Source organism: Agarivorans sp. QJM3NY_29, assembly GCF_050870835.2.
Taxonomy (GTDB): Bacteria; Pseudomonadota; Gammaproteobacteria; order Enterobacterales; family Celerinatantimonadaceae; genus Agarivorans.
In genome coordinates, this window is sequence record NZ_CP194036.2 from 1,335,687 (window position 1) to 1,566,372 (window position 230,686).

Below are 230,686 nucleotides of genomic sequence, written 5' to 3' on the forward strand. Positions count from 1 at the left end.
AGCAAGGCTATATTTTGTTTCGCTTTAGGGGCTGTTGGTCTTTGGTTGTCGTGTTTGTTGCTATTGTGACTATTTGTCGCTCATTTCGGTGAAGTGATGCTGTGAAATGTAGCAATTTTGATGAGTCATCTGGGTACGGGACATCAATGAGCTATATAAGCGCTGCCTGCGTAAATGGATTTTTTAAGGAGTTTTCAAGGAATGGAATCATTAGTTGAAGCGCATCAAACTCGGCTGATGTCGGTAATGCCTCAAGTAAAACAATATGAAGCAAAGCTGGATGCGTTAAACACTTGGTGGGATAAAATCACATTAGTGGGCAAAATAAATAGTTACAACCTTGCCGCCACGATTTTAGATGATATGCAAAATACCAAGGAAAAGTTTGGAGAATTGCATGGCAAGTTAATTGACAATTTACTTTTGGAGCATCTACAAAAGCTGGTTGTAGATAATACTTCCAAGTCACAGGTTGCCATCGACATTTTAATTCGTAATCTGTTTGAACGCACTGCCGATGTTGGCTTTTTGGCGACAGACCAAGATATTCGAATTTTTCTTGAACAGCGTGAAAAGACTCAAAGTCATCAGGCTTTTATGCAGCAGCGCTTGCAAGAATATGTCGAAAAATACTCTGTATATGATGAGATTATCCTACTGGATACCAATGGCCTGGTATGCGCGCATTTAGATCCCGCTAATCCAATTACGCATTGTCACGATCCTTTGATAGCGGCGACCTTAGGTAGTGATGACGATTATCTCGAAACATTTGGTTATAGTGACTTACAACCCAAGCGACGCCAATCATTAATTTATTCGTGTAAGATTACGCGAACTAATGATCCTCATTCCGAGCTATTGGGGGTGTTGTGTTTATGCTTTCGTTTTGATGATGAGGTCGATGGTATTGTTGGTGGTTTATTGGCTGACAGCGATAGTGAAATACAGCTAGTGGATAAGGAAGGTTGTGTGATCGCGAGCAGTGATCCTCAGTTCGTCGCTGTTGGTAGTTCATTTCAGTACCAAAATCGGCCACGTATGCTTCATTATCAGGGGAAACACTATCTTGTTAATTCGACTCAGACTCACGGTTATCAGGGGTTCTTTGGTTTGGGGTGGTGGGCTCAGGTGCTCACACCGATTGAGCAAGCCTTTAAAATAGAGCGTGAGGCCGACATCGAACTGGACAATCAAGACGTGATTAATTCAACTCGCTTGTTTTCTCGTGTACTAAAGGAAATTTATACAGCTTCCAATGATGTGAACGAAGATCTCAGTCTGGTCGTTCTCAATGGAAAAATAACAGCAGCACGCCAGAATGCGGTTGAGTTTGTACCAGTATTGGAAGAGATTAAACAAATCGGCGAGAATACGGCGAGTATCTTTTCTGCATCTATCCGCAATCTTCAAGCTACGGTTATGTCATCAAAAATGAACGATCTTCAGTTTATGGCGACATTGGCGGTCGATATTATGGACCGTAACTTATACGAACGAGCAAATGATTGCCGTTGGTGGGCGCTGACTTCAGATTTTCGGCGGATCTTAGCGAAACCAGTCATCAGTGATGAAGATCTGACTTATATGGAGCAAGTTTTAAGTTATATTAATGAGCTCTACACGGTCTACACTAATCTTTATTTATTTGATAAAAATCAGATTATTATCGCGGTTTCTAATCCTCAGCAACGACATTTTATTGGCCAGTCAGTGAGCGACCAAAGTGGGGCGAAGCAAGCCTTATCGCTACAAAACTCTCAGCAATATAGTGTCTCTCCTTTTATGGCAAGCGATTTGTATGCGCAGCAATATACCTATATTTATAATGCTGCGGTGAGTCGTTTGGATGCGGATTGGGAAGTGATAGGAGGGATTGGTATCGTATTTGATAGCCAACCCCAATTTGAAGCGATGTTAAACGATGCGCTACCTAAAAATGAAGTGGGTAGCGTGAGTGTGGGAAGTTTTGCTTTGTTTGTTGAGCGTCATAGTAAAATGATCATCTCTGCAAGCGCTCAAGCTCCGCAACGGCAAGGGGAGTATCTGGCATTGGATGACGGCTTGTTTGAACTGATTCCGGGAGGTAAGCATGCAACAATCATCGATTATATGGCAAAGCCCTACATTGTTGGGATGGCCGCTTCAAAAGGCTACCGAGAGTATAAAACGACCGAAGATTATCAAAATGATGTATTGAGTTTTATCTTTGTTCCGCTGTAGTGTTTTAAGGTATCGAAACAGAGTTAAGCAGTGAGTTTCGATGAAACCCACTTGGTAAGTTATGCGCTTTTTCGAGCCACGATGCTATAGACCAGCGGCGATTCGTAATGCTCGTGTTCATAATAAAATTGACCGGGTTCGCGCTCTACCAGATCTTCGAAGCAGTTATAGGGGCTGTAGTCATATTCTTTCAATTGTTCAATGATTAAGCCGGCTTTGATTAAGGCATTCAAAACATCGGAGATTGGGTGACCCCAAGTTAGCATGGGGCTGACTTCACCATCGTCATTCTCGGTATAGCTGCCTTCTTCATCAAGATCCGCTTGTTCGCGGTGAAAATATCCATAGCCACTGATCAGGTCATGCACTGGATGAAACTCTGCCAGACACAGCTTGCCACCCGTTTTTAAACTTGCTGCAACCACCTGTGCCCACCGCTCAATATCGGGTAGCCAGCACAGCGCGCCATAAGAGACAAATACCCAGTCATGAATAGGACGGGTCACTTCGCCGTAATGGTAAACATCATCACAGATAAATTCGACCGTTTGCTGAGTTTGCTCGGCAAGCGCTTTCGCCTGTTGAATGGCTTCGCTCGATAAGTCCACCGCGGTGACTTCGGCACCTAAACGCGCCCAGGATAGGCTATCTAAACCAAAATGGCACTGCAGATGTAATAGTTTTTTGGCGCTGACGTCACCGATTAAATCACGTTCAATTGATTTTAGTGAGCTGTTTCCGGCTAAGAAACCAGCCACATCATAAAACTCGGAATCAACATGTAAAGCGGTACGTTTATCCCAAGCGGCTTTATTTAAGGCTAAGTAATCCATGATTATTCGTTCAATAGAAATCGTGTTGCCTAGTTTACGTGAGTTTGTACTGAAATAAATCAAGATTATGTCAGGGCCGATTTGTATTCTGGTGGTAAAAATAGCCATTTACTGTGATATGAAGATATTGCTAACATGTTCACCGAGGCTTGCTCTAAGCCGCCAGCTCGCGGAAAGGTGTGAATCACCAAGGGATTGACAAGGTCGCCACCAATAGTCGTGGCCAACAATCAGTTTATTTACCTTCTTTTCTGGTTGCGAGTACAGAACAATAGAGAATGGTGAATTTATGTCCAGTCGAAATGCATTTGTATTAAATTTAAGTTACCTCAAAGCTCAAGCCAAACGCCGTCTGAAGCTAATCAAATCGGGCAATGCCGAGCAATATCAGATTTTTCGCCGTTATCATCCGCAAGCTCATCACCTAGAAGGTATTAAATTAGCTGATATTCAGTTGGTGATTGCGCGTGAGCTTGGCCTTGCTTCCTGGGCGGCCTTGAAAGTACATATCGAGCAGCAAAACCAGCACCTTCAAGCCATAAGCTCTGACGCCGCCCCTCTGGATGCTGAGCTAAATACCCTGCATATTCGCTGCGGCCATGATTTACAGCACTTATTACCAAGGGCTGGATTTAAAGGGGACTTTTTGGCCTGGATAGACCCTTATTGCCTTGGGCCGTTAAGTCTTGATGAAGCAACCCTATTAAGAGTAAGGGCCGAATTTGTGGTTCAACATTACCTATCGGAACTGAAGCCGCAGGACGCCGATATTGATGCCGTGATCGCTGGTGAACGAGCCAAGCGTGCACAACTTAATGATCCACAATACCAGCAAATTGTGCTGTGGCTGGAGCATGATAATTACGACCAGTTGATGATGATTTATCTGTTAGCCATTATGACTCCAGCTTTATTGAGTAAAACCAAGATCATCGAAGTGAACCAGTTTCCCGGAACCAGCCGTTATGTGGGTTTAGGACAACTCCCAGCGCAAGCCTTAAGGAGCGTTTGGCAAAGTCGCCAAAGCGCGACCACAAAGATGCAGGGGTGGGCCAGCAGGGTTTGGCATGCCTTGTGTCAAGATAATCCTGAGGCCATTGTGGCGATTCTCAACAGCGATATCGATCATTCTTTTAAGCAAATCAAGCCTGTATTAATGCGTTACTTGCAAGAGCTACCGCATACGACAAATGGTCTTTCACTTACCCAGCGTATAGCGCTGCAATTGTTAGCGGAAGCGGGGGAACAAGGGCTAATTTTTCGCGACTTGTTTCACGCCTACCAGCAACGAGAGTCTTTGCCCTTTTTAGGTGACCTCATGTTCTGGGCGCTGATTAAACCCTTAAGCCAAGGGGAAGCCCCTTTAATTGATATTCATCGGCTTGCTGGGGAAGCATTTAGTTCGGCGAGCTTAACGATAAACACCGAAGGCTTCAGTTGCCTGCAAGCTCGAACAAAGTGGCTGGGCGCGGATTATCAGCTTGGCGGGATGAACATTTCATCGCAAAGCGCTTGGCAATGGGATCACCAACATTTAGCTAGTTTGAATTATCGCCATTGGCATCAAGATTTGCTTGGATCGGTAGAATGATTAAACCGGCTTGCTATGTTAAGACGCTAACATTTGTAGCGTATTAAGCTGAAACTACATAAGGTTCTGTCCGAGGAGCAACGCTTGGTCGGGTCCCGCTTTTGCTGGTGGTTGCGGTGTCACCAGCAAAAAATCGATGAGGGAGGCGGTTTACTCTGCGATTGTAGAGTGGTTTGTGCTTGCTCATCATATTAATTTTTTAAGAATTTTTTCAGCTCATTGATTCTCATGGGTTTGGCGAATAACCATCCTTGACCAATTGCATCTGGTACTCGGTCATAGATATAGGCCAATTGTTGTTCGGTTTCGATACCCTCAAAAACCACCTGTACTTGTAGATGATCTAACATACTAAAGATCCCTTCCATGGAAATACTGTTAACGGTTTCGGTATGGATGGCCTGAGTGAAAATTTTGTCGACCTTTAGTTCGGTGGGCTCTAACGTCGATAGCCAAGAAAGGTTTGATAAGCCAGTACCAAAATCATCAATTGAGACGAGATAGCCTTGTTGTTTGAGTTCTTTAGAAAAACGCGACATTTTGTCATTGTTATTGGTGGTGGTTTCGGTAATTTCTAAGACAATTTGTTTGCGTTGGAAATTATATTTTGCGGTTTGATGGTTGAGAAAGGTAATAAAGGAATCGTTGCTGAGTAATTCTGCGGAAACATTAAGGCTTACGGTTAATGAAGGGAACTTTTCTAAAGTAGTGCTCATTTCTCGAAATACATAGCTAACCATTTTCTTGGTTAAGGTCTCGATGAGTCCAGAACTTTCGGCTACTCGGATAAATACTTCCGGTGATACCATGCCTAATTTGGGGTCATTCCAGCGGGCTAAGGATTCTACGCCAATCACGGTTTTGGTTTCTAAGTCTATCTGTGGTTGATAGACCGGATAAATATGATCCCTGCAGATCTGTTTTTTGAGTCGACGCACAAAGGCGCGAGGCCCAACCCGAAAAGATTCGATCATGATGGCGACGGAAATACTCAGCAGAATAATGATTGCAGAAATAATTAAAAACTGGCCGATGGGAAATTTGTATAAACCGAGCCGCATATCTACTGATGTTACACAGAGATTGTACAGTTGGTTACAATGGGTATAAGTAATAAAATGACCAGGCAAAGGTAACCAATCTACCCATGAGTTTTTATGGGTAATGGTTGGCTCGATGGTTCGTGGTAATAGCTCACCGTAATAACTATAAATATATCGCTGTTCTGCTTCGGCATAAATAACCCCCCCCATTCCACGTATGTTGAAGTAGCCTTGCCTGGTTAATATTAAAAAAGGCGTGGAAATAAACGCCACTGTACTGTTTAAGCCAATGATGGGTTGGTCTTCTTGGGTTCTAAATAAGTCGGTTTGAGAATTCCAGTAATGCGTCCCATCGGCAGTGATGGCATCCGCTAAAGACAGATCATAAGGGTGGGAAAGAATACCTTGTTGTGCGGTGCAGATTATTTTACCTTGCTTGATCCTGCCTAAATCGCCAATGAAGAAGTAGGTCTGTTTAATTTCATTTAACTGGCTTAGGTCTGGTTCGCTACATGGCTTGCCCAAAGGCGTTTGAGCGAGGTTTAAGCCAGTTTGCAGATGAAAAGCGACTTGTTCTGCACGAGTGAAATTGATGAAGCTATAAGAGCGAAGCGTGTCTAAGCTAATTGACATGATAATGGCATGGATGATTAGACTGAGGATGAATACAATCAAGCTTGTAAGTAACACAATATTGATTGTCGAAGGTTTGGTTAATCCATATTGTGAGTGAGATGCACTAAATAAAATCGGGTTCAACATTCTTGCTGCCTAATGGTCGTATGCGCTTGGTGCAAATCAAAAGCGCTTGCTTTGTTTATGAATCTGCCCCGATATGTTTGGGATTGTTAAAACTTAGCACGAGATCTTCGTATAGAGTAAATAAATGTCATAATGATGACCACCATTGAAATGACAATTGAAGTGAGAAACTTGCTAATGTATGTAAACAGAGTGTTATCCACATCATCTAAATAAATTCCCATTCCGATAACCCACTTCCATTCGGGGATTTCAGTGACACCATTAATTTTCCATGTTCTGGTATTGTTTGAGGGTTTGATATTTGTTTCAACCACATAAAGAATATCTTCATGGACTAAGTTTTCCATGTGTCGCACATAAGATTTTTGAATTTGGCCAATCACTCGCTCTCTGATATGGACTCTGGCGATGGCATTGTTATCATTGGCCCATAAATAAGAGGCTCCATATCGCATTCCTGAAAGAAACTTTATAATTTTTTGGTCGGTTTCAGCTTTGCTAAGTAGCCCTTGATGATACTGCTCTATGTAAATGGCAGATTGTTGCCGTGCAATATTCAGCAGCAATTCAATTTCTTGTTTTTTGGCTTCAATCAGACTTTCTTTGAAAGTGTAAAAGCCGGTAACACCAACTGAGATAAAGCCTAGTAACATTACGGTCATTAAAATTGCAAATGCTTTAATGTCTTTCATTCAGTGACTCTTTCTTGATTATTATTAAATAAAGATAGTTAATAATATGTAGTTGTGCAGATACTTTAGTCCTATTTTTACCGTGAAATTAATACGTTAAATGTCATTATTGACTATAGCTACGGTGCTCTTAAGAGGCGAAGATTTACAATTTAATCGCCAAGTTGATTGGGACTAGTTTGAGGCAACTTTAAGCTGATCACGCAGGTCAGCACTAGCATCGCCAAGGAAATCCATAAACAGGCAGAAAGCCCCGCGAGCTGATACACCGCACCCGATAACAGCGTCCCCAGCAGACGCCCCATGGCATTGGCCATGTAATAGAAGCCCACATCCATCGACACCCCATCCTCGCTGGCGTAACTGACGACCAAGAATGAATGCAAGGATGAGTTTACTGCAAACACCGCACCAAATAAGATGAGTCCGATAACGATGCTAAGTTGTGGCTGCCAAGCTAGTTGCAGTAGAGAAGCCAGCAGCGCGGTCACGATACAGAGTAAAGCGACCCAGGTGACTGCGGCTGCGCGCCCCGGCATGTTGCCGTCGCTATTACCGATGAGACGTGGCGCCAAGCCTTGAACCAGCCCGTAAGCGATCACCCAACTTGCCATAAAACTGCCAATTTCCAGTTGCGACCAGCCTAAATTCGCGCCCAAAAATACTGGCAGCGCGACTACAAACCACACGTCGCGAGCAGCAAACAAAAATAGTCGGGCTGCCGCCAGCGTATTAATTTGCGGGCTTTTGGAAAACAGCTGGGAAAACTTTGCCTTATGTTTCGCTTTACCTAAATCTTTGGCTAATAGTCTGCTACTTAGTGAGAGCACGAGTAACAACACCGCAGCCATTGCCAACATCGAATATTGAAATCCAATCCAGTGAAGCAGCGCGCCGCCGAGGAAAAATCCAAAGCCTTTTAAGGCGTTTTTAGAACCCGTCAGGATGGCGACCCATTTAAATAAACGCTGTTGTTGTTGGCTTTTCACCAGCGTTTTGATGCTGCTTTTGGCGCTCATTTTATTTAAATCTTTAGCAATGCCCGAGAGCGCTTGAGCCGCCATGACCAGTGGCACCGATAAATACTGGTTTGGTAAGGCAAGCGCCAGTAAGGCGATCACTTGCAAGCCAAGGCCAATATTCATGGTGTTATTGAGGCCAATACGCGCACCTAACCAGCCGCCAACGAGGTTAGTGACTACCCCGAAAAACTCATAAAACAAAAACAGCATGGCAATTGCAATGGCCGAATAACCAAGCTGATGAAAGTACAACACTACCAACATGCGTAGCGCACCGTCGGTGATGGTGAAATTCCAGTAGTTAAAGGTTACTAACAGATACTGTTTAAGGGCCTGCGGCAGCGGGTTGCTCATTGGTCGGCTAAGCCCACTTTACGAATGAGTTCGCTGGTGCGGGTGGCATAACCCATTTCGTTGTCGTACCAGGCATAAACTTTAAGCATTCGTTTACCAATCATCATGGTTGAGGGGGCATCAATAATGCTGGAGCGTTGGTCGCCTTTATAGTCGATGGAGACCAGTGGTTTTTCTTCATAGCCCAAAATGCCTTTCAGCTCGCCTTCGCTGGCCTGCTTAAATAACTGGTTTACTTCAGCAGCCGTACTATCACGCTCAAGGGTAAAGACCATGTCAGTCAACGAGGCATTGGCCAGGGGAACTCGCACCGCATGTCCATTGAGCTTGCCTTCCAGCTCCGGGAAAATTTCACAAATCGCTTTGGCGCTGCCAGTGGTGGTGGGGATTAACGACATACCGCAGGCGCGAGCACGACGAAGATCTTTGTGCGGGGCGTCTAAAATGGTTTGGGTATTGGTTAAATCGTGGATGGTGGTCATGCAGCCCGACTCGATGCCAATATGCTGCTGAATCACTTGGATCACCGGTGCTAAACAGTTGGTGGTACAGGAGGCCGCGGTAACAATTTGGTGTTGAGCCGGATCGAAGATGGCGTCGTTCACCCCCATCACAATATTGGCGATGCCCGCGGCTTTGACAGGTGCCGACACCACCACGCGCTTCACGCCCTGGGCTAAATACGGCGTCAGTAAATCTTTCGCCCGATGCACGCCTGTAGCATCTAGCACCACATCGCAGCCTGACCAATCAACCAGCTCAAGCGCCTCTTGCTGAAAACAAGGGATGGTATGGCCCTCAATGACGATGCCCTGCGCATTATGACGAACAGAATTTGACCAACGTCCTTGCACTGAATCAAATTCGAGCAGGTGGGCTAAGGTTTCGGCATTGCCGGCCACATCGTTGATACAGACAAACTCTAACTCTGGCCAGTGGTAAGCGGCGCGCAGCGCAAGGCGGCCGATACGCCCAAAGCCATTAATTCCTACTCGTATGGTCATGCTGATTTCCTTTGTCTAATTAGCTGATTTGGCGAATTGTTGAATGTATTCCAGCTGAGCGGGCACACTGAAGGCATTTGGCCGAACCGCCCTAATTTTAGCGATGCTGTCCTCTAATTCAAAACCTAGCGCCAACATGATCCGCGCGGCGACTAAACCAGTGCGGCCGCTACCGCCCTTGCAATGCAGCGACAAATTCATGCCATTATTGATCAGCTGGAGGAAGCGGGGGAGCACGCTTTGAAAGTGCTCTTCCCAAGCTTGGTCGGGGACGGTGTCATCTTCGATGGGCAGGTGAAACCATTGCATGTCGTAGGTGACCGCGTGTTTTGGTAAATCACTGACTTGCATATCGGCGAGCTCTTGTTTGGTCATCATCGTTAGTAGTGCTGGGCTGTTTTTGTAACAAAGCTGCTGCAGCGAAGTTGACAGGTCGACGCCTTGGGTGCCGGGACAGGGAGTGAGTAGCAATTGCGCGTGGTCGCTCAGGTCGACGGCATAAATAGGATGTGAAGACATAACTTACCTTATTGTGGATTGACTAATAATGGATGACTCATGGGCTTTGTCGTTTGCTTGATTTCGGCTGGCGCTTCGAGTTGCAAGGCTCTGAGCCGAAACAAGGGCAGATTAATGTAACTAGGGTTGGCGAGCCGGGTGGTGGCCAGCGTTTGTGTGACCCAGGCAGGCAAGCAGGGATGAAGATGATAAAAAATTTGTTGACCCTGGCGGGTGGTCGCCACCAGTTGGCAGTCGCGCAGCAGTGCCAGATGCCGCGAAACCTTCGGTTGACTCTCTGCCAAGGCGTGGCTTAACTGGTTCACACTGAGGCATTGTTCATCTTCAATCAGCATCAGTATTTGGAGTCGGGTATTGTCGCTCAACTGCTTAAAAACATCGATGGGGCTCAGTTGCAGTTGCTCACTGATGGGTTGGTTAAAGCGAACAAACTCTGAAATTAACTGTTCCAGTTGAGTAAATACCTCGGCAAATTTGTCCATTCCGGCACTGGCGGCAGGATCGGCTAAATTCCAATGCATCATGGCTTTGCTGCTTGGCAAGTTAACACATTGTTGTTTTGCGCTATCACACAGGGTAATAATGAAATCAAACTGGGTTTCGGCTTGGCTATCACGGGCTTGTGTTGCTAAGCGTTGACTAAGCAATTGGTCGATGGTTTTACTGTATAACTTGCTGGCCGATAAGTTCTGCTGTTTAAGTAGTTGTATGCTTCGCGGGTCGACCCCCTTGGGCTGGGTACCGGCGCTAAAGGCAATAAAATGCTCAGCGTAACGCTGGTTGACCAGCGCTTCGGCGAGTTGCGAACGAGCCGCATTGGCGGTACACAAAAATAACAGACTTAACATCAGTGTCACAATACATATGAATAAACGCATATACGATAAATCATATGTTTCTACTGTGCAAGTGAAAGCGCTGAAGATTTTTCAGTGTGTGTAGGTTTTGCTTACAGTGTAATTATTTACAATCGAGAGTAATCGTTTAAAAAATGAGCTTGCAAACCTATCATGCTTATTGTGGTATCTGGTGATACCTAAACGAGCGATTTGATGGTTTTTACCTTGATGTCTCTCAAAATATTCCAGCTACATCCTTAACTGGTTTATGCCCGGTTCTGTGTTAGCAACGGGGTAAAAGCTTTCGCTTAAGGCGACGTTATTAAGCTTCAACGAGCAAAGCTTAGCGAAGCAAAAAGAAAGCTCGCCCTGCATCTTCTTAACCCCTGCGTTGCTCATTCTCAAGGGCGTTGAAGTAAACACTACGCTCAAACAGACTTCAACTTTACTCCCTTGTTCATTTGCGCGACTCGGTGAAGATGATGGGATTTAAAAGCGTAATCTTGGCTATCGAGAGTATGAAAGGTTTTTGTTTTTAGAATGGGTGTCTAGTTTATTAGTTTATTTCGCCATAAATGGGAAAGGCACTGTAGATACCTCGTATTACATAAGCTCAATGTCACCGAATCACAAATTGTTAGGCCACTATATTCGTCAGCATTGGCGAATTGAAAACAGCCAGCATTACGTATTAGATGTTGTTTTTAAAGAGGATAACTCTCGCATTACTTTAGACGGAGCGGTGGAAAACATAGCTCTATTTAGACGTTTTGTGATGAACATGCTCAAACAATGCGATTGTGGAGCGCCAAGTCACAAAGTGAAGTTGAAGAAAGCGGGATGGAGCGACGATTATCGGGCACGAGTCTTCTTTGGGTTATAAATCCATCAAAGTATGCTCCCGCCCTGAGGTAAGTGTCGCGAAAAGGTGTTATTGTTGGTTTTGTTTTTAAAATGGGTGTCTTGTTTATTCACTCGATAAACGCGAGATATGATGGGCTCATATGTCGACCTTTACACTGTGATTATACAGTTTAGTGGGTTCCCATCTTTCTGCAAATGCATGACCATCTTTCACGCATGGTCAATATGGCGATTGACTGGTATGCTGTTGATAAAATTGAATGTTAAAGGCTATGTGAGTTTCTGTGGTGCGTGATAGGTGGTAACTTCGCATGCGTGAAAGATGGAAATTTGCATATTAATATGCTGTTATATTTTTAAAAGGAGTTTCGGTGAAAAAATCTATTATATTAAGCGTACTATTAACAAGTGTCGTTGCATGTACAACATCTCAGAGTGGAAAATCATTTAATACGCATACAGCAGATTTCAGCAAAGCATCAGATGATGAATTATGTATCGTATATGGTTACAGGCTTAATCGGTCAGGAGAGGCAAAATCTGAGCTTATTAAGCGTAAAGTCTTTACAAATACTGAATGGAATAAAATCTCAAAGCATCAAGTTTCTGATGGAATGTCTGAGTGTGCAGTTAAGGCTGCTTATGCGATCAGTTATAAAAAGGTGCTGAACACTAACTTTAATAATGGCGATAAAGGTAAAAGTTTTATTTATAGCTGCACTGGAAATAATGTACCACATTGCCCATATACAAAAATCGATATGATTAACGGTAAAGTAACTTCAATCTCGAGTGTGCAAAAAATATAACAAATAAGAATAGGTGTCGCGTAGCCGCCACCTTATTCGGGTGTTGAACAAGCCCGATGCTCCCTTCTATAGTAAATAACGGTATTGATGTTGGCGGGGCCAAGGCCTTGTTACTTTTTACAAGGCGAGTTTGGCTAAGACTGGGTGAATGGCGTTAAGCCTTTACCTGTCATACATGATGCTAAGCTGTTATTTTTTGTATGTATTCATCCTCATGTTAAGCCCTGCCATTCTCCTTATCCTGTTCGCCTTTCGGCTAGCTCGTTCGACTCACGCCTGTGCAGTGCATGGGGTGCTGGCAGCAAGGGCATGGCCGGGTCGCGCTGTGGTTGTCGGTTTGGAGCGCGGCGAGGTTCACGCGTTGCGGCACTCGCAGGAGTAACTGAATGCGCCGCAATATGTGTTTGGCGTTGCCCCGTAAAAAACCATAATCTCTCACCCGCTGTAATCCCTTGGGCAATACATGCGCCAAGATAAGCCTTAAGAACCTTAAGGTAGGTAAGGTGCGGATTTTGGTGGTGTGGCTTTGGCTATCTAGATACCTAAAACTCACTTGGTCGTTATTGGTACTGATGATGTCGTTATCGGATAAGATCCCGCGATACAAGTAGCGAGATAAGTACTGTAGCGCGGGCAGCCCAAAACCTACGTTGCGACAATCGACCACCCATTTGGTGGGGATATGCGGGGGCAACTTGATGTTTGGGTGTTGATTGAGCGCATCTAGCATTCTCCCTCGCCATACCTTGGCCAGCGCAAAGGCGTTAAACAAGTACTTCTTGTTGCAGTGATGCCACTGCTGCTTCGCACGGTGATAGCGCCCACCGGCCACCAATACATGTAAGTGGGGATGCAGGTTACGCTGGCGGCTATGGGTATGCAGTACGGCGGTAAACCCTAATTCCCCCTGGTTCTGGCGTTTGGCAAAGTCCTTTAACAGGCTTGATACCACCTTGAACATGATTTGGTATAAGGCTTTAGGCTGCACGCGGGCTAAAGCCCTTAGCTCATGAGGCAGGGTGAAGGTCACCATAAAGTAAGTCGTGGGTAGCAGCTTGTGTTGTTGGCGAGTTAACCAGCCAGTGGTGCAATGGTGTTGGCACTGCGGGCAATGCCTATGGCCGCAAGACAGCGTCAATTGGTCTTGATGCGGGCAATGTTCACACTGCCAAAGGCTGTGACCTTGTTGCTCAGTTTTACAACGCAGCATGGCATACATTGCCCGTTTAGCATCCGCCCTTAAAAGCGGTGCAAGCTCGGCCTCATGTTGGTGAAGTAAATCAATAAAGGTGCTCATGGTTACGGCCACATGAGTGTGAGAGAGTCAGTGAGTTTATTCACTGCCTTTACGGCATCTAATTGCTTCACTTGGGTCAACTGGGTATAACGTGCAGTGGTATTTAAACTGGCGTGTCCCAGCAAGTGTTGCAAGGAGCGTAAATCCAAGCCTTGTTCAAGCAGATGGGTGGCATAACAATGGCGCAGCGAATGCGGGCTAATAGGTTTATGAATACCGCAATCGCGCAATACCCGCTTCAAGGCTTTTTGTACGCCGCCTTTATCCATAGGCACATCCACCTGTTTACCTTGGCGTGGAAACAGCAGACGAGCATGGCGATGGCTTTGCCAATGGTGACGTAAAACCTGAAGGGTGCGACGCGGCATGGGCACGAAGCGGTCTTTGCCGCCTTTAGCATCCCGCACATGGATTTGCATGGCCTGACTATCAATATCATGAATACTTAAGTGTAAGCCCTCGCTCAATCGCAGCCCCATGGAATACAACACCAAGAAGAAGACTTGATAGCGCGGTTGCGACGTCATGCTTATCACTAAGCCGACTTGCGCAGGGCTTAAGATATCGGGTAAGCGCTTCACTTGAGGAGGCTTCACAATGTTTAGCCACTGCCATTGTTTCTCGAGGGTGTAGCGATAAAAAAATTGCAAGCCATTGCGGTCTAGCTTCACGGTGCTCCAAGAATGGCTGCGAATCAGTTGAGCAAAATAGGCCTTTAAATCAGCGGTGCTTAAGGTATCGGGGGAGCGGTCAAAGTGGGCAGAAATCCGACGTACCGCACGCGAGTACGCATCAATGGTGGCTGGTCGTTTCCCTTGTAAGGTTAAATTGGTAAGGTGTTGTTTATATAAAACATGATAACGATGTTGTTGGGTAGGGTTCATGCTGCATACTCCGGTTCATCACGACCGATTGGCCGTGTCACATTGAGTATGAGATATCAGGTGCTATGCACTCTGCCGCAGAGCGGCTTCGTTCAACAAGCTAATCAACTGGACGCATTACGGTTGTCATCGTTTTTTCAAAAGAAAAACATGGCAAAAACAAAACCAACCTACACGCCAGTTATTAGGGCGTTATAACTAAAGGAAGTTTATGAGTCTGCTGGAAGATTCGTGGGAACAAAGAGAAGAAAAAGTATACCCAGAATTATTTGGCAGCACGGGTGAAGGTATTTACCCGTTAGATGCCTCTTTATTCAAAAATCAATTTGGTATCGACAGCATTGACCCGAGATGGTTACATTTTGGTGTTTTCAAATGTGCCCCGGCGAGTGACAGAAAAACTTGGGTTTATGTTACTTCTGGCATGTCTAATACATGGGAGTCAGATGACCCGCAAGAATATTCAGGTTTCGGTACTGAGTTTATCCTTGAAACAGATGAGGAAAGTGATTGGGCCATAAATGCGTTACGTAGTTTAGTAGCTTTCAATATTCTTGTGTCGGTTGGTCATTATGGAGATAAACCCCTAGTTGACTATGGCGACCGCATTCCAATGAAAATTGAGCCGAATATTTCAAGCTTAATGGTTGTAAAGCCAAATCAATTTCCCGAATCATTCGACTTAATATCTGGAAAAGTTGACATACTACAAATTACAGGTATTACTGCTCAAGAATTAGATTATGCAAAAAAGAATAGCTCAGAGGAATTAGCAAATAAGCTATTTGAATCTCAGGGTTCGTTCACTTTAAAACCTAATAGGTTAGGTGTAATTTAGTTATAATCGGGTAGCCGGAGGTATCTAGCCTCCAGCCCCCACAACACCCTGCATGCGGCTCCGCACAGGGCGTTTCACTTAGAATGGTGAAGCCAATCCATCCATCTCGAAGCGCAAATAGACCTTGGGATACTAAATAAGCATTCGATAATGCTTGTTGGATCCCCGGTGTTTTCGAGCTTCTCCATGGGCCTTTACTGGTTATACCACAGGCTACCGCGGCTTGAACATGTACTCCTCTACGCATCAGATTTCTTACTTTGGTTCTCGGTTTTCGCCACTGTCGCCAGTAGGCCATTCGCACTCTGTGCCTTATCCAGTGATCTAGATCGACACACAGTTGATAGCAATTCGCGATCCCAAAGTAGTTTATCCATCCTCGCAAGTATTGGCTTACTTTAAATAGCTGATAACCCATCGCTACGCCCCAGTTACGGTTTGTTAGACGCCTAATTTGTTGTTTAAAACGGTGTAGCGTTTTGGTATGAATTTGCAGCCGTCCCGCTTTAAAGGTAAACCCTAAGAACTTACTCTTCGCCGTTTTAACCACCTGACTTTTGGCTGTATTAACCACAAGTTTTAAGCGCCGTTGCAAGAAGCTACTAATGCTCGTTAGCACCCGTTCACCCGCACGCTGACTTCTCAGCAAAATGGTAAAATCATCGGCGTAACGAGCAAACTTATGCCCTCGCTTGGTAATCCTATGGTTATAGACGTAATGATCCCCTGTTGAAAGTGTCGACCTCCTGCGTTTATCGTGGGTTGACCAGTACAGTCAAACTAGAGCCACACTGTTAGATGCAAGTCATAACAGAACAGGAGATCGACATGTCTAAATCTAGAAAAATTATATAGACACCCATGATTGTCGTGAAATATTCGCCACGCTTCTACGCTTAAGTAAAGTCTTAGGCTAATCTCCCCCGAAAACTAACAGCAGTCAATCGTAGAATGTTCTCGTAACATAAACGCAGTGAAATTCTGCATGAAAAAATCAAAATTTAGTGACAGCCAGATTCTGGCCATTCTCAAGCAAGCGGAGGTAGGAACACCAGTTCCTGAACTTTGCCGTGAGCACGGTATGAGTTGCGCGAGGCTCTATAAATGGCGTTCAAAGTACGGTGGAATGGATGCATCGCTCATGGCCCCATGAAAGAGCTGGAAGATGAAAACCGTCATTTTAAAAATAGGTATGCGGAAGAACGTCTTAAAGCAGAAGTCGTTCAGCAAGCGATGGCAAAAAAGTGGTGAAGCCGAGTGAGCGGCGTATGCTCGCTCAGCCATCGGTGGCGCATCCCCTGAGATTATCGCTTCGTTGTGACAAGCCCAGCGGTGAGTTGTTAAACATGCCAGATTATCCCGGTAAACCCTCCAGACCAACATGTGTACGCCAATACATGGCTCAGATGGATAAAAAACTAATTTTTGGACAGTAAAACAACGCTTGGCCTGGCATATTGGCTTTAAGGCTTCAGCATTGTGGCTTTGCTGGTAATATTAGCCAGCAGCTAACTTAAGAGACTTCAACATGGCAAAAAAGTATTACGTGGTATGGCAGGGTCGGGAAACTGGCATTTTTAGCGATTGGGCGACTTGTAAAAAGCAAATCGATAAGTTTGCCGGGGCACGTTATAAGTCGTTTGCTAGTCTGGCCGAGGCCGAGGCAGCCTTTGGTGGTCGCGCCAGCTCTGCTATCAAAGCCGCGGGCGCAGGGCCTGCGGCTAAGCGATATAGCGCTCAAACGGTAAAAACCTATACTGCGGCTGAAATTGATAAACTCGCCGCAGAGGTGAAGATTTTTACCGATGGTGGCTGTGAGCCGAATCCGGGGAAAGCGGGTTCTGGTTTAGCGCTCTATCGAGATAAACAGCTTGCCGAGTTATGGTATGGCTTATATAACCCGATGGGAACTAATAATACCGCAGAGCTGAATGCCTTCAATCAGGCCTTGATTATGGCGGCTCAAGAAGTCGCTTTGGGGCAGCGAGTGGCAATCTTTTGCGATTCCAAATACGCCATCCAATGTGTGACGCAATGGGCGGTAGCTTGGCAGAAAAAAGGCTGGAAGAAGGCCGGAGGGGAAATTAAAAATCTCGCGCTGATCCAGGAGATGTTTGAGCGCTATCAGACACTAAAAGATAAAATTCAGGTGTTACATGTGAATGGTCACGTTGGAGTTGAAGGCAACGAGTTGGCTGACCGCATGTCGATCCATGCCATTGCCGAAAAGCAGACAGGCTTTAAAGCTTATCCTCAAGCCCTGAATATTCAGGCTATCCTGGCGCTGCGCGCAGGCTAAGTTGGTGAAGCCGGAGCTTGTTCGGCTAGTGCACCGTAAATTGTGCTCTAGCCGGACGTTTGCCGATTCAGTATTTTAAGACTCTCAGCTTATAAAGCTTTTTAGTCGTGGGATCCGCGACAATATAACAAAATCTAATAGTAAGATGCTTAGTAAACACAGTCCTGCCATTGGAAACATCAACGATACGGCGAACATCACTAGCGCCGCGCTTTTCCAAAGTGGCATGTTGGTGGGTAAGGGAGGCGCAGCGAGTTTTAATACCCCTTTAGGGCGGCGTAGCCACCACATCACCACACCCGAAATCGCAATCAAAATAAATGCTGCGCAGAGAAGCGTATCGATCAGGACATTTAACCAGCCCATCTCTCCTTGATGCAGAGCAATGCCTACAGCCATTAATTTAGCCATTAGGCTGTAATCAGACCATGCCGCTTCGGCTAATAATTGTCCCGAATATTGATCTAGGTGTGCAGTTCTGTCTTGAGTGGCATCACTTATATCACCGCTCATGGTGTTGGCTGAGACGGTATATACTGCGGTAGCTGAGTTGGGTAAGTTGATCCTAAACCGAGTGAACCCATGTTGTTGGGCAAAGTTGACGATGCTATTGAGATTGGTGTGCTGTTTGGCTGGTTGGCCAGTATCGTCTGAGCTAGGTAGTCGCGTTTGTTCAAGATTCCAAGGAACCTCTTTGGTTTGGCTATGATTCATACTGGCGTGGTTGAGTGTTGAAAGTGGCACCGCATCCCATTTTTGTGCGGGGAAGCTATTCCATGCTTGCACGTATTTAGCCCCCCATATACCGGTCCATGAGAGTCCTGAGATTAAGAATAATAATAAAAATACTGAGGTTACTAAGCCTACGTTAGCGTGTAAATCACGCCACATTATTCTTGTACTGTTGTTGAATCTAATTTTGAACAATCCTGACTTACTGATTTTATCGCGTGGCCACCATAGGTAAATTCCGGTAATCAATAGCACGATGCTAAGGCTGGCGGCCATTTCTATCAGTCGATCTCCAATATCGCCGAGCAATAAGCTGCCGTGAATGCTATTGGCTAAGTTATACCAGCTTTGGTCTCGATTGATCTGCCCGAGAACTTTACCAGTATAGGGATCTACGGTTATGAATAAGGATTCTCCTGCTGCCTTGACAGCAAACCGACTAGCTTGAGTGGCGCTCGCTGGCGTGATGTATTGTTGTATTGTGGCTTGTGGGTAGCTTGCTTGAACTGCTGCAAGCTGTGCGGCCGGGGATACGGTCGTGGGGTATGGTTTTACCTGAATAATATCTGCAAACTGGGCTTGCTCGATGGCGTCGTCGTAGAGCATGACTAAGCCAGTAATCGATAGCATCAGTAGGAAGGGAACCACAAATAGTCCCGCATAAAAGTGCCAACGCCAGGCAATCATATAGTAGCGTTTGGTCTTGGTTGCTGTTTGTTTTTCGGTGTTCGTCCGTTCTGTAGAGGTGCTGCGCAACATTTCATTCATCCTTTATGTTTTAGGCACAAGCATAAGCCCCCGTAGTGATACCTAAGTCGCGCGACTCCGGTATGGCTAAGGGGTATGGCTTCATATTAAATAATGATCAGGCGTTACTAAATGCTGGTGGAGAGCGCGGTGTTTGGATGAGGTAACGATGGAAGCGAACCATAAAAATATAGTTATCATCGTTAGACATTATGAACAGTCGTTGAAAAACTGATGTTGCTAAAAGGACGTTGTGAAATGGAAAATAATGACAGAATAAGCACTGCTTTGAATGAACAGTATCTGCGGGTTGTTCGCTTCCTTCATCAATTTGTACCCATTTAAAACCGCTGAGGGTGCAAACCGACAGCCAAACACCAGCTGCGCGACTATGTGCATTGATGGCAGGCATTAATGAAAGCAGCAACCAGCAAAATAGCCATGCTGAAATCATTAGGTGTTTAAAAAATGTTCTGTTTATGTTAATTCTTCCATGAGTTGTGTCGCACTCTATGTGGTAAATATAGAGCTTTGAATTTACTTTTTAACCGAAGGGGTGATTCTATTTAACATTTGAAAGCTTGCAAGTAATTATTATCATTTGATAGGGTGAGTGCTGGAGGTGATTGAGTCATGAGTCTTTGGATTTGATTTTAATTTTACAAAAGTAAAAAGATCCGATAGTGAATCTGATGAAACTGATTATGGTTTTCGCGCTTTGAGTCACCCAAGCTTGGGATGTTTTGCACCAATTTAGTGCGTGGCTTTTGATGTTTGACTGCAAACGGGATTTTTGAAACAGACTGAGAGCGAAGTATAGTGCAGGGTTGGTTTATTCCTAGAGCCAGTAAAGCAGTCTTAAGGGTGTCTTGTAGCAGTTGGATAAAGTGTGAGCTAAAGGCCAAACCAAAATGCGAGGATGATTGTGGAAGGTGATCATGAGCCACAAGTGTGCCGAAGAAGGATTTCTTTGGAGTTTGCCCCACTTTTCGACACCCATCTTATTGTAATGAGATAGTTTTCTTCTCAAAGGGAAATCAATGTTCGAAGATAGAATGCTTCCAGCAGTTCTCTTATTTGGTTGAGATGGTCGCTATACCCTCGCTCTATCATGACGATGAACAAAGCTTTATTGAGATGCTTAACAGCGCGTTTAAAGATTATTTGATGGTAAAAGTGAAACATTGAGCAACGGATCGAGGATTTATTTACAGAGTTATTAACTGCGAAATAAATTATATTGGCGTGTTTTGTGCTTGCTAAGTGACCTCTTTCAGGTTAATTATAAAATATTGGGTAAACGGATAGTATGGGATCGGGTTTGAGCGGTCGAAAGATAGTCAACATTAATTCTGCGACGCAGGTGACTAAGCAGCGGGTGTTAAATCCGCTGCATTACTTTCCGCATTTTCAACCGATAGTTTTTCTTCCTACGGGGCAAATTGCCGGTTATGAAGCCTTGGCTCGTACTCAAAATAAACTGGGAGAGGTGTTAAGCGCCGGAGGAATATTTTCTAATCAGGAATATACCTTGAACAATCGTCGTCAGGTGGATCGCAATGTGCGTAGACAGGCGTTAGAGCATTTTGCTCAGTCATCACAACAAGGCTTCATTACGCTTAATATTGTGCCTGATTGGGTCGATATGTTGAGCAAAAATATCTGCACTCCCACGATTTCTATGATCGATGAGCTGAATATTGATCCCTCAAAAGTTGTCATTGAAATCACTGAAGCTAGCGGTAATATCGATAATCTACAACGAGTTGTCAAAGATTACCATCGTGCAGGTTTAAGGGTGGCGATTGATGATTTTGGGGTAGGAGCCTCGCAAGTTGATCGAATTATCGCGCTTGAACCCGACATTATTAAATTGGATATGCGTTTGTTTAAGGACGCAGCTAAAGGCGGCTTGCCTGCGGATGTGGTGTTATCTATTTCTGAGTTGGTGCAGCGTGCAGGGTGTGAGTTAATCTGTGAAGGTGTGGAATCAGAGCAAGAGTTTCATTTTGGAGTGGAGTGTGGGGCGCGTTACATGCAAGGGTGGCTATTTTTCAAGGCCAGTGATGATTTTTTATCCGCTCAATTGAGTCATGCCAAGGTTCAGCAATTATTAGCCAGTTATCTGCAGCGTAAAAGTCTACGGACTCAGCAGACAGTGAAGCATAATGTGAATGTTAAATCACAGGTTTTGGCGTTAAAACATCATCTGCAAAATGTGCAATCGATACCTCGAATGAGTCAACAACTCGCTGAAGTGGGGATCCTCCGTTATTTTCTATGTAAGGTGGATGGCACGCAAGTCTCTCCGAATTACGATGTGACTGAACAGGACATCGTTGAAGATGATCGACTGGTTGGTGCAAATTGGAGCTTTCGTCCTTATTTCCATGCCTTAGTGGCTTTAGATTCGATTAAACCTCAGCAACTGATTTTATCTAAGATTTACCGCGATTCCAGCAGCCAAGAAATGTGTAAAACTTTTAGTACATATTTAGCGAAAGACTTGATATTGCTGGTCGATTGTAAGGTGCAAGATGATACTTTGTTTGTAGAGTAATCACCGCCTGTCGGAATTTTTATTTGTAAGGTAAAGTGCTTATTAAATGACCATTGACCCCAAAAGGTCAATGGTCTCTATTGTTAACGTAGCATGTCACTGGAAACAACGATTACACCATCTGCAGAAACGGTAAATCGACGATGGTCTTCAGTTTTGTCATAGCCGATGATTGTGTTATCGGGAATGATGCAGTCTTCGGTAATTATCGCGCGTCTTATCTTACAGTTCTTACCAATACTTGATCCGTTTAAAGCGATCACTTGGTCAAGTTCAGTATGTTCTTCCACTCTCACATCCAATGACAATAACGAACGGTGAACTTTGGCTCCCGATACGATTACCCCAGCAGAAAGTAATGAATCGGTTGCATAACCGCGACGTTGGGCTTCGTTAAAAATAAATTTGGCTCCGGGCCGTTGTTTTTGATCGGTAATGATGGGCCACTCTCGATCATAAAGGTCTAGCTCTGGATCTGGGGCGACTAAGTCCATATTTGCAGCAAAGTACTCATCGATATCTCCCACATCTCGCCAATAAGCGATGCGTCCTGGATGACCTTTTGCGGCAAAAATATAACCATATACTTTCCGGTCTTTTAGGATATTTGGGATCACATTGTGGCCAAAGTCATGTGAGTAACCGGGTTTTATTAGTCCTTCACGTAGCTCATGATCCAGTACATCCATATTAAATATATAGAGCCCCATTGAAACTAAGGCTTGTTCTGGATTACCTGGGTCAGACTTAGGATTTTCGGGCTTTTCTTCAAAATCAACGATTCGCCCCTCTTCATCCAAGCCCATGACGCCGAAAGAAGAGGCCTGAGAAATTGGTTTACGAATGCAAGCGACAGTAACATCGGCATCATTCTCTGCATGAAAGTTTATCATTCGAGAATAATCCATCTTGTAAATATGGTCGCCGCCGAGGATTAGCACTCGGTCGTAACGCTCATGATCAATAATATCTAGGTTTTGATACACGGCATCGGCAGTTCCTCGATACCAGTTTTCTCCAGTGCGCTGTTGTGCGGGAATAATTGACACTCGCTCATTGAGTGCCGGGTTTTGAATTTGCCAGCCCGATTGCAGGTGCATAATCAGGTCGTGGGCCATGTATTGGGTTAATACACCGATATTACGCACGCCAGAGTTTATACAATTCGATAGCGTGAAATCGATAATTCGATATTTTCCTCCGAATGATACCGCTGGTTTTGCGACTCTACTGGTTAATTGCTTTAGCCGAGTGCCTTTGCCTCCAGCCAAGACAAGGGCAACTGTACGCCTGACGAGGCGGTTACTGGAAGTATGAGAATAACGGTTTTCAGACATCTCCAATGTTTCCTTACAACGAGATTAGATAGCCCATGATAACCTTTTCAAAGTAAATGTAACGTCTATACATGACACATTTATTTATTTTGAGGTTTATATTAAATAAAAATAACAGCTTGTTCTGATAAAAAGTCTTTACTAGCGATTATTCTCTTTTTTATATCAGAATTTTAGTGTCTTTTCTATCATTAAGTGGTTTTGTTTTATCGTTTTTAGAATGGGTTATTAAACATTTTGTTATTTGTAATACTAAATTATATATATTAATTATTTGATTGGTAATCTCTTTCTCCAAATTCAAACAGTCATTCAATTTTTATTTGAAAAGTTGAGGCTGTTGGTTTTTTAATTTCTTTAATCCGTGGTTAAATTGATTTCTAAGCTGTTCGTTGTGAAATCCAAGTAAACGAGGTGAAATGGGTAATATATCGTGAAAGCTTACTTCTGGGAGTTGTTGACCTGCGGGCATTCGGGTTTGGTTAAGGTAGGCAAAGATACGTTTATCAATGATGATCACGTCCACTTGGCCGCGGTAGAGGCGTTCTAGTTGAGCATGTTGATTAGCCACTTCGGTGTACAGTTCACTTCTGCTAATCGCTTTAGTGTAGTCTTCGCCAAGAGAGTTTATCGCATTCTTAAAAGCCATCACTTTATACTGGCTGAGTTGAGCCACATGGTTTAGCGGCAATGCCCTCGCTTTAAGGGTGATAGCTGTATTTAGGTAAAATATTACGGGTTCAGAAAGGTAAAAATTTCTACTGGTAGTAGGGGCATTAACGATGGCATCGACCATAAGTTTTTCCATCAATCGTTCAGCTCGTAAATTTGAAGTAAAAACCACTTGTTTTACTTGATGCCCTGCAATTAGGAAAGCTTGCCTAATGATATCTAGTTGTATACCCGACTGAGGTTGTTCAATGATATAAGGCGGGATCGATCTGCTCATCGCAAGTGATATTTGTTTCGCCTGTACGAGGTGATTACCGAAAACATAGATGCATAGCACTGTAAAAATCGTGTTGAGTTGCAGTTGGAATGTTTTCATAAGGCTACGAATGATTAGCTTTAAACTTGAGTATGGTGGACAGCGCTCCATTTTTAAAGAAATCTCTAAGACCAGTGGCTCTTTTGGGGGCTACTTAGCATGGCGAGTACCATGAGCAAACGGCTTAGTCAGTAAGCGTTATTTTGAAAGATTGAATACGCTTAGGCCTGTAATGGAATTTGGGTTTAGCGTATGTGTTCAAGCTATTGTTGCAGTACCACCGCTGATTCTTGCTTTTTGGTGGAGAGCAGCTGCTTCCAGTGTATCACCCTTAAGGGGAGCTCTGGTGATGGCTGTGTATCGCCGATTAGATGAAGTAAATCGGTCATCGTTATGACAGATTTTCCTCGAATAAATACCCCCCGAACCAAGATACTGGCATACAAGGTATCTTGACCAATGAAACGATGTTCAAAGTACCAATATTTTTCATCCCAACCGAGTAATTTACTATGCAACTCTAGTTTGCTGAGTGGTTTAATGGGTCTGATATAAGTGATCGACTGAGCATTCACTACGCCTAACCAACGTTGTTTAAGACTCGCGGCAGCCAATCCTGTTTTTAGCATCATGTCGATCCGCCCTAAGTCTCCGAAGGCGAGATAGCGGGAGTTGGTTAGGTGCATATTGGCATCACAGTCAAAGGGTAGCGCCCGTAGGGAGATAACAAAGTCTTCGCTGACTGACGCTGCTGATTTTGAGCTGAACCAGTGACGAAATAGCAGACTGAATAAACGAAAATATAAATTCATAGTAAATCTCACACTCAAACTGTTTACATCTGTTTAACATATCTGGTCGGATGAGTAAAGCGAAGGGCGTATGCGCTGGTGATTGGTGTGATTAGAATGAGTGCAGTGTAGATGTGATTTTGTTGAAAGTTTAGGGCACTTGAACTTAAATAGTGAGTGCTGTAAGCATCTGGTTTTATCCGATATATTTCACGCATTATACTTGACAGTTAGTGCTTAAGTTACAAGCCGAAAGACTCGCTACATTCATCCAAAGCAAGGTATTAAGAAGATGCCGTTTATGCTGAGCCGGTCATCAGACCGTTTGAACTTGAGTCTGCAATTGCAGCAGGGCTTGATGTACAGAGCTGAAGGCTATTTTATGAAAGGGAAGTGCTGCAATAGGATGCCACTGCCAAGTTGCGACATCATCTAAGGCTTTTAGATTGGGCTGCTGATTCAGCTTACAGCTGAAAAAACTGTCGCAAGTATGATAAAGCACCTGTTTATAATGGTAACGATTGGCGAAAGATCCAAAATATTGTAGCGATTGTAGTTCTACCGATAGTTGTAATTCTTCATATAATTCGCGTTGTAAACCTTGCTCTAAACTTTCCCCATATTCAACGAAGCCGCCTGGTAGATCCCAATCGCCTTTTTGCGGTTTAACCGCTCTGGAAACCAGCAGTACTTGTTGTTGGTAGAGTAATATAGCCCCCGCGGTTGAGGCCATATTGTGAAAATATACAAATTGGCAGCTGTTGCAAGACCACTGTTTAACATCGATTTGCTGTAGCTTCGCTTGACCACATTGAGGGCAGTATTGGGGAATAAATCGATTCACATTTTATCGCTATTTAACGGTTTATGGATGAATGGTAACGATATATACAGGGTTTGCAAAGGAGATTGGGGTAGTCGCTAGTAGTAAATAGCAAGTAACTAGTTAAACATAGCGCACTCAGCGTTTATTTGCCGTTTATACGCTTGATTGTAATGGTTTGCTGTTTTAAGTCCATTGATTATCTTGAAGTTTTACCTCGCAAACAAAATTGGCTCTAAATCATTTTATGCGTCTTGGGTCTGACATATACTGCCTCAGTTTATTTCTATTTCCTTCAATGCTCTTGTTTACAAGGACCAATAATGAAACCCCAGTTGAAACCAAATTGCCCCAATTTTTCTTCAGGCCCTTGTGCCAAAAGGCCTGGCTATCAATTAGCTGAGTTGAATATTGAGACACTTGGACGCTCCCATCGAAGTAAAATAGGCAAAGCGACTCTTTCCCAAGCAATTGAACTCACTCAACAGTTACTGTTGTTACCCGAAGGATATCGGGTGGGGATTGTTCCAGGGTCTGATACGGGCGCCATGGAGATGGCTATGTGGTCTTTGCTAGGCCCCAGAGCGGTGGATATTTTCAGTTGGGAGTCATTTGGTAAAGGTTGGTTTACCGATGTGATTAAGCAACTTAAGTTAGAGCAGGTCCAGCATTACAGCTGTGATTACGGTTTGCTACCAGATCTACATCAAGCAAACTCGGAACATGATTGTATTTTCACTTGGAACGGCACCACTTCTGGTGTCGCTGTACCGAATGGAGATTGGATTGATAGTCAACGCGAAGGGCTCACCATTTGTGATGCTACTTCGGCGGTATTTGCGATGCCCCTCCCTTGGGAAAAACTAGATGTGGTTACATTTAGTTGGCAAAAAGTACTCGGTGGAGAAGGGGCTCATGGGGTGATTATTCTTAGTCCACGGGCTGTTGAACGTTTAGAAAGTTATCAACCTAGCTGGCCTATGCCCAAAATTTTTCGTTTAACTCAAGGAGGAAAACTCATTGAAGGTATCTTCAAAGGCGAAACGATTAACACGCCGTCGATGTTATGTGTGGCAGACTATGTCGATGCACTCCAGTGGGTTGAATCGATGGGCGGAGTTGCCGAAAGTATTAATAAATCGCAGCAAAACCTCCAAGTCTTAAAGCAATTTGTCGCTGAAAATGATTGGATCCATTTTCTCGCTCAACAAGAGAACACACTCTCTAATACCAGTGTCTGTTTGACTCTCGATGCTAGCCCTGACCAAGTAAAAGAGATCATGAGTTTGCTTGAGCAAGAGCAGGTTGCTTTCGATATCGGAGCCTATAGAGACGCTCCTGCGGGACTGCGTATTTGGTGTGGCGCCACTGTAGAACAACAAGATTTGCAAGCGTTGATGCCATGGTTAAAGTGGGCTTATGCTCAGGTGTGCCTTTAAGTTTTAAGGAAACTATTTAGTTATTCTTTCGTGCTGCAGTTTGTCACGGAAACATCATTTAGGTTGTTTAGGGAGAAACTGTATGCCGAGTATTCGTACTATCAATCATATTCATCCGCAAGGGCTGGCTTGTTTTTCAAGTGACTATCAAGTCGCAGCAGAGTTAGCGACAGCGGATGCCATTATGTTACGCAGCGCCAATTTGCATGACTTTGATATTCCCAAAGCGGTCAAAGCTATCGCACGTTGTGGTGCCGGCGTGAATAACATTCCGATTGAACGTTGTACCAAGCAAGGGGTTGTTGTATTTAATACACCAGGGGCTAATGCCAATGCGGTTAAAGAATTAGTATTAGGCGGGATGTTAATCAGTGCTCGTAACGTGGTCTCTGGTTGGCAGTTTATTGACTCTTTATTACCCACCATGGATGCGAAGGCGCTTGCGCTGAGTGTCGAGCAAGAAAAGAAGCGTTTTGTGGGCTCTGAATTAGCAGGGAAAACTTTAGGCGTCATCGGGCTCGGAGCGATTGGTGCGGCCGTTGCTCACGCCGCTTTAGCTTTGGGGATGAAAGTGGTGGGTTTTGATCCCGCCTTAAGTATTCAAGCAGCATGGCGCCTATCTTCAGAGATTGAATGTGCCGAAGAACTGAAGCAGTTATTAAATGCTAGTGATTATGTCACCCTTCATGTGCCTGCCAATCAACATACGCAAGGCCTGATTAATGGAGATAATACCGGTGAATTCAAACGAGGTGCCATATTACTTAATTTTGCTCGTGGTAGCATCGTTGAGGAAGATGCACTCTTAACGGCCTTGGACCAGCAGCACTTATCTCTGTATGTAACTGATTTTCCCAGTGTGAATTTAATGAAGCACTCCAAAATTTTAATGCTGCCACATTTGGGCGCGAGCACTCAAGAGGCGGAACAAAATTGTGCGGTTATGGCGGCTCGTCAACTCATCGACTTTTTGGAGAATGGCAATATTCACAACTCGGTGAATTTTCCCAGTATTAAATTAAGTCGCAGTGAAGGCTACCGAATTGCTTTTGCCAATGACAACGTGCCCAAAATATTAAGCCAGGTATTAGCGTTATTATCGGATATGAATATTAATGTGGTCGATATGCTGAATAAAAGCCGTAACGATATCGCTTATACGCTGATGGATATTGATATTCCTGCAACTCAGCAGATGTTAGATGCGATCGCGGCTATCGATCACGTATTTCATGTGAACGCTATTGGCGAGCATGCCTAAGGCTTGTTTTGTTGTTTTCTGATTTCCCGGTTTTGTAACTTAGATAGTTTGAAGCTGGGAAAGCGAAGCTCAAAGTGGAGCGCTAATACACGAAGTAAGAACGCAGCGCTGCTTGATAACAAAATATTATGGACTTCGTTGACGCCTAATAGGCCTAATAGTACATAGCTGGTACTGCCAAGTAGACAAACAGTTACGTAGATTTCTGGTTCAAAAATCACGAGTTTTGTCTGTAACATTAAGTCGCGAATCGCTGAGCCAAGCGTAGAGCTAATCACCCCCATGAGTATGGCGACCAGAGGCGTAGCTTCATAACTCAGTGCTTTGCTGGTGCCGAGTACCGCAAACAAGGCGATACCCGCAGCATCTAGCCACAATAAAAACCGGTCAATTCTAATCACCCAATGGGCGAAGAAATAAGTCATGACCGATGCGGTTATACATACGCTTAGATAACTAGGATCAGCAATCCAAAATATTTTTTCGGTTTGTAGTAAGAGATCGCGAATCGTTCCACCGCCAATGCCCGTGACGATACCCACAAAAACAAAGGCAAGTATATCCAATTCGCGTTTGGCGGCCGCTAAAGCGCCAGTTAAGGCAAACACAAACACTGCGATTAAGCCGAATTGATATAAGGCTGAATTAAAATCTAAGATCATGATTCACAAATACAATAAAAGAAAGTGTAACGATTATAGTTGCTGATGAACTTTAGCGGCAGTTAGAATTTTGTGAATATTTTGGCTGTTGATTAAGGTTTATTTCGATGAAGCTGGATTTGCTGAAAAATTCTAATTTATAGCATCATGAGCGGATATGGAATGAATGAAGCAATAGTGCAAACTTGAAGGTTTACTGAAGTGAAGGTATGTCGGCTTTTATTTTTGGCTAGGAAGTCGGATCGTTATTAAATTTGTTCACTCGGCACTCTTCGCATCGAGGTTCAACTCTTGTTATCTCAACTCATCATGGTTCATGAAACAGAGTTGCCTACAATTTATTTTGACTGCTAATGTTTTTACTGGATTAAATCAGTCCCATGACCGCAGCCTTAACCGTTGCCGCAGTTTTGTTGACGACTTCGAGTTTACGCATTGCTTGGCTTATATGAAAATTCACGGTGCGAGCAGTGATGCTTAAAATCGTTGCAATTTCTTCTGATGTCTTGCCATCTGCTGTCCACTTCAGCATTTCTAGTTCTCGCTGACTAAGTACCGGGATCTGAAGCTTTTCGGCAGTGATTCTAGCGGATAAACCGTGATGGGTAACCTGAGTTAACCAGAGCAGTTGGTAGCGATAGCGAACTAACTCTGCGGGTGATAGCATTTCTGTTGATCTTGCCAGTGTTAACATTCCGACTGTGCCGTTGGCTTGTCTTGATGATTGAGCCCAGCCATATTCTAAACCTACGGCTCGAGCGTCTTCCATTAAATCTGGTGTTTGAGCAAATAACTGGTCACTCCAAACGATAGGGAGTTGCGAGGTCATGCCGTGATGTACTGTGGGATCAATCTCCAGATAGTTATTTTCTTTATAGGTTTGCTGCCATATTGTCGGGTAATTATTGAGCATTTCGGTGCGAGGCGCCGATAATGGATAGGGGATCCGTAGACCATAGGCGCAAAAATCAAAGCCTAATGCGTTGGTGATTTTTGATAGTTCAGCAAAAAAATCGCTACTTGAGCCTTGCAGCTCTAGTAAACAGAATTGTTCTTCTAACCAAGCTTCCATGAATCCTTTATCTTCCTGTAACTATGCAAATATGACGCATAAATATAAACCTGTTTAAAATTGAGTATAGCGCAACTGTTAATGTTGACAATTGAAGCGAAATTTTGCGCGTGTTTTTATGAGCTAAGCTTCATATAACTAAAAATAAATAATGAAAATACGGGAAAGTAGACAAATTGTTGTCAAAGCTATTGATTATTTAGTCACGCCTTGCCCTGATGGTTTAGTTCGTTTGACTGTAGAGCAGCTATCAGCATTGACATTTGAGCATATAATATCGGGTTTAGATAGTGTTAGCGCGGTAGATTTTGAAAGTGAACGAGCCTCATTTTCGGGGTACACCGAATGGTTATTTGAAAATAGGTGCGCGATCACCCTCGGTTGGGATTGGCATTGGTTATGGCGTGACGGCCAAATGACGTGTTGTGTGAAAGCCTTACCGCGAAGTAATATTCAGTTATTAGAACAAGGGCTTGATGTGAGCCCTCGTCGAAATGATGAGCTATTGATAACCGTAATCAATCTTTTACCATGGCAAAAGATTACCGCGGAGGCGATCAGTAAGCGTTACCGTGAGTCTCCAATGAAGTTGCGTTAGTTAATATCGATGTAACAGGCAAATAGAGCGTAACCGTTGAGAATTTTTGGAGGGCCGGCTCGGTGATGACGAAATCCAGCATGACGGAGCATCCGTTCGATGCCTAAAGGTGACACTGAAATAAGCCGTTTGGCACCATGCTGTTTGGCACACTCGATGGCTGCTGTGAGTAAGCCGAGTGCTTGACTAGACATCAGTTGAGTTGGCGCTTCGTTATCATTGTCAAAATCTACAGCGGCAAAGCGAGATAGTTCCCAAATGTCATCTTGTTTTGGACAAGGCAGGCCATTGAGTAGTTCGGGAAAGACTTCTTCTAATAAGTAAGGTTGAGTTGTCGGAAGCAGGCGTGCGCAGCCACTGATGTTATTTTTCTCATTTTTAGCGATAACATAGACAGTATCGTCGCGGTCAAATTGGTCTTGCTCGATGCCTTTTGGGGTATTCAGTTCCCAGCCAAGCATTTCAACGAAGACTTGATGCCGATAATGATTTAAGTGATTCATGGTGGTTGCTGGTAATTGTTCGGCAAGGCCGTTAACGTAGTTCATGAGCATCTCCTTATGATGATGCTATGAGTACAATTCAGCTTGTTGATAATTTAAACTGTCAAATATGACAGCTAGCTAATTTGTCAAGGATCAGCTATGCTGTTGTTTTTGTTAGTTTTATCAGTAAGGGGTTTGTTTTTTTTAGCTAGATATGAAGTTTGTAAACTTGTATATGTTTCAGTAACCTAGAAATCGTCCCTCTTAGCTTCATCTTGCCAGCGTCGGTATTCGGCGACTAAAATATTGGGGAACTGGCGGTAATCGGGGTAGGGACAGAGTAAAATATTCGCGGCGATAAATTGTAATTTTTTATGACTTATAACATCTTTGGGCTGCACGATATGGTCAAATCGTTGCCAATTGTTTTTACCTGCAATGATGTGTTGTTTTGCTTTGCTGACTATTTTGTCGCCAAAGTTGATTTGTTGCTCTGCCAGTAAGCCCTGTTGTAGGTATTCCCTCCAGTTATCATCTGGTGCTGTTAGCTTGGCATAGATCGTTAATATTTTTCGCCAATTGTTATTGTTGTTGAGCAGTAGTTGCTGAGTCAATATAGCGGAATCAAGTTGCTCAAAATTTTCCGGTAAGTTTGGCAAACTGCTGTGCAGATATAAAACCGTATGGGCTTGTTCGCAGCCGATAAAAAGCTTGTTTTTCGCCGCTAGTTTTGGCATTTCCTCTCCCCCTGTGATTCCTCTTGTTGCTTATTGCTTGTCATATAATTGCCATTTTTCTGTTGCTTGTTTGTCATGTTTGGCTTCTAGCCTAGCGACGAATACAGGGAGAGAATCATGATTTCTGCGCAACAAGTACTCAATCAACATTTTCCTAGCTTAGTTCAGCACCCGCGTCGCCATCGCTTAGCGAAGTGGTTCTTTTCAAAAATACTGTTTGAAGATGAATTTCAAGCGTTTGCCGATAAACATCCCCATTTAAAGGGAGTTGCATTTATTGAGCAAGTGTTTACTGAATTAAATATAAGTTACCGAGTTAACCAGAATGAGCATGAGCGGATCCCTAGTGAAGGTCGGATCATCATTATTGCCAATCATCCTATTGGTTCCATCGATGGTTTGGCGCTATTACATCTGGTAAGCCAAGTGCGCCATGATGTTAAAATTGTGGCTAACGAAATTCTTTCTGCGATTGAGCCTTTGGCTGATTTGTTGTTACCCGTAGATAATATGCGAGGCAATAGCCAACGTAAGCAATTAAATGCGATTAGAACATTACTCGATGATGAAGGCGCTGTGATCATTTTTCCTGCGGGGGAAGTATCGCGACTCAAGGGCATTAAGGTGCTCGATGGTAAGTGGACTAAAGGTTTTGTGAGTATTGCGAAGAAAACCAATACACCTTTGCTCCCCATCTGTGTAAAAGCTAAAAATAGCTGGTTGTTCTATATTAGCTCCTTAATCTATCGTCCCTTGTCGACGCTGTTATTGGTGAAAGAGCTTTTTTTCCATCGAAATAAGGTTTTTTCGATGGTGGTTGGTGAGCAGATCCCAGTTAAAAGTTTTGGTTTGAGTGGGTTAGAGCGTTCGACTCAGGCTCAGTTATTAAAAAAGCACCTCTATCGAATTGGCAATAATAAAAAAGGTCTATTTCAAACAGAAGCAGCAATAGCCCACCCTGAACAACGCCTTCCTCTCAAACAAGCGATTAAGCAACTCGAAAAAATCGGAGAGACTCCCGATGGAAAGGGGATTTATATTTGTTATGGGAATACACAACCAGTGATTTTGTCGGAGTTAGGTCGTTTACGTGAATTGGCTTTCAGGGCTGTGGGTGAGGGAACGGGACGGCGTAACGATACCGACAAATATGATGCCCACTATATGCACTTGATCCTCTGGGATACCGAAGAGTTAGAAATTGCCGGTGCTTATCGTTTTGCCGATAGTCAACGTCAAATAAAGCAACTGGGGGTAGAGGCTCTGTATAGCCATTCACTCTTTGAATATGATCTTAACAGCTGTGGTTTTCTTGAATCAGGTATAGAGCTTGGGCGAAGCTTTGTTCAGCCTAAGTACTGGGGAAAGCGAAGTTTAGATTACTTATGGTTAGGGATTGGTGCGTTCTTGGCCCGTCATCCACAGTATCGTTATTTGTTTGGCCCGGTCAGCATAAGTGCGGCCATGCCGGAAGCGGGTCGAGACTTACTCATTTATTTCTACCAAACTTATTTTCCGGCAACACAGGTATTTGCCCGTTCGCGTCAGCCTTACCAGCGGGCGAAACAGATCAAGAATAATATTCATATTTCGTTTTCTGGCGAGGATTATAAGGCCGACTTTGCCCAGTTAAAAAGTGCGCTTGCCAGTATGGGAACCGCTGTACCCACTCTGTTTAAGCAATATACGGAATTATGTCATCGAGGCGGTGTACAATTTATCGACTTTAATGTTGACCCTGATTTTAACCAATGTATTGATGGTTTGGTCTTGGTTGATTTAACCCAGCTAAAAGATAAGAAGCGCGCCCGTTATATCGAGAGTCACCTTATGGTTGAAGCGGCTGTTTAAACAACTGTGTTCGATTTATTCTGAGGGCTTTATTCAGCTTGTAGTTGGTGTCCATATCAAGCTATTCGAAGCGCAATAGGTCTTTACTTCTTTGGGTTATATTTAAGAAGTAAAGACTATTGAGTTTATCTTACTCCGCGGTGATATCGCTTTGTTGCATGACTCTTGCTAAGCGGATGACTGCTTGCTCTAACTGCGGAGCGTCGAGGGCAGTATAGTTCAAGCGGATTGCTTGGTCGTGAATTTCGCTATTGGCTGGCCAAAACTCATCACCCGGAACCACCGCGACTTTTTCTTTTAGAGCTGCGGCGGCTACCTGATGGGCTTGGTGTCGTTTTAGGTGGCACCAGACAAACATTCCGCCTTCAGGTATCGTAAATTCAACATAGTCACTGAGATGCGTGTTGAGGGCGTTTACCAGCGCGTCTCTTCGGCTGCGATAATGCTGGGTTAATTGTTCCAGATGTTGCTTAAAATCAGGGTGGCAAATGGTCGATAACAACATTTTTTGCATTGGTAGCGCAGAGTGTAAATCACTGGCTTGTTTTACTTTCTTCAGTGGCGCGAGCAATTCTTTGGAGGTCATTACATAACCTACCCGCATACTTGGGGTGGCGATTTTAGAAAATGAGCCTAGGTAAAAAGCATCCCCATCACAGAGCTCGGTGACGGTCGGTAAGCTTGCTCCTTCAAAACGTAACTCTCGGTATGGGGCGTCTTCAATAAAGGCAACCTTGTACTTGGCTAGCAGTTCGGCCACTGCTTGGCGCTTGGCCAGGCTCCAGCAGCAGCTGCTTGGGTTTTGAAAATCGGGAACGGCATAGAATAACTTGATTTTCTGGCTTGCTAATAGCTGTTCCAGCTCTGCCAAGTTGGGGCCATCTGATTCACTCTTTACCGTTAGCGTTTGTGCTTCGGCAAGGTCGAATATTTGTAATGCGCCTAAATAACTGGGCGCTTCGCAAAGGACTTGGTCGCCAGGGTTTAAGTAACAGCGCGCAATTAAGTCCAGAGCCTGTTGTGAACCGCTGGTGACCATTACGTCATCGGCCAGCGCGACATGTTCAAGTAACCAATTGCGTAGTTCGCTTAGTCCTTCGGTGGCACCGTATTGATAAATGCTTGGTTGTTCGGCAAGCTCGGCGGCTGCTTGCGCCAAGATAGCTTGCGGAAAACGGCTGGCGTCTGGCAAACCGCCAGCCAGCGAAAGCATACCAGGTTGCTGGATTACTTTTAGGATATTACGGATGTAAGACTCTTTGGTCTGCTTTACCCGATTGCTTTGTTCTATCATGAGCTGCTCTATTATGGTTGTTAGGTTGCGTTTACAGGGGCACATCATTACAGATCTCAGCCCAATAAGGCATTAGTATTTATGTGCAAACTCTTGTCCATTTGTGCTATTTTTGGATAAATGTGTTGAGCGAATACTTTTAGGAAGTGCTATGTCATTGAATACCGATGTAAATAGACAAAGCCGGATCAATGACGTGCTTTATTATATTCATCAAACCATTGCCGAGCCGCTGAATGCCAAAGCCTTAGCTGCTATCGCCGCTTATTCGCCGTTTCATTTTCATCGTTGTTTTAAACAACTTACCGGGGAAAGTGTGAACGATTATATTCGGCGTACGCGTTTAGAGCGTTGTGCCAACTTACTGATTTTTTCACCTCATTTGACGGTGCAAGATGCAGCTCTAAGTTGCGGTTTTCAATCTCCAGCCTCTTTTTCTCAGGCTTTTAAGAAACATTTTGGGCAATCTCCTCGGCAATGGCGCGAAGGAGGCTACAGTGTTTATAGTCAAGCAAACTATCAGCAAAGTTGGAGTGAAGAATTACAGCAACGGATGCGACAGGCACAAACGCTTAGTTTACCAGTGGTAAGTGTTCGGCGTTTAGAGGCGCAAACTGTGGCTTATGTGCGCCATCAAGGCTACGATCGCAGCATTCGCCAAGCCTACGAAAAGCTTCAGGTTTGGGCCGATAGTCAGAAGATTGATTGGAGTCAGGACAAGCTTTTGGGCTTATACCATTCTAATCCCGATATCGTGCCTGCCCCCTTATGCCACTATGTTGCTTGTCTTGCTGTGGACACTCCGTTTATTCGCCGTGGCCCTGTAAGTTGTTTAACGATTCCTGGCGGCATGCATGCAACTATGGAAGTGGCTGGACAATATGGAGAGTTACTGCCAATGCTGCATCAGTTTTATATGCAATGGTTACCGAATAGCGGTTATCGTATGGGTAATATTCCGGCCTTTGTACGTTATAAACAATGTCAGTTTATTGATCCTGAAGAACGCTTTGAGTTACAGCTTTGTGTGCCTATCACCCTCTAAATGAGCAATATGATTGAGCCGATGTTAGCGTTTGGTTGGATCTTTGTGTGATCTCTTCGCCTCGTTTTTGCTGTCATTAATTTGTCATAATTCCTTCATAATATCGCCACTTAATTTGGAGCCTAATAGCTGCCAATAACATGAACATCGGTCGACGATTTGTGATTGTTTTGGATGGCTTAGTCGTGCTTGCTGACGGCGTTCATTATCAGCATTGCTTAGAGGGTTTCGCCAAACGTTTTGCTGCTTTGTTGCTCGTTACTTGTTGAACACCGCTGACCTGCACAGAGCTCAAGAAACCTTAAAATTGAGCGAAAGTTAAATTCGAAAGGTTAATGACCCCTCGAATGCCAGAGCGGCTTTAGCGCTTCGTTAGTTGTATTAGGAGTTTTTATGCGAGTTTCAAAGTTTTCAAGCTTATCTGCTTTTTCCTTACTGGCAGTGAGCTCGATACTGATTGTTGCCCTCTATTTTTCTTTAGCGAAGTTGAATGTATCAAACCAACAGTTGCAGCACTATCAGTCGCTCAAGTCACAATTTAATCAGCACTTAGTGGCAAAGGTGAATCGCTATTTAAGCACTGGTAATGCCATCGAATTGAGTGATGCAGAGAGTTTACTAGAAGATTTAGTGGCTCGTACTGAAGGGTTGAAACTTAGTCATTTATCTCAGCAGTTGAATGAACTGCTTGAGTCTTTGCATACTCGCTACTTGGCTCTGGGTAAATTAAGCGGCAATGAGCAGGGTTTATTGATTAATGCTGAGCGAGAGATGCGAGGCTGGGCCGATAGTTTTATTGATTACGGTTTAGCGGCAAAATATGACGATTCAGCCAAGGCCTATATCACTGGTGGCAGTGAATTGCTGAATATGGTGGCGTCTTTGTCGATGCAGCGCAATCGCTACTTCGCGAGTGCTTCGGCTCAAAGTAAGCAGGCTTACGATGATGCGCTTCAACAGCTCGGACAACAATTTGAATTAGTCAATAAACTACCTTTACTGGGCGTGATGAGTGAGGTTGAAGTGGATGAGTTTTCGCTCGGAGATCCTGATGAGGCAGTCGATTTAGTCAAAGAGATAAAGGCTGAACTTAACAGCCTAATTCAACGTTATCCGAAAGAGCTCAACTCTTCTGCTGAGCTAATTCAGCAGCGAAACATCATGCGTGAGGCACTGCTTGCTGATATAAACCAGTTGACTCAACAGATTGACCAAGCTGAGCTGCAAGTGCTCGAACAGCGAGATGCGGTGATGCAGCGAGTGGCAGCGACTCTTTATAGTGTGGCGGGCTTGATTTTATTGATTGCGGTAGTGATGCAATGGGTTATGAAGCGCACGGTGCTAACACCTTTGCGCGAGTTACGAAATGGCTTTGCTATGTTGGTACAAAATGGCCTGATCGAACGCTTAAGAGTGAGACGTGATAACACTGAAATAGGTGAAATCGCGACTTTCTTTAACCAGTTGCTGGCCAAACAAGAGCAGTTAGAGAAACTTAAAAATCAACAGTTGTCGGTGGTTTCCAATTCACTTGACGCTGTTTCTGAACAGGTGCGCCAAGTCTATTTAACTTCTGAGCAAACTGATCATCAGGTCTCTGAGTCGCAACTGTTGATGGTGCAACTAGGGAAATTGACCGAGCAGTTAAATCAAATTTCCAGTGATGTGGAGCATAATGCAAACGCGACCGAACATGCGATGAATGAATCCCAGCAAGATGTGGCTCAAGTTATTGATGCCAATCAGCGAACCAGTACTGCGGTTGTTCAGGGTCGCGCTTCTTTAGCCAGTTTGGTGGGAGCGGTCAGTGATGTAAGTGCCATTTTGGATGTGATCCGCAATATTGCAGACCAAACTAACTTGTTGGCTCTAAACGCGGCAATCGAAGCGGCGCGGGCCGGAGAGCACGGCCGTGGTTTCTCGGTTGTGGCCGAAGAGGTGAGAAGTTTATCGATGCGGACCCAAACGTCGCTGGAAGAAATCACCGCCATTTTACAGCATCTTAAGCGCTCGTCATCTGAGCTAGAGGTGAATATTGGCGGGATTGAACAGGCCAGTGAACATCAACAACAAATATCCTCTAAGTTGATGGAAACTACTTATCAAGTAAGGGAGCAGGCACAAACTTCGGTAAAAGTGGCGCATCAAGCAGGCCAATTCATTCGTGAGCAGAGTCAACACATGGGAAGTTTCAGCAGTAAAATGAACACTGTGAAAGCTCAAGTGGAATCGGCCTATCAGCTCGCTACCAAAATTGAATCGGATGTTAGTTTGCAGGTTTTAACCATTGTGAACACTCTTAAACCCGCTTAGCGAAGCCTTTGTATTAAAGTGAGGGCATTAGTTAGAATTCGTTTTTAGCATGTTATACTGACATCTTGGCTCAGCAGGAGTCGGTTGAACGTAACAAGAGAGTGAGCATGTTGGAAATTGGACGCCTTAATCAATTAGCCGTGATTGAAATGGCTGACTTAGGTGCCTACCTAGATGGTGGCGAGTTTGGCGATGTATTATTACCATCCAAAGAAGTGCAGCCCGAGCTGGCGCTTGGAGATAGCTTATCGGTATTTGTTTATCGTGATAGTGAGCGTAACCTCATCGCCACTTTACAGCATCCGCAGGTGCAAGTGGGCCAGTGCGCTAACTTGCGAGTGAAAGATATTAATGATGTCGGTATTTTTCTCGATTGGGGTCTAGATAAAGATCTGTTCTTGCCTTTTGCAGAGCAGCAGCAACCGATGGAAGTCGACCGTCATTATGTGGTCTATGTTTACCTCGATAATGAACAACGTATTGCTGCGAGCAATAAATTAGATCGTTATATTGATAAGTCAGACCATCACTACAAAGATGGTGATAAAGTGGATTTGTTAGTCGCTGGGCGTACGGAGTTAGGCTACAAAGTGGTGGTTAACCATCAGCATTGGGGCGTATTGTATTATGACCAAGTGTTTAAGCGGATCCGTGCTGGCTATGCCTGCCGTGGTTATATTCAAAAAGTACGTGATGACCGAAAACTCGACTTGAGCTTAGAGCCCATCGGTATTCAAAAAGCGATTGATATTGGCGATACTATTTTAGCTAAGTTAAGAGAAGAACAGGGCTATTTGGCGCTCAGCGATAAAAGTTCACCACAAGCGATTTCAGCCATTTTTGGGGTGAGTAAAGGTACCTTCAAAAAAGCCATTGGCCGTTTATATAAAGACGGTTTAATTACCATTAGCAAAACCGGCATCGTGTTAAATAAAGACGACTAAACTCAAGAGTAAATGGGTTGAGGCCAGCTTAGGTTTTCGACTACAACAAGGTTTTCTCTCTGATGCTCATTATCCTATGAGCATCCACTCAATTCTTCGGTATTTGAGCTTAAGTATTATCAGATTGAATTTGCATATTTGTTAATAGCTCCTCCCGATGTTCGTTCATCCAGAGTGCCAGTAAATCGAGGGTCGGTTTTAAGGTTTTACCCAGCTCGGTAATTTGATATTCGACACGAGGTGGCATTTCTGGATATACATGCCTTGATACGATCCCTAAAACTTCAAATGCTCTGAGTTGTTTGGTCAGCTCTTTCTGAGTAATCGTACCGATCGCTCTTTGTAAAGCCCCGAAGCGAATCACGTCATCGGTGATGATTAATCGGTATAGAATTGGGATGGCCCATTTTCCGGACACGATATTGACAAAATCTACCATGGGGCAGCGTGAGTTTTTTTGAAGTTTTTGGTCTCTCATATTAATTATCTCTTTGGTATCCATTTGGTACCTACTATCTAAATGATACAAGTCGGATAATAATATGTGCCTCCCCCTTAGGCAACTTGTGAAGGTAAAGCTCATGACAAAACGACTCCATAATAAATATGCACTCATTACTGGTGGTACTGCCGGGATTGGTTTAGAAACGGCCAAACAGTTTCAGCTGGAAGGTGCCACTATCGCAGTGACTGGTCGCAATGAAACAGGTTTAGTTGATGCTCAAGCGCTGTTGGGAAATCAGGCCTTAGTTCTAAAAAGTGATGCTTGTAATGTTGAGCAGCAAGCAGAATTAGCACAGCGTTTAATGGATGAATTTCCCAAGCTGGATATTGTCTATATCAATGCTGGCGATGTGACCCATAAGCCCCTGGAAGACTGGGATGAAACTAGTTTTGATCAAGTGATGAATACGAACTTAAAAGGCCCATTTTTTCTGATTCAATCTCTGTTACCACTATTATCCGACTCTGCATCAATTATTCTCTGTGGTAGTGTTTCCGCTCAAATAGGTTTAGCGCAAAGCAGTGTTTACGCAGCCAGCAAAGCGGGGCTGATCTCTTTGGCGAGAACCTTATCCGGCGAACTCAAAGATCGAGGGATCCGAGTCAATAGTATTAGCCCTGGTCCAACGCAAACGGATGCTTTTAATAAATTTGGCTTGTCGAAAGAAAAACGCGAGGCTCTGATTGAAGAGGTAAAAGCATTGGTCCCCTTAAAAAGAATGGGCTCACCGTGGGAATTAGCACAAGCTGCAGTATTTATGGCCTCGGATGAGTCAGCTTATATGCTCGGATCTGAATTGTTGATCGACGGAGGCGTCGGCAATTTATAAGCAGATTTTCGCTTATCGAGGCTTGATAAGTTTATCACGATTTATTTGGCTCAAAGTGTCAACGAGGGTTGGTTGGTACTTTGATGGTTTGCTTTAGAAGCCAACAAAGAGCGGCGCCTGAAACCTTCACTGAGGTTTGAATATTATGGTGACTGGTGATTTTAACAGGGGCTATATTGGCAGGCGATATGCCTGTGCGCCCCATACATAGTTCAGGTATAAATATGCGCGGCATACATTAGACATAGAATTTTCGTAGTTGATGCTTATTCTGTTTTTAAATCAATTGGATACTCCTGTCGATCGTAAATAGCCCATAGATTTTTTAAGACTTGGCTTATCGATTTAGCTTGCTTTGAACCATGCTTATCCGGTTCTCGACAGTGGAAAATTCTGTTGTTAGGATGGCTGTCTGATTACTTTTGTTGATTTGTAAAGAGAGAAACTAATATGAGTTTGAAAGGCAGTTGTCTATGCGGTGGGATCCGCTACGAGATTAATGGAGAACTAAATCCAGCCATGTTTTGTCACTGTAGTAAATGTCGAAAGTCTAATGGTTCTGCCTTCGCATTAAATGCTCCGGTTAAGTCGCTTGATTTTAATTTGCTGGCAGGAGAGCACCTTTTACGGAGCTATGCTTCGTCAGACGATGCGAAGCGTTTTTTCTGTGACACTTGTGGTTCGCCAATATATAGTCAGCGTATGTCTATACCGGAAATTTTGCGGCTTCGAGTGGGTACTTTGGATGATGACATCGCTGTCGAAAAGGCGAGTCATATTTTTGTGGCCAGTAAAGCCTCATGGGATGATATTCACGATGACTTACCTCAATTTGCAGAGCGTCCTGAATAAAGTATCTATCAATTGTGGGCTCGATGACGTTTTTTCATGTGGCTTTGCTTCTATTTTTAGCGGCGCATACAGAAGCTTCGTGTTTATCAACTTGGCGTTAGTATATGCTGCAAATTAGACCTAATTGTGAGTGCTGTGATAAAGATTTAGCGCCAGATTCTACAGAGGCAATGATTTGCACATACGAATGCACTTTCTGTGTCGCATGTGTAAGTGAGATATTAGAAAATGTATGTCCAAATTGTGGTGGTGGCTTTGTCTCTCGTCCTATTCGCCCTAAAATGGCGAGGCGCACTGGCGTAAGTATTGGCCACCAGCCTGCTTCAGTTGAAAGAGTGCATAGCAAATATAGTATCGAAGAACTGAAACAATTTTCGGCAAGCGCTAAACATCTAAAACCGGAAGATCGATGATGTATCAATTTACATCATGATTATAGGTTTGCATTGCTTTATCGCGGGGTGCAGTTATTCGCGTTATATGACTCATAGCGGCTTTGGTGACGGGTTATTCTGAGCTGAATCGCCATATAAGCCGTTAATTTTCTGGGGGATGACTATTTGCCTGTGAGTCATCTCATGCCCACCATACTTGAGCTTTTAGCCTTTAAACTTTGGTTCAAGCAAGCCTGTCACTGCTAAGTTTATCGCAAATATGCTACCAGACAATGGATATTGAGCCTTCTCTGCTGGATCATCTGTATCAGCGCTGGTAATAAATAAGGTATTTAGCGAATCACCACCAAACGCCACCATCGTTGGCTTTTTGGCTGGCACAGTAATCGTTGCAACTATTTTTCCCGCTGGACTGATACGTACAATTCGACCTCCATCGTAAAGCGCGCTCCAGTAATAACCTTCGCTATCAACGGCTGCGCCATCGGGACGTCCAAAACCATAAGGAAAGCGGATAAATTCACGTTGCTTACTCACTGTCCCTGTATCGACATTATAATCACAGGCAAATACCACATGACGTGGCGTGTCCGAGTAATAAAGGGTTTTACCATCGGGACTAAATGCTAGGCCGTTCGAGGTCCAATTTTCCCCTACGATCTGACGCACTGAATGATCGATGTCTAGCGCATAGAAATGGCCACTATAGGCATCTTTGTTTGGATTCAACGTACCAGCAATAAAACGCCCAGCAGGATCACAGCGGCCATCATTAAAGCGTTGTTGTGGTTTGTCTTGCTCCGGATCGACAATGGGCGTGATACCACCTTGCAAAGAATCGATGGTGACCAAGCCTGATCTTAGGCCAGCAACAAAGCCGCCTTTCTCCCGAATAGCGAAACAAGCAATTTCTTCATCTAATTGCAAAAAATCATCTTGTCCTGTTTTGGGATCAAATGCGTGTAATCGGCCTGCTTCAATATCAACCCAATATAGAAGCTGGCGCTCTGGATCCCAGCGTGGGCATTCTGCCAGTTGAGCACAATTGGTCAGCAGCGTGACGACTTCACTCATGATTTGACTGCCGAAATGAATTCATAAAAATTTCCTAGGTGTTAGATACCAATCTAACTCATTGTCTGTTGATTGTTGCGGGCCTAAATCACCGCTAACTGCATGATGTATCAGTCATTAGAGCCATGAGTTACTGCTCTTCATGGCTGGTTATCGACAGATTTATGCTGGGTAATCAGTTGCTTATATAATGAATCTGATTGGTATTCGCAGATGGGAATATGCCCATAGGCGCTGCTCTTTGGTGTCTCGTCGTTAGACTCAATAGTTTGTATCTCAACGTTTGTAGGTTCTCCTATTAGACCTTTTTACGATCTGAGCGATAAGCCAAAATGACCAGATTGGTTGTGCCTGCTCCTTAGCTTATGGGATAAGCATAAAACAGAGCTACATTCAGCGCTTGGAATGGAGCAAAGGGAGTCATGAGTTAGAATGGTCATAGCGTTCAGTCAGAAAGTCAATGAAGGCTTTAAGTTGATTCGGAATATATTTTGATTGCGGATACTGCGCAACAACATTTCCTTGGTAATCTCCTTTGATATGCCATTCGGGTAATACTTGAATAAGTTGCCCAGAGTCGAGGTATTTAGATACGGTAAAGTCTGGGAAAATCGAAATCCCCAAACCTTGCAATACAGCTTCTCTTCTTATTTCACTATGATTAACCGCCAGAGGTCCCTTTATTTTAATGGTATGTTTTTTATTGTGATGACTTAATGTCCATGAATTATCAGCAGCCGTTTCGCCATAACCGATGCATTGATGCTCCATGAGATCATTTGGATGAGTTGGTAAGCCATGTTGTTGGATATAATTGAGATTAGCGCAAGCAATACGTTTCACTCGGCCCATTTTTTTTGCAATTAAACCTTCAACAGGATTATCGGTAATATGAATCACGAGATCCACTTCTCCTCCAATTGGGTCAATATAATGATCAGCGATTTTCCATTTTAACGAGACATTGGGATAGGCTCGAATAAAAGCTAAAACTATTGGCATCAGAACTTGACGAGCTAAAGCTTTCGGCGCGGCAACCGTCAGGTCTCCTGACACTGTATTTTGATTGACTTGCGCAGCATCGACGGCTTGTTTAGCAAATTTAAGCATATCAAGACAAAGTTGAAATACATCTTCACCAATACTCGTTAGACGTAAGCTTCGAGTGGTTCTTTCAATCAGTTTTTGTTCCAGCATCTTTTCAAGTTTACTGATTGAACGGCTAACAGACGAGGGCATCACGCCTAGTTTGACTGCCGCTTTAGAAAAGCTCCCTTGTTCAATCACTGTCACAAAGGTGACCATTTCGGGCATCAAATTCATGATTCTATTTGTGTCCACAGTGCAATTATCCTTTGCGTATCAGCTATATTGTTCCGTTTAAGTTACTCATTGATACTGTTGGTGTCAAACGACTTACCGTTAATCTGAATTTAAGGAGCGACTATGAATGACAGCATACAACTCGAAGTAAAAGTGACTAAAAAGAATCACCGGAAACTTTATGTTCCCGTCTTAGAAATTGCGCTTCTGTCGGTCGCTATTTTTTGGGGAACCAGTTATGGCTTAACGAAGCAGGCGCTCATTTATAGCTCAGTGATGGTGTTTATTATGCTCCGTTTTTCGGTTGCTTTTTTATCGTTGTTGCCGATGGCACTTCGAGATATCTACATGGGGCGTAGTAAAGATTGGAAAGTTGCTTTTCCAACGGGATCTATTTTGGCTGCAATTTTCTTTTTTGAAGTGACAGGAGTATTTCAAACCTCTGCGAGTAAAGCTGCATTTTTGATCAGTTTGTCGGTCATATTTACTTCGTTTGTTGAAGTCTTCATTAACAAAAACGCTATCAGCAGGGGCATGTTTTTTCTTGCGGTCTCAAGCGTTGTCGGGGTTTTCTTGTTAACCGATTCTAGTGGCTTGGAATTAACATTAAATCGAGGTGACTATTTTATTTTATCGGCGGCATTACTTCGAGCGATGATGGTGACAACGACTAAGCGAATCACTCAAGATAAGGTCATTACCAACGTAACGCTTACCTGCATTCAATCTTTAGTTGTCGCGGCCAGTGCTGGTGGTGTTATTTTATATAATTCGGGTTTGAATATGACATTTCCAACGAATGTCGAATTTTGGTTGATCATGGGATATTTGGTTGTGTGCTGTACCTTGTTTGCTTTTTTTGTGCAAAATCATGCGGTGAGAAAGTTATCCCCGACCAAGGTTTCACTATTAATGGGCAGTGAACCGATGTTTGGTGCTATTTTTGCGGTGATTTGGCTAAATGAATCCTTATCCGCGTTACAAGTTTTAGGCGGCTGCATTATTTTTGCGAGTGTGATGGTCGCTTCAATTCCTAAAAAAATTGAGCCAAATTGAGTCATAGAGAAAGTACGGACTCAATTATAAAATGGTGTCTAGATTCACTTGACCACTTTCACGGTCCCCGATATTTAGGTGGTATAAAGAGCACCGACTGGGGCTTTAAGTCCATCAATCTAATTGGTATTTGCGGGTCATTCCAGTTGATGTTGATTGGACTTCACTAAATCGCTTAAGAAGTCTGCCATGGCTCTGATCCTTGGCGAATGGCAGAGATCGGCTTGGATCACCAAATAAATAGCTTGATCTATGGCGACATCTGTATCGATACGTACTAAACCTTGTTTGACCGCAAGAAGGTTAGGTAGCACCGCAAACCCAAGACCGGAGCAACAAGCTGAGAGCTGTGAAGCGACAGAGCTTGTGGTTAGTATTGGCTCACAACCTTTGAGTATTTGTTGCACCCATTGCGCTGCAGGTAGGTGACTTTGTGAGTCATTCCAGCTAATGAATGCATCGTTTTCGTTTACGGAATGGCTTGGCGTTAATTGCTGCTGTTCTAGAAATCCGAGGCTGGCGTATAGCCCGTAACCGAGTTGGCCGATGCGTTTAAAACTAACGTGACCGCTGCTTGGCCTTACCATTCGTAATGCAAGATCGGCATCGTTGCGGTGTAGGTTACTGGTATGGATCCCGGTGAGGATTTCTAATTTGAGTTGTGGGTATTGTTGATAAAACGCAGGCAACGCAGGCAGGATCAAATGGCTCGCTAAATTCTCCGCAGTGGCGAGGCGAATTTTACCCGATAAGCTTTGATTACATTCTGCATCCGAGATAAATGCTTGGCTTGCTGCCTCCATTTGTTCTGCTTTATTTAATAGCGCCTTTCCTTCTTCGCTGAGCAGGTAACCAGTTTGTTGGCGTATAAATAGAGGAAGCCCCAGAGCCTTCTCCAACCTTTCTATTCGTCGGGACAAGGTGGCGATACCGATGCCCATGGTTTGCGCTGACGCTGTCAAAGTGCCATTTCTGGCGAGCGCCAGAAAGCAGCGTGCATCATCCCAAACCAGTTGTGTAACGATGCTTTTTTCAATTTTGGAAGATTGATTGCTAGTTTTGTCTAAATATTTCATTTTTGGAATATGACATGATGTTTGCTTTGGATCAATAAGCTGAGAAATGAATATGAAACAAAGACAACTAGGGCAATCCTTGATGGTGTCATCTATGGGCTTAGGGTGTATGGGCATGAGTGAGTTTTATGGCCCTAAGAATGACGAGCAGTCGATGAAGGTATTAGCCCGCGCGGTAGAGCTTGGTGTCAATTTTTTTGACAGTGCAGATATGTATGGTTCTCATCATAATGAACAGCTGCTTGGTCGTTTTCTTGCGCAAAGTTCTGCCGATATAAAAATTGCCACTAAGTTTGGCATTGTGCGTGAACCCGGAGAATATGCTCGTCGTATTAATAATCATCCAAGTTATGCACGACAAGCATGCGAAGCATCATTACGTCGCTTAGGTGTCGAGCAAATTGATTTGTATTATGTGCATCGAATTGATGTTGAGCAACCCATTGAAGAAACCATGGCGGGTTTAGTTGACTTGGTGAAAGCTGGTAAAATTGCTCATATCGGTTTGTGCGAAGTAAATGCCAGTACCTTGCGAAGAGCGCATGCAGTGTATCCAATTACAGCGGTGCAAACCGAGTATTCTTTGTGGTCAAGGGAGGTTGAACAGCAAGTCTTACCAACTTGCCGAGAATTAGGCATTGGCTTTGTGCCTTATTCACCGCTGGGGCGTGGATTTCTCTCGGGTTTGTTTCGGCAACACCAAGCTTTTGAGCAAGGCGACTTTCGGGCTATATTGCCACGCTTTTCCGCGCAGGCGATGGCCGAGAATCAACCCATTGCGTCTCTTATCGCACATATGGCGCAGCAAAAACAATGCAGCCCAGCGCAACTTTGTTTGGCTTGGCTATTGTCTAAGGGAGAAGACATTGTGCCGATTCCTGGAACGCGTCGCTTGTCCTTTTTAGAAGAGAATTGCGCGAGTCACGATATCGTTTTATCCGCGCAAGAACAAAGCGCCTTAGAGCAGCAGATTGAAAAGATGCCTTTGTCAGGCGATCGTTATCCGCCTGAGGGGATGGTGGGTTTGAATGCCTAAATGTCAGCCCATTGACTGCTCTCTGATGTGTCTTTTCGCATTTATTCGGTGATTCACTTCAATGGGGCCCCTAGTAAAGCGACAGATGTCGGACTTAGTGGCTTTGCCGCTTTATGCTTCAATACCCCTAATCATAATGATTGCCTATGGCGTATGCTGTTGATAGTATTTCCATTGTTGAAGATGGAGATTTTTGAGATGGAATTGAAGCAATTAAATCATGGACAACGAACTCGCTTGGCCTTTATTGATTTTAGTTTGGAATACTTTGGAGAAGTGAGTCGTAGCGATCTGATTAGTCGATTTCAGACTGGATTAGCGGCAGCGACTCGTGATTTAGCCGCCTATAAACAGCTCGCACCGACAAATGCGGTGCTGGATCATAAAGCCCGTCGTTACCTGCGTAGAAACCAATTTGAACCGCTGTTTTCGCATAATCCAGAAGCGATATTAACGGGGTTGTCGCAGGGATTTGGCGATGGTTTATCTTTTCCTTTAGAACCAAGCGATAGCTGCTTTGATGCAGTTCGTCTGGTTCATCCTAAAGCAGAATTTATTGCTGCCATCATGCGCGCTATTCATCATCGAGTGGCATTAAGTTGTGCTTATGTTTCGGTTTCTTCTGGAGAGACTCGCCGCGAAATTGTGCCACATAGCTTAGTGAATAACGGTCATCGTTGGCATGTTCGCGCCTTTGATCGGCAGAGCCAGAGTTTTAGAGATTTTGTTTGTACTCGTTTTACTCAGCTTGCCTTACTCGATGCTTCAATATCCACCGTGGAAGGTCGACAATATGATAAGCAATGGAATCAAATGCTTGAGTTAAATTTGGTGTCGCATCCCCGTATTAAAAACTCATTAGCGATTGAGCTTGATTATGCGATGCAGGATGGTTGTTTAAGCTTAGTTGTGCGTGCTGCATTGGCTGGATATCTATTAAGACAATGGAATGTTGATTGCTCGGCTGAGCATGTTTTGAGTGGTGCTGAATATCAATTAGCTTTGCAGGACAGCTCGGTATTAGCAGGCGTGTCGGGTTTGGCGATTGCGCCAGGCTGGCAGGGCGATTTTAGTTGATGAGCGCTATGTTATTTAACAAAGGATGGGTAGTTGAAGATGCGTCAAACTTTACGCGATAAAATTATTGCGGTATGTGAGCAAAAGATCCAGCAGAAGGGCGAGAGTGTTGGTTTGTCTTTTTACGCATTTTTTGCCAATAGAAATGATGACCCAGAATTACTGATGGAAGCTGCAAGCTGGTGGATCCTCGAACATAAACTCGATCATTTTGAGAAGGCGTTCAAGATTAGAGCATTGGTAGAGCAGGGTAAATAACTGAGTTAATGGGTGATGTTCACGCCGGACTGAATCGGCGTGATAGTTCAAGCTATACTAGTTTGCGTAGCAGCTGTCCCAGTCTCCGTAGTTTGCATCACCCGCTAAAATATCTAGTTCAACGGGACCGGCAAGTTGGGTAATCACTTCGGTGGCGGTGGTTAATACTTCTTCGAGCGGAGTTTGTTCAGTCAAAAAGGTGATTGCCACATGATATTGTTGATTAAAGTAGGCAATAAATAACTCCCAAGTTTGCTGCTGTTGGACTTGCACTAGCGCTGCTTCAATTTCGTCAAATTTTTCAATATCAGTGACGAAACGAATTTCGGCACAGGTTTGAGCAAAAGGGCCAATCGCCATCTTTTTAAGGTGGCGTAGTTTGTGATGATTTCTAATTTCTGGTTTAGCTAATTCGGGAACGGCAATAATAGTCATTGACTTACCTATATCTGATAAATGTGGCGTGATTTCGCCAGGAAAATGTATGTCGCTACTGCGATTGGCCGCGAGCTTAGTCTAGCTTTGGAAGCGGTGCAAGTGAAAGCTTGGTGCTCTGTTGTAATCATTGAGCGGAATCCGCTTATGAATCGCTGTACCGTTATCCTTACAGTTGTTTAAATTTCATTCACCAGCTTGGTTATTAATTGAGCTACTATACAGTGGTTAGCAGTATTTAAGCCAGTTTTAGGGGCTTGAATAAGTTTGAGCCAACGCTGCTAGTTCCGAGTCACTACGTGTCATACATGGATGAAGGCAGGAGTTGTCTCTTGGTTATCAGTCCTCTAGTGCCGCTGTATTGTACTCAATGTGTTTTACTTCTAATGTTTTTTAACTTTTGAACTAATACTCACGTTCTCGCGTGTGACTGACCTAAGGCCTGTGGCCTTAGGTTTTTTTTGTATTTTTATCGGTTATTTATCAAACTGTTTAATCAGTACCGAGGTATCGCTACGTGAGTAACCGCGCTGTTGCAGTTTCGCATACTCCGCATCAACTTGTTTAGCAAGGGGTAAATCAATTCCTAGATTTTCAGCTTCATCGAAACAAATGGCTAAGTCTTTGCGCATCCAATCGATCGCGAAACCAAAATCAAACTTGTCGTCAGCCATACTGTTTGCCCGATTTGCTAACTGCCAACTGCCGGCGGCACCGTGCTGAAGAACATTGACCACCGTATTGATGTCCAAGTCGGCCGCTTTTGCTAATTGTAGTGCTTCCGATAGGCCTTGCAAGACCCCAGCAATACACAGCTGATTGACCATTTTACAGCGTTGCCCATAGCCTGCACCTCCGACAAGATTAACCGCTTTGGCGTAGCTGTTAAGTACCGCTTGTACTTTATCTAAGGCGGCTTGTTCTCCGCCTACCATCACAGTTAAGGCACCGTTGATTGCTCCGGCCTCACCACCAGACACTGGGGCGTCTAAAAATTGCAGTTGCCGCTGTTGGGCTTGGGCGTAGAGTTCTCTCGCTAGGCCTGCCGAGGCGGTGGTATGGTCAACTAAGATGCTATTGGCCTTCGCTTTGGCGAAAATGCCATTTTCGCCGCAATAAACTTGTCTCACGTCTTCATCGTTACCAACACAAGTGAGTATAATATCGGCTTGAGCTGCGGCATCCCCCGGTGTGGCAGCTTGAGTCCCCTGATACTCACTCAACCAAGCCTTCGCCTTGGCGTCGCTGCGGTTATAAATGACCACCTTAAATCCTTGTTTACTTAAGTGGCCTGCCATGGGGTAACCCATTGTGCCTAAACCGATAAATGCAACGCTGCTGGTTTGAGATGTATCCATTGGTAATCTCCCTCTGTGGTTAGATGGCTTAAGATTTGTTGCAATGATAGTTGCATTGAACTAGTTCAATTTCAAATGATGAGCATGTTTTCATCTTATTATTTGAAAATTGACTTATTTAGCTGAGTCAATCATGAGACCTCCAATGACTGTGAAACAGAATTTTGTTAGGAAGGATAGTATTTCATCGCAGAGAGCCTTACGTGATTGAGGATGAACTGCGTGGGTTGCGTATGTGCTCAGCATTTTTTACAAGCTTGAGCGGTGATGAATAACGCCGACAGATTTAGAAGTTCGGCTATTTAATCATTTATAATTGAAGGGGCTGGCTACGATTATAGAGCGTTTGGATCAATATCCGCTCTATTTTGTAAGAGTAAGATGTAGTGAAGGTGGTTTTTGTTTCGTTCTTCAAATGGTATTGGAGATATCAACATCATGAAAAAAAGAGCAGTGACCCAACTTTTTTTAATGGTGTGTTGCTTTTTGGCGGAGCCTATAGAGGCATATGCTGAAGATAGTTCAATTAAACTGTCGGCCTGTGGCCATCATGATTATCCGCCTTGGAACTGGAGCAGTGGCTCGGAAATTAAAGGCGCGTGCGCAGAAGTCACTAAAACTTTATTTGCAAATCTTGGGGTGGATGTTGATTTGACCTATGTGGGTCCATGGAAGCGTTGCCAAAGTTATATTGAAACGGGGCGGGTTGATATCAATATTTGCTCGTTTATTAATGAAACCAGAAAAAGCTATTCAACATTTATTGCCACCCCAATGGGCTTTAATGAGCAAGCTGTATTTGTGAACAAAAGTGCCCAATTAACCTTCCAAACTTGGCAAGATTTAGCTGGTAAGAAAGCGGGGATGGTACTTGGTGTGAGTATTGGGCAGCGTTTTGATCGATATCTAAAAAACAATACCAATATTGAGCGAGTGACAACTTATCGGCAGAATTTTCACAAATTGTTTCATCAGCGGGTTGATTTTATTCCGGTCGGGCGGTTTTCTGGTTTAGCGATGTTGCAAGCCTTTGGGATTAAGGATGACATCGTTGACTTACCCACTTCCATCCTCACTGGCAATTTGTATATCTCTATGTCTAAAAAGTCCCCCTATTTGTACCTATTGCCTGAAATTGAAAAACAGATGCAAAGCGATGACTATCCGGTATGGGTCAAATCGTTGCTGATTAAGTACGCGGGAGTATATGCAAAAGAGGCTCAGCTGAAACCGATAGAGTGAGGTTTAGCATTTTTGTCATGGTTTACCTTAAATCCAATGTAATTAATAAGGACGTCTGATGGCTTACTTTGAGCAGAAGCACAGTTGTTCGGTTGAATTGAGCACTTCATTTTTCTTTGTTGTTATTGCTTGTTGAATTGCCGGGATGATTGTTGTTGTGGGCAAAGTTGTTATAGTTGCGGCTATTCCAATAACGCCTATCAAGATGAAACGATGCAGCATTTATTAATTGGCTTTAATCCTCAGGCTCGACCGCTTTACTTAGAAATTGCGCGATGTATTGAGAACGCCATTCTTAAGAAACAGCTTACCTTTCAGGACAAATTACCAGCTCATCGTCAGTTAGCTGCTTACATTGGGAGTAGCGCGGTCACCGTTCGTCAAGCTTATCAAGCATTGGAAGCCAAAGGCTTGCTGAGCGCGGGGGTGGGCAGGGGCACTTTCGTAATATTTAACGGTAATATGAGTGATGGTATCAAAGGGCGCACCGATGGAGAGGTGAATCTGTCCTTGGTTGCCCCTTTAGTTAGTCCTTTGCTCGGGCCATTGCAACGACATCTAAAGCAATTTAGTGATGCAGATCTGGAACGTTATTGCGGTTATGAAGATGGTGCAGGTAATCCGCAACATCTCGCCACTTTTAGTCAATGGTTGCAGCGCCAAGGTGTTGTTTGTGAGTCTGAGCAAGTGATCCCTTGTCATGGTGCCCAGCATGGTTTGCTGCTTGCGATTCTTGCTTGTACTCAGGTGGGGGATCGGGTGGCGGTTGAGTCTCTCTGTTATCCGGGGATCTTAGCGGTATTGCGCCAAACTGGTCGTGTACCTGTGGCAGTGTCACTAGATGAACAGGGGCTTTGCCCACAATCTTTACGTGAACAGCATTCTCAGCAATCGATTCGAGCCTTAGTATTGGTTGCATCTTGTCAAAACCCCACGGGTAGTGTGATGCCGAATAATCGCCGTGAGGCGCTTGCCGAGTTAGTGAAAGAGTTTGACATACAAGTAATCGATGACGATATCTATGGTTTTCTCAGCGAGGATGAAATCAAACCATTTTATTCATTTGCACCGAGTCAAACTATTTACTTGAGTAGCTTATCGAAAAGTGTTTCGCCTAGCTTGCGATTGGGCCTATTGGTTGTGCCTAAAGCTCAGCGAGACGATTATATTCATTTGTTGCGAACAACCCTATGGCTCCCTTCTCCAATATTACAAGAATTGGCCTGTCGAATGATTCGCAGTGGTGACGTCGATCGAATTAGTCAGTGGCAAAAGCAGCAGGCAGGGCAGCGTCAGCAATTGGCGAAACAGATCTTTGCGCAATTTGATTTTGTTGATCAGCAATTGCCAAAGCATCATGCATTCCATATTTGGTTATTACTGCCTCAAGGTTGGAGCAGCCAAGTGTTTACCGAGTTGATGGCTAAACAGCATATTCGAGTGAGCGCCGACTATCACTTTGCGGTGGTCACTAATCAGCAGCCAGCGGTGCGAATTAGTCTCATGGGGTGTCGCAGTATGACACAACTAAAGCAGTCCTTGCTGCAAATTCGCGACTGTTTACTACGCCGCTGTTAGCGTTGATTGAGCGCTCGCGAGATACATTTTTTAAGTAAACCTTGGGTAAAGTCTGCGTTTCACTAAACTGCGTTAGCCGATGATCGACATTGACGTAGATGGCAACATTTCAGATGTATTTTATTGTTTTAGTCAGTGACTCACGGCTGTAAGAATAATCGCCCGAATTCAATCAATCCTAGGCGCTTAGGGCAAATTTAAATGCTGTTAGCTGCTTGAATTAAGCTCAGTTTATCGCCAGAGATTTGCGTGCTTTGCATCGCCAAAGATAGAAAAATATTGTCGACTTGTAACAATATTTTACTGAGTCATTCAAATTAAAAAGCAATCCACAACTTGTTTACAGTGAGCTAGTTACAATGTTTTTTGTAGATGAATTACCTTGTTTGCAAGGAAAAATCAATAACAGGAAATGATCATCAGGCCTAGCCTGATCTTGCTCAAATGACGATTGATTTATTTTTGAGAAGATGAGGGGGCGTTGATGAGGTGTAATCAGCTACCGATGTTTGTGGTCGCCTTCGAGGCTATCAAGACGGCAATCATCTTAAATGCTGCGTTTCATTAATCAATCGCTTATAGACTCGCTTACAAGCAGCAAAAATTTGAGTTTATAGGCACCAATCTATTTATCGGTGAATATATGCAAATTTCGACAGTATTAACTCGGTCTATCCAGTATTTATGCCTGAGCCTCATTGGTTTCGCATTTACAACAAACTCATCCATGGCATCTGATTTAATGAATAAAAATGAACCGCATACATCCGCAATTGTATTAGCCGCTTTTGGTACCACATATGATTCTGCCGTCGAATCGCTGTTGGCGATTAAACGAAGCGTCGAAAAAGCCTACCCGAATACACCGGTACGTTACGCTTTTACCTCGAATATAATTCGCAAAAAATGGCATAAAAGACAAAGTGATCAGCAATATCAGCAAGACCACCCAGAAATTCCCGCGTCTTTTTATCAAGTGAAAAATGTATTGGGAACATTGGCCGATTTACAGAATGAAGGCTACAACCAGATTGTTGTGCAAACCACTTTATTGTCTCATGGCGAAGAGTTTATCGACTTAAAAGCTTATGTGGATGCACTCAACTCTATTGAAACCATCAAGCCGGAATGGAAGCCCTTTAAGCAGATCGCCTTGGGTCGCCCCTTAATGGGAACTTGGGGGAAACAGTACTCTTATTCTGAGGATATAGAAAAATTGGCGACATCTTTAGTCGACGATGTTGAGCAAGCGAAAGCTCAGCACAGCGCCTTAGTTTATATGGGACACGGTAATGATCATCTCTCGACCGGTTTGTATTACGAGTTAGAAGAGCAGTTAAATCAGCTTTATCCTGACCTACAGATCTATGTTGGTTTGGTTGAAGGCCATCCTAATTTTGCTGCCTTATTGCAAAAGCTAAAAAATGACCGGATCCAAACCGTCATGATTAAACCACTGATGGTGGTTGCGGGTGACCATGCAAATAATGATATGGCTGGCGATGAAGATGATTCTTGGAAAGTAATGCTGAGCCAAAATGGGATTGCGGTTACTCCTATCCTCGAAGGTCTAGGCAGCAACGACAAGATCCAACAACTGTATTTGCAACACCTTCGCGATGCGGCAAAAGACGGCAACATTACTTTGAAATAATCAGTTAACGGAGCTGGGCGAAAAACTCGCTAAGTTCCGTATGTTCTCTTCATTAGGTAGACCATTCATTTGCACAAAGCGCTGAACCAAAGCTCAAAGGTCATTATTGAAGCAAGGCAATTAAGCCGTTGTTTTGATCGCACTATAGCTGTCGACAAGGTTGATTTTTCTCTGAACCGGGGGGAGATTTGTGCCTTCCTTGGTCCCAATGGCGCGGGTAAAACCACCATTATAAAAATGTTAACTGGGCTACTTGAGGCAAGTTCTGGGGAAATTTTATATGAAGGTGAACATTTCCATCCTCGCCGTTTAAATTTGAAGAAGTTGATCGGAGTGGTTCCGCAACACAATAACTTGGACCGAGAATTGAGCCTGGTCCAGAATCTGCGGGTGCATGGTATGTTATACCATTTACGAGGTAAGGCGCTGGAGCAGCAAATTGAGCAAAGTTTGCAATTTACTGATTTGTACGAGCATCGAAATAAACCTGCAGAAAAACTCTCTGGTGGTATGAAACGCAAGTTGGTGATCGCTCGCGCCTTAATGCATCAGCCAAAGATCTTATTTTTAGATGAGCCAACGGTGGGACTCGACCCACATAGTCGCCGGCAAATGTGGCAATTTCTGAGTCGGATTAACCAGCAGCAACAGTGCACCATATTTTTAACCACTCACTACATTGAAGAAGCCGAGCGTTTGGCGCAGCGGGTGATTTTTATTGAGCAAGGCAAACTGATCGCCGAGGGCACGCCCGAACAATTAAAAACCAAGGTTGGTCAGTTTGTACTCGACATTCAAGGTGAAAACTTAGAGCAAGAGTTTTTTGAACAGCGCCAAGATGCACTGAGTCGTTTGGCGAATATTACCGATGCACCAGTCAGCATTCGAGAAACCACGCTCGAAGATGTGTTTCTAACGCTCACCGGCAAGAGGCTAATCAAACATGCTTGATGGGATTTATGGCATTTACTATCGAGAGTGCACCATTTTACGTAAAAAATTAGTGCGTACGGTGTTGGCCGGAGCGGTTCCTCCTTTTTTATATTTGATGGCCTTTGGCTTTGGGGTTGGTAAAGAAACTCAGGTGGGGGGAATCGATTATCTCACCTTCTTATTGCCTGGTTTGCTGGCTATGTCGAGTATGAATCAAAGCTACAATATTGCCTCAGAAATTAATATTAGCCGTTTCTACTTAAAGATTTTCGAAGAGTTTTTGTTGGCACCCAATCAGCGTTGGCAAATTGTTGCGGGTGAAGTGTTATACGGTATGACCAAAGGCTTGATCCCTGTGGTGATTATTGCTGTTTATAGTGTGTTATGTGGCGTAAAACTGCACTTTTCAATACTGTTTTTTGCCTCATTAGTCTTGCACTTAGCGGCGTTTTCCTTGATTGGTTTTATTGTGGCATTAAAGATGAAAAATCATCGTGACCAAGCCACCATGAACGCCTTTATTATTACTCCCATGATGTTTCTCTCGGGGACTTTTTTCCCGGTTGATCAAATGCCAAGCATTATTCAGGTGGTGGCGGCATTTTCACCGCTGACATACAGCGCTGAGCTGCTCCGTTCGGCTTTGCTAAATCAAGGGACTTTTAGTTTTCAGTCTCTTGGGATTTTGTTGCTGCTTAATTCATTATTGCTGTGGATTGCTCACTACATTGTTCAGCGAGTTGAAACATGAAGCCGCTGTTGGTCAGCTTATTTATCGTTTCGGCGTTGCTCTCCACCATGGTCGGCCCGCACTGGATTAATCCTTTGGCGATGACCAGTGTTGAGCAAAGTATTCTGCTGGAGTTACGCTTTCCGCGGGTATTATTTGCAGCTGTCATCGGTGCCATGTTGGGCCTTAGTGGCAGTATCTACCAACTGACCTTAAAGAACCCGCTGGCCGATAGCTTTACCACGGGGGCGGCTTCATCGTCGGCGCTTGGTGCTGTACTGGCGATAGCGATCGGCGTACCGGTGTACTTGGTCTCGGTATTTGCCTTTGTCACTGGGCTTAGTGGTTTAATCTTGGTCTATCGGATGTCTTTAACTCAGGGGCGGATCAATCCTATCACCATGATTTTAGCTGGCGTGGTGATGAATATTGTGGCATCGGCCATGATTAGTTTCTCGAAATACTATTTTGAAGACTCTTTGAACTCAATTGTGTACTGGTTAATGGGCGGCATATTTCTAGTCAGTTGGGACAAGCTCGCGTTGTGCGCCCTGATCTTGACTGGCGTTTACTTCTATTTGCAGCGACAAGCCTTAAAACTCAACATCTTAGCTTTGGATGAACAATCGGCACAAAGCTTGGGGCTAAACGTGCACCGCTTACGCTCGGTCGCTTTTGTGTTATCAACTATTTTGGTGTCAGTGGCGGTGAGCTTTTCTGGCATTATCGGTTTTGTTGGGCTGATTGTTCCGCATGTTGCACGTAGCTTGTTTGGCAGTGACATGAAACTGAATATTTTTTATTCCAGCCTGTTGGGTAGTTTTTTGTTAATGCTATCGGACACCCTTTCCCGGGTGATTATCCCTGGTGGTGCAGAGCTGCCTGTGGGGATTATCACGGCCATTTTAGGTGGCCTATTTTTCTTTTACTTGTTACGTACTCGCAGAGGGCGCTTCTGGAATGGCTAAAATTAGCATTAATGCGCTCTGTTATCAGCGTGGTGACTTCCAACTTGAGCTGGATTCTCTCACCATTTCCGAGGGTGAGAAAGTGGCCTTAATGGGGGAGAACGGTTGTGGTAAAAGTACCCTGATCAATCTGCTAACTGGTCTGATTGAACCGCCGCCAAATAGTGTATTTTATGATGGGTTTGATCTTCGAGATACGCCCCATTTAGCACGGGCTAAACAGTTTGCCTTGCTGTCGCAGTTTTCTGATATTTCTTTTCCGTTTAGTGTCTTTGAGGTGGTGCAGCTGGGCCGATTTGCCTGCTCCAACGGCCAGTCTTTTTCGCAGCAAGACAGAGACAAAACCCAAGCGCTGCTGTCGCTATTGGATATTCAACGCTATCAAAGTAAAAGTTATACCGAGCTGTCTGGTGGCGAGCAGCGTCGGGTGATGTTGGCTCGGGTGCTTAATCAAGATGCACCAATTGTCTATTTGGATGAACCCAACGCCAGCCTAGATATTCGCCATACCTTGCAGATCTTTGAGCATCTATATAGTTTGCCGCAAACTATCATTAGTTCGGTTCACGATATCAACTTAGCGCATCGTTATTTCGATCGTTTTCTTTTCTTGAAGCAGGGCAAGCTGTTGTACGATGTAGTGCAACAACAGTTAAGCCCTGCACTGCTTTCTGAGGTGTATGATGTGTCGGTTACTCGCAGCGATACTAGCTTTTGTTTTAATCCCTAACGCTTTTGCTTATCAGCGAATTGTTCTGCTTGCGCCCGCCGCTGGCGACATCCTGATCCAGCTCGGTGCGGCAGATAAGGTAGTTGGGGTGACTCGCAATAACTTTGATTTTCCCAATGCCACTAAAATAGGCTCGCATATCAAACCTAATGTTGAGTTGATTAAGAGACTTAAGCCTGATTTATTAATTATTAGTTCTAATCGTTTTTTCTCTCAGCAAATGGCCGCTTTAATTGACGCACAAACGCTGCTGTATAATCCCTTAACCTTGGATGACATTCTGGTGCAAGTACAGCAGCTAGGCGAGTTAAGCGATCACCAGTCGCAGGCCAAAGCATTAATCGATAAACTCACCCTGTTACGCGCCGAAATTAAGCCTTTAAAGCTTAAACCAAAGGTGGTTTATGAAGTGACCGAGCATCCCTTCATGATTGCGGGGAAGGGCAATATTGTGAATAGTATTATTGAAGCGGCTGGGGGAGAGTTATTTGCGCCCTCGCAACGAAAGATTGCTAAGTTTAATTTCGAGAGCGTGCTGTTTGCCGCCCCCGATTATTATATTTATCAAACGGGACCGATGAATAAAAATCCCACCCCGCCTGCACAAAGAGCCAATTACCAAGCGCTACACAGTCATTACATGAAGGTGGACCAGCTGAGTTTCTCGCGTGCCAATACGGCCTCTTTTTATCACGCTCTAGCCTTAAACCAAGCCTTTGCTCAACAATAAGATCCCTCATTTTCGATGCTCTCAGCGAAATTGGAGCCAACGTTTCGCTTGTTGGTGTCGGCAGCCATATATATACAAGCTAGGTCGTTACCATCTATTTGACATGAAACGCTGTGTTTAATATTTTTTTTCAAAACCTTACTGATACTCTATTGATTAATATAGAATTACTTTGAATGTGAAACAATCTATGTGTGATACATGCTAACTGCATGTGCCTAAAAGATGGGAGTTTGCTCAAGAAAGTAATGTTGCAACTAAGTAAGTGATGGATGATAGTTGGAATGGGAGACGTTATTGATACCGACCTTTCTTTAAATATTATCGCGGATTTCCCCCTGACTGGAGTGCATATCGAGAATCAGTGAAGCATAAATCGGTACGGCCCAAAGGGGAATAAACCCCCAGGGCGGGATCGCACTTTGTTAACAGATATGATCTAATACCTCTAAACTCTAAGCTACATAGTTATTTTGAACATAATTGAACATTTATCAGTCGTCGAGGATACTCGATCTGACATCAATCAAAAGCATGACCTTATTGACGTGATTTTCCTTGTTATCAGCAAAATAAATAAGACATCCATCGTAATTAGAGAATAACTAATCACGTTATAAAGCGATTCTCTTCAACTAGTGAAATATAAGCTTGAAATGGCTGTCCTTATCGAACAAGGCTTGAGTCGCAACTATAAGATAATTAATGTTTTTTGTGTTTTTAGACACGAATTTTCAAGACAGTCAGCTTAAAACTACTTATTCATTTTGCTCAAAAATCAGCTTAAAAGTATTTAAATTTGATTATCATTTTAGTGAGCGTTTGCAAGCTAATGAGTCCCCATACGATCAAACGTGATGCCTTGCTCGATCAATCATTGTTCTTCCACAATAGGCAGGCCGCAGGGTATCACTATCTTGTCTACCCATCATAATAATTTGTCATCTCTGACAAAATGAACCGTAGCGCACAATTTGTCCATGCTTGGCTCTTTACAATCAGTTAAGCAAAGCAACGATGGCGTTTTATAGCCACTTTTATCGATAACAATTAGTGAGGCTTAACATGGACAAGATCATTATTTCCCCAAGTAAATATATTCAAGGTTCCAAGGTTATGGCGAGCATCGGCGACTATCTTAAACCCTTAGCTCATAAGGTGATGGTAATTGCCGATGGTTTTGTCACCGAACTGGTGGGCGCGACGGTAGCGAACAGTTGTCAACAATCGCAAGTTGAGTTGAGCATGCTTGAATTTACTGGCGAATGTAGTCGACCCGAAATTGAGCGCTTAACTGCGATTGCTGAACAACAAGGAAGCCAAGCGATTGTTGGAATTGGCGGCGGAAAAACCTTAGATACTGCCAAAGCGGTGGCCTTTTACAGCAAGCTACCGGTGGTGATTGTGCCAACGATTGCTTCGACCGATGCACCAACGAGCGCCTTGTCGGTTATTTATACACCTGAAGGGGAGTTTAGCGAGTATCTGGTTTATCCACGTACCCCAGATATGGTGATCATGGACACCGCTATTATTGCCGCTGCGCCAACCCGTTTATTGGTGTCGGGGATGGGGGATGCTTTATCGACCCACTTTGAAGCGAGAGCAAACAGCATTTCTAACAAGGCGACAATGGCGGGTGGCGCACCAACTCGAGCCGCACAAGCGCTGGCTAAATTGTGTTATGACACCCTGCTTGCTGATGGCTTAAAGGCTAAAATAGCCTGCGATCAAAATTTATCGAATACTGCTTTGGAAAATATTATTGAGGCGAATACCTATCTTTCTGGGATCGGTTTTGAAAGTTCTGGTTTAGCCGCCGCACATGCCATCCATAATGGTTTAACCAAGCTTGAAGAATGCCATCATCTCTATCATGGTGAGAAGGTGACATTTGGGACCTTGACTCAGTTGGTACTAGAGAATGCGCCGCTGGCTGAAATCGACGAAGTCATTGAGTTCTGCCGCTCGGTGGGTCTGCCGACTAACTTTCAAGCCATGGGGGTGACTAAGATTAACCGTGATAAATTACTCGAGGTTGCAGAAGCGTCTTGTGCTGAAGGGGAAACCATTCACAACATGCCCTTTGAAGTCACGCCAGAGTTAGTATTAGCGGCAATGTTAACTGCCGACCTACTTGGTTCTCGCTAGTGCCGTTTTGCGCAGTAGTTTGATGGACTCACTGAGTACCTTGAGACTCGAGTTTGGATTGAGGCCACTGTATGCGGCCTTTTTAGTTTCTATTTTAAGCCAAAGCATGGGACATTTTTGCTTGAAGGTATGCTTTGATTCAGGAGATTCATCGCGATTTAATCTATGCGATGTTTGACATTCGCGTAATAAATTCTAGTTTGATTCGTTTTGCAGCCGAAACCTGATTTTGAATGAAAATTGGCTCGATGTGGTTATCGCAGCTGTAACTTTATTAGGTTTTATTGTGGTTGTTGGGCAAAGGCGTCAGGTGAAAGCTTGAAGCTTCGCCATGCTGGAAACTTTAATCATCGGTGTTTTCTTTGGATTACCCTTATACCTTTATCTAAAGGAAAAACAGTTTTTGAGTGCTGATTTTGGCTTGATTCTGTCGCTGAATAAAGGCAGATGAGGTGCTAAGAATTCTTTATTGAGCTTTTGTTCATGAGCCGTTGCGCAGCACACTATCATTGGGTTTCGCACAGATCACCCATCTTGACAGTGAGCGACGGACTTGTGCGCCGACACTTTGCCTAAGATGGGCTGCAGCAATGGCTTGTTGTCAGTTTTCTTTTACTCCGTTGTCATCGGTGGTTGGATATTTGCTGGTGATGGCACTTGATTAAACTTGCTCCAGTTCAAATCATCCAGTATTAACAGTACGCAAGGCACGATGATCGAAGCCAACAGGGTGGCCGAGATCAAACCAAAGGCGATACTGGCAATCAGCGGGATCAGAAATTGTGCCTGAGTGCTGGTTTCCGTTAATAAGGGCAATAAGCCGGCAAAGGTGGTTAAAGAGGTGATGAAAATCGCCCGAAAACGGTCGTGGACTGCGGCCTGACAGGCCTCCATCAAGCTTCCCCCTTGAGCGATATTTTGTTTCACAAAGTTCACCAGTAGAATATTATCGTTCACCACGATCCCGGCAAGGGTGGCAAAGCCAACCAAGCTGGGAATAGTTAAATCGAGCCCCATACCAAGGTGACCCCAGACGACTCCTATCCAGCCCATGGGGATGGCCAGCAATACCGCCAGAGGTTGGCTGTAACTTTGAAACAGGAAGGTGAGGATCAAGTAGATACCTATCACTCCCAAGATAAAGAAGGTTAATAACGAGCGACCGGTGTCGGCACTTTCCTTATCTTGCCCTTGCGAGACAAAACTAAGTTCGGGAAACTTCTGCTGCACATTGGGGACAAACTCTCGATAAAACTGCTGCATGATTTCTCTGGCATTGGCCACATTGGTATTAATATTACCCTGCACCGTGACGGTGTTATTGCCATTGATCCGGTTGATTCGTGAGTAAGCCTGTTGCTCGCTAAATTCAGCTACGCTGGAGAGTGGCACCAAACGCCCATTACTGGCAGTCACGGCTAAGTCTTTTAGCCCTTGTAAGCTAGCCTGGGCGGTGAAATCAGCGAGGCGCACCGTAATGTCTAGGGTTTCGGCCTGTTGAAACACCGTGAGCTCGGTACTGCCTTTAACCGCACTGCTTAGAGTTTGGGCAATTTGCGCGGCGTTCACGCCCATCACTCCCGCTTGATCTTTTAGGCTCACCAGGATCTCAGTTCTGCCTTTGCGCAGGTCGCTGGACAAGTTAAACACGCCATCGAAACCTTTCAGCCATTTAATCAGTGAGCGGCTCACCTGATCCAGATCATCTAAGGAAGCGCCTTGCACTCGAATATCGATACCATTGCCGGCAATCCCTCTTTCTTTATCGGTGAACTTGAGTGACACCACATCGGCGACTGGCCCCACTTTCTCTTTCCAGCTTTGGATCAAGCTCTTAATACTCTGTTGGCGAAATTGCGCGGGTAGCAGATCGGCACTCACCGTCGCCATATGAGGCCCCGATTCATTGGCGTCTAGATTACTGTTGTAAGTGATGGTCGTGCTATTAATTAGCGCTTCAGACTGAGGAAAAGCCTCGGCATAATCTTGATTCAGCTGCACTAAAGCCGCCGATACTTTTTCAACGACCGTTTCAGTTTGGCTGAGTAAACTGCCTTGTGAAAGCAGAATACGAGCCTGCAAGGTATCACTCTCCAAGGCGGGCATGGCCTTAAATTTCAACCAGCCGGCAGAGAAGGTTGCACTGGACACAAGCACTGCCATGAACAATAAACCTAAGGTGAAATAAGGCGCGCGCATCGCTTTCATCGACAGTGGGACAAACAGGCCATCTCTTAATTTTTCAAAGCCTGCAATAAAACGTGCGCGCACTGGATCCGGTTTCGCCTGCAAGTCACTGTGGGCAAGGTGCGAGGGGAGGATCAGCAGCGCTTCGACTAAGCTCACCAATAGGGTGATGAGTAAAATAATTGGTATATAGCGCAGTACTTCGCCCATTTTCCCGCTTAAAAACATCAACGGACCAATCACCATCAGAGTCGTGGCAAAGGAGGCCAGCACGCCGGGGAACACTTGTTTACTACCCACAATGGCCGCTTCTATCGGCGGCATCCCTGCTTGGCGCTTCGCGGCAATGTTCTCGGCAATAATTAAAGAATCATCCATCAATAAACCAATGGCGACGATCAGGCCGACCATGGTCATCATGTTGATGGTATAACCGAGCACGTGCATCACAAAAATTGAACCCAGAAAGGACACCGGTAAGCCCATCGCGACCCAAAAACTAAAGCGAATATTAAAGAAGGCCCATAACATCAGGAAGGCCAATAGCAAACCCTGTATGCCGTTGCTGCTAAGAATGCGTAAACGTTCTTTGATGTTGACACTAAGGTCTTGAGTGATATCGAAACTGACCCCCTGCGGTGCCATGGCTTGCTCTTTCGCCACTAAGCTCTCTAATGCCGCTTTGACCTTGAGCGAGTCTTGAGCGTTGCTTTTTGAGATCTGTAAGATCGCCGCGCGCTGGCCTTCGAATAATATTTTATCTTCATCGAGCGCAAATTTTTGCTCCACCTCTGCAATATCGCCGAGTCGCAGTTGGGAGCCCAATTCACTACTTTTAATGATGATGTTTTTTATTTCGTCGACACTGTTACTCTGTTGTACTAGGCGCACGCTGGTCTCAGCCAAGTCGCTGCGAAACACTCCGGCTGGCGCATTCAGGTTTTGTTGCTCAACCACCGCCGAGAGATCGGCAATACTCAGGCCATATTGTTTGAGCGTCCAGTCAGACACTCGAATTTCTATTTCTTGTTCGGAAAATCCGCCGACACTGACCTGAGCAATCATCGGATTGGCTTTTAAACGCTGCTTCACTGCTTGCGCAAACAGGTAAAGATCACGCGCCGACATATCGCCACGAATCGCCACACCGGCAACTGTGGCAACCCGGTCCAATTTACTGACGCTGATTTGTTCAACCCGTGCCGGAAAATCGTGAATGGCATTCACCTGCTGCTGAATGTCGGCGGTGATGATGTCGATGTCTTCGCCAGAATTAATTTCGGCATTGGCGATGGCTAAGTTTTCTCTGGCATCACAGCTGAGCTCTTTAATCCCATTGAGTTTGTCGATGGCATCTTCCAGTGGTAGGCAAATTTCTTCGAGTACCTCGTAGGGAGAAGCGCCGGGATAATTAACCCGAATTTCAACATCTTTAGTCGGGGTGAGAGGAAAGGTATCTTTCTGTAATTTGGGAAGCGCAAAGGCACCGAGTAACAGTAGCGCTAGCATCAATACATTGGCACCGGTGGCATGGCGAGCAAATAAGGCAATCATCATTGACCCTCCATACTTTGCGGCTTCGACGCTTTAAACCCAGTGGTTTTATCCAGCCATGCTTGAATTTTAGGATCGACCTGCGGTTTTAGTTGCATGCCTGTAACTGCCGGTGAAAGCTGACTTAAGACCACCTTATCATTGGCCTGCAGACCCGATTGGATCACCGCAATTTGCTGTTGAATAAAGGCGACCTTAACTGGCCGAATCACCAGTTTGCCTTCTTGACCGACCAGATAGACCTGATCATTGTGAACGGCATTGGCTGGGATCAGCAGCTGCTCGTTTAATACCGGTGCTTTGAGCGTGACTTGCACGAAGGTATCGCGGATCAACGGCGGTTTTTCACCGGGTTTGGCTTGCTGATAAGGATTATCGATGTGAACCACAATGCTTTGACTCTGGGTTTGCGCATCAATTTGCCCTCCGGAGCGACTGACCTGTGCCTGCCAATGGACCAGCTGTTCGCCCACCTTGAGTGAGACCCGCGCGCTTAAATTGTTATGCGCAGTATCTTCCATGGGCGCAAGGGCTGTGGCCTGATGTAGCGGGCGCATTTTGCCTAAGGGAAACTGAGCCTTAACCTCAACCGCACTGATCCCGTCGGCACGAAGTAAAGTTTGCCCCTTGCTAACGTATTCTGCCTTATCGACCAAGGTCTCGGTAATGCGCAGAGCAAAGGGGGCAACAATGCTGGTATTGATGAGGTCTCGCTCGGCCTGAGCCAACTGTATTTGTAAAACCTGCTGCTCCGCCTGATTGATCACCAGACTGTTTTTTAGGGTTTGCAGTTGCTGTTGGCTACTGAGCAGTTGGTGGCTTGCGTTGTCTTTTTCAGTTTTTGAAATGTGCCCGGTGCTGCTTAATTTTAGAATCCGCTGATACTCGGATTTTTGCAGCTCATATTCTTGCACGGCAATGTTCAGCGATTCGCTAATCGTGCGGTCTTTAAGCTGGGCCACTGCAATCTCGGCATTCAACTTCGCGACTTCCAGCTGATAAGTGGATGGATCGAGCTTGAGAATCACCGCCCCCTGCTGGATCACTCCGCCATCGGCAAAATCCTGATGGACCCAAAGAACTGTCCCTTCTAATTCTGCTTGCGCCTGCCACTGTTGCTCGGGTTCGGTGTAACCATAACCTTGTACCATTGGCTGAATTTTACGTGGCAGCACTTTAAGGACTCGCACCACCTTTTTGGGAGGCGCTTGAGAGGCCGCTGGCGGCTCGGCTTTCATACTTGAAGCAAAGGCAAGGAACAGGCCACCAAGTATCAGGGGGGGAATAATCACGAGTCTCTGCTTCCAGCTGAAGTGGGACATGTCGCTCTCCTTGGACAATCACATGTAATACGTGTTTTTTTGTGTTTTAAAAGTTGTATTTAAAGCTCTAAATAAAGAAGCCACTGGGTAAGCAGTGGCTTAGCTTCGATTAGAAGGCTCGTCCTTTTCCTTGGCCACCTTCTCTTTGACCACCTTGTCGCATTCCTCGTTGGTGATTTAATTCATTCTGGTCGAGGAATTGATCGCCATTACTATCTAGGCTTTCAAAGGTCGGCGAGTTGGCTATGTTTTTTAAATTGCGACCGGCTTCGGTTTGTTGTGCGATACGCTGGGCCTTAAAGGCATGAAACTCGTCTGCACTAATCCGTTGGTCCTGATTGGTATCCATTGTTGTGTAGGCTGGCATTTGTTGGCGCTGACTACTGTTGTTATTGCCTTTAGCTGTGGCATAAGCTCCGAGGCTAAGAACAAGACCTAAGGCGGCAATTGCTGAAATAGTTAATTTGCTGTTCATCATGTATCCCCTCTTGTTTAGTTATTTAAAGGATAGCGATTTGAATGTATGGCAACGTCAGTCAATGTAAATACTTGTAAAATATCAATTAAATAAGGGTGTAAATGGTATGTGTTCGTATTCTTGTTGGGTGTGAAGCGATGCTAAGTGCTGAGAAGGGAGGGTATCGTTTGGTGCCTTATTTAATGTTTGTTGTAACTCAATTAACCTTTCTTCAAATCGACTCAGATTGGTGATTGACACTCGGCTGCCAAAAAGAACTTGAGCTAACAAATGAGAAACCTGACAAATATGCCATTACCTTTTTTATCGTTTTCTTAGAACGATGGCGCTAAATCAGGAGATGCCATTGGAATACAAAGGCGTTAATCGGCCATTGTATTTTAAACATTTTCAGGATAAGCCCAGTGCGGAGCTGTATACAGGTGGAGGGGCCAGAGGTTAGATACCTGCGGCTACTTGATTATGTATTTGCGTTTTGTACTGTACTTATTTTTACCCAAAATGCTTCTTGGCAATGATTAATAAAATTTTTACGCTTTGGGTTAATGTCATAATCTTCAGGCTCAAATAAAACTTCATAATTGATAAAGGATTCTTCACAAGCCACTTCTGTATTCGAAGATTCAACGTCCTTCTCAATACTCTGCTTTATCGTTACACCATTTCTAAACTTAACTATTTGCTCTGAATATTGAGTAACAACCCCATCATCTTCAACTAACTCATTTACAAGATTTCGCTCAACAATCAATTGATTTTCGAGTGAGTTGGTTATTATCGATACATATGTAAATAAGTTGTTCATAATATAAATGCCATAAAATTGAGGCTCACATAACGCCGCACTCTAGCGAATCCCCTCATAATCCTTAGGATATTCATATAAGTAGAAGGACGATATTCAAAAGATATTCAAAGAGATATTCAAGACAGCCCCACCTTAGGGCTTCAATTGAACAACCCGCCAATTAGAATGGCGGTCTAAATATTTGTACTAGAATTTCGACTCATCGCTGAGGGCAAACTTGAGCGAGAACGCCGAAGTTTACCCCATTTACAATGTTATCGTGGACGCAGACCATTTGTCATCAAATGCCTTCAAGCGTGGCTTTGATGGTATCTTCAAGGGCAATGGTTGGACGACCAATGAGGCGTGACAGGTCGCGGCTTTCACTATAGAGTCCACCTTTGGCTGCACCAACCTCTGAATTAGCCAAAAGAGTGGCAAATCCTTCTGGTAAGCCCGCGCCAAGTAATAACTGAGCAAACTCTGCTTCTGGCATATCTTTATAAGCAATGACTTGGCCAGCTGCTTTGCTAACTGCTGCCGCGTATTCACTAAGTGTAAATGCTTTATCGCCGGCTAATTCGTAAACCTTACCTGCTTGTTTATCGCTGGTGAGCACTACCGCTGCGGCTTCTGCATAATCGAGGCGGGGAGCGGTTGAATATTTACCGTCAGCTGAACTACCACATATCACACCGTGGGTTAGGGCCATAGGAATATTCATTGTGTAGTTTTCGGTATACCAGCCGTTGCGCAATAGGGCGTGAGGGATCCCTGATTCTGCTAATAGTTTTTCCGTTGCAATATGATCTGCTGCCAGTGCTAAGGGGGAGCTATCCGCGTTTAATAGGCTGGTATAGGCAATAAAAGGGATGCCCGCAAGTTTGGCGGCGGTAATGACATTGTGATGCTGAGATTGTCGATTCTGCATATCACTTGAAGAAATCAATAATAACTTAGTGATACCTTTAAATGCTGTGTTCAGTGTTTCTGGTTGATCGTAGTCAGCAAGTCGGAGCTGGATCCCTTTTTCAGCGAAGTCTTTTGCGTTGTCAAGGTTGCGCACGGCAGCAACAATTTGACTGGCATCGGTTCTTTTTAATAGAGCGTCAATTACTAAACGTCCAAGTTGACCAGTGGCACCTGTAATTAAAATCATATTTTCTCCTATTAATTTTCTCGCGTTGAGGCGTAGAATAAACGACTCGCTAACATATAGTAAGTACGCACCAAAAGGTAAGTATGAAAAGAGTGGATGAAGAATATGGCCAGCAGCCAAAAGTAGGGTTTTCAGAGCGTTTCACCCGTGGTGATGTTTTTTCTGCTCAATGCCCCTCACGCGAAGTCTTAAAACATATCACCAATCGGTGGGGCGGCTTGGTGCTGATAGCCCTTAAACTGAACCAAGGACCAGCTTATCGATTTAGTGAGTTACGCCGTCTTATCCAGGGGGTGAGTGAAAAAATGTTGGCACAAACCTTAAAAATGCTGGAACAAGATGGTTTTGTACAGCGTACTGATTTTCAGGTTGTACCACCTCATGTGGAGTATAGTTTAACGCCCTTGGGTGCCGAAGTTGCGGTGCATGTGGTGGGTTTGGCGGATTGGCTCGAAGAGCATATTCAAGACATTTTGTCGCATCGCAAGCTAAGCTGATTCCGGCGTGCCACCATTAAAAATGGGTCCTTGTTTAATCCGTTCCGTGGTGAAGGAGCGCCTCATTTGTTTGTTGCAGTTTATGATTCGCTTTCCATCGCCAAAAGGAGAGTGCTTTACAAGTATAGGGGGGAAGATTTAGTCTCTCTTGCGAGACTAAAGAGTTATTCTTCGTCCTTTAAATTGCAAGCCATGATTCTCGGTCTCGAAACGAATTTAGGAGAAAACTTAATGAAGCAAGTGGGGCGGGTTTACCTGTTATGCGGAAAAGTTGCGAGTGGCAAGACCACCTATGCCAGAAAACAGGTTCAGCAAGGGAGGGCTATTTTGTTGTCGTTAGACGAGTTACATCTTAGTATTTTTGGCCCAGAGCCAACTCGAGAGCAAATTGACGATAGCTATGATAGTTGTTGTGCTTACCAACAGAACTTAGCCTTAAAGTTATTAAATTTGGGGATCGATGTTTACATCGATTGGGGTTTTTGGAGCCGAGCCGCACGCGTACAAGCGAAGCGTTTTTTTGAAGCGCAAGGTATGGTGGTTAGCATGATTTACTTTTCGCTGACCGATGAAGAGCGCCTGGCGCGAAACCGCCTACGCAATGCGGACTCTGATCCCCATTCTTTTAAAATAGAAGAAAAGGATGTGAGTTTGTTCGATAGTTACTTTGAAACACCGAGTCCTGAGGAATATGACCTTGTGATTGGGGCTGAGCATTAAGTCTTGGTTTTTATTGTATCGCTTGATATGAATCGGGTTCGCACGACATTATGATTTGTTTCGGCTGCTGCTTCGCCCTATGACTAGTATTTAGTCTAGGCAAAGCATCCGTTTAGAGCACTATCGGTGAGATTGCCGAAGTGACTCTATTAATGGCTGTCGTTTGAACTTGTGACAGAACAGACTTTTTAAATCTACTGGAGCAGTGCTAAGGCGTATTGAGCGCACTTAACAGCCAAATTTTAGCTTCATCCCAAGTGGTTGTTTGCCCATCCATTAAACGGCCCAACATCACTCCCATCAAAATGTGGTAGGTTTTTTTTGCTGATTGCTCTCCGACATATTGAGCAATGAGTTCAAGGTACTTTTTTTCGGCGAGTTGCATATGCTGATCAGCACGAACTTGCTGGCTATTCATGCCTCGAATGTAGTCGAGTACTAACCCTATTTCATTAGCAAACCGTTGTTCAATTTGTTGCATCAGTGATAGCAGCGCATCAACTCGTTCAGTTAAAGGCGCGGTTAAGCAGAGCTGCGATAATTGCATGCCTTGCAGAGTGATGGCCTCGAGACTTGCAGAAAATAAACTCTCTTTACTAGGAAAGTAATGGTATAGCGCGCTTTTCGACAAGCCTAATTCTAGAGCCAGTTGGCGCATGCCAAGTTGTGAGTAACCGTGCTTTAAGAACAGCTGTGCAGCTTGCGTGGCAAGCTTTTGTTGGTACTGCTGGCGATCGACAATTTTGGGCATAACCTGTCCTTTTATAGTCCGTTTGGACTATAAGTCTTTGGCAAATCAGTCGCAAGCTGATATTTTATAGTCCAGTTGGTCTAAAATGCCAAGTGCTTAAGTACAATCCCAGATCATGAACTGCTGTATATCATGCTATTGCTGCTTATTTCGATTTTAGACCTCTGAATATTGGCTCACAGATAAGCTCGAAAGGAATTATATGATGTTTATTAATTGGCGTTATCCCCAACCTCGCCGCGGTCTTGCTGGCGCGATCGATAAATTTATTGGCCCTGGAGCTACTCGGGCTGAGTGGGGCTTGCAAACCATCATTCCAGCTGTTGCTGCAATTGCCGCTTTACTGAACGCTTGGCAACTTGGTGCTGAGTGGACTTGGTGGCAAAACATAGTGGCGGCCTTGATTGCATTTGATGTGATGGGTGGAATTATTACCAATGCTACTTCTAGTGCAAAGCGCTGGTATCACCGAGTGGGGCAGGGACGCAAACAACACCTGAATTTTATTGCGCTGCATTTTCTCCAATTGAGTTTGATTTCGTGGTGTTTCTTAGATTTTGATTTTGTCTGGATTGGTATTGCTGGGCTTTATATGATGGGTGCGGCTTGGCTGATTTTAACGACCGTTTTATATTTGCAAAGGCCTATGGCGATGGCCTTGTATTCTGGAGCCTTGTTGATTTCGCTCTATGTATTACCCGCAGCCTTAGGTCTCGAATGGTTTTTACCGATGTTTTATCTTAAGTTGTTGGTGAGCCATTTACCGCAAGAAGAGCCTTACCGGCCAAGCGATGAAGTGTGATTGTGGTTAACGATAGATTTATTGTGTCTTGGCTAAATGCTTTATTTGGGTAAGCGCTTTGATGTATTGATCGTTGTGGTTGATAGTTATCGTAAACTTTCGACATCACTCGATACAGAGGTTGAATTCGGTGCTGTGCAATGGTAATGCTATTTATCCATTTAGGGTAGATGGCTTAAATATCAAGGGATAGTGATGAAACCAGCGAAGGAATACATTGGCAGTTGCCACTGTGGTTCAGTTAAGTTCAAAATAAACAGTGACTTTAGTGAACTAACGACCTGTGATTGTTCTATTTGTCGACGTAAAAACGCTTTAATGGTGAAGGTTCATGAAACTGAGTTTACTCTACTTACCGGTGAGTCATCGTTGAGCGAGTATCAATTCCATAGCCATACCGCGAAACATTTTTTCTGTAAAATCTGCGGTATTTACCCGTTTCATCGAAAGCGGGTGACGCCTGATTATCTTGGGATCAATGTGTTTTGCCTGGATGATTTTGAGCCCAAAGATATACCTGTAAGAGCAACCGTTGGCGCAGGCATGAAATGAAGCGTATACCAAGCCTAAATGACTAAACTGTGAGAGTTTACTGCACTAATTTATTATTGGTGCCTTATCACGCTTGATTCTACTACATGCGTCATAACAAAGGGTGATGAGATAACGATCTCTTTGCTCACTATTTCACCGATATACTCATAGAAAATATAGTATTTTTTGTTATTAAGATTAACTTTCTTCTTAAAGGATATGCGTATGGGCATTGCAGTTGTCATTGCCTTGTTGGCTATCATTATCTTGATGTTTTTTTATTGGCGAACCGAAAGCCGCCAAGCACAAAAGCCCTTCAATAAAAGTGAGATTGAAGCGTGTGTTGCGCAATGGAAAGACTGGATTGAAGTCTGCAATTCAGAGTTTAAACCGATTTTTCAAGGCAAGGCTCTTGGTCAGGCCGATGGATGGGAGGGACTTTTGTTGGTAGGCGTTTTGATCGAAGATAATATTCCTGCGCCGCTTGCCCAAGCCCTTAAGCGCAGGAATCCCGCATGCACCTCGGAAGGGCAGTTCTTGGTTCGCTGTTTGTCAGCTCACGATAAAGATTTCATCATGTCTGGGATTGAACCGCCAGAGAGAATTACTATGCTTGAATCACTTCTTGTTGCGTCAGATAAAATTGAAAGTCGGATTGTCCTGAATTCTGAATACCTTGACGCTATAGACATTCCCGAAGGGATCCTGCAATTCGATACTATTTGGCAAAACTCAAGCAAGCAGGCCGCCGGATAATAGGTGGCTTCGACCATCATTGACGCCTCTATAGTGTCAATGATGGTGATAACTAATTCCCCTCCCTTAAACAACCAATCTAAGCTGCTACACGGATCCCTTTTAAAATAAGTTGTGTTTAAAGGTTTCGCTGTTGAGGTGTCTTCGGTCACTCCTTATCCGCTTATTTATTAACGAAAATTTATATTACCCAGTTATTGGAGTGGTTCATGGCGAACCTCTGCCAATTTTTAAAAGAAAGGCTTGAGTGTCTTTGCTCGCTTCACTTTACGGCACACTGCTGGCTGCGCCTAGTAAGCTTTTATCTGGAACATATCAAGTGTCAAAATTAAACGGGTCAATCATTCCTTGCTATATGTGACAATTTGTAACCAATTGTAATTTTCCCTAGCACCTCTTAAAACAAAGTTTTAGCCCCTCAAAGGTAAATTTTGCTCCTCTGGGTAAAGCTTATGGTGGTCTTTACTCTATAGAATCAAATGGTTGTAGATTAGCTGTGTGTTGAAAAAATATGCGCGATATCGTCATTGAGAGAAATTCTTTGGATGCGCTTCCATATTCATGTCACCAGCAATTTTACCGTATAAAAACTAATAAAATTAGATCAAGGAGTGAAGGATATGTTAGAGCTAAAACCCAAAGTAGGTCTTGTTGCATTGGCCGTGACCATTACTTTGAGTGGCATGATTGCTGGGTGTAACGATGATGACGAAGTCACAGTAGACAGAACCAGTGACACTTATTATAAAACACTCGCAGAATCTATGCTTAAAGATTTGAGCATCAGTGAGAAGCTCGATATTGTTGCGGGCCCTGGGATGGATTTAAGCACTTATGCTGGGATCGATCCAATTAACCTACCTGAAGAGAAACAAGTAGACGGTGTCGCGGGCTATATTAACGGGGTAAGCAGTGATAGTTTAAGTATCCCGGCGGTTAAATTAGCCGATGGCCCCGCTGGTTTACGTATATCCCCAACCAGAGAAGGGCTTGGTGGTACTTACTATGCAACGGCTTGGCCTATCGGGACCTTACTTGCTTCCACCTGGAATACCGAGCTAGTTGAGCAAGTAGGCCAGGCTCAAGGGAATGAAGTTTTAGAATATGGCGTGGATATACTGTTAGGTCCCGGCATGAATATTCAACGTAACCCTTTATCGGGTCGAAATTTTGAGTATTACTCTGAAGATCCGGTTTTGTCGGGGATGATCGCTTCGGCTATGGTGAACGGTCTTCAGTCTAATGGCATCGGCGCAACTCTTAAACACTTCTTCGCAAATAATGCCGAGACCAATCGCTTCTTTCTTGATTCAGTTGCCGATCCCAGAACACTTCGAGAAATTTACTTAAGAGGTTTTAAAATCGCGGTTGAGCAATCGAAGCCGTGGGCAATCATGAGTCCTTACAATTTGATTAATGGCACTTATGTCAATCAACGCGCAGATATACTTACCGATATTCTACGCAACGAATGGGATTACACCGGCTTGGTCATGTCAGATTGGTTTGCTGGCAATGTTGCAGGATTTTCAACTGACTTTTCCGGCATGGTTGGACGGGATGAAGACTCAGCTGGCAAACAAATCGCGGCTGGCAATAATTTAATTGAGCCTGGTAATTTGAAAGGTGATTTAGAAGCTGCGCTTGAAAAGGGTGTGTTAACAGAGGAACAAGTCGATACCAGTGTGGTGGCGATTTTAACCCAAGTACAAAAAACACCGTCTTATAAACAGTATGACTATTCAAACAATCCAGACTTAAATAGTCACGCGGCGCTTGCGCGAGAAGCGGCTGCAGAAGGGATGATTCTTTTGCAAAATAATGCTTCAGCCTTACCGTTGAGTAAAGGTAAAAGCTTAGCCTCATTTGGGACTGTGCAAATTAATACCTTAAAAGGCGGCACCGGTAGCGGCGATGTGAATGCGGCTTATACCGTTGATATTGCCAGTGGTTTGGCACAGTACTACACCTTAAATGCTGACTTGAAAACTTTTTATACGGATTACTTCAACGAAAACAGTTACAGCAAACAAGCCTTGCTTGGCAGCTATCTTTTTGCCGATGAACCTTCGGTTTCTGATAACGCAAACTTACCAACGCTGATCGCAGAAGCGGCTGAATCAAACGATGCAGCAATCATTACCTTGGGGCGTCAGGCGGGTGAAGGTGAAGACCGCACCAATACTCAAGGAGACTATCTGTTAACGGATGAAGAATTGGAAATCATTGACGCAGTATCCAGTGCCTTCCACGCCAAGGGTAAAACGGTCACCGTGGTACTGAATGTTAACGGCTTAGTCGATACTTCGCAGTGGGGAAGTAAAGTTGATGCCATTCTTCTCGCCTATATGGGGGGGCAAGAAACTGGGGTCGCGGTTGCTGATATTATCTCGGGTGAGGTCAATCCGAGTGGTAAATTGGCGCAAACCATACCTGCTTCTTATGCTGATGTACCATCGGCAACAACTTTCCCCGGTGTCGATGTTGATGCCGATGGGCTGGCGGATAAGTCGTATTATAACGAGGGCATTTATGTTGGTTATCGATACTACACCTCGTTTGATAAGAGTGTCGCCTACCCATTTGGTTATGGTTTGTCGTATACCGACTTTAGTTATAGCGATACTGGCATCAGTGTAAACACTTTTGCTTCCGATGGTGCGTCTGGCCAAGTCACCGTGACCGCAACGATTAGCAATGTAGGCAATGTGGCAGGAAAAGAAGCGGCTCAGGTGTATGTTTCAGCACCCGAAGTTAAGTTGAAAAAACCAACTATTGAGCTAAAAGCATTTGCTAAAACTAAACTTTTAAATGCGGGTGAATCACAAACTTTAAGCTTTAACATCTCGGCGGAGACTTTGGCTAGTTTTGATGCTGAACATCATCAATGGATTGTTGAACCCGGTACCTATCGTGTTTATGTTTCACCATCATCAGATGTCTCAAATGTAGCACCGCTTACCTTCTCGGTTAATCATGAGATTGTGATTAGTGAGACCACTCCGGGGGCGCTTGCCTTAGCTGAAGGGGTTGTGGCCAGCGATTTTATAACTATAAACGAGTAGCCTCTCATTAAATGCTTTAACTTGGCTGAATCGTGATGCTGCGTACTCAAAGTGAGTAGCATGTCAGAGGAACTAAGTAGCATTTTTTAAGAGTTTGCCCTAGGTCGTACTGGCCTAGGGCCTTTTTATTTATATCGAGCTTAGCGATTTCTATTGCCCAGACTGTTGTTTGTTTAGCAGGCTGGTGCGATAAGTTTCATCACTCCCGCTAGTTGATCATAGCAAAATCATCCTCAATGAATTTACCATTCAGGATATAAACACTGCCATTTGTATAACAATAAAATGAAATCCTTTTCAATCACAAATTGGAGATGTTTATTTGACTGAAGCCTCAGTTTGTTTGTTTTCATGCGCACTTTTTCAGAAGAGTCGATTATGGTCAGTCTGGAAATGACCGAAAGAGTCATTAGAGCTTGGCTAACAGATACATTCGAATTAAGGAAATATCATGAACAAGGTAGTTTTACTGGGGCTGTTAACCGCTTCTCTTTCTGCTCAGGCAGAATGGGAATTCCGGGGAACCCCTAATGGTTGGCAAAACACGCCACTGGAGCAGCTTGCAAGCAATCACTATCAAACTTGCCAAAGTTTTGGTAACAGTGATCCTCGCTTTAAAATCGTTTACATTGCAAAAAGTAACTAAATAAGGTTACTTTTTACAATGTAATCTATTTGAGTTACTATTCATTGAGGGGACCCTCCAATTAAAGGATGTTTATGGCCGATGTTGCAGTGTTAAGTGGAGATATTGTGGGCTCCAGCGACTTACCAGCGGACATTTTTGCTGAACTGATTGAGTGCTTAAACCAAAGCTTAAGCTTACTTTGTGAGCGTTATGATGCGCGTTATGAAATGTTCCGTGGTGATGCTTTCCAACTGGTGGTGAATCAGCCTAGTTGCGCTATCGACTGCGCTTTAACCATCCGCTTAGCCTTAAAATCTTTTGGTTCGAAACGGCAAGGTTTTGATGCTCGCATTGGCATCGGGATTGGCCAAATCGACCCTTTAGATGAATATGTGTCGCGTTCTAGTGGTCAAGCCTTTGTGTTATCGGGGCGCGGTTTAGATAGCTTAAAGCGCCAGTATTTAGCCATTTTTGCCGACAATCCGCAGTTTTTACGTGGGATTGACTTACTCACCAAGTTTGTTGATTTGCAGATCCAAGAGCTTACAGTCAAACAAGCCCACGCCTTAGCCACTTATTGGCAGCTCAGCGAGCCAAGCCATGCGGCCTTAGCCAAGTGTTTGAATAGCTCCCGAGTCAATGCCACCAAATTATTGAATCAATCACAGTATTTGCTTCTCGACGAATACCGCCAACTATTTAGGCAACTTACGGAAGAATTTTTTAATGGAACCCTTACTATTGATGCTCACTAGTGTGGGCTGCGCTTATGTTGTATTTGAATTTTATCTCAGTCCTCGACGTTGGCCCGAGCAGATCCAACAGACTAAGTTACGCGCTGCAGCCTTGTATATACGCGCTTTATTTATCACGCTGTTATTTGCGGGCATTACCAGCTTGTTTATCGGCGTTTCGATACAGTTAGCACTGGCTTGTATCACCTTGTTCTTTGCAAGCCTCATTATTCCTTTAGTTGGCGCTTACTTACCTTTGAGTGCCGCCTATTTATTCGGACAACAAATTATTCATTTGGCCGTATTAATGGTGTTATTGGTTGATTTAACCAACCATTGGGAAGGCTTTACCCAAAAGTTGCTGCAACTGGTCGATGCGGGTGGCCTGCTGGTGGTGCTGGCTTACCTGTTGGTTCTTAAACCCAGTTCATGGTTGCTGGCATTGTTATTAAAACGCTGGACCCCCAGTGTTCCGTCGAGTCAACCGACCCTCGATTCGGCGGGTCAGACAATTGGTATGGTCGAGCGCAGCTTAGTGCTCACTTGCGTACTGATAAACCAGTTTGCCGCCATCGGCTTTATTGTGGCGGCGAAGTCGATTTTTCGCTTCGGTGATTTAACCGGGAACAGTGATCGCAAACTCACGGAATACGTGATGCTGGGAACTTTGTTAAGTGTTGCGATTAGCGTATTTGTCGGTTTGGCGGTAAAGGCTTTGATCGGAAAATAGCGGCTGTATGGCCAGTTTTTTTGTTGCGCGCAGGCCAAAGGCATCGAGTATAGTTTAAAGTGTTTTTCTTGAATTGTATGATAAATCGAGCGTTGTCAAATCATCGTCTACGCTTTTTCGTTAGACTAAGCAAAGTCTTAATTCCGGTTTGGTGAAAACTTAATTGAAAATAGTCTCCGTCTTTAATATGACTCTGTTACTTATGTTTTGGGCTTCTAATGCTCAGGCGGTTATTGACCTACAGCGTTGGATGCTAAGTATTCCGGTTGATGAGACGCACAATGGCCGAGCCGATAATATTAAAGAGCGCGAGTTGGTTGCGGGCTTTGCGTATTCACCTTATTTTGAAGTGAAAGCCGACCGCTTGGTATTTCGCTCGCCCGTTCAGGGGCCAAAAACTTCATCGAATACCAGCTATACACGTTCGGAGTTACGCGAAATGCTGCGCGCGGGCGATAAGCAGATCAAAAGCCAAGGGGTGACGCGCAATAATTGGGTGTTTTCTTCAGCACCGGAGCAAGATCAACGTTTAGCGGGCGCGGTTGACGGGGTGATGGAAGCCGAGCTTGCGGTTAATCATGTCACGACTACGGGTGATAAACGTCAGGTGGGGCGAGTGGTGATCGGGCAAATCCATGCCAACCACGATGAACCAATTCGGCTCTATTATCGTAAACTGCCACAACATCAAAAAGGTTCTATTTATTTTGCACATGACCGCATTGGTCGAAAAAATCAGTGGATTGAAATGATTGGCAGCAAGTCTAGCTCAGCCCCGGAACCGGAAAACGGGATTGCGCTGAATGAGCGTTTTACTTACCGCATTGCGGTGAGAGGCAACTTGCTGACGGTTACGCTGAAAAAAGCGGGCGATGAGGATATCGTGCAACAGCTCGATATGTCGTACAGTGGTTATGATCAAGGCGGTCAATATATGTACTTTAAGGCAGGGGTATACAATCAAAATAAGTCGGGTGAGCCAGACGACTACGTACAAGCAACGTTTTATCGTATAGATGTTTCTCATTAAAGGCTTAAGGCGCATACAGCTTAAGAGATAGTCGGTATACTAATGGTCTTCTCGTTCCCTTGTTAACCCCGCATAAGGTTTTTCATGAGCGCTTCCCTAGAGCAGCAACTTCAGGCCAGTTTTGGCTTCGATTCCTTTCGCCCAGGCCAACAACAGGCGGTTCGTCAGTTGCTGGCGGGCCAATCGACCCTAGCCATTTTTCCAACGGGCTCGGGCAAGTCTTTGTGTTATCAGTTTAGTGCCTTGCAGCTCCCGCATTTAACTTTGGTAGTTTCACCTTTATTGGCCTTAATTAAAGATCAATTAGAGTTTTTACATGCCAAGGGTATTGCGGCGGCTAGCCTTGATTCAAGCTTGAGCCCGGCGCAAAATCAGCAAGTGATGAGCGAGGTGCGCAGTGGCCAAACCAAGATCCTGATGGTTTCGGTGGAACGATTTAAAAATGAGCGCTTCCGCCAATTTATTCAAGCGGTGCCTTTATCGATGCTAGTGGTGGACGAAGCGCACTGTATCTCGGAATGGGGGCATAACTTTCGACCCGACTATTTGAAATTGCCAACTTACCGGGAACAACTGAATATTCCCTTGGTGTTGCTGTTAACAGCAACTGCCACCAAGCAAGTCAAATTAGATATGGCGCGGCGTTTTGCGATCAGTGAACAAGCCATTATACAGACTGGCTTCTATCGTAGTAATCTTGATTTAACGGTGACGGCGGTGACCTCGCAAGCAAAAGATCAGGCTTTGTTGCAGCTGATCAGTCAACAACAGGGCGCGGGTATTGTTTATGTGACGCTGCAACATACCGCCGAGCAAGTAGCCAATTACTTACGAGCCCATCAGGTTAACGCCCAAGCCTATCATGCGGGTTTTAGTAGCGAGCAACGTCAGCAAACGCAAAACGATTTCATGCAAGATAAGCTGCAAGTCGTGGTGGCCACCATTGCTTTTGGCATGGGGGTTGATAAAGCCAATATCCGTTTTGTGGTGCATTATGACTTGCCCAAATCGATTGAAAATTATAGCCAGGAAATTGGTCGCGCAGGGCGCGATGGCTTGCCATCGCAGTGTGTGACACTGGCCAATCTGGACGGTTTAAGCACCGTGGAAAACTTTGTCTATGGTGATACACCGGAGCTGAACGCGATTGAATATGTTTTGGAAAACATTCGTCAAGAGGGCCAAGGTGAACAGTGGGAGTTGCAGTTAAATCGTTTGTCGAGTGCTGCAAATATTCGCCAGTTACCGCTAAAGACCCTGCTGGTGCAGATGGAGATGCAGGGGCTGATCAAGCCCTTGTATGCCTACTATGCCGACTTCCGCTACAAGTTTATTCAAGACAAGGCAGCGTTGTTGGCGATGTTCAAGGGCGAGCGACAGCAATTTATTGCGGCCATTTTTGAGCATACCCAAATGAAGAAAATATGGGGTAGCTTAAACTTCGACAGCTTATATCAAAGTTATCGTGCGGAACGCTCAAGGGTGGTGGCCGCTCTAGAGTACCTACATGAGCAAGGTTTGATAGAGCTAGAAACTAAAAAGATTACCGAGGTCTATCAACTCAATTTAAGCGCGTTGGCAGAGCCGACTCTCGCCGCTAACTTGCATCATTATTTTTGTGATAAAGAAACCAAAGAAATTCAACGAATTGCCAAGTTAGTCGGTTTTTTTGAGTTAGATAGCTGTTTGAGTTACCAACTCGCGGGATACTTTGATGATCGGCAGGCACCGCAGCGTTGTGGTCACTGTAGTGTATGTCGAGGAAAGGTGGCTCGCTTGAGTCATTCACAAATTCCGATGGTGCCTAATCAAAGTCAGTTATTGAGTGACTTACAAGGCTTGCAACACCATATACACAGTAAAGCCGATGGGGCATTTAGCCAAACCTTAGCTTGTCGTTTTTTGGCGGGTATTCATGTGCCTTTATTTACTCGTTTGAAAATTAAAGCGTTGCCGGGCTTTGCGCGTTGTGAGCAACAACCCTATGCCGATATTATGACGCAAGTGCAGCGATTGTGGTCTGAGTTAATGTAGTTGAATTGTTTTAGATCAAAGGCTTGAATTAATCACCAGACAATTCACGATGAGCGCTTCAATCTCTACCATACTGTAAGGAACGCCGTAGCGGATTATTTACATGGGAGCAAGGCATGACTATTCTCAGACATGGCATTACTATCGGAATTGAACGCTTAGAAACTCGTTTATTGCTGTCGATGAAAGCTTGTGGCACCTTGACTCATCAGGACTATCAACAAGTGACTCCGTTGCTTGAGGCGGCTTTAGTTGAAGTGAAGCATGCGCCGGTTCGGGTTTTTTTTGATGCCACAGAACTTGAAGGCTGGGAGCTTAGAGCCGCTTGGGACGATTTTAGACTCGGTCTTAAATACGGCCAAGATTTTGATAAAATAGCTATTTTAAGTCAGAAGCAATGGTTGGAATGGGCATCCAAGGTGGGGCGCTGGTTTGTCAGTGGTGAAGTGCAAATTTTTGAGAATGAACAAACTGCCTTAGTGTGGTTGGAGCAATAAACGGTCGTGACAAACCATGAAAAATAAGGCCAGAGCAAAGTCTCTGGCCTTATTTTTTAGTCACTAGCCACTAATCACTAATCATTAAATTTGCTCATGACTTGCTTGTTGCATCGGGCTTTCCTCTTCCTCTAATATTTCAGAGCTGGCTAAATATAAGAAGTGCAAATGACGTTCGTATTGGCTGATCACATCAACAATAATTTGGTCTTCGGTATAACCAAATACATCGTATTGCTGGCCGCCTTGTAATAGAAATACTTCGGCTCGGTAATAGTCATTATGCTTTTCGTCGGCATAGCTGGGCATCACAAAGTGACGTAAGCGGATCCCATAGGCGAAGTTTTCAGCTTCTTCCTTATAAATGGTTAAGCGGATTTTCTCACTATCTTCAATTAACTTGGCGTTTAGCCCATTGGCACTGAAGTGTTCGACCAATTGCATAAATGCCGGGCGTACCACTTGGCTCACAAATCCTTGTGCTTCGGGCCTTAAGGGGTGAACTAACAGTGAGTCTAAGCGGTCTTTCCATGAAATATTTGCCTTGGAAAATTGCACCGAAGTATTATGGGTTTGTACGCTGTTTTGTAGCATGTAGTCGTGTTTTAGTGCTTTTAACAAGGCATAGCAAAAACACAGTAAGACAAACATAAACGGAAACGCCGAAGCGATGGTTAAAGTTTGCAAGGCTGCTAAGCCGCCTGCAAATAATAAGGCTGCAGCAATAAAGCCAATTAACAAGGTCCAAAAAATTCGTTGCCATAATGGGGTATTGGTTTCGCCGCCTGCAGTTAAGGTGTCAATCACCAAAGCGCCAGAGTCAGCTGAGGTGATAAAGAAAGTGGTCACTAACAATACCGCAATACCAGATAGCAGAGACGAGAAAGGAAGTTGTTCAAAAAACACAAATATTGCAGTGGCAACATCGTGATTGACTGCTAAAGCTAATTCGCTCATCGCATCGCCAGCAATCAAATGAATGGCGGTATTGCCAAACACGGTCATCCACAAGAAAGTGAATCCTGAAGGGATAAACAACACGCCAATAATAAATTCACGAATAGTTCGGCCACGAGAAACCCGTGCAATAAATATCCCAACAAAAGGTGACCAGGAAACCCACCATCCCCAATACAGCATGGTCCAACCGCCAATCCAGTCTTCTTTGCGATCGTAAGCGTATAAATTAAAGGTACTACTGACCAGCTCACTCATATAGGTGCCAGTGTTTTGTACGTATGATTTTAAGAGCAACTCGCTGGGACCAAGCAATAACATGGCAATGAGTAGCAACAAGGCTAAAAACATATTCAGATTGGATAAGCGCTTAATTCCGCCATCTAAGCCTAAAACCACAGACACGGTAGCCAAACCAATCACCACAACAATTAGGCCAAGCTGTACCCATTCGTTTTGTGGAACATCAAATAAGTAACTTAAACCAGCGTTGAGCTGTTGAACGCCAAATCCCAAAGAGGTGGCGACACCAAAAATTGTCCCGACCACTGCAAAGGTGTCGGTGGCATGGCCAATCGGCCCATAAATACGATCACCAATCAGTGGGTATAAAGATGAGCGGGGTAATAAAGGCAGCTTATGTCGATAGCTGAAGTAGGCGAGTGATAGCCCCACTACCGCATAAATCCCCCAGGCATGCAGTCCCCAATGGAAAAAGGTAATCCGCATCGCTTCTTTGGCGGCAGCAATGCTAGCAGGATCGCCCACTGGCGGTGACAAATAGTGCATTACTGGCTCTGCTACACCAAAAAACATCAGGCCAATGCCCATTCCGGCCGAGAATAACATCGAAAACCAAGAGATATTGCTGTAGTCGGGTTCCGAATGGTCGGGACCCAATTTAATGTCGCCTAAGCGGCTGACCATAATGAACACGACAAAAATAAGAAATATCGCAACCGATAAAACATAAATCCAGCTGACATTCGTCGCCAACCAAGATTGAATCAGGTTAAAGCTTGTCCCTGTATATTTGGGGCGTAAGGCTGAAAAAATTGCGATCGATAAGGTGATAATTAAGGATGAATAAAATACCGGAGCATTTATTTTTTTAGTTAAGCGCATTAAAAACTCTTGTTAGGCAGGTCTGCCATAAGACAGAAATATGATGACTGCTATCACACCACGAGGAAGCCAGAACGTGGGGGTAAGCTTGTGCGTAATATTGAGTTACGCGGAGTAAACAGCCGAAAAAACACGTTAATACTATTCTTCTTGGAATAATACTTCACTTACATGTGCATTATTCGGCGTATTATAACAGATGTGTCGGCCTTTTGCTGGCTAGTGAATCAAGAAGAAAATCGCCATGCTAAGGACTGCGGTAATGAGCGCATTGCGGGTAAATATTGCCAGTAAGGTGGCGAGTACCGCACAGACTAGATAGGGGTTATCGAATCCAAGGCTTAACTGTCCATCCCGAACAAAAACGATGGGGGCAAAAATAGCAGTGAGCACCGCAGGTGCAGAGTAACTTAGAAATTGTAGTGCACCTTTGCCTAAACGTAGCGGAATACGCGGTTCTAAAAATAAATAGCGACTGGCAAAAACAATCCCTGCCATAGCAATAATGCTTAACCAAATCATAGGGTCTCCTCACGCCACCGCGCGTAAGCGGTGGCCAAACTCATCGCTAAAATGGCCGAGATTAATAATCCACCCGGTATCGCAAATAATTCACAAGTGACGGAGCTCACCAAGGCAATCAAAACACACAGTAAGCCCGAGGCTTGTTTGATACTGGGCACGACTATCGCGATAAAGGTGGCGGCGATGGCAAAATCGAGTCCCCAGCTGTCGAGATTTGCGATGTTGCTGCCAGCAATAATGCCCACTGCCGAGGCGATATTCCAAGCCAAATAGAAGCTTAGGCCGCCGCCGAGGGCAAACCAAGGATCAAAGGGTTTATCGACGCCTTTATTGGCAATCGCAAATAACTCATCGGTGAGTAAATAACCTAAAACAAAGCGCCACTTGAGCGGTAGTTGGCTTACCTGAGGGCGCATCGCCATGCTATAGAGCAAATGGCGCGAGGTGATGAGTAGCGTGGTGAGCAGCAGACTGAGCAGGCTGGCTCCAAGTTTAAACATGCCTGTGGCCACTAGTTGTGCCGAACCGGCAAATAAAATGGCTGACATGGCTTGGCTTTGTAGGGGACTTAAACCTGATTCTAAGGCATACGAGCCTGCTAGAATTCCCCAAGGGATCACCGCAATCGTCAGTGGTAATACCGCCAAAGTACCCTTTAAAAATGCGCTGATTTTATTTGACCAGCGGGAATGTTGAATGTAGCCGATAGTTGTCACAGGGATCCTATATTAAAGCTGAACTTCTTTAGCATAGCGGCCAGGACTGACGCCTAGCGCACGCTTAAAATGGCGGTGAAAGTGGCTTTGATCATGGAACCCACAATCTAAGGCTACTTTAAGCAAGGGTTGACCTTGGCGCAGTAATTGTTTCGCTTGCCTGAGCCGAGCTTGGATCTGATAAGCGTGGGGTGGCATACCATAACGTTTCACAAATTGCTTCGCCAAGTGGCAAGGACTGAGATGTACCAGTCTGGCTAGTTCACTTAAAGATACATTTGCGGCAGGCTGCTCGTCTAAGCACTGCTTTACCAGTATTAGTGCCTTGCTGGCCGGTTTGAGTGAGTATTGTGGTGGCACACTTTTGCCATGGCTCGCCATTAGTTGACTTAGGCAAGCGTAGACCAAGCTCTCACGTAATAGTCGATTGCTTGAGTAGTTTAAACTGTGGATGGTATTTCGCAGTAATTGCGCTAGTGCTGCATCTTGTACCACGGCTTGGGTAAAGTAGGGAGCAAAGTTATCACTTAGACCCTGAGCTTGGTTGACTTCGGCAAACTGCTCGGGGGTTGGATATATGGCTTGATAAGACCAGCCCCCTTCGCTTGCGGAACAGCCGTTATGGATCTCATCGGCGTTGACTAAAATGATACTATTGCTGGGCGCGATATGATCCCCGCCAGTGCGATAAAAGCGCTGTGCGCCAGTCTCTATAATGCCAACCGTAAAACCTTCATGGCTATGCCGAGAAAAGTTTTGTTTCTCATAGCGTGCCTGCAGAATTTCGATGCCACCAAGTTCATCGGCAAACTGATAATGTGCTTGTTCTTTTGACATTTCATTCACCTCCTTGTTAGCAATTTAAGATCGTCATCATAGCCTAATTGGCCCCCCAAGTTTTGTACAGAATTGTTCATTTACAAAAATCCGCTAAGTATTATTGGGGGGTAGGACGATTTTGTTTGTAATAAACCGGCTTCCAACGAGACGAAGTCGTTTCGTGAAACAAATCTGTACAGTTCAATCTTGGTTTCACCGAGCGGAAGTTAATGATTTCTAGTTAATACCTTGACACTGTATTTGAGGTTTATTTATTTGGCATTCTACGATTCCTTGTGTTGTAGGGGGAGTTTTGAGCTGCGCGCGCACTAAGCGCTTGCTGCCAATATTACACTTAAGATAGATGGTTTCTTGCAAAGTCTAAAGTCTACTGACAGGAGGCTGTCAGTAGGGAGGGCTTATGGTTGCTTTGTCAATCGCAAGGTAGAGAGGGCTCTATCTTATTGGCATTCAATTATGTTAAGGAGAATCACATGTTAGCAGTAGCACCTTTAGTTTGGGGCGAAATCGCAGTCACCGATATGGAGCGCGCCGTCGCATTTTACCAGCAACATTTTAACTTGAGTTTTCATCGTGAAGTGATGGATATGATGGAAATGGCTATTATCGAAACCGAAGTATTGGATGGTGCAAATGTGGCCCTATGTAAACATCCGTTAATGATACCAAGTCTTGAGGGCGCAACTGTGTACCTCCATGTGACGGATAAACTGAATCCTTTATTGGAAACCATGAGTCGCGCTGGAGTACAAATATTGTTACCACTGACACCAATTAAAGGCGGGGAAAAGGGCTATATTAGCTTGTTTGTGGATAGCGAGGGGAATAAAGTCGGCCTATGGGCTAAACAGCAGTAATCGCGGTTCCTTGACAGCTCGTTTGGTTTTCTGGGCGAGTTGTCATTTCGGTGGATGAGAAGAGAGGGATATGAGACGGGCAGACAGACTCTTTCAGTTGGTGCAGATTTTACGTTTACGTCGTTTGACCACTGCGCAGCAGTTAGCCGAACGTTTGGAGGTTTCTACCCGCACCATTTATCGCGATGTGCAAGATTTGTGTCTCAGTGGTATTCCCATAGAAGGTGAGGCGGGAGTCGGCTACATATTGCGGCAAGAGGTTAATGTGCCGCCATTAATGTTTAATGAACAAGAATTGGAAGCGATACAGATTGGGATGCGGATGGCGCAGACTTGGGCGGGGAAAGAGCTAGCTGCGGCGGCGAAACAAGTGATGATTAAGGTTGAGGCCGTATTGCCAGAGCGCTTACAAGCCTATCAATCATTAATGTTTGCGCCAGATTTTTACATCGATCAGCAAGAATTTAGATTTTTGGATCCGCTACGTGCTGCGACCCGTGAACGAGAGTATCTACAACTGCTCTATCAAGACGCAAAGCAGCAGCTGAGTGAACGAGAAGTGCGCCCATTAGCGATTTATTTTTGGCGAGGAAGTTGGACGCTGCTCGCTTGGTGTGAGCTTCGACAGGGCTTTCGCAATTTTCGAGTCGACCGAATTACTCATCTGAATCATTGCCAACGTAGTTTTGCTTATAGTCCGGGTAAGGAGCTGAATGACTTTGTTGCCTCCTTAGCACCACAAAATTGTTAGCTTTTGTTCTGTTTTTGTTAATTCACGCATGGCGGTGAAGCACATATCTGAGTATTATCCGCTTTTATGTTTTTTAATAGTGGTATTGTATGATTATTGAATTGGATGTCGTTGAAGCCGCGCAAACTTTGCTCAACAACCGGAATACATCGATCAAGGCGAAACGTTTGGCGCCGACACTTCGCCCGCAATCTATTGACGATGCGCTAGCCATTCAAGCGCAAATGACCGAATTACGTGAAGATGGCATTGGCGGCTGGAAATGTTTGTTGCCCCTCGCTGAAGATAAGTTAGTTGTTGCACCTATCTTTGCCGATCTCGTACAACGGGGGGAGTCTTGTTCACTTTACGCCGATGGCGGAGTGGCAAGAGTTGAGCCTGAGATTGCCTTTGTATTAAGCCAAGATTTACCCGCTCGTGATAAAGATTATAGTGAGGCGGAAATTGATCAGGCTATTGGTCGTTGTCATATGGCTCTCGAGCTGATCCAAGGGCGTTTTGCAGATACCGAGAATGCAGCCTTCTTTGAAGTATTAGCCGATGGTTTAGTCAACCAAGGTTTATTCCTTGGTCCCGAAATTGACAAAGCGGCGGCTTTTTCTGCCAGTAATATTGAGATCAGTTTTACTCAAGGTGAACAAACTCAACAGTTGGCTGGAGAGCATCCGAATCAAAATCCGGTGAGTCCTATCTATTGGTTAATTAATTACATGAGTAAACGTGGCGTAAGCTTTAATGCCGGACAAGCGATCATTACCGGCTCTTATGCGGGTATTGTTGAGCTTAATTTTGCATGTGAGACCGAAGTTGAATATCAAGATTTAGGCGCTTATAAGCTGAAATTTTTAGCGCGTTGAGCGATTGCACTGTAATAAATTTTTAGTCTAAAGGTGCTTAATTTGTATTAAGCACCTTGGTGTTTGCCTGAGCTGTCCCTTCTGAGGCTTGTTTCGTTGTTCTCTGCCGCACTCTGGTGAGCTGTAACCCTGCATAACCTTGTGAATACACAAATACAACATCAATTGTTCATCTCCTTGTCATCGGGTTAAGCTCAACTAAACGTCCTCTATTCATTTTGTTTAAAAGGACTTTCTTAATGAAATTAACTCAGTTGGCTTTTGTATTGTGTCCGGTGTTATTGCTTGGTGCTTGTAATGATGATGATATTGTTCAAGCAAAATCGGCTTCCGGCCCTACCAGTAAGGTACAGTTAGGTCCTCGTCCCGGCTATTTGGTGAATCAACTTGCAGCAGGGACCTTAAAGGATACCCTGAGCGCTTGCCTCGAGAGCAAAAGCAGTTATCAATCGAGTTACTTGTCAATTGGGCATCGCGGTGCACCGTTAATGTTTCCAGAGCATACCCGCGAAGGCTATATCGCTGCTGCGAGCATGGGAGCTGGAGTGATTGAATGTGATGTTGCGCTAACCAAGGATGGGGAGTTGGTTTGCCGTCATTCCCATGCCGATTTACATACCACCACCAATGTATTAGCCGTCCCCGAGCTGGCTGCCAAGTGTTCTCAGCCCTTTACCCCAGCGGATCCGGTCAATGGTCTTAAAGCGAATGCCGAGTGTCGTACCTCAGATTTTACCTTAGCGGAATACAAATCCTTACAAGGTAAAATGGACTCGAGTAATGCCAATGCAACATCGGTGCAAGAGTACATGCAAGCGACGCCTAATTGGCGTACCGATTTGTACGCTAATACAGGTACTTTGATGTCGCATAAAGAAAGCATTGCTTTATTTAGGCAACTCGGTGTGAAAATGACGCCCGAACTTAAAACACCAAGTGCACAAGATCTCGCAGCAGCCGGAATGACTCAACAGCAGTTTGCGCAAAAAATGATTGATGAATATACCGAAGCAGGCGTTGAGCCGAGTGAAGTCTACCCACAGTCATTTTTGATTGATGATCTGGAATATTGGTTGGCGAATAATTCTGATTATGGGCAGCAAGGGGTATTTTTGGTGAGTAAACCTGCAGATGTACCCAGCCCCAGTGAGATCGCAGCGAAGGGGATCAAGATTGTTGCCCCGATCTATACGCTGTTAGTGGAAGAACAAAATGGTGAATTGCAGGCCACCGATTATGCAAAAGAACTTAAGGCACAAGGTTTAGATTTAATTACCTGGAGTTTAGAGCGGCGCTATACAAGCTATCCTGAATTAGCGGTATTAGATGTACTTAAGCAGCAACTTGGTGTTATTGGGGTCTTTTCTGATTGGCCTGCAACCGTCACCTTTTACGACAATTGCACCCAATAAACAGCGACGAGTTTGTGGCCGTGGTATTACGAATTTACAACGGCTATTTTGGGTTCATCAGAGCGGCTGGGGTCACGGAACCTATTGCTTACAGCCGCCTGAATTATTCTTTATATATATCTGATTTATTTGACTATAGTTATCTTATTGTAAGAGATAATCAATGGGTCTGGAATGCAAGCCCCTAAAACACCTGATAACGAAGCGAGTCGTCTGAAAGCTTTATGCCAGCTGAATGTCTTAGATACTCAGCCAGAAGAGCGTTTTGACCGGATAACTCGAATGGCTAAACGACTATTTGATGTACCGATAGCTTTGGTGAGTTTGGTTGATGAAAATCGGCAGTGGTTTAAGTCATGCTTTGGACTGGACGTCTGCGAAACTGGGCGGGACATTTCTTTTTGTGGACACGCTATTCTCGGTGAGCGAACTTTTATCATTGGCGATGCGACCCAAGACCCTCGTTTTGCCGATAATCCACTGGTGACCGATAATCCCCATATTCGTTTTTATGCAGGACATCCTTTAAGTGCAACTTCTGGTGAAAAGCTGGGTACTTTGTGCATTATCGATAGTCGTTCAAGGCACTTTACTGACGACGATCTGCAAGCCTTGGTTGATTTAGCGGCGATGGTTGAGCAGGAGTTGGCTGCGTTGTTACTTGCCAGTACCGATGAACTCACTCAAATCTCTAATCGACGTGGTTTTATGAAGTTGGCAGAATATGCCTTTGCGATGTGTAAACGCCAGCAACTGCCGTTGGTTCTCGCTTATTTAGACCTGAATCAATTTAAGCCGATTAATGATCAATATGGTCATGTTGAGGGGGATCGCGCCTTACAGCTGGTGGCCCAGCAAATGCAACTCTCTTTACGCCAATCTGATTTATTTGGCCGACTAGGCGGCGATGAGTTTGCGGTGTTGTTTACAGACAGCACTCTAGCGCAGGCCGAAGAGGTATTACAGCGTTTTGCCGATGACTTAAAGCAAACGGCTGAACATTTGGGGCTGGCTTATGCCTTGGAATTTAGCTACGGCATTACTTATGTTGATTTTTCTCAAGCGCTTAGCGTTGATAGTGCATTAAGGTTGGCCGACCAACAGATGTATCGGCAAAAGCATCCAGATAAGCTTGATTAAGCACCGCTAGCATTGATGATTTGTTAGGCCATATTGGCGGCGCTAAATGGGAGAGCATCTTGAGCGCTTAATTTTATGGCTCAAGAACTACCTCGCTATTGCTCGAAATTGTAATAAAGTTAACAACATTCTTGTTCGATTCGATACAGTAATGCTAGCGCTTGCTGATCTTGGCATTGCTCAAAATACTCATACAAGGTATTGGTTTGATTGCCAATAAAATGCAGGTTGTCGTGACCGGCTTTGGTCTGTTGTTGAAGTTTTTGTTTAAAGTAGTCATGCCATTCTGGAGCGCCTTGTTGCTGACTTAGCTTCTTTTTTAAGATAGCGATTAGCTTATCAGCATTCAGGTCACAGCTGATCCCAACAAACGACACGTAACGGTCGCAGTTGTCTACATTATCTTTCATCTTTTTGGCTCCTTTAGACGGTCTCTGGTTGATGCTAATTTAAGTTTGAACTGCAAGCTTAATACCAGTTGATTGAGTCGCGGATCTGAAGTGCTAGATGAGCGTAGTCGTAAAGAAGAGAAAGTGATGCCTTGCATTTCTGGCATGGTCCTCGTTTCACGGAAACTTATGTTTAGCCGCCACCACTTCGCATTTTTCGTTTCATGTTTCATTTCAATATTTGCGTTGTATTTTAACTAAGCTGAGCCAAATGTTAGACTGCGTTTCTATTTCATTGAGTGTTTAAAAGGTAATGTGATGAACCCGATCCTTGGGATGTTAAAAGAGCATAATATTAGCGACCAGAAAATTAGTGAGCTTTTTCAGGCGCTCACCGAAAATCCTCTGGCGGCTATGGCCACGGTCAGTCAACTCGGTCTACCGCAAGACAAGCTCCAGTTGTTGATGGGACAGGTGATGCAGAACCCTGCTTTGATTAAAGAAGCTGTTGCAGAATTAGGGCTAGATTTGTCAAAAGTTGAAGAGGCTAAGAAAAAACTTCAACAGTAAGTCAACTTACGCCTGAAGCTTAAAGCATCGTTGAAAATATAGAATCGAAACGCTTGAATGATTTTTTATTTTGAGGTGTGAGGAGTGAAGAGAGCAAGGTTTTTGCTTGAGAACGGCGCCTTGTTAGACAACAGATACAGGCAAAAAAAAGCCAACCACTGAGGGTTGGCTGGTTCCTTGGCAACAATGATTAATCCATGCTGTCCAGTTGGCGTTGATATTCTAGGTGAGTTTTGAGTATTGACTCGCTGGCCCCGCCAGTGAACTTACTGACTAAGATAATCGCGGCTGAGGCTAGGATGAAGCCGGGGACAATTTCATAGAGATCGAAAATTCCGCCCTCTAGCTGTTTCCAAAGCACCACGGTTACTCCACCGATAACGACACCGGCTAAGGCACCATTACGATTCATATCTTTCCAGAATAAGCTGAGTAAAATCGCCGGACCAAAGGCTGCACCAAATCCAGCCCAGGCATAAGAGACTAAGCCTAATACCGAGCTTTCTGGGTTCATGGCCAGCATCAAGGCAATTATGGAAAGACCAACAACCGCAAGACGGCCCACTTGAACCACTTCTTTTGGACTGGCGTTCGGGCGAAGCACTTGCTTGTAGAAATCTTCGGCTAAGGCTGAAGAAGAAACCAATAGCTGAGAATCGGCGGTACTCATAATGGCGGCTAAAATTGCCGCTAATAGGATCCCCGCAACCACTGGATGGAAGATAGCGTTAACCAATAGCATAAAGATTGTTTCGCCATCTTTAATGCTTCCTCCCATATGAGCATCGACATAAACAATGCCCACCATACCAATCAGTAAGGCACCGGCCATTGAAAGGGCTGTCCAGCTCACTGCAATACGACGTGCAGTGGTAATATCTTTATTACTCCGGGTGGCCTTAAATCGAGCCAGAATATGTGGCTGACCAAAGTAACCTAAGCCCCATGCAATTAATGAGATGATTGCAACAGCCGATAAAGGTTGACCCTTCGCATCATTCCATAAACTGAGTAGTTCTGGGTTTTTGGCATGTAAGGCCATATTTAAATCGCCAAACGAGCCTTCAAAAGCGGCGATAGGTACAATCACCAGGGCAGCAGACATCAACAAACCCTGCACTAAGTCGGTCCAGGAGACCGCTAAAAAGCCACCAAATAAGGTGTAAGATACCACACAGATGGTGCCGACGATCACAGCCGTGGTGTAATTTAAGCCAAATACGGTCTCAAATAGTTTTCCGCCTGCGACTAAGCCTGAGCTGGTGTAGAACAAGAAAAACAATAAGATGAATAAGGCTGAAATAGTTTGCAGTAGTTTCGATTTATCTTCGAAGCGTTGGGCAAAAAACTCAGGAATGGTCAGGGCGTTATTCACAACGATGGAGTAAGTGCGCAATCTTTTGGCGCACAACAGCCAATTGAGCCAGGTTCCCACTAAGAGACCTCCGGCTAGCCAAAACGATTCGATGCCAGCTGCATAAGCGTAACCAGGCAAACCGAGCAATAACCAGCCGCTCATGTCGGAGGCTCCAGCTGACAAGGCTGCTGGCCAGGGACCCAATGAGCGACCACCTAAAAAGTAATCCTCGGAGTTAGACGTTCGTTTGTATGCATAAATGCCAATTGATAGCATAACAATGAGATAGGCTATAAATGTGGCACTGATAGCAAAGCTATTTTCAATCATTCTATTTCCTTTTTGTGTACAAAAATGTTGTGTTTTCCCTATATCAAACCGATCAACTCAACTGCTCAATTTAGACAGCGGGCGGTGAATCAGAGCAAGCGATTGATGAGCTATATTTGCACATCAGTCGTGATGCCCCGATTCAGCGACACCCGCTGAACCAATTGATAAGGAGAGGCTTGACTATTATTCGCCGCTACCTAATTCCAGCAGCTTGGCGTTACCACCGATGGCGGTAATATTGATGGTTCGGGTACGCTCGGTAATAAAGCGTAATAAGTAATGCGGCTCGCTCAATTGCTTCAATTCAAACATGTCGGTTTCGCATATGATTTGAGCCAGTTGTCCTTCGCGTTGAGCCAGCAACTGGGCGTAGTGCTTACAGTTCTGTTCGGTACCGCTGATGACGACAGCGGCAATCGCAGGCTGTTCTGCCATGGCCTGGTTTTGTTCCGGCGGTAACGAAATGGCCACTCGGTTTGGACAACCAGCTTTGAGCAGGTCTGAAAGTAGCAGATCTAAGTCACATTCAGCCTGAGGGTTGATACTGCATATCACAGTATTGCCGGCAACCAGAGCGGCGCTGATTTGACCAACCATGGCGACTTCGTTGGCGGTTTCGTCGCCCAGTACCAGCATGCTACCGCGACCAACACAATATAAATGATTACTCTCACCTGTGGGGCCCTCGAGCTCCTGTTCTTCGGCAATTAGTCCTAATGCCTGTTGGCATTGAAAACGAATCATCGCGGCGCTCTTATTGTGAGCGTCAGAACGTCGGCTTAATAGCTGAGCCCAGAGCTCTAATAGTGCGGCACGCTCCGCCACGCTTTGTTGCTGCCAAGCTTCGAATACCGCCTGGCTTTGCTTTAATATTTTGCTTACATCACTCATTATTATTCTCCACGCGCTAATTTCAATATTCAGTCTTAGTTACTTACCACTGCTTTTGAAAAGCGGTAAAGATAATGAGGGCCACCTGCTTTGGGGCCGGTACCAGAGAGTCCTTGTCCGCCAAAGGGTTGAACGCCCACCACCGCACCAACCTGGTCACGGTTAATGTAGCAATTACCTACCCGCGCCCGTCGCTCGATATGCTGATAGGTGGCTTCGTTACGACTATGCACCCCTAAGGTTAAACCAAAACCACTGCCATTGATTTGATCAATCACCTTATCAAGTTGATTTGCTTTGTATTTTATCACGTGAAGGATGGGGCCGAAGTGTTCTTGGCTGAGCTGTTCAATACTGTCTATCTCAAAGGCGCAGGGGGCAACAAAGCTGCCTTGTTGGCAATGCTTGTCTAGGTTTAGCTGATAAATGGGACGAGCATTTTGTTGTAACCAAGCAATATGTGCAAGTAATTTTGCCTGCGCAGCTTCGTCGATGACCGGACCCACGTCGGTTTTCAATTGTGCCGGGTTGCCCACGCAGAGTTCCGCCATTGCCCCCTGAATTAGGCCAATGACTCGCTCGGCAATGTCTTGCTGGATATACAAGACGCGCAGCGCCGAGCAACGTTGTCCTGCAGAAGCAAAAGCGGAACGAATCACGTCTCGAACCACCTGCTCTGGTAGTGCGGTGCTATCTACCAGCATTGCATTTTGCCCACCGGTTTCGGCGATGAAGGGTACAGGCATGGCATTGCGTCGACTGAGCTGACGATTAATGGTTTGAGCGGTTGGAGTGGAGCCGGTAAAGGCCACGCCAGCGATTCGTGGATCGGCGCTTAAACATTCACCCAGCTCGGCACCACTACCAATGACTAACTGAATTACCCCTGAGGGGATCATCGTTTCCAGGAGTAATTCAATACAGCGAGCGGCAATCAACGAGCTCTGTTCGGCAGGTTTGGCGACGACAGTATTACCGCTCACTAAGGCGGCGCAAACCTGGCCAATGAAGATCGCCAGAGGGAAGTTCCAAGGGCTAATGCAAACAAACACGCCGCGGCCCTGATAGCGATAGTTTTGCGTCTCGCCCTTGAAGTTGTCCAGAGTTAACGGCTGGCTAAAGTTTGCGCTGGCCTGTTGTGGGTAATAGCGCAAGAAATCAACCGCTTCTCGAATTTCATCGATACTATCCAGTACCGTTTTACCAGCTTCCCGGTGACATAATGCAACTAACTCGGGCATATGTTGCTCTAATTTGTCGGCGAGGCTTAATAGGTACGCGCCGCGTTGCTCAACGGAGGTATCGCGCCATTGGGGATAAGCTTGCTCGGCAAATTCAATGGCTTCGGCGGCCTGTTGTGGCTTGGCCCATGCGACAGAACCCACCTGTTGTTGCCGTTCGTAGGGCGCATCAATGGGGCGCGCAGTCCCACTCAGTGCCTGACCATTTATAATGCTGGATTTATGCCATTGGTATGGTTCCATGAACTGATGAACCTGTTGCTCAAAAGGTTGCCATTCACTGGCAATATCGCAGGCAACTCCTAATGAGTTGTTGCGCGCTTCACCGAATAGTTGTGGCGGCTTAACGATGCGTGGGTTGGCTAATGTTGGACGTGAACGTAACACTTGAGCCGGATGAACGGTGAGATCGGTGACCGGACAGTTGGCATCGACGAGGCGGTGAACAAAAGAACTATTGGCACCATTTTCCAGTAGTCTGCGCACCAAATAAGGGAGTAAATCTTTATGACTGCCAACCGGCGCATAAATTCTTACATCGCTATTGATGAGCTCTCGAGCGTGATGATATAGAGCATCGCCCATACCGTGTAAACGTTGAAATTCGTAATCTTTATGCTGAGCCATTGCCGCAACCGCGGCCACGGTATGCGCATTGTGGCTGGCGAATTGCGGGTAAATTAATCCGCGGAAATGTTCGCTGAGCAGTAGTCGGGCGCAGGCCAGATAACTCACATCAGAAGACTCTTTGCGAGTAAACACCGAATAACCATGATGACCATGCTGCTGGGCCAACTTAATTTCTGCGTCCCAATAAGCACCTTTCACCAGGCGCATTGGAATCAAATCACCCTGTTGTTTAGCTAAAGCGCCTAGCCAGGCAATCACGGGTAGGGCACGTTTTGAGTATGCCTGGATCACTAAGCCAAACTTTCCCCAACCTCGAACCGCAGGATCCTGATAGAGTTTAGCAAACAGCTCTAAAGATATTTCTAAACGGTCGGCTTCTTCGGCGTCGATGGTAATAGCAACATCGTGTTGTCGTGCATGGATCAATAGCTTGAGGATACTGGCAAACATTTCATCTAAAACGCGTTCACGATTAGCCGCTTCGTAACGAGGATGGATCGCCGATAGCTTGATCGACATCGAAGGAGTGGCGCCTAAAGCCTGAGCACTATTGCTATTATTAGCGAGTTGGGTGACGGCTTGGTGGTAATCTTGCAGGTATCGGTTGGCATCCTGCATGGTAAGGGCGGACTCGCCCAACATATCAAACGAGTAGCCATAGCCTTGGATGCGGCTTTTTTCGGCATTTTTTAGCGCTTCATGAATACTCTGACCTAATACAAATTGATAGCCCATTATTTTCATTGCCTGGTTCATCGCTTGGCGGATCACTGGCTCAGAGAATTTATTCACTAATTTGTTGATGACTTTATTTGGTTGAGCTGACTCTGCATTGTCGAGATTGACCACCTTTCCGGTGAGCATTAAACCCCAAGTCGATGCGTTGACAAACAGAGAGTCTGAGTTTTTCAGGTGAGATTTCCAATCGGCAGCACCCATTTTATCGCGGATCAGCGCATCGGCAGTCGCGGCGTCAGGAACCCGCATCAAGGCTTCGGCTAAACACATTAACAAGATCCCTTCACGGGTATCCAGGCTGTACTCCAGCAGTAGGGCATCGATCATTTGTACCGCTTTTTTATCAGCTCTGACCCTTTCGATAAGCTGGGTGGCAAATACGGTGCTTGCCGTGAGCTCTTGGTCTGAGGGCTGAGCGAGCGGTAATAGTTGCTCTAACAATTGATCTTCGTCAACACAGTACAGTGGCGAAATGGTGGGCCATATTTGTTCAGGTGACTGCTCAATATAGGCTGGATTAACGATTGCCTGAGCATCAAAATTTAAGTGTTTCAGCATGCGACTTCCTTGATTGCGATTCTTGCTGAGGGGTCAAGAATGTTATTGCTTTGTTATTGCTCAATCGATTGTAAGGGGCTTTTTTCGCCCTGTATTAAGAAATGCTACGCTGTTTTTTAGAAATACTCTGGTAACTAACACGAATTTAAGGATTTGCTAACATTTGTTTCATCATTCTATTTTGTGTTACAAATGTTTCACTGGCTTGAGCTGATGTCGTTTTAACGGATTTGCATTGAAGAAAAAGTGGCTAAAGCTAATTGCTGGTTCAGCGAAATTGACGTTGGTAGCGGGCCGGAGATACGCCAAAATAATTGGAAAATGCACTGGTAAAACTGCTTTGGCTGGCGAAACCACAGCTATCGGAAATCTGAGATAGTGTCAGTGTAGCATCGTCTAACAATTGTTTGGCTAACTCAAAACGTTTGCGTAGCAGATACTGGTGAGGGGTGATGCCATTTTGCTGGCGAAATAATAGATGAAATTGGCTTTCAGCTAAATAGACACAACCAGCCAACTGCGCAACCGTGATCTTCTGATGTAGATGTAATTGAATGTAGCTGTCAATCACATCCATCTGTAAGCGGACGAGCGGGCGTTGCCGAAGCTGGGTTTGGGCTAATTGGTTTTGTAAAACACAGACCAGGGTATGGGCGCAAGCTTGCCCGAGCAACTGATCTTGTGGCTGGCTAAGTATTTCGTGGCATAACGCTCCGATAAGCACCTGCGCTTGGTTACCTAGCTGAAAATAAGCTTGGCGCTCGAATAGCTGCTCAACTTTGTCTTGCATCTCATGGGTTTGTTCTAGCGGTAGGTTGACGACTAAAATTTGGTTACGCCCCAAGCCAGTAAATGCATGTTTGTTGTCGGCGGATACCAAGCAGCCTTGACCCGGCCCAACCAAGTTACCCACGCCTTCAATATCAAACTCGGTCTGTCCTTGTAACCCTATTACCACTTGATAAAAGTTGTGGCTGTGATGATGGGCTTGGCTAGGCAGTGTTAATACTTGAGATAAGCTGTTGGTTTTAACCATATATGTTTACTTTGCAAATTAAGAACTGTCATAAACTACATCATTTACATTGGTGTGAGTCGTTTGCTTGGGCGTTTAATAAACGATAGTGGATTAATTTGTAATATGTGTCAATTGACTTGCCGATTGAGCGACGCGTCAACAAGTGTAATCTTTAATTGAAGACATCGTCATGTGCTGCGCATTGTCAGTTATGCTTTTTTTTGACATTACGAATAGTCTCGCGTAGTCAAATCAACCAATGATAAATAATATATTGGTCATTTATGTTGGTGTTAGGGGGCTATATGGCAGAATGTTCATTTATTTGTTGATCTTATTTTAGTTGAAGGACTCATCATGAAATTTCGTTTCGCACTAGGTGTCGCTGTATTGGCCTCGCTGCCAGCTTTGCCAGTTCAGGCTGACTTGCTTGGTCTTACTTTTGCCAGTCATATTTCCCAAACCGATAGCGAGCCTAAAGCCTCGTCGGCTTGGCAGGGTGATATGGAGTTAAGGTTGAAGCATTTTGTTCCGTTGATTCCTAATGTCGCGATTGGTATGAATAAAAGAAAGCAAGGTGATGCTGCGGATGGTTCAAGCTATCAAGCGGAGTTATATTACAATCTTTTAGACACGGCAGGTTTTTACATCGACTTAGGTGCTGGATATGAGCGTTGGGATAGTGCAAACAGCTTATTATCGGGAACTGACAATGGTGAGCAGATGTATGGTGTCGGCCGCGTTGCCTGGCATTTTGTGGGAACCGGTTTTGGCCTTGAAAGCGATCTAAAATTGTCGCTTGTAGACGATGATTACCAAGCGAATCGTTTTAGAGCGGGTGTAAGCTATGAATTATTAGATTTGGCGGTGAGCACTATCGACCTGTCTGCGGGTTACCTATATGAAGATATTTCGACTCGTCGTTACAGCACCAAGAATAATGGTGCCTACCTAGGGCTTGCAGTTAAGTTTTAAGCGGAACTCAATGGATAAGGGTTATAGACACGAATGTTCATGTGATAACCCTAACGGCTGATTTACTTAGGCATGGTTTACTTTTGCCGTCAATTAAACTGCTCTCCTTGACGTTTTGATTATTTGCTGCTGATTAAACGAGCAGCTAAACCCAAGAAAATGAATCCCAAAAGGCCATCGGCATGCCGGCCAAATTTTAAACCATTGGCGAATAATTTTCCTAATTTACTGAATGACAGAGAAAAAACGATGTTGATTAGTAACACGACGCTGCTAAGTAAGACGCCTAGTAGCAGGATTTGTGTGGTCAAATTTTGTTGTGGATGGGTAAATTGAGGTAAGAACATGCTAAAGAAAAGCAATGCCTTTGGATTCATTAAATTATTGAATAAACCTCTTGATAGCAGTTGCTTATTATTTAAGCGCAGTATTTTGGGAGAGCTGGAATGATTGTGATCTTGTAACCAGCCTCGCAATAATTTAATACCGAGCCATGATAAATAGATCGCACCTACAACCTTAATTGCAATAACCAGCGGTGGTAGAGCCTGCATTAATTGGCCTAAACCGAATGCTACTAATCCAGTTTGAATTAAACCTGCCAAAAAAATACCGAGTGATATTATTAGCCCTGCCTTGAAGCCTGTGATTGATGAATAAGTGGAGATAAGCAGCATATCTGGGCCTGGAGATATAGCTAAAAATCCGATGCTCACTAAAAATAGTGGCAGTATAGAAACATCAATCATGGTCATCCTTACCGATTTTTTCGCAGATTATACAGAGTCCAAGGCGCGAGTGCATATGGGTTATTGGCTGCCATCGTCAGCGATGGAATTAACGCTGAATAATGGTTTTTTGGGAGGGTATGTTACTTCTGTTCGTGGCAGGCTGATGGTTTTCCTTGGTTCAATTTACTCGTATCAGCAGATATTTAATCCTCAGGGAGCGATTGGTTTAGTCGAGGTGTTTCGAATAAAGATATAGGCTGCAGTCGTTGAAGACACACAGCCTGGAAGTAACAAAACGAGTTAACTTACCAACATAAAGTTAAACCTTCGGCTGATGATTTAGAAGGAATGCCATCAACTGGTTTATCGGTGATCAACTCAACGCCTGTGTTTACGAAGTCCAACCCAGCGGTATTTTGTGGTTTTTTACCACTTTGAATAAATTCATAAACGGCTTCAACTCCCATTGACGCCATTCGAAGAGGAAATTGCATCGAAGTCGCCCCAATGACCCCAGCTTTAACATTCTCAACTCCAGCGCAACCACCATCGACTGAAACGATCAGCGCATCTTGTTTGCCGAATGCAGAGAGCGCTTCATATGCACCAGCGGCAGCCGGTTCATTAATGGTGTACACCAGATTAATGCCAGTATCTTTGGGAAGTAGATTTTCGATGGCGGTTCGCCCACCATCTTGAGAGCCTTGCGTCACTTCGTTACCAACAATGCGCGGATCATCTTCATCCCCCATATTTTGGGGATCTTTCAAATCAATTCCAAAGCCATTGAGGAAGCCTTGATTTCGAGCGACATCAACACTGATTTTATTTTCGTTGAGATCAAGTAAAGCAATTTTGGCAGATGAGGCGCCGTCACCCATTTGCTTCTTCGCCCACTGTCCAATCAAATCTCCTGCGGTAAAATTATCGGTAGCAAAAGTGGCGTCTGCCGCACTCGCAGGATTCAATGGTGTATCTAACGCGATTACTAATACGCCAGCTGAGCGGGCCATTTCTAAAACCGGCACAATAGCGACCGGATCACTCGGGGTAATTAGGATCCCTTTTGCGCCCGAAACCACTAGATTTTCCACCGCTTGTATTTGAGTTTGATTGTCACCATCAAAATTACCAGAAAACGTCATGAGTTCTAAACCTAATTCATCGGCTTTACTCTTCGCGCCTTCTTGCATTTTTACAAAAAATGGATTGGTATCGGTTTTGGTGATGAGCCCAACAATGGGCTTGTCCGCAGCAGACACGATACCGTTAACTATCAGGCACGAAGTCACTCCGAGTAATGTAATAAACTTGTTCATATCTTTCTCCGGTCTTGTTGTTAAGCAGCAGACGCTACACCTTAGATGGATGCACTTACTTGAAATAAGAAATCATTCGAATATGAATGACTCAAGTTTGCTCAGTGATTAAATTTATTCATTTATTACTTCGCAAATAAGTATGGTTGATATCGATATGAAGACAAGTCGGGTTGATATATTTTTGAGAAGCTTAAAAATAGTAGAGAATGACCTGTTCAAAATTATAGGTTTGGACACAATATCGACTATGGTTATCGGGGATACTTATGGTTGTCCGTTGGTATAACTAGGTTCATGTGATTGAAAGAACCTTGAATACTTAGGTTGACTCCTAAGGTATTCGGTACCGCTTTATTTATATGAACAGAGAGTACAGTCAACGATGAAAATCAGTTCAAAATTTATTCTCAGTATTGTTACTATCGCCGCTTTAGCGGTGGTGAGTACGGCGGCTGTGATCGCTTCGTTTTCGTCCTATAAAACAGAAGAAATACTGCTGGAAGCGCGTCGAGATCAAATGATTTCCTTACGCAATGTCGCATCCGAAATAGTGAAACAGTATTTTGGGTCATTGGAAAGTCAGTTGCTGAATGTTTCGCAACAACAAGCGCTGATTGATGCAACGCGTAATTTATCATCGTCTTATAAGCCGTTCTCGTTTTTTGTTGGACGAAATGATCGTCAGGGGCAAAAAGATCAACTTGCGAGTTATTATCAGGCCAATATTGCTGGGCAATATAAAAGTCTTCATGCAGGGAAGGCGCTTGATGTAACCACCTTGATTAACCAGATGAGCGAACCGGCGATCGCCTTGCAAGCGCAATATATTGTGAACAACCCGAGTGATATTGACAATAAAGATGAAATGCTTGCTTCATCAGACAAAACTTCTTATACGACAAATCACCAGCGTTATCACCCTTATTTCAGGGCCTTTTTAAAACGTTTTGGCCTGCAAGATATTTTGCTGTTAGACACCAATGGCAGTGTAATTTATTCGGTGAAAAAGCATATTGATTTCGGAATGTCGGTGACTAATCCCATGCTCGCTCAATCTGGATTAGCTGAGGCGTTTAGCCAAGCCTCGAAACTTAAAGGGGATGGACAGAGTTATGCGTTTATTGACTATGCTGCTTACCCTGGAAGTTTAGGTTTACCTACTGGATTTATAGCTGCACCAGTGTATAACAAAACGGAAGCGGTTGGGGTCGTGGTGTTTGCACTTCCTTCCGAAAAATTAACGGCATTGATGACCTATGGTTATAGTTGGCAAGCCTCTGGCTTGGGGAAAACTGGGGAAACTTATTTGGTTGGGCTTGATAACAAACCCAGAAGTGCCAGCCGTTTATTGTTAGAAGAACCGCAAAGCTTTAACTCTTTGATGACCCAGTTAGGCGTGAATCAAACAGAATTGGACGAGATAGTCGCTGCCAAAACCAATGTTGGTTTTCAAACCGTTCAATCGGAAGCTATCCGTCGTGCTTTAAGTGGAGATTCCGGCTCGCTGGTTAATCAAAATTACCGAGGAGAAAAAGCTTTATCGGCTTACGCTCCCATCGAAGTTATGGGTAAGCGTTGGGCGATCCTTAATGAAATCGACATGAATGAAGTGACCTCGAAGCTTTCTGAAATACAGCGATTGATTTTGCTTTATGCAAGCTTGACTGCGCTGTTAGTGATTGTGTTAGGCGGTGTTGCCGGTTACATCATTACCAGGACCATTGTCCGGCCGATCCGAGAAACCAGCCATTCCTTGCTGGATATTGCCGAGGGTGACGGTGATTTAACCCAACGTTTGAACGAACAACGTAAAGATGAGCTCGGCGAGCTTGCCAGTGGCTTTAACCAATTTGTGGCTAAGATCCAGCGAGTGGTTCAAGGCATTCGAGGTTCGGTGGGCACCTTGGCTACAACCGTTGGCGATATGAATAGGATTGTGGAAGAGGGCAGTCAAGCGGCAAACGCACAACAACGCGAAATGGAAATGGTGGTGACCGCTATCAACCAAATGGCGGCTTCGGCACAGGAGGTTGCAGGTAATGCCTTAAACGCGGCAGGGGTTGCACAATCGGCAGATGTTGAGGGGCAGCATGTGCAAACGGTTGTTCAAGAGGCGATTACTTCGATTGAGAATCTTTCTGCAGAAATTGACCAATCTTCAGAAGTCATTAGTGAATTGGAGGGGAATGTTGGCAGCATTGTGACCATTCTGGACGTGATCCGTGGAATTGCAGAACAAACCAATCTCTTGGCACTCAATGCTGCAATTGAATCAGCCCGAGCAGGAGAGCATGGGCGAGGCTTCGCGGTCGTTGCAGATGAAGTTCGTACTTTGGCTAAGAAAACTCAAGACAGTACCGAAGAAATCCAAGCCATGATCGAACGTTTACAAAAAGATACGGTTCGAGCTGTTGATGCAATGGCGTCTAGTAAAGCTAATGGTGGTAAGAGTGCTGATATTGCGCGTAATGTAGGAACATCGTTAATTAAAATTGCGGAAGCGATATCCACCATTAGTGATATGAACGCACAAATTGCTAATGCTTCAGATGAACAGAAAGTTGCGATTGAAGAAATCAACCGCGGTATCGTGACAATTTCTGATTATGGGGAGAAGACTTTAGATGGTGTTAAAGAAATTAGTAAAAGTAGTGCCGGTTTAAGTGTGCTTTCAGAGGACTTAGACGGGCAGGTGAAACAGTTCCGCGTATAGCGCTGTTGTAAGGTGTGATTACGTGGATTAGTGTGAATTAGCTGTATTGTTCATATGCGATCAGACACATCTTAATACAGCTCGCAATCTAAGCTGACAGTTGAGAGTGTGCGTATCTAACGCGCTTTTGTCCCGTTCTGTGTTAGCAACGGGGTAGAAGCTTTCGCCTACGGCGACGTCATTAAGCTTCAACGAGCAAAGCTTAGCGAAGCAAAAAGAAAGCTCGCCCTGCATCTTCTTAAACCCTGCGTGGCTCATTCTCAAGGGCGTTGAAGTAAACACTACGCTCAACAAACAGACTTCAACTTTGCTCCCTTGTTCATTTGCGCGACTCGGCGAAGATGATGGGATTTAAAAGCGTAACCTTGGCTATCGAGAGTATGAAAGGTTTTTGTTTTTAGAATGGGTGTCTAGTTTATTGCATTCGATATACTTTTCTTTGACGAGCAAAGAAAAGTATATCGCCGTCAGGGCGAAACCCTCACTAATAGATCCCCAAAATAAGCTAACTCATTTTGGGGCTGAACCAATTTAGGGCAATCTGTGATATCTAGTCACATCGAGGTAACGAAACTGACAGATAGCATTTAGACTAATTCACGTAATCACTGTTAACACCAAGCGACTTTGTCGTAATCGCTAATTACCAAGGGACTCTGCTGTTGTCGAAAGCATTTTTGAGGCACCCTATACCATCGCTTTATCGCTGGCTTGTTTCACATCATCGCGCCATTTAGAAGCGAGCACCATTAGCCCCAAAAGTCCTCGCTTTGGCTAATGGTGCTATTGTTATGCGCTTTCTCTAATCATCAGTTCATAAGGGAGTGTTTGATGCAAATTGGCTACACCTTTCTGCTCTATCAATGAAATAATCGTGGTGACAGCTAGTTCGGCCATTTCGACTCTAGGGATGCGGATGGTGGTGAGCCTAGGGTTAATTACTTCGGCGAAATCGAGGTCATTAAACCCTACAATATCAATATCTTTGCCAACTTTTATATCGTAGCGCTGACATTGCATGATGGCTCCGGCAGCCATATCGTCATTGACAAAAAATATTGCATCGGTTTCTGGCCATTGATTCAAAATTTCCGAAATGGCATTTGCGCCATTATGAAAAGAGGTTCGTTCTTTGGTATTAATGAATCGATGATAATCTAAGCCATGTTTTTCCATGACCAGTTCCCATGCTGTTTTTCTCAACATTGCCCGTCTATCTAGCCATGTTGAGCAAAACGCAATATTTTTTCGTTCTTTAGAGATCAAGTATTCGGTTAGCTCTGTGGCAGCATCTGACTGGTTGACACCAAAGTTAGCATCGAAGGTTGGCTTATCAAGGATATCCATAATTTCAACGGCTGGAATATTGCTATTCTTGATCATGGTTTGGGTGGCGAGAGAGTGCTCCGTTTCAGTAAAAATAAAACCATCAACATTTCTTGAAAGAAAATTTTCTACGACTTTTTCTTCCCCAAGTGTTGTATAAGATGAATCACCAATGAGTAAGTTATAGCCAAGGCTTTCACAACTAATCTTTGCCGCGCTAATAATCTCGGCAAAAACCGAGTTTGTGAAACTTGGAATGATTAAAACAATTGATTTGCTGGAAGATAACGCAAGCGTTTTTGCCGCTACATTTGGAATATAATTGAGAACTTTACATGCCTCAATCACCTTCGAGTGAACGTCGGCAGATACCCGATTCGGGTTATTTAATGCTCTAGAAATTGTCGACTTGTTTACGCCTAAATATTCAGCAACATCTGCGATGGTGGTTCTTTTATTCATTTATTATTATCCAAGTGTTGAACACACCCATTTATCGGATGCATTCAAATCGCATTTAATATCGTTGTAACTTAGCTCATCGCGCCATTATTAGGATGACCTAAAGCCAGCCGGAGTCCATCGAATAGATCCTTGCTGGCCCAGCCTTGAGGCTCGTATGCTATCTCATTAGTGTAAGTAAGTTCAATATCATTTAATATTCCATGGATCCCGTCCACCTCTATGATTTGGCCATCTTTAATTAAATCTATGCTGCCTCCTTTTTTGGCTTCGGGAGTGATATGAACGACGGCGGGCACCTTTCCTGAAGCGCCAGATAAACGTCCGTCAGTCACTAATGCAACTTGATAGCCTTTATCATAAATAATCCCCAGTAAAGGAATTAGCTTGTGAAGTTCAGGCATACCGTTTGCGGTTGGGCCCTGGTTTTTAACCACGACGACCACATCTTGCCATAGCTCATCGTTTTGGAACGCTTGGTGAACCGCCAGTTGGCTTTCGAACACTCGCGCAGGTGCTTTTACGATCCGTTTCGCTTCGCTAACCGCAGAAACTTTCATGATCCCTTGTCCCAAGTTACCTTGGAGTAATTTTATACCACCGCTTGGGCTGAAGGGATGCTCAACGTCTGCAATGATAGCTCGATCGCTCACTTTTCGTTCTGCTGTGAGGATTTGTTTTGAAATGGGCTGATTGTTAAAACACAGTGCATCGGGGTGTAATAGTCCAGCGCTTAATAATTCGGCCATGATTGCCGAGACCCCACCAGCATCATGAAATTGATTGACGTCTGCTGGTCCATTTGGGTAAATTTTAGCAAGCAAGGGTACAATATCAGAGAGTTGATCAATGTCTTCCCAGCGTAAGTCTATACCCGCCGCTCTCGCAATCGCGACCAGATGCAAAGTATGGTTGGTGGACCCTCCGGTCGCTAACCAGACAACACAAGCATTGATTAACGATTTTTCTGTAATCACTTGGTACAAGGGTAATGCAGTATTATCCAGCAGCCCGGAAACCACTTCGTTAATCACCGAGGATTTATCCATACAAGCTTTGGATAAACCACTATCGATGGGTTGTAACCCAAGTGCTTCCAACATGACTTGATTGGTATTTGCGGTTCCATAAAAAGTGCAGGTCCCTTCACTGTGATAACATTTACACTCCGTGTCGGTGAGTTGTTCCAAATCGATTTCCCCACGATGAAAATCTTGTCTCGCTTTCGATTTTTCAGCATTGCTGATTCCAGTGGACATAGGGCCTGCGGGTAAAAAAGCACTTGGGATATGACCCCTTGATAGGGCGCCAATTAGCATGCCAGGAACAATTTTATCGCAAGTGCCAAGTAAAACAGCTCGGTCTGCAGTGGCACAAGATAAAGGTATCGCGGTTGCCATGGCGATGACGTCTCGGCTCATCAAGGATAGTTCCATTCCTTGATAACCTTGTACTACGCCATCACATATTGCAGGTACGCCCCCAACAAATATCGCACTGTGTCCAAGCTTGGCACTGATTGATTTTATTTTTTCGGGGTAATGACGGTAGGGCGCATGTGCCGAAACCACTTCGTTATATGAGCTGATGATCCCTAAGGTATAACTTGATTTTTGACGAATAATTGTTCGTCGTTGCTCATCAAGTGCGGCAAACACATGTGCTGCATTGCTGGGTTCGATGGAGTGGGTTGACAGTTGGTTTTCTTTCAGATTTTTTAATCGGCTAAGGTATTGAGTTCGGGAAGAAATACTACGCTGTTCGAGATTCTCGGTGATCTTTGCTAATAGCTTATTACACATAATTAAGTTCTCTTAAATTTTTTACAGTGAGTTCTACGACTGCATTTATGTCATTTTCTAGGATTGAAACCTCAATATAATCGATGGGTTCATTGGTACTCGGTTCAATCAAGGTATCAAATTGGCTTCTGAGCATAGAGTCACCATTGAAATAGTGCTCGCCACGTTTTTTCATCCTTTCGCTAATCACTTCGAATGAACCTTTTAGGTAGACAAATAAGCAACTTTCTTGGATCCCAGCCTGAAGTATTTTTCGATACTCAGGCTTTAAACATGAGCAAGCGATTACGAGGTTTTCATTTGAATCAATGCATGCGGTTGCCATTGTATTTAAGGCATCCAACCAAGGTTGCCTATCCACATCATTAAGTGGGATGTTATGTTTCATTTTTGCGATATTAGCTTCAGGATGATAATCGTCTGCATCAATATAAATATATGATAATAAACTAGATATTGACTCTGCCACGGTGCTTTTACCAGATCCGGAAACACCCATTATAAAGAGTATTTTCTTTTTCATCAATTTGTCTCACCTCACACTTTTTAAAAGTAACCCTTCCAATATAGCTGATCGATATCTAACATGGCAAGCGGTTGCCTTGTTTTGTTTTGAGATGAGGAAGCAAATGTCAATAGGTAATAATATGAAAGTTAAATCGATAAAAGTTTTTGGTAAAGGAGAGGTTGGCCTTGAAGAAACCTCATTTGCGGTTACCGCGGATGAAACGCTTGTACGAGTGACTCGAGGCGGAATATGTGGTTCCGATATTCATTACTATCAACATGGCGGGATAGGCGATTTTAGTTTGTGCCACCCGATGACTCTTGGACATGAAGTCATCGGTCGTATTCATCAAAGCGGACAGACGGTTGCTGTCAATCCAAGTAAAGCATGTGGTAAGTGTTTTTATTGTGAAAGCGGTAATTCTAACCAATGTGTGAATATGGAGTTCTTTGGTAGTGCGATGCGTAACCCCCATGTAGATGGCGGATTTTCGGAATATTTGAGCGTTAGCAAACAGCAGCTTGTTCCCTATGACGACACTATTAGTGACGATGTGATGGCTTTTTCCGAGCCACTTTCGGTTGCGATCCATGCCATCAATCAGGCCGGTGGTGTGTTGGGGAAAAGGGTTTTGGTGACCGGATGTGGCCCCATTGGTTGTCTCATTATTGCAGCCTGCCAAGCTGCTGGCGCAAGTGAAATCATTGGTACTGATTTGAGCGAGCGCTGTAGAGATATTGCTCTTGAGATGGGGGCCGACAAAGTTTACTCCCCATTAGAAAGCTTGCCGACAGAATACACTGCCGATAAAGGCTATTTTGATGTGTCTTTCGAAGCTTCTGCTGCTGTGCAGGCTTTTCATGGCTGCATTGATATGACTCGCGCGAAGGGAGCATTAGTTCTGGTTGGGATGCGACCCGGCATGGTGGATTTCCCATTAACAAAATGTCTGGCTAAAGAAATCAACATTCGCGGGACTTTTCGATTTGTAAGCGAATTTGAAACTGCAGTGAGATGGCTTGAGAAAGGGAAAGTCAATCCACTTCCACTGCTTACACGAGTATTTCCATTTACCCAAATAATTGACGCTTTAAAGCTGGCTGAAGATAAAACTTCGGCAATGAAAGTTCAATTATCATTTGAGAGACAAGATGAAAAATTTATTTGATTTGAGCGGAAAAATAGCACTGATTACGGGTGCTGCACAGGGCATTGGTAATCTTTTAGCCAAAGGTTTGGCTGAACACGGTGCCACCATTGTGATTAACGATATTACTCAAGAAAGAGCAGAAAATGCAGCCAAGGAATTGGTTGATTTGGGGTTTCTTGCATATGGCATTGCATTTGATGTTACGAATAAGCAAGAAATTGTTGATTCCATTAAAAGAATCGAAATGGAAATTGGTGAAATTGGTATTTTAATCAATAACGCCGGTATTCAGCGAAGACATCCTTTTCTTGAGTTTCCTGAACAAGACTGGGATGACGTGATTCAAGTTAACCAAAAGGCCGTCTTTTTGATGATGCAAGAAGTTGGCAAATATATGGTTGAGCGACAGTGTGGAAAAATAATAAATATCGGTTCCATGCAAAGTGAATTAGGCCGAGATACCATTACTCCTTATGCCGCATCTAAAGGTGCAGTGAAAATGCTGACTCGTGGTGGGTGCGTTGAATTAGCAAGACATAATATTCAAGTGAATGGTATTGCTCCAGGATATTTTATTACAGAGCTAACCAAACCCTTGGTTGAAAATAAAGAGTTTACGGATTGGCTTTGTAAAAGAACTCCGGCAGATCGTTGGGGTAAACCTGAAGAACTAATTGGTGCTGCTGTATATTTGTCGTCGGCAGCTTCTGATTTTGTTAATGGGCATCTATTGTTTGTTGATGGTGGGATGCTCGCCGCTGTGTAGTGATTAAAATAATAACCTAATTAAAACGTGAAGGTAATAAAATGAAAATAAAACAATTTGCTTTAACTATATCGTCAATTCTATTGGCGGGTTCAGCTTTGGCTGCTGATATTAGCTTGAACTTTCAAAGTTCTAATTTTACAGGAGAACAGGTTTATACGGTTCAAAAGAAATGGACGGATACTGTAGAGAAATCATCTAACGGTCGTATTCATATTGATTTGCTACCCTTAGATTCAGTATTAAAATCATCAGATATGTTAACTGGTGTTCGCAATGGCATTATTGATGGCGCAATTGCAACCGCTGCAATGTATTCTGGAGAGGACCCAGGATTTGGCTTAATTGGCGATACTATTTCAGCTTGGAATAGTGATGAAGATATTCTCAAGTTCTACTACTACGGCGGAGGTCTGGAGGTGGTAGATAAGATTTTTCAAGCTTATGGTGCGAAGTTAATTGGTGTTTCTGTGACTGGCTCTGAATCCTTGCCTTCAAAAGTTAAGTTGGAAAAGGTTGAAGACTTTAAAGGGGTTAAAATGCGAGCGCCTTCAGGACCGATCCAAAAACTCTTTGCTAGGATGGGGGCCGCTCCAGTTGGTTTACCGGGTTCTGAGATATATACCGCACTTGAAAAAGGGATCATCGATGCCGCCGATTTCTCTACCTTTGCAAACAACCAAAAGCAAGGGGTTCACGATATAGCGAAGTACCCAATCTACCCCGGTATACATTCTTCACCCACTGTACACGTTATTATGAATCTGAAAAAGTGGAATGCTTTACCAGAAGATGATCAAAGCTTCCTCGTCGAGCATTTTAAAGGTATGGCCCTCGAATCACTATTACAGGCTCACTATGAAGACCGGATTGCTTATGGTGAAGCAATTAAAGAAGGGGTGACGCCGATAGCTTGGGAACAAAAAGAAATTGATAAGGTTAGAGCTTACGCAAAAGCGATTTGGAAAGAAACTGCAGATAACTCAGAAATAGGGAAGATGTATTACGATGTTCTTATTAAATATCTTGATTCTCAAGGTATGCTATAAAACATAATATTGTAAGTTATTAATGGCAGGCGAGTCCTGCCATTAATTTTAAAATGGAAGGTTTATATGAAAAGGTCTTTTTCTGAAAAAATAGATCATCTTTGTGTTAGTGCTGGGGAATGGGTTTCAATCCTGTTTATTGTTGTTGTGGTAATTGGTTTTTTTGAAGTTGTTATGCGTTACGTATTTAACAGTCCAACGAATTGGGTTCATGAAACGACTACATTTTTAGTGAGTATCTCACTTATTTATGGAGGTGTATCTTGTTATGCAAGTAATAAACATATCTGTATGGACTTTATTCGTCAAAGATTTAGAAGAAAAACACAGTGGTGGATGGAATTACTTGTTGAACTATTAACCTTTGTTTTTATGTTGATGCTAACTTACGGATCTTTTTGTGCAACTAAAGATGCGTTCTTTTCTCCTTTCGGTAAATTTAAAATGCAGACTTCTGGGAGTGTTATCGATACTCCATTTCCTGCATTAAACAAAGGATTCTTTTTCCTTTCATGTCTGGTGATGCTACTGCTTTGTGTCACTCATATTTACCGCCATATTGTTAAACGAAATGATCGATTAAATTTGGGGAATCACAATGCTTAGTGTGGTTGGTATTGGAATGGGGACAGCGATTATTTTCGCTGCAATGATTTTTCTTTTATTCATAGGGATGCCTCTCGGATTTCTTACGGGGCTTGTTGCTCTTTCCTTTTCATATCTTTGGTTTGATACGACGGTCATTATGCAAATGGTATCGTCTCGGGTCACCGACTTTACTTCATCGTATACTTTTGTAGCTGTGCCGATGTTTGTGTTAATGGCAACCATGCTCGATAAAACTGGCATTGCCAGAGATCTATACAATGCGATGCGAGTTTTGGCGGGCAGAATAAAAGGTGGAGTGGCCCTACAGAGTATGATGGTGGCGGTATTGCTGGCATCGATGTCCGGTATTATTGGCGGAGAAACGGTGCTCTTAGGGATGCTTGCTTTACCGCAAATGTTACGTTTGGGCTATAACCAGAACTTGGCGATTGGTACTGTCGTTGCTGGCGGTGCTTTAGGCACGATGGTTCCGCCAAGTATTGTACTGATTATTTATGGCATGACCGCCAATGTGTCTATTGGTGATCTATTTTTAGCCTCAGTCCCCGCAGCGGTATTACTTTCTAGCCTTTACATGTTGTATATCTTGATCCTATGTCATATTAACCCAAGCTATGGTCCGGCGATGGATGCAAGCGAATTAGAAGGTTTAAGTCGAGAAGATAAAAAGAAAATTGCGAAGGATATTGCGATACCAGTTGCGATTGCCGGATGGATATTAGGCAGCATTTACGGGGGAATTGCGTCGGTTACTGAATCAGCCTGTGTTGGGGTCGTCGGGGTCGCGATTGCGGCTTGGTACCGTAATGAGCTTAACTTGAATATCATTTTTGACGCCTTAAAACATACCCTAAAAACCGTCGGGATGATTATCTGGGTTGGTATTGGTGCCACGATGATCATTGGGGTATATAACCTGATGGGGGGAGATAAATACATTGCAGATCTATTTATTGGTTTAGATGCGCCGCCAATTTTTACCATTCTAATCATGATGGGCGTTTTGTTGGTACTGGGTATGTTCCTCGATTGGATTGGCGTTGCTATGCTAACCATGCCCATATTTGTTCCCATCATTATCGCATTAGGTTACGACCCGGTCTGGTTTGGGGTTCTATTCTGCGTCAACATGCAGGTCTCATTCTTAAGCCCACCATTTGGTCCAGCGGCATTTTACCTCAAGAGTGTAGCCCCGGCTGGTATCGAACTCACTGATATATTCAAATCCGTCTGGCCGTTTATTTGTATGCAGATAGCCGTATTAGCTTTGCTGCTCACTTTCCCTGAAATTGTGACTGTTTTATTGTGAGGTAAGTATGTCTGATTTATTGAACAAGCTTTCGAAGCTTAAAGTTGTCCCAGTGATTGTTGTTGAGCATGCTCAGGATATATTGCCTTTAGGCAAAATACTTGTTGATAACCATTTACCCGTAGCAGAAATAACCTATCGCTCATTCGCCGCTGAAAATGCAATTAAGGCATTGCGCGAGTCACAGCCTAAGATGTTGATTGGTGCAGGCACAGTGTTGAATGAAGCGCAGGTGATATCGGCCAAAAATGCGGGAGCAGATTTTATTGTTTCACCAGGCATTAATCCTAAAACCATTGAGGCATGTATCCAGCATAACATTCCGATTATTCCAGGCATTAGTCGCCCTTCAGATGTTGAATTGGCCTTGAATTATGGCATTCATCTCGTGAAGTATTTCCCGGCGGAGGCCTCTGGCGGGATCCCCATGCTTAAAGCCTTACTTGGTCCTTATTCTATGTTGAATATTATGCCGACAGGCGGGATTTCGGAAGGTAACATTAATGATTATCTTGCTATCGATGCGGTTGTTGCCTGTGGTGGCTCATGGATGGTTGATAAGCAACTCATTCAACAATCTGACTGGGATAGCGTGAGTGAATTGGTGAAACGCACTGTTGCGCTGGTTAAGCAAGCGTGATGCCTAAGCCAAGCCATCATCGCTGCTGATCCGCACCATATACCTTGTGAATCTAAATTGATTCACAAGGTATATATTAATTATTAGTTGTTTGTCATCAGCGCTTAGACGGCCCTTCCAGAATTTTAGACATATTGAAGCCTGAAATACTAAAGCCTAGTGCTTGGTAGAGTTTGAGCGCACGTTTATTCTGGTAAGCAACTCTAAGCTTGATTTGTTTTATACTCTGCTGCTGAAGCTGAGCTTCTAGAAGCGCAATCGCTTGCTTAGCATAACCTCGACCTCGATAGGTTTCGTTAACATAAAAGTCATAGATGAATGTCGCCTGGTCCTCTGTATTAATGGCATGCCATAAATAGCCCACCACATTTGATTGATTGTCTATGCTGATTTCAAGACATAATAAGGCGTGTTGTTTGGTATCTAGACCATTTGGAAAGCTAAGCTGTAATGCTTTTTGTGCCATCTCGATTGCAAGGTCTAGCGGGTGGCCATAATTTTCTGCAATTTCACGGCTGTAATCATCAATGAAATACTCACAATATGCGGGATACTCGTTTTGTTTCATTGGCCTAAGAGTAAGCATCTTCTTCCTTTTTCCTTTTAGAGCTAATAGTCGCGTTCAACCTTAGCGATTCTAGTTTTAAATGATGAATACCAATGCTCTCGACCCATTTTTTGAGCTTGCTGATGTTCTATATTGGCTTTCCAATGTTTGATTGAGTCAAGATCGGACCAGTATGAAACCGTAATCCCTAGTTCTTCTCTGGCAGACTCAATGCCAATAAAGCCAGCTTGCTTGGAAGCGAGTGTAAACATTTTTTCGGCCATTTCAGCATAGCCCTGATCACCTTCCGTGCGAAGAGAGGTAAAAATAACGGCGTAATAAGGTGGTGCTGGTGTCTCGGCCATTAACGACATATGCGCTCCTGATGTTATTTAAGGCTGTTTGTCACTGTTCAATATAACTCTCTCTAATAATCGTAGCCATGTTTGCTCCACTTGGTTTGACGGCATTGCATCATGGTATTTGATTGTTAGATGCTTACAAAGCTGATGTTTTCGAGTTTAATTGATTTAACATCTTGGCAATGACTTAAGCCTGGGAGGAGGATAGCAAGAACTCATTGGCGGCTAAAGCCTTATACTCATCTAACTCATTGTCGGTTCATTCTCGCAGCTATAAATCAGCGCTAACTGCATTATTTTTCTTGTAATTAGAGCCACTCGTTAGCGCACTTTATCTCTGGTTATTGGCAGATTTATTCTGTGCAATAAGTTGATCTGATGACTCATCCGCTTGGTATTAAGGGGCTTTAACAAACGTGGTGCAATATAAAATGCTAGATAAGCTGAAAGCTGAGTGGGCGTATTTAGAGATTTGCACGCTTTAGGTTTTGTTGTGTAGTCGCTAAATCAAGCAGAGTCAGCTGGGACGCTATTCTGCTTGATTTAGCTATCGAAGTTTAGCAGCGTGGCTTTCGCTATTGCGCAAACCACGCTCTGAATTGACCTCATCTAATTAGATAGTTCAATCTTGTTATAGTCGATGGTATTCCCTTTTGGAGAACATTTTATTTTGACGACTTGGCGATAGTGGGTCAGTAAAATATAGCCAAAGCAGCCTAAGATGAGTCCTATCGCTAATGCGCCAACCCACTGGATTTGTAGAAAATCTAGTTTGAATAATAGTGTGAGCCCACTGAGTACGGCAATATTACCGATAATATAGGTTGTTTTGCCAAAGCGCTGTACGGTTAAATTTAGGTTATCGGTATACAAGCGCACCAATGAATCAAGCGAATTGATCACAAATGTTACCCCAACAAATACCATTGCTAGATTGTAAAATCCCGCTACAGGAATTGCATTGACACTATAGTAATATAGTACTGTGAACCAAATGGCGATAGGGATCGATGGGAATACCATCATCGCAATTAATACTTGATAAGTTCTAAATCCGCCGACAAAACGTGCGGTAAACTGACCAATCATAATGCTCCAAGCAAACCACCAAAATAAGTAAAATTCATGGTAGTCGTTAATCGGTAAGACAAAGTGATGTAGATTGGCAAAATAATCCCCAATTAGCGCGAAGGTTGAGAAGAATTCACCAAGACCCGAACCATCGGCAAGGAATGCGCCAGCCCACATTAAGCCGATTAAAGCTAAAAACAACCAGCTGCTCGCCAAGCTTAAAACTCTTACGTAGCGAATGTTGGTACTCGAATATACCGCCGTGGCAATCACCAATAATACGATTAGATAAAAACTGCCTACGATGGTCTCACCATCACCCAACTCGGGTAAATACCAGGGTAGATTCACCAGTAATAAGTAAGCCGTAAAGGCGCAGGTACCAATGATAACAATGTTGTTGATGAGTTTAATCAACGGGATTTCGAAAAACTTAACTCTGGGCTCTATCACACAAAAGTAGAAGCAGGTTAAGAAATAGAATGCCCAAATAAAGAAACCCCAAAAACCAAATTCTATCGCTAATGGATTACTAAAGGCGTATTCAGGGCTGGTCACTAAATCCGCGTATCCAGAAAACTCGGTGAGTGGGAACATGATAAGCCCGACATCTAATCCCGAGGTAAATAGGATGGCGATAAAGGTAAACTTACGCACCGGAGTGACCCCAATACACTGGATGTTTCCCCAACGGTAAATGATAAATGAAATGGCAACGAAGGTAAATAAAATGCCGATAGATAGCCAAGTCGTCATCATTTGGCCTCCGAAGGTATATAACTAGCAAACATAATTAATTCCTTATTTTATGTTTTAACTGCCAGGTCTCAATTTTTAATAAAGGCTTTTGCCATCAGACCTTAAGTATCGTGCGGACGATAGTTAAAACCTGATAAATTGAACTTAGCTAAGGGACCATTTGCGAAATCGCGTCGGTTGGTCCGTTACCGCATATTTGTGATAAGCGAGGCGAACCCCCACTTATTACAATAAAATGATAGCGATGGCTGATTAGCTGGCCGGCCGTTTTGCAGCCCGTAAGCGCTGATTATTTTGCCAGTCTTCTGCAACCACGACTTCAGCAGTGCTAGGCGCCAGAGTTGCTACACCTAAAACCATATCTGCGGCGCGCTCGGCCAGCATAATGGTGGGTGAATTCAAGTTGCCATTCGGGATGGTTGGAAAAATTGAAGAATCAATCACCCTAAGGCCCTCAATCCCATGAACCTTTGTTTCTGAGTTCACCACTGACATCTCATCTTCACCCATTTTGCAGGAACAAGACGGATGATAAGCACTCTCTACCGAATTTCTGACAAAACGATCAATTTCCTCATCGCTTTGTACGGTTAATCCAGGCTGAATTTCTTCACCGCGATATTCGTCTAAGCCTGGTTGATTAATGATTTCTCGGGTTAAACGAACACAGGCTCGAAAACCTTCGATGTCGTCTTGATGAGATAAATAATTAAATTGAATTTTCGGTGCCGTATGTGGGTCGCTAGAAACCACTTTCACAAAACCTCTACTCTTGGGTTTGTTATGACCGATATGCACCTGAAAACCGTGGCCGGCAAAGGCTTCTTTTCCATCGTAGCGCATCGCTGCCGGTAGAAAGTGATATTGTAGATCGGGCCACTCTAAGTTTGCTTTGGAACGAATAAAGCCACATGACTCAAAATGGTTGGTTGCACCTAAACCCGACTTATTCAGGATCCAACGGGTTCCAATTAACATTTTGTTCCAAGGGTCCAGCTTTCCATTAAGAGATATTGGTTTTAAACACTTAAATTGAAAATAGAACTCGAGGTGATCTTGCAGGTTTTCGCCCACACCGGGTAGCTGGTGAATTTGTTCTATGCCAGCTTTGGCTAAAGTACTCGCTTCACCAATGCCCGAAAGCTGTAATATATGTGGAGATCCGATGGAACCAGCAGATAACAAGACTTCTTTATCACTAAATACATCAATGACTTGTCCCTTACGCTCGTAGCGCACGCCGACCGCGGTTTTACCTTCAAATAATACTTTGTGCACCAAGGCATGGGTAATCACTGTTAGGTTATCACGCTGTATAGCGGGTCGGAGGTAGGCATTTGCGGTAGACCAACGAACACCATTTTTTACCGTCATATGCATCGGGCCAAAACCTTCTTGTTGCCCGCCATTATAGTCTGCAGTCGCCAAATAGCCGGCGTCTACCCCTGCATTTACAAATGCTTGATACAAGGGGTTCTTCATTTGATTGCCGTTATTGACCGCAAGTGGCCCCGTATCTCCTCGGTATTGATTGCCGCCAAATGACCAAGTTTCGGCTTTCTTGAAATAGGGCAAACAATGCGCATAATCCCAATTCTTTGCCCCATGTTGCTGCCATTCGTCAAAATCGCGCGCATGACCTCGCACATAGACCATGCCATTTATCGATGACGAGCCGCCCAGTACTTTTCCTCGAGGACAATGCATACGGCGCTTGTCTAAAAATGGTTCTGCTTCGGTTTCAAACTGCCAGGCATATTTTTTAGTATTCATCGGAATGGATAATGCGGTTGGCATTTGAATAAAAATGCTTTTGTCACTGCCACCGGTTTCTAACAGCAATACCCGATTGCTCGGATCTGCTGATAAACGATTGGCCAGCACACAGCCAGCACTACCCGCGCCTACAATGATGTAATCTTGTTGAGCGTTGCTCATATTTATTCCTTAAAATGGGCTTTCAAGTGGCTGCATGCCCACATAGACCGCTTTAGTTTGGGTATACGCTTTTAATGTTTCGCTGCCATTTTCTCGGCCAATACCAGACATTTTATAGCCACCCACTGGCATTTCAGCTGGTGAAGCACCATAGGCATTGATCCAGCAAATTCCAGCTTGCAACTGATGTATCACTCGATGTGCACGGTTAATATCTTGAGTAAATACGCCAGCGGCTAAACCTAGTTGGGTATGATTTGCCCGTTCAATCACTTCGTCTTCTTCGCTAAACGTTAGTATCGACATCACCGGGCCAAATATTTCTTCTTTTGACAAAGTCATATCGTCGGTGCAATCCGTGAAAATTGTTGGCGCAACAAAGAAACCATCGGGTGCATTTTCTGGTTGTAAGGCGCAACCACCAGTGAGTAGTGTCGCCCCTTCAGCTTTGCCAATTTCGATGTAATCGAGGACTTTCTGTTGATGTGCTTTTGATATCAGCGCACCAAAATTGGTGTTTGGATCCATCGGATCGCCGCAAACAATGTTTTGTTCGGTGCGCGCGATTAAACGTTCGATAAAACGAGGGTAAATATCTTGTTGCACAAACACTCGTGTGCCATTGGTACAGATTTCACCCTGAGTATAAAAATTACCTAACATGGCCGCAGAAACAGCATTGTCTAGGTCTGCATCATTAAAGATGATCAGCGGTGATTTACCGCCTAACTCCATGGTGACTTGTTTTAATGAGCTAGCAGAAGCTTGCATCACTTTTTTGCCAGTGCCTACTTCACCAGTAAAAGACACTTTGGCAATATCTTGGTGCCCTGTTAACCAAGCGCCAACTTGAGCATCGCCTTGAACCACATTAAACACACCATCGGGAAGACCTGCCTGAGTCAAAATTTCAGCTAAGCGCATTGCGCCGCGCGGGGTTTCCTCTGAGGGTTTAAAAATCATGGCATTGCCACAGGCCAGCGCAGGGGCCGCTTTCCAGCAAGCAATTTGCAGAGGATAGTTCCAAGCGCCAATTCCCGCACAAATTCCAAGAGGCTCACGGCGGGTATAATAAAAATCATCGCCAATCGGTTGCTGACTTCCTTCAATGCTTGGCGCTAAGCCTGCAAAAAACTCAATTGAATCTGCACCCGTCACGACATCAACCACCGATGCTTCTTGCCATGGTTTGCCGGTATCCAGAACTTCAAGCGCAGCGAGTTCATCATTGTATTCACGCAATAAAGCCACGGCTTTTAACAAAATACGGCTGCGTTCAATGGGGAGCATTTTTGACCATGTGCTAAACCCAGATTGAGCACTCTTTATGGCCGCTTCTTGAATCGCTTGATTGGCCGTTTCAACCAGGTAGCTGACGCGACCAGTTGCCGGGTTAATGACTTCAAATGTTTCACCCGTACCATTAGATATATATTGACCATGAACATAGTTTTGATAAACGACTAACGATGGCATCAAGGTTTCTCCATACTGGCCAATTACTGCTTTAGTTCTCGTTTTCATACCGCTGCAGAGTTGCCTGTATTTTTAAGTTGTTGTATCAGCGCGACATCAAAAGTGCGGCTGTAATTAGATATGTTATACCGAGTGATTGGGCATAGATAAGTCTAAGCTTCGTTTAAAAAACAATCAGCTGGGTGTTTATTTGATTACGATCCTAATGATTAGAGCTCTAATTATCAAGTGGTGAATAAGTATTTACTGAATTGTAAATTTATACTCAATTAGATAACACATTGTTTTAAATGTACTAATTAATATAACGCTAGTCATGTTCAGATCAATAAAAGATATAATTACAGCTAAAACAATTTGAATTGTAATCATTTTATAGCTGTACTGATGAACGCACAGCCCTGACGGGCGTGGTTCTCATCAAATGGTCGCAGAGTGCAAATAACGCTCACCTTTTAAAATAAACTCTACTGACATTCGTTCCGATGTTACAGGTCGTTGGCTGGGTAAATGATGATAAAAGGGGATGCTTCAAACTCGATAAAAGGTTTATCTCTTAGGACTAAATTACGCTAGTTTTTTGGATGTTCGTTGGTGACTGATGAGAAGGAAACACTTGTTTGTTTGAGGAGTGAAAGGTCCATGGATAACACATTTAGTTGTCAAAAAGAGCTACCTATTATGCCGGTGCCAGAGCTAAATGAAACCTGCGGTAAATTCATGGAATGGGCTGCGCCATTATTGACGGAACAAGAGCGAGGTCAAACTCGAGCGCTTATTACGCGGTTTCTTCAGCCCGGGGGGGAGGGAGAAAGGCTACAGCATGATCTGATTGAATGGGCTCAAGCACCCGCAATTTCTAACTGGTTCGCCCCTGTTTGGCGTGACTTTTACTTAGCATGTCCCAAATCGTTGGTGATCCATAGTAACGTATTTTACTACCTGAAAAGTAAGCTTGATGAAAAAACAAACTCACAAGCAACTATTGCCGCTGCGCTGATTGTGAGTGTTTACCAGTTTATCGCTTTGATTGATAACAAAACCTTGAAGGTTGACATGCAAAAAGATCTGCCACTTTGCATGGAACAGTATCAAAATATTTTTTCTGCAACCAGAATACCGCAGCAAGGCACTGATGATCTGAAAGTCGGGTCGTCTAGAAAGCATATTGTAATCATGCATCATCAGCGGATCTATCAGCTCAATGTCTTGGATGAATACGGTAATATTCACGCCCTATCTGCACTTGAATCTGCGTTTGATGAAATTCTTTCTGGTTCAGAGAAAGGACAAAACTTTGGTTTACTCAGTACTTTGCCACGCGATGACTGGGCAAAAAGTAGAGCCGATTTACTTGAAATATCGGCGAGAAATGGCGAGCGAATGCGCATTATCGAAGATGCTGCTTTTGTCGTGAGTCTTGATGAAGATTGCCCGGAAGCGCTCACCGAGATCTCAAAACAGTTACTTCACGGTTCTGGACAGGATCGCTTCTTTGACAAATCACTGCAGTTTATTGTTTTCAAGAATGGTAAAACGGGGATCAATTTTGAGCACTCAGGCGTGGATGGTTCGGTCATGCTTCGTTTAATCGCTCATATTTATGACACGATTGATCAGTGTTGTTTGCCTCAAGCGAAAGTTTCTGCGAAGAGAAATCAAGCGGCTGTTCCTCTGGTTGAAGAAATTGAGTTTGATTTAAACGATGATTTGAAACAAACGCTTTGCTCTGCGGAGGATTGGTTCGCTCTGCATGTTGCCAATACTCAAACCAGAGTTTTGAATTTTACTCAGTTTGGTAAAAATCAAATTAAACAATTTGGCGTCAGCCCTGATGCTTTCGTGCAGCTTGCGCTGCAGTTGGCTGAATATAAACTCTATGGCAAGTGCTTCAGCGCCTACGAAGCTGTGATGACTCGAACTTTTCTCGGTGGGCGTATCGATGTTTTGTATACGGTTTCTCCTGAATCGATGCTGTTTATCGAAAGTATAGGTGCGGCCAATTGTTCTACAGAGGCCAAAAAATCGGCGCTGATTCAAGCGACTCGCAAGCACGTGGCACGAGCCAAGGAGTGTCGTTTTGGTCAAGGCGTTCATGCGCATTTACTGGCCTTAAAATATCGTTATACCAGCGTGGGGGATGCGCTTGGTATTGAGAATCTTCCGCAAATATTTAGCGACGTGGGTTATCAAGCACTGACACACAGCATTGTGTGTACCAGTACCACATCAGAATACGGCGTTGAGTTGGCAGGTTATGGACCGATTGTCGATGACGGCTTTGGGATCCGTTATTTTAAGCAACATGATTCCATTTGTTTCAATATGACCAGTAGAACGGCAATGCAGGACAAACTTGAGCAGATGCAAGCTTATATAGAGCAATCACTGCTTGAAATGGCGGAGTTAATGCGAAGCTAGTATTGTTTGGGCTTCAGGTACTAGGCGTAAATTCACTTCTATTCGAAGTGGCAGTGAATGAAGTGAATTAGTGCTTGCTTCTGCTAAGGGGCGTGCTAATCGCATCGCTGATGTTGCCGCCTGGTTCCGTAAGGCTTAAAAATAGCTTACTTCGCACTCATTTTTGTCGGCTTTATGTTGACATCATTCAATAACATCACACTTATGATTGACCGTGGGCCAGCAGAAGGTCATCGCGGGTTTCCTCGAACATGATTTCGCCCTTGCAGTCATACTTGGCGAAGAGAGGCTCGGGTATATGCTGCCTATATCGCCCAGTGGTTAATGCGCATAGAGAATCTATAAGGCTTCTGTTGGGGCAGATAACGATATATTTTTCGAATCAATACTGAACAATAAATTGCAGTGAACGCAGCAGCGGAGGTATTGCGGTTTACAATTTGTTGACTTGTTGGTGCGATGTGCCATTTAATTGGTTTTTAGCTACCCGAGAATATTGAATTAGAGTCGGGCCCAAATAGAAGTTGTACAGCAGAAACGGTCGAATCAAGTTGTGTTTACATTTCATGATGACTGAGTGACAGCTTTGCTGTCGGTGCGGAAACTGGCTGGCATAAGCATCGATATGATTATATTGTTGTCCTAAATGTGAAAGGTGAGTTGCTTCTTGAAACCTGTGAAGGTCCAGGCATCGCTGAACTAAAAGCGGGGCAGTCTTGTTATCGTTCTATTGGTGTAGAGCATCACGTAGTGAATGCCAATGATTATCCGTTTTCATTTGTAGAAATTGAGTTGAAGTAAAACTCGAATCAATATGGGGAAGTGCTTGAAACATTTGCACATCGCACCGGGGATGGAAATTAATACAGAGTTTAAATCAGATAGATTACAATTTCGGCCAATTAAAGTGAGTGATTGGCAAGCCATGCAAACCGCGCTTCATTGCGAAAAATTCCCCAGACAGCTACCACTTGCACGGCTTAAAACTAAAGCGCAGATCATTGCTTGGCATGAAAGCCGAGTAAAAGACTGGGAAAGTGGTTCATGTTATGTATGGAGCATTCGCCATAAATATACTCAGTTAGTTATTGGTCAACTCTCATTGTCACGAAGAGGAGCTGGCTTTGCTTTAGCGTATTGGATCGATCCATTGTATTGGGGGGCAGGTCTCGCGACAGAAGCTTGTCAGGCATTGATTCACCAGCTAAAAGCGACCGGGTTTCAGAATTTGTTGTGGGCAGGGACACAGCCATGGAACAGTGCGAGCGGTGCAGTACTTAAAAAGCTTGGTTTTCAGTTCACGGTACAAATCGCTCATGAACTGGCAAATGATCGGATTGAGCGAATCAATGAATACCAGTTGGATTTCTCTTTGAAGCCCCCATTGTGAATGTAGGCGCTCATACCGATCCTGCAGGCGAGCTCTTCACGGCATTAGACTTACTATTCACCTGCGCTTTGACGCTAAATAAGGTCTCATCCAACGATGATTGAATTGAAACATCCTAAAGACTTATCTCGTCTTCGCCGTTTTGCTTTGGCGTCTCAATGTTTGTTGCAGGCTCAGCCGTTTGGGCGTGGCCTGGCGGGGGCGCGTAAGGCGATTCATCACTTAGGTTATGTTCAGCTCGATACCATATCGGTGGTGGAGCGGGCGCATCATCATGTACTCCATTCTAGAGTGCCAAAGTTCGAGCCTGCGATGAGCAATCAACTGTTGTTAAATGGTGATCTTTTTGAGTATTGGTCACATGCGGCAGCATTGCTACCCATCGATGATTTTCGTTTTTCCTTGCCCTACAAGCAGGCAATTAAGAGTGGTCAAACGCACTGGTATAAAAATACCGATAAAAAGCTGATGCTTGAATTGTTGGCGCGGATTCGTGCCGAGGGTCCGTTGCGCTCCCGAGATCTGGAAACAAGCTCGATAAAGCGTGCTGGCTGGTGGGATTGGAAGCCGGCGAAGAAAGCGCTAGAACAGCTCTACATGCAAGGCGATTTGATGGTGAGTCATCGTGAGGGATTTCAGAAAACTTACGATTTAACCGAGCGAGTATTGCCTGCCCATGTTGATTCGAGCATGCCGAGTATGGAAGCGTTTGCGAGCCATTTGGTTGAGCAGCAGTTGCGCTGTCATGGTTTAGTTTCTTTGAAAGGACTAACCTATTTACGCCGTGATTCTAAATTACGCAGTGCGGTCAAAAAACTGGTGAACGAAGGCTTGGCGCAGGGCATTTTAGAACAGGTGAAAATTGCCAGTGGTGAAGTTTTTCTAATCAAAAGCAAGGCCATTGAAAATGGCGTTCTCGATGGCCGTCTTCCAAGTTTGAATAAACGCTTATTAATTTTGTCGCCATTTGATAACTGTGTCATTCAGCGTGAACGACTGAAAAGCCTGTTTCAATATGATTACCAGATCGAGTGTTACGTGCCACAAGCGAAGCGCCAATATGGTTATTTTTGTTTGCCGTTGCTTTTTCAGGATCAATTCATCGGTCGAATGGATTGCAAAGCGCACCGGAAAACACGTCTTTTAGAAATTAAATCGTTGTATTTAGAGCAACAAGCTTTCAATCAAGAACTCATGATAAGCGCTTTTGTAGAGGCTATTGAAAAATTCCGGTCTTTCCAACAGTGTGATTCAGTCTCGCTTGTGAATGTTCATCCCAAACACCTCAGCCAAGCGCTGCAAGATGCGCTAAAGCCGCTGGCTTAAATGACTAGGGTTAGCACTTCGCTAATGCTTGTAAAAGCCAATTTTTAAATTGAACCACGGCTGGATTAGTTTGCTGCCTTGTTGGGATCACCAGATAGTAATGCAGCCCGGAGAATTCTTTGGCCATGTCGAGTTTTCCTGGTACTAGCCAGCCATTTGTGACAGATGTTTCAACAGCGAGTTGACTCATTACTCCAATGCCCTGTCCCGAAAGGGCTGCTTGGACGGTTTGGTTTTCATCGTTAAAGTAACGTATTGCTGGTGAGCTGACGCTGCTGAGAAGACTTGGTAAAAGTGTTTCTATTGCCAAACTCGGTAAATTTTGATTCTTCCACTGGGTGCAGTAAAAAACAGAATCAGAAGGATTTTTATAATGCTTTTCCCAATATTCTGCTGTGGCAAAGCAGGCTAGTTTTTCTTGAATAAGTACCTCTGTACCAGCTTGAGCATGTGGTGGCTCCCCATAGCGGATCACCATATCAACCCGTCGATCATATTCAATATCGATTAATGATTCCTCCGCTCTAATGATGATCTCAATCTCTTGGTGTTGTTGTTGGAAATCGGAGAGATGAGGGACCAACCACATGGCCGCAAATGAGTTCGTGGTGCTGATGGTGAGGGTGTTGGGTGAGGAAGTTAGCTGGTTTACCGTATGCAGTAAATCATGCAACGATTTATTGGCTGTGGCTGCCAGTAATTCTCCTTCGTGAGTCAAAACTACTGACCGAGTTTTTCGTTCAAATAAACGGATCTTAAGTTTGTCTTCAAGACCTCTTATTTGGTGTGAAATGGCGGTCGGCGTAACGTTTAATTCATTGGCCGCATCTTTAAAGCTATTAAGTCGCGCCGCAGCTTCAAAGGCACGAATGGCATTTAAGGGGGGAAGTCTCTGAAACATATACAAGCCCTATAGGTGAGATAAATTACTTTATAAGGAAAATATGAGCATTTGTCTAACCAACTTACTTGGAAGAGACTAGGGCTACTAATTATGCAGAAAAGGTAGCAAACAATGAACAATATTTTACATATCGATTCTAGCGTTCGTGGTACTGATCATGATACCGCAAGCTACAATTCGATCTCTAAGGCTCTGGGGCGTCGCTTCATCGAACTATGGATGAGAAAAAATCATCAAACAAAGGTGGTTTATCAAGATATTGGCCTTCATCCACCAGCGTTTATTTGCCAAGACTGGATTGCCGCGGCGTTTCGTCCGGAAACCGATCGAACTGAGCAGCAGCATTTTGTTCTCGCTTAATCAGAGGCTTACCTTGAACAGGTGAGCAATGCAGATGTTATCGTGATTACTTCACCGATGTATAACTACGGTATGCCTGCGGTATTGAAGGCATGGTTTGATCAAATTATGCGGGTGAATAAAACCTTTAGTTTTGATCTTGCGCGAGGCGATTTTCCAATAGAACCTTTAATGAGAGGAAAGATATTGGTGCTACTGACCTCCTGTGGCGAATTTGGTTTTGGGCCTGGTGGAGTACGAGAGAACTTGAACCACCTGAGTCCACATATTAAACAATTAGCAAAATATTTAGGGGCCGATCGTGTTTATGAAATCGGGGCTGAGTACCAAGAGTTTGCTGATGACCGGCATCAATTGTCTATTGAACACGCCAAACAAGCGATTGCAGCCTTGGTGGAAAATCTTGCCTTAAGTTGTACTCGCTCATAGATGAGCTTTCACGGTTGCGGATAGAGCTTGGCAAGATCGTACAGTCGGCCTGCGGATATCGTAACTGGACAGAAGCTTGTTAGCGTTAAGACTCCTGAAGTGAAAGTTTTCATTAGAAAAAATATGGCAAGTAAGGGCTTAACGCCATTCCCCCAGTCTTAGCCAGACTCGCCTTGGGAAAACGAACAAGGCCTTGGCCCCGCCAGCATCAACACCGTTATTTACTATAGAAAGGAGCATCGGGCTTGTTCAACACCCGAATAGGTGTCGGCTGCGCGACACCTATTCTTATTGTATGGATAATTATTAAGAAATATGAGTAAAGTGAGACTCAGGCTTAAGCAGCAACTTAAGCTTCTATTTAATAGCTCGATATTCTTAAGGCTCCTTTCAAAGGCCGATAACAAACGTGAGCATTAAGTGGAACTCCAAGCACCACACTCGAATAGTCTACAGGGTCTAGAACCCGTATTACGCAATATAGAGTCAGCTTATTATGAATACAGTAACAAATAAATGTATTAACGTCGGTGTCGATACAGGTAAAGAACAACTTGATGTTTATATTAGACCCCTCGACATTTTCTTCACTGTCTCCAACGATGATAAAGGTATCAAGCAAGCAATAAAAATCATTCAAAAACACACGCCATTACGAGTCGTGATTGAAGCTACAGGTCGATTAGAAATGCCTTTTATTATAGCTTGTCACAATGCCAAACTACCTTATGTAATAGCCAACCCTGTTCATGTAAGACGTTTTGCAGGCGCTATCGGGCAGAGGGCTAAAACAGACAAACTTGACGCAAAACTTATCGCGCACTACGCCGAAGCTATAAAGCCCAATTTAACGACACTAAAGCCAGATTCTATGCGACTCATGGCAGATTTAGTCATCCGAAGAAACCAGCTTCTTTCGATGCAAACAATGGAAAAAAATCGCATGAAAATTATGCCCTCGCAACTCATTCTGACGATTAAACCTATTTTAACTGCGTTTAAAAATCAGATAGAGAAAATTGAAAGCAAGATTATCAAGCTAATTGAAAGTAACCCTGAGTATCAAGCCAAGAATGAGATATTACAAAGCATGCCAGGAATAGGGAAAATTGCAGCGGCGTCTATCATTAGTAACCTGCCAGAGTTAGGGTTAATAACCAATAAACAAGCCTCATCTCTCGTCGGAGTGGCCCCAATGAACCGAGAAAGTGGCCGCTATAAAGGGCTCAGAAAAATTCAAGGGGGACGAGCTCAAGTAAGAACCGTTTTATACATGGCCATGATGTCAGCCATCCAATGTAACCCCATTTTTAAGAGCACATATCAGAGGCTTTTAGCTGAAGGGAAACCTAAAAAAGTAGCCATCATTGCATGCGTAAGAAAGATGGTAACCATCCTAAACTCAATGCTACGAGATGGCGCCTTATGGGATGCAAAAATAATTTAATCTAACTTATTGACACCATAGTCGTTTGTTATATGTTCGGTTGGCTCAAACGCATTTCAATTAACTGATGCTCACCGACTTTCTCAACTTTCTTTACAAAATTAAAACCAAAATTTTCGTAATATTCTTTTAGATATTCGTGAGCATGTATTTCAATACTGTTTATATTTAATTGTTTGGCCTTATCAATTAATGAATCAATCAATTTAGTTGCCACTCCATTGCCTCGGTAGTCTTTTTTTATAGCAATTCTAGCCATAACAGCATTGTTATTTTCTGTTAAGGCCAACCTAGCAACGCCAATGGCTAAATCATCAATATATGCTAAAGAATGATAAGCATTTGAATCTAAACCATCTAGGTCTAAGTGTAATGGTATTCCTTGTTCTCGAACAAAAATTTCATTACGAATTTTCTGAGAAATTTTAATAGACTCTTTATCTTTACTTACAACAATTCTCACACTTACCTCTAATGTAGATTAGAAAATTTAAGAACATATAACAGTATATTAATATGCAAATTCCCATCTTTCACGCATGCGAAGTTACCACCTATCACGCACCACAGAAACTCACATATCCTTTAATGTTTAAATTTATCAACAGCATACCAGTCAATCACCATTTTGACCATGCGGAAAATAAACTAGAAAAAATAAACAAATAAACTAGACACCCATTCTAAAAAAACCTTTCACACTCTCGATAGCCAAGATTACGCTTTATAATCCCATCATCTTCGCCGAGTCGCGCAAATGAACAAGGGAGCAAAGTTGAAGTCTGTTTGAGCGTAGTGTTTACTTCAACGCCCTTGAGAATGAGCAACACAGGGTTTAAGAAGATGCTGGGTGGCTTTTCTTTTGTATACTTTTCTTTGGCCAGCAAAGAAAAGTATATCGCCGTCAGGGCGAAACCCTCACTAACAGATCGATCCAAAACTAAATGATAAAAACGAGACTAACAGCTCCCCAAAAAAATAAGCTAACTCATTTTGGGGCAAAATATTGTTAGCCTATCGATTGGTGTAACACGCCTCTGGACAAAAGTGCCTTAGAGCAATTAAGTGAATGATCAGATCTCGAGTAACTTTTAGTATCCCAAAATGACGATCGCCACCTCTGAGTGATAGACCGAGTATGAAAGATTTTGTTCAGATCTGAGGCACGTAGAAACTAACCATTAGTTTGACATCGCAACAAACGTTCAGTAAATTCAAAAGCCTAAATGGATCGTTAATTACTTAAAGGAGGCCATCATGATTTATTTCGTAAAATGGAATTTTCGTATTTTTGCCTCAGCGGATAGAATCCGCCGCTCAGCGTAACTAACAGATATAGCTACCATAGCTAGATCTACGCTCAACGGTACTTGTAACTAACGTATCCGTGCCCCTAGTAGGCCGCGGAACATTGCGGCTAGTACTAGGAGCAAACCATTCAAAATCCTTCTCCTTGATACTAGCCTCCATCTCTATATGGAGACATACGCTACCGTGTATGTAGATTAGTCAATGACTTCTCAATCATTTTCAAAGCAAGTTTTAACAATTGCGATCCCTGTATCCTTGAAGCTATTTCTTGATATGGCAATGGTTCTTATCGATCTCTTCATGATTGGTCAACTTGGTACAGCCGAGCTAACTGCTGTTGGTATGGGCCTAGTACTGCTCGCAGGTACAATAGGTGTATTAGACAACCTATTTGCTACAGGTGGTGGCATACTCGTGGCTCGCTTTACTGGCGCGATGCAGTATCAAACTGCCACTAATGTCCTTGGAGCTATGTTTATCATTGCTTTACCATTATATGGTCTTACCACTGCCGCAATTCCATTTGTCGCTGACTTATATTTGCTTTTTCAAACAACAAGTGAAGTCGCTACTCTTGGCTCTCTGTACTTCGGTACTTTATTAGCGGGGTCGATTTTTATCTATCTTGATGTATTGCTGTTTACTTATTTTGTATCAACGGGCAACAGTAAGCTGCCAATGAAAATTAAAATAGCTAGTTTAGGGCTAAACGTTGCGTTCAATTACATATTTATCTTTGGCAAATTTGGAGTGCCCGCATTGGGCATTCAAGGGGCAGCATTAGGGACTATTGTTGCTACAACATTTAATGTTTTTCTCTATCTCGTTGTTATAAAAATATCTTCTGCACACTCAATACAAGCAAAGAGTGCTTTCAAGCAAGTGAAAGGCATACTTAAGCTTGGGGTTCCATCTGTTGTGGAAAATTTCACATTCCAGATAAGTTGGCTGATTATTATAGTTCTCATAAACAGCTATGCGATCTCAGTCGCGGCGGGTTTTCAAATTGGTTATCGAGTTGAGAGCATTGCTTTTTTGCCAGGGCTTGGTACAGCGGCCGCGGCTGCCACTCTAGTCAGTCGATTTGTGGGAGCAAACAGACCAAAAGATGTTGATAAGGTTGTATCAGTTACTGCGAAATTGACATGTCTGTTTATGGGAGGTATAGGCTTACTGATGGCTATCAATCCTGAGTCATTCGCCCGTATATTTTCCGATGAACTAGGTGTGATCCATGAGGCTTCGCTATATATACGTATTATCGGCTTGGCTCAAATACCATTAGGTCTGCAGTTCGTTTATACCGCCGCCTTAAGGGGACTTGGAGATGTATCGAAAACGGCAATAATTAAGATCGTATTACTGTGGCTTAATATCATTATTCCTAGCCTGATTATTGTTCATCTCGGATTGGGGGTCGTTTGGCTGTTTACTGTAGTGGCACTAGCAAATGTCATTGACGCAAAGGTATTTATATCTAGGTATAAACACTTGCGAACACAATCGCGAATTACAACCATAAATAGTGCTTATTAGCACTATTGTTTGTTTGGGTAGCGCTTGTTATAAGAAACGCGCTACCCATTAGTTTTCCTATGGTTTATTGTGTTAATGCATGAAAACAAGACAGCCATTTAAACATTTCAATAGCCGGTGGGGATGGCTATGTGATTTTGTCCAACGATTTAGAGTGGGTGTCTCAGTAATTCTTTACCGTTTTCAGGAAACGCCCTGTGCGGAGCCGCATGCAGGGTGCTGTGGGGGCTGGAGGCTAGATACCTCCGGCTACCGGATTATGTACGTTTCACCGCGATCACGGAATACGTATGCCAATGCTTCATTCTACCCAATGAAGTTCTCGATTTTTCATCACGCTCAAAGAACCTGACTATTTCAAAGTCTAAGAATAAAGCCTTTACCTCTAACTCCGATAAAGGTGTTGTTGGACTGCGATAGTTTTTAGCCCAACTGTCTTTGAAACCCATGAAATCACCAGCAAACACCCCTCCGATTTCAATTGAAGATTTAATGTTGCTCCAGGTCTTTTCAAATCGGTCTGGGTCCGCAAAGAACAAACTTGAATTCGCGATAACTACACCAGATGTTGGATAGTCGAACGACTCAAATGAAGATTCTAAGATATCCACTAATGATTTTGCCCCAAACCTGTCTCGACAAATAGCAACCGAATCAGGGTTAATATCGAAGCCATGAACTTGAAAACCCTGTTTCTCTAGATACTCAATATCACTGCCTGTTCCACAGCCACAGTCAGTAGCTACTTTGAGGTTTGATTCATTGAATTGGACTGCAAACTCAGTTCGCTTTGAGTGTGAGCGAGATAGTGCCTTTTCATAGTACTGACGCCAAAGTTCAGTATTTTCATCCATAATTTCCTGATTCCCGAAAAAGTACATAACGCCTGTAGCATCTGCACGAATTGCGTAGTGCCTTTTTGTGTAAAATTGAGCATAGCGAAAACACAAAAAGGCGCGTAGCAATTTGTGTCAGGTGACTACACTTGTGTACGCCCAGCATGGGCATGAACTAATGAGGTGAAAGTCCTCTGTAGGAAGGTCACCGTTTAATAACATTCTGATGATTAAACGCTAAGGACTAGCGAATGGCAAGGGCATTACCGCGAGGGAATGTCTGAAGGAAGCCGGACGCCTTTTTATCTAAAGAGAGGGCAGCTGATGAACAAGAACATCATATGAGGCGTAGGCTGGAGGCGAGTTGGCACAAGACAACGAAGCCATGTGATCTAACGGCCATCGTAAATGATGCAGCAGTGCAGAGAAAAGAGAAAGAGCATGTTCTACTTCTTATAAACAAAAAGTGGGGAGCTCTGCTTAGCAAGCTGATCGTTTAACTCACGCCATGGCGATTTAAGCAGACGGCTTTTTTTAGATAAAAAGTCCCAATGCCGTTCTATTGTGTAATGGTTGGGACATGGTGAAGGCCTGAACCTGAAAATCAATGAGGAGCCTGTGCAGCTCATTGTCTCCGTATCCGACCGGACTGAGGAACGGTGGCGCAAAAACAGAAGCCATCATTGGAATGCAAAGGAGCGAATCGACCGTTGTATTTTAACCGTTTTCAGGAAACGCCCTGTGCGGAGCCGCATGCAGGGTGTTGTAGGGGCTGGAGGTTAGATACCTCCGGCTACCCGATTATGAGGCTTGGCTTAAACTAAATAGAAGCTTAAACCACACCAAGAACTGAATAATATCAATGGAAATAAGTATAGAAGACGAGTCTGCTTAAACGGAAATTTCACCTTCTGGCCGCTTTTGGGCTTCATAAAGCTGATACCTTCCCTTTCTTTTAAGGTTGATAAAAATGTAGATTCGATTTCTTTGCACTCTTTACTATACCGCTGCATTTGATGAAAATCTTCATAGCCCAAACACGACCAGATTAACGCAGTAAAACCAACCGTAATTGAAGCAATCAAATACCAATGACTGCTTTCAACCTTTACTAAACTTGAGAATATAAAACCAAATGCAGCCAGATGGACAGTTAGAAACCAGTTAAAGCGATTCCATGTTCTTGTTGAAAAATCACTCAACGCCACCATTCTGACTTCATAATAATGAACCAAATCACCAAATACATTTTCAATAGTAAATTCTTTCTGTATTTCCATGCATCCCTCTTAAAGCCTTATAACGCCAAGTTAAGCCGTGCAAGCACGGAGTTTGTTTTGTGCAATAATTCGCGAAGCGAAGCACAAAGGAAACGCAGTGCTTGCATCGGACTTAAACGCCTTGTGTACGCCCAGCATGGGCATGAACTAATGAGGTGAAAGTCCTCTGTAGGAAGGTCACCGTTTAATAACATTCTGATTATTAAACGCTAACTACTAGCGAATGGCAAGGGCATTGCCGCGAGGGAATGTCTGAAGGAAGCCGGACGCAAATCTGCGAGCTGATGAACAAGAACATCATATGAGGCGTAGGCTGGAGGCGAGTTGGCACAAGACAACGAAGCCATGTGATCTAACGGCCACCGTAAATGATGCAGCAGTGCAGAGACAGTGCATGTTCTTATCTGGGGAGGTCTGCTTAACAGGCGATCGTTAAACTCACTAGCTTGGCCGCTAGTTCAACAGGCCTGGCACTTAATTCTCATCAACTTAAGTGAGCAAATACGATGAACAACGATAGCGCTATTTGGGGTAACTCAAACGGTGATTAAGCAGAAGTCAGCAGACGGCATAGTAGCCCAACGCCCATCGTAATGGTTGGGACACGGTGAAGGCCTGAACACTTAGAATAAAGGAGGAGCCTTGTTAAACTTGAACACCCATTCGCCGTCCGGCGTAGATGCGATTCAGCGTAATAACTCGCAGCCAACCTTTAGCCAACATCTATTCGAACATATGCTAACGCGGCAGAATATTCAGCTCGCGTGGCAAGGTGTTCGAGCCAATAAAGGGGCTGCTGGAGTGGATAACATGTCCATTGATGCATTTCCTTCTTGGGCAAAACTACACTGGAAGCAGGTTGCTGCTGCGCTGCGTAATGGCCAGTATCAGCCTAAACCGGTACGCCGTGTGGAGATAGATAAACCCGATGGCGGGAAGCGCCTACTGGGGATCCCAACCGTGCTCGACCGTGTCATCCAGCAAGCCATTGCCCAAGTGCTAACGCCTACCTTTGACCCTAGCTTCTCAGCGAACAGCTTTGGATTTAGGCCAAACAAGAATGGGCAGCAAGCGGTGAAACAAGTGCAAAGCATCATCAAGCAAGGCCGACGCTTTGCCGTTGATGTCGATTTATCTAAATTCTTTGACCGAGTTAACCATGATCTATTAATGAGTCAACTGGGAAATCGAGTTCAAGATAAACGGCTACTGACACTGATTGGAAAATACCTGAGAGCGGGTTTTATCCATAACCAGTGCTATCAGGAAAGTCGAGAAGGTGTACCGCAAGGGGGACCATTATCGCCCTTGCTGGCCAATATCATGCTCGATCCATTGGACAAAGAGCTGGAAAAGCGAGGGCATAAGTTTGCTCGTTACGCCGATGATTTTACCATTTTGCTGAGAAGTCAGCGTGCGGGTGAACGAGTGCTTACGAGCATTAGTAGCTTCTTGCAACGGCGCTTAAAACTTGTGGTTAATACAGCCAAAAGTCAGGTGGTTAAAACGGCGAAGAGTAAGTTCTTAGGGTTTACCTTTAAAGCGGGACGGCTGCAAATTCATGCCAAAACGTTACACCGTTTTAAACAACAAATTAGGCGTCTAACAAACCGTAACTGGGGCGTGTCGATGGGCTATCAGCTATTTAAAGTAAGCCAATACTTGCGAGGATGGATAAACTACTTTGGGATCGCGAATTGCTATCAACTGTGCGTAGATCTAGATCACTGGATAAGGCGCAGAGTGCGAATGGCCTACTGGCGACAGTGGCGAAAACCGAGAACCAAAGTAAGAAATCTGATGCGTAGAGGAGTACATGTTCAAGCCGCGGTAGCCTGTGGCATAACCAGTAAAGGCCCATGGAGAAGCTCGAAAACACCGGGGATCCAACAAGCATTATCGAATGCTTATTTAGCATCCCAAGGTCTATTTGCGCTTCGAGATGGATGGATTAAGCTTCACCATTCTAAGTGAAACGCCCTGTGCGGAGCCGCATGCAGGGTGTTGTGGGGGCTGGAGGCTAGATACCTTCGGCTACCCGATGTACGCCCAGCATGGGCATGAACTAATGAGGTGAAAGTCCTCTGTAGGAAGGTCACCGTTTAATAACACTTTGATTATTAAACGCTAAGGACTAGCGAATGGCAAGGGCATTGCCGCGAGGGAATGTCTGAAGGAAGCCGGACGCCTTTTTATCTAAAGAGAGGGCGAGCTGATGAACAAAAACATCATATGAGGCGTAGGCTGGAGGCGAGTTGGCACAAGACAACGAAGCCATGTGATCTAACGGCCACCGTAAATGATGCAGCAGTGCAGAGAAAAGAGAAAGTGCATGTTCTACTTCTTATAAACAAAGAGTGGGGAGATCTGCTTAACAGGCGATTGTTTAACTCACGCTATGGCGATTTAAGCAGACGGCTTTTTTTTAGATAAAAAGTCCCAATGCCGTTCTATTGTGTAATGGTTGGGACATGGTGAAGGCCTGAACCTGAAAATCAATGAGGAGCCTGTGCAGCTCATTGTCTCCGTATCCGACCGGACTGAGGAGTCATGGCGCAAAAACAGAAGCCATCATTGGAATGCAAAGGAGCTAATCGGCCGTTGTATTTTAACCGTTTTCAGGAAACGCCCTGTGCGGAGCCGCATGCAGGGTGTTGTGGGGGCTGGAGGTTAGATTCCTCCGGCTACCCGATTAGGTGTTACATTTACCAAACTTGCCCGATAAAGAATATTAACAATACCACACTAGCAGAAGTTAAATATGCTTTCCCTATAGGATTACTTTTAGCTTTAGACAAAATATATAATGAACCAACAAAACCTAATATACCAATTAGCCCAATGACTAAGCTAGCAAGAGCGTATGTAAAAGAAGAGCGATATTTGTCGCCACCATGAGCAATCATAGCTTCTGCGCCAAAATTAAAACGCGCAATTTCAGCAGGCTCAGCTACAACTCCTATTACCCAAAAATCTCCGATTCCGTAAACGATAAACATGGAAAGAATAAGTGCCGCTGGAATAAATAAAATAAGATTTTTAACTTTACTGGAAATTTTCATCGAAACCTTTAGTAACACCTAACGCTCAAAGCAGCGGCGGCGTAGCCGTCCAGCCCGTAGGGCGATGCTGCCTTTGCTTGTGTACGCCCAGCATGGGCATGAACTAATGAGGTGAAAGTCCTCTGTAGGAAGGTCACCGTTTAATAACACTTTGATTATTAAACGCTAACTACTAGCGAATGGCAAGGGCGTTACCGTGAGGGAATGTCTGAAGGAAGCCGGACGCCTGTTCTTCAACAAGAAACTAGACACCAATTTAAAAAAAACCTTTCACACTCTCGATAGCCAAGATTACGCTTTTAAATCCCATCATCTTCGCCGAGTAGCGCAAATGAACAAGGGAGCAAAGTTGAAGTCTGTTTGAGCGTAGCGAGTTACTTCAACGCCCTTGAGAATGAGCAACACAGGGTTTAAGAAGATGCAGGGCGAGCTTTCTTTTTGCTTCGTTTTTCTTTGCTCGCCAAAGAAAAATGACGTTGACGTAGGCGAAAGCTTTTACCCCGTTGCTGACACAGAATGACAGAATGGGGCAAAACTGAGTTAGAAAGGATTTTGTATGAGCTATTTTTGATCGTAAAAAATGACGCTCAAAAAAATAAACTAGAATAAACTAGACACCCATTCTAAAAACAAAAACCTTTCACACTCTCGATAGCCAAGATTACGCTTTTAAATCCCATCATCTTCGCCGAGTAGCGCAAATGAACAAGGGAGCAAAGTTGAAGTCTGTTTGAGCGTAGTGTTTACTTCAACGCCCTTGAGAATGAGCAACACAGGGTTTAAGAAGATGCAGGGCGAGCTTTCTTTTTGCTTCGCTAAGCTTTGCTCGTTGAAGCTTAATGACGTCGACGTAGGCGAAAGCTTTTCCCCCGTTGCTAACACAGAATGACAGAATGGGGCAAAACTGAGTTAGAAAGGATTTTGTATGAGCTATTTTTGATCGTAAAAAATGACGCTCAAAAAAATAAACTAGAATAAACTAGACCCCCATTCTAAAAACAAAAACCTTTCATACTCTCGATAGCCAAGATTACGCTTTTAAATCCCATCATCTTCGCCGAGTAGCGCAAATGAACAAGGGAGAAAAGTTGAAGTCTGTTTGAGCGTAGTGTTTACTTCAACGCCCTTGTGAGTGAGCAACGGAGGATCTAAGAAGATGCAGGGTGGCCTTTCTTTTGTATACTTTTCTTTGGCCAGCAAAGAAAAATGATGTCGCCGTAGGCGAAAGCTTTTACCCCGTTGCTAACAAAGAACGGGGCAAAAGCGCGTTAGATACGCACACTCTCAACTGTCAGCTTAGATTGCGAGCTGTATTAAGATGTGTCTGGTCCCATATGAACGATACAGCTAAGTCAAACTAAAGGGGCTGCTTAAGCCCCTTTCTAAGATTTTCTAGTTGGTTGGTTCAACTTGTTATGAGTTAGCTGCAGATTCAGCTTGCTTGGTAACTGCTAAAGCATCTTCAATGAGACTTGACTGGCCGGTGAGCAAATCTTCCAAACAGCCATTGTTTTTATCCACCAAGCCAACCTCTTTTAACATGGCATCAACTAAGGGGGCATTTGCGCGATATCCTAGGGCCGCTTCTGTGACTTGTTCCGCAAGACCGTGACTGTTGGATTCTCCATTTAGCGAGCTGCCATGACCCGCGCCATAGCCTTGGAGAATTTTGATGCCTTCAATGTTCTCTAAAGGCTTCACGGCGCTGGCAACCAACTCAGGTAATATTTTTAGGATCGCCAATGATTTTTGCAGCTCGACCTGTTCATCGCGCAAGGTGTTTTCAGCTTCGTACATTGCTTGTTTACCGGCGGCTTCTACGGCATACACCTTCTCATCGGCTTCGGCTTGGAGTTTTTTGGCATCGGCTTCGGCTTTCGCTTCAATCAAAATGGCAGATGCTTTATCTTGCGCCACTTTCTTTTCGGCATCGGCTTGCACGGTGATACCAACCGCATCACGTTCGGCTTCTTTTAGCGCATCAATCACCTCAATCTCTTTACGACGATTCGCTTCGGCAATTTGGCGCGCGGTAATCACCGCTTCACTTTTCTCAACTTTGACTTTTTCTGCTTCAGCTGCTTTTGCTTGAGCCGCCGATTCTTCTTCTGATTTTTGGGCAATCGCGATTTGTTTATCTTGTCCGGCAACTTCTAAATCACGTTGGCGTTGAATACTGGCTTGTTCTAAGGTTTTACTTTTTTCAATTTCACGAGTTTCAATATCACGAGATTTTTCAATTTCAGCCGCTTCTAAGGCGCGCTCTTTGGCAATTTCGGCTTCCCGCTCTTCTTGCTCTTTCATTTCACGGTTTTTTGAAATTTCGGCTTTTTGTTCGGCTCGTTTAAACGCCAGCACTTGTTCTTGGGTGAGTTTGGCTTCTTGTTCTTGCTTACTCACTTCAAGCGATTGTTTTTCTGCTTCTAGGTTGCGCTGTTCGATCTTAATGCGGTTTTCTTGCTGAATATCGTTGGTTTCTTTACGTTTTTCTTCAATTATTTTAGTTAATCGAGCACGACCTTCGGCATCAAATGCATTGTTTTCATTAAAAAATTGTAAGTCAGTTTGGTCAAAGCCAGTTAAGGAAACAGACTCGAGTTCTAAGCCGTTTTTCTCTAAATCGTTCATCACGTTTTGTTGCACTTTTTGTACAAAGTCTGAACGTTGTTCGTGCATTTCGGTCATCGACATTTCTGCGGCCACCGAACGTAGCACATCGACAAATTTGGACTCCATCAGTTTTTTCAACTCTTCCACACGCATGGTGCGAGTTCCCAAGGTTTGGGCGGCCATCGAAATACCTTCGCTATTCGGTGCAACTCGCAAGTAAAAGTCGGCCTTAACATCAACCCGCATCCGGTCTTTGGTAATCAATGCGTCTTTTTGGGTTTTCTCGACTTCGATACGCAGGGTATTCATATTTACTGGAATGGTTTCATGCACCACTGGCAAGACTATCGCGCCGCCATCTTTCACCACCTTCTCTCCGCCTAAACCGGTTCTGACAAAGGCTGTTTCTTTGGTGGCTCGGATATACAGCTTGGCTAAAATTAAACCAATGGTGAATAGGGCAATAAACCCAATACCGACCCAAATTAAGTAAAAAGCAATGCTGTTACTGTTAACTAATAAATCCACTATTTATCCTTAATGTTCGTTTAATAATTGGTCGAGTTTGCTGGCGGTCCAGTATTTCCGGTGCCGTTCAAGCAATACAATAATTGTTCCCGTTGGGAACGTGTCTTGGTCTTCTAAAGGTTGCACCATTAAGTAATGTTTTTGCCCGTATTGGTCGGTGCATACCGCTTCCGCTGGGCTGCCCACGGTTGCTGTGCCTACCGTTATTCTGGCCTGTAAACCTTTAAAGTCATGCTTAGAAATGGCGCTAGATTGGCTTTTGGGAAATACTCTGGCGATAGTTCTTCCTAAAAAGCGTGCGCTTAAAATGGCAAACAATAATGCTCCCAAGTGAGTCATAGCCGAGGGGAGTAAACCATTGCCACTGGAAAGGCTTAAGTAATTGAGGCTGAGCCCAGCAAGGCCAAAGCTGCTTAAGAATAGAATGATCCAAACCAGCAACGGTAATTGATTTAAATATAACCAACCGAGCAGCCCAGAAATCGCGCCACTATCTACATTGGCGTCCATATCCACGTTAAGATCTATGGGGAGAATGTCATCCAGCATGTTGAGTAGACTCACGCCCACTAATAAGCCTAATATTTCTATAAGAGCCAGCCCAAGCACAAAGGCTAAGGCCAAGCTAAAGCTGGTATTCACATCTGCGAGTAAAAATTGGTACATTCAGCATCCTTTTTACAATAAAAAATTGAAACGAGTCTTCGCTTCATTTCAACAGCATACCTTAAACATTAATCGCTAGTTTGGCGCAAGTTTTCGTTAAAGCCATGACCAATATGGAGCATTCTCGCGACAATTACATTTCCATCATCAAAGTGTTGAGCTTTCTCTGCCTTACTCGCTTGTCGGCATAAACTAGCACGCACACTTATCAAAGCTATTATTTAAATAAACATTAATCTAAGTGGTTGATATTACGCTTTGATTTTTCCACTCTCAAGTGGAAACACTCCGTTTTGCGAATTGTTTAAGGGAGAATGACTGGATATCAAATAACAGGATGTATTTTGTGAACTTACAGGGTTTTATGAAGAGACTGCCAATCATGTGAATTCATGGTGTTGATTTAGATATTTATGAGTCAATTCAAATATTGCAAGGTACGCGAAAGGCATCGTTTGATAAGCAACCATGATTTGCTCTACATATCGATCCTGTCGCGATTTTTACTTTCTAGTGTGGAAGCGCAGATCTTTTAACTTTGCTCGATGTCGATCAATAAGCACAACATACCGCCGATAAGATAAGCCAGCAAATCCATTCCGTCGAAGGTCGCTCCCAAAATAATATGTAATACCGATGAAGGGGCAATGTTCAGCCATTGGTTGATTTGCAGGTACTGTCCCATCTCTATTAAATATGCGATAAGGACTGCCGCAGCAGCCGTTATTTTAGACGAAACATTCACAATACTGGCAAGCAAATAGTGCAGCCACACCACCACGAATACATCTCCCAAGGTCGGTCGAATAAAATCATCTCGCACATAGCAAGCAATCACTATCAACACGATTAGCCACAATAGACTCTTTAATGCATGGGTCAGCGAAAAGCGCAGCCGTGACCTTGAACCAAAGCCGCCATCACGGCTGCTGTTTTTATTTGCATGTTTAAGCTTCTGTGGGGTCACGATTAGTCTCGGTTGTGAGCTCAGATACTGGGTTGCTGCGTTGGTACCAATCTACCTTGCGGGTTAATAACATCACGAAACTCAAAACGACGAAGCACAACAAGGTCCCCATGAGTAATGCGTAATTTTCTGCCTGTAGTAATCCAAATAGAATGCCATAGAGAATTAATAGGCTCATCCCAAACACCATGCCATGTTTGGTGCTATTTAAGATGCCGCCAACATAGATACTCAATAAACTGGTTGATGCAACAGCAGACAATGTATACGCCCAGTTAAAGCCCATATGTTCGCTCATTGAAATTAATAGTAGATAAAATAGTGCAAGTGCCAAACCAACAAAGCCATATTGCACGGGGTGGATCGGTCGCGCTTGAAACAGTTCCAATAAAAAGAAGCTGACAAATACCAGGGTCATAACCAAAAGCGAATAGTTTACCGCGCGATGTGATTTCAGATAGTGGTCTACAGGATCAATAAGGCTTACTCCCATTTGCCGTTGTTCTAAGTCGGCGCAGGAGTCCACGCTCGACAAACAACTTTCAAACCATTGAGCGATATTGGTTGAGAAGTTATTGCTTGACCACTGGGCTTTAAAGCCGGATTCGGAGATGCTGGACGAGACTGGTAAATAGTCACCAATAAAGCTCGGATGTGGCCACGCAGAAGAGAGTTCGACAGTGGAGCGATCACCGATTGGTGCAACTTGTAATGTGCCTGTGCCTTGCAGTAGAAAATTTAGGTCGAAAGCCAAAGGTTTAGTTAAATCGATTTGTTGGAGTTCTAAATTGCTATGAAACCCTTGGGGAAACTGGCTTAGTCCTGTCCCGGGAAAGACTTCAAAGGTCTTTCCCGCTAGGGCCATCTCATCAAGTCTGATTAAGCCCCGGCTATCTCGAACCCCTACAACCATACTTATTTGGGTTATCTCGTATTGACGTAGTGCATCTAACGCTGCAAGTTCAAAAGTTCCTCTTAATGTGGTCTGTGCTTTGTATAGTCGAGCACGATAAATACCCCGATATTTTTCAAAGCTGTCCAGTTGAGCGCTCATGTCAAAAGTTTTGGGTAAGATAAATTTTCGGTTCGCCAATCGGTAAGTTATGCCATTGCGAAGGTCTGGAACCGTGTAGTTCACCATGATAAAAGGACCGATAATATGTTGCTCGCTGCTACTGCTGCGAGCGATGTCGTTGATGACTTGTTCCTGGTTAACTGAACGCTCAGAGATTAGTCCACTGAGCATAGAAACGGGAATTTGAAGCAATATAAGTAAAAACAGCACGAATCCGAATTTCATGCCGAGTTGATGATTGAGGATTTGTTTCATTTTTCATTCTCCTTAACTGATGTTTTTAATTTAAAACAATAGTTTGGAGAATCGATGGAGCTTGTGTAGAGTTTTTATGTAGTTGCTAGGTTTAACGTTACTTTTACGCCCAAGCTTACATTTTTAATCTGAAGGCTACCTTTGTGCAGTTTCATTACCTGGTCTACAAAGTTGAGTCCCAGCCCGCTACTTTTCACTCCGTTTTCGCGTGGCAGAGAATAAAATCGCTCGGTCAATCGCGGCATCGCATAGTCGGGGATATGCGGACCTGAATTATAAATAGATAGATTTACCGCTTCCTTAGAGACAGCAAGCTGCCATTCAATCAAGCCATCTTGCTCAACAAAATCTAAAGCATTATCCATCAAATTATACAGAGCTTGTTTGAGTAAGAAAGACTCGCCAAGCACCACGCTATTTCGGTCGCATTTTATATTGCAAGTCGCTGCTTTGGCACTTAAGCGAGCATCTGCCGCCAGCACAACATCATCCAGTGCTTCTGCGATTGATATTTTCTCTAAGGTTTCTAACTGAGGTCGTTGTTCAAGGCGCGTTAGTTCGAGTAGATTATTTATCAGGGACAGCATTCGGTCACTTTCTCGTTCGATGTTATTTGCGAAACGAGCTATTTTTTCTTCAGGCAAAGGTATTTGTAAAATTTCGCTGGCACCTTTGATGGCTGAAAGTGGGCTTTTTAACTCATGGGTGAGAGTCTGCACATACTTTTCCACGTATTGCTTGCCATCAAGTTTATTGCGCATTTTCTGCAAGGCATCTCCGAGGGCTTGGTACTCATAGGAAATGCGAAAAACTGGTTTGGTGACTTTCTCTCCTTGCCCCAATTTTTTTGCGTAATCTTCGAGTCTGTTGAGTGCCGAATGAATACGCCAGGCGAACAACGCCCCAGCAATAAGCACCAAGCCACTCATCCAAACCATCCAAAACAAAACATTGCGTTTGGAGCGGTCAATAAACGGCTGAACGGAGCGATTGGATTTTGCAACCGTTAAGCTGCCGATGATTTCTCCGTGGTGGTAAATAGGAGCAGCAATATGCATGACCGTTGATAAAGGGTCCTTAGGATCTTCAGTGGAACTGCGCGCACCGTATTGGCCGCGTAGCGTGAGGAATACATCATTCCATTGCGAGTAATCTTTGCCTACATCTTGTTGCCAGGAATCGGCAATGACGATGCCTTGTTGATCGGTAATATAGATGCGGTGATTACTTGCTTTTTCGCCGACGCCCCAAATGTGAGATAGTGGATCTCGCTGGCCATAAGCGCTTAATAATTTCGCAAATCGACTCTCTGACATGTTGCCATTGGCGACATCTTGCTCCGCCAATACGGCAAGCAAGTTTGCCATATCGACCAGTGTTTCTTCCGTGGTTTGGCGTACGGTAGGCTTGAGCTCCAAAATTACGGTTTTGCTTACCATGTAGGCAGTAATTCCAAGCAGGATAAAATAGAGCAAGAACAGTCTAAATCCTAACGGTATCTTCGGCCAGCGGCTCATGACTGCCCCTTTAGACTATAAAAATAACCAAAACCTCGTTTGGTACGAATGCGTTGATGCATGGCAAACGGCTTCAGCTTGTTACGGATAGCTTTAATGTGGGTATCAACATTACGCTCGTAAGCAGCCTCTGGCGCCATATCGGCAGCTATCATCAATTGTTCGCGGCTCAATACATTGGAGGATACCGAAATCAGTTTGTTGAGGATCTTAAACTCTACTGCGGTGAGACCGAGTTTCTGATCGTTGACACAATAGTCAAAATTATCAGCGATTAATTGTTTGGTTGGTATTGGCTGAACTGCTGCAAGCGCTGGCGTCATTGTTCGAGATTTAATGCGCAGCTTGATTCTTGCTAACATTTCTCTGGGGCTAAACGGTTTGGTTACGTAGTCATCTGCGCCTATTTCCAAACCAACCACTCGATCTATCTCTTCGTTTCTCGCGGTCAGAAAGATGATCGGCAGATCAGAAAACTCGCGAATGGTTTTGCACAGTTCAAAACCATTCCCATCGGGTAAGCCGACATCCAACACTAACAAAGCAACGGCGTTCTCTTTCAAAAACGCTAAGCCTTCACCTGCCGTTGCAACCCACTGAGGGCAATAGCCATCCATTGCTAATACATAAATGAGATTTTCAGCAATTGCTGGTTCATCTTCAATGATGAGTACCGTTAATTTTTCATTCAATGTTCGAACTCCACAAAACGACTTACTGGCTATTTATTGCGATGTAAAAGCCAACCCTGTGGTTAGCTCTCAGGTTTTGAATCACAGGCTATCGAATTAGTTTTATCATGGCAAAAAATAAAACAGAGAAGCTAGTCCCGTTTAAATACTCAGCGAATGAAGAGGGATTAAAGTGCCAGGCAAGAGCTGTTCAGATTTGGCTGGACAACAATCATGAGTTGGAGTCGAGACTGAGGGCTCTCAATGTTGGCTTACATGACGTCGCAAACGGTTTTACTATCAACAAATTGTTCGAAACTTACTATCTTACTATCTTTCAGTGTCCATAAGTGGGCAACTCTGGCTTTGAAATGCTTGCCGGTTGTCTTATAGGTTCCACTATAAGTACCATAAGCAAAAACCTTGTCACCTGACGCAACATAGTCTTCAACTGCAAAATTATAGCCATCCCATTCGCTGGCTAAACGCGCAAACACATTTTTTTCAATTTCGTCAAATCCTTGGTACGTTCCCGCATAAGGAAAGCCAGCCGCTTCGGTCCATTGAGTGTCAGCGCTTAGGTAACGTTTGAGGTTTTTGCCGTTTTCTTCCGAGGTTTTACCTTCATAGGTACTTTTTACAATATCAAGATTAGTCATCGAGTTAGTCTCCTAATTAAAAATCTCTTGATGGTCATAGTCATAGGACCGTGTTTGGATATGCCTTAAGCATAACGAACACAAGGCGGTTCGAATAGCCTTAAATGAAGCTAAAATTTAGCTTAAGAGATGGCCTGTGAAGACTTCATCGCGGGTTCAGTGTTGAAGGTATTTTGGACTGCATGGGGAAATGAGCTGGTTTGGCCTGCGTATAAGATCATCGCGATTGTTAAACACGACGACATCGCCATGCTGTGTTTTGCTAGCAGAGCAGCCAAACACGCGATTGCCTTGCTTGCTAAAAGGCGAATAGCGGCTTGGCGCAAATCACTAAAGTATTTTAACGACGTCTTCAAATGCGAGACGAGGTCCTCTCGGATAGTTTTGTGCTGCATCCCCATAGCCAAAATTGATGATGAAGTTAGATTTATAACGCCCCTCAGGGAAGAAGCTGTCATCGACCAGTTTGTTATCAAAGCCACTCATTGGGCCGCAATCTAAACCCAGGCTGCGAGCTGCCATGATGAAATAGGCGCCTTGCAAACTTGAATTTCTAAAAGCGGTTGCATCGCGGAAACTTGCATCATTTGCAAACATGTCTTTGGCTGTTGGATAAGCGGGGAATTGCTCTGGTAGATGATTATAAAACTGCTCGTCAGAGGCAATGATGACCGAGGCTGGTGCCGCGAGGCTCTTTTGCTGATTCCCAGGCGCTAAGGCTTTATTTAACTTTTCTTTTGCGTCGGCACTTTTAACGACCACATAATAACCGGGTTGGCAGTTCATGGATGTTGGCGCCCATTTCATTAATTCATAAAGTTCTTTAATCAATTCATCGGGTACCGCTTTATCTAAGAAAGCATTAAATGTTCGGGCTTCTGTAAACAGCTGGTTTAGAGCCTGTGCATCTAGTTTGGTAGTCATATTCTTCTCCGGTTCATGTGGGTAAGTATTTTGTTATTCACGAATGAAGTTTCAATTTATAGTTTGGTTTGCGTTGTATGCTTTTATATTAGCTAACCGTTGCTCAAGCTAACCGTAATAACTATTGTGGTCGAATTTAGTGAATGTGCCATCAAAATAGTTAAATGCACTCCGGAATCCCCTAAATTTTTTAAGTCACTCCGATAGTTGTGATTTTCGCCAGCAAGAGCGAGCACATGGTTAGCGATGGGCCATATATGGATGGTTATATGCGGATGCTTATAGACGATTGTAATTGTAAGCGATTAGGTGAGGTATGAAGTGGCCTTAGCAGGATGATAAGCCGTAAGATTAATACCCATCTAACTCATTATCTGTTGATTGTTGCGGGCCTAAATCACCGCTAACTGGGTTCTGTATTTGGTCATTAAAGCCACTGGTGACTGTAGTTCATGCTTGGTTATCGGCAGATTTATGCTGCGCAATCTGTGGATCATATAATGAATCAGTTTGCTATAATATGACGTTTTAGGCTAGCCAAGCGTGCCAGCGATTATGCTGACACCTGCTCGATAAACCTAAGTGAGCGCTTAACCCGAAGTTTATACAAATTAGCTTAGCTATTGGAAGTTAGTGCTGTTTGTATCGAGCGAGTCGCAGGGAAATTACACTGCTGCTGGCTCTAAGCATGTTGAAGCGGTGGATCACTTTCTCACAGGTCTAGATTTCGAGTTAAAACTTCTGCGGATGTAATAATTCGTTTTGTCCGATAAAGCTCTGGATGTTTTTCATCGTCGGCGTAGCCAACGGGCTCTCCAGCACCAGTATTAACAAACCAAGAGTTTTCTGGTTTACGATCACCCAGCAGTTTTTTAAATTCGGTTGGCTTAACACCAATGGCTTTAGCTGCCGCATTGTAGGTGCAGCGAGTCTTAATATTGTTCAGGTAATCTCGGATGATGATTATTTTATCCAGCATTAAAAAGTAATTCCTCGAAAGTTAACGCCAAGCTCAGGCTTGTTGCCCGCTTGGCTTATTTCACCTATCAAGATAGGCCATTTTGTTGTATCACATGAAGCGCTAGGTTATGGCATCTTCGGGTACATTTTCTTGATATTGCGGAACACCATCTGCGATAGTTTTCCAGTTTGCTTTAGAGCCCACTAAATATGTCTTCCCAGTTCAATGTGAGGATCTTCGTTAATACAAGCTAAAGTTACCCCGTGGACTCTACCATTATAGAGGCCACAATGTGTTGAACCGCATTGACTACAAAATTGCAGGCCAAATCCATGTTTACCCACATAAGAAGTCAGTAAGGTTTCACCAGACACCCATTTGAATTTATTTGCATCAACTAAAGCATAAGCCGAGGCTTGCAAACTGAATGCCTTGCGGCATTGGGAACAATGACAGGAACGAGCATCTCGTAATACGCCATTAATACAATATTTGATTTCCCCACAGAAACACTCACCAGTGATAGGCATCCACTTCCCTTGATAGATTAACCTGTATAAATCTAGCACGATTTGCTTGGTTTATGCATTTCAAAGAGAAAAGTGATGCTGTTTAGGGTGTTGATATCTGCAAAGATGCGCCCATTTTACACGACATAGCCGTGATCAACATCCGTTCGATCAACAAACCTAGCAAAAAAACATCAAAGTCTGGTTAAGCATCTTGGCATCGTTGATGGCTTAAGGGGCTGGCGGTTGCCGGTAGTTGCCGATGCTTGCCAAAGTTCTCGCTATTGGTTCTCTGAGCATATGGGATGCGAAGTGAGTGCTTGGCCTACTTTGTTAAGCCTTGCTTGGATTAGATGTTCTCCCTGCTAGCAAAGCGGTTCGACGCGCTTAGAACGTTAATGATGGATAGTGATATTCGCCGAGTCGTTGTTCAGGTCTCACTTCTGTGAGTGTTTGAGCGATTTTTTAGTCCTTCGTTCGCAATATGAGCAAAGGCTGGTGATTTGCTCTTTAGTCATGGCTGTGACGTCGTTTGCTCGCCTTTCTCTCGCCTTTCTCTCGCTTATCCGCTTGAAGCTGCATATTGCTTTCACAAGCTCAATATTTTCGGTGTCGCTATCTTGCCGCGGTTGTAAAAAACATTGAGTTGTCATTATGAGTGATTTTTCCTGCGGAACCTCTGTTCAATACAAGCCCCCTCATAAACTTTTGTAAATTTGAATCTGAGCAGCTTTATCTTTAAAAAAATACACGATTAATTTCTATTCCTTACAAAACGTGAAGTTATTGTGTGTCGATAATCGTTTTAATAGCCCCATCAAGAAAGGGGAATTAAAACAATGAAGTCAGTGATTGCGGTTGACCTCGGTGCGTCTAGTGGACGTGTCATGGTTGGATATTTAAGCGAAGGAAAGCTTACTTTAGAAGAACTCCATCGTTTTAAAAATCATCAAGTTAAAGTGAACCAGCAGCTTTGCTGGGACCTTTATTCGATTTTAGAAGAAATCAAAATTGGCATTAATAAGGTATTGGATAAAAACATTCATGTTGCCTCGCTCGCGATTGATACTTGGGGCGTTGATTTTGTATTACTCGACCAATTTGGTCGTCATCTGGGGGAGTTTGTCAGCTATCGAGATCAGCGTACTCAAGGGATCCAAGAAAAATTAATTCGTGAGAGTGGCATTAGCCGACAGGATATCTACGGGATAACCGGCATTCAATTTTTGCCGTTTAATAGCATTAATCAGTTAAAAGCGATTACCGATAGCCAGCCAGAGTGGTTAGAGCAAGTGGATAGCTTGCTGTTTATACCAGATTACCTTAATTACAAGCTTTGCGGAGTGAAGCATTGTGAATACACCAATGCGTCGACCAGCCAGTTATTGGCTTGTGATGATCAGTCGTGGTCGCCTGCTTTAGTCGAAGCCTGTGGGGCGAAGCTCGACTGGTTTTTACCGCCAAGCCTGCCAAATCGTATGATTGGCCAATATCATTTGGGAAACATCAGCATCCCAGTTTGTTCCGTTGCTAGCCATGATACAGCCTCTGCGGTCGCGGCCACGCCTATTTTTGACCAGCATTGCGCTTATTTAAGTTCTGGAACCTGGTCCTTGTTGGGTATTGAAAGTGAGCAAGCTTATACCTGTAATAAAGCTTTCGCTTATAACTTAACCAATGAAGGTGGGGTGAATGGGCGTTACCGGGTTCTGAAGAACATTATGGGTTTGTGGCTGATCCAGCAGATTAAAGCGGAGAATCCATCTTTAGCTTTTAGTGATATTGCGGCGCTGGCAAAGATGGCCAAGCCTTTCGAATTTATCATCAACCCCAATGACGATGCCTTTTTAAACCCCGCGTCGATGACTAGCGCGATTAAAGCGTGGTTTAAGCAGCGCTCACAACCCTCTCCCGAAACGCTTGCTCAAGTGGTGCGCTGCATTTATGACAGCTTAGCCTTGGCCTACGCCAGCGTGTTGGGTCAGTTAGCTGAAGTTTCGGGTCGAAACCTGCAGGAGCTGCGTATTGTTGGCGGAGGAACGCAAGATCAATTCTTGAATCAACTGTGTGCCGATGTTTGTGAGATCAAGGTTTCGACCGAACCGACCGAAGCCTCGGCACTTGGCAACGTGGTGAATCAATTTATCGCTCTGGGTGTCATAGCCAATCTTGAACAGGCGCGCCAGCTGGTGCACCACTCTTCTGAAGTGAAAATCTTTGAACCACAGCCTATCGCTTCACTTCAAGCAATTAAAAATCAATATAAACAAATCATTAAGTAGGTACTGAAATGAGTAAAGAACAAGTTATTAGCGCTTATCACTATGCCAAAGAAGTATTTGAAAAACATGGGGTCGATACCGAGCATGCTTTGCAAGCTCTGAATGAAACTGCGATCTCCATCCACTGTTGGCAGGGGGATGATGTGCGCGGTTTTGAATCGCCTGATGTTGCGCTTAGTGGCGGGATACAGGCGACCGGAAACTATCCGGGTGCCGCAAAAACGCCCGCCGAGCTGCGCGCCGATATGGAGCAAGCATTTTCTCTCATTCCGGGTAAAAAACGGGTGAACTTACATGCGATTTATTTAGATACCGACCAGAAGGTAGAGCGAGATCAACTTAAACCTGAACATTTTGCGACTTGGGTTGAGTGGGCAAAACAGCAACATTTAGGCTTGGATTTTAATCCTACTCTGTTCTCTCATCCAAAGGCGGATGATGGCTTTACTTTGTCGCACCCAGATAAGGCGGTACGGGATTTTTGGATTGACCATGTGAAGGCTTGTCGCAAAATTTCTGAATACTTTGGCCGGGAGTTAGGCAGTCCTTCGGTGATGAATATTTGGATCCCCGATGGCATGAAAGATCAACCGATTGATCGTTTATCGCCTCGTCAGCGCTTGGCTGAATCCTTAGATTTAGCTTTGGTTGAAAAAATTGACGAGCAATATCATAAGGATGCGGTAGAAAGTAAGCTGTTTGGCATCGGTGCCGAGGCTTACACCGTGGGCAGTAATGAGTTCTATCTTGGCTATGCCGCTACCCGTAATATTGCACTTTGCCTTGATGCCGGCCATTTCCATCCCACTGAATGTATTAGTGATAAGATCAGTGCCTGCTCCATCTATATCCGCGATTTGTTACTGCATGTGACCCGCCCGATCCGTTGGGATTCGGATCACGTGGTGTCATTTGACGATGAAACTCAAGCCATTATGCGCGAAATCGTACGTAACAATTTAAATGACCGAGTCTCAATCGGCCTTGATTTCTTTGATGCTTCGATTAACCGCATTGCCGCCTGGGTCATTGGAACCCGTAACGCGCAAAAAGCCTTGCTCAAAGCGCTACTAGAGCCGGTCTCAAAATTAAAAGCGGCTGAGCAGAGTTACGATTACACCTCTCGCTTCGGTCTTATCGAAGAGGCGCATTCACTGCCTTGGCAAGCGGTATGGGATTACCACTGCTTACAGAGTGGTGTGCCAGTCGGCTTTGATTGGATCCACCAAGTAAAAGATTACGAAGCGACCGCTTTATTGGCGAGATAGCTTCACAGTAACGGCTTGCCGAAACTGTGATAATCGCGGCGAGCCAACAAACTCTTACTCTACAAAATAATTTAAAAGGAATAAAAATATGTCTGTAGTAGCAGGTATTGGCTGGCACTTGGTTGGAGCGGCATCCGCGGCGGCCTTTTACGCGCCCTATAAAAAAGTGAAGGGCTGGTCGTGGGAATTGATGTGGTCGATTGGCGGGCTATTTTCTTGGGTATTAATGCCGTGGTTAGTGACGTCGATGTTGGTGCCTAACTTCAGCGAATTTTACTCGCAGATCCCGATGTCGACCTTCGTGATGATGATGTTTTGTGGCGCGATGTGGGGGATCGGTAACATCACCTATGGTTTAACTATGCGCTATCTTGGTCTCTCCATGGGGATTGGTATTGCGATTGGTTTGAACCTTGCGGTTGGAACACTTCTCCCACCGATTATTCGCGGCGAACTGATGACTTTGGTCCATTCCGATGGGGGCAGCCTAACTTTTGTTGGTATTTTCATTGCGTTAATTGGTATTGCCATTGTCGCTTATGCCGGAAATGAGAAAGAGAAGGCGCTGGGCGAGAAAGCGGAAGAATTTAACCTCAAGAAAGGGGTGACCTTAGCGATTATTTGCGGCATTTTTTCTGCCGGATTTGCCTTCGGTTTAGAAGCGGCTGCACCGATTAAAGCGCAGTCAGCGGCTTTAGGGATTAATTACTTGTATGTGGCGATGCCCGCTTTCGGCTTCATCATGGGCGGTGGCGCGATCGTTAACTTCGGCTTTTGTTTGTATCACATCATTACCAATAAAGACATTTCGGTACGAGCCGACATGTCGCTAGGGAAAGGTTTGATGCTCCGTAACCTATTGTTTACCGCGATGGGCGGGATCATGTGGTACCTGCAGTTCTTTTTCTATGGTTGGGGCGAAGCTTCAGTGCCAGAGCACCTTAGCTACATCAATTGGATGTTACACATGTCGGGCTATGTTCTGTTTGGCGGTGTGATTGGTTTAGTGATGGCCGAATGGAAAGGCGTTGGTACTCGTCCAGTACGGATCTTAATCCTTGGTTTATTGGTCATTACTGCCGCAGCGAACGTGGTTGGTTTAGGTATGGCGGCTTAAGGAGTTAAATCATGAAAAGAAAAACATTTGTGATGTACGTTAACCCAGCTTGCCACGACGAATATCAAAAACGGCATGATGAAATTTGGCCAGAGATGAAAACGCTGCTCAGTTCTCATGGGGTACACAATTATTCTATCCATTTACTGGCCGAGCAAAATTTATTGTTTGCTTATGCTGAAGTGGAGAGTGATGCGCAGTGGGATGCGATTGCTGATACCGAGATATGTAAAAAATGGTGGGTTTATATGAAGGATGTAATGCCTTCAAATCCAAACAACTCACCGCTTTCAAAATCACTCAAAGAGGTTTTTTATCTACAATGATTTCATTAAATGATGCTGTTAAAACTGAGATTGCCAAGGTAACGGAAGTATCGCAATACCTTTGGCAGCGCGAGTGGGCAGAGCGCAATGGCGGTAATATTTCCGTTGATCTAAGTGAGTTGATGGATGACGTGGTGTGTGATGCACCGATTAAACCGTTACCGGTTCAACTCCCTTTAGCCAGCGCTAATCGTATTTATTATGTAAAGGGGACAGGCCAACGAATTCGAGAATTACGCGACGCGGCATACGCCGGCTGCATATTGCGGATTAATGCCGACGCCAATGCTTACCAAATTCTTTGGGGGGGGAAGGCGAGCGAAGATTTTGCGCCCACTTCTGAGTTTATTAGCCACATTAAAATTTTGCTGGCTCAGCGAAACGCCAAGGTGCCACATCGAGCCGTTGTACATACCCATCCTTTGGAGTTGATTGCTTTGTCTCATCATCCCAAAATTGCTCAAAGCAGTGAATTATTCACTCACACTTGTTGGAAAATGTTACCCGAAGTGCGGGCCTTTGTGCCACGGGGGATTGGTGTGGTGCCTTATTGCCTGCCATCGTCTGAGGAGATGGCCGATAAAACCTCCGATGTTTTAATGACGCACGATGTTGCGATTTGGGAAAAACACGGCGCAACCGCTTCGGGTGGGGATGTATTACAGGCTTTTGATTCTATCGATGTCGCGAATAAGGGAGCCAAGCTGTATCTGATGTGTCTTGCCTCTGGTTATGAGCCGGATGGCGTCAGCCAAGAAAACATGGATATTTTAAAACGAGAATTTAATTTGTGAGGTCATGATGTCTGTATTTAAACTCGCGTTTCCTAAGATTAACTTTTCTGGCGTTGGTGCCATTGAAGCATTAATTGAACGTTTATTGCTTGAGCACCAAGGCGACGCAGGCCTGTTAATTTGCGACCCGGCAATGGTCAAGCTCGGTTTTAGCAATAAGCTATTACTTAGTGAACTCAACTTGACGTTGTTCTCAGCGGTGCGGCCGAATCCCGACACCAATACGGTGAATAGCGCTTTTGATCTGTTCGTTAGCAGCGGTGCCAAATACTTAATTGGTTTTGGGGGCGGTAGTGCTATCGACACCGCCAAAGCGGTAAGAATTTTGTCGGCTAACCCTGGGCCTATTGCTAAATATAATGGGGTCGAACAAGTTGCTCAGTTAGGTGTGCCACTATACGCCATAAATACCACTGCAGGCACCGCCGCTGAAGTGACCAGTAATGCGGTGATTACCGACACCGAGACACATGTGAAGCATGTTCTTATCTCGGATAAAATTATTCCTGATGTTTCGGTGAATGATCCCTCGGTGATGTTGGGGATCCCTAGCGCCATTACTGCTGCAACGGGGATCGATGCCTTGACCCATGCCATTGAATCTTATGTGTCGCAGGGGGCGCATAAGCTAACCGACTACATTTCACTAGAAGCGATTAAAACCATTGCTGAATATCTGCCACAAGCAGTCGATGATGGCAGTCGTATAGAAGCCCGAGAAATGATGGCCTATGGGCAGTTTATTGCAGGCTTATCTTTTAATAGTGCGGGATTGGGGATGGTGCATGCTATGGCTCACCCTGCAGGTGCGCAGAAAGATCTCCCCCATGGTGTTTGTAACGCCATATTGTTGCCAATTGTTAGTGAATTCAACCGCCCGTATCGGGTTGAAAAATTCGCAAAAATAGCTCAAGCCTTAGGGTTGGATACTTCTGAACTCAGCCCCGAACAAGCCAGTTTTGCTGCAATTCAAGGGCTTAAAGACTTGAATCGCAGAGTTGGGATCCCGAGTGGATTTGCTGAACTGGGAGTGAGTGCGCAAGATACCCTCGCATGGGTTGACGATGCATTGGCAGATCCTTGTGCGGGCGGGAATCCACAGCCGATGACTCGGGAGCAAGTGGTGGCCTTATATCAACAATCCTTATAGATAGTTGGGCTGAGAGCCTGCTCTCAGCTTTTTAATGGGGGTTGTCTGATAATCATTCAAAATGACGGGGGAAGCGAATGTTACATCTAAAATCAGAAGAATTTGTTGGAACAAAATCTAGTATTAAGGTGTTGAATCGTGACCCTCAATTTGATTACCCAGAACACTGTCACGACTTTTCTGAGCTTATTTTAGTCAGTGCTGGTAGTGGTGTACATATTGTAAATGGCTTGCAGAAAGTGGTGTTGCCAAATACTTTGGCTTGCGTCAGCGACAATGATTACCATCAGTACGTGGATAATCGTGATGTCACCTTGGTCAATATTCTCTATAACAAACATCAGCTCAATCTAAGTCCTAAAGCAGTGAATGTGATTAAACATTTAGAGGATGGTGCGACCAATCTATTAATCACCGAAGACTCATTTGAGCCTATTTTGGCAATAGCGGATAATATGCGTATTGAGCAGCAACGCGAGTATAAACATTCTGAGGTGATGGTGTCGTTAATGTTTGAGCAGTTGTTGTTGACGATAGATCGTTTGAACATGACTCAGATTGATAATTCCCCCTTAATGAATGCCATTGTTTTTCTGATTAATAATTATAGAGAACAGGATCTTTCGGTGCAGCAGATCTGTGATTCTTTTCAGGTCAGTTCACGAGCCTTAAGCAATAAGATATCGCAGCTCACAGGCTCTTCGACCAATAAGTTTTTGAACCAATTACGAATTAGAAAAGCGATGACTTTAATCGAAACGGGTCTTTCAATTACTGATGTTGCTTATCGGGTGGGTTATAACGATAGTAATTACTTCAGTACCAAGTTTAAATGCATTACTGGTCAAAGCCCGAGCGCCTATAAAAGCCATACACTTTAACCACTTAGAGAACTGACAATATTTTACTCCTCGCTGTTAAACATCATTTGCTCGCGATCCGTTTACAGTAACGTTTGGGTGTGATTTTAGCGATTTGTGCAAATTCTCTGGTCATATGAGATTGATCTGAAAATCCATAATCCAATGCCAATGTGACTAAGTTGCTATTAGGTTTGTGTTTGAGATGTTCGATGGTTTTTTTGACCCGCAATATTCTTTGGCATTGTTTGGGGCTTATACCTACCCATTTTTGAAATTGACGCTCGATTTGACGTTGACTCAGTGGCATACCACTCTTCGAGAGCTGGTTATTGTTGGCGTTCTGAATCACCTGCAAACAGCGCAATACTGAGGCTGGAATGCATTGGCAAATATCAACGGTATTATTCAACCATTTATAGAGTGCTGTAATTCGAGCTTGGTGATGAGGCGTATACTGCAGGCGGTTTGCCATTCGCTGCAGCCAGCGTTGCTGTTTATTATCTTGCTGTGCTACCGATTGCTCGAATTGAGTGCGTAATATATCGACACTAATACCAGGCTGAAAACGAACTCCCGCGACTTGAGTCCCCGAAGAGAGCATTATGGTGTGTGCTTGTTTGCTTATCGGTAGCAGCAGCGCTTTTGCCGAATATGGAATGCCATCAAATTCAACACTTCCAGCTAAAATAAACATGATGCCGCTACAAGCATCAGCTTGTAGCCACTTTGTCATGTTCTTCCCTGGAGTGGCCGGAACCGAGGCTGACCAGATCCCTTGAACATAGTGCGCTAAGCTCCCTTTTGGTTGAAACAACCTGAAATCAAAGGGAGACTCAGCAGATCGGAGCGCTTGATTAGTTTGGTTGATAATTCCCTACCTCGGGTTTAAAGGTTTTGGAGATCCGATTCCAACTATTAATCGCATTCACCGCGATTGTCAAATCAACCAAACTTTGTTCGCCAAACATTGCTAGAGCCTGTTTATAGGCGGCTTCTGTGACGGGTCGATTTGATGTGATCAATTCCGCCCATTGTAATGCCGCACGTTCAAGTTCGGAATATAAGGGCATATCCATCCAGGCACTTAAGCCATATATCCGCTCTGGGCGCTCTCCCAATTTAAGGGCGTCTTTGCTATGCATATCAATACAGAAGGCACATTGGTTGATTTGTGAAACCCTTAGTTTCAGCAATTCCCAAGTGGTGATATTCACCGAATTGGAGTGACTAAATTGCTGGTGAAGATAGTTTTCTTGTTCGAGCAATATCTGCATTGCCTGAGGTGAGCTTGAAAAATAGTTTAATCGCTTAGTCATCGTTTTTTCTCCATGTTGAGTGTTGAAAATAACCGATAGCTTTCAATGTTTATTGAATATTTGCGACATGTTGCGATTGATCTGCAGATCTCTGGATCTGCAAGCAGGCTGATGTGGCATTGGTAGGGGAGTGGCAAGCGTGAGCATTTGGTCTGCTTCGCAGTATGCGTGAAACAGCAGATGCTTCGTAAACACTTGGTCGAACATATACGCTTAACGATTTGCCTCAAGCATTTCTATCACAGTGATTAGCGCTTTCAGCAATATGGGAGAAGGCGCTGAAGCGATCACTTGGAGCAAGATGCCCCTCGAGGTTGATCGATAAGCCGCTTACTCCAGTGTTAGCTGCATATCGTCGTGACCCACTTGGACATTGCTGGGCAACTCGCCGCTGTATTGGTGTAGAAAACTGTCTAATTCGTGTCCGATATGACTAAGCACCCACTGAGTGTCGGGCATGGCGTGGGCGAACTCAAATACATCGTAGAGATTATTGTGGTTGGGGGAGTGTTGCAGTGGTGAATAGCTACAATCGATCACGACATAATCGGGCTGATGTCGCAGCAGTTGTTGCCAGCTTGGATCGGGGATCCCTGCGGTATCGGTTAGATAGGCAATCTGTCCTTGAATGCTGCTAAATAGATAGCCCAAGGTTGGTTTTGAGTGGTTAAGGGTGAGCGGCATAATCTCGATGTCAGCCAACTGAAATCGAGAATAAGCTTTGTTCGCTTGCTGAAAATCGAGGATGCCTGGGTGTTTGAATAAATCATCGCAACCATTGGGGTCGTTCGGTTGATAAATTGGGATGGGGTCGGCAATTCCCCAGCGTAAATCAAACAGCGCTTGCACATGATCCATATGATAGTGGGTCAGGAGAATGGCATCGATAGAGTTAGCGGGAAAACGGCTTTGTAGTTGTGGATGATTGGCATCGATGAGTAAACACTTACCATTGACTTCTAATACCGCTGAACTGAGTTGACGGCTTAAGCTGGGATTTTTTTGAGCGCGCTTACAGGCGATACAATCACAGCCGTAAAGTGGCGCCGCTTGGACGTTGCCAGTGCCTAATAAGGTGAGTTTCATGTGATATATAACTCGCTAGTTTGGGTATCGATATACTTGAGTAATTTCTTCACGGTGACGGCTAAACTGCGGTTGTTATCTAGTCGCCAGAATTCTTGTTGTAGATTGGTTTGGTATTGCTGGTTACGCCGCAGCCGAGCAGTAATTGAATGTTCTTGTTCTCGGCCCCGTTTGCGTAAACGTTCGGCTAATACATCTTGTTCTACCTCTAGGACAATCACTCTTAAACGTTCTCCGAATAAGTCTCTGGCGAGGTCTATTTGTTGACGTGAGCCATTGAATAATACCGAAAACCCCATACTGAGCCAGGTGTTTACTTCGTTTCCCACGGCGTAATGGCAGCCATTGGCTTGCCAGTCCATGGCAAATAAGCCGCTACGTTTGCGGTGGGTATATTCCGGTAAACTTAAGGCGATGTGGTTTTCACCGCCGCTATCTGCTGCTCGGGTGATGTAGCGGTGAGCAATCAGTAAGTTACTATCGGCTTTTAATTGCTCCCGCAAACCATCTATGATGCTGTCTTTACCTGAACCAGAGGGACCAACTAAATAAAACAACTTGGCTTCACCGACGATGACTTCATTACTTAATGAGCTATTAGATATCAAAATACTCGCTCTCCTTCACGCCATACTTGTAGGACGCGTAAGCGGTCTTGGCTGGGCTTGGCTAAGACCAGATCTGCACGTTTATTTTCATGAATACTTCCTCGGTCATCCATACCGAGGGTTTGTGCAGGCTTAAGGCTCACCATTTGAATGGCTTCACATAGGTTATAGTGGTTGTTGTCCATCTTCGCAACCTGATAGGCTGCATCCAACATACTGGCAGGGTAGTAGTCCGAGGATAGGATATTTAATACGCCTTCACTGGCTAATTCGGCCGCCGCCACATTACCTGAGTGTGAACCGCCTCGCACGATATTCGGCGCGCCCATCATCACTTGTAAACCCGCTTGACGTGAGGCCTGCGCTGCGGCAACGGTGGTTGGAAATTCGGCGATTGCACAGCCTAAGGCGGCGGATTCCAGCACATGCTCTACGGTGGCATCGTCATGGCTGGCTAAAGTAATACCGCGCTCGCGTGCTGCGGCTGCGATGTGCTTGCGGTTGGCATCGGACCAGCGCAATGAGGCTTCGGTTTGCTCTGCTTCAAAGCGCGCCATGGCTGGTTCGTTTAAGCCATATTTACCCATGTAATAGGTACGATATTTTTCGCTATCGATAAATTGGCGTTGTCCGGGCGTATGATCCATCAACGAGACCATGGCGACCGGCCCTTGCTCAACCAAGGTTTCGAAAATGTTGGCGGTATCGGCATTGGGGAGTTCACAGCGCAAATGCAGAAAATGTTCGGCTCGATTTTCACCGCGTTGTTGAGAATCGACAATGGTATGCAGCATGCGCTCTAGATTCGCTAAGCGGGTGCCGTGGTCGTTAATATAGCCCAATGCAATCGCGTCTAGTACTGTGGTGATGCCACTGGAAACCATCAGGGCATCGTGACTTGCCATGGCTGAACCAGCAGGCCAATTCACCTTCGGTCGTGGCGTAAAAAATTTTTCCAGGTTGTCGGTATGTAATTCGATTAAACCCGGCAAAAGATAGGCTCCGTCGCCGTCAATCGCACTGCAGTGTAGGCTTCGCGTGTCACTGAGTGCGATGATCCGGCCATCTTTTACTTCTAGCGAGCCCTTCACGACTTCATGTTCCAAAATCATATTTACGTTGGTAATGATCATTTTATTATCCTGCTAACGAAGGGCTGGCTTGCATTGGGTGTAGGCGGTCGGCGACGAGGTCGCGAACCCAGTTGTCGTGAAAGATACCAACGATGGCTGCCCCACGTTGTTTGGCGGCTAAGATCAATGTCACCACTTGTTGGGCATTCACTTTATCTAGTGAGGCGGTGGGTTCATCGAGTAATAAAATTGGATAGTCGAGGGCAAAGCCGCGGGCAATATTGACCCGCTGCTGTTCACCGCCAGAGAATGTCGCTGGGGCTAAGTGCCACAGTCGTTCGGGGACATTCAATTGGCTTAATAGGGTTTGTGCCTTGGAGCGGGCCAATGATTCACTGATGCCATTCTCGAGCATGGGCTGCATGACGATATTCAGAGCCGAGAGGCGAGGGATCACCCGTAAAAATTGACTGACCCAGCCAATGGTATGGCGGCGCAACTCGATGATTTGGCGCGGTTGGGCTTGCGCCATATCTAACCAGTGTTCACCTTGGCGGATCAGTAATTGGCCTTGGTCAACTTGATAGTTGCCGTATAGCGAACGCAGCAGACTGGATTTTCCTGAGCCAGAGCTACCGTTGAGAACTAAACATTCACCGCCATATATTTCCAGATTTTGCTGGCACAGTACCGGTAGGCGAGCCGCACCTTGGTTATGTAACACAAAGGTTTTATCGATGTTTTTGGCTATCATAAGCGCTTGCATGGTGACTCCTCAATCGCGCGTATTATTGTTGAAGAACCGAAGAAACTAACAATTGGGTATATGGATGGCGTGGGTCATCCAGTACTCGATCGCTTAAGCCACTTTCCACCACCTGACCTTGCTTCATCACCATGATCCGATGGGCTAATAAGCGGGCCACTGCTAAATCATGGGTGACAATCACCACCGCTAGCTGCAGTTCGGTGACTAAGTTGCGAATTAAATCGAGCAAGCGGGCTTGCACCGAAACATCTAAGCCGCCGGTGGGTTCATCCATAAACACTAATTTAGGATGGGTCACTAAGTTACGGGCTATTTGCAGCCGTTGCTGCATGCCGCCAGAAAACGTTAGCGGTTGGTCGTCAATACGGCTGGGATCGATCTCTACTGCTTTGAGCCAGCAAATGGCTTGCTCGCGTATCTGTGCATAGTTACGCCAGCCGACCTCCATTAGACGCTCACCAATGTTTCCGCCTGCGGAGACTCGTGGCCGCAAGCCATCCATAGGGTGTTGGTGCACAATGCCAAAATTGGCGCGGATTAAACGCCGGCGTTCGGCTTCGCTAATATGATATAAACTGGCCCACTGTTGGGTATTGTTGCGATAATTGACCTGACCACTTTGGGGCGTTAAGCGACCCGACAGGCTCTTGAGTAGGGTCGTTTTACCGGAGCCTGATTCGCCGACAATCGCTAATACTTCGCCCGGATACAGTTCTAAATCGAGCGCCTTAAAGCCTTTCTCTGGGGCGTAGAGCATGCTTAAGTTATGAGCGGTGAGTAATGGGCTGACTTCGCTCTGAAGCGAGTTTTTCGGGGCTGTTGGTGCCGATTGAGGCTGCCAATGTTGCTCCAACTGGCTGGCTAATTTATTCATCTTGGGCTCCTTCGCTAGCCGCTTGTTGTTTTTGGCAGAAGTCGGTGTCGGAGCAAATAAATACTCGCTGGCCTTGGTCATCAACCAATACTTCGTCTAGAAAGGTATTGCTATTCCCACAGATGCTGCAGGGTTGCTCCCAATGTTGAATGGAAAAGGGATGATCTTCGAAGTCGAGGCTACGCACTTTGGTGTAGGGTGGAATGCAGTAAATACGTTTTTCTCGCCCGGCACCAAAAATCATTAAGGCTGGCGACAGATTGAGTTTTGGGTTATCAAACTTAGGGATCGGTGAGGGATCCATTAAGTAGCGGTCATGGACCATGACCGGGTAAGCGTAGCTGGTGGCTATGTAGCCATAGTTCACAATATCTTCGTAGAGCTTGACTTGCATTGACCCGTATTCTTCCAGAGCGTGCATTTTTTTGGTTTCGGTTTCGCGCGGTTCGATAAACCGCAAGGGTTCGGGGATCGGCACCTGAAACACCAAAATTTGTGCATTACTGAGGGTTTGTTCGGGAATGCGATGCCGGGTTTGGATTACGCTGGCTTGCTCGGTTTGTTCGGTGGTGGTTATGCCACACACCTTGGCAAAAAACTGCCGGATTGAAACCGCGTTAGTGGTGTCATCGGCGCCTTGGTCAATCACCTTGAGCACATCTGTCTGGCCCAAAATTGATGCACTAAGCATGATTCCTCCGGTTCCCCAACCATAGGGCATCGGCATTTCTCGGCCACCAAAAGGTACTTGATAACCGGGGATAGCAACGCCTTTGAGGATGGCTCGGCGGATCATCCGTTTGGTTTGTTCGTCTAAATAGGCAAAGTTATATTGCTGGTCATCGTCAGTGATAGCCGCGGTGTGTTGACTAAAGCGGGTCATACTGGCTCTCCTGTTGCTGGCGCATTTTACGTAACAATTCTAATTCAGACTGAAAATCGACGTAGTGAGGTAGTTTTAAATGAGAGACAAAGCCTGCCGCTTCCACGTTGTCGGCGTGGGCCAGTACAAATTCTTCATCTTGCGCCGGACTGGTCACTGGTTCGTCATAGCGTTGTGCTTGCAGGGCGCGGTCAAGTAAGGCGACAGCCATGGCTTTGCGTTCACTAAAACCAAAAGCTAAGCCGTAGCCGCGAGTGAAATGAGGATCTTGCGCCTGCTCAGCCACAAAGCCATTGATCATCTCGCATTCGGTCAGGACGATACTGCCAATATCAATGTTAAACCCTAGCTCTTCAGGACAGATCTGCAGATTGACCTCACCGCTGCGAATTTCTCCGGCAAACGGGTGGTTACGGCCGTATCCTCGTTGGGTCGAGTAGGCCAGTGATAATAAGAAGCCCTCATCACCGCGGCTCAATTGTTGTAGGCGCGCAGCACGAGAACAGGGATAGCTTATCGCTTGTTGGCTGAGGTCGGCGGGCTCTTCTCCGCGGTCGACTTCTGGTATCGCCAGACCTTGTTGTTCCAGTAAGGCAAATACTCGGCTAAAGTTTTGAGCTTCTACTGGGGGGGAGTCTTGCTGTAAATTCTGCTGCTCAGCAGTTTTTGGTGCGGGCTTATCGGTGCCAGACTCGGGGGGGCTCGGCGGGTGTCCTTCGGCGAGCAGACTAAAGTCGAGTAGGCGATGACTATAGTCATAGCTTGGTCCGAGTTGCTGCCCGCCGGGCAGATCTTTATAGCTGGCTGAGATCCGCCGCTGAACCCGCATTTGGTCAGTATCTAAGGGCTCACATATCGCGAATGAGGGAAGGGTGGTTCGGTAGGCGCGTAGCAGGAAGATGGCTTCAATTTGATCGCCGCTGGCTTGCTTAATCGCCAGCGCGGCCAGCTCTGGATCAAACACCCCTCCTTCGGTCATGACTCGCTCGACCGCTAGACTCAATTGTTGGCTGATTTGGGCGACGCTTAGCTCGGCAACGTCCGTATGACCTCGGCGACGTTGCGCTTGTAGCCGATGTGCTGCGGCAATGGCTTTTTCGCCTCCTTTTACTGCGACATACATTAGATACGCTCCAATTGGGTAGTGCGACTGATAGCCAGCAAGGATTGTTGATGACAGAAGACAAATTCCAAGCCGAGTGGGTAGTGGTGGCTGGGTTTGGATAGGTAGTCAAGCAGGCTTGCTCCAAGCTCGCCAAACTGTCGGATGATGGGGTGCTGAATGCCCGGTCCACTTAAGCGAAAGCGTGGGCCGCTGTCTAAATCTTCAGTTTGCACCAGCAGCATTGCACTGTGCTCCGGACTCATGTCACTGCCAGCTTTGCACTGCATCAGATCAATGGTTTGGGTGCTGTTGATGACCACAAAATCGGCTTGCTGGAGAGTCGTTCTTTGAACACCGTTATGAAACGCCAAGTTTGCCACCGCGTGTGCTAAGTCAGTCGGTTTGGCTAATTCGGGACTGAGGTATAGGCCAGTATGTTGATCACACAGGCTCATAATGACTTGGCTGGCGGCAGGATTTAGTGGCGCAAAACCGCGGTGTTTATCAAGCGAGACCCGGCTACCCGGTTCACTGAAAGCTTTAAGGATTTGCCGAAAACAGTGTTGAGCATGGTGGACGGGTTGCGCAAAACCAGTTTCTATTTGCAGCATTAGTCTTCTCCCCGAACGACAGTGAAAAAATCGACCTTCGATTGAGCCGCTTGTTCGGCGACTTGTTGCCTCGCCAACTGTTGTAGCTCTGCGAGAGGTTGAATAATCGCTTCTTGTAATACCGGTGCGGTGGATGCTTGCTGTAACAGTGCATCGATTAGCGCCGATAGCAGCGCATGTTGTTTCGCGCGTCCCCGTAAGTAGCTATAACCGGTGGTGCCATCGACTAAACGCACCGCTGCCCGAGTCATGGTGGTCTCTGCTAAATTGAAACGCTCGCCATTGCCTCCCACTCGACCTTGAATCTTTGCCAAGCCAATTTCGGGTTGTCGGATCACTTCACAGGGCGGGTCTAGTTTGAGTTTTCTCCAGCGTTGTTCTAGCTCGGAAAAGGGGGCGTTAGCGAGTATTGCCATCCAGTGTTGGCGAGCAGTTTGTTGTGGGGAAGGCGTGGTGTGACTCATGATGTATGCTCCAAGCTGAGTTCAACTAACTCGGCTCTAATGTGGGAAATTGAAAACTCGAAGGGTTGCTGTTGTTGGTCGATATTGACGGTTTGTAAGCGGAGTAGCGGTTTACTGGGATCAATTTGTAGGCAGGCGCAGTCTTCATTATTAGGAAGTTGCGCGCCAATCACCGTGTGTTTACGGCGTAAATTGATGGCGCAGTGCTGGGCCAAAAAGTGATGTAATGAACCCTGTTGGTAGCGGCCGAGTTGGCTTTCGTGTTCACCCAAACGCAGGTGATGAAATACGATACTGATTGGGATCTGGTCGATAAAGCGCAAGGTTTTGAGTTGAATTATCGGGCTGGCTAGCGCAATCTCTAAATTATTTGCCACCTGTTGGTTAGCGTTACTACGGATGCAACTAAGCAGCCGACTATTGGGCTTTGCTCCGGCATTGAGCAGGTTATCGGTGAATTTTGCCCCCGAATGCAGCGGATAACGCACTGGCTGACTGAGTACCAGCACGCCTTTGCCCTGTTGGCGCAGCAACCAACCTTTTAGCACCAATTGGTCAATGGCGCGGCGCAGTGTATGCCGATTGACTTGATAGCGTTCCGCTAAGCGTTGCTCGGGGGGAAGGTATTGGCCTGCCTGATAAGCACTGCTAATTTCTTTTTCGAGGCTGAGAGCAATTTCTTGATAGCGCGGCATGAGCAGACTCGACTAAATAAACAGTTTACGGATCCGTTGGGAAACAAAATCCAACAGGCTTACTGTGACCACGATGATCAGCATTACCGCGCAGGTTTGAGGAAACATAAAGCCACGAATGCTCTCCCATAAGATCACGCCGATGCCGCCCGCACCCACCATGCCCACGACTGTGGCCGATCGCACATTAGACTCGAAGCGATACAAGGAGAAGGAGATCCATAGTGGGAGCACTTGTGGGATCACGCCATAAACAATTTCTTCGAGTTTATTGGCACCAGTGGCGCGCACCCCTTCTACTTGGCCTGGATCAATCGCTTCAACGGCTTCCGAGAACAGCTTGGCTAACACGCCGGTGGTGTGAATGAATAATGCCATTACGCCAGCAAAGGGGCCCAAGCCCACAGTCACCACAAACAACATGGCAAAAACCATTTCGTTAATCGCTCGGGCGGCATCCATTAGCCGACGCATGGCTAGACAAACCGATGTTGGGACCATGTTTTCGGCGCACATTAAACCGAAGGGCACTGCTAAAATGATTGAGAACAGGGTGCCCCAAATGGCGATATGTAGGGTAATCAGCATTTCTTCGAGGTAGTAGCTGAGGTCACTAAAATCGGGCGGAAAGAAGTCACTGGCTAGCTCGGCCATATTGCCCGCGTCGTTATATAGCTTCATTGGTGCAATTTCAGCACCTTGCCAGCTCCAGCTGAGGCCTGCCAGCACTAGGGCCCAAATTGACAAGGTAAGCCAAGACGGGCGCGCGGATTGATCGGTGAGCATCGCATCGAGTTTCATAAGCTTTCTCAAGATGTCTAGATAAGTTGCTGAAAGAGAAGCTGAGCCGAAGCTCAGCTTACAAGAGCCTATTGCGCCATTGCGGTAATCGCGTTTTGCTGGCGACTTAAATCGGCGAGTTGGGCGTCGATCACCGATAGTTCGGCGGCTTTTTCAGCTTTTGACAATTTGCTGTCATGCTCAAGCTTGAGGCGGTTTTTGAACAACACCAATTGGCGGATGGGTAATAGTTGCAAGTCGCTAGAGGCTTTGAAAGGAGCCCACTGTAGTGATCTGAGTACCGCGAGTTGCTTAGCATCACCCGATTTGCCGTAGTTCATGAAGAAGCTGTAAACTTTATCTTTAACGCTTTCGGGAAGGTTTTTTCGCCAAACGATGGGGTCTGATGGGATCAGTGGTGATTTCCAAATCACTTTTAATTGGGCGAACTTGTCGGGAGCGGTGACCTTCAAGCGGTCCATGTTTTCGGTATTTCCGGTGGCAACGTCAACTTGTTTTGCGGCGGCAGCTAAAGCGTTGGCTTCGTGGCCCGAATTCATGCTGCGTTTAAAATCTGCGACCGAAATGTTGTGTTCGGCAAAGACGTAGTAGGAGGGGACTAAGAAGCCAGAGGTGGAATTGGGATCGCCGTTGCCGAAGGTGAGTTCGCTACGATGAGCAATCACATCTTCTAAGTTATTCAAGGGGCTGTCTTTATGAGTGACTAAGACACTCCAGTAACCAGGGTTGCCGGTCACGTCGACGGTTTGCGCAAAAATTTCACCACCGGCACGGTCTACCGCTTCCATGGCTGATTTATTGCCGTACCAGGCTACGTCGACTTTATCAAACCGCATACCTTGAATGATACCAGCGTAATCAGGCGCAAAAAATGCCTTTATTTTATAACCAGTTTGTTGCTCCATGGCCTCTAGAAACGGGGTCCATGTAGTTTTTAAATTTTGCTGAGATTCGGTAGAAATGATCCCAAAATTGATAGTGTCCTGCGCTTTGTCAGCCGCTGACACGAGGGGGGAACCGAACGTTGCTGCGAGCATTGCGCTTGCAAAGGCGGTCTGCTTAATAAACTGTAACATGCCATCTATCTCCTTCATTTATGGATTAGGCCATCTGTGGCCATGGTTGTGGTACTGCGAGATCTTGTGCTTCGGTATTGCTGGGATCCAAGCTTGAGCCATACAAGGCTGCCAAGCTGGCTTCTGTTAAATTTTGGCTTGGACCGTCGTAAAAAATTTCGCCACGTTTTAAGGCGACAACTCTCGGGCAATAGCGTTTGGCGTAGTCAACCTGGTGTAAGGTCACCACCACCGCGATGCCTTCCTGTTGGTTAATATCGGTGAGGATTTCCATCACGATTCGTGATGATTCTGGGTCTAATGAGGCGATGGGCTCATCGGCCAAAATAATCTTGGCTTGCTGCATCAAGGCGCGGGCAATTGCCACTCGCTGTTGCTGACCACCAGAAAGCGTCGAAACACGTTGTTGGGCAAACTGCTCCAGACCGACACGTTTTAGCGCGACTAAAGCCTGTTGCTTTTGTGACGAGGTAAAACGCCCGCTGAGGCTGCGCCAAAGTGGGGTCGCACTAAGCGCTCCAATTAATACGTTGTGTAATACACTTAGGCGAGAGACCAGATTAAACTGCTGAAAGATGTAACCAGTTTGGCTACGGCTTTGCCGTACGGTTTTACAAAATTTACCATTCCGTTGCACTGGGGTGCCTAGAACTTCGATGTAACCCTGACTATTTTTATCGCTGGTGATTAAGCCATTGAGGTGACGTAGTAATGTCGATTTCCCTGAGCCAGAGGGACCAAGCAGGGCGACCATTTCACCTTGCTCAACACTCAGGTTAATATTCTGCAAAGCATGATTCGTCGCAAAGTGCTTATGGAGCTGTTTTACGGCGATGACTTGTTTGCTCATGACACAATCTCGTAGTTGGTTTGAGCATAAGTTAATCAACGAATGTGACAGTTAGCTTATCTAGACATGTCACTTGGGTGACGTATTTATGGCAATTGAGTGACTAAAAAAACATCAATGCGTTGCGAAGGTGGCGATAGCCGTCTTGTAAAGAGTAGGGGGACATGCTTTGTAAACTAAGTGTGGTGGGAATGGCGGAAATCTACAACCGATCCCATCAATGGATGCCTGAGATGTCAATGATTGCGCGGTGTTTGCCGCGAGCTGAAGGCCAATGCCAGAGCGGTCATCAAGCTGACTCCCCGCTTTTCGTTCAGCAACCAATATCCTCATTCTAATGTGTGACATCGCTTTGCTGGGGGGAGGCCGCGGCTTCTCAAACTAAGCCCTTGCACCGCAAGCCCAAAATGAAATCAAACCGAAAATACTAAGCCTGGGCCTATCGCTTTGCTGGCCCCTATTGACGCTATTGAGTTGCAACAGAGTATTGTGGAGGCGGAGGCTAAATACCTTCGGTTACTCGATTATACGGAGATTTGCTGTTGTCCAATCTGTTGCGCAAAACCACCCACCATCACTTTAGAGATATCTAATTGCTGGCGCTCGACTGAAGCCGTAATGATTGAAACACAGTTCATGACTCTACCTTGTTCAAAAGTAAAGTGATCGCTATGTTCATCGCGAAGATGTTTGGTTAAGTAACAGGCTAATGCACCACTAGCACTGCCCGTGGCGGATTCTTCTGCTATCCCAAATAAAGGCGCAAAATTACGACAACTCGCCGTTAGTTTGCTTGCTTTTTCGCACAGTTCAAAAGCATGCAGACCAACGAGATCATATTTTTTACAGAATTCACTGAGTAAATGTTGATTGACCTGAATTCTATCTAGATATCCCAATGGCACAGGAACGATAAGATCGTGTAAGCCGGTTGAAACGACCTCGATGGGTAGTTGAGTTGTTTCTAGAATTTTTACGTCAATTCCAATCAACTCTGAGACCTCCTGATAAGCAAATTCCTCGCGATATTCAGGTAGCTTCTGCTCCATCACTATATGACCATTCGACTCTATTGTCACCGTGAGTAAGCCTGCTTTTGTCCTCTGAACATATTGCCCCTCAGTGATGACTCCTTTTTGATGCATGATTGAGAATGCTGCTAAAGTTGCGTGTCCACAGAAATCAACTTCACCCGTTATAGTGAAAAAAGACAATTCAAAGTCGACTTCGTCATCTTGAGAAACAAAGGCCGTTTCTGAATAGCCAACGGCTTGCGCTATTTCTAGCTTTTCTTGATTCGACAGTTTATCGGCGTGCAATACTACGCCGGCAGGATTTCCTCCGCGTCCATTGGCCGTAAAGGAGTTAACCAAAAAAGCTTCAACATTCATAACTATTTGTGTCTCCGTATAAGATCTTACCCGTCATCTGATTTTTTTTGCGCAGTGGTGTTTTGCAGTCAAGTGGCAAAACGCAGCGCTGCAAAAGGGATCGATTGATAAACTATTGTACGCCCGGTATGGCATGAAGAAATGAGCGGAAAGTCCTTTTTAGGACGTTCACCGCTTGCTCTCAGTTTGAGAATTAAACGCTAAGGAGTCTTGAATGGCAAGGGCATTCTCTCCATCTGTGGATATTTCGGCGGGCGGCATTTCTTATAAATATCGAGCCCAAATGCTGCGCTATTGCGTCAGGTTTGAGATTAAAACGCATTAAAAATTGAAACAAATTCTTTAATTATTATTTTCATGCTTAAGGAGTACTTTGAATCGCGCGAATAACTGCCTGATGAGGCTATTCCCGTATTACAACTAGGCTGTTTTTCAGCTCTTCGTTGCTGAATACCTTCACTCAGCATTATAAGTGTCTCAGCAAGATAGCCCCTAAATTGATTGCTAAGTACTATGAATGTGGATGAATCGTGGCCACAAGGCATTGCAATCATATTGCATCTCATGGTTGGCGAGCCGCTTTGGTATTTTTCTTTATTGGTGAAAACCTCGTAAAGATAGTGAATCATGATACAAGCTTTCAACGCTCTAACAAACCTTGGGCAGGTATGCACTAGTGGCTACCTGCCCAGCTCATTTTGAATACAGCTAATCGCGGTCTTAGGCGCTTAGACTCTGCGCGGTGAGTACATGTTGCTCGATGGCCACCGCAACACCATCGTTTAAATTGCTGGGCGCGATATAGTCGGCAATGGCTTTGATATCGTCATCGGCATTGCCCATGGCAACGGCTAATCCGGCAAATTGCAGCATGTGACGATCGTTATCAGCGTCTCCGGCGCACATGACTTGCTTCGCATCTAGATCGAGTAGTGTTGCGAGATGAGCCACCCCGACCCCTTTGTTACTGTCTCGATGTAAAAACTCAAGAAAATGTGGGGCGCTACGAACCACAGTGTATTGCTGACGTAATTCGGAAGGCAAATTTGCAATGGCTTGGTCAAGAACCGTTTGCTCTGCCACAAACATGATCTTGGTTAAGGCTTCGTCATCGATTAAGTCTGCAAAGTCGACCTGGTTCACTTCGATACCATTAATTGACGATTCAAGATTGGTCCATGGATTGTGCTGTGGGGTGATTAATCCTTGGCGAGTAGAGAAAGCATGCATAAATACACCGAGTTTTTGAGCAATCGCGGTGAGCGCTTTTGCATCACTCCCTGTTAATGATGTGGTGTGCAAAACCTCACCATTGCCTACTCTCTGAACTAAAGAACCGTTGTATGAAATCACAAAGTCTTCGTTGCTGGTTAAGCCAAGTTGCTCTAAGTAGGGCTGGATCCCTGCTAGAGGACGTCCAGAGGCTAAAACAACTTTAGCGCCTGCTTGTTTGGCAGCTTGAATCGCCTGATAAGTACGTGGGGTGATTTTTTTCTCGTCATTGAGAAGCGTGCCATCCATATCTAGGGCGATAAGTTTAATCATATTTCGGCAGACCTTTAGTGAGTGTAATCGACAGACAGCTTGCATAGCTAAGGGCTAATACTGTCTAGGAGGGGGCAATTCTACACAAAATGGTGGATGATGTCTTAGTTTGTATTGCCTCTAGATGAGGGGGCGGTGGCTGTAGTCAAATGTTTATATTCAAATGATATTTAGTTAAATAGCCGCCCGTGCGAGGACTTGAACTCAGGGTTTTAAGTCCTCGCGTAGGCAGAGCTCGACCAAGTGATGACTTTATTCCGCAGCCTGCATCAGCTGCTGTAAGCTTTGTATTTTGGCATAACGGTCGCCTAGGGCTGCCATCGCCACTTGGTGGACCGTGTTTGCGGGTAAGCTTTGTCCATCTGCAGCACTCAAGGCTCGGGTGGCACAGGCATCGGCACAAATAAAGTTACTGTAGCCGAGTTCTAGCGCGGCAATGGTTGTAGCCGTGACGCACATATGGCTCATCAAGCCCGCGATCATCAGTTGGTTACGTCCGCTTTGCTTTAGCTGTGCTTGTAGTTCTGTGTGATAAAAACTATTGGGTAGACTTTTGATGATCACGGTTTCGCCCGCGAGCGGACGCAGCGAGTGGATCACCGCCGCTTGTTCACTTAGGGGGTTAAAGACAGCTGCATTGACGGTGGCGTGATGCAGTACATGAAAGATCGGCATTGCCTGTTGCCGCGCATAATTGAGTAACTTGGTCGCTTGAGAAATCGCCGCTTGTCCAGCACTGCCTAGCGCTAACTTACCGGTGATATATTCCTGTTGAAAATCGATGAGCAGCAACGCGCTTTGTGAACGATCAAATGGCGTGGGTGTCGCACCTGCGATGGAGAGTAGAGTGGTCGGTTTTGGCATGCGAATCTCTTTAGTGATGGGTGAGTAGGGCTTTAGCTTAAGCGAAGTAGGTTGAGAGGTAAGCGAGCAATTCTGCTCAAGGCCTATGCAAAATTAATCGTTGACTTGAAGCAGGGTCTAGCATGAGCGTATTTATCGAATGTTAAGTGGAGGGGAGTCAGGTTGCGCAAGCAAGATAGGCTTTAAAGCATTTCTAGTGGGCGGTGGGCTTGCAATTGCGCTCGATTGCTTTGTACACTTGGCTTGAACCTCAAAAGGGTATGGCGTAAGCATACTTGCAGCCCTTAATTTTGTAGGCTTTCCAAGTTGATGAACTCGAGTACCGCATACTCAAGTCGTGGCGGTAGAATAAATATGAATGGAATGAACTGGGACGATTTACGATTCTTCACGGCTTTGGTTGAATGTGGCACCGCGACGGCGGCTGCGAAGCGTTTGCAGGTGAATTATGCGACGGTGTCGCGGCGTATTGAACGCCTTGAAGATGCCTTGCAGCAGCGTCTGTTTGAGCGTCGTCAAGAGGGATTTATTGCAACCGTAGAAGGCCAATTACTTTATCAAAAAAGCTGCCAGATCCGTGACGACATCGACAGCCTAGCGCCGCACTTTGGTGTGGCAGCCCAGCAGCAAAAGAGCATTGTTTTATCGATGGTACCCGCTCTAGCCGAATACCTTGTTCTGCCTCACTTAAGCCAGTTACAGGGTCAATTTCCAGATTTAAAACTGGAAATTGAGTTATCCAATCGTAATGTGAGCATTCCTAAAAAAGAGGCTGACATTGCGCTGCGTTTAAGCCTTCCTGAGAGTGGCGATTATCTCTGTAAGAAGATTGGAATGCTGAATTATTGTTTATGCGGTAACGCTCAATGGTTGGATAAACTGAAACAAGCCGAACCGGTGAATGTTATTAGTTATGGCCCAAGTTTAAGCCATTTACCTGAGGCGGAATACTTGTTGAGACGCTTTGGTGTCGCGGCGATCAGATTGCAGACTAATTCACTGACCAGCCAGCGTATCGCGGCCGAACATGGTTATGGTATTGCTTTATTACCCAGCTGTTGTCTAGTTGGCAGCAATTTATTGCAGCTTCCTTTGTCTGAGCCCTTGCAGCGTGAGGTATGGATGCTTACTTCTCGGCAAAGCAGCCAAATGAGAGCGACTCGCAGGATCATCCGTGAATTAGAAAGCATGTTTGGCTCGTTTCCCTCGTGAGACGTCCTTGGATTTATTTTAAACCTTAGACGAGATGAGAATCTTGTCGTATCAAGTTATTCTGTGATAGCAAGGAGCTGGTATGTTTGAAAGTTACGGTGTGATTAATATATGGACTTATGTTGCAGGGCTGGTGTTTATTATTTTGGCTCCAGGTCCAAATTCTTTGTACGTGTTAAAAACCGGGGCGAGTTACGGGATTGCCTGTGGATATAGAGCCGCTGCAGGAGTCTTACTGGGCGATGCAATTCTAATCCTACTCTCCTATCTTGGGGTTGCTTCTTTGGTGCAAACCTCTCCGGTTTTGTTTACTGCGATCCGTTATTTAGGGGCTGCATACTTGCTGTATCTTGGCGTAACGTTGATCTACAGTAATTGGTTCGCGCCTAAAGAACGGCTCTCTTCAGCTAAACCCAAAACAGAAAAAGTTTTTCGGAAATCGCTCAGCTTGAGTTTAACCAACCCCAAAGCGTTACTGTTTTATGTGTCGTTTTTTATCCAGTTTATTGACTATAGCTACCATAGCACTTGGATTTCCTATTCCATATTAGCAAGCATTTTGGAGTTGTGTAGTTTAACTTATTTGAGTTTGTTGATTGTATTAGGCTGTCGCTTGACTCAGTATTTTCGCAATAATCAAGGCTTAGCTAAAATGGGGAATAGCGTGTTAGGGCTATTTTTCATGGGATTTGCGGCGAGGTTAGCTAGCTTACATTAAAGCGGGCTGGTTTAAGGAGCACCGCGTCGAAGTACTCATAGGATATGTCTGTTTGACTGGCGACGGGCAAATGACCGAGCAGCATATGATGGATATTCATTTAGCATCGCGCTGAGAAATCACGTGACGAGCTTTTGCATTGCCGCGAGCAGTGATAGAGATAAGGTATATACTCAGGCTACGATTGCATGGAATACAAGGACTTATATTATGAAAAAAGTGGCGGTGATACTCTCGGGCTGTGGTGTTTTTGATGGCGCAGAGTTGGGTGAATCGATACTAACGTTGTTACACATTACCAAGGCTGGAGCCAGTTATCAGTGCTTCGCACCGGATGTGATGCAACGACATACTATTAATCACCTCACGGGTGAAGATCAACAGCAAACTCGCAATGTATTGCTTGAATCTGCGAGAGTGGCTCGCGGTGATGTGAAGGCGGTTACTGAGTTAGTGGCCGAAGACTTTGACGCACTTATTATCCCCGGTGGTTTTGGGGCGGCAAAAAATTTATCTGACTTTGCTGTAAATGGTGTTGAGGCAAGTGTACAAGGAGATGTGCTTAAGGCTTGTAAAGCCTTTGCCGAAGCCAATAAACCTGCTGCTTATATGTGTATTGCTCCAGTGATGATCCCATTGGTCTATGGTCCGGGGGCTCAATTCACCATCGGCAATGATACCGATACAATTGCAGTTATTACCGAGCTTGGTGGCGAGCATATTGAATGTGCGGTGGCTGATATAGTGGTTGATCACTCGCACAAGTTGGTGAGTACACCGGCCTATATGTTGGCTCAAAATCTTGTCGAAGCTGAGCTTGGGATTGCCAAACTGGTGAATCAAGTATTAGCGATGAGCTAAATCGACCTTGGTGGCTATGCTTGGCCTACGAGAGAGTACAGGCAGAGGGATCACGCCTTGTGACATAGCTTGAGTGTGCAAGCGTTGTTGATTTTTTCTGCTTAGCCAAAGCCAACAATGATTAATCTGCTGCGCGCTAGGTGTTGAGTCACCGAGCCCAAGTGATGCTTGTTTCGAAAAACCAAAGAACCAGGATGATTACAACTGCTTGGCCTAAAGCTGAAGGATGTTTAGCGTTCCTTTTTGCTGAGCTAGACCAAGTGAGCTGGTTTTTTGCTTGAGGAATTGTTGCTTGCGCCATTCTTCTCTAGTAAGTTGTCGAGTTCCTCGCCAGGCATCGGGTGATAAAAATAAAAGCCTTGGTACACATCGCAGCCATGACTGTGTAAGAACGCCAGTTGTGATTCGGTTTCCACGCCTTCTGCCACGGTACTTAAGTCTAGGTTGTTGGCCAAGTTGATAATGGTCGAGCAGATTTGTCCATCTTCGACGGTGCTGGCGCATTCGTCGACAAAGGAACGATCAATTTTGAGTACATCAATGGGCAGTCGTTTCAGGTAGTTGAGCGAAGAATAACCAGTGCCAAAATCGTCGACAGAAATTTGAATGTTCAGTTTTTTTAAAGCCGACATCACTTCGATACAACGTTCTATATCGGTGAGAAGTACCCCCTCGGTGATTTCAAATTCTAAGGCAGAACCATCGAGGCCATGTTGTTGAAGGGCATGACTGGCATACGCTTCTAAGCGGCCAGAGACCAAATGTCTACCTGATATATTCACCGATACCGGCACCGTTGCGAAGCCAGCAGTGCGCCAAGCTTGTAGTTGCTGGCATACCTTGGCGATGGCAAATTCACCGAGGGTGATCACGAGCTCTGAATCCTCAGCCAATGGGATAAATTCGCTAGGTGAGATTTGACCTTCTTGCGGATGAGACCAGCGCATTAGTGCCTCTAAGCCCACGATTTGCTTATCAGCGGTGACCTTTGGTTGATAAACGATGCGAAATTGTTCTCCAGCCTTCAGACCTTTTTTCATCTCTTGTTCATAATCGAAATTACGGGCGGTTTTACTCGCCATCTCGGCCTCAAAGACTTGGTAGTTGTCGCGGCCTCGTTGTTTGGCGTAGTACATGGCGATGTCGGCATGTTGGATGAGTTGTTCTGCGCTGGTGGTTGTTAAATTGGCCTGTGCGATACCAATGCTGGTGGCAATGTTAATCACCCGTCCATCTAACTTCACTGGTTGACGCATTAAGCTAAGAATGGCGTTGGCTTTAGTGTGTGCCAATTCCATGGTGACGGAATCGGTGAATAAGACCACAAATTCATCTCCCCCCCAGCGGGCAATGACATCAGAGGTGCGGGTGACATCAATCAGACGTTTTGCAACTTCACAGAGTAATTGGTCGCCAGCTTTGTGGCCGAGGGTATCGTTAATTTTTTTAAAGCGGTCCAGATCCATGAAAAATAGTACCACCTGGCTTGGCTGGTGCTCGTGGCGCTGAGCGGCTTGAACCAGTGACTCCATTAAATAGGTCCGATTATATAAGCCGGTGAGAGGATCGCTATAGGCCAGTTGACGTAGCTTGTCTTGCAACTTGAGTTGCCGAGTGACATCGCGAATATGTAGCGTAAATTCATTCTCGGTATTGCTATTAAAGTTGGCTCCAGTGATGGATATTTCTGCTGGAAACTCATGATCTGAGTTGCGGGTTAAAGTAAGCGAATTTCGACGATGGCGTAGCAAGCCCTGTGAGCTTGAGAAGCGATGGGCTAAGCTTTTTCTTACTTCGTCTTGATTCTTTGGTAGCACGAATAAATTGATGAAGTTTTTATGCACGACTTGTGGTTTTAAAAAGCCAAAGGTCCTTTCGGCTGCGGGATTAAACTCGATGATTTTGCCACTTAGATCAACCGTCACGATACTGTCCATAGAGGAGTCGAGGATAGCGCTCTTGCGTTTTTCACTGGCTTTAAAACTGTTAATGGCGTCATCACGCTTGTTGATTTCGGCGCTGACTCGCTCAATCACTCGATTGTATTGATTGGCAATTTGCCCCACCTCGGTAAAAGGTTCAACGGGGACTGGCGTGGAAAACATACCTTGCTGCTGCTGTCGTTCCATAGAATTGAGTAGGTCGATTAGCTCGGTAGAGGCGCGGTGTTCGGAGACGTTCATGCCTTGCAATTCATCTTTAGCTGAAACTCGTAGTGGTAGAAAACGATTGACTAACAGCAGTAGTATAAAACTAAGTCCTAAGCTGTAGACTCCAATGCTGATCACGCCAACAAGTTGCGCGAACAGTTGCTGTGAGCGGCTGAGTTCGGTGCCTATCAGTTGTAAGTCCCCGAATAGCGCCACCGCTAAGGTGCCCCAAATACCGGCAAATAAATGCGCGGGAACAACCCCTAGCGCATCGTCGATTTTCAGTTTTTCTAGCCAAATTGTGCCGAAATATAAAATCAAGCCAGCAACAATCCCGATCAACATCGCCGACTTGCTAGACATCACATGACAACCGGCTGTAATCGATACTAAGCCAGCAATTACGCCATTCATAATAAAGCCTACATCGAAGAAGCGTTGAGCGCGATAATGGCATAGCGAACTGACTAAGCCGCCGCCTACGGCAGCTAAACAGGTATTTAGAATGATTTTGGGGACATGCTCGTTCATTATCAAAGTGCTACCGCCATTGAAACCAAACCAGCCAAGCCACAGTAGTAAGGTGCCCAGAACCGACATCGGCAGGTTATTTCCAACAGGCATTGTTTGATTAGAATCGAAGCGGCCGAGGCGTGGGCCAATGATAATAATGGCTGCGAGTGCAACGTAGCCGCCTACTGAATGCACCACAGTGGAGCCTGCAAAGTCGACAAATCCAATTTGTTCTAGCCAACCTTGGTTTCCGGCTATATAGGCCGAAGACCAAGCCCAATGTCCGGCGATGGGATAGATCACCGCGCTGAGTACCACCGAAATAGATAAGTAGCCAATAAAAGACATTCGTTCGGCCACCGCACCGGAGAGTAGCGTTGCGGCGGTACCACAGAACATGGTTTGAAAAAGAAAGAAACTGATTTGGTAGGGGCTTTGGGTGTCGCCAAAGAAAAACTCACTACTGCCGAGTAGGCCATAGCTAGTGTCGCCAAACATCAGTGCAAAGCCGAAGATCCAGTAAATTAGGGAGGCGATGATGAAATCAGCAATGTTTTTGGCGGCGACGTTAATGCTGTTTTTACTGCGGATTTTTCCTGTCTCTAAACATAAAAAACCAGCTTGCATGATAAAGACTAAGAACGAGGCGATTAATAACCAAGAATATTCCATTGTTTCTCCCTGTTACTCCTTGGCCAGCACAATTCCTTTTTGAAGATAGAGTGACCTTTAAGTCAAACTGCTGCAGAGTATGTCAACTACTTACAAGTGATCACTTGATTGATTAATATCCTAATCTCTCAATAAAATTATTGAGACGCTTAGACTGATTTAATGCATGATTCGCAGCGTGTTATCCTTGGCTCTCTCACGCCGTTTTGTGGCGAGCTGATAACACAACCAACAAGCCGAAAACTATATTAGTCATGTCTAAACATGAAGCAATGAGTATCATAGTTCGTCTTCTTAAGGCAAGAGTAATCTCGGTTTAACTTGCTTAACTATCTGTAATTTATAGCTGTTTATCTTTGATTTCTGGCGAATATTGTAGCAGATCAAATGCTGGGGAATTTGATTTGTATCAGCAGTTTCAGCGTGCTTGTAGCAATAAGTATGTTTTTATCTTGAACCCGAATCGACGGTAAAACAATTGCTTATCTAGGGGTTTAGATTGACAGTTTGTTGCGTAATTTTCTTAGCAGTAGGTTTTTGAGTTGTTTGGTTTTAGGTTTATTGTTTAGCGTCCATGGCACCGGCCGACATTGTTCCATGGTTTTAAAACCCAGACGAGCCGTGAGTAGCCCGGCGCCAATGCCTTGAGCGGCTTTGCTGGATAACTTGGCGGTGAGTTCTGCACCCAATAGGTCGCTACCGAGGTCGGTGATGACTTCACTGGTTGCCGCGTAAATCATGTTTACAAATACCGATTTGATGAGTTTGATGCGGCTAAAATAGCCAAGTTCTACACCGTAAATTTTTGCGACAGCTTCAATCATTTTGATGTTTCGCCAAAAAATAATCAACATGTCGACTATTGCCAGTGGGCTAATGGCCACCAATACCGCGGCTTCACCAGACCATTGGCTAATCGCTTGTTTAGCGCGGTCATCGAGTGGTTTTAATACCGTTTCACTGTATAGGCTGACAACCTCGGCATCACTGTGGTTTTCATTTAGCCAGTTTTGCCAAGTGAGGTACTCTTGGCTGTCGTTTAAGCCCTGTAGTTTTGCCAGTTTTTCACAGTAAAACTGGGCGTTGCCACGGCCTTGCCCCTGCAGTAGCAGTTCCCCTTGTTGGTGTTGTTTTTGGTATTTTTTAAGTCGTCTTAAATTTGCCAGTTCTTTGATGAACATTGATAGCAGTGCAAGCACAATGGTGCCGCTGATTGCTGAATAGATCCCTGCTCGGATCGGAGAGCTTTGCCACAGTTCGAATAAACTTAATGTTAGTTCGCCGATGCCCATTGCCAAGGCGGCACCCACCCCATATTTTAGCCAACCATTGCTCTTTTTACTCTGTAGTTCCAATTTTATGGGCTCCAGATCTGGGGCTTCCTGCCATTGTTGTTGGTCGTCGATAACTTGTTTTGCTGCCAGTTGCTCATTACTGTCTTGCTTGGCTAAAGGGTCTAGTATTTTGGCCTGGGACTCGGCATCGAGCACCTGTCGGGGTTTGATTGACGGATTCATCGAAACTTGTCTCCTAATAGAAATTCAATGGCTTGGTCGAGTCGAATATGTGGCAGTGCCGTGTAAGGTGAACAGGCCGGAGGTTGAAAGGGACTAAACTCAAATCCTTGGTTTTGCCAAAACTGTTGTTTCGGTAAACGGTTGGGGACTTCACCGGGAAATAGCATGGTAGTCTTTTGAGTCGCTTGATCGCTTTGTAAGATCCCTTTAATTGCCGCAATGTTGACACCATTGAGCTTGGCAGTACCAGCCTGAGTCGCTTTAATTGAGGCTAAGGCCATCGTTTCGGTGTCGATCCCCTCAAATTTAACATGGCGTTTCCCGTCGGCAACTACTTCGCTAAGCAAGCTCACTAAACGAGTATGTTGCTCTGGTGTGACATGGTCTGCCTTGCTGGCAGCAAACAACAGTTTGTCGATCTTCGGTGAAAATAGGCGGCGTAACAGGCTTGATTGCCCGTAATTAAAACTGTGCAGTATTTGATTAATGGCTAACTGCATGTCGCAGAAGCTATCGTGACCGTTGTTAAGTGGGCTGAGACAATCCACCAATACAATTTGCCGATCAAACTTAATAAAATGCTGTTGGTAAAACCGTTTCACCACATGTTCTTTGTAGTACTCAAAGCGTTCCGTTAGTAAAGCCAAGTTGCTGTTTTTAACTTGCACCTTTGTACTCGCTAAATCAGGCTGAATGGGGAAAAAAGCTAAGACTGGCGCGCCCGCGAGCTCGGCGGGCAATACGAAACGGCCGGGTTGAATGTGGTGCATCCCCAATTGGCTTTTGCAGTCATGTAAATATTGGGTATAGGCCGCAGCGATATCTGCGACTTGTGTTTCGTTAGCTGTGGCGTTTACATCTAAGTGGGCCGCCTGTTGTTGCCAGTGCTCGGCGAGCTTAGCCTTACGTGAGTCTTGTAAGCCTGTATTTATATGTTCGCACCACTGCTGATAGTTCATATTGAGCAGTGGTAAATCAAGTAGCCACTCGCCGGGATAGTCGACAATGTCTAGTGTTAGATTGGCGGTGTGACTCAATTTTCGCCAAATGACGGATTGCGGTTTATAGCGTAATTTTAGACGAATTTCACTCACGCCATGAGTTGGTTTGGGCCAGCTCGGGGGTTGGCTTTGCAGCGCAGCTAAGCCACCTTGATAGTCGAAACTTGCTAAGTGGAGATGTGGCTGAGGGCTGCGTTTTGCCCCTAAAAAACCATGTTCACGAGCCAGTTTCCATAGTGGCAGTTGATGATTTTCTGCCCCTAATAATAATTGGTTTACCAAAGAAGTAATAAATGCTGTTTTACCGGCACCACTGAGGCCCGTGACGGCAAGTCGTAAGTGTTTATCCATACTGAGCTTGGCTAAGTCGTCGGCTTTGGTTTTGATGTTCGATAATCGAGAATGATTCATAAATTTAGTGGCAACCGTTCATGGGCGAATATTCGGCTTAGCTTATTTGTCAGGTTTATGCCTAAAGCGTTTACTTGAACAACAGCAGTGAAGCTTAATCGACTAAGCCAATACATCCCAAGTGCTTCTGTTAACCAAAGTACGAGAGATTGTTTTTTAGTCAAGGGATCTCGCAAAACACACTCAACTTATTCAATATATCGGGGCATATGCGGCTTTTTCAAGTTGTCGCTTGAAGCCACGCCCATTGGCTAAACCATGTGACTGTGATTCAATCTAGCAAAAGTTGGTGCAGAGATGGATTAAATTTTGTTCATGTTGTGGCGGATAAGCGCCACATTTTGCAAGCTTAGTGTGCTGATGGGCTGGCTTTGACTTTGACCAACAGGATGGGGATTGCCAGTGCAGTTAAACTCGCCATAATCAAGAATATGCCACTTCCTAAGGGAGCGTATAAGGCGCTGCATAAGAAAATTAGCAACGCGGTCCCCATATTTAAGGCTATCGCCGAATACAGTGCCTGTAAGGGGATCGCTTGTTCTTTGGGGGCTTCACTCCCGATGTATTTAATTGCTGCTAGTTGAGTTAAGGCAAAGGTTAATGCATGCATCGTTTGCGATAACATCATCATCGGTAGTAATTCTGCGCTGCCCAATAAGCCCCAACGGATAACGCCGCCTATTGCAGCAAATAACAACATGCTTCTTGCATCCCAACGGCGAAACCAGCGGCTACCAAAGATGAGAATGCTCATTTCAAAAATGACACCAATCGACCAGAGGTAACCGATGGTTGATTCTGAATAATCAATGCTTTTCCAATATAGCGTTCCATAGGCATAGTAGGCGGCATGGGAGCTTTGAATCAAAGTGGTCACAGCGATAAATCGTAAGGCATGTTTTTGTTTCAATACGGGCCATAAACGCCCTGCATGGGGGTTGCTACTGGTTGCTGGTTCTAACAGTTTTTCGGCAGGAGATAATAGTGAGATCCCCCACAGCACCAACAGTGAGCCTGCGGTGGCATATAAAATTAAGGAATGAGAAAAATAACCAAGTGCGTTGCCGATGATGGTGGACGAGATAACAAAAGCAATGGAACCGAATACGCGAACCCGACCATAGTCAAGCTTGAGCTGATTGACCCATTTGGTTGCGGCTGCATCTCCAAGCGGGATTAAGGTAGCAATGAAAAAGTTAGCGGCCAAGGTGAGTATTGTGAGCCAAATATAGCCCTTTAAATAAAACAGGCAAGTGACCACTAAAATGCTGGCAAAGCTGATCCAACGGATCCCTGGTAGTAGGTGATTAGCCGATTTTATGCGTGGCATCAGTACCACGTTGCCAACAAAGCGGGCGACCATGCTAAATCCAATCAACAGCCCAATTTCACTAGGGTTTAAGCCTTCACCTTCTAACCATAAGGCCCAGAATGGTAAAAAGATCCCCCATACGAAAAATAAACCTGAAAAATATAAACTTATCCAAGTTGCTGCTTTTGGATTTCTCACTTTTACCAAACCTTATACTGCTTAATGGCAGCATTATAGCGCCAATTTTTGAATAACATAGCCGCTTGTTCAATGGGAATCAGCGAGTGAATATATGGTTGTTTCCAAATCCTGATGTCTTTAGATTTTTCATCTATAATTTATTGAACTACATTGCTTTGTAACTGATATTTTGTTGAAGGGCGATTTATTTATCTGGCTTGTGCTTGAAATATAGTTTTGAAATTTTTAATTTGAAGATTTAAATCGCATCCATCAGCAAATAATTTGTATTTGGAATAGCGATGAATGCGCGCTTATGAGCCCTGTATTCAACAGGTCAATTTGAGAGCAATTTTGTTGGTAACATATCCATCCCTGCGAACCGTTACTTACAGACTGGTATGGTGATCCTCTGACACCGCCTGTGATAAATCTTCGCCGATTCTCATTGTGAAATTTTGGGATGGCTATTAATACAGCACTGGGGATATTTACGTTTATCATGAGCCTGAAGTTGTATCATAATAGTCGCTTAATTCAATCCTTATGGCCGCTGTTTTCGTCGAGACTTACGCCTGCCGAGGTTTGCTTAAAATAGGGAAGTAAAGTGTGACGAAACAACCATAGCCAATCACCCAAAAGCCAACCGCGATGGAAATGACATACCGATAATCACTTAAAAAGTACCCCAAAAAGACGCGAGTCACAAAGCATAGAATGATTGCGATCAATCCGAACGTCATGATTCTTCCAACCTCAATTTTTCTACCCGTATGGCCTAAAGAAACACGCGAAATCATGGATAGGATCATGGTGGCCATCGCGCCAACGGTTAAGGTGTGGATCGCTTGGGAATGATTTACCATGGTAGACACTTCTGATAAACCGTAGATGAATAAGCCGAGCGCAATGCACCAGTAACTGATGTGTAAACTCCAAACTAATGGCGTTTTGATGGTTACCCATATTTTCCAGCGAAATACCCGCACTGCATGTGCAGCGCTGGCGATAAAAAATATTGAAGCGCTCAATGTCGAAGGGAGTTTGATAAATGGTAGGCTGCTGATTAAGGCTAACAAGGTGCTGCCAATAACCACTTTTTCTAAGTAAGCAATTGGCTCCACGCGCGCTGTTTGGGTGCCGTTTGCAGTGAACATAGGGAATACGCGTCCGCCCATAATGCTCATCACTAAGGTGACTAATAACACCATCAGCGTGCTGGAATTATCGATGAATGGCTCAAGTGGTGTGATGACTTTGCTATGCATGCTGATATTGGCAATGCTCATCAGCAATAATATGGGGATAAATATCAAATTACGCCACAATCTAGCTTTTATAATTGGGTAAGCCAGTGCAGCTGTGGCTAACGGTAAAAAAGCAATATCAAGCAGTGCAATCAGCCAATGTGGTACACTATTTGGCAGCAAAAATAACCCCCTGGCAATCATCCAAACCGCAACTAAAAGTAGCAATCCGGTGCTATTTAAACTGCGTATTTGGGTCCAAGTTTGAACCGCCGTTAATAAAAAACCAATAATAATTGCAGCCACAAAACCGAATAGCATTTCATGCATATGCCACCATAAGGGACCGCCATAAACATGTAATGTCACATCGCCAGTGAAGAATCCGTTCCATAGCAGTAAACTGAGGATACTGAACAGGGAGGCGAGGAGGAAAAATGGGCGAAACGCAAGTTCTAAAAACGCCCCTGTTTGTGCTTGCCTTGGCTTGTTATTTTTGGGATCTGAAATCATGATCATCGTTAGGCTCTCAATTGAAGATCGATTGGGTATATGATTAGTGAAAGATTTAACTGGTTCTAGAATCTCGATTTAAAAGCGTCGTCAGTTGATATTGGTTATTGACGCCAAGTAAATCCGCTAAGGTATATGCATCCAAGGTTTTGAAAAAATTCTCTTGAGCTTCGGCAAAAATATTCTTCAATTGGCAACTCGGAGTAATGACACAACGATTATTTTCGCCAAAACATTCGACCAGCTTGCTGTTATCTTCCATTTCCCGAACTAGGCTACCGATGCCAATTTGATTCGTTTGACGATTTAATTTAAGACCGCCATTTTTTCCGCGGACGGCCAATAAGTGACCTTTAGCATTCAGTTGCTGAACAATCTTCATCAGATGGTTCTTGGAAATGTCGTAGCTTTGGGCGATTTCTTGGATGGTACAGAGTCGATCTTTATTGACCGCTAAGTAAATGAGTAGGCGAAGGGAGTAGTCGGTATAGCGAGTGATTTGCATGCTACGCACCCAAAATTTGAGATATATAAAGATGCATTTAAAATACATCTTTTAGTGGGTGTTTGGTAGTTTTTATTCGGAGAGTTAAGCGCCGCTTGGCGTTAGTGGCAACGAGTGCTGGTAAATCGAATTGAGTTTGGGATCTTATACTCTGATATTTTTAATGTTTTGACTTTTAATTTATATACTTACCTTGTTGATGCTCTTAGTATTAGTGGTACTCATGAGTCAAAGATTTAAAGGATTAAATGTGCTGAATAATAAACGAATAATTGTTGCGATAGCAGTTTCTCTTGGCTTATGCGGATGTAGCTCCAGCGACGACAGTCACACCTCTGCGGTTAATGTGGACTTGAGAATTATAGAAACCACAGATTTACATACCAATATTATGGATTTTAATTACTACACTCATAAACAGGATCCAAGCATTGGTTTAGCGCGTGCGGCGAGTTTAATTAGTGCGGCACGCCAAGAAGTAAGCAATGCGGTGTTGGTCGATAATGGGGATTTATTGCAAGGTAGTCCAATGGGGGATTACATTGCCAGCGTTGGTTTAAGCGATACACATCCCGCATATAAGGCGATGAATACATTAAATTATGTGGTGGGCAATATTGGTAATCACGAGTTCAACTATGGTTTATCATTTTTAGAGAAGGCCATCGCGGGTGCCAATTTTCCTTATATTAACGCAAACGTTATTTGTGCGAATAAAAATGGCTGTTGGGGAAATGTTGAATTTGGCGAAAATCTGTTTAATCCCTATCTCATTCAGCAGACTTCGGTACGCGATACCCAAGGTAATCTGCACACTGTGAATATTGGTTATATTGGCTTTGTACCACCACAAATTCTGCAATGGGACAAAACCAATTTAAGTGGCGAAATAGCAGTACTTGGTATTACTCAAGCGGCTAAACAGTTTGTGCCAGCAATGCAAGCGGCGAGGGCAGACTTAATTATTGCAATCCCTCATTCCGGTATCGGTTCTAGCGAAAACCCTGGTGATCCACAGGCTGAAAATGCAACCTTTGCCTTAACCTCAGTGGCAGGGATTGACGCGATTATGTTTGGACACAGTCATTCGGTATTTCCAGCCGAACGCTATCGTGACCTGCCAAATACCGATATTGAGAGAGGTTTATTGAACGGTATTCCGGCAGTTATGCCGGGGCGCTGGGGCGATAACATTGGGATTGTCGATTTAAAGCTCACCAAGCAAAATGGTAAGTGGCTGATTCATCATTCTGAATCGCAAGCTGAGGCTCGTCCCGTTTATGATAATGCCAATAAGGTTGCGTTAGTTCGTGGTGAACAGAGTATTCGGGATGCGGTGGCGGTAGAGCACCAAGCCACAATCGATTTTGTGAGCCAGCCGATTGGTGTGGCGGCTTCAAATATGTTTAGCTTTTTAAGCTTGGTGCAAGACGACCCATCGGTGCAGATTGTGTCGTTAGCGCAAATTGCGGGTGTAAAAGCCAAGTTGCCTGATGAGCTTAGTGGGCTGCCTATTTTGTCTGCCGCTGCACCATTTAAAGCAGGTGGTCGCTACCAAGAAGGGGATGCGAGTCAGTTTGTTATGGTCCCTAAAGGGCCACTTTCTTATAGTAATGCGGCTGACTTGTATGTATATCCCAATACCATGGTGGTACTTAAAGCCACAGGGGCGGAGTTAAAAGACTGGCTGGAGTGCAGTGCCAATCAATTTAATCAAATCGACCCAACTATTAGCACACCGCAAAACCTGATTAATCGTGAGGGCCACCCGACTTATAATTTCGATGTTATTGATGGCTTAAGATATAAAATTGATGTCACGCAACCGAGCAAGTTTGACAGTCACTGTGCACTGGTCAATGCGACGGCCAGCCGGATTGTCGAGTTAAGCTATACCGATGAAAAAGGTGTGGTGATTACTGGTCAAGCACTTGCCAACAAAGAATTTTTAGTTGCATCTAATAACTATCGAGCGTTTGCTGGCGTTTTTGCGGGAACCGGTTCTGAACATGTCGTATTAGAGTTACCAGATACTAATCGTGAAGTATTAGCCGCTTATATTTCTGAGCAGTCACAGCCTAATGCCTCCGGTACTTACAACGGCATGGTTGATCCAACAGCGGATTACAATTGGGATTTTAAAACCATTACGACGGATGTCACCTTAGATGTGCGTTTTGAGACTCAAGATAGTGAACTCGCTGACCAATTTGTGGCCGAAAATCAGCAACGTAAGATGGAAAAACTTAGCGCTGTTGATGCGATGGCAGGTTTTGCAATTTATCGAATTGACTTAAACTCTGAACCTGTTCGCCCTTAACTCGGGGGCAATCCTTTACCCATGTTATTTGCATCGTCACGTGGGTTTCTGGATTTGTAGGATTGGCCCTAGAGCTGCAGCGGTTAGCCGTTTGATATGGCTATTTATGCACTAGGGCTTGATTGAGGAGGCTTCGATAAGGGCTAAATTTTAGCGCTATTAATGTCTCGATAATCGCTCTGCCTTACATCTAACAAGCATTAATGGAGGCTGTTATGTACTCACACTTTCCAGTGAAGGTGCGAACGAAGTCGTGGTTTGAGAACAACTCTGGTAGAAAAATTAGCGGCTAGATACTTGATATGTAGCAGATACCGTTGAAGCTCCCCCGTTGAAAAAATAAATCATATCGTTTTGATATATTGAGGGGGCCTTGAATCAATTGATGCAAGCTGAGTAGGCCTATTGTGAATCCGCCATCGTATCAAATTTTTCTGCAGCAAAGCTTTCCCAATAGTCATACGCTATGTACCAGATATTTCATTGGTGTATCAGCAGCCGTACTGCGATCTTGTGAAAAAGGTTGCGCGAGTAAACACCGCTTGTGTCGCGGATTCAGTCTCGGTCCATGATTGTCGCATTTCCTGATGTATTTTCGCCGCGCAATGGTCAACCGCTCTTTGGTTGACCTTAATTTAACTCATCAATCGAAATATTATGTGTATTCATTTTCATATAAGTGAAGCTATGGCTCGCTTATTTAAGACCTGTTAATTGTGGTGGATATCGCCTCAACTGGCCGTTATGGTTTAGGGGAAAGTGAGTATCGCCCTTCATTTGGTGACCCGATGACAGGTCATCAAATTGCTGTCCATTGCCGGTTTACTTTGTAGGAGCTATCCGTTTGATCCTCTCGAACTCAGAAGGTTCAGATGAACAGAGCAATTCCAAATACGATCAGAATGCCGCCAGCGAATCTTTCTATAATGTGAATGCTTCGTTTTAAATAAGTTTGGACTCTCTGTTGACCTATCATTGAGGCAACTAAAAGATCCCAGATAAACACCGCGAAAACCATCCAGATACCGGAGCAGATTTGCTGGGTCAGGGTGACCTCGCTGCCCAGAATAACCGTCATTAAGCTCATATAAAATAGCGCGTTTTTGGGGTTTAACAGCGCCGAGTTAATCCCTAGCACTAATTGTTTACTAACCGTAGGAAGGCTCTGTTCCTTGGTTTTGAGAACGGCATCACTTTTTTGACTGCGGAGCAGTTTGGATCCTATCCACAATAGATAGATAGCGCCGAGGGTTTCGACAACAGAAAAAATTTGAGGGGAGTCTCGGATGCTGGTCCATCCGATGATGGCGATTGCAATGTAAATTGCGTTTCCAGCCGCGACACCGACACAGATGTATTTACTTCCTTTCAGTTTATGTCTCACGGAGTGACCAATAATCAGAAAGAAATCTTGCCCCGGGCTTAACAAGGCAACGAAATGGGCAAGAGCCAGCGCAGGAAAAGCGGTCGGTAAAAGAGTACTTAACATGATAAAAGTGACCTATAGCTAATGAATCATCGAACTATAGGTTGATTGAGTCAGGATTTATTGTCGAAAAATGACTTTAACTGCTGATATTGGCGTGGTGTGGAAGCGGTGTAGTTCACAAAAGCTCGATGCAGTTGGCTTTGATCCGAATAGCCCACTTCGCTTGCGACATCGATAATATTTACTCCTGATTTTAAGAGGTATTTGGCCTTCTCAATCCGACTATTATTGAGAAACGATTTTGGCGTAATACCGAAGCAGCGCTTGAAGTTGCGAATGACAGACTCTGTTGAACAGCCTAGTTGTTGAGATATATCGTGGTTCGAAGGCGGAGAAACCATGTTATTTAGTAAATGTTGCTTAATTTGAAGTGCCAAGTTGTTGTCAGTTTTATTGAATATAGGCGCACAGTAGAGATTTAGAATATCAAATAATAGTGAATCTATATGCGAAGCGTTGTTTTTGGTTTTATTGGTCTTTTTTAATAAAGTATTTATTAAAAAAGAAAGCTCGTTTGCGATTTTCAGATCAGTGAGTCGAATATGGGTACATGTGATTTGATCAACTTGACGCTGGTATAATGCCGAGAGTGCTTCACAGCACCAGCTTTCATCGACATAGAGCATGTGGTAGCTACGAGCGTTGCCATTGACAGGGTTACAAGCGTGAACCGCATGTGGTTGAATCAGAACCATATCACCTTGATTTAAAAATATTTTTTTATCTTTTATCGATAGGCAAGTGGTTCCGACTTCAATCAAGCCAATAGACAATGCTGAATGGCTATGGGCTTTGTAGCCTTGCGTGCTGTTGTAGGTTGTTCTTACCTCGAGATGAGGAAGCTGTTGACTGCACCAAAACTGCTGTTCGATATGACGAACGCTGCCACTCACGTGATACTTGCTCCTGAACATTGTGCTGATTGAGCCTATTTTCACCTATATCATTCTAGAGTCAACTGAATGATAAAATATGTGGGCTTATGCTGCGGCATTCAATCAACCCAATACCTACCGCTTTTTAAGCGGCAATGCAGCGCATGATGGTGCTGCATTGCTATTGTATGAAGGCTTATAAGCCTCGTTTTTCCATCCAAAGAGCCAAGTCAACAAGGCGATTAGAGAATCCCCACTCATTATCATACCAAGCGAGGATCTTAACTAAATTGCCACCAATCACTAAAGTTGAGAGGCCATCGATAATTGAAGATCGAGGATCACCTTGATAGTCACTTGAGACTAAAGGCTCTTCACTATAACCGAGGATCCCTTTTAGCGGCCTGTTTTGCGCTGCCTGTTTAAATGCGGTATTAACTTGTTCTACTGTGACCTCGGTTTTTAATGTTACCGACAAGTCGACGATGGAAACGACTGGAACTGGCACGCGAAGTGAGTAACCATTAAGTTTACCGTCTAATTCTGGAATAACCCGGCCAATCGCTTTCGCTGCGCCGCTTGAATAGGGCACAATGGATAACGCCGCCGCCCGTGCGCCACGTAGATCTTTTTCGGGCTGATCATGCAGCGCTTGGCTCGCAGTATAAGCGTGAGTGGTATTCATTAAACCGTGTTCAATTCCAAAGGTTTGATGCAGAACCTGAGCTGCAGGGGCTAATCCATTAGTGGTACAACTCCCGTTACTTACCACAAAATGCTGACTTGGATCATACAACTGGTGGTTAATGCCCATCACAACGGTGAGTGCATCATTTTTGGATGGGGCTGAAATAATCACTCGTTTGGCTTTACCAAATTGAATATGCTTTTCGGCTTGCGACTTGTCAGTGAATAAACCTGTGGCTTCAATCACAATGTCTACGTCACAGCGCTCCCAGGGGATCTGCGCGGGCTCGCGTTCATTGAATACACGAATGGCTTGGCCATTGACCCAAATTGTTTCATCGTTGTTTTCAACATCGGCCGCAAGTACTCCCATTAAAGAGTCGTATTTAAGTAGATGTACCAAGGTATGGCTATCGGTTAAATCGTTAATTGCGACGACTTGAATCCGATCATTGTTTAAGGTTGCGCGAAGAACATTGCGTCCAATACGGCCAAAGCCGTTAATGCCCACTTTTAGCATAACTATTTCCTCATCAGTGTTATTGAGGAAAATTTTAATATGGATGCGGATGTCATAAATGACAACAAACAATCAATTTAAGACAGATTCTCTGCTGAAGGTTGGCGGATCGCGAAGCGTTCACGATAGGCTTTTGGCGTAACCTGTAGATGCCGTTCAAATACCCGTCGTAAGTTAAGGCTATTACCCAATCCGGTATCTTGGGCGATACGCTCTAATCTATCCATGCTTTGTTCAAGTTTGTCTCGGGCTGCGTTCAAGCGGATTTCTTCAATGTATTTTGCGGGGGTGATGCCCGTTTGCTTGCTAAATACTCGGGCGAAGTTACGCGGACTCATCGAGACTCGGTCAGCCAATCGTTCTATCGATAGATCATGATTGAGGTGTTCCTGGATCCAAATTTGTAGATCTCGGATTGGACCAAGCTCGGGTGTCTCAGGTAAGCGATAGCGACTAAATTGGGCTTGCCCACCGGGGCAGCGTAAAAACATCACCATTTCTTGCGCAACATCTCTTGCCAAGTGGTAGCCACAATCTTGTTCTATCATTGCTAGGGTCAAATCAAAGCCAGCGGTCACTCCGGCCGAGGTCCAGACTGGACCATCTTGAACAAACATTGGTCCGCGTTCTACGCTGACGTTGGGGTATTGTTCTGCCAGTAAATTAATTAGGCGCCAGTGGGTGGTCGCCTTTCTATGCTCCAAGAGTCCAGCTTGAGCAAGCAGTAGCGCTCCTCCGCAAATAGAGGCGGTGCGTATGGCATTAGGAGCGGCAAGACTTAACCAATCGGCAATAATGCTACGCTCTTGTTCAATTCCCCCACGCCCTGTCACCATAATTGTATGGCGCTTGATGGTCGGGTCTAAGTCAATTAGCCGTGTGTTCGCGAGTAGCTTGAGTCCAGAATAACCATGCACAACATGATGAGACTGGGTGGTGGCGATTGTGACTTGATAAGCGATATCGCCGCCACTATCGGTGAGAAATCTATTTGCCCATTGCAAGAGATCGGCGATCCCGGTGGATTCAAATAGCATTCCACCTTCTGGGACGATAATCAGAAAGTCACGCATGATTTGTCCTTATTTGAATGAATACACAAATATAGACGTTTTGCGCTGGTTTTGTCTAGCAGGATGGTTTTTCTTTAGTCGCTGATGTTGTGAGCAGTCTTTAGCGAAGCAAGTCAGTGCCAGCAATGCGACTGATGCGGTGGCTAAAATATATTCTGTGTCATTGGGTGAGCCGAAGCAACGGCGCCTTAGGGGGGGATCGTTGAGGTTTAGAGCCTCATAGCGATCTAACTCATTATTTGTTCATTGTGGCTGGCTTAAATCACCGCTAACGGGGTTATGTATTTTGTAATTAGAGCCTCTAGTTACGGTACTTCATACCTGATTACCGGCAAATTTATTCTATGCAATAAGTTGATCACGTAATGAATCAGATTGGTATAAACAGCGCATGATGGGGTATAAAGCGGTACTCAGGAAAGGAGCCATATTGACTCAATGAGTTAAATTGCGTTGCTTGTCAAAGGTAAGTTGATTCGGTAAATAAAAAGCATAATCGAATCAACGATTATGCTTCGCTTGAGAGTTGTTTAAACAACTTCAACATTGGCCGCTTGTGGGCCTTTTTGACCGTCTTCAACGTCAAATGCGACTTTCTGGCCTTCTTCAAGTGATTTAAAACCTGTTCCTAGAATCGCGCGGAAGTGAACGAACACATCAGCTCCAGATTCTTGGGAAATAAAACCAAATCCTTTTTTTTCGTTAAACCACTTAACGGTACCAGTGCTTTTAGACATCGTGTCTCCTGAAACAATTGAAATAATACTCTATTTTTTATTTTGCTTAGTATTATTAGGGCTTGTAATTTGTATATTTTATGCTCTACCTAAATAAGCGCTGTCATCATAACACACAATAATGCGGCTAAGCCTAGTGACAAATTGCCGCAAATCAAGTTTTGCTTGATAACGTTTTCAATGCGTGAACTAGTTCACGAAACGTTCGGCTATTTTCTCGTTTTAGGGCGGATGTTAGAGCGTTTTTTACTGAAATGTACTCTTAGTAAGTTAGTGAAATCATTCAACTAATGGTTTCTTCCGGCCAAAGTTAATTGTGTGAATTTAATAAAACGCTGTTCCAAATATTGTGCGTTTTCTCTTTCATCATTTAAGGCGAGTAATTGAGCTGCCACTTCCGCAGTTGCCCATTGTGTTGTGATTGAACTAGAACGTAATCCATAGTTTGAGGCTGTACTGGGATGAATCGATATCACTGGAAATTGTTCCAACCAAGGACTTTGGTGAAACATTTTCCGTGCTTCTCGCCAGCTACCATCGAGCATAATGAACAGCGGTTTTACCCCTTGAGGCAAGCTGAGTTGGTAATTGACTCGCTCTGGTGGGCAAAAATGAGCAGGAAAAACCACATAGGGCTGCCATTGCACTTGTTGGCAAAGAGTGAGTAGCTCTTGACAGGCTTCGGTTCGTTGCCAAATAAAAGCGTAAGTATCAGGGATCACATCGGCGATAAATCGCCCAGTATTGCTCGGCCGAAGCACTTCTTTATTATGCATTAGCAGAGCGAAGCCACTTTGGCTCGCCTGTAATCTGGCTTGTGCGCAGAAGCAATGTGTTTGTGGCAGCTGGCAAATAGCACAGCGGGCTCGGCGGGCACCACGGCCCACAAATTGGGTGGTGGCTGCGGCTTTGCGCTCAGCATACAATTTTAAGAAACGGTTCACGACACGCGGCTCTACGTTATTCAATCAAGGGGCGAGTATAACCGAGCTTAAATCCAAGCACTATGTTCACAAAATCGACTTAGCGAAATAAATAAAGTCGAGGATAACCAAAGTAACGTCGGATCCGGTGATGTTGAAATAATAAGGCTGAAACGAAATGAAGGAGGCCGATAGCCCCAACAACAATCGCTATTTGTAACCATGCTTGAGGCAGGTCTTCTCGTTGAATGTAGATTTGGACGACGCGGTTGATCCACTCGCCACACAATAGCAACATGCCCGCCTGATTGAGCCTTAGGCAAATAGGATGTTTTACTAAGACGCTGCATAAGCTCAATACGCATAGCAATACATAAATCAGTTGCTGTGCTTGATAAAAATGAATCGCACTGAGGAGTAAGCAAAGGCAGCAAGGGCTGAGTAATAAACGGGGATGAGAAGTCATTCAATTACTCTATTGGCTAAAAATGGTGTTGCGATTGTGAATAGCTGTTTTATTCAAAGTACTGATTTAAATCAATATATTTATATTTACCAGCGCAGTTTTTGTGAAAGTAAGCGTTGGCTCTCACTCTAAGTCTTTCTGGTTTGGCTAGGGGGAACCGACCCGTCGCTATTTTGTGCAATCCGCTGTTGTTTGAATGCGCTATGATAAGCATTAGGGCAATATCTCAGTCGTCGTTTAATGGAGAGTTATCACGATGCGGATCTTAGTGATTGGTGCTTTTGGTACTGTTGGTCGCCAGTTAGTTCCGGCTTTAGTTGCTGCGGGGCACCAGCTGAGGGTGAGTTCTCGTGATGCCAATAAACCTTGGCCTTGGTCTGATTTGAGCTGTCAGCGCGTCACCTTAGATTTACTACAAGCCAATAGCTTGCCTTCGGCCTTGCTTGACATCGAGTTAGTCTATTACTTAATGCATGGCATGAGTGATGGGCAAAGTCACAGCGATCGAGAGATTCGCGCGGCAAGGCATTTAGCCCAGGCGGCCTCAGAAGCTAGCGTCAAGCGAATTATTTATTTGGGTAGCTTAATATCGGCTAAACCAAAATCAGAGCACATGCTAGCGCGGATTGCGACTGGCCAAGCCTTAGCGTCCACTGGTCTTGCGGTGACTGAGTTGCGAGCGGGGATCATTATTGCGCCAGGATCCGCGGCTTTTGAAGTGATGCGGGATTTAGTGGGACATATGCCTGTGGCGCTTGTCCCTCGGGCGATTGAGACCTTAACGCCGCCGATTGCCTTGAGTAACTTATTACACTATTTATTAGCTTTGGCGGAGTTGCCAGAGACCGCAGGTAAGGTGCTGGATGCGGCGGGTCCAGAATGGCTCACTTATCGACAGTTAATGTTAAAAATTGCCAAGGCTTTGGCGGCGCGGATCAAGATTATTGCTGTACCGGGCTTGCCGATCCGTTTGGCTTGCCTGGCTTTAGGCTTGATTACCTCGGTATCGCGCGAATTGGCAACGGCTCTGATTGCTGGGCTTGCTGAGCCGTTGCAAGCGAAACCCGATGAGTTACGGCGCTTAATCCCGCAACATTTATTGTCTGTTGATCAGGCAATTGCTCAGGTACTTCAAGAAGAGCGGGTGCTCTGTTATCCAAGTCGTTGGCGAGATGGTGTGCCAACTTTTCGAAAGTTTTCTCCCTTGCATGGTTTTTACGCAAAGTCAGCCAAACAGCAGGTTGTTGCCGCCGCCAGTCCGTCAGCTATTTGGCAAGTGGTGAATCTACTTGGCGGTAAGCATCGCTATTTTTATTTGAATAGCCTGTGGGCTTTACGCGAGTGGTTCGACTATATATTTGGCGGCCCCGGAAGAGAACATGGCCGAACTGATTACTTAAATCTGAATGTTGGTGAGCGGGTCGACTCGTGGACTATCTTAAGCGCCGAAGAAAATCGTTGTTTGGTGCTTGGTTTCGGAATGAAAGCGCCCGGTGGTGGTGGGATGCAAATTACTATTGAGCCGCTAGATAGTCAGCGTAGCCGTATAGAGGTGGGCTTATACTGGCATCCCGCAGGATTTTGGGGTTTGGTTTATTGGTATTTCTTTGCCCCTTGGCACCGATGGCTGTTATATGGCATGACTAAGAAAATGGCTTCGCTGGCGGAAAATAATGAGCAGATTGAAGCGGCCTTGCGTAAATCGAAAATCCATTCAGGATCTACCGATGAAGGCCGCTTTGGCTGAATACAGATTTTAACTTTAGACCAGAACACCGAGTGCCCTAGTGATAAGCAACCGTCGCTGAAATCATTGGCGGTTGCCTATGGGGTGTCCAAATCCGATGTTTTAAGCTGGTGCTTAGAAGGGGGCTGGGTAGCGAGTTAGCACTTTACCTATATCGCTTAAGGCCCGAGAGCTAAGTGGTTTCGAAAAGGCCAAAATATCTTCTTCCAATTGCTGCATGTTGGTTGCGCCAATAATGGTAGAGGTGACTCCATCTACTTGGTCACACCAAGCCAAGGCGAGTTGCGCTGGGGTGTAGCCATGTTGCTTGGCAATCTCTACATATTCAGCAACCGCTTCGTGGCAGAGCTTGGTATTACGGAATAGACCCTTACGTTGAGTTAGTGACCAGCGACTCCCTTCAGGGCGCTGCCCATTGGCATATTTGCCAGTGAGTAAGCCTGTACAAAGTGGGGACCAGGGAAGATAGGCGATTTGTTCATGCACACAGTTCTCGATCAAATATGGCCAATCCTTGGTTTGTAGCAGGCTAAACTCATTTTGAATGGATACCATTCTCGGTAAATTATGGCTTTCGCTCAACTTAAGGTAGGTATTAATTCCCCAAGTGCTGTCGTCGGATAGACCACAATGGCGAATTTTACCAGCGTCAATACAACGCTGTAATCCTTGTAAAATATCGAGCATTTGGGCTTGATGATCGGCCGCGTCTAACTGAGTAAATTGGATTTGATTTGGCCAGTGTTTTCCAAAGTGAGGCATTAAGCGATTTGGCCAATGTAATTGGTATAGATCAATGTAATCGGTATTGAGCCGTTGTAAGGAGGCGTCAACTGCGAGCTCAATGGCTTTTGCATTAATTGGCCCACCGTCGCGAACCCACTCAATACCTGGCCCAGCAATCTTACTCGCGATAATCAAATCTTTACGCTGGTTTGGATTTTCTTTGAGCCATTGGCCGATGATCTGTTCGGTTTTTCCGTAGGTCTCTGCGGTTGGAGGGATGGCGTACATTTCGGCTGTATCGATGAAATTCACGCCTTGACTGATAGCATATTCAATTTGTTGATTTGCGTCTTGTTGGTTGTTTTGTACACCCCAAGTCATACTGCCTAGGCAAACTCGCGATACCGATAAATTGCTACTTCCTAGCTTCGAAAAATTCATGGATGTTCCTACATCAACTAAGTACTTAAATATTATATTACCGTATCAGAGGGTGATTAAAATAGTCTGAACTTTGGATAAAGCAATCAAGTGTTATCAGAAGGTTTTATTTTATTGTCTTTTTTACCGGTTTTATTCAAGCAAGTTTGTCTTGCCAACGCCTGGCAACCCTAGATGGGGAGGGCATTGAGGCTTGAATGAACAAGCTTCATCTCTTGCGGAGCTGAAAATGGTCCATAAAACCAGCGTGACTTTTCTAGGACTAGTATGTCAGCTGAGCTAGGGTTAATATTTGGCCATTATTTGTTGTAGATAGATGTGGGCGTTTGGTGGTTCGGGCAGAAACAAGATCGTTACCGATTGATAGTATTAAGTCGAAATTTTTATCGGATTTAGCGGATAATCATGTGGTGGTGGAAGCGGCTACTGGTTCAGGGAAGTCAACTCGTTTACCTCGTTGGGCGAGTCAGTTTGGTAAAGTTTTGGTAGTGCAGCCCAGACGAATTGCTTGCGAAGCTCTGGCGGCTTATGTGGCGCAGCAAGAGCGTGTAGAACAGGGAACTACCGAAGTTGGCTATGCCATTCGCTTTGCTTCCACGCTGACCTCGACCACCGACATTGCCTATGTGACACCGGGTATTGCCTTGCATTGGTTGGCAGAAAATAACTTAGCCAATTATGCAGTGATCATGATCGATGAGTTTCATGAGCGTCGTTGGGATAGTGATTTATTACTCGCCTTAGTGAAAGATTTACCATTACGGATCGTCGTGACGTCGGCGACTTTGGAAGGCGCGAAATTATGTGATTATTTGGGAGCTAAAGCGATACAGGCCCGTGGACGCGAATACCCCGTGTCGCTCAGTTATATCGCCAAACAAGCCCATCATTTACCCGACTTACAGCATTTGACCGAACGAGTAAGCGCTTGTGTTGAACAAGCCATGCTTAAAGATGACGGCGATATTTTGGTGTTTTTACCGGGGCGCGCAGAAATTCAAGCCTGTCAAACCAGCTTGTCGGGAATCGATGCCGAAATCTTACCTTTGCACGCCACCATTAGCGCCTCAGAGCGTCAGTACTTGCTAACGGCAATTGATGGGGAGCGAGCACGCCGGGTGATCTTAGCCACCAATGTGGCCGAAACAAGTTTAACCATTCCAGCGATTAGCACGGTGATTGATTCAGGTTTAGAGCGGCGAACCAAGCAGCGGGCAGGGCGTACGGTGCTTAGCTTAGAGCGGATTTCACGAGCCAGTAGTGAACAGCGTCGTGGTCGAGCTGGCCGGGTGCGCTCGGGTCATTGTTATCGTTTGTGGGGCGAATACGCACCTTTTGAAGCGGTCACTCCACCACAGATGCAGCGTGAAGAACTGCTGGAACCGATGCTGTTTGCTGCGAGTTGTGGCAAAGCGCTCACGCAGTTAGCATTTCTAGAAGCTTTACCGGATAAATCGTTACGGATCGCGAGCCAAAATTTAGCCAAAATGCAGGCTTTGGCGAGTGATAGTCAATTGAGTTCGCTGGGCAAACGACTAATGAATTTACCAATTGATAGTTATTTTTCTTATCTGGTTAATTTAATGCCGCGCGGGGCAGAACAGGAAGCAATGCTTGATTTGACTGCCGCTTTAACCATCAATCGTCGTTTGTGGCAGAAACCCAAGACGGAACATGGTTTGAAACAATTACAGCAGTGGCAACCGCTGGCTTGTGATATGACTGCAACCATCAGTTTGTTGCGTGGCCATTCTTGGCCCGAGGCGTTACAGCTGAACCTTGAAGCCTTAAAGCAAGCGAAGGAAATGGCAGAACAACTACGCAGCGTGATGGGGTTTGCCAAATTGAAACAGGCTCGGCCTTATCGTCGAGAGCTGATTATTGAGGCTTTATTAAGCGGTGCCAGTGAACTGGCTTATGTGCGCCGAGCTAAGCGTCATCAGGCGATGGGCAATGGTTATGCTGAATTACAGGTGGCTAGAGAAAGCTTATTTGATGATGAGCAGGTGGCTGCATTGGTGTTAGATCAATACAGCACGCCGGGACGTGGACTTAAGCAACTGACAAATATTGGCCTATGCTTGTTGCCAGTAAGTATTCAACAATTAATGCGGCATCAGTTAGGCGAGTTGAAGCCCAGCGGTGAGTTGGACGGACAAGGCCAACAGTTGATGCGGCGCTATTATGCTGGTCGATTCATTGGGTCTGAATATTTGGCGCTAACGGCAGCACAATATCGCCGCTCACTTGCCAAACGGATCTTAGCTCGGCAAGAGTTGTCTTTTACTGAGCTGAGTCTACAACAAGATGTTGATGCCTGGAATTTATGGGTGAGTCTCGGTGAAAAAAATGGCGGTGGCTCCGGTGAGCCCATTGATGCCGAGCTTTGGCTAAGTGAACACTTACAGCAACTTGGACTGGAGAGCGCCGAAGATCTTTGTCTTATTGATGCTAAGGATCTCACTTTTCCGGGGATCCCCGAATGGCAACGTGCAGCATTTGAACAAGCTTTTCCTCAAAGTCTACGCTTAGCCGATCTTCGTGTGCAGGTCGAATATGAGGTTCGCGTTAAGCGAGTGACGCTTCACTATCAAGCGGGGCGACGTAAAGATGGTCCTAAACGCTGGGAGTTGCCGAGTTGGGCTGGCTGGCGGGTGTTTTACCAAAAAGCCAGTAAACGCGTTGCGTTGACTTAGGGTTTATTCATGTTATTCGCTGCTTGTTGTGAAGCGCTAGTCGATGCTTCCAAGGCAATACAGCCGATTGAGCGAGTCAATCAGCTGGGGAATCTTGGTATACCGCTTAACCGGAGGTGATGCGCTTAAGCGTCTCGTCTTTGACCACAAAATGGTGATACAAGGCGGCTAATATATGTGCCGCTAATACTAAGTATAAAACGGTTGCCGCAACCTCATGGATGGTCCCACTAATACTGTTGATGGTCGGTGATTTTTCGGCCCAACCACTAATGGTAAAAAAGTCGAAAAAGTTGATGTTATGTCCACCTGAAACGGACATGATTACGCCGGATATTGGCATGATTAACATGAGTAAATACAAGGCGTGGTGACCTAATTTGGCGAGGCTGAGCATTAACCCCATCCCCAGAGGGACAGGCGCTGCGCTGATTCTATGCCACACTATTCGCGCTAACACACATAACAATAGCAATACGCCGATGGCCTTATGCAAACCGATCATCTCCCATTTATCAGGACCTCTCTGCATTTCGTCCATGTATAAAGCAATGCCAATTTGAGCTATAAATAATGCGGCCATAAGCCAATGAAATAGCTTTGATATCATACCAAAATGGCTCGAGCTATTTTTTATCTTCATCAGTTATTTTTCCTTGAGACGGTTTGTTGATTTAATAAACAATTAATACTTGGGAGTCAAGCGGCTTGTTTGTTATATGGAACATGACGAAAGCAAAAAGCTTATGTTTATTCGATGCTTGAGCATGTGCTAGCATGGTTGACCTTGTAATTATGGGCGGAGATGTACATTGAAACAATTTCTTGGCGTATTGCTGCTGGTTATCGTAGCGATGTTGCTAAGTCTCGTTGTCATCGACCGTTATATTTCAAAGCAAGTCGCCGGTCAGTGGTTTCGTGACATGGAACAGCTCCCAGCGGAGCCTGTGGCTCTGGTGCTTGGGACCAGTAAGTATGTAGGTAAACGGCTTAATACCTACTATCAGTTTCGTGTGGAAGCGGCAGCAAAACTCTACCATACCCACAAAGTGCGCGCATTGATCCTCAGTGGCGATAATGCCACCCGCTACTATAATGAACCTATTACCATGTTAAACGATGTGTTGCGGTTAAATGTGCCACGCGAGAATATAGCTTTGGACTATGCAGGCTTTCGAACCTTTGACTCAGTTGTGCGGGCAAAACAAGTATTCGGGCAACAAGCCTTGATTATTGTTTCTCAGCAGTTTCATGTCGAACGGGCTTTATACATAGCAAATCAATACGGTATTGAAGCCTATGGCTATGTGGTGGATGATGCGCCTTCTGAGTTTCATTGGCGAGTGCGTTTACGAGAAGTATTGGCTAGAGCCAAGGCTCTAATAGATTTACATATATTTAACACCCAGCCCCACTTCTTAGGTGACCCAGAACCAGTAAACTTACGCGGAGGTGACTCAACCCCCGAACTTTAGGACCAGTGCAATGCTTAAAAAGTTGCTTGTTGTCTTGTTGTTTAGCGTGAGTTTTTCTGTTCAAGCGAAACTTGAATCACCTTCTATTCCTATTGTGACCCCCTATATTGTTGGTGGTTATGATGCTCCCCAAGTTTACCCGTGGATGGCGCAGGTCTTTTTAGGGAATGTGCGGTGTGGCGGGGTATTAATTGCAGAGTCATGGGTGGTGACGGCTGCGCATTGTACCTATCGGTCTTATGCTCCCAACGCCCAGGTTGCGCCAGAACAGGTTACGGTGGTGTTAGGCGGATTGCTACGAACCACTCCCCTCGATGCGCAGTCGGTGACGGTGAGTGAAATTTATCAGCATCCTCAGTATATTAGTCCCACCATGGATGGCCCCAATTTTGATTATGATATCAGTTTGTTAAGGCTGTCGGAGTTTCAACAAGGTGAATTCCCGATCATTAATCTAAATATGCTTAGTGAGAGTTCCATGCTGGGAAGTTTTATGACGGTGATTGGTTTTGGCAGAATTAATTCCGATCCTTTTCATCCGGTGTATCCCGATGTATTGCAGCAAGGTAACTTGCGTTTAATCAGCCCTCAACAATGTGCTAATTATTGGGGAAGCTCAAAATTAACCGATCGAATGTTTTGCGCCTACGGCACCGATCAGGATGCTTGCGCAGGGGATAGCGGTGGTCCGGTATTTGTTAATCAAGGAGAAGACTATCGTTTACTCGGGATCGTGAGTTGGGGGAGTCTCGCTTGTCAGGGGCTCCCTGGCGTTTATACGGATATTGGGCGTGTTTGTGGTTGGATTAGCGATATTCTCAGCCAACAGGATAATATTACTATCGCTTGTGCCGAGATAGCACCTAATGCCTCGTCTGATAGTAGCGGTGGAGGCGCTGCAGCTTGGTTGCTGGTGTTGAGCTTACCGCTTTGGCTATTCAGGAGGGGGCGATTAGGTGCTAATTCACGGCGCTAAACCTTGCTATTACTGACTGCAATCACTAAAATCCTTGGCTTGTAAATTATTATTCATGCCAAAGAGTTGTACCTGTGATGCGCGTTGCCGATTTTTCTTTTGACCTTCCCGATGAGCTGATTGCTCGTTACCCAAAACAGCAACGCCGAGATAGTCGTTTACTTTGTCTCAATGGTCAAACGGGCGAGGTGCAACACCAACAATTTCCAGATTTGTTGGAGCATATTCAAGCTGATGATCTATTGGTGTTTAATAATACCCGAGTGATCCCAGCCCGTTTGTTTGGCCAGAAAGCGACGGGTGGCAAACTAGAAGTACTTATAGAGCGTGTGCTTGATGAGCATCGAGTATTAGCCCATGTTCGTGCTTCCAAATCGCCGAAACCGGGCAGCGAAATACGTTTAGCGGATGCTTTTGATGCGACGATGTTGGCCCGTCACGGCGCTTTATTTGAACTGCGTTTTGATGACTCAGCGACGGTCTTAGAATTACTTGAACAGCATGGTCATATGCCGCTTCCCCCCTATATCGATCGTCCTGACGAAGATGCCGATAAGGAACGCTATCAAACGGTTTATAACGAAAAGCCGGGCGCGGTTGCGGCCCCCACCGCCGGATTACATTTTGATGAAGACTTACTCGCACAGATTAAAGCCAAAGGCGCTGATACTGCCTTTGTGACTTTACATGTGGGGGCTGGTACTTTTCAGCCGGTGAAAGTTGAATCTATCGATCAGCATGTGATGCACTCTGAATATGCCGAAGTGAGCCAAGCGGTGGTGGATAAAATTGTTGCGACTAAAGCAAGAGGAGGGCGGGTGATTGCAGTTGGTACCACTTCGGTACGCTCTCTAGAAAGTGCAGCTAAAGATGCAAAGCTTAAAGGGCAGGCCCTGCAAGCCTACGCTGCAGAAACCGATATTTTTATTTTCCCCGGTTATCAATTTGAGCTAGTGGATGCGATGGTGACCAATTTCCATTTACCCGAGTCAACCTTAATCATGTTGGTGTCAGCCTTCGCTGGCAAAGATAACGTTAGCCGAGCTTATCAGACGGCTATCGATAACCAATACCGCTTCTTTAGCTATGGTGATGCGATGTTCATTACCAGTAAAGAAGCATAATTTAACGACAGTCGGACTGTTTATCTGACCTTGAGGCAAGTAATGAAATACCAGCTATTAGCAAAAGACGGCAAAGCTCGCCGTGGCCGTTTAGTGTTTGAACGGGGGAGTGTTGAAACACCAGCATTCATGCCTGTAGGGACTTATGGTACCGTAAAAGGTATGACCCCTGAAGAAGTATCACAAAGTGGCGCTGAAATCCTATTAGGCAATACTTTTCACTTGTGGTTGCGTCCGGGACAAGAGGTGATGCGCGCGCATGGCGACTTGCATGACTTTATGAATTGGCAGGGGCCAATTTTGACCGATTCCGGCGGTTTCCAAGTCTTTAGTCTGGGTGATATTCGAAAAATTACCGAAGAAGGGGTACATTTTCGAAACCCGGTCAATGGTGCAAAGATCTTTTTGAGTCCTGAAACGTCTATGGAAATTCAAAACGATTTAGGTTCCGATATCGTGATGATTTTTGATGAATGTACACCTTATCCTGCGACTGAAGATGAAGCCGAAAAGTCGATGTTAATGTCGTTACGCTGGGCTGCTCGTTCACGTCAGCGTCATGATGAGTTAGGCAACAAAAATGCTTTGTTTGGGATCATTCAGGGTGGAGTTTATGAGCATCTACGCGATGTTTCTTTGGAAGGTTTGACTCAAATCGGTTTTGACGGTTATGCCATTGGCGGCTTAGCTGTCGGTGAACCGAAAGAAGATATGCACCGCATTCTTGATTATGTTGCGGTTAAGGTTCCTGAAGATAAGCCTCGTTATTTAATGGGGGTTGGTAAACCCGAAGATTTGGTGGAAGGTGTACGCCGTGGCGTGGATATGTTTGACTGTGTTATGCCGACACGTAATGCGCGCAATGGTCATCTATTCACCAGTGACGGGGTGGTGAAGATCCGTAATGCACGCCATCGTGACGATACCAGTACCTTAGATAAAGAGTGTGATTGTTATACCTGTCAAAATTATTCTCGTTCCTACTTGCATCATTTAGATAAGTGTAATGAAATCCTTGGCGCTCGTTTGAATACCATTCATAACTTGCGTCACTACCAACGTTTGATGCAAGGTTTACGTGAGGCGATAGCCGACGGTAAGTTAGACGATTTTGTAGCCGCGTTTTACGCCAAGTTGGGTCGAGAAGTCCCGCCTTTGGCTGATTAATGCTCGATTGACCAGTAAAGCCTTGTTTTTGCTTGGTCAGTCTCCATTTAATAAGATAGTTGTTTTGTATCTTAGTTTTTTTAATTAGTAATGAGGGTAACAATGAGCTTATTTATTTCTCCAGCATATGCCGAAGGCGGCGCCATATCACCAGCTGGTGGTGGCATGGAATTAATTTTCATGATGGTCATCTTTGCGGTGATTTTCTATTTCATGATTTATCGTCCACAGTCCAAGCGTGTAAAAGAACATAAAAACCTAATGTCTTCCTTATCTAAGGGTGATGAGGTGCTAACTACCGGTGGTTTGGTCGGTAAAATCATCAAGATTTCTGATGAGGCGGATTATCTGCAACTGAGCTTAAGTGATGACACTACAGTCACCATTAAGCGCGACTTTGTTTCAGCGGTTCTGCCAAAAGGCACGTTGAAATCTCTGTAGTTACAAATTTGTCACTAGGGATATTATTTTGTTAAACAAATACCCGTGGTGGAAGAATTGGATGGTGATCGTTTTGATCGCCATCGGTTTTCTTTACGCCATGCCAAACTTATACGGTGAGGATCCTGCCGTACAAGTATCAGGCACTCGGGGCGCTCAAGTTGAGTTAGCCCAACTAGATGAGATTCGAAATTACCTTACGCAGCAGTCCATCGATTTTCGCTCTGTTGGCTTTGAAAATGGACTCGCTTTGGTGCGTTTGCGCAACGATGCTGACCAGCTTAAGGTAAAGAGTTTATTACATGATTTGCTTGGTGAAGATTATGTTGTTGCCCTAAACCTTGCCCCTGCAACACCCGGTTGGCTAGATGCCATTGGTGCAGGACCGCTTAAACTCGGTCTGGATTTACGTGGTGGTGTGCACTTTTTGATGGAAGTGGACATGAAAGCGGCCATTAGCAAGGCGCAAGAGGGAATGATTCAAGATTTCCGTACCGATCTTCGCGGCGAAAAATTACGTTATTCTGGGGTTCGTTCACAAGGTGAGGCTGTGGTGGTTAGTTTCCGCGATCAAGCCACTTTGGATAAAGCCGTTAGCTTCTTAAATCGCAAATATAAAGAGTATCAAATCTCTGATATTAGTGAGGGTGAACAGTTTCGTTTGAGTGCGAAAATGACCGAGCAGAAGTTGAAAGAAACTCGAGAATATGCGCTGCAGCAAAACATCACGATTATCCGTAACCGGGTAAACGAGTTAGGTGTTGCTGAACCGCAAGTTCAACGTCAAGGTTCCGATCGGATTGTGGTGCAGCTACCTGGTGTTCAAGATACTGCTCGCGCGAAAGAAATTTTGGGTGCGACAGCGACTTTAGAATTCAGAATGGTCAACGTAGACGCTGATGTTCGCGATGCGATGGTCGGTCGAGTGCCACCAGGATCGCAATTGGCGAAACGAGTTGATGGTTCACCTGTGGTGCTAAAAAACCAAGTAATCCTCACCGGCGATCATATTGTTGGCGCACAGTCAGGCTTTGATGAATACAGTCGACCTCAGGTGAATATTAGCCTCGATAGTCAAGGTGGCAGCAAGATGGCCGCATTTACTAAAGATAATGTGGGTCAATCTATGGCAACGTTATTCATCGAGTACAAGCCGACAGGCAAGAAAGATGAAGAGGGTAAGTCAATACTGAAACGTCAGGAAGAAGTGATTAACGTTGCAACTATCCAATCTCGTTTGGGACGTAGCTTCCGGATCACCGGCATTGACTCACCAGCAGAAGCTAAAAATCTAGCCTTGTTATTGCGAGCAGGCGCCTTGATTGCTCCGATCCAAATTGTTGAAGAACGTACTGTTGGGCCAAGCCTTGGTCAGGACAATATCGATAAAGGTTTCTTAGCGATTGTCTTTGGTTTGATATCCTTGTTGGTGTTTATGCCGCTTTACTATCGTAAGTTTGGCTTGGTTGCGAACTTTGCATTGATTGTGAACGTTGGAATGATTATTGGCTTTATGTCGATGATCCCAGGGGCAACTTTAACCTTGCCTGGTATGGCCGGTATTGTATTAACCGTAGGTATGGCGGTGGATGCCAATGTATTGATCTTCGAGCGTATTCGTGAAGAATTAGCCGATGGACGTAGTCCTCAGCAAGCGATTCATCATGGCTACAGTAATGCCTTATCAACCATTTCTGACGCCAATATTACCACCTTCATTACCGCAATCATTTTGTTTGCGATTGGTACGGGTGCAGTGAAAGGCTTCGCGGTGACACTTGCTATTGGTATTGCGACTTCAATGTTTACTGCTATTGTTGGCACCCGCGTGGTGGTTAACTGGATTTGGGGCGGTAAGAAAATAGACAAGCTGTCTATCTAGGAGCAACAACGTGTTTTATTTATTTAAGCCCAAAGGCACGGTGCCCTTTATGGCGCACCGCAAACCATTTATTTGGTTTACCATTTTGTTAATGGTGGCATCGGTGGCCAGTTTAGCCATTAATAAAATCAATTGGGGGCTAGATTTCACCGGTGGTACGTTGATTGAAGTTGAGTTTCAACAGCCTGCCGATCTACCCTTAGTTCGTGATGTGATGAGCAAGAACGGATATCCAGACATTGTGGCACAGTACTTTGGTTCGCAAACCCAAGTGTTGTTGCGAATGATGCCTCGTGAAGGTCTAGATAGTCAGCACTTAGGCGACAGTATCATGGGATTGCTGCGCGATCAGGTTGATGCTCAGGTGCAAATGCGCCGAATTGAGTTCGTTGGCCCAACGGTTGGAAAAGAGTTAGCTGAGCAAGGCGGTTTGGCGATTATTGCTGCGCTGGCTTGTATTTTGCTCTATGTGGCAATGCGCTTTGAATGGCGTATGGCTGTGGGGGCGGTACTCGCACTGGGACACGATGTGATTGCTACTTTAGGTTTGTTCTCCTTCTTGCAGTTGGAGTTTGACCTAACCGTGATCGCGGCCTTATTAACCGTGGTGGGTTACTCACTGAACGATACCATCGTGGTATCGGACCGGATCCGTGAGAACTTCCGTAAATTGCGTAAGGGTGATCCAGTTGAAATTATTGATGTTTCGCTGACTCAAACCTTTAATCGGACCATCGTAACTTCTTTAACCACGATTATGGTATTAATATCGTTGTTCGTATTGGGCGGTTCGTTAATTCATAACTTTGCTACTGCATTGTTATTTGGTGTGTTTATTGGTACCCACTCGTCGATATACGTCGCTAGTACGCTGGCCTTGTACTTAGGAATTAAGAAAGAAGACTTTATGCCTAAGGAGCTGGAAGAAAAAGAAGGCGCCGACCAAGACCCCATCATGTAGTCACATAAACCCGCCGCTGGCGGGTTTTTTTTAAGGAGAAAAAAATGGCTCACAATCCGCGGTTTTTAGCTTTGGTCGATGACTGTCGTCGTCGTATCAAAGAATGTGATGTGCATCAGGTAAAGCAGTGGCTCGACCAAGGTTTGGCTTTTCATTTGATTGATAATCGTGAACAGGACGAATGGCAGAAAAGCCGCATTCCGGGAGCTCAATACATGGGGCGAGGGATTTTGGAACGTGATATTGAGCAAGTGATTCCCGAGTTAGATAGTATGATTGTTATTTACTGTGGGGGCGGTTTTCGTTCGGCCTTAAGTGCCGATAATTTGGTCAAAATGGGGTATACCCAAGTCATCTCTATGGACGGCGGGATCCGCGGTTGGCGAGAAGCGAATTATCCCTTAGAGGAGTCATAAGATGTCAGCGCTTGCGACGACCATGATTTATGCCTTTGATGTTGCAGAACAGACTCATTATTACTTTGATCAAAGCGAAGCCAACCAGGCTTATGCGAAAGCTGAGTTAGCGGTGGAACACCCGGACTGGCGCGAGCCAATGACCGTTCTTGAACTACTGGAAATCAAAGATGCACTGCTGGGCGAGTTTGTTAAGCGTATCGCTTTTTTGGAGCTGCAGTTAGAGCGTGTTGAGATGGGTAGTGATAGTTTTGATTTAGATGCTGATTAGACGCGCGAAATACTTTTCCTTCATTTCAGCTAAATAACCTTGGTTAAATCGCTTCGGTAAGGCTTAACCAAGTTATTATCTTATTTTACTGCTGCCTCCCTTGGCTTATTTTTACAATGTTGTACCGATACCTGCTTTAGCATTTATTACCGACATCGAGACTTTAATATTGCCAATTTATATTCATCTGGATTGTCGTTTTTAGAGCATTTTGTCTGTTTGAAGCTAATCCTCTTGCGAGTCCCACATTAAGCCTCAATCAATATCCTTTTGGTGGGGACCCGCATCCTATCGATGGCATTTTTATGATGTTGTTTTAAATACAAATTCTATATTTCTACGAAACACCACCTGAACTGTGCGCGAAATTCGCCACTGGCTTAGCATTTGCAATGAGCGAAGGGCTATTTGAGTACCTGGTTTATGTGTCTGAATGACTTGGCTGAGAACTGCTGGATAAGCGTTTTAGCTTAATCGCAATTGGAGCTGGATGTGGTCGTAAATGAGTGTCATCTAGTATGTCGATCGCGTGATGACGCGCTGCGTTCTATCTGGAAGGGAGTCTAATATTTTCACTCTCAGCCGGTAAGGGGCCGCTCATCACTGGTGACGATGGTCGCTTGGGGGCATCTAATTGGACTCAAATGAGCAGTCTTTTAATTACTTACAAGGAATGTTGTATGGCTACTGTGTATTTTTCTTCGCCAGTGATGCGTAAGAACAAGAAAGTAACGGCGGTTGCAGGTAAGCGTGATGCGTTGCTAGGTTTAGCGGAAGATCATGGGGTGAAAATTCCCCACGAATGTAAAGATGGGCGTTGTGGCTCATGTTTGGTGGAAGTGACCCATTTAGATGGTGATCATATTAAAGGTGCTATGTTGACAGATAAAGAACGGGAGGGGCTTAAGAGTATTGGTAAACTATCTGAAAAAGATGCTGAACGTGCATCTGTGAGCGATATGCCACCAAAGTATCGCTTAGCGTGTCAGGCGATAGTGACCGATGAAGATGTATTGGTGAAGTTCACCGGAGAACCAGGAGGAGCTTAGTGCTACTGATGCTGCTAAGCGATTTGGCAGTGGGTCGAACGGTTTGAAGGATATAAAAAAACCAGTTGTGATTAACAACTGGTTTTTATTGCTCGGATATGTGTTTAAGCTTTAATTGCATCAGTTAAATGAGGACGAATGCAAGCCAACATATGTTTGAGTACCTTGGGACTTGCACAAACGACATTACCGCTTTGGTAAAATTCAGTATTACCGACAAAGTCTGTCACTATTGCGCCAGCTTCACGAGCGATTAACTCTCCTGCGGCGATGTCCCAAGGTTTTAGGTTTAATTCGAAGAAACCATCGTGGCGGCCAGCAGCCACATAGGCAAGATCAAGCGCTGCCGAACCCGTGCGGCGAATATCGCTGCATTCGGCGAAAATTGCGGCGAACATCGGCAGATAACTTTCAATGTAGTGTTTGCGCTTAAACGGAAAGCCAGTAGCTATGAGGGTGTTTTCAAGATCTTTTGCTTTGTTTACCCGCAAGCGGTAGCCATTCAGTTGAGCACCTTTACCACGAGAGGCCGCGAATAACTCATTTCGCAAGGGATCATATACGACGCCGTGTTCGGTTTTACCGCGGACACGTAGTGCAATAGAAATGGAAAAGTGAGGAATTCCTTTGATAAAATTGGTGGTTCCATCCAGTGGGTCGATGACCCACTGGTATTCATCATCCTTGCCTGTACTTACGCCGCTTTCTTCCGCAATGATCGAATGATCAGGGAAAGCGTTACGTAGCGTGTCGATAATCGTTTTTTCGGCCGCTTTATCAACATTCGTAACGTAGTCGTTAGCACCTTTAGTTGTTGTTTCTATTTTGTCTAACTGTGCGTAAGCTTGAGTTACGACTTTGCCTGCGTTTCGCGCAGCGCGAATCGCAATATTTAGCATAGCATGCATGAATTACCACCAATTTGTAGAAAGAACATTAAATAACCGCCGGATTATAGAGAATCACTGAAACAAACTCAATCGATTATAGACCGTGTTGGTGAACTTTTTCCAACAGAGCCGCTACTGGCTGCTCACACAGAGGCTATGTTACAATCGGCGGCATCAAATTTAGGGTGAAGTAATCATAATGTTGGAAAATGTTCGAGTGGTTTTAGTAGGCACCAGCCATAGTGGTAATATTGGTTCTGCAGCTAGAGCTATGAAAACCATGGGGATCAGTCAGTTATATTTAGTGGCCCCGCAAGCCGAAATTGATGGTAAGTCGGTGGCCTTATCTGCTGGGGCTTCAGATGTTCTGGGCGGTACCACTATCGTTAATGAATTAGCGGATGCCGTTGCCGATTGCCAGTTAGTCATTGGCGCAAGTGCTCGTTCTCGGACTTTAGATTGGCCAATGGTCGATGGCCGAGAAGCCGGAGTTAAATTGGCAACAGAAGCACAGCAAGGTCAAGTGGCAATTGTATTTGGTCGAGAAAGTAGTGGCTTAAATAATACTGAGTTACAGCAGTGCCATTTTCATGTTTGTGTCCCAGCCAATCCCGAATACAGTTCTTTGAATTTGGCGATGGCAGTACAATTACTCAGTTATGAAGTAAGAATGGCTCATCTAGAATTACAAAACACCTATACTTCGAGCGATGTTGTCGTGGACTACCCGCATGCCGATGACTTAGAGCGATTTTATCAACATTTTGAGCAAAGTATCGCCGACAGTGGATTCATTATTAAACCTCATCCCGGCAAGGTTATGGAAAAAGTCCGTCGAATGTTTAATCGTATTCGCATGGAAAAACAAGAGCTTAATGTGATGCGTGGCATTTTGACTTCGTTCGATAAACATATCCCTAAGTCTGAAAAATAAACCTGAGTAATGCATAGGGTTTTATACTTGACTAAAACAGTAGGGTATGAAAAGATTGTGCGCAAGTTCACGCGATAAATAGGTTGATTATGCGCTTAACGTCTAAGGGACGATATGCTGTTACAGCGATGCTAGACGTTGCTCTGCATATGGAAGATGGTCCGGTTTCTTTGGCTGATATTTCTGAGAGGCAAGGGATTTCTTTGTCTTATTTGGAACAGCTTTTTTCAAAGTTACGCAAACAAGGTTTAGTGAGCAGCGTGCGGGGTCCTGGCGGTGGTTATCGTTTAGGGATGGATGCCGATGACATTGCTGTTGGGATGGTGATCCATGCCGTGGATGAGTCGATTGATGCGACTCGTTGTTTAGGCACTGCTGACTGTAAAGGGGGGAAACCCTGTTTAACCCACTCGCTTTGGAATGATCTGAGTGAGCGTATCGCCGATTTTCTGGATAACATCAGTTTAGGTGGATTAATGCGAGAACGGCAAATCGCCAATCTGGCGCTTAGTCAAGACCAATCCAAACATGTTGATACCAATACCATACAAATTAGTTTATGAGGCTTGGCTTGCGCCGAGTTGTAATGGAGAACTTTAATGAAATTGCCAATTTATCTTGATTATTCAGCAACCACTCCCGTCGATCCTCGAGTTGCTGAAAAGATGATGCAGTACCTAAGTGTCGATGGCGTATACGGTAATCCCGCATCTCGTTCCCATCGATTTGGTTGGCAGGCTGAAGAGGCTGTCGATATTGCGCGTAACCAAGTCGCCGAACTGGTGAATGCCGACCCTCGTGAGATTGTGTTTACCTCTGGTGCGACCGAATCAAATAACCTTGCCATTAAAGGTGCTGCACACTTCTATAGTAAAAAGGGCAAGCACGTTATTACCTGTAAAACAGAACATAAGGCTGTGCTAGATACATGTCGTCAGCTAGAGCGAGAAGGTTTTGAGCTTACTTATCTAGAACCAGAAAGTAATGGCATTATTGATTTGTCGAAGTTAAACGATGCGATGCGTGATGACACGGTATTAGTCAGCATCATGCATGTTAATAATGAAATCGGTGTTATTCAAGACATTCAGGCCATTGGTGAGTTGTGCCGTTCTCGTAAGATTTTATTCCATGTTGATGCGGCCCAAAGTGCGGGTAAAATTGACATTAATCTGCAAGCTTTACCAGTGGATATGATGTCTTTTTCGGCGCATAAGGTTTATGGACCAAAGGGCATTGGTGCCTTGTATGTTCAACGTAAACCACGGATCCGCTTAGAAGCACAAATGCATGGCGGTGGTCATGAACGTGGTATGCGCTCAGGCACCTTACCAACTCATCAAATAGTCGGTATGGGGGAAGCGTTTGCGATTGCCAAACGAGAAATGGCTAAAGATGAAGAACATCTTCATGCACTAAGAGACCGTTTCTGGGCTGGTATTAAAGATATCGAAGAAACCTACATCAACGGTGATTTTGAGCAGCGAGTGGTTGGTAACTTAAACGTGAGTTTTGCGTATGTAGAAGGCGAATCATTGATTATGGCCTTGAAAGATTTGGCGGTATCTTCAGGTTCAGCATGTACTTCAGCAAGCTTAGAGCCCTCTTATGTACTTCGAGCGCTAGGCCTTGATGATGAATTAGCCCACAGCTCGATTCGTTTTTCCTTTGGCCGTTTCACGACCGAAGAAGAAATAGATTATGCAGTGAAAGTAATTAATGAAGGAATTGGGCGTCTCCGCGATATGTCTCCACTTTGGGACATGTTTAAAGACGGAGTAGACCTGAGTCAGGTCGAGTGGGCACACCACTAAGCACAATCATTAACGGATTTGGAGAAATATCATGGCTTATAGTGAAAAGGTAATCGATCATTACGAAAACCCAAGAAATGTTGGTGCTTTCGAAGACAAAGAGGACAATCATATCGGTACGGGTATGGTTGGGGCACCTGCTTGTGGTGACGTGATGAAACTACAATTAAAAGTGAGTGATAGTGGTATTATTGAAGACGCGCGTTTCAAAACTTATGGCTGTGGTTCAGCGATTGCGTCAAGCTCATTGGTAACAGAGTGGGTAAAGGGCAAAAGTTTAGCTGAAGCAGAAACGCTGAAGAATACTGATATCGCAGAAGAGTTAGCCTTACCGCCAGTGAAAATCCACTGTTCTATTTTAGCGGAAGATGCTATCAAAGCGGCGATAGCCGATTATAAAAAGAAAAACGCTTAATCGATAAAGGAGCCAGTATGGCTGTATCATTAACCGAAGCTGCAGCAAGCCACGTGAGTCAGTTCTTGGGTAATCGAGGTGTCGGTAAAGGGGTGCGCTTAGGCGTGAAAACCTCAGGATGTTCAGGAATGGCTTACATTTTGGAGTTTGTTGACCAGTTAGCTGAAGACGACAAAGTTTTCCAAAGCCATGGCGTGAATGTGATTGTTGACGAAAAGAGCTTACTTTACATTGATGGCACTGAATTGGATTTTGTTAAAGAAGGCTTAAATGAAGGCTTTGTATTTAATAATCCCAATATATCCGGAGAATGTGGCTGCGGAGAGAGCTTTAGCGTTTAAATGGAATACGCTATGAATTATTTCGAAATGTTCTCTCTAAAGCCTTCAAATCAGCTAGACCTGCAAGGTTTAGCTGCTTGTTATAGAGAGCTACAACAGAAGTTTCATCCCGATAAGTTTGTGGTTGATGACGCTGAAGCGCAAGCCCTTGCAATGCAACGGGCGACTCAAATTAACGATGCTTATCAAACCTTAAAAGACCCTTTATTGCGGGCACAATATTTGTTGAGTTTGCAGGGCGTTGAAATAGCGGGTGAGCAACAAACCATTAATGACATTGAGTTTTTGATGAGTCAGATTGAACTGCGTGAGCAGTTAGCTGAAATTGAAACTGTCAGTGATCCCGAAAAAGCCATCGAAGATTTAAGTAAGTTACTGAAACAAAAGCGAAGTGACTTGAGCTTGAGCTTTGAAAAAGCCTACAATGAGCAGAATTTTGAGTTGGCGGCCGATCTGGTACGTAAACTTAAGTTTTTTGCACGTTTGCAACAACAGTTGCTACAACTCGAAGAAAAGATCCTAGATTATTAGTCACTATGGCATTACTACAAATTGCAGAGCCTGGGCAATCGGCTGTTCCTCATCAACATAAGTTAGCCGTAGGCATTGACTTAGGTACCACAAACTCATTAGTTGCAACTGTTCGCAGTGGTAAAGCGCTGACTTTAGCCGACCATGCCGGCGATATTTTATTACCTTCGGTAGTGCGGTATCTGACGAGTAGCGTTGAGGTGGGTAAGTTGGCAAAAGCTCAAGCCGTCACCGATCCGTATAACACCATTACTTCAGTTAAGCGTTTATTAGGTAAAAGTTTGGCAGAGGTAGAGCAACAAGCTTTACCTTATCACTTTGCCGAGTCTAGTTCTCCCCAGTTACAAACGGTGGCTGGTGTGGTTGATCCGGTGCAAGTCTCCGCGGAAATTTTGAAGTCGCTGGCGCAACGCGCACGAGAATCGCTGCAAGGCGAACCCGATGGGGTGGTGATTACGGTTCCAGCCTATTTTGATGATGCCCAGCGTCAGGGCACAAAAGACGCTGCACAGCTTGCCGGTTTACATGTTCTGCGCTTATTGAATGAACCCACCGCCGCCGCAATTGCTTATGGTTTGGATAGCGGTGATGAAGGCATTATTGCGATCTATGATTTAGGTGGCGGTACTTTTGATATTTCTATCTTACGTTTATCGCAAGGGGTATTTCAGGTCTTGGCGACTGGAGGCGATTCAGCGCTTGGCGGGGATGATTTTGATGATGCCTTAGTCGAATGGATCGCTAGCCAAGCTGGGATTACTCAGCTTAGATCGGCGCAGCTGCAACGTGAATTATCACGGATTGCCAATCAACTAAAAATAACTTTAAGTGATCAGTCGGAAGCAGAAGTTTGTTTGCAGATTGAAGGGCTCAACTGGCAGGGAATACTGCGCCGTGAGCAATTTGATGATCTAATTAGTGAGCTGGTGAAACGCACCATTCGCGCCTGTCGCCGTGCCTTACGTGACGCCGAGGTTGAGCTTGAGGAGGTCAGCAATGTGGTGATGGTTGGTGGTTCCACTCGAGTCCCTAAAGTACGGGGTGAGGTGGCTAATTTCTTTGGTAGAACACCCCTGACCAATATCGATCCCGATCAAGTCGTTGCCATTGGTGCTGCGATTCAGGCGGACACTTTGGTGGGCAATAAAAAAGATGACGAGTTATTGTTATTGGACGTAACGCCTTTATCTTTAGGGATAGAAACGATGGGGGGCTTAGTGGAGAAAGTTATTCCGCGTAATACCACCATTCCGGTTGCCCGAGCGCAGGAGTTTACTACCTTTAAAGATGGCCAAACTGCGATGGCAGTACATGTTGTGCAGGGCGAGCGTGAACTGGTTGATGATTGCCGTTCATTAGCTAAATTTAACTTAAAAGGGATCCCGCCTTTAGCCGCTGGTGCGGCACACATTCGGGTGACTTTTCAAGTGGATGCCGATGGCCTGTTATCCGTTACAGCGATGGAGAAATCGACCGGGGTTCAATCTTCGGTGGAGGTGAAACCATCTTATGGCTTGGAAGACGAACAAGTCGTTAAAATGCTCAAAGACTCTGTGAGTCATGCCAAACATGACTTATCGATGCGTATGCTACGAGAACAACAGGTGGAAGCGGCTCGTTTTATTGAAGACATGAGTGCCGCTTTAAGCGAAAGCGGCGAGCGCTTGTTGAATGATGATGAACGACAACAAATACAAGTAGCGATGCAGCACTTACAAGTCGTGGCCCAAAAAGAAGATGTTGCAAATATAGAACAGGCAATTAAACAGCTTGACAGTATTAGCCAAGATTTTGCTGCAAGACGTATGAATGATTCGATTAAACAGGCCTTAACTGGCCAGCAAGTAGACAGGATTTAGTATGCCTAAAGTAATTTTCTTGCCCAATCCGGACTTGTGTCCAGAAGGGGCGGTTGTAGAAGCCAAGTCAGGTGAAACGGTATTAGACGTTGCGCTGCGTGATGGTATTGATATTGAGCATGCTTGTGAGAAATCCTGCGCCTGTACTACCTGTCATGTAATTGTGCGTGAAGGTTTTGATTCTCTCGACGAAAGTGACGAGTTAGAAGATGACATGCTGGATAAGGCATGGGGTCTTGAGCCAGAATCTCGACTCGGTTGTCAGGCCGTTGTGGCCGATGAAGACCTTGTGGTTGAAATCCCTAAATACACCATTAATATGGTATCTGAACAACACTAAGGAGTCGCTTATGGGATTACGATGGATAGATACGCAAGATATTGCGATAGCGCTAGCCGAACGCTTTCCCGAGCAAGATCCGAAACAAGTGAGGTTCACCGATTTACATCAGTGGGTTTGTCAGCTAGAAGATTTTGCTGATGAGCCTCAACATAGCAACGAGCGTATATTGGAAGCGATCATTTTAGCTTGGATGGAAGAGCTAGATTAATACCTATTTGAGGTCAATCTCTGATCTGTTTGCGGGTTAAAATCGATAATAACGACCTTATAAATTTTGTAATTAGAACCAGCAATTACTTCAATTTCTGCTTTGTTACTCCCGATGTTCCGGAAGCTATGATTTGATCATTGTCTTGTCTAGTTTGCTATTTGTATCACCGCAATGGCTTGTTGTCAGATAAATAAATGAGGAAGTATAGATGACCACCGTGTTGGACGTTGTATTATGCGCGAAAGCCGCTCCTGCTCAATGGGGCAATAAAGCATTAATTAGTTTCACTGCAGATCAAGTTATCGTTCATGTCGTTTCAGAAGGCTCGACAAGGCTTCAAGATATTCAAAAAGCCGCGCGTCGCTTAGATGCCCAAGGTTTAAAACACTTGTCACTGATTGGTGACTCGTGGGATCTGGAAGCATGCTGGGCATTCTATCAAGGTTATTATAATGCTAAGCAGGACAGTCAATTAGGTGTCGCGGTGCTAAGTGAGCAAGCGCAACATCAGTTTGAAGCTTTAAAAGCAGCAGCTGATTGGACGCGTGCAGTGATTAACCTTGGCCCCGCTGATATTTATCCACAAAGTTTGTGTGATTCTGCGATTGCATTTTTAACTGAGTTGGCACCGAAGCATATTAGCTACCGGATCATTACCGGTGAAGACTTGCTGGAGCAAGGTTGGGTTGGAACTTACACTGTAGGCAAGGGCAGTTGTCAGGCTCCGGCAATGTTGCAGCTTGATTACAATCCAAGTGGCGATGACGATGAACCGGTCGCGGTTGCTTTGGTGGGGAAAGGTATCACCTTCGATTCCGGTGGTTACAGCATTAAGCCTTCCGATGGCATGTCGGTAATGAAGAGCGATATGGGAGGCGCTGCCACCGTAACTGGTGGCCTAGGGCTGGCTATTGCTCAGGGCTTGAATAAACGAGTCAAACTATTTTTGTGCTGTGCTGAAAACTTAGTGTCCAGTAAAGCTTATAAATTAGGCGATGTGATTAATTATAAAAATGGTGTGAGTGTTGAAGTCTTAAACACTGATGCCGAGGGACGTTTAGTTCTCGCGGATGGTTTAATTGCTGCAAGTGAAGTGAAGCCTGGTAAGATCATCGATGCCGCAACCCTTACTGGTGCTGCTAAAATGGCCTTAGGGCGTGATTATAATGCGGTATTTGGTTTTGATAAAAGCTTGGTTGAGCAAGCCTTAGTTGCGGCGAAGGCAGAAGCTGAAATGGCCTGGGCATTGCCACTTGAAGATTTTCATAAGCAACAAATAAGCTCATCTTTTGCTGATATCGCGAATGTTTCTTCTGGTGAAGGGATGGCTGGGGCTTCAACTGCGGCAGCTTTTCTCGCCTATTTCGTAAAGAATGCAGATCAGAATTGGCTACACTTTGATCTATCTGGTTGTTATCAGAAATCGGCTAATAGTTTGTGGGCGACTGGTGCTAAAGGCCATGGGATCCGTACTATTGCACGCTTGTTAACTGAGTAGAGCTAACTTATTATCATTGGAGTTGTTTAGCTTTCGAAGCGATTTGTTGCGATGACGTTTCATTTAAATGAGATTGACTCGAAGAACTGTAACTATCGACATTAATGATGAGCTAACGCTACATGAATAAGCGAAAGTTGATGACGAAAGATAAACAGCCTCTAGAGGTGCTATTAATAAATTTTGCAATGGAGCTGATAAATGGCCTTAGAACGGACTTTTTCTATACTTAAACCCGATGTGGTGGCGAAGAATGCGATTGGTGCAGTTTATGCGCGGATGGAAGCTGCAGGCTTGCGTTTAGTTGCTGCAAAAATGTTGCATTTGACTGAACAGCAAGCGGCTGGTTTTTATGCCGAACATGAGGGACGGCCTTTTTATCAACCACTCATTGATTTTATGACATCCGGACCCATCATGGTACAAGTACTAGAAGGAGAGAATGCAGTGCAGGGCTACCGTGAGTTATTGGGTGCGACCAATCCCGCTGAGGCTGCCGCGGGCACTTTACGTCACGATTTTGGGACAGGCATGCCACCAAACGGAACTCATGGTTCCGACTCACCTGAATCGGCGGCAAGAGAAATCGCCTATTTCTTTGATGATAACGAAATTTGTCCAAGATAAAACGAAAGAGGCTAAGGCCTCTTTTTTAATGGAATGTTACAGGGCGTTTTATCAATATGCCCCAAGCTTAAGGATTAGCGATATTCGCTGGTAATGTGCTGTCATTATTTGTACAATTCGGCGCTTTTTTAATGGTCTGTCGTGGAGTTAGGCGATGAGTGAGACAAAAACAAATTTACTTGATTTTAACCGAGAAGGGCTGCGTCGTTTTTTCGCTGAATTAGGGGAAAAACCATTTCGTGCCGATCAAGTAATGAAGTGGATCTATCACTTTGGTGTAGATAACTTCGACCAAATGAACAATATCAATAAAACTTTGCGTGAAAAACTAAACAAAGTTGCTGAGATAAAAGCGCCGGAAATTAGTACCGAACAGCGTAGCGCTGATGGCACTATTAAATGGGCGATGTTGGTGGCGGGGCAAGAAATTGAAACGGTCTATATTCCTGAGGGTGATAGAGCAACGCTGTGTGTATCTTCGCAAGTGGGTTGTGCTTTAGAATGTACTTTTTGCTCCACTGGACAGCAAGGTTTCAATCGTAATTTAAAAGTCTCTGATATTATTGGTCAAGTGTGGCGAGCAGCGCAAGTGATCGGACACAAAGGTGTTGAAGGGAAACGGCCAATTACTAATGTAGTGATGATGGGCATGGGCGAACCATTGTTAAATTTATCCAATCTAGTTCCCGCGCTGGAATTAATGCTAGATGATAACGGCTATGGCCTAAGTAAACGTCGGGTTACAGTGAGTACTTCTGGCGTGGTACCTGCCTTAGATAAGCTAGGTGATCAGCTTGATGTTGCGTTAGCCATTTCCTTGCATGCCCCTAACGATAAGCTCCGCAGTGAAATTATGCCGATCAATGATAAGTATAATATTGAAGCATTTCTGGCGAGTGTTAAGCGCTATATCGGTAAGTCAAATGCCAACCGTGGCAAGGTTACAGTGGAGTATGTTTTATTGAATCAAGTGAATGACTCAATGGAACAAGCGCATGAATTAGCGGCCTTATTGCGCGACACACCCTGTAAAATTAATTTAATTCCTTTTAACCCTTATCCGGGCTCACCGTTTACTAAACCGAGCAATAGTCGTGTCGATCGGTTTAGCAAAGTCTTGATGGAATATGGCTCTACCGTGGTCGTGCGAAAGACTCGCGGCGATGATATCGATGCTGCCTGTGGGCAATTGGCGGGTGATGTTGTCGACAGAACCAAAAGAAGCATGAGAAAACGGATGCAACAGCAAGAAATTTCAGTCACAATTCAATAACTAAGCTTATCGAAGGATGAATATGAAACGCTGGCTGTTTTTGCTAATACTAATGTTTTCGGTGACTGCTTGTGTTACTGAAACACGGGTAAATGGCCAAGAAGTTAACAATGACAATCGACAGCTAGATAAAGAAGCCGCGGCTAAAACTCGTATTAGTTTAGCGTTACGTTACTTGCAGGCGGGTGATGCCGAACAGGCTAAGAGAAATTTAGAGTTAGCTCAACAGCTCGCGCCTAATTCGGTTGATGTATATGTGGCTCAAGCCCACTTCTATCAGCAGGTTCGCCAACCGGAGCGGGCCATCAGTGCCTATAAAAAAGCGCGCTCAATTGCCCCAAATAATGGAGACGTATTAAATAATTACGGTGTGATGCTATGTAAGCAGCAAGACTACGTGGAAGCGGATAAACTGTTTAAAAAAGCACTCGCAAATCCTGAGTATGTGCAAGTGGCTGGCACCAATGAAAATGCCGGTTTGTGCGCATTAAGTGCGGGGCATATCGATGATGCCTTAGCGTATTTCTCGAATGCCTTAGCCTATAATATTCGTCGCCCAGCGTCCTTATTAGGGACGGTTGAGATTTACTTACAAAAAAATAAACCAGAGCAGGCGCGAATATATTTGCAACGGTATGATAGTATGGCTGAAACCACTGCCGAAAGTGCATTTGCTTGGGTTCGTCTCGAAAATGCCGCAGATAACTTTGCCGAAGAAGCGCGTTGGGGCCTTACCTTGCAACAACAATTTCCGAAATCAGAACAGACAAAACGATATATAGCTAATGACTACTAAAGCAGAATTAGAGCCTACCGAGCTTAGCGAGGATATTGAAGTGCTTAGCCCAGGCCAAATGTTACAGGAAGCGCGGGTTGTGGCCGAATTAAGCCAACAACAGGTGGCGGATCGTTTAAAATTACGGATTCAAGTGGTGATTGATATTGAAGCGGATAGCTTTGACAGCGGTCTATCCACAACGTTTATCAAAGGCTATTTACGCGGCTATGCCCGGCTGGTTAATTTATCTGAAGATCTTGTCTTATCTAGCTATCAGCATTTAAACGCTGCGCAAGAACAACGCACCGAAATGCAAAGTTTTTCTAAGCGAATTAAGCAGGAAACCCATGATAGCCGATTAATGAAGTTCACCTACTTAGTGGCGTTAGGGATTGTTGCACTGTTGGTCATTTGGTGGCTACAAGAAAAGCAACTCGATCCGGTGTTTGGCTCATTGAGTTCTGAAAGTGCCAGCGTCGTTGAGCCAGCTGAATCAAATCATGTCGCTATCGAGCCAAGTAGCGTTGATGCTGAGCGAACATCAGAGATCCCAGCACCATCGGAATCGCAAGCCGAAGAGAGCGGTGAGCCGTCAGGGGCTGATGCGTCAGTGACGGTTGTTAAGCAAGACACGTTAGTCTCGGAACCAAGCCCTAAACTTAGCGAGACCAATCAGCTCGCGGAAAAAGAGGATGTGGTGGTAGCGGCTAAGCCTAGCTCAGAGGCGCAAGTGCCGGCAGTGCCAGTCCCCCCGCTGAAGACTTTAGTCATGAATTTTGAAAATGAATGCTGGGTGGAAGTTCGGGACGCAAACGATAAACGTTTAGTTGCTGCGATTAAGAAACCGGGTGATAGCTTGAAACTTAGCGGTGTTGCACCTTACAGTATTGTTTTGGGGACGGCTGCTGGTGTGAACATTCACTATGGACAAGACAAAATAGACCTTTCTTCATTTAAGCGCGGTAAAGTCGTGCGTATGAATATCCCTCAATAATTAATAAAGACCTTCGAGTATTATGAACCAGCCAAGTCCAATAAAACGTCGTAAATCAACGCAGATTATGGTGGGCAATGTTCCGGTCGGTGGCGATGCCCCGATTTCGGTTCAGTCGATGACTAATACCCGCACCACTGATGTTGATGCAACGGTTGCTCAAATTAATCGTATTGCAGCGGTAGGTGCCGATATCGTGCGTGTTTCGGTACCAACTATGGAGGCTGCAGAAGCGTTTAAGTTGATTAAACAGCGAGTATCGGTCCCACTGGTTGCCGATATTCATTTTGATTATAGAATTGCCCTTAAAGTCGCTGAGTATGGGGTTGATTGTTTACGAATTAACCCCGGTAACATTGGTAACGAGCAGCGTATACGGGCGGTTGTCGATGTAGCTAAAGATCGTAAAATTCCGATCCGGATCGGTGTGAACGGCGGCTCCTTAGAAAAAGATATTCAAGAGAAATATGGTGAGCCAACACCAGAAGCATTGGTTGAATCGGCGATGCGCCATGTGGATATTCTCGACCGATTAAATTTCGATCAATTTAAGGTGAGTGTCAAAGCCTCCGATGTGTTTCTTGCGGTTGGCGCTTATCAAGGCTTAGCGTCTCGCATTGATCAGCCTTTGCATTTAGGGATCACCGAAGCTGGTGGTATGCGCAGTGGCTCTGTGAAGTCGGCCGTGGGCTTAGGTATGTTGTTGGCGCAAGGGATTGGCGATACGCTACGGGTCTCGTTGGCTGCCGATCCAGTTGAAGAGATTAAAGTTGGTTTTGATATTCTTAAATCGCTGCGGATCCGCTCTCGTGGTATTAACTTTATTGCCTGTCCTAGTTGTTCTCGTCAAGAATTTGATGTGATTGCTACGGTCAATGCATTAGAGCAACGCTTAGAAGATGTGGTTACGCCGATGGATGTATCAATTATTGGCTGTGTGGTGAATGGGCCCGGCGAAGCCCTTATTTCTGATCTTGGTATTACAGGTGGTCATAAAAAAAGTGGCTTCTATCAAGATGGGACTCGCCAAAAAGAGCGTTTTGACAATGATAATTTGGTGGATGCGCTCGAAGCAAAAATTCGGGCTCGGATCCCCGTCAAAGATATCAGCGGTCGCTAAACGGCAAACAAATTTACCTATTGAGCGAAAGCCCCTATAATCGAGGGCTTTTAGTAGTGATTACCTGTTTTATTCGAGATTAATGTGGCTAAACAAATACAAGCAATACGAGGCATGAATGACTGCTTGCCTAGCGACACACCCGCCTGGCAAAAAGTAGAGTCGGTGATTCGTGAGGTGGTGGCTGCTTATGGTTATAACGAAATTAGAATGCCAGTTGTTGAAAGTACTGAACTGTTCAAACGTTCCATCGGTGAAGTGACCGATATCGTTGAAAAGGAAATGTATACTTTTGACGATCGCAATGGTGATAGTTTAACACTGCGCCCAGAAGGCACAGCCTGTTGCGTCAGAGCCGGCAATCAAGCGGGTTTATTATATAACCAAGAACAGCGGCTGTGGTATATGGGGCCAATGTTCCGCCATGAACGCCCACAAAAAGGTCGTTATCGTCAGTTCCATCAAGCGGGTGTTGAAGCCTTTGGCATGGCTTCGGCGGATATCGATGCTGAAGTTATTTTACTTTCGGCTCGTTTTTGGAAGGCTTTTGGTCTAGAAAAGCATGTTAGTTTGCAGCTGAATAGTTTGGGCTCAAATGAAGCTCGTGCTAATTATCGCGATGCTTTAATTGCTTATTTGGAAGCGCATAAAGAAGTGCTTGATGAAGACGCAAAACGGCGTATGTACGATAACCCGCTCAGGGTATTGGACAGTAAAAATCCACAGGTACAAGCGGCCTTAGTCAATGCCCCAAGTTTGGCTGAGTATTTGGATCCTGAAAGCCAAGCTCATTTTCAACAGCTTTGTGCCTTGCTCGATAATGCAGGTATTGCTTATCAATTGAATCCACGTTTGGTCCGTGGCTTAGATTATTATAATCGCACCGTATTTGAATGGGTCACTGATAGCCTTGGTTCACAAGGAACTGTTTGTGCAGGGGGCCGTTACGACGGTCTGGTTGAACAATTAGGTGGTAAACCGACGCCCGCGGTGGGTTTTGCTATGGGCATAGAACGATTGGTATTGATGCTCGAAACCTTAGATCTATTAGGTGATTTACCATCGAGTGCTGATGTTTATGTGATCAATGCTGGAGAAGCAACGCTTGGTGCGGCATTTTCATTAGCTGAACAATTAAGAGATGCGTTACCCTCAGTGCGAGTCATGAGTCACTGCGGTGGTGGTAACTTTAAGAAACAGTTTAAGCGTGCAGATAAATCCGGGGCGAGAGTGGCGCTGATCATCGGTGATGATGAGTTGGCTAATCATCAGGTTACCGTGAAATATTTACGTCAAGATATTCAACAGCAGTGCATCGCTCAAGACGAGCTGGTAGCCTTGCTTAACACAGTATTAGCATAGTTAAGGAGATACCGTGGAAATATACTCCACTGAGGAACAGCAAGTTCAAGCCATCAAAGACTGGTGGAAGAAAAATGGTACATCAGTCATTGGTGGCTCCGTTCTAGGCTTAGCTGCCGTATTTGGTTGGCGCTACTACGGTGATTATCAAGTCGCGCAACAAGACGCAGCCTCTGATGCTTATCAACAAGTTGTTACTCAAGTGGCGAGTAATTCCGATGAGCTTAGCTCATTAGTGAGTTACGTAGCCGATGAAAAAGGAAATAACTACGCGGTGTTTGCGTCGTTATTATTAGCCAAAGAGTTGGTCGCAAAAGAAGATTTTGCGCAGGCCGAAGAGCAGCTTAAATTGGCTTTAGCGGGAGCTCCAGAAGAGTTAAAAGGGATGATTTATGCTCGGTTGGCGCGGGTGCAAGCTCAGCAACAGTCTTTCGATGATGCCCTTGCAAGTCTCGCCTTAATTAATGAGCCAGCCTTAAGCGCAACGGTTGAGTTAATTAAAGGGGATATCTATTTACAGAAAGGTGAACCTGAATTGGCGCGTCAAGCTTATCAAGCTGCAGTTGCGGCTGGTGCCAGTGAACAAGATCCTAGTGTCAACTTGAAATTGAATGATTTAACACAAGCCGAGGCTGCGAATGGCTAAAGCATGGCGCGGTGCTAGCTTGGCCTTGTTGTTACTTGGGTTGTCTGCATGTTCTTTGTTTAATTCTGAAGAAGATGTGGTGCAAATGTCACCAGTGCCTGAGTTTAGTAATCAGTTTAAGGTAACAAAGCAATGGGAAGTTCGAGTCGGTAGTGGTGTTGCAGAGTATTATTCTGCTTTATCGCCAGTGGTCGCCTACGACTCTGTTTTTGCAGCTGCACGCTACGGTGAAGTGCATGCCTTTGATCTTAATGGCAAGTCCCTATGGAAAATCGACTTATCTAAGCTGGAAAGTAATAATCAATTTTCTGGTAATACTCCTAACGCCCGTATTTCGGGAGGCTTAACGGCCGCTTATCAGCGGATTTATCTGGGGACCGAGAACGCCGACGTGGTGGCTTTAGATGCCCAGACTGGTGAGATAGTTTGGCAAGTTAAAGTTGCTGGTGAAGTATTAGCGAAGCCAGCCGTTGAGGATAGTATTGTGGTGGTGATGACCAGTAATGGTCATTTGATTGCATTGGATGCACACAGCGGTGAGCAAAAATGGGACACCAAGATAGATCAACCCGCTTTGTCATTGCGTAGTAAAGCCCCACCGCTGATCTCCAGTGGTGCGATTATCCTTGGCCGGAGTGATGGTAAAGTTGGTTTATATTTACTGGAAAACGGGCAGTTGATCTTTGACACGAAGTTGGCTCAACCAAAAGGTTCCACTGAAATCGACCGCATTGTTGATGTTGGTAGTAAGCCGATATTGATTGATTCGCAGCTCTATGCTGTGGCCTATAACGGTAATTTAGTTTCGGTGAACTTACGTAGTGGCGAAGAGCACTGGAAACGCAGTTACTCCGCTTATCAAAATATTGCCTCCGCTGGTTTAAGCTTGTTTGTTACGGATGCTAGCGATACGGTCTATAGTTTAGAACGTAATAATGGTGTTGAAAACTGGGCACAATCGGGTTTAGCGTACCGTATTGTTACCGCACCAGCGATAGACGGTGATCAAGTCTTAGTGGGTGATAGTGAAGGTTATTTATACTGGTTAAATCGTGAGACTGGTGAATTTATGAGTAAGCAGTTGTTAGATAGTAGCGGCTTATACGTCGCACCTGTGGTAACCTCCGATAAAATTATTGTTCAAACACGAAATGGTAAGCTAATTGCGCTAAATCGCAGTTAAATTGTTATAATTGTGTATAAAAGGCTCATGGTGAAATCATCATGAGCCTTTGTCATCTCATCTATTCTAAAAAAGAGGCCCTTATGCTTCCTGTTGTTGCCTTAGTGGGACGTCCTAACGTCGGCAAATCTACATTATTTAATCGCCTTACACGCAGTAGGGATGCACTGGTTGCCGATTTCCCAGGGTTGACTCGTGACCGTAAATACGGCCAAGCAAAAGTGGCTGAGCAAGAGTTCATCGTGATCGATACTGGTGGTATTGATGGGGATGAAGAAGGTATCGATGCGATGATGGCGCAGCAATCGTTGCAGGCCATCGAAGAAGCTGATGCGGTACTGTTTTTAGTGGATGCTCGGGCTGGAATGACAATCGCCGATGAAGCGATTGCTCACCATTTGCGTAGACAAGATAAAAAAGTATTTTTGGTCGCCAACAAAACTGACGGTATCGATGCAGATACGGCTTGTGGTGAATTTTATGCTTTAGCCTTGGGCGACGTGCATCATATTGCCGCGGCACATGGTCGTGGGGTTAATATCTTGCTGGAAGAAGCCTTGCGTCCTTTTGTGACCGAACAACATGCGCAACAAGCGCTAGAAGGTGAAGATACCGAACTCGATTTAGACAATGAATTGAGTGAAACTGAGCTCGATCAGTTAGCTCAGCAGTTTGCTGATATGCCTATTAAATTAGCGATTGTCGGCCGACCTAACGTCGGTAAGTCAACACTGACCAACCGAATTTTAGGTGAAGAGCGGGTCGTCGTTTACGATATGCCGGGCACTACGCGTGATAGCATCTATATCCCGATGCAACGTGAAGACCAAGATTATATTTTGATCGATACTGCTGGCGTGCGTAAGCGTGGCAAGGTGACCGAGACGGTTGAAAAATTTTCGGTGATTAAAACCTTGAAAGCCATTGAAGATGCCAATGTAGTGATGTTGGTCATTGACGCACAATCGGGGATTTCTGATCAAGATTTAAGTCTGCTAGGTTTTGTGCTTAATGCGGGGCGCGCGCTGGTTTTAGCGGTCAATAAATGGGATGGATTAGATAACGACCATAAGGAGCGAATTAAGAGTGAATTAGATCGCCGATTAGGGTTTATTGACTTTGCTCGAGTGCACTTCATTTCTGCATTGCATGGAACAGGCGTCGGCCACCTATATGAATCGGTACAAGAGGCTTATAGCAGCGCCACCAAACGTGTTTCAACTTCTTTACTGACTCGTATCATGCAGATGGCACAAGATGATCACCAACCTCCATTGGTTCGCGGTCGTCGAGTTAAGTTGCGTTATGCGCATGCGGGTGGATATAACCCACCAAGAATTGTGGTCCATGGTAATCAAGTGAACTCCTTACCTGATTCTTATAAACGTTACTTAATGAATTATTATCGTAAGGCGCTAGAGATTATGGGAACGCCGATCCGTGTAGAATTTAAGGAAGGCGAAAATCCATTTTCTGATAAAAAGTCAAAATTGACTTTGGCACAAGAGCGTCGCCGTAAAAAAATGCAAAGCGTGAGTAAATATAAAAAATAGCTGGAGTGAGTCATGAGTCATGAAATCGCTTGTCCTGAATGTGACGGTGAGTTAATCCCTGAACATGAACATTGGTTATGTGTTGCTTGCCATCACCGATATTTACAACGGGTCCATTGCGATAAATGTGATGCAGAATTGGAAATACTGAAAGCTTGCGGTGCGGTGGATTATTTCTGTAAGCACTGTAATGAACTAAAGTCCAAAAAGGCGATGATTCAGCGCTTTGAACGCTGTGAATAAACGAAAGGCGGTTTTTACCGCCTTTTTTATATCGTTAAATACCCGCTATGTTTGCTATGAGGTGCGTTTGGCGATGCTATGTAAAATATTTGACCATTGTTGGTAGATCATAAAATGCCCTTGTTTAGGGATGACTTTTAGTTGAGCATTTGGTACCGATGTTGCGAATCGTTCGGCGAGAACTAAAGGAATATGCCGATCAACTTCGCCATGCCATAAGCTTGTCGGAATTTGAATATCGGCAATATTAAAGCCCCAGTCTTTCATGACTCGTTGTACTTCATCAGAAAATGCGCTGCCACCCTGTATTTTGGCTTCTTTGAGGTAACGCGTAAATTTGTCTCGAAACTGCGGGCTATTAAATAACTCGACATCGGCTCCGTCCAAATCTTTGGCTAATACTTTAAACAGCTTATTCGGATCTTTGTGTAAACCTTTTTCTAAGATATTGGTAAATAGTCGGTGCATGCTGGGAAAGTCACGCGCCAATTTCATATGCATTCGGTATAGCTTGGCGGTGGCTTGATAGTCACTATCTAAAACTAGTGCATCACCAGAACTCACCATGGTGAGATGGCTAATTTTACTCGGTATTTTGGCGGCGCAACAGGCTGCGTATACTCCTCCGGTGGCATAGCCAAGTAACTCAACTTGATCAATATTTAGGTATTCGAGCAAGGCACAGAGATCTTCAGACCATTGCACAAAACTATAATTTGGATGGTAGTCGGAGCCGCCAAAACCAGGTCGATCGATGGTGATTAAACGCAGCCCGAGCTGCTTTGCTAAGTCTTGTTCATCGAAGAAGTTCTCTAAGCGACTGCCTAGAATGCTATGGCAGTAAATTACCGGTGTCCCTTTGTCGCTACCAAATTCTTGATAACATAAGCGGCGTTGATCTGGCAGGGTAAAAAACAAGGTTTGATTACTAGAGTTATGCTCGTCTAACGGGAGTAAAGCTCTACTATTTTGCGATAACATTCCCCAAGGTCCAGTAAGTACCAAGCTGGCTAACTCGCTTTGACTACTGACCCCTGTTTTTTTAAAAACCGATTTTAGCTGAGTTCGAACGGTGTTATAGCTGACGTAAATTTTGTCGGCAATATCGGATGGAGACATTCCTTGGGCAATGTAGTTTACAATCCGTGCTTCTTTTGGACTTAAGCTATAGCCTTCGGCAAAAGCGCGTAAATCTAGCTCAATATCCGGCCGTGAGGGCGAGATAAATACCACCACACTGGCATTGCGCTCCAAGGCAGGGTTTTGTAAATGATCGACAGGACTTAAGATCACCATCGTTTGAGCTGTACTTTGATTATCGATTTGGATCGGTAGCCCGCGACTACTTGACTCTCCTGGCCCCAAATTTGATAACTCTGTGACATATTGTTTCAGTAACGCTGTTGATTTGCTTTGCTGTGTGGTTAAGGTTCTGCCTTGTTGATAAAGCCCCTGCTTTAACTGAAGAGTCTCTTCGGCGAGTTCATTGGTTAATAATATTTCGTTTTGGGCATTGACTAAGATCACACCCACAGGAATGTGGTCTAACAGCGAATTTAATGAATGATTTTTTTCTTCCAGCTTATAGATGCGCTTGGCGATGTTTAACGCTTGGTTGAAGTGCTCTAGTAGCAACTGATTGCGTTCTGAATGATGGGTTTGTTCCATCAATAGGGTTGGAGAGACGGCGTTTAGCATTTGGCTTAATTTGGCTGATGAGTTGTCGTGCTCAGTTTCAACTTGAGTTCGTTGAATCTCAGGCATCATATACAGCTGTTCAAGCAGGTCTGGCCAATATTCGGGTTCTGCCGCTGCTCGGTAGATCATGCCGATTAACTGTTCCCGATTATCGACGAAGGTTAGCTCGAGTTCCTTGGTGCTATCCAGAGATTTCATATTTTTACTGCTAATTTACTTGTATTACAATTAATTGATTATATGCGATTGGCATACACTTTGCGTCTTCTTGGGTTTAGATGCTGAGTTTATTTATAGCAAAAATTTCGGCGTCTAGTTTAGCCCCTTTAATTTTAAGATAGTTTTACAAAAAAACACATCAAATTTAACGCTTCACTCATAAGTTGTGAAGCGTACGAAAGATTGTCGATAAGATTAGAGTTTGTTGATTTGTAATGATTATTTTTTCATTGGTTTGTGACTTGTGGGGTAAATTGTTCATATAAAGTGTACCTCTCTAAAACAAAGTAGACCCTGTAGCATCAAGTGTCACAAGCGCTGAAAAAAAGGATTCGCTAAAGCATTTTACTCTTTATTGAGTGGGTTTGCTTGGCGAAATATCTCTGGTTGCGTTGTAAGCTCGCTCCACGAACATGATTTGCTACAAGAGGTTAGCTGTGTTTAAGAACTGATGTTTGCTTTTCGTTGTCCATCGACAAATTGCAGCGTGACTTCGTCTCCAACTTGTAATTCGGCGGCATGATGCACGAGTTGTTGTTTATGACTTACCATTGTAAAACCTCGTTCTAAAACCCGCAGTGGGCTTAGGGCATCTAATTGTCGAGTTTTGGCGATGAGTTGTTGTTGATAACGGGCTTGTTGCTGCGTGATTATTTGTGACATATTTTTTAATAAGTTATCGAATTGATTTGCTTGCTGTGTGAGTTGTGCAGGAAGTTGGCTTTCGATAATGGCTCGACTGACTCTGTTATATCGGTAGTTAGCCTGCGCTAAGCTGCTAGACATCGCGCGCTCCAAGCGTAGTGATAGATGGTCAAACCGTTGTTGTTGTTGTTGCAATACGTGCTCAGGGGATTGTGCATAAATGCGCTGTTGTAAATTTGTCAGTTGCCATTGCTGTTGTTTCAGCAGCTGAGAATAGCGGTTGTTTAGCTGTTGGTTGAGATAGCTTAATCTTTGCTCGATGTGGCTAGCCTGTTGGCTGACGATTTCCGCTGCAGCAGAAGGGGTTGCCGCTCGTACATCGGCAACTAGATCGCTGATACTATGATCAATCTCGTGGCCAACCGCCGAAATGATGGGCAGGTTAGAGTTAAATATGCAATTGGCTAACCGTTCATCATTGAAGGCGGATAAATCTTCTTTAGAACCACCCCCACGGCCAACAATCAACAAATCAACTTCCTGACGTTGA

207 protein-coding genes and 3 pseudogenes (1 of these 210 running past the window's edge) are annotated in these 230,686 nt (G+C 44.7%); 108 read left to right on the forward strand and 102 right to left on the reverse strand.

Annotated features, from left to right (window positions below; genetic code table 11):
• The first annotated feature begins 201 nt into the window (after positions 1 to 201).
• Entirely contained in the window at positions 202 to 2,223 is a 2,022-nt protein-coding gene (locus tag ACRRS0_RS06135; protein WP_432454077.1) for a hypothetical protein, read from the forward strand.
• 59 nt (positions 2,224 to 2,282) lie between these two features.
• Here ACRRS0_RS06135 and ACRRS0_RS06140 read toward each other — a convergent pair whose 3' ends face one another.
• Positions 2,283 to 3,056 carry a class I SAM-dependent methyltransferase gene (locus tag ACRRS0_RS06140; protein ID WP_432454076.1) on the reverse strand — a complete coding sequence of 258 codons (774 nt, stop codon included), beginning with the start codon at positions 3,054 to 3,056 and terminating at the stop codon, positions 2,283 to 2,285.
• Between the two features lie 289 nt (positions 3,057 to 3,345).
• Between ACRRS0_RS06140 and ACRRS0_RS06145 the strand changes: the two genes are divergently transcribed.
• Positions 3,346 to 4,647 carry a DUF1835 domain-containing protein gene (locus ACRRS0_RS06145; protein ID WP_432454075.1) on the forward strand — a complete coding sequence of 434 codons (1,302 nt, stop codon included), beginning with the start codon at positions 3,346 to 3,348 and terminating at the stop codon, positions 4,645 to 4,647.
• Between the two features lie 191 nt (positions 4,648 to 4,838).
• On the opposite strand, the gene ACRRS0_RS06150 is transcribed toward ACRRS0_RS06145, so the two are convergent.
• From ACRRS0_RS06150 to ACRRS0_RS06175, 6 genes are all read right to left on the reverse strand, one after another.
• Complete coding sequence (locus ACRRS0_RS06150) at positions 4,839 to 6,452, reverse strand: EAL domain-containing protein (protein ID WP_432454074.1); 1,614 nt, start codon at positions 6,450 to 6,452, stop codon at positions 4,839 to 4,841.
• 86 nt (positions 6,453 to 6,538) lie between these two features.
• Positions 6,539 to 7,147: a cache domain-containing protein gene (locus tag ACRRS0_RS06155; protein ID WP_432454073.1), complete on the reverse strand. Its 609-nt coding sequence runs from the start codon at positions 7,145 to 7,147 to the stop codon at positions 6,539 to 6,541.
• 152 nt (positions 7,148 to 7,299) lie between these two features.
• Positions 7,300 to 8,523 (reverse strand): organoarsenical effux MFS transporter ArsJ, encoded by a 1,224-nt coding sequence (gene arsJ, locus ACRRS0_RS06160; RefSeq protein ID WP_432454072.1) that lies wholly within the window; start codon positions 8,521 to 8,523, stop codon positions 7,300 to 7,302.
• Positions 8,520 to 9,527, reverse strand: coding sequence for an ArsJ-associated glyceraldehyde-3-phosphate dehydrogenase (locus tag ACRRS0_RS06165; protein ID WP_432454071.1), 1,008 nt, complete (start codon positions 9,525 to 9,527; stop codon positions 8,520 to 8,522). The genes arsJ and ACRRS0_RS06165 overlap by 4 nt, the downstream gene beginning before the upstream one ends.
• A 15-nt stretch (positions 9,528 to 9,542) precedes the next feature.
• A complete protein-coding gene (locus tag ACRRS0_RS06170; protein WP_432454070.1) occupies positions 9,543 to 10,046 on the reverse strand; it encodes a phosphatase domain-containing putative toxin in 504 nt (167 codons plus the stop codon).
• A gap of 8 nt (positions 10,047 to 10,054) precedes the next feature.
• Complete coding sequence (locus ACRRS0_RS06175; RefSeq protein WP_432454069.1) at positions 10,055 to 10,924, reverse strand: metalloregulator ArsR/SmtB family transcription factor; 870 nt, start codon at positions 10,922 to 10,924, stop codon at positions 10,055 to 10,057.
• Between the two features lie 535 nt (positions 10,925 to 11,459).
• Here ACRRS0_RS06175 and ACRRS0_RS06180 point away from each other — a divergent pair.
• Both ACRRS0_RS06180 and ACRRS0_RS06185 read left to right on the forward strand, forming a co-directional pair.
• Positions 11,460 to 11,768, forward strand: a pseudogene (locus ACRRS0_RS06180) (ISAs1 family transposase); the annotation flags it as partial.
• A gap of 352 nt (positions 11,769 to 12,120) precedes the next feature.
• The gene (locus ACRRS0_RS06185) at positions 12,121 to 12,558 is read left to right on the forward strand and encodes a hypothetical protein (protein WP_432454068.1); all 438 of its coding nucleotides are present in this window, start codon (positions 12,121 to 12,123) and stop codon (positions 12,556 to 12,558) included.
• A 256-nt stretch (positions 12,559 to 12,814) separates the two neighbouring features.
• On the opposite strand, the gene ACRRS0_RS06190 is transcribed toward ACRRS0_RS06185, so the two are convergent.
• Together ACRRS0_RS06190 and ACRRS0_RS06195 are read right to left on the reverse strand one after the other, a co-directional pair.
• Positions 12,815 to 13,855 carry an IS91 family transposase gene (locus ACRRS0_RS06190; RefSeq protein WP_432452428.1) on the reverse strand — a complete coding sequence of 347 codons (1,041 nt, stop codon included), beginning with the start codon at positions 13,853 to 13,855 and terminating at the stop codon, positions 12,815 to 12,817.
• A gap of 2 nt (positions 13,856 to 13,857) precedes the next feature.
• Positions 13,858 to 14,739 carry a site-specific integrase gene (locus ACRRS0_RS06195; protein ID WP_432454067.1) on the reverse strand — a complete coding sequence of 294 codons (882 nt, stop codon included), beginning with the start codon at positions 14,737 to 14,739 and terminating at the stop codon, positions 13,858 to 13,860.
• Positions 14,740 to 14,950: 211 nt separating this feature from the next.
• On the opposite strand from ACRRS0_RS06195, the gene ACRRS0_RS06200 reads away from it, so the two are divergent.
• Positions 14,951 to 15,577: a suppressor of fused domain protein gene (locus ACRRS0_RS06200; protein ID WP_432454066.1), complete on the forward strand. Its 627-nt coding sequence runs from the start codon at positions 14,951 to 14,953 to the stop codon at positions 15,575 to 15,577.
• On the opposite strand, the gene ACRRS0_RS06205 is transcribed toward ACRRS0_RS06200, so the two are convergent.
• Positions 15,555 to 16,226, reverse strand: coding sequence for a group II intron maturase-specific domain-containing protein (locus tag ACRRS0_RS06205; RefSeq protein WP_432454065.1), 672 nt, complete (start codon positions 16,224 to 16,226; stop codon positions 15,555 to 15,557). The two genes, ACRRS0_RS06200 and ACRRS0_RS06205, sit on opposite strands and share 23 nt — an antisense overlap.
• A gap of 336 nt (positions 16,227 to 16,562) precedes the next feature.
• On the opposite strand from ACRRS0_RS06205, the pseudogene ACRRS0_RS06210 reads away from it, so the two are divergent.
• Both ACRRS0_RS06210 and ACRRS0_RS06215 read left to right on the forward strand, forming a co-directional pair.
• Positions 16,563 to 16,893: pseudogene (locus tag ACRRS0_RS06210) on the forward strand (transposase); the annotation flags it as partial.
• Between the two features lie 212 nt (positions 16,894 to 17,105).
• On the forward strand, positions 17,106 to 17,876 hold the full coding sequence (locus ACRRS0_RS06215) for a ribonuclease H1 domain-containing protein (RefSeq protein WP_432454064.1): 771 nt from the start codon (positions 17,106 to 17,108) through the stop codon (positions 17,874 to 17,876).
• A gap of 84 nt (positions 17,877 to 17,960) precedes the next feature.
• Here ACRRS0_RS06215 and ACRRS0_RS06220 read toward each other — a convergent pair whose 3' ends face one another.
• A complete protein-coding gene (locus tag ACRRS0_RS06220) occupies positions 17,961 to 19,367 on the reverse strand; it encodes a PepSY-associated TM helix domain-containing protein (RefSeq protein ID WP_432454063.1) in 1,407 nt (468 codons plus the stop codon).
• Between the two features lie 1,309 nt (positions 19,368 to 20,676).
• Between ACRRS0_RS06220 and ACRRS0_RS06225 the strand changes: the two genes are divergently transcribed.
• A complete protein-coding gene (locus tag ACRRS0_RS06225) occupies positions 20,677 to 21,915 on the forward strand; it encodes an EAL domain-containing protein (RefSeq protein ID WP_432454062.1) in 1,239 nt (412 codons plus the stop codon).
• A gap of 83 nt (positions 21,916 to 21,998) precedes the next feature.
• Here ACRRS0_RS06225 and glgC read toward each other — a convergent pair whose 3' ends face one another.
• The 4 genes from glgC to ACRRS0_RS06245 form a co-directional block, all read right to left on the reverse strand.
• Complete coding sequence (glgC, locus tag ACRRS0_RS06230; RefSeq protein WP_432454061.1) at positions 21,999 to 23,252, reverse strand: glucose-1-phosphate adenylyltransferase; 1,254 nt, start codon at positions 23,250 to 23,252, stop codon at positions 21,999 to 22,001.
• A gap of 319 nt (positions 23,253 to 23,571) precedes the next feature.
• Positions 23,572 to 24,201 carry a hypothetical protein gene (locus tag ACRRS0_RS06235; RefSeq protein WP_432454060.1) on the reverse strand — a complete coding sequence of 210 codons (630 nt, stop codon included), beginning with the start codon at positions 24,199 to 24,201 and terminating at the stop codon, positions 23,572 to 23,574.
• A 302-nt stretch (positions 24,202 to 24,503) separates the two neighbouring features.
• Entirely contained in the window at positions 24,504 to 25,052 is a 549-nt protein-coding gene (locus tag ACRRS0_RS06240; RefSeq protein ID WP_432454059.1) for an acyl-CoA thioesterase, read from the reverse strand.
• A gap of 295 nt (positions 25,053 to 25,347) precedes the next feature.
• Complete coding sequence (locus ACRRS0_RS06245; protein WP_432454058.1) at positions 25,348 to 25,875, reverse strand: NUDIX hydrolase; 528 nt, start codon at positions 25,873 to 25,875, stop codon at positions 25,348 to 25,350.
• Between the two features lie 302 nt (positions 25,876 to 26,177).
• On the opposite strand from ACRRS0_RS06245, the gene ACRRS0_RS06250 reads away from it, so the two are divergent.
• The gene (locus ACRRS0_RS06250; protein ID WP_432454057.1) at positions 26,178 to 27,293 is read left to right on the forward strand and encodes a phosphoserine transaminase; all 1,116 of its coding nucleotides are present in this window, start codon (positions 26,178 to 26,180) and stop codon (positions 27,291 to 27,293) included.
• Positions 27,294 to 27,375: 82 nt separating this feature from the next.
• Complete coding sequence (locus ACRRS0_RS06255) at positions 27,376 to 28,554, forward strand: 3-phosphoglycerate dehydrogenase family protein (RefSeq protein WP_432454056.1); 1,179 nt, start codon at positions 27,376 to 27,378, stop codon at positions 28,552 to 28,554.
• On the opposite strand, the gene ACRRS0_RS06260 is transcribed toward ACRRS0_RS06255, so the two are convergent.
• Entirely contained in the window at positions 28,551 to 29,216 is a 666-nt protein-coding gene (locus ACRRS0_RS06260) for a trimeric intracellular cation channel family protein (RefSeq protein ID WP_432454055.1), read from the reverse strand. The two genes, ACRRS0_RS06255 and ACRRS0_RS06260, sit on opposite strands and share 4 nt — an antisense overlap.
• 367 nt (positions 29,217 to 29,583) lie before the next feature.
• A complete protein-coding gene (locus tag ACRRS0_RS06265) occupies positions 29,584 to 30,288 on the reverse strand; it encodes an autoinducer binding domain-containing protein (RefSeq protein WP_432454054.1) in 705 nt (234 codons plus the stop codon).
• Between the two features lie 151 nt (positions 30,289 to 30,439).
• Between ACRRS0_RS06265 and ACRRS0_RS06270 the strand changes: the two genes are divergently transcribed.
• On the forward strand, positions 30,440 to 30,886 hold the full coding sequence (locus tag ACRRS0_RS06270) for a DUF4902 domain-containing protein (RefSeq protein ID WP_432454053.1): 447 nt from the start codon (positions 30,440 to 30,442) through the stop codon (positions 30,884 to 30,886).
• Here ACRRS0_RS06270 and ACRRS0_RS06275 read toward each other — a convergent pair.
• Both ACRRS0_RS06275 and ACRRS0_RS06280 read right to left on the reverse strand, forming a co-directional pair.
• On the reverse strand, positions 30,883 to 31,434 hold the full coding sequence (locus ACRRS0_RS06275; protein ID WP_432454052.1) for an acyl-homoserine-lactone synthase: 552 nt from the start codon (positions 31,432 to 31,434) through the stop codon (positions 30,883 to 30,885). The two genes, ACRRS0_RS06270 and ACRRS0_RS06275, sit on opposite strands and share 4 nt — an antisense overlap.
• A 185-nt stretch (positions 31,435 to 31,619) precedes the next feature.
• A complete protein-coding gene (locus ACRRS0_RS06280; RefSeq protein ID WP_432454051.1) occupies positions 31,620 to 32,108 on the reverse strand; it encodes a DUF6942 family protein in 489 nt (162 codons plus the stop codon).
• A gap of 117 nt (positions 32,109 to 32,225) precedes the next feature.
• On the opposite strand from ACRRS0_RS06280, the gene ACRRS0_RS06285 reads away from it, so the two are divergent.
• Positions 32,226 to 33,959, forward strand: a complete 1,734-nt coding sequence (locus ACRRS0_RS06285; protein ID WP_432454050.1) for a GNAT family N-acyltransferase — start codon at positions 32,226 to 32,228, stop codon at positions 33,957 to 33,959.
• Between the two features lie 130 nt (positions 33,960 to 34,089).
• On the opposite strand, the gene ACRRS0_RS06290 is transcribed toward ACRRS0_RS06285, so the two are convergent.
• Entirely contained in the window at positions 34,090 to 35,253 is a 1,164-nt protein-coding gene (locus ACRRS0_RS06290; protein ID WP_432454049.1) for a PLP-dependent aminotransferase family protein, read from the reverse strand.
• 151 nt (positions 35,254 to 35,404) lie between these two features.
• Between ACRRS0_RS06290 and ACRRS0_RS06295 the strand changes: the two genes are divergently transcribed.
• The 3 genes from ACRRS0_RS06295 to ACRRS0_RS06305 all read left to right on the forward strand — a co-directional run bounded on the left by ACRRS0_RS06295 (position 35,405) and on the right by ACRRS0_RS06305 (position 39,555).
• Positions 35,405 to 36,298, forward strand: coding sequence for an AraC family transcriptional regulator (locus ACRRS0_RS06295; RefSeq protein WP_432454048.1), 894 nt, complete (start codon positions 35,405 to 35,407; stop codon positions 36,296 to 36,298).
• 393 nt (positions 36,299 to 36,691) lie between these two features.
• Complete coding sequence (locus ACRRS0_RS06300) at positions 36,692 to 38,611, forward strand: methyl-accepting chemotaxis protein (protein WP_432454047.1); 1,920 nt, start codon at positions 36,692 to 36,694, stop codon at positions 38,609 to 38,611.
• 107 nt (positions 38,612 to 38,718) lie between these two features.
• Positions 38,719 to 39,555: a CvfB family protein gene (locus tag ACRRS0_RS06305; RefSeq protein ID WP_432454046.1), complete on the forward strand. Its 837-nt coding sequence runs from the start codon at positions 38,719 to 38,721 to the stop codon at positions 39,553 to 39,555.
• Between the two features lie 109 nt (positions 39,556 to 39,664).
• Here ACRRS0_RS06305 and ACRRS0_RS06310 read toward each other — a convergent pair whose 3' ends face one another.
• Positions 39,665 to 40,057: a winged helix-turn-helix transcriptional regulator gene (locus tag ACRRS0_RS06310; protein WP_432454045.1), complete on the reverse strand. Its 393-nt coding sequence runs from the start codon at positions 40,055 to 40,057 to the stop codon at positions 39,665 to 39,667.
• A 79-nt stretch (positions 40,058 to 40,136) separates the two neighbouring features.
• On the opposite strand from ACRRS0_RS06310, the gene ACRRS0_RS06315 reads away from it, so the two are divergent.
• The 3 genes from ACRRS0_RS06315 (at position 40,137) to ACRRS0_RS06325 (ending at position 42,154) form a co-directional block, all read left to right on the forward strand.
• A complete protein-coding gene (locus ACRRS0_RS06315) occupies positions 40,137 to 40,889 on the forward strand; it encodes an SDR family oxidoreductase (protein WP_432454044.1) in 753 nt (250 codons plus the stop codon).
• A gap of 450 nt (positions 40,890 to 41,339) precedes the next feature.
• A complete protein-coding gene (locus tag ACRRS0_RS06320) occupies positions 41,340 to 41,741 on the forward strand; it encodes a GFA family protein (RefSeq protein ID WP_432454043.1) in 402 nt (133 codons plus the stop codon).
• A gap of 104 nt (positions 41,742 to 41,845) precedes the next feature.
• Positions 41,846 to 42,154 carry a DUF1272 domain-containing protein gene (locus ACRRS0_RS06325; RefSeq protein WP_432454042.1) on the forward strand — a complete coding sequence of 103 codons (309 nt, stop codon included), beginning with the start codon at positions 41,846 to 41,848 and terminating at the stop codon, positions 42,152 to 42,154.
• A 186-nt stretch (positions 42,155 to 42,340) separates the two neighbouring features.
• On the opposite strand, the gene ACRRS0_RS06330 is transcribed toward ACRRS0_RS06325, so the two are convergent.
• Together ACRRS0_RS06330 and ACRRS0_RS06335 are read right to left on the reverse strand one after the other, a co-directional pair.
• The gene (locus ACRRS0_RS06330; protein ID WP_432454041.1) at positions 42,341 to 43,210 is read right to left on the reverse strand and encodes an SMP-30/gluconolactonase/LRE family protein; all 870 of its coding nucleotides are present in this window, start codon (positions 43,208 to 43,210) and stop codon (positions 42,341 to 42,343) included.
• Between the two features lie 420 nt (positions 43,211 to 43,630).
• Positions 43,631 to 44,551: a LysR family transcriptional regulator gene (locus ACRRS0_RS06335; RefSeq protein ID WP_432454040.1), complete on the reverse strand. Its 921-nt coding sequence runs from the start codon at positions 44,549 to 44,551 to the stop codon at positions 43,631 to 43,633.
• A gap of 105 nt (positions 44,552 to 44,656) precedes the next feature.
• On the opposite strand from ACRRS0_RS06335, the gene ACRRS0_RS06340 reads away from it, so the two are divergent.
• Complete coding sequence (locus ACRRS0_RS06340) at positions 44,657 to 45,589, forward strand: DMT family transporter (protein WP_432454039.1); 933 nt, start codon at positions 44,657 to 44,659, stop codon at positions 45,587 to 45,589.
• Between the two features lie 137 nt (positions 45,590 to 45,726).
• On the opposite strand, the gene ACRRS0_RS06345 is transcribed toward ACRRS0_RS06340, so the two are convergent.
• Positions 45,727 to 46,665, reverse strand: a complete 939-nt coding sequence (locus ACRRS0_RS06345) for a LysR family transcriptional regulator (protein ID WP_432454038.1) — start codon at positions 46,663 to 46,665, stop codon at positions 45,727 to 45,729.
• 52 nt (positions 46,666 to 46,717) lie between these two features.
• Between ACRRS0_RS06345 and ACRRS0_RS06350 the strand changes: the two genes are divergently transcribed.
• From ACRRS0_RS06350 to ACRRS0_RS06360, 3 genes are all read left to right on the forward strand, one after another.
• Complete coding sequence (locus ACRRS0_RS06350) at positions 46,718 to 47,701, forward strand: aldo/keto reductase (protein WP_432454037.1); 984 nt, start codon at positions 46,718 to 46,720, stop codon at positions 47,699 to 47,701.
• A 198-nt stretch (positions 47,702 to 47,899) separates the two neighbouring features.
• Entirely contained in the window at positions 47,900 to 48,778 is an 879-nt protein-coding gene (locus tag ACRRS0_RS06355) for a WYL domain-containing protein (protein ID WP_432454036.1), read from the forward strand.
• 39 nt (positions 48,779 to 48,817) lie between these two features.
• Positions 48,818 to 49,036 carry a DUF6500 family protein gene (locus ACRRS0_RS06360; protein ID WP_432454035.1) on the forward strand — a complete coding sequence of 73 codons (219 nt, stop codon included), beginning with the start codon at positions 48,818 to 48,820 and terminating at the stop codon, positions 49,034 to 49,036.
• A gap of 57 nt (positions 49,037 to 49,093) precedes the next feature.
• On the opposite strand, the gene ACRRS0_RS06365 is transcribed toward ACRRS0_RS06360, so the two are convergent.
• Together ACRRS0_RS06365 and ACRRS0_RS06370 are read right to left on the reverse strand one after the other, a co-directional pair.
• On the reverse strand, positions 49,094 to 49,471 hold the full coding sequence (locus ACRRS0_RS06365; RefSeq protein WP_432454034.1) for a hypothetical protein: 378 nt from the start codon (positions 49,469 to 49,471) through the stop codon (positions 49,094 to 49,096).
• Between the two features lie 476 nt (positions 49,472 to 49,947).
• Positions 49,948 to 50,829, reverse strand: coding sequence for an NAD(P)-dependent oxidoreductase (locus tag ACRRS0_RS06370; protein WP_432454033.1), 882 nt, complete (start codon positions 50,827 to 50,829; stop codon positions 49,948 to 49,950).
• Between the two features lie 438 nt (positions 50,830 to 51,267).
• On the opposite strand from ACRRS0_RS06370, the gene ACRRS0_RS06375 reads away from it, so the two are divergent.
• The 9 genes from ACRRS0_RS06375 (at position 51,268) to ACRRS0_RS06415 (ending at position 61,545) form a co-directional block, all read left to right on the forward strand.
• Positions 51,268 to 52,071 (forward strand): substrate-binding periplasmic protein, encoded by an 804-nt coding sequence (locus tag ACRRS0_RS06375; RefSeq protein WP_432454032.1) that lies wholly within the window; start codon positions 51,268 to 51,270, stop codon positions 52,069 to 52,071.
• 213 nt (positions 52,072 to 52,284) lie between these two features.
• A complete protein-coding gene (locus ACRRS0_RS06380) occupies positions 52,285 to 53,649 on the forward strand; it encodes a PLP-dependent aminotransferase family protein (RefSeq protein WP_432454031.1) in 1,365 nt (454 codons plus the stop codon).
• A gap of 742 nt (positions 53,650 to 54,391) precedes the next feature.
• The gene (locus ACRRS0_RS06385; protein ID WP_432454030.1) at positions 54,392 to 55,303 is read left to right on the forward strand and encodes a sirohydrochlorin cobaltochelatase; all 912 of its coding nucleotides are present in this window, start codon (positions 54,392 to 54,394) and stop codon (positions 55,301 to 55,303) included.
• 69 nt (positions 55,304 to 55,372) lie between these two features.
• On the forward strand, positions 55,373 to 56,254 hold the full coding sequence (locus ACRRS0_RS06390) for an ABC transporter ATP-binding protein (protein ID WP_432454029.1): 882 nt from the start codon (positions 55,373 to 55,375) through the stop codon (positions 56,252 to 56,254).
• Positions 56,247 to 56,987, forward strand: coding sequence for an ABC transporter permease (locus ACRRS0_RS06395; RefSeq protein ID WP_432454028.1), 741 nt, complete (start codon positions 56,247 to 56,249; stop codon positions 56,985 to 56,987). Before ACRRS0_RS06390 ends, ACRRS0_RS06395 begins: the two co-directional genes overlap by 8 nt.
• Positions 56,984 to 57,934 (forward strand): FecCD family ABC transporter permease, encoded by a 951-nt coding sequence (locus ACRRS0_RS06400; RefSeq protein ID WP_432454027.1) that lies wholly within the window; start codon positions 56,984 to 56,986, stop codon positions 57,932 to 57,934. Before ACRRS0_RS06395 ends, ACRRS0_RS06400 begins: the two co-directional genes overlap by 4 nt.
• Complete coding sequence (locus ACRRS0_RS06405; protein ID WP_432454026.1) at positions 57,927 to 58,664, forward strand: ABC transporter ATP-binding protein; 738 nt, start codon at positions 57,927 to 57,929, stop codon at positions 58,662 to 58,664. Before ACRRS0_RS06400 ends, ACRRS0_RS06405 begins: the two co-directional genes overlap by 8 nt.
• Positions 58,615 to 59,394 (forward strand): ABC transporter substrate-binding protein, encoded by a 780-nt coding sequence (locus ACRRS0_RS06410; RefSeq protein WP_432454025.1) that lies wholly within the window; start codon positions 58,615 to 58,617, stop codon positions 59,392 to 59,394. Before ACRRS0_RS06405 ends, ACRRS0_RS06410 begins: the two co-directional genes overlap by 50 nt.
• A gap of 1,065 nt (positions 59,395 to 60,459) precedes the next feature.
• Positions 60,460 to 61,545 carry a glycerol dehydrogenase gene (locus ACRRS0_RS06415; protein WP_432454024.1) on the forward strand — a complete coding sequence of 362 codons (1,086 nt, stop codon included), beginning with the start codon at positions 60,460 to 60,462 and terminating at the stop codon, positions 61,543 to 61,545.
• Positions 61,546 to 62,157: 612 nt separating this feature from the next.
• Here the strand turns inward: ACRRS0_RS06415 and ACRRS0_RS06420 are convergent.
• From ACRRS0_RS06420 to ACRRS0_RS06440, 5 genes are all read right to left on the reverse strand, one after another.
• The gene (locus ACRRS0_RS06420; RefSeq protein ID WP_432454023.1) at positions 62,158 to 65,289 is read right to left on the reverse strand and encodes an efflux RND transporter permease subunit; all 3,132 of its coding nucleotides are present in this window, start codon (positions 65,287 to 65,289) and stop codon (positions 62,158 to 62,160) included.
• A complete protein-coding gene (locus ACRRS0_RS06425; protein WP_432454022.1) occupies positions 65,286 to 66,608 on the reverse strand; it encodes an efflux RND transporter periplasmic adaptor subunit in 1,323 nt (440 codons plus the stop codon). Before ACRRS0_RS06425 ends, ACRRS0_RS06420 begins: the two co-directional genes overlap by 4 nt.
• Before the next feature lie 109 nt (positions 66,609 to 66,717).
• A complete protein-coding gene (locus ACRRS0_RS06430; protein ID WP_432454021.1) occupies positions 66,718 to 67,086 on the reverse strand; it encodes a hypothetical protein in 369 nt (122 codons plus the stop codon).
• A 460-nt stretch (positions 67,087 to 67,546) separates the two neighbouring features.
• Positions 67,547 to 67,891: a hypothetical protein gene (locus tag ACRRS0_RS06435; protein ID WP_432454020.1), complete on the reverse strand. Its 345-nt coding sequence runs from the start codon at positions 67,889 to 67,891 to the stop codon at positions 67,547 to 67,549.
• Between the two features lie 283 nt (positions 67,892 to 68,174).
• Positions 68,175 to 69,032: an SDR family oxidoreductase gene (locus ACRRS0_RS06440; protein ID WP_432454019.1), complete on the reverse strand. Its 858-nt coding sequence runs from the start codon at positions 69,030 to 69,032 to the stop codon at positions 68,175 to 68,177.
• 83 nt (positions 69,033 to 69,115) lie between these two features.
• On the opposite strand from ACRRS0_RS06440, the gene ACRRS0_RS06445 reads away from it, so the two are divergent.
• Positions 69,116 to 69,529, forward strand: a complete 414-nt coding sequence (locus tag ACRRS0_RS06445; RefSeq protein ID WP_432454018.1) for a winged helix-turn-helix transcriptional regulator — start codon at positions 69,116 to 69,118, stop codon at positions 69,527 to 69,529.
• 231 nt (positions 69,530 to 69,760) lie between these two features.
• Entirely contained in the window at positions 69,761 to 70,249 is a 489-nt protein-coding gene (locus ACRRS0_RS06450) for an AAA family ATPase (RefSeq protein WP_432454017.1), read from the forward strand.
• Positions 70,250 to 70,457: 208 nt separating this feature from the next.
• Here the strand turns inward: ACRRS0_RS06450 and ACRRS0_RS06455 are convergent, their stop codons facing one another.
• Positions 70,458 to 71,000 carry a TetR/AcrR family transcriptional regulator gene (locus ACRRS0_RS06455; protein ID WP_432454016.1) on the reverse strand — a complete coding sequence of 181 codons (543 nt, stop codon included), beginning with the start codon at positions 70,998 to 71,000 and terminating at the stop codon, positions 70,458 to 70,460.
• A gap of 202 nt (positions 71,001 to 71,202) precedes the next feature.
• Between ACRRS0_RS06455 and ACRRS0_RS06460 the strand changes: the two genes are divergently transcribed.
• From ACRRS0_RS06460 to ACRRS0_RS06505, 10 genes are all read left to right on the forward strand, one after another.
• Positions 71,203 to 71,802, forward strand: coding sequence for a hypothetical protein (locus ACRRS0_RS06460; protein ID WP_432454015.1), 600 nt, complete (start codon positions 71,203 to 71,205; stop codon positions 71,800 to 71,802).
• Positions 71,803 to 71,997: 195 nt separating this feature from the next.
• On the forward strand, positions 71,998 to 72,354 hold the full coding sequence (locus ACRRS0_RS06465; RefSeq protein ID WP_432454014.1) for a GFA family protein: 357 nt from the start codon (positions 71,998 to 72,000) through the stop codon (positions 72,352 to 72,354).
• 207 nt (positions 72,355 to 72,561) lie between these two features.
• Positions 72,562 to 73,092: a hypothetical protein gene (locus ACRRS0_RS06470; protein ID WP_432454013.1), complete on the forward strand. Its 531-nt coding sequence runs from the start codon at positions 72,562 to 72,564 to the stop codon at positions 73,090 to 73,092.
• Between the two features lie 620 nt (positions 73,093 to 73,712).
• Entirely contained in the window at positions 73,713 to 76,157 is a 2,445-nt protein-coding gene (locus ACRRS0_RS06475; protein ID WP_432454012.1) for a beta-glucosidase, read from the forward strand.
• Between the two features lie 451 nt (positions 76,158 to 76,608).
• Positions 76,609 to 76,803, forward strand: a complete 195-nt coding sequence (locus tag ACRRS0_RS06480) for a hypothetical protein (RefSeq protein WP_432454011.1) — start codon at positions 76,609 to 76,611, stop codon at positions 76,801 to 76,803.
• Positions 76,804 to 76,877: 74 nt separating this feature from the next.
• A complete protein-coding gene (locus ACRRS0_RS06485) occupies positions 76,878 to 77,540 on the forward strand; it encodes a hypothetical protein (protein WP_432454010.1) in 663 nt (220 codons plus the stop codon).
• Complete coding sequence (locus ACRRS0_RS06490; RefSeq protein WP_432454009.1) at positions 77,512 to 78,249, forward strand: DUF3307 domain-containing protein; 738 nt, start codon at positions 77,512 to 77,514, stop codon at positions 78,247 to 78,249. The genes ACRRS0_RS06485 and ACRRS0_RS06490 overlap by 29 nt, the downstream gene beginning before the upstream one ends.
• A 202-nt stretch (positions 78,250 to 78,451) precedes the next feature.
• Positions 78,452 to 79,279, forward strand: a complete 828-nt coding sequence (locus ACRRS0_RS06495; RefSeq protein ID WP_432454008.1) for a polysaccharide lyase family 7 protein — start codon at positions 78,452 to 78,454, stop codon at positions 79,277 to 79,279.
• Positions 79,280 to 79,363: 84 nt separating this feature from the next.
• Positions 79,364 to 81,313 carry a RecQ family ATP-dependent DNA helicase gene (locus ACRRS0_RS06500; RefSeq protein WP_432454007.1) on the forward strand — a complete coding sequence of 650 codons (1,950 nt, stop codon included), beginning with the start codon at positions 79,364 to 79,366 and terminating at the stop codon, positions 81,311 to 81,313.
• Between the two features lie 116 nt (positions 81,314 to 81,429).
• Positions 81,430 to 81,810 carry an STAS/SEC14 domain-containing protein gene (locus ACRRS0_RS06505; RefSeq protein ID WP_432454006.1) on the forward strand — a complete coding sequence of 127 codons (381 nt, stop codon included), beginning with the start codon at positions 81,430 to 81,432 and terminating at the stop codon, positions 81,808 to 81,810.
• Positions 81,811 to 81,894: 84 nt separating this feature from the next.
• Here the strand turns inward: ACRRS0_RS06505 and ACRRS0_RS06510 are convergent, their stop codons facing one another.
• The 4 genes from ACRRS0_RS06510 to ACRRS0_RS06525 form a co-directional block, all read right to left on the reverse strand.
• Entirely contained in the window at positions 81,895 to 83,892 is a 1,998-nt protein-coding gene (locus tag ACRRS0_RS06510) for a BCCT family transporter (RefSeq protein WP_432454005.1), read from the reverse strand.
• Positions 83,893 to 84,111: 219 nt separating this feature from the next.
• Complete coding sequence (locus ACRRS0_RS06515; protein ID WP_432454004.1) at positions 84,112 to 84,414, reverse strand: AzlD domain-containing protein; 303 nt, start codon at positions 84,412 to 84,414, stop codon at positions 84,112 to 84,114.
• Positions 84,411 to 85,139: an AzlC family ABC transporter permease gene (locus ACRRS0_RS06520; protein ID WP_432456199.1), complete on the reverse strand. Its 729-nt coding sequence runs from the start codon at positions 85,137 to 85,139 to the stop codon at positions 84,411 to 84,413. The genes ACRRS0_RS06515 and ACRRS0_RS06520 overlap by 4 nt, the downstream gene beginning before the upstream one ends.
• A gap of 6 nt (positions 85,140 to 85,145) precedes the next feature.
• On the reverse strand, positions 85,146 to 85,970 hold the full coding sequence (locus ACRRS0_RS06525) for an AraC family transcriptional regulator (protein WP_432454003.1): 825 nt from the start codon (positions 85,968 to 85,970) through the stop codon (positions 85,146 to 85,148).
• 476 nt (positions 85,971 to 86,446) lie between these two features.
• On the opposite strand from ACRRS0_RS06525, the gene ACRRS0_RS06530 reads away from it, so the two are divergent.
• The 5 genes from ACRRS0_RS06530 (at position 86,447) to ACRRS0_RS06550 (ending at position 90,990) form a co-directional block, all read left to right on the forward strand.
• Complete coding sequence (locus ACRRS0_RS06530; protein ID WP_432454002.1) at positions 86,447 to 86,830, forward strand: VOC family protein; 384 nt, start codon at positions 86,447 to 86,449, stop codon at positions 86,828 to 86,830.
• Positions 86,831 to 86,900: 70 nt separating this feature from the next.
• Complete coding sequence (locus tag ACRRS0_RS06535) at positions 86,901 to 87,581, forward strand: helix-turn-helix transcriptional regulator (protein WP_432454001.1); 681 nt, start codon at positions 86,901 to 86,903, stop codon at positions 87,579 to 87,581.
• Positions 87,582 to 87,670: 89 nt separating this feature from the next.
• A complete protein-coding gene (locus ACRRS0_RS06540; protein WP_432454000.1) occupies positions 87,671 to 88,438 on the forward strand; it encodes a hydratase in 768 nt (255 codons plus the stop codon).
• Positions 88,439 to 88,677: 239 nt separating this feature from the next.
• Complete coding sequence (locus tag ACRRS0_RS06545) at positions 88,678 to 89,850, forward strand: glycerophosphodiester phosphodiesterase family protein (protein ID WP_432453999.1); 1,173 nt, start codon at positions 88,678 to 88,680, stop codon at positions 89,848 to 89,850.
• 174 nt (positions 89,851 to 90,024) lie between these two features.
• Positions 90,025 to 90,990: a sensor domain-containing diguanylate cyclase gene (locus tag ACRRS0_RS06550; protein ID WP_432453998.1), complete on the forward strand. Its 966-nt coding sequence runs from the start codon at positions 90,025 to 90,027 to the stop codon at positions 90,988 to 90,990.
• A 119-nt stretch (positions 90,991 to 91,109) separates the two neighbouring features.
• Here ACRRS0_RS06550 and cowN read toward each other — a convergent pair whose 3' ends face one another.
• The gene (gene cowN / locus ACRRS0_RS06555) at positions 91,110 to 91,400 is read right to left on the reverse strand and encodes a N(2)-fixation sustaining protein CowN (RefSeq protein ID WP_432453997.1); all 291 of its coding nucleotides are present in this window, start codon (positions 91,398 to 91,400) and stop codon (positions 91,110 to 91,112) included.
• 297 nt (positions 91,401 to 91,697) lie between these two features.
• On the opposite strand from cowN, the gene ACRRS0_RS06560 reads away from it, so the two are divergent.
• Positions 91,698 to 91,949, forward strand: a complete 252-nt coding sequence (locus tag ACRRS0_RS06560; RefSeq protein ID WP_432453996.1) for a DUF2999 family protein — start codon at positions 91,698 to 91,700, stop codon at positions 91,947 to 91,949.
• Between the two features lie 190 nt (positions 91,950 to 92,139).
• Here the strand turns inward: ACRRS0_RS06560 and putP are convergent, their stop codons facing one another.
• The 4 genes from putP to ACRRS0_RS06580 all read right to left on the reverse strand — a co-directional run bounded on the left by putP (position 92,140) and on the right by ACRRS0_RS06580 (position 98,733).
• The gene (gene putP / locus ACRRS0_RS06565) at positions 92,140 to 93,636 is read right to left on the reverse strand and encodes a sodium/proline symporter PutP (RefSeq protein ID WP_432453995.1); all 1,497 of its coding nucleotides are present in this window, start codon (positions 93,634 to 93,636) and stop codon (positions 92,140 to 92,142) included.
• A 186-nt stretch (positions 93,637 to 93,822) separates the two neighbouring features.
• Positions 93,823 to 94,530, reverse strand: coding sequence for a hypothetical protein (locus ACRRS0_RS06570; protein WP_432453994.1), 708 nt, complete (start codon positions 94,528 to 94,530; stop codon positions 93,823 to 93,825).
• Positions 94,531 to 94,565: 35 nt separating this feature from the next.
• Positions 94,566 to 97,697: a bifunctional proline dehydrogenase/L-glutamate gamma-semialdehyde dehydrogenase PutA gene (gene putA / locus ACRRS0_RS06575; protein ID WP_432453993.1), complete on the reverse strand. Its 3,132-nt coding sequence runs from the start codon at positions 97,695 to 97,697 to the stop codon at positions 94,566 to 94,568.
• A 268-nt stretch (positions 97,698 to 97,965) separates the two neighbouring features.
• Positions 97,966 to 98,733: a helix-turn-helix domain-containing protein gene (locus ACRRS0_RS06580; RefSeq protein ID WP_432453992.1), complete on the reverse strand. Its 768-nt coding sequence runs from the start codon at positions 98,731 to 98,733 to the stop codon at positions 97,966 to 97,968.
• A 339-nt stretch (positions 98,734 to 99,072) separates the two neighbouring features.
• Here ACRRS0_RS06580 and ACRRS0_RS06585 point away from each other — a divergent pair, with 339 nt between their 5' ends.
• Positions 99,073 to 99,690, forward strand: coding sequence for a hypothetical protein (locus tag ACRRS0_RS06585; protein ID WP_432453991.1), 618 nt, complete (start codon positions 99,073 to 99,075; stop codon positions 99,688 to 99,690).
• 119 nt (positions 99,691 to 99,809) lie between these two features.
• Here ACRRS0_RS06585 and ACRRS0_RS06590 read toward each other — a convergent pair whose 3' ends face one another.
• Together ACRRS0_RS06590 and ACRRS0_RS06595 are read right to left on the reverse strand one after the other, a co-directional pair.
• Positions 99,810 to 100,439 (reverse strand): LysE family translocator, encoded by a 630-nt coding sequence (locus ACRRS0_RS06590; protein ID WP_432453990.1) that lies wholly within the window; start codon positions 100,437 to 100,439, stop codon positions 99,810 to 99,812.
• A 287-nt stretch (positions 100,440 to 100,726) separates the two neighbouring features.
• Positions 100,727 to 101,740, reverse strand: a complete 1,014-nt coding sequence (locus ACRRS0_RS06595) for a sugar ABC transporter substrate-binding protein (RefSeq protein ID WP_432453989.1) — start codon at positions 101,738 to 101,740, stop codon at positions 100,727 to 100,729.
• Between the two features lie 385 nt (positions 101,741 to 102,125).
• On the opposite strand from ACRRS0_RS06595, the gene ACRRS0_RS06600 reads away from it, so the two are divergent.
• Positions 102,126 to 104,456: a methyl-accepting chemotaxis protein gene (locus tag ACRRS0_RS06600; protein WP_432453988.1), complete on the forward strand. Its 2,331-nt coding sequence runs from the start codon at positions 102,126 to 102,128 to the stop codon at positions 104,454 to 104,456.
• 789 nt (positions 104,457 to 105,245) lie between these two features.
• Here the strand turns inward: ACRRS0_RS06600 and ACRRS0_RS06605 are convergent.
• The 3 genes from ACRRS0_RS06605 to ACRRS0_RS06615 all read right to left on the reverse strand — a co-directional run bounded on the left by ACRRS0_RS06605 (position 105,246) and on the right by ACRRS0_RS06615 (position 108,569).
• A complete protein-coding gene (locus ACRRS0_RS06605; RefSeq protein WP_432453987.1) occupies positions 105,246 to 106,244 on the reverse strand; it encodes a LacI family DNA-binding transcriptional regulator in 999 nt (332 codons plus the stop codon).
• 71 nt (positions 106,245 to 106,315) lie between these two features.
• Positions 106,316 to 108,046 carry a dihydroxy-acid dehydratase domain-containing protein gene (locus ACRRS0_RS06610; protein WP_432453986.1) on the reverse strand — a complete coding sequence of 577 codons (1,731 nt, stop codon included), beginning with the start codon at positions 108,044 to 108,046 and terminating at the stop codon, positions 106,316 to 106,318.
• Positions 108,039 to 108,569, reverse strand: coding sequence for a gluconokinase (locus tag ACRRS0_RS06615; RefSeq protein ID WP_432453985.1), 531 nt, complete (start codon positions 108,567 to 108,569; stop codon positions 108,039 to 108,041). The genes ACRRS0_RS06610 and ACRRS0_RS06615 overlap by 8 nt, the downstream gene beginning before the upstream one ends.
• A gap of 79 nt (positions 108,570 to 108,648) precedes the next feature.
• On the opposite strand from ACRRS0_RS06615, the gene ACRRS0_RS06620 reads away from it, so the two are divergent.
• The 6 genes from ACRRS0_RS06620 (at position 108,649) to ACRRS0_RS06645 (ending at position 114,077) form a co-directional block, all read left to right on the forward strand.
• Positions 108,649 to 109,722 carry a zinc-binding dehydrogenase gene (locus tag ACRRS0_RS06620; RefSeq protein ID WP_432453984.1) on the forward strand — a complete coding sequence of 358 codons (1,074 nt, stop codon included), beginning with the start codon at positions 108,649 to 108,651 and terminating at the stop codon, positions 109,720 to 109,722.
• Entirely contained in the window at positions 109,706 to 110,470 is a 765-nt protein-coding gene (gene idnO / locus ACRRS0_RS06625; protein WP_432453983.1) for a gluconate 5-dehydrogenase, read from the forward strand. The genes ACRRS0_RS06620 and idnO overlap by 17 nt, the downstream gene beginning before the upstream one ends.
• 41 nt (positions 110,471 to 110,511) lie before the next feature.
• Positions 110,512 to 111,519, forward strand: coding sequence for a TRAP transporter substrate-binding protein (locus ACRRS0_RS06630; protein WP_432453982.1), 1,008 nt, complete (start codon positions 110,512 to 110,514; stop codon positions 111,517 to 111,519).
• A 66-nt stretch (positions 111,520 to 111,585) separates the two neighbouring features.
• Positions 111,586 to 112,125, forward strand: coding sequence for a TRAP transporter small permease subunit (locus ACRRS0_RS06635; RefSeq protein WP_432453981.1), 540 nt, complete (start codon positions 111,586 to 111,588; stop codon positions 112,123 to 112,125).
• The gene (locus tag ACRRS0_RS06640) at positions 112,118 to 113,437 is read left to right on the forward strand and encodes a TRAP transporter large permease (protein WP_432453980.1); all 1,320 of its coding nucleotides are present in this window, start codon (positions 112,118 to 112,120) and stop codon (positions 113,435 to 113,437) included. Before ACRRS0_RS06635 ends, ACRRS0_RS06640 begins: the two co-directional genes overlap by 8 nt.
• A gap of 7 nt (positions 113,438 to 113,444) precedes the next feature.
• Positions 113,445 to 114,077, forward strand: a complete 633-nt coding sequence (locus tag ACRRS0_RS06645) for a bifunctional 4-hydroxy-2-oxoglutarate aldolase/2-dehydro-3-deoxy-phosphogluconate aldolase (protein WP_432453979.1) — start codon at positions 113,445 to 113,447, stop codon at positions 114,075 to 114,077.
• A 97-nt stretch (positions 114,078 to 114,174) separates the two neighbouring features.
• Here the strand turns inward: ACRRS0_RS06645 and ACRRS0_RS06650 are convergent, their stop codons facing one another.
• From ACRRS0_RS06650 to betB, 5 genes are all read right to left on the reverse strand, one after another.
• Positions 114,175 to 114,663: a GNAT family N-acetyltransferase gene (locus ACRRS0_RS06650; RefSeq protein WP_432453978.1), complete on the reverse strand. Its 489-nt coding sequence runs from the start codon at positions 114,661 to 114,663 to the stop codon at positions 114,175 to 114,177.
• 23 nt (positions 114,664 to 114,686) lie between these two features.
• Complete coding sequence (locus tag ACRRS0_RS06655; protein WP_432453977.1) at positions 114,687 to 114,998, reverse strand: antibiotic biosynthesis monooxygenase family protein; 312 nt, start codon at positions 114,996 to 114,998, stop codon at positions 114,687 to 114,689.
• Positions 114,999 to 115,595: 597 nt separating this feature from the next.
• Positions 115,596 to 116,813: a BCCT family transporter gene (locus ACRRS0_RS06660; RefSeq protein WP_432456198.1), complete on the reverse strand. Its 1,218-nt coding sequence runs from the start codon at positions 116,811 to 116,813 to the stop codon at positions 115,596 to 115,598.
• A 255-nt stretch (positions 116,814 to 117,068) separates the two neighbouring features.
• Positions 117,069 to 118,754: a choline dehydrogenase gene (gene betA, locus ACRRS0_RS06665; RefSeq protein WP_432453976.1), complete on the reverse strand. Its 1,686-nt coding sequence runs from the start codon at positions 118,752 to 118,754 to the stop codon at positions 117,069 to 117,071.
• Positions 118,755 to 118,763: 9 nt separating this feature from the next.
• A complete protein-coding gene (gene betB, locus ACRRS0_RS06670) occupies positions 118,764 to 120,230 on the reverse strand; it encodes a betaine-aldehyde dehydrogenase (protein WP_432456197.1) in 1,467 nt (488 codons plus the stop codon).
• A gap of 642 nt (positions 120,231 to 120,872) precedes the next feature.
• On the opposite strand from betB, the gene ACRRS0_RS06675 reads away from it, so the two are divergent.
• The 4 genes from ACRRS0_RS06675 (at position 120,873) to ACRRS0_RS06690 (ending at position 125,367) form a co-directional block, all read left to right on the forward strand.
• Entirely contained in the window at positions 120,873 to 122,651 is a 1,779-nt protein-coding gene (locus tag ACRRS0_RS06675) for a choline/carnitine O-acyltransferase (RefSeq protein ID WP_432453975.1), read from the forward strand.
• A 633-nt stretch (positions 122,652 to 123,284) separates the two neighbouring features.
• Positions 123,285 to 123,452 carry a hypothetical protein gene (locus ACRRS0_RS06680; protein WP_439025080.1) on the forward strand — a complete coding sequence of 56 codons (168 nt, stop codon included), beginning with the start codon at positions 123,285 to 123,287 and terminating at the stop codon, positions 123,450 to 123,452.
• A 25-nt stretch (positions 123,453 to 123,477) separates the two neighbouring features.
• The gene (locus ACRRS0_RS06685) at positions 123,478 to 124,041 is read left to right on the forward strand and encodes a GNAT family N-acetyltransferase (RefSeq protein WP_432453974.1); all 564 of its coding nucleotides are present in this window, start codon (positions 123,478 to 123,480) and stop codon (positions 124,039 to 124,041) included.
• A gap of 96 nt (positions 124,042 to 124,137) precedes the next feature.
• The gene (locus ACRRS0_RS06690) at positions 124,138 to 125,367 is read left to right on the forward strand and encodes a winged helix-turn-helix domain-containing protein (RefSeq protein ID WP_432453973.1); all 1,230 of its coding nucleotides are present in this window, start codon (positions 124,138 to 124,140) and stop codon (positions 125,365 to 125,367) included.
• A gap of 10 nt (positions 125,368 to 125,377) precedes the next feature.
• Here the strand turns inward: ACRRS0_RS06690 and ACRRS0_RS06695 are convergent, their stop codons facing one another.
• On the reverse strand, positions 125,378 to 126,268 hold the full coding sequence (locus tag ACRRS0_RS06695; RefSeq protein ID WP_432453972.1) for a LysR substrate-binding domain-containing protein: 891 nt from the start codon (positions 126,266 to 126,268) through the stop codon (positions 125,378 to 125,380).
• Positions 126,269 to 126,382: 114 nt separating this feature from the next.
• Between ACRRS0_RS06695 and ACRRS0_RS06700 the strand changes: the two are divergent.
• Positions 126,383 to 127,060, forward strand: a pseudogene (locus ACRRS0_RS06700) (FMN-dependent NADH-azoreductase).
• A gap of 496 nt (positions 127,061 to 127,556) precedes the next feature.
• Positions 127,557 to 128,507 (forward strand): IS110 family transposase, encoded by a 951-nt coding sequence (locus ACRRS0_RS06705; RefSeq protein ID WP_432452353.1) that lies wholly within the window; start codon positions 127,557 to 127,559, stop codon positions 128,505 to 128,507.
• A 28-nt stretch (positions 128,508 to 128,535) separates the two neighbouring features.
• On the opposite strand, the gene ACRRS0_RS06710 is transcribed toward ACRRS0_RS06705, so the two are convergent.
• Positions 128,536 to 128,970, reverse strand: coding sequence for a GNAT family N-acetyltransferase (locus tag ACRRS0_RS06710; RefSeq protein WP_432453971.1), 435 nt, complete (start codon positions 128,968 to 128,970; stop codon positions 128,536 to 128,538).
• A gap of 1,049 nt (positions 128,971 to 130,019) precedes the next feature.
• Between ACRRS0_RS06710 and ACRRS0_RS06715 the strand changes: the two genes are divergently transcribed.
• On the forward strand, positions 130,020 to 131,354 hold the full coding sequence (locus ACRRS0_RS06715) for an MATE family efflux transporter (protein ID WP_432453970.1): 1,335 nt from the start codon (positions 130,020 to 130,022) through the stop codon (positions 131,352 to 131,354).
• A 257-nt stretch (positions 131,355 to 131,611) separates the two neighbouring features.
• On the opposite strand, the gene ACRRS0_RS06720 is transcribed toward ACRRS0_RS06715, so the two are convergent.
• Positions 131,612 to 132,208 (reverse strand): class I SAM-dependent methyltransferase, encoded by a 597-nt coding sequence (locus ACRRS0_RS06720; RefSeq protein ID WP_432453969.1) that lies wholly within the window; start codon positions 132,206 to 132,208, stop codon positions 131,612 to 131,614.
• A 797-nt stretch (positions 132,209 to 133,005) separates the two neighbouring features.
• Positions 133,006 to 133,470, reverse strand: a complete 465-nt coding sequence (locus ACRRS0_RS06725; protein WP_432453968.1) for a RipA family octameric membrane protein — start codon at positions 133,468 to 133,470, stop codon at positions 133,006 to 133,008.
• 642 nt (positions 133,471 to 134,112) lie between these two features.
• On the opposite strand from ACRRS0_RS06725, the gene ltrA reads away from it, so the two are divergent.
• Positions 134,113 to 135,444 (forward strand): group II intron reverse transcriptase/maturase, encoded by a 1,332-nt coding sequence (ltrA, locus tag ACRRS0_RS06730; protein WP_432453967.1) that lies wholly within the window; start codon positions 134,113 to 134,115, stop codon positions 135,442 to 135,444.
• Positions 135,445 to 136,175: 731 nt separating this feature from the next.
• Here ltrA and ACRRS0_RS06735 read toward each other — a convergent pair.
• The 11 genes from ACRRS0_RS06735 to ACRRS0_RS06785 all read right to left on the reverse strand — a co-directional run bounded on the left by ACRRS0_RS06735 (position 136,176) and on the right by ACRRS0_RS06785 (position 147,895).
• Positions 136,176 to 136,532 carry a hypothetical protein gene (locus tag ACRRS0_RS06735; RefSeq protein WP_432453966.1) on the reverse strand — a complete coding sequence of 119 codons (357 nt, stop codon included), beginning with the start codon at positions 136,530 to 136,532 and terminating at the stop codon, positions 136,176 to 136,178.
• Positions 136,533 to 137,945: 1,413 nt separating this feature from the next.
• The gene (locus tag ACRRS0_RS06740) at positions 137,946 to 139,643 is read right to left on the reverse strand and encodes a flotillin family protein (RefSeq protein WP_432456195.1); all 1,698 of its coding nucleotides are present in this window, start codon (positions 139,641 to 139,643) and stop codon (positions 137,946 to 137,948) included.
• A 36-nt stretch (positions 139,644 to 139,679) separates the two neighbouring features.
• Positions 139,680 to 140,336, reverse strand: a complete 657-nt coding sequence (locus tag ACRRS0_RS06745; protein WP_432453965.1) for an OB-fold-containig protein — start codon at positions 140,334 to 140,336, stop codon at positions 139,680 to 139,682.
• Between the two features lie 532 nt (positions 140,337 to 140,868).
• Positions 140,869 to 141,303, reverse strand: a complete 435-nt coding sequence (locus ACRRS0_RS06750; protein WP_432453964.1) for a DUF2809 domain-containing protein — start codon at positions 141,301 to 141,303, stop codon at positions 140,869 to 140,871.
• Positions 141,284 to 142,633: a cell envelope integrity protein CreD gene (gene creD / locus ACRRS0_RS06755; RefSeq protein WP_432453963.1), complete on the reverse strand. Its 1,350-nt coding sequence runs from the start codon at positions 142,631 to 142,633 to the stop codon at positions 141,284 to 141,286. Before creD ends, ACRRS0_RS06750 begins: the two co-directional genes overlap by 20 nt.
• A gap of 74 nt (positions 142,634 to 142,707) precedes the next feature.
• A complete protein-coding gene (gene creC / locus ACRRS0_RS06760) occupies positions 142,708 to 144,150 on the reverse strand; it encodes a two-component system sensor histidine kinase CreC (protein ID WP_432453962.1) in 1,443 nt (480 codons plus the stop codon).
• Positions 144,147 to 144,842 (reverse strand): response regulator, encoded by a 696-nt coding sequence (locus ACRRS0_RS06765; protein ID WP_432453961.1) that lies wholly within the window; start codon positions 144,840 to 144,842, stop codon positions 144,147 to 144,149. The genes creC and ACRRS0_RS06765 overlap by 4 nt, the downstream gene beginning before the upstream one ends.
• Positions 144,843 to 145,093: 251 nt before the next feature.
• Positions 145,094 to 145,480 carry a nuclear transport factor 2 family protein gene (locus ACRRS0_RS06770; RefSeq protein ID WP_432453960.1) on the reverse strand — a complete coding sequence of 129 codons (387 nt, stop codon included), beginning with the start codon at positions 145,478 to 145,480 and terminating at the stop codon, positions 145,094 to 145,096.
• A 330-nt stretch (positions 145,481 to 145,810) separates the two neighbouring features.
• A complete protein-coding gene (locus ACRRS0_RS06775; protein WP_432453959.1) occupies positions 145,811 to 146,404 on the reverse strand; it encodes a malonic semialdehyde reductase in 594 nt (197 codons plus the stop codon).
• A gap of 712 nt (positions 146,405 to 147,116) precedes the next feature.
• A complete protein-coding gene (locus tag ACRRS0_RS06780) occupies positions 147,117 to 147,383 on the reverse strand; it encodes a hypothetical protein (protein WP_432453958.1) in 267 nt (88 codons plus the stop codon).
• A gap of 185 nt (positions 147,384 to 147,568) precedes the next feature.
• Positions 147,569 to 147,895, reverse strand: a complete 327-nt coding sequence (locus ACRRS0_RS06785) for a GFA family protein (RefSeq protein ID WP_432453957.1) — start codon at positions 147,893 to 147,895, stop codon at positions 147,569 to 147,571.
• An 818-nt stretch (positions 147,896 to 148,713) separates the two neighbouring features.
• On the opposite strand from ACRRS0_RS06785, the gene rhaB reads away from it, so the two are divergent.
• The 7 genes from rhaB (at position 148,714) to ACRRS0_RS06820 (ending at position 155,692) form a co-directional block, all read left to right on the forward strand.
• The gene (gene rhaB / locus ACRRS0_RS06790; RefSeq protein WP_432453956.1) at positions 148,714 to 150,156 is read left to right on the forward strand and encodes a rhamnulokinase; all 1,443 of its coding nucleotides are present in this window, start codon (positions 148,714 to 148,716) and stop codon (positions 150,154 to 150,156) included.
• Between the two features lie 8 nt (positions 150,157 to 150,164).
• Positions 150,165 to 151,424, forward strand: coding sequence for an L-rhamnose isomerase (locus tag ACRRS0_RS06795; RefSeq protein WP_432453955.1), 1,260 nt, complete (start codon positions 150,165 to 150,167; stop codon positions 151,422 to 151,424).
• Positions 151,425 to 151,512: 88 nt separating this feature from the next.
• Positions 151,513 to 152,541: an L-rhamnose/proton symporter RhaT gene (locus ACRRS0_RS06800; protein ID WP_432453954.1), complete on the forward strand. Its 1,029-nt coding sequence runs from the start codon at positions 151,513 to 151,515 to the stop codon at positions 152,539 to 152,541.
• A gap of 11 nt (positions 152,542 to 152,552) precedes the next feature.
• Positions 152,553 to 152,867 carry an L-rhamnose mutarotase gene (rhaM, locus tag ACRRS0_RS06805; protein WP_432453953.1) on the forward strand — a complete coding sequence of 105 codons (315 nt, stop codon included), beginning with the start codon at positions 152,553 to 152,555 and terminating at the stop codon, positions 152,865 to 152,867.
• Positions 152,864 to 153,661, forward strand: a complete 798-nt coding sequence (gene rhaD / locus ACRRS0_RS06810; RefSeq protein ID WP_432453952.1) for a rhamnulose-1-phosphate aldolase — start codon at positions 152,864 to 152,866, stop codon at positions 153,659 to 153,661. The genes rhaM and rhaD overlap by 4 nt, the downstream gene beginning before the upstream one ends.
• Positions 153,662 to 153,665: 4 nt before the next feature.
• The gene (locus tag ACRRS0_RS06815) at positions 153,666 to 154,811 is read left to right on the forward strand and encodes an iron-containing alcohol dehydrogenase (RefSeq protein ID WP_432453951.1); all 1,146 of its coding nucleotides are present in this window, start codon (positions 153,666 to 153,668) and stop codon (positions 154,809 to 154,811) included.
• Positions 154,812 to 154,888: 77 nt separating this feature from the next.
• Positions 154,889 to 155,692, forward strand: coding sequence for a helix-turn-helix domain-containing protein (locus ACRRS0_RS06820; protein WP_432453950.1), 804 nt, complete (start codon positions 154,889 to 154,891; stop codon positions 155,690 to 155,692).
• Between the two features lie 43 nt (positions 155,693 to 155,735).
• Here the strand turns inward: ACRRS0_RS06820 and ACRRS0_RS06825 are convergent, their stop codons facing one another.
• The 18 genes from ACRRS0_RS06825 to ACRRS0_RS06910 form a co-directional block, all read right to left on the reverse strand.
• The gene (locus tag ACRRS0_RS06825; RefSeq protein ID WP_432453949.1) at positions 155,736 to 156,488 is read right to left on the reverse strand and encodes a helix-turn-helix domain-containing protein; all 753 of its coding nucleotides are present in this window, start codon (positions 156,486 to 156,488) and stop codon (positions 155,736 to 155,738) included.
• Positions 156,489 to 156,528: 40 nt separating this feature from the next.
• Positions 156,529 to 156,990 (reverse strand): carboxymuconolactone decarboxylase family protein, encoded by a 462-nt coding sequence (locus ACRRS0_RS06830; protein WP_432453948.1) that lies wholly within the window; start codon positions 156,988 to 156,990, stop codon positions 156,529 to 156,531.
• Between the two features lie 330 nt (positions 156,991 to 157,320).
• On the reverse strand, positions 157,321 to 158,076 hold the full coding sequence (gene phnP / locus ACRRS0_RS06835; protein ID WP_432453947.1) for a phosphonate metabolism protein PhnP: 756 nt from the start codon (positions 158,074 to 158,076) through the stop codon (positions 157,321 to 157,323).
• The gene (phnN, locus tag ACRRS0_RS06840) at positions 158,073 to 158,684 is read right to left on the reverse strand and encodes a ribose 1,5-bisphosphokinase (protein WP_432453946.1); all 612 of its coding nucleotides are present in this window, start codon (positions 158,682 to 158,684) and stop codon (positions 158,073 to 158,075) included. Before phnN ends, phnP begins: the two co-directional genes overlap by 4 nt.
• A complete protein-coding gene (gene phnM / locus ACRRS0_RS06845; protein ID WP_432453945.1) occupies positions 158,681 to 159,817 on the reverse strand; it encodes an alpha-D-ribose 1-methylphosphonate 5-triphosphate diphosphatase in 1,137 nt (378 codons plus the stop codon). The genes phnN and phnM overlap by 4 nt, the downstream gene beginning before the upstream one ends.
• A 4-nt stretch (positions 159,818 to 159,821) precedes the next feature.
• Positions 159,822 to 160,523, reverse strand: coding sequence for a phosphonate C-P lyase system protein PhnL (phnL, locus tag ACRRS0_RS06850; protein WP_432453944.1), 702 nt, complete (start codon positions 160,521 to 160,523; stop codon positions 159,822 to 159,824).
• Between the two features lie 22 nt (positions 160,524 to 160,545).
• Positions 160,546 to 161,400, reverse strand: a complete 855-nt coding sequence (gene phnK, locus ACRRS0_RS06855; protein ID WP_432453943.1) for a phosphonate C-P lyase system protein PhnK — start codon at positions 161,398 to 161,400, stop codon at positions 160,546 to 160,548.
• Positions 161,393 to 162,283: an alpha-D-ribose 1-methylphosphonate 5-phosphate C-P-lyase PhnJ gene (locus tag ACRRS0_RS06860; protein ID WP_432453942.1), complete on the reverse strand. Its 891-nt coding sequence runs from the start codon at positions 162,281 to 162,283 to the stop codon at positions 161,393 to 161,395. Before ACRRS0_RS06860 ends, phnK begins: the two co-directional genes overlap by 8 nt.
• Positions 162,270 to 163,406, reverse strand: coding sequence for a carbon-phosphorus lyase complex subunit PhnI (locus ACRRS0_RS06865; protein WP_432453941.1), 1,137 nt, complete (start codon positions 163,404 to 163,406; stop codon positions 162,270 to 162,272). The genes ACRRS0_RS06860 and ACRRS0_RS06865 overlap by 14 nt, the downstream gene beginning before the upstream one ends.
• Positions 163,406 to 163,999: a phosphonate C-P lyase system protein PhnH gene (phnH, locus tag ACRRS0_RS06870; protein WP_432453940.1), complete on the reverse strand. Its 594-nt coding sequence runs from the start codon at positions 163,997 to 163,999 to the stop codon at positions 163,406 to 163,408. The genes ACRRS0_RS06865 and phnH overlap by 1 nt, the downstream gene beginning before the upstream one ends.
• Positions 163,999 to 164,463 (reverse strand): phosphonate C-P lyase system protein PhnG, encoded by a 465-nt coding sequence (phnG, locus tag ACRRS0_RS06875; RefSeq protein ID WP_432453939.1) that lies wholly within the window; start codon positions 164,461 to 164,463, stop codon positions 163,999 to 164,001. Before phnG ends, phnH begins: the two co-directional genes overlap by 1 nt.
• On the reverse strand, positions 164,460 to 165,158 hold the full coding sequence (gene phnF, locus ACRRS0_RS06880; protein ID WP_432453938.1) for a phosphonate metabolism transcriptional regulator PhnF: 699 nt from the start codon (positions 165,156 to 165,158) through the stop codon (positions 164,460 to 164,462). The genes phnG and phnF overlap by 4 nt, the downstream gene beginning before the upstream one ends.
• Before the next feature lie 12 nt (positions 165,159 to 165,170).
• Complete coding sequence (gene phnE / locus ACRRS0_RS06885; RefSeq protein WP_432453937.1) at positions 165,171 to 165,959, reverse strand: phosphonate ABC transporter, permease protein PhnE; 789 nt, start codon at positions 165,957 to 165,959, stop codon at positions 165,171 to 165,173.
• A gap of 68 nt (positions 165,960 to 166,027) precedes the next feature.
• Positions 166,028 to 167,035, reverse strand: a complete 1,008-nt coding sequence (gene phnD, locus ACRRS0_RS06890) for a phosphonate ABC transporter substrate-binding protein (protein ID WP_432453936.1) — start codon at positions 167,033 to 167,035, stop codon at positions 166,028 to 166,030.
• 25 nt (positions 167,036 to 167,060) lie between these two features.
• The gene (gene phnC, locus ACRRS0_RS06895; protein WP_432453935.1) at positions 167,061 to 167,885 is read right to left on the reverse strand and encodes a phosphonate ABC transporter ATP-binding protein; all 825 of its coding nucleotides are present in this window, start codon (positions 167,883 to 167,885) and stop codon (positions 167,061 to 167,063) included.
• Between the two features lie 524 nt (positions 167,886 to 168,409).
• On the reverse strand, positions 168,410 to 169,276 hold the full coding sequence (locus ACRRS0_RS06900) for a PhzF family phenazine biosynthesis protein (protein WP_432453934.1): 867 nt from the start codon (positions 169,274 to 169,276) through the stop codon (positions 168,410 to 168,412).
• Between the two features lie 720 nt (positions 169,277 to 169,996).
• A complete protein-coding gene (gene yidA / locus ACRRS0_RS06905; RefSeq protein WP_432453933.1) occupies positions 169,997 to 170,821 on the reverse strand; it encodes a sugar-phosphatase in 825 nt (274 codons plus the stop codon).
• Positions 170,822 to 171,073: 252 nt separating this feature from the next.
• Positions 171,074 to 171,685: a cysteine hydrolase family protein gene (locus ACRRS0_RS06910; protein ID WP_432453932.1), complete on the reverse strand. Its 612-nt coding sequence runs from the start codon at positions 171,683 to 171,685 to the stop codon at positions 171,074 to 171,076.
• Positions 171,686 to 172,039: 354 nt separating this feature from the next.
• Between ACRRS0_RS06910 and ACRRS0_RS06915 the strand changes: the two genes are divergently transcribed.
• From ACRRS0_RS06915 to elbB, 3 genes are all read left to right on the forward strand, one after another.
• On the forward strand, positions 172,040 to 172,897 hold the full coding sequence (locus ACRRS0_RS06915; protein ID WP_432453931.1) for a LysR family transcriptional regulator: 858 nt from the start codon (positions 172,040 to 172,042) through the stop codon (positions 172,895 to 172,897).
• An 82-nt stretch (positions 172,898 to 172,979) separates the two neighbouring features.
• Positions 172,980 to 173,615: a leucine efflux protein LeuE gene (leuE, locus tag ACRRS0_RS06920; protein ID WP_432453930.1), complete on the forward strand. Its 636-nt coding sequence runs from the start codon at positions 172,980 to 172,982 to the stop codon at positions 173,613 to 173,615.
• Positions 173,616 to 173,825: 210 nt separating this feature from the next.
• Entirely contained in the window at positions 173,826 to 174,476 is a 651-nt protein-coding gene (gene elbB / locus ACRRS0_RS06925) for an isoprenoid biosynthesis glyoxalase ElbB (RefSeq protein ID WP_432453929.1), read from the forward strand.
• 251 nt (positions 174,477 to 174,727) lie between these two features.
• Here the strand turns inward: elbB and amt are convergent, their stop codons facing one another.
• The 6 genes from amt to ACRRS0_RS06955 all read right to left on the reverse strand — a co-directional run bounded on the left by amt (position 174,728) and on the right by ACRRS0_RS06955 (position 184,497).
• Complete coding sequence (gene amt, locus ACRRS0_RS06930) at positions 174,728 to 177,811, reverse strand: ammonium transporter (RefSeq protein ID WP_432453928.1); 3,084 nt, start codon at positions 177,809 to 177,811, stop codon at positions 174,728 to 174,730.
• Between the two features lie 494 nt (positions 177,812 to 178,305).
• On the reverse strand, positions 178,306 to 179,328 hold the full coding sequence (locus tag ACRRS0_RS06935; RefSeq protein ID WP_432453927.1) for a YcjF family protein: 1,023 nt from the start codon (positions 179,326 to 179,328) through the stop codon (positions 178,306 to 178,308).
• Positions 179,325 to 180,740, reverse strand: a complete 1,416-nt coding sequence (locus tag ACRRS0_RS06940) for a YcjX family protein (protein ID WP_432453926.1) — start codon at positions 180,738 to 180,740, stop codon at positions 179,325 to 179,327. The genes ACRRS0_RS06935 and ACRRS0_RS06940 overlap by 4 nt, the downstream gene beginning before the upstream one ends.
• A gap of 349 nt (positions 180,741 to 181,089) precedes the next feature.
• The gene (locus ACRRS0_RS06945) at positions 181,090 to 182,250 is read right to left on the reverse strand and encodes a 3-phenylpropionate MFS transporter (RefSeq protein ID WP_432453925.1); all 1,161 of its coding nucleotides are present in this window, start codon (positions 182,248 to 182,250) and stop codon (positions 181,090 to 181,092) included.
• Positions 182,251 to 182,801: 551 nt separating this feature from the next.
• The gene (locus ACRRS0_RS06950) at positions 182,802 to 183,998 is read right to left on the reverse strand and encodes an NnrS family protein (RefSeq protein WP_432453924.1); all 1,197 of its coding nucleotides are present in this window, start codon (positions 183,996 to 183,998) and stop codon (positions 182,802 to 182,804) included.
• A gap of 49 nt (positions 183,999 to 184,047) precedes the next feature.
• Positions 184,048 to 184,497 (reverse strand): RrF2 family transcriptional regulator, encoded by a 450-nt coding sequence (locus ACRRS0_RS06955; protein WP_432453923.1) that lies wholly within the window; start codon positions 184,495 to 184,497, stop codon positions 184,048 to 184,050.
• A 250-nt stretch (positions 184,498 to 184,747) separates the two neighbouring features.
• Between ACRRS0_RS06955 and ACRRS0_RS06960 the strand changes: the two genes are divergently transcribed.
• Positions 184,748 to 186,817, forward strand: coding sequence for a bifunctional 2',3'-cyclic-nucleotide 2'-phosphodiesterase/3'-nucleotidase (locus tag ACRRS0_RS06960; RefSeq protein WP_432453922.1), 2,070 nt, complete (start codon positions 184,748 to 184,750; stop codon positions 186,815 to 186,817).
• 868 nt (positions 186,818 to 187,685) lie between these two features.
• Here the strand turns inward: ACRRS0_RS06960 and ACRRS0_RS06965 are convergent.
• The 7 genes from ACRRS0_RS06965 to ACRRS0_RS06995 all read right to left on the reverse strand — a co-directional run bounded on the left by ACRRS0_RS06965 (position 187,686) and on the right by ACRRS0_RS06995 (position 193,587).
• Positions 187,686 to 188,306, reverse strand: a complete 621-nt coding sequence (locus ACRRS0_RS06965; protein ID WP_432453921.1) for a LysE family translocator — start codon at positions 188,304 to 188,306, stop codon at positions 187,686 to 187,688.
• Between the two features lie 50 nt (positions 188,307 to 188,356).
• Positions 188,357 to 189,199, reverse strand: coding sequence for an AraC family transcriptional regulator (locus tag ACRRS0_RS06970; RefSeq protein ID WP_432453920.1), 843 nt, complete (start codon positions 189,197 to 189,199; stop codon positions 188,357 to 188,359).
• Between the two features lie 178 nt (positions 189,200 to 189,377).
• Positions 189,378 to 190,388 carry a type I glyceraldehyde-3-phosphate dehydrogenase gene (gene gap, locus ACRRS0_RS06975; RefSeq protein ID WP_432453919.1) on the reverse strand — a complete coding sequence of 337 codons (1,011 nt, stop codon included), beginning with the start codon at positions 190,386 to 190,388 and terminating at the stop codon, positions 189,378 to 189,380.
• A gap of 77 nt (positions 190,389 to 190,465) precedes the next feature.
• Positions 190,466 to 191,461, reverse strand: a complete 996-nt coding sequence (locus ACRRS0_RS06980) for a GlxA family transcriptional regulator (protein ID WP_432453918.1) — start codon at positions 191,459 to 191,461, stop codon at positions 190,466 to 190,468.
• A 530-nt stretch (positions 191,462 to 191,991) separates the two neighbouring features.
• Complete coding sequence (locus ACRRS0_RS06985) at positions 191,992 to 192,198, reverse strand: cold-shock protein (protein WP_432453917.1); 207 nt, start codon at positions 192,196 to 192,198, stop codon at positions 191,992 to 191,994.
• Positions 192,199 to 192,485: 287 nt separating this feature from the next.
• A complete protein-coding gene (locus tag ACRRS0_RS06990) occupies positions 192,486 to 193,142 on the reverse strand; it encodes a tRNA-uridine aminocarboxypropyltransferase (protein WP_432453916.1) in 657 nt (218 codons plus the stop codon).
• 79 nt (positions 193,143 to 193,221) lie between these two features.
• Positions 193,222 to 193,587, reverse strand: coding sequence for a hypothetical protein (locus tag ACRRS0_RS06995; RefSeq protein WP_432453915.1), 366 nt, complete (start codon positions 193,585 to 193,587; stop codon positions 193,222 to 193,224).
• A 256-nt stretch (positions 193,588 to 193,843) separates the two neighbouring features.
• On the opposite strand from ACRRS0_RS06995, the gene ACRRS0_RS07000 reads away from it, so the two are divergent.
• Positions 193,844 to 195,334 (forward strand): DUF2867 domain-containing protein, encoded by a 1,491-nt coding sequence (locus ACRRS0_RS07000; RefSeq protein WP_432453914.1) that lies wholly within the window; start codon positions 193,844 to 193,846, stop codon positions 195,332 to 195,334.
• Between the two features lie 114 nt (positions 195,335 to 195,448).
• Here ACRRS0_RS07000 and ACRRS0_RS07005 read toward each other — a convergent pair whose 3' ends face one another.
• Complete coding sequence (locus ACRRS0_RS07005) at positions 195,449 to 196,501, reverse strand: aldo/keto reductase (RefSeq protein ID WP_432453913.1); 1,053 nt, start codon at positions 196,499 to 196,501, stop codon at positions 195,449 to 195,451.
• Between the two features lie 329 nt (positions 196,502 to 196,830).
• Here ACRRS0_RS07005 and ACRRS0_RS07010 point away from each other — a divergent pair, with 329 nt between their 5' ends.
• The gene (locus ACRRS0_RS07010; RefSeq protein ID WP_432453912.1) at positions 196,831 to 199,197 is read left to right on the forward strand and encodes a helicase-related protein; all 2,367 of its coding nucleotides are present in this window, start codon (positions 196,831 to 196,833) and stop codon (positions 199,195 to 199,197) included.
• Between the two features lie 106 nt (positions 199,198 to 199,303).
• Here the strand turns inward: ACRRS0_RS07010 and ACRRS0_RS07015 are convergent, their stop codons facing one another.
• Positions 199,304 to 199,840, reverse strand: coding sequence for a cytochrome b (locus ACRRS0_RS07015; protein ID WP_432453911.1), 537 nt, complete (start codon positions 199,838 to 199,840; stop codon positions 199,304 to 199,306).
• 169 nt (positions 199,841 to 200,009) lie between these two features.
• Here ACRRS0_RS07015 and ACRRS0_RS07020 point away from each other — a divergent pair, with 169 nt between their 5' ends.
• From ACRRS0_RS07020 to ACRRS0_RS07065, 10 genes are all read left to right on the forward strand, one after another.
• Positions 200,010 to 200,672: a SanA/YdcF family protein gene (locus tag ACRRS0_RS07020; protein WP_432453910.1), complete on the forward strand. Its 663-nt coding sequence runs from the start codon at positions 200,010 to 200,012 to the stop codon at positions 200,670 to 200,672.
• Positions 200,673 to 200,682: 10 nt separating this feature from the next.
• Positions 200,683 to 201,648: a serine protease gene (locus ACRRS0_RS07025; protein WP_432453909.1), complete on the forward strand. Its 966-nt coding sequence runs from the start codon at positions 200,683 to 200,685 to the stop codon at positions 201,646 to 201,648.
• 77 nt (positions 201,649 to 201,725) lie between these two features.
• A complete protein-coding gene (gene queA / locus ACRRS0_RS07030) occupies positions 201,726 to 202,772 on the forward strand; it encodes a tRNA preQ1(34) S-adenosylmethionine ribosyltransferase-isomerase QueA (protein ID WP_432456194.1) in 1,047 nt (348 codons plus the stop codon).
• A gap of 42 nt (positions 202,773 to 202,814) precedes the next feature.
• Positions 202,815 to 203,939, forward strand: coding sequence for a tRNA guanosine(34) transglycosylase Tgt (tgt, locus tag ACRRS0_RS07035; protein WP_432453908.1), 1,125 nt, complete (start codon positions 202,815 to 202,817; stop codon positions 203,937 to 203,939).
• 102 nt (positions 203,940 to 204,041) lie between these two features.
• Positions 204,042 to 204,380, forward strand: coding sequence for a preprotein translocase subunit YajC (gene yajC / locus ACRRS0_RS07040; protein ID WP_432453907.1), 339 nt, complete (start codon positions 204,042 to 204,044; stop codon positions 204,378 to 204,380).
• Positions 204,381 to 204,408: 28 nt separating this feature from the next.
• Positions 204,409 to 206,262 carry a protein translocase subunit SecD gene (gene secD / locus ACRRS0_RS07045; protein WP_432453906.1) on the forward strand — a complete coding sequence of 618 codons (1,854 nt, stop codon included), beginning with the start codon at positions 204,409 to 204,411 and terminating at the stop codon, positions 206,260 to 206,262.
• A 10-nt stretch (positions 206,263 to 206,272) separates the two neighbouring features.
• Complete coding sequence (secF, locus tag ACRRS0_RS07050) at positions 206,273 to 207,223, forward strand: protein translocase subunit SecF (RefSeq protein ID WP_432453905.1); 951 nt, start codon at positions 206,273 to 206,275, stop codon at positions 207,221 to 207,223.
• Positions 207,224 to 207,267: 44 nt separating this feature from the next.
• Positions 207,268 to 207,639 (forward strand): rhodanese-like domain-containing protein, encoded by a 372-nt coding sequence (locus tag ACRRS0_RS07055; protein ID WP_432453904.1) that lies wholly within the window; start codon positions 207,268 to 207,270, stop codon positions 207,637 to 207,639.
• A 1-nt stretch (position 207,640) separates the two neighbouring features.
• Positions 207,641 to 207,910: a hypothetical protein gene (locus tag ACRRS0_RS07060; protein ID WP_432453903.1), complete on the forward strand. Its 270-nt coding sequence runs from the start codon at positions 207,641 to 207,643 to the stop codon at positions 207,908 to 207,910.
• A 680-nt stretch (positions 207,911 to 208,590) separates the two neighbouring features.
• On the forward strand, positions 208,591 to 208,959 hold the full coding sequence (locus ACRRS0_RS07065; protein ID WP_432453902.1) for a 2Fe-2S iron-sulfur cluster-binding protein: 369 nt from the start codon (positions 208,591 to 208,593) through the stop codon (positions 208,957 to 208,959).
• Positions 208,960 to 209,063: 104 nt separating this feature from the next.
• On the opposite strand, the gene suhB is transcribed toward ACRRS0_RS07065, so the two are convergent.
• Positions 209,064 to 209,867, reverse strand: a complete 804-nt coding sequence (gene suhB / locus ACRRS0_RS07070; protein ID WP_432453901.1) for an inositol-1-monophosphatase — start codon at positions 209,865 to 209,867, stop codon at positions 209,064 to 209,066.
• A 181-nt stretch (positions 209,868 to 210,048) separates the two neighbouring features.
• On the opposite strand from suhB, the gene trmJ reads away from it, so the two are divergent.
• The 20 genes from trmJ to ACRRS0_RS07170 all read left to right on the forward strand — a co-directional run bounded on the left by trmJ (position 210,049) and on the right by ACRRS0_RS07170 (position 227,574).
• Positions 210,049 to 210,783, forward strand: a complete 735-nt coding sequence (gene trmJ / locus ACRRS0_RS07075; RefSeq protein ID WP_432453900.1) for a tRNA (cytosine(32)/uridine(32)-2'-O)-methyltransferase TrmJ — start codon at positions 210,049 to 210,051, stop codon at positions 210,781 to 210,783.
• Between the two features lie 89 nt (positions 210,784 to 210,872).
• Positions 210,873 to 211,346: a Fe-S cluster assembly transcriptional regulator IscR gene (iscR, locus tag ACRRS0_RS07080; protein ID WP_432453899.1), complete on the forward strand. Its 474-nt coding sequence runs from the start codon at positions 210,873 to 210,875 to the stop codon at positions 211,344 to 211,346.
• 36 nt (positions 211,347 to 211,382) lie between these two features.
• Positions 211,383 to 212,597: an IscS subfamily cysteine desulfurase gene (locus ACRRS0_RS07085; RefSeq protein ID WP_432453898.1), complete on the forward strand. Its 1,215-nt coding sequence runs from the start codon at positions 211,383 to 211,385 to the stop codon at positions 212,595 to 212,597.
• A gap of 31 nt (positions 212,598 to 212,628) precedes the next feature.
• Complete coding sequence (gene iscU / locus ACRRS0_RS07090) at positions 212,629 to 213,012, forward strand: Fe-S cluster assembly scaffold IscU (protein WP_432453897.1); 384 nt, start codon at positions 212,629 to 212,631, stop codon at positions 213,010 to 213,012.
• 17 nt (positions 213,013 to 213,029) lie between these two features.
• Positions 213,030 to 213,353 carry an iron-sulfur cluster assembly protein IscA gene (gene iscA, locus ACRRS0_RS07095; protein WP_432453896.1) on the forward strand — a complete coding sequence of 108 codons (324 nt, stop codon included), beginning with the start codon at positions 213,030 to 213,032 and terminating at the stop codon, positions 213,351 to 213,353.
• A 12-nt stretch (positions 213,354 to 213,365) separates the two neighbouring features.
• Positions 213,366 to 213,884: a co-chaperone HscB gene (gene hscB, locus ACRRS0_RS07100; protein ID WP_432453895.1), complete on the forward strand. Its 519-nt coding sequence runs from the start codon at positions 213,366 to 213,368 to the stop codon at positions 213,882 to 213,884.
• Positions 213,885 to 213,889: 5 nt separating this feature from the next.
• Complete coding sequence (hscA, locus tag ACRRS0_RS07105) at positions 213,890 to 215,743, forward strand: Fe-S protein assembly chaperone HscA (RefSeq protein ID WP_432453894.1); 1,854 nt, start codon at positions 213,890 to 213,892, stop codon at positions 215,741 to 215,743.
• 1 nt (position 215,744) lies between these two features.
• Positions 215,745 to 216,083: an ISC system 2Fe-2S type ferredoxin gene (fdx, locus tag ACRRS0_RS07110; RefSeq protein WP_432453893.1), complete on the forward strand. Its 339-nt coding sequence runs from the start codon at positions 215,745 to 215,747 to the stop codon at positions 216,081 to 216,083.
• A 10-nt stretch (positions 216,084 to 216,093) separates the two neighbouring features.
• The gene (gene iscX / locus ACRRS0_RS07115; RefSeq protein WP_432453892.1) at positions 216,094 to 216,294 is read left to right on the forward strand and encodes a Fe-S cluster assembly protein IscX; all 201 of its coding nucleotides are present in this window, start codon (positions 216,094 to 216,096) and stop codon (positions 216,292 to 216,294) included.
• 211 nt (positions 216,295 to 216,505) lie between these two features.
• Complete coding sequence (pepB, locus tag ACRRS0_RS07120; protein WP_432453891.1) at positions 216,506 to 217,795, forward strand: aminopeptidase PepB; 1,290 nt, start codon at positions 216,506 to 216,508, stop codon at positions 217,793 to 217,795.
• A gap of 201 nt (positions 217,796 to 217,996) precedes the next feature.
• On the forward strand, positions 217,997 to 218,422 hold the full coding sequence (gene ndk / locus ACRRS0_RS07125; RefSeq protein WP_432453890.1) for a nucleoside-diphosphate kinase: 426 nt from the start codon (positions 217,997 to 217,999) through the stop codon (positions 218,420 to 218,422).
• Positions 218,423 to 218,576: 154 nt separating this feature from the next.
• Positions 218,577 to 219,695 (forward strand): bifunctional tRNA (adenosine(37)-C2)-methyltransferase TrmG/ribosomal RNA large subunit methyltransferase RlmN, encoded by a 1,119-nt coding sequence (locus ACRRS0_RS07130; protein ID WP_432453889.1) that lies wholly within the window; start codon positions 218,577 to 218,579, stop codon positions 219,693 to 219,695.
• Positions 219,696 to 219,717: 22 nt separating this feature from the next.
• Positions 219,718 to 220,491, forward strand: coding sequence for a type IV pilus biogenesis/stability protein PilW (gene pilW / locus ACRRS0_RS07135; RefSeq protein ID WP_432453888.1), 774 nt, complete (start codon positions 219,718 to 219,720; stop codon positions 220,489 to 220,491).
• Positions 220,481 to 221,467, forward strand: a complete 987-nt coding sequence (locus tag ACRRS0_RS07140) for a RodZ domain-containing protein (protein ID WP_432453887.1) — start codon at positions 220,481 to 220,483, stop codon at positions 221,465 to 221,467. Before pilW ends, ACRRS0_RS07140 begins: the two co-directional genes overlap by 11 nt.
• A 22-nt stretch (positions 221,468 to 221,489) precedes the next feature.
• The gene (gene ispG, locus ACRRS0_RS07145; protein WP_432453886.1) at positions 221,490 to 222,587 is read left to right on the forward strand and encodes a flavodoxin-dependent (E)-4-hydroxy-3-methylbut-2-enyl-diphosphate synthase; all 1,098 of its coding nucleotides are present in this window, start codon (positions 221,490 to 221,492) and stop codon (positions 222,585 to 222,587) included.
• A gap of 84 nt (positions 222,588 to 222,671) precedes the next feature.
• Positions 222,672 to 223,949: a histidine--tRNA ligase gene (gene hisS / locus ACRRS0_RS07150; protein WP_432453885.1), complete on the forward strand. Its 1,278-nt coding sequence runs from the start codon at positions 222,672 to 222,674 to the stop codon at positions 223,947 to 223,949.
• Positions 223,950 to 223,962: 13 nt separating this feature from the next.
• Complete coding sequence (locus ACRRS0_RS07155) at positions 223,963 to 224,595, forward strand: YfgM family protein (RefSeq protein WP_432453884.1); 633 nt, start codon at positions 223,963 to 223,965, stop codon at positions 224,593 to 224,595.
• On the forward strand, positions 224,588 to 225,778 hold the full coding sequence (gene bamB / locus ACRRS0_RS07160; RefSeq protein WP_432453883.1) for an outer membrane protein assembly factor BamB: 1,191 nt from the start codon (positions 224,588 to 224,590) through the stop codon (positions 225,776 to 225,778). The genes ACRRS0_RS07155 and bamB overlap by 8 nt, the downstream gene beginning before the upstream one ends.
• An 83-nt stretch (positions 225,779 to 225,861) precedes the next feature.
• On the forward strand, positions 225,862 to 227,331 hold the full coding sequence (der, locus tag ACRRS0_RS07165; RefSeq protein WP_432453882.1) for a ribosome biogenesis GTPase Der: 1,470 nt from the start codon (positions 225,862 to 225,864) through the stop codon (positions 227,329 to 227,331).
• Positions 227,332 to 227,343: 12 nt separating this feature from the next.
• Entirely contained in the window at positions 227,344 to 227,574 is a 231-nt protein-coding gene (locus ACRRS0_RS07170) for a zinc ribbon domain-containing protein (RefSeq protein ID WP_432453881.1), read from the forward strand.
• A gap of 54 nt (positions 227,575 to 227,628) precedes the next feature.
• On the opposite strand, the gene ACRRS0_RS07175 is transcribed toward ACRRS0_RS07170, so the two are convergent.
• Positions 227,629 to 229,470: an alpha/beta fold hydrolase gene (locus tag ACRRS0_RS07175; protein WP_432453880.1), complete on the reverse strand. Its 1,842-nt coding sequence runs from the start codon at positions 229,468 to 229,470 to the stop codon at positions 227,629 to 227,631.
• Between the two features lie 462 nt (positions 229,471 to 229,932).
• Positions 229,933 to 230,686, reverse strand: partial view of an exodeoxyribonuclease VII large subunit gene (gene xseA, locus ACRRS0_RS07180; RefSeq protein ID WP_432453879.1) — the 3' portion only. Its footprint extends 626 nt past the window's final position; the window shows 754 of its 1,380 coding nt (coding positions 627-1,380); the start codon falls outside the window, past its right edge — the gene reads right to left on this strand; it ends in the stop codon at positions 229,933 to 229,935.

Coding starts and splice junctions, on each gene's coding strand:
- ACRRS0_RS06135 (WP_432454077.1), top strand. CDS start 202: ATGGAATCATTAGTTGAAGCGCATCAAACTCGGCTGATGTCGGTAATG.
- ACRRS0_RS06140 (WP_432454076.1), bottom strand. CDS start 3,056: ATGGATTACTTAGCCTTAAATAAAGCCGCTTGGGATAAACGTACCGCT.
- ACRRS0_RS06145 (WP_432454075.1), top strand. CDS start 3,346: ATGTCCAGTCGAAATGCATTTGTATTAAATTTAAGTTACCTCAAAGCT.
- ACRRS0_RS06150 (WP_432454074.1), bottom strand. CDS start 6,452: ATGTTGAACCCGATTTTATTTAGTGCATCTCACTCACAATATGGATTA.
- ACRRS0_RS06155 (WP_432454073.1), bottom strand. CDS start 7,147: ATGAAAGACATTAAAGCATTTGCAATTTTAATGACCGTAATGTTACTA.
- arsJ (WP_432454072.1), bottom strand. CDS start 8,523: ATGAGCAACCCGCTGCCGCAGGCCCTTAAACAGTATCTGTTAGTAACC.
- ACRRS0_RS06165 (WP_432454071.1), bottom strand. CDS start 9,527: ATGACCATACGAGTAGGAATTAATGGCTTTGGGCGTATCGGCCGCCTT.
- ACRRS0_RS06170 (WP_432454070.1), bottom strand. CDS start 10,046: ATGTCTTCACATCCTATTTATGCCGTCGACCTGAGCGACCACGCGCAA.
- ACRRS0_RS06175 (WP_432454069.1), bottom strand. CDS start 10,924: ATGCGTTTATTCATATGTATTGTGACACTGATGTTAAGTCTGTTATTT.
- ACRRS0_RS06190 (WP_432452428.1), bottom strand. CDS start 13,855: ATGAGCACCTTTATTGATTTACTTCACCAACATGAGGCCGAGCTTGCA.
- ACRRS0_RS06195 (WP_432454067.1), bottom strand. CDS start 14,739: ATGAACCCTACCCAACAACATCGTTATCATGTTTTATATAAACAACAC.
- ACRRS0_RS06200 (WP_432454066.1), top strand. CDS start 14,951: ATGAGTCTGCTGGAAGATTCGTGGGAACAAAGAGAAGAAAAAGTATAC.
- ACRRS0_RS06215 (WP_432454064.1), top strand. CDS start 17,106: ATGGCAAAAAAGTATTACGTGGTATGGCAGGGTCGGGAAACTGGCATT.
- ACRRS0_RS06220 (WP_432454063.1), bottom strand. CDS start 19,367: ATGTTGCGCAGCACCTCTACAGAACGGACGAACACCGAAAAACAAACA.
- glgC (WP_432454061.1), bottom strand. CDS start 23,252: ATGTCTGAAAACCGTTATTCTCATACTTCCAGTAACCGCCTCGTCAGG.
- ACRRS0_RS06235 (WP_432454060.1), bottom strand. CDS start 24,201: ATGAGCAGATCGATCCCGCCTTATATCATTGAACAACCTCAGTCGGGT.
- ACRRS0_RS06240 (WP_432454059.1), bottom strand. CDS start 25,052: ATGAATTTATATTTTCGTTTATTCAGTCTGCTATTTCGTCACTGGTTC.
- ACRRS0_RS06250 (WP_432454057.1), top strand. CDS start 26,178: ATGAAACCCCAGTTGAAACCAAATTGCCCCAATTTTTCTTCAGGCCCT.
- ACRRS0_RS06255 (WP_432454056.1), top strand. CDS start 27,376: ATGCCGAGTATTCGTACTATCAATCATATTCATCCGCAAGGGCTGGCT.
- ACRRS0_RS06260 (WP_432454055.1), bottom strand. CDS start 29,216: ATGATCTTAGATTTTAATTCAGCCTTATATCAATTCGGCTTAATCGCA.
- ACRRS0_RS06265 (WP_432454054.1), bottom strand. CDS start 30,288: ATGGAAGCTTGGTTAGAAGAACAATTCTGTTTACTAGAGCTGCAAGGC.
- ACRRS0_RS06270 (WP_432454053.1), top strand. CDS start 30,440: ATGAAAATACGGGAAAGTAGACAAATTGTTGTCAAAGCTATTGATTAT.
- ACRRS0_RS06275 (WP_432454052.1), bottom strand. CDS start 31,434: ATGAACTACGTTAACGGCCTTGCCGAACAATTACCAGCAACCACCATG.
- ACRRS0_RS06280 (WP_432454051.1), bottom strand. CDS start 32,108: ATGCCAAAACTAGCGGCGAAAAACAAGCTTTTTATCGGCTGCGAACAA.
- ACRRS0_RS06285 (WP_432454050.1), top strand. CDS start 32,226: ATGATTTCTGCGCAACAAGTACTCAATCAACATTTTCCTAGCTTAGTT.
- ACRRS0_RS06290 (WP_432454049.1), bottom strand. CDS start 35,253: ATGATAGAACAAAGCAATCGGGTAAAGCAGACCAAAGAGTCTTACATC.
- ACRRS0_RS06295 (WP_432454048.1), top strand. CDS start 35,405: ATGTCATTGAATACCGATGTAAATAGACAAAGCCGGATCAATGACGTG.
- ACRRS0_RS06300 (WP_432454047.1), top strand. CDS start 36,692: ATGCGAGTTTCAAAGTTTTCAAGCTTATCTGCTTTTTCCTTACTGGCA.
- ACRRS0_RS06305 (WP_432454046.1), top strand. CDS start 38,719: ATGTTGGAAATTGGACGCCTTAATCAATTAGCCGTGATTGAAATGGCT.
- ACRRS0_RS06310 (WP_432454045.1), bottom strand. CDS start 40,057: ATGGATACCAAAGAGATAATTAATATGAGAGACCAAAAACTTCAAAAA.
- ACRRS0_RS06315 (WP_432454044.1), top strand. CDS start 40,137: ATGACAAAACGACTCCATAATAAATATGCACTCATTACTGGTGGTACT.
- ACRRS0_RS06320 (WP_432454043.1), top strand. CDS start 41,340: ATGAGTTTGAAAGGCAGTTGTCTATGCGGTGGGATCCGCTACGAGATT.
- ACRRS0_RS06325 (WP_432454042.1), top strand. CDS start 41,846: ATGCTGCAAATTAGACCTAATTGTGAGTGCTGTGATAAAGATTTAGCG.
- ACRRS0_RS06330 (WP_432454041.1), bottom strand. CDS start 43,210: ATGAGTGAAGTCGTCACGCTGCTGACCAATTGTGCTCAACTGGCAGAA.
- ACRRS0_RS06340 (WP_432454039.1), top strand. CDS start 44,657: ATGAATGACAGCATACAACTCGAAGTAAAAGTGACTAAAAAGAATCAC.
- ACRRS0_RS06345 (WP_432454038.1), bottom strand. CDS start 46,665: ATGAAATATTTAGACAAAACTAGCAATCAATCTTCCAAAATTGAAAAA.
- ACRRS0_RS06350 (WP_432454037.1), top strand. CDS start 46,718: ATGAAACAAAGACAACTAGGGCAATCCTTGATGGTGTCATCTATGGGC.
- ACRRS0_RS06355 (WP_432454036.1), top strand. CDS start 47,900: ATGGAATTGAAGCAATTAAATCATGGACAACGAACTCGCTTGGCCTTT.
- ACRRS0_RS06360 (WP_432454035.1), top strand. CDS start 48,818: ATGCGTCAAACTTTACGCGATAAAATTATTGCGGTATGTGAGCAAAAG.
- ACRRS0_RS06365 (WP_432454034.1), bottom strand. CDS start 49,471: ATGACTATTATTGCCGTTCCCGAATTAGCTAAACCAGAAATTAGAAAT.
- ACRRS0_RS06370 (WP_432454033.1), bottom strand. CDS start 50,829: ATGGATACATCTCAAACCAGCAGCGTTGCATTTATCGGTTTAGGCACA.
- ACRRS0_RS06375 (WP_432454032.1), top strand. CDS start 51,268: ATGAAAAAAAGAGCAGTGACCCAACTTTTTTTAATGGTGTGTTGCTTT.
- ACRRS0_RS06380 (WP_432454031.1), top strand. CDS start 52,285: ATGCAGCATTTATTAATTGGCTTTAATCCTCAGGCTCGACCGCTTTAC.
- ACRRS0_RS06385 (WP_432454030.1), top strand. CDS start 54,392: ATGAATAAAAATGAACCGCATACATCCGCAATTGTATTAGCCGCTTTT.
- ACRRS0_RS06395 (WP_432454028.1), top strand. CDS start 56,247: ATGCTTGATGGGATTTATGGCATTTACTATCGAGAGTGCACCATTTTA.
- ACRRS0_RS06400 (WP_432454027.1), top strand. CDS start 56,984: ATGAAGCCGCTGTTGGTCAGCTTATTTATCGTTTCGGCGTTGCTCTCC.
- ACRRS0_RS06405 (WP_432454026.1), top strand. CDS start 57,927: ATGGCTAAAATTAGCATTAATGCGCTCTGTTATCAGCGTGGTGACTTC.
- ACRRS0_RS06410 (WP_432454025.1), top strand. CDS start 58,615: ATGATGTGTCGGTTACTCGCAGCGATACTAGCTTTTGTTTTAATCCCT.
- ACRRS0_RS06415 (WP_432454024.1), top strand. CDS start 60,460: ATGGACAAGATCATTATTTCCCCAAGTAAATATATTCAAGGTTCCAAG.
- ACRRS0_RS06420 (WP_432454023.1), bottom strand. CDS start 65,289: ATGATGATTGCCTTATTTGCTCGCCATGCCACCGGTGCCAATGTATTG.
- ACRRS0_RS06425 (WP_432454022.1), bottom strand. CDS start 66,608: ATGTCCCACTTCAGCTGGAAGCAGAGACTCGTGATTATTCCCCCCCTG.
- ACRRS0_RS06430 (WP_432454021.1), bottom strand. CDS start 67,086: ATGATGAACAGCAAATTAACTATTTCAGCAATTGCCGCCTTAGGTCTT.
- ACRRS0_RS06435 (WP_432454020.1), bottom strand. CDS start 67,891: ATGAACAACTTATTTACATATGTATCGATAATAACCAACTCACTCGAA.
- ACRRS0_RS06440 (WP_432454019.1), bottom strand. CDS start 69,032: ATGATTTTAATTACAGGTGCCACTGGTCAACTTGGACGTTTAGTAATT.
- ACRRS0_RS06445 (WP_432454018.1), top strand. CDS start 69,116: ATGAAAAGAGTGGATGAAGAATATGGCCAGCAGCCAAAAGTAGGGTTT.
- ACRRS0_RS06450 (WP_432454017.1), top strand. CDS start 69,761: ATGAAGCAAGTGGGGCGGGTTTACCTGTTATGCGGAAAAGTTGCGAGT.
- ACRRS0_RS06455 (WP_432454016.1), bottom strand. CDS start 71,000: ATGCCCAAAATTGTCGATCGCCAGCAGTACCAACAAAAGCTTGCCACG.
- ACRRS0_RS06460 (WP_432454015.1), top strand. CDS start 71,203: ATGATGTTTATTAATTGGCGTTATCCCCAACCTCGCCGCGGTCTTGCT.
- ACRRS0_RS06465 (WP_432454014.1), top strand. CDS start 71,998: ATGAAACCAGCGAAGGAATACATTGGCAGTTGCCACTGTGGTTCAGTT.
- ACRRS0_RS06470 (WP_432454013.1), top strand. CDS start 72,562: ATGGGCATTGCAGTTGTCATTGCCTTGTTGGCTATCATTATCTTGATG.
- ACRRS0_RS06475 (WP_432454012.1), top strand. CDS start 73,713: ATGTTAGAGCTAAAACCCAAAGTAGGTCTTGTTGCATTGGCCGTGACC.
- ACRRS0_RS06480 (WP_432454011.1), top strand. CDS start 76,609: ATGAACAAGGTAGTTTTACTGGGGCTGTTAACCGCTTCTCTTTCTGCT.
- ACRRS0_RS06485 (WP_432454010.1), top strand. CDS start 76,878: ATGGCCGATGTTGCAGTGTTAAGTGGAGATATTGTGGGCTCCAGCGAC.
- ACRRS0_RS06490 (WP_432454009.1), top strand. CDS start 77,512: ATGGAACCCTTACTATTGATGCTCACTAGTGTGGGCTGCGCTTATGTT.
- ACRRS0_RS06495 (WP_432454008.1), top strand. CDS start 78,452: ATGTTTTGGGCTTCTAATGCTCAGGCGGTTATTGACCTACAGCGTTGG.
- ACRRS0_RS06500 (WP_432454007.1), top strand. CDS start 79,364: ATGAGCGCTTCCCTAGAGCAGCAACTTCAGGCCAGTTTTGGCTTCGAT.
- ACRRS0_RS06505 (WP_432454006.1), top strand. CDS start 81,430: ATGACTATTCTCAGACATGGCATTACTATCGGAATTGAACGCTTAGAA.
- ACRRS0_RS06510 (WP_432454005.1), bottom strand. CDS start 83,892: ATGCGCTTAACTAAAAAAATAAATGCTCCGGTATTTTATTCATCCTTA.
- ACRRS0_RS06515 (WP_432454004.1), bottom strand. CDS start 84,414: ATGATTTGGTTAAGCATTATTGCTATGGCAGGGATTGTTTTTGCCAGT.
- ACRRS0_RS06525 (WP_432454003.1), bottom strand. CDS start 85,970: ATGTCAAAAGAACAAGCACATTATCAGTTTGCCGATGAACTTGGTGGC.
- ACRRS0_RS06530 (WP_432454002.1), top strand. CDS start 86,447: ATGTTAGCAGTAGCACCTTTAGTTTGGGGCGAAATCGCAGTCACCGAT.
- ACRRS0_RS06535 (WP_432454001.1), top strand. CDS start 86,901: ATGAGACGGGCAGACAGACTCTTTCAGTTGGTGCAGATTTTACGTTTA.
- ACRRS0_RS06540 (WP_432454000.1), top strand. CDS start 87,671: ATGATTATTGAATTGGATGTCGTTGAAGCCGCGCAAACTTTGCTCAAC.
- ACRRS0_RS06545 (WP_432453999.1), top strand. CDS start 88,678: ATGAAATTAACTCAGTTGGCTTTTGTATTGTGTCCGGTGTTATTGCTT.
- ACRRS0_RS06550 (WP_432453998.1), top strand. CDS start 90,025: ATGCAAGCCCCTAAAACACCTGATAACGAAGCGAGTCGTCTGAAAGCT.
- cowN (WP_432453997.1), bottom strand. CDS start 91,400: ATGAAAGATAATGTAGACAACTGCGACCGTTACGTGTCGTTTGTTGGG.
- ACRRS0_RS06560 (WP_432453996.1), top strand. CDS start 91,698: ATGAACCCGATCCTTGGGATGTTAAAAGAGCATAATATTAGCGACCAG.
- putP (WP_432453995.1), bottom strand. CDS start 93,636: ATGATTGAAAATAGCTTTGCTATCAGTGCCACATTTATAGCCTATCTC.
- ACRRS0_RS06570 (WP_432453994.1), bottom strand. CDS start 94,530: ATGAGTGATGTAAGCAAAATATTAAAGCAAAGCCAGGCGGTATTCGAA.
- putA (WP_432453993.1), bottom strand. CDS start 97,697: ATGCTGAAACACTTAAATTTTGATGCTCAGGCAATCGTTAATCCAGCC.
- ACRRS0_RS06580 (WP_432453992.1), bottom strand. CDS start 98,733: ATGGTTAAAACCAACAGCTTATCTCAAGTATTAACACTGCCTAGCCAA.
- ACRRS0_RS06585 (WP_432453991.1), top strand. CDS start 99,073: ATGAAATTTCGTTTCGCACTAGGTGTCGCTGTATTGGCCTCGCTGCCA.
- ACRRS0_RS06590 (WP_432453990.1), bottom strand. CDS start 100,439: ATGATTGATGTTTCTATACTGCCACTATTTTTAGTGAGCATCGGATTT.
- ACRRS0_RS06595 (WP_432453989.1), bottom strand. CDS start 101,740: ATGAACAAGTTTATTACATTACTCGGAGTGACTTCGTGCCTGATAGTT.
- ACRRS0_RS06600 (WP_432453988.1), top strand. CDS start 102,126: ATGAAAATCAGTTCAAAATTTATTCTCAGTATTGTTACTATCGCCGCT.
- ACRRS0_RS06605 (WP_432453987.1), bottom strand. CDS start 106,244: ATGAATAAAAGAACCACCATCGCAGATGTTGCTGAATATTTAGGCGTA.
- ACRRS0_RS06610 (WP_432453986.1), bottom strand. CDS start 108,046: ATGTGTAATAAGCTATTAGCAAAGATCACCGAGAATCTCGAACAGCGT.
- ACRRS0_RS06615 (WP_432453985.1), bottom strand. CDS start 108,569: ATGAAAAAGAAAATACTCTTTATAATGGGTGTTTCCGGATCTGGTAAA.
- idnO (WP_432453983.1), top strand. CDS start 109,706: ATGAAAAATTTATTTGATTTGAGCGGAAAAATAGCACTGATTACGGGT.
- ACRRS0_RS06630 (WP_432453982.1), top strand. CDS start 110,512: ATGAAAATAAAACAATTTGCTTTAACTATATCGTCAATTCTATTGGCG.
- ACRRS0_RS06635 (WP_432453981.1), top strand. CDS start 111,586: ATGAAAAGGTCTTTTTCTGAAAAAATAGATCATCTTTGTGTTAGTGCT.
- ACRRS0_RS06640 (WP_432453980.1), top strand. CDS start 112,118: ATGCTTAGTGTGGTTGGTATTGGAATGGGGACAGCGATTATTTTCGCT.
- ACRRS0_RS06645 (WP_432453979.1), top strand. CDS start 113,445: ATGTCTGATTTATTGAACAAGCTTTCGAAGCTTAAAGTTGTCCCAGTG.
- ACRRS0_RS06650 (WP_432453978.1), bottom strand. CDS start 114,663: ATGCTTACTCTTAGGCCAATGAAACAAAACGAGTATCCCGCATATTGT.
- ACRRS0_RS06655 (WP_432453977.1), bottom strand. CDS start 114,998: ATGTCGTTAATGGCCGAGACACCAGCACCACCTTATTACGCCGTTATT.
- ACRRS0_RS06660 (WP_432456198.1), bottom strand. CDS start 116,813: ATGACGACTTGGCTATCTATCGGCATTTTATTTACCTTCGTTGCCATT.
- betA (WP_432453976.1), bottom strand. CDS start 118,754: ATGAGCAACGCTCAACAAGATTACATCATTGTAGGCGCGGGTAGTGCT.
- betB (WP_432456197.1), bottom strand. CDS start 120,230: ATGCCATCGTTAGTCGTTTATCAAAACTATGTTCATGGTCAATATATA.
- ACRRS0_RS06675 (WP_432453975.1), top strand. CDS start 120,873: ATGGATAACACATTTAGTTGTCAAAAAGAGCTACCTATTATGCCGGTG.
- ACRRS0_RS06690 (WP_432453973.1), top strand. CDS start 124,138: ATGATTGAATTGAAACATCCTAAAGACTTATCTCGTCTTCGCCGTTTT.
- ACRRS0_RS06695 (WP_432453972.1), bottom strand. CDS start 126,268: ATGTTTCAGAGACTTCCCCCCTTAAATGCCATTCGTGCCTTTGAAGCT.
- ACRRS0_RS06705 (WP_432452353.1), top strand. CDS start 127,557: ATGAATACAGTAACAAATAAATGTATTAACGTCGGTGTCGATACAGGT.
- ACRRS0_RS06715 (WP_432453970.1), top strand. CDS start 130,020: ATGACTTCTCAATCATTTTCAAAGCAAGTTTTAACAATTGCGATCCCT.
- ACRRS0_RS06720 (WP_432453969.1), bottom strand. CDS start 132,208: ATGGATGAAAATACTGAACTTTGGCGTCAGTACTATGAAAAGGCACTA.
- ACRRS0_RS06725 (WP_432453968.1), bottom strand. CDS start 133,470: ATGGAAATACAGAAAGAATTTACTATTGAAAATGTATTTGGTGATTTG.
- ACRRS0_RS06735 (WP_432453966.1), bottom strand. CDS start 136,532: ATGAAAATTTCCAGTAAAGTTAAAAATCTTATTTTATTTATTCCAGCG.
- ACRRS0_RS06745 (WP_432453965.1), bottom strand. CDS start 140,336: ATGTACCAATTTTTACTCGCAGATGTGAATACCAGCTTTAGCTTGGCC.
- creD (WP_432453963.1), bottom strand. CDS start 142,633: ATGAAACAAATCCTCAATCATCAACTCGGCATGAAATTCGGATTCGTG.
- creC (WP_432453962.1), bottom strand. CDS start 144,150: ATGAGCCGCTGGCCGAAGATACCGTTAGGATTTAGACTGTTCTTGCTC.
- ACRRS0_RS06770 (WP_432453960.1), bottom strand. CDS start 145,480: ATGACTAATCTTGATATTGTAAAAAGTACCTATGAAGGTAAAACCTCG.
- ACRRS0_RS06775 (WP_432453959.1), bottom strand. CDS start 146,404: ATGACTACCAAACTAGATGCACAGGCTCTAAACCAGCTGTTTACAGAA.
- ACRRS0_RS06780 (WP_432453958.1), bottom strand. CDS start 147,383: ATGCTGGATAAAATAATCATCATCCGAGATTACCTGAACAATATTAAG.
- ACRRS0_RS06785 (WP_432453957.1), bottom strand. CDS start 147,895: ATGCCTATCACTGGTGAGTGTTTCTGTGGGGAAATCAAATATTGTATT.
- rhaB (WP_432453956.1), top strand. CDS start 148,714: ATGAAGTCAGTGATTGCGGTTGACCTCGGTGCGTCTAGTGGACGTGTC.
- ACRRS0_RS06795 (WP_432453955.1), top strand. CDS start 150,165: ATGAGTAAAGAACAAGTTATTAGCGCTTATCACTATGCCAAAGAAGTA.
- ACRRS0_RS06800 (WP_432453954.1), top strand. CDS start 151,513: ATGTCTGTAGTAGCAGGTATTGGCTGGCACTTGGTTGGAGCGGCATCC.
- rhaM (WP_432453953.1), top strand. CDS start 152,553: ATGAAAAGAAAAACATTTGTGATGTACGTTAACCCAGCTTGCCACGAC.
- rhaD (WP_432453952.1), top strand. CDS start 152,864: ATGATTTCATTAAATGATGCTGTTAAAACTGAGATTGCCAAGGTAACG.
- ACRRS0_RS06815 (WP_432453951.1), top strand. CDS start 153,666: ATGATGTCTGTATTTAAACTCGCGTTTCCTAAGATTAACTTTTCTGGC.
- ACRRS0_RS06820 (WP_432453950.1), top strand. CDS start 154,889: ATGTTACATCTAAAATCAGAAGAATTTGTTGGAACAAAATCTAGTATT.
- ACRRS0_RS06830 (WP_432453948.1), bottom strand. CDS start 156,990: ATGACTAAGCGATTAAACTATTTTTCAAGCTCACCTCAGGCAATGCAG.
- phnP (WP_432453947.1), bottom strand. CDS start 158,076: ATGAAACTCACCTTATTAGGCACTGGCAACGTCCAAGCGGCGCCACTT.
- phnM (WP_432453945.1), bottom strand. CDS start 159,817: ATGATCATTACCAACGTAAATATGATTTTGGAACATGAAGTCGTGAAG.
- phnL (WP_432453944.1), bottom strand. CDS start 160,523: ATGCAAGCGCTTATGATAGCCAAAAACATCGATAAAACCTTTGTGTTA.
- phnK (WP_432453943.1), bottom strand. CDS start 161,400: ATGAATAAATTAGCCAGCCAGTTGGAGCAACATTGGCAGCCTCAATCG.
- ACRRS0_RS06860 (WP_432453942.1), bottom strand. CDS start 162,283: ATGACCCGCTTTAGTCAACACACCGCGGCTATCACTGACGATGACCAG.
- ACRRS0_RS06865 (WP_432453941.1), bottom strand. CDS start 163,406: ATGTATGTCGCAGTAAAAGGAGGCGAAAAAGCCATTGCCGCAGCACAT.
- phnH (WP_432453940.1), bottom strand. CDS start 163,999: ATGCTGCAAATAGAAACTGGTTTTGCGCAACCCGTCCACCATGCTCAA.
- phnG (WP_432453939.1), bottom strand. CDS start 164,463: ATGAGTCACACCACGCCTTCCCCACAACAAACTGCTCGCCAACACTGG.
- phnF (WP_432453938.1), bottom strand. CDS start 165,158: ATGCCGCGCTATCAAGAAATTGCTCTCAGCCTCGAAAAAGAAATTAGC.
- phnE (WP_432453937.1), bottom strand. CDS start 165,959: ATGAAACTCGATGCGATGCTCACCGATCAATCCGCGCGCCCGTCTTGG.
- phnD (WP_432453936.1), bottom strand. CDS start 167,035: ATGTTACAGTTTATTAAGCAGACCGCCTTTGCAAGCGCAATGCTCGCA.
- phnC (WP_432453935.1), bottom strand. CDS start 167,885: ATGAGCAAACAAGTCATCGCCGTAAAACAGCTCCATAAGCACTTTGCG.
- ACRRS0_RS06900 (WP_432453934.1), bottom strand. CDS start 169,276: ATGAATGTTGAAGCTTTTTTGGTTAACTCCTTTACGGCCAATGGACGC.
- yidA (WP_432453933.1), bottom strand. CDS start 170,821: ATGATTAAACTTATCGCCCTAGATATGGATGGCACGCTTCTCAATGAC.
- ACRRS0_RS06910 (WP_432453932.1), bottom strand. CDS start 171,685: ATGCCAAAACCGACCACTCTACTCTCCATCGCAGGTGCGACACCCACG.
- ACRRS0_RS06915 (WP_432453931.1), top strand. CDS start 172,040: ATGAATGGAATGAACTGGGACGATTTACGATTCTTCACGGCTTTGGTT.
- leuE (WP_432453930.1), top strand. CDS start 172,980: ATGTTTGAAAGTTACGGTGTGATTAATATATGGACTTATGTTGCAGGG.
- elbB (WP_432453929.1), top strand. CDS start 173,826: ATGAAAAAAGTGGCGGTGATACTCTCGGGCTGTGGTGTTTTTGATGGC.
- amt (WP_432453928.1), bottom strand. CDS start 177,811: ATGGAATATTCTTGGTTATTAATCGCCTCGTTCTTAGTCTTTATCATG.
- ACRRS0_RS06935 (WP_432453927.1), bottom strand. CDS start 179,328: ATGAATCCGTCAATCAAACCCCGACAGGTGCTCGATGCCGAGTCCCAG.
- ACRRS0_RS06940 (WP_432453926.1), bottom strand. CDS start 180,740: ATGAATCATTCTCGATTATCGAACATCAAAACCAAAGCCGACGACTTA.
- ACRRS0_RS06950 (WP_432453924.1), bottom strand. CDS start 183,998: ATGATCATGATTTCAGATCCCAAAAATAACAAGCCAAGGCAAGCACAA.
- ACRRS0_RS06955 (WP_432453923.1), bottom strand. CDS start 184,497: ATGCAAATCACTCGCTATACCGACTACTCCCTTCGCCTACTCATTTAC.
- ACRRS0_RS06965 (WP_432453921.1), bottom strand. CDS start 188,306: ATGTTAAGTACTCTTTTACCGACCGCTTTTCCTGCGCTGGCTCTTGCC.
- gap (WP_432453919.1), bottom strand. CDS start 190,388: ATGCTAAAAGTGGGCATTAACGGCTTTGGCCGTATTGGACGCAATGTT.
- ACRRS0_RS06980 (WP_432453918.1), bottom strand. CDS start 191,461: ATGCGTGACTTTCTGATTATCGTCCCAGAAGGTGGAATGCTATTTGAA.
- ACRRS0_RS06985 (WP_432453917.1), bottom strand. CDS start 192,198: ATGTCTAAAAGCACTGGTACCGTTAAGTGGTTTAACGAAAAAAAAGGA.
- ACRRS0_RS06995 (WP_432453915.1), bottom strand. CDS start 193,587: ATGACTTCTCATCCCCGTTTATTACTCAGCCCTTGCTGCCTTTGCTTA.
- ACRRS0_RS07000 (WP_432453914.1), top strand. CDS start 193,844: ATGCGGATCTTAGTGATTGGTGCTTTTGGTACTGTTGGTCGCCAGTTA.
- ACRRS0_RS07005 (WP_432453913.1), bottom strand. CDS start 196,501: ATGAATTTTTCGAAGCTAGGAAGTAGCAATTTATCGGTATCGCGAGTT.
- ACRRS0_RS07015 (WP_432453911.1), bottom strand. CDS start 199,840: ATGAAGATAAAAAATAGCTCGAGCCATTTTGGTATGATATCAAAGCTA.
- ACRRS0_RS07025 (WP_432453909.1), top strand. CDS start 200,683: ATGCTTAAAAAGTTGCTTGTTGTCTTGTTGTTTAGCGTGAGTTTTTCT.
- queA (WP_432456194.1), top strand. CDS start 201,726: ATGCGCGTTGCCGATTTTTCTTTTGACCTTCCCGATGAGCTGATTGCT.
- tgt (WP_432453908.1), top strand. CDS start 202,815: ATGAAATACCAGCTATTAGCAAAAGACGGCAAAGCTCGCCGTGGCCGT.
- yajC (WP_432453907.1), top strand. CDS start 204,042: ATGAGCTTATTTATTTCTCCAGCATATGCCGAAGGCGGCGCCATATCA.
- ACRRS0_RS07055 (WP_432453904.1), top strand. CDS start 207,268: ATGGCTCACAATCCGCGGTTTTTAGCTTTGGTCGATGACTGTCGTCGT.
- ACRRS0_RS07060 (WP_432453903.1), top strand. CDS start 207,641: ATGTCAGCGCTTGCGACGACCATGATTTATGCCTTTGATGTTGCAGAA.
- ACRRS0_RS07065 (WP_432453902.1), top strand. CDS start 208,591: ATGGCTACTGTGTATTTTTCTTCGCCAGTGATGCGTAAGAACAAGAAA.
- suhB (WP_432453901.1), bottom strand. CDS start 209,867: ATGCATGCTATGCTAAATATTGCGATTCGCGCTGCGCGAAACGCAGGC.
- trmJ (WP_432453900.1), top strand. CDS start 210,049: ATGTTGGAAAATGTTCGAGTGGTTTTAGTAGGCACCAGCCATAGTGGT.
- iscR (WP_432453899.1), top strand. CDS start 210,873: ATGCGCTTAACGTCTAAGGGACGATATGCTGTTACAGCGATGCTAGAC.
- ACRRS0_RS07085 (WP_432453898.1), top strand. CDS start 211,383: ATGAAATTGCCAATTTATCTTGATTATTCAGCAACCACTCCCGTCGAT.
- iscU (WP_432453897.1), top strand. CDS start 212,629: ATGGCTTATAGTGAAAAGGTAATCGATCATTACGAAAACCCAAGAAAT.
- iscA (WP_432453896.1), top strand. CDS start 213,030: ATGGCTGTATCATTAACCGAAGCTGCAGCAAGCCACGTGAGTCAGTTC.
- hscB (WP_432453895.1), top strand. CDS start 213,366: ATGAATTATTTCGAAATGTTCTCTCTAAAGCCTTCAAATCAGCTAGAC.
- hscA (WP_432453894.1), top strand. CDS start 213,890: ATGGCATTACTACAAATTGCAGAGCCTGGGCAATCGGCTGTTCCTCAT.
- fdx (WP_432453893.1), top strand. CDS start 215,745: ATGCCTAAAGTAATTTTCTTGCCCAATCCGGACTTGTGTCCAGAAGGG.
- iscX (WP_432453892.1), top strand. CDS start 216,094: ATGGGATTACGATGGATAGATACGCAAGATATTGCGATAGCGCTAGCC.
- pepB (WP_432453891.1), top strand. CDS start 216,506: ATGACCACCGTGTTGGACGTTGTATTATGCGCGAAAGCCGCTCCTGCT.
- ndk (WP_432453890.1), top strand. CDS start 217,997: ATGGCCTTAGAACGGACTTTTTCTATACTTAAACCCGATGTGGTGGCG.
- ACRRS0_RS07130 (WP_432453889.1), top strand. CDS start 218,577: ATGAGTGAGACAAAAACAAATTTACTTGATTTTAACCGAGAAGGGCTG.
- pilW (WP_432453888.1), top strand. CDS start 219,718: ATGAAACGCTGGCTGTTTTTGCTAATACTAATGTTTTCGGTGACTGCT.
- ACRRS0_RS07140 (WP_432453887.1), top strand. CDS start 220,481: ATGACTACTAAAGCAGAATTAGAGCCTACCGAGCTTAGCGAGGATATT.
- ispG (WP_432453886.1), top strand. CDS start 221,490: ATGAACCAGCCAAGTCCAATAAAACGTCGTAAATCAACGCAGATTATG.
- bamB (WP_432453883.1), top strand. CDS start 224,588: ATGGCTAAAGCATGGCGCGGTGCTAGCTTGGCCTTGTTGTTACTTGGG.
- der (WP_432453882.1), top strand. CDS start 225,862: ATGCTTCCTGTTGTTGCCTTAGTGGGACGTCCTAACGTCGGCAAATCT.
- ACRRS0_RS07170 (WP_432453881.1), top strand. CDS start 227,344: ATGAGTCATGAAATCGCTTGTCCTGAATGTGACGGTGAGTTAATCCCT.
- ACRRS0_RS07175 (WP_432453880.1), bottom strand. CDS start 229,470: ATGAAATCTCTGGATAGCACCAAGGAACTCGAGCTAACCTTCGTCGAT.